Genomic DNA, 221,374 nt, shown 5'->3' on the forward strand with positions numbered 1-221,374 from the left:
GCTCTATTATTCCTGGGTGCTCCGCCGCACCGCGCCGCATGCGGGCATCGACGAAGCCACCGCGCGCGGACGCCTGGCGGAAGCATCGCGCCTGAACTGGTCGCCGGCGCAGATCGATTACGCGCAACTGTTGGCCGGCGAAGCGTCGGCGCAATCGCAAGCCGAAGCAGGACGGCTCTTTCTGGCCGCCGCCGAACGCGGCGATCCACGCGGGCAGTTCTTCTACGCCCGCTGGCTCCGCGACAGCTCCGCAGGCCCCCGCGATCCGACAGCAGCTACGCCGTATCTCGAACGCGCGGCCGAGCGCGGCCAAGTCGATGCGCTGCACATGCTGGCGACGTTGAACCGCGACGGCATCGGCGTCCCCCGCAACGAAGCCCGCGCCAAGACACTCTACGAACGCGCCGCGCAGCAGAATTACCCGGCCTCGATGTTCAACCTGGCCGACATGCTCCGCTCCGGCACGGAAGCCGAGCGGACCCGCGCCATCGCGCTCTATTCGCAACTAGCGTGTATGCGCGACGAACGCCAGATCCAGCCCATGGCCGTCGCGCGCCTGCGCGCATTGCGTCAGAGCGCCACCTGCCGCTAACAAGCGGCGTGACTTGGCGAAAAACCTACACCGGCGCAGAACCGCTGCGCGTCAACAAATGGCTCGCCAGCGAAGGCGTCTGCTCGCGCCGCGAAGCGGAAGCGTTGATCGCGGATGGCGCGGTGCGGATCGATGGCCAGCGCGTGGAAGATGCCGGGCGAAAGATTGAGCCGGGACAAACGATCGAAGTCGCCAAGGCCGACGCGGGCGCGCTGATCACGGCAGTCCTGAACAAGCCGATTGGCTATGTCTCCGCGCAGCCCGAGCCGGGACAGGTCCCCGCCGCGCGCCTTTTGACGAAAGAGAACCTGGTCGGCATTGCCGATACATTGCCGACCAAAACGACAAGCCTCGCACCGCTCGGGCGTCTCGATCAAGATTCACGTGGGCTACTATTGCTGAGCGAAGACGGCGTGTTGGCGAAAGCGTTGATCGGCGAAACGTCGAAGCTCGACAAGGAATACCTGGTTCGTGTCAGCGGCCAGATCACCGACCGCAAACTCGCCCTGCTCCGCCACGGCCTCGCGCTCGACGGCAAGCAGCTGAAGCCGGCGAAGATCGAACACGTTGAGCCGCAACGCTTGCGCTTCATCCTCAACGAAGGCCGCAAGCGCCAAATCCGGCGCATGTGTGAGCTGGTTGAGCTTGAGGTGAACGATCTGCTGCGCCTGCGCATCGGGCCGCTGAAGCTTGGTGATCTGAAGGAAGGCTCGTGGCGTGCGCTGACGAGCGCTGAACGTGATGCGTTGATCCAGGCTTCGAAATAAGAAAATTGCCCTCAACACCCATTCCCGGATTGGCGCGCAGCGCCAACTCCGGGACCCATTGACTCAGGCGCGTCGACGAAAGGCTCGGCTCGGTCCGCGCATCTCTTGAGAAGCTAGGGTCAATGGGTCCCGGGTTCTCGGCTGCGCCGAGCCCCGGGAATGGGTGGCGGTTACTGCTCGAATCGCCGGCGCAACTCGGCAAGCAACTCCGCATCGAACACCTGCGGCGGCGCTTGGTTCAGAGACTGAACGAACGTCGTCACGTCGGAACGCCGATGCGCGTCGTCGAAGCTTTCGCCCGGAATGACGCCCCGGCGGAAGAGATACTCATCAGAGCGGCCGGTGAGAATATAAGCCGGCGCCCAGCTGAACCCGGCAGCCTTCGCCAGCTCATTGGTGCAGTTCGAGACCACCGTGTTGTAGTAGCGCGGCTGCGTTTCCAAGGACTCGGTGCGGTGGAGCAAGTTCGCCAGCAGCATGCGGTTTTGCGCATCGGTGATCGCCACCGGATACACGAACACCTCGTGATCCAGCATCACCGCGCGCCTGATCAACAGATCACGCGCTGACGCCCAGATGTAAGTGAGCTCGAACGCGTTGAACTGCCCGCGCAGCGCATCGTACTCCTCGCCCTCTTCGCGCCGTGCTTCGATGGTGAGCCCAAGCAGCCGATCGCCCTCAAACTCAAACAGCAACAACGTGTGAGCTGCGAGCTGCGAGCCCGGCTGCGGTTCGATCATGAACCAGACATTGCGCAGCTGGTCGAAGCGATAGGAGGCTTCGGTGTATGTAGTCGCGGTTTCGCGGCCCCAGTCGTAGCTCCAATCGCTTACCGGCGTGACCGCGAAGTCGTCAGTGTTGATTGTGACGTCAGTCGTGTGGCTGAGGTACGGATACCAATTCCGGTCCTCGCGCGGCGGCGTGAATATCGGCGCGAACGAGCCGAGCACCAGGATCAGCGCGATGCAGGCGATCGCCGGGCGCAACGGATTGGCGCCGAACCACGAGACGATGCGCTTCAAGGTCAACCTCCGCCGCCAACATCCGTTGCCTCGCGCGATTTGCTCCCCATCTCAAGAGCCCAAGCGCGCGCACGGCTTTTCCTAGCGGCGCCCGCGTCGCCGTGCTATCGGGCCGCTTGGCCCGCAAAGGAGACCTCCATGGCTCTGCGCATCAATGACAAAGCTCCCGACTTCGAAGCCGAGACCACCCAAGGCCGCATCAAATTCCACGATTGGATCGGCGACAGCTACGCCATCCTGTTCTCGCACCCGAAAGATTTCACGCCGGTCTGCACCACCGAGCTCGGCTATCTCGCCAAGCTTGAGCCGGAATTCGCCAAGCGCAACGTGAAGGTGATGGGCTTGTCGGTTGACCCCGTTACCGATCACGAACGCTGGCGCGGCGATATCAAGGAAGTCACGGGCGGCGACGTGCAGTATCCGATGATCGGCGACAGCCATCTCAACGTCGCCAAGCTCTACGATATGCTGCCGGGCGATGCCGGCGATACGAGCGTGGGCCGCACAGCCGCCACCAACGCAACGGTGCGCACCGTCTTCATCATCGGCCCGGACAAGCTGATCAAGGCGACACTGCAATACCCGATGTCGTCCGGCCGCAACTTTGATGAAGTGTTGCGCCTGGTGGATTCGATCCAGCTCACCGCCAAGCACAAGGTGGCGACGCCGGTGAATTGGAAGAACGGCGAGGACGTCATCATTGTGCCGGCAGTGTCGGACGACGAAGCCAAGACGCGGTTCCCCGAAGGCTGGACCACGGTGAAGCCGTACCTCCGCATCGTGCCGCAACCGAAGGGCTAATGCTGCGCTGCAACCGCCCCGCCCTGGGCGGCAGCGGTTGCGCGAGCGCTGCGAAAGTAGGACTCTCCCCTCTAAGGAGACGTCCATGATTTTCGAGCAAGTCGCCAATGGCGGCTGCCAATCGTACCTGATCGGCTGCAGCGAAGCCTGCGTCGGCGCGCTGATCGATCCGGAAGTGCGCAAGATCGACCGCTATCGGGCTCTCGCGGCCCAACACGGCGTGCGCATCCAGTACATCATCGACACCCACACCCACGCCGATCACTTCAGCGCCTCAAAGCAGCTCAGCGAAATCCTCGACGTGCCGGTGATCGCGCATCGTTTGTCGCCGGCGCCTTATGTCGATCTTCGGATCGACGAAGGCGATGTGATCAAGGTCGGCAATATTCGGCTCACCGTGCTGCACACCCCGGGACACACGCGCGACTCCATGAGCCTGGTCGCTAGCGACCGCGTCTTCACCGGCGACGCCTTGCTGATTGGCGCCACCGGCCGCACTGATCTGCCGACGGGCGACCCCGAGCAGCTCTATGACTCGCTCTTCAACAAGCTGCTGAAGCTCAGCCCCGATCTCCGCATCTATCCGGCGCACGTGTACAAGGGCAGCACCTGCTCTACGATCGAAGAAGAGCTCCGCTCCAACCCACGGCTGCAAAAGCGCGACCGCGGCGAGTTCGTCGAGATGATGCGCACCCTCTCGCTCTCTATGCCGGAGCATTTGACGGAAGCGCTGCGCGTGAACATGAGCGGCGGCGTTAGTGTCGCGCAGCTTTTGAGCGAGGCCGCCGCCGAAGTCCCGTTCATGTCGATGGAGGAAGTGAAGAGCCGCGTCGAAGCCGGCGCCAACGATTTCATCGTGCTCGACGTGCGCGAACGCGATGCGTTCGACGCGGCGCACATCCCGAGCGCCAAACATCTACCGCGCGGCCAATTGGAGCTTCGTGTCAACGAAGCCCTACCCGATCCGACATTGCGGATCGTCACCTATTGCGAGGTCGGCAAAATCTCGACCCTCGCGGCCGCCACGTTGCGGCGGATGGGCTTCACCCGCGCCGTCGCGCTCGATGGCGGCATGAAAGCGTGGAAGGAAAAAGGCTACCAGACCGAGGCCACGCCTCAGGCCTGAACGTCAGCCGTGTCTGGGTGCCTACGGAAGTACGCCACGGCGAAGGCGCAGCTGGCGCGCAACTTCCGGCTCGTGCCACGTGCTTCGGACACCACTTCCGCCATCAGCTTGGACGCATAGCCGCGCCCCCGCGCCACCACCGGTGTCTCCACGTGCATGATCACCCGAACGCCGCCAATGTCGCGATAGTCGGCCCACGACATGCCTTCAGGCGCGTCGAGCTCGTAGCGGTGGCGTTCAATATTGTCGCGCAACGCGTTCATGTTTGCTCCGGCGTCGGCTTCGGCTCCCACAACTCGATCTTGCGGCCTTCGAGATCGATGATGTGGGCGAAACGCCCATAGGACTCTTCTTGTTGCTTCACCGGCCAGACGCCGGCCTCCTTAGCGCGGGCGAGCATGCCGTCCATGTCGTCGACGATCAGGTTGAACATGAACTCCTTCTCGGACGGTTTGAAATAATCGGAGTCGGCGCTGAAGGCGCTGAACACAGTTCCAGAGCCGGGCTTGTCCTTGACCATGTCGGGAGTGAAAAACATGCCCCAATCGCTGATCTCAAGGCCAAGCACGCGGGCGTACCATTCGCGCAGCGCGGCGGCGTCCTGAGTCTTGAAGAAGATGCCGCCGACGCCGAGGACCTTGGCCATTCGCTTCACTCCCGCTAAGCGCTGCTCGTGAACTACCGCCACGCCTTCCACGCCGGCAACCATGCCGATGTCCTGAAGCACGCCGTGCTGTTGTACTGTTTGGATGCGCTGAAGCGCAAACCCGCGCCGTTCGCGGTGTTGGATACCCATGCGGGGCGCGGCCTCTATGATCTGCAGGGCGCCGAAGCGGCGCGCAGCCCCGAATGGCAGGACGGCGTGGCGCGGCTGTGGGACTGGCGCGATCCGCCGCCGCTCGTCGCGCGCTATCTGGACGCCGTGCGCGGCTTCAATGCCGACGGCGCGCTGCGCACGTATCCCGGCTCGCCGGCGCTGGTGACCACCAACCTCCGCGACGAGGACGTGCTGATCGCGTGCGAACTCCATCCGGAAGAACACGCAATGCTCCGCCGTGCGCTGCCGCGCGTCGGAAACGTACAGGTCCACGAGCGCGATGGCTGGCAAGCCTTGAACGCGCTGCTGCCGCCGCCGCAACGCCGCGGACTGGTGTTGATCGATCCGCCGTACGAAGCGCCGGACGAACTGGCGCAAGCTGCGCGCGCTCTCGGGCCGTCGCTGAGGCGGTTCGGCCACGGCATGTATCTGTGGTGGCGGCCGCTAAAGAGCGAGAGCGCGCTCAACGCCGCCGACGCTGAAGCCCGCGCGCAAGGCGTCAAGGAAATGCTCCGCGCCGATTTGTGGGTCGCCGCGCCGACGCCGGAGGGACGGCTGGTTGGATCGAGCGTGTTGCTGATCAATCCGCCGTTCGGCCTGCGCGAAGCGCTGCAGGACGCGTTGCCGTTCCTGGCCGACGCGCTGACTAAGGGCCAAGGTGGCTGGCGATTAAGTTCCTAGAGTCATTCCAGACACGCGGAGCGTGATCTGGAATCCAGGGCCAACGACGGAGCGGTTGCCCTGGATTCCAGATCGGCCTCCGGCCGTCTGGAATGACTCTAGCTATTTCAACAACGGCTTCGGCCATTTGGAATTACAAATAAAAGGGCGCGGATTGCTCCGCGCCCTTCCCCCTTGCCACGAGCGTCGCCCTACCAGGCGACGATCATCGCGGCTTGGTTCACCGTCGCAAACGCGGCCGGCACGAACACCGCAACCGCTGCGATCAAACTGTAAAACCTCGACATGGCGTGCTCCCCGGCTCGAATTTCATCGCGTCGTTGCGATGCATGAAAGCTAGGCGCCCGCCCGTCGGCTCGCCGTGACATCTGTCACGCCGCCGTCAACTGCGGAGGAACCGCAGCGCGGCTGGAACCGCCCAGACCCTCTCCAGTTAATCCCGCTGGGAAGGGACGCCCATCAATGTCGCACGCCGCCGAGCACCGTGAGGACTGGCGACAGCCAATCGTGTTGGTTGTCGAAGACGAGCCGCTGATCCGGATGGCCATGGCCGCCGCTTTTCGCCGGGCCGGGCTCACCGTCATCGAGGCCTGCGACGCCGCGGAGGCGCTGGACATCGTCCACACCGGCGTCGAGCCAGATGCGCTGCTGACCGACATCCTCATGCCGGGACCGATCGATGGGCTTCGTCTAGCGGCGTTGCTGGAAGCCACGTTCCCAAGCATGGAGGTGTTTGTCTCTTCGGGCTACCTGTCCGGCTCCGACCTAAAGCTGCGCCTGAACTTCATCCCCAAGCCGACGGAGCCCGACGCGGTGGCGCGCGCAATCAAGTACGTCCTTATGCGCGGCAAACCAGAGGTTGGGCCGCAGCCGGACTGGCGCTTGCCTGACTAGCCTGGCCATGCGCATGAAGCGCGCATGACCTTCGATTCCGCGCTGGCCTTCCTGCAGCAGCCTCACATCGCCATCCCGATCGTGGCGGCGACGGTGCTTGTCATCTTCCTGATGAAGCGGCCTTGGACGGCGCTCTATGTTGGGTTGATGCCGCTGATCAACTGGGCGTTCGCCGGCATCGACACCATCGCGATCCCGGAAAACCTCGGCGGCGGCGCCTGGCATCCCTTCACCATCGTCACCGGCCTCGTACTGGTGGTGCGCGACTTTGCGCAGCGCGAGATCAAGCACTGGATTCTGGGCGCGATGGTCGTGGGGCTGGCGCTCTCGACGCTGACGGCGTGGCCGGTGATCGTGGTGGCGAGCGGCGTCGCCTTCCTGATCAGCGAAACGGCGGATTGGGCGGTCTACACCTTCACCAAGCGGCCACTCTCCCAGCGCATTTTGATCTCAAGCGCAGTCGGCGCGCCGATTGATCAGATCGCCTTCATCGGTTTGGCGTCTCTCGTCGTGCCCGGCATTTTCGCCTGGGGCACGATTCTGACAGGCATCATCTCAAAGCTGATCGGCGCCTACATCGTCTCCCGGATCGTGGCGCGCCAAGAGCGCAGGGCCGCGCAAATCGAGATGAATCCCGTGTAAACCCTTGATTTGCCGCTTGCGTGGGGGAAACCCCTCGCTCATAAGCGCAGGGTGAGAAGCTGGCGTGTTGCCAGCAAGTGGTGCGAAGTTCCGCGGCGTGCGGCAAGTTTTTGAATCCCCAGCAAAGCTGAAATTCGCGGTGACGTGCGTGCGCATAGGCGTGCGCGCGGCTTTTGGCGTTCGCCAAGAGCCATAATCAGGACAAGTGGAAATGAGTTTCGACGACGAAGAAGGCGACGACGACAAGACCGACGATCGCAAGAAGGACAAGCGCGCGGGACGCCGCGACAAGACAGCAGAACCCACGCCCGAGTTCGGCGGCGGTGACACCGGCGGCAGCAGCTTCGGCGGCGGCGGCGGTGGTTACGGCGGCGGCGGTGGCGGTGGCTACCGGGGCGGTGGCGGCGGCGGTGGTGACCGTGGCGGCGGCGGTGGCGGCTATGGCGGCGGCGGATATCGCGGCGGCGGTGGCGGCTTCGGCGGCGGCGGTGGTGATCGCGGCGGTGGCGGCGGCGGATATCGCGGCGGCGGCGGTGGTGGCGGCTACGGCGGCGGCGGTGGTGACCGTGGCGGCGGCGGCGGCGGATATCGCGGCGGCGGTGGCGGCGGCGGTTATGGCGGCGGCGGCGGCGGTGGCGGTGGCTATCGCGGCGGCGGTGGTGGCAGCGGTGGCGGCGGCGGATTCCGCAGCGGCCCGCGTGAAGGCGGCGGCGGCTTCGGCGGCGGCGATCGTCCTCCGCGTCAGCCTCTCGGTGATCCGCAGGACGGCGTTGTGAAGTTCTTCAACGGCGCGCGTGGCTTCGGCTTCATCACGCCGGACGGCGGCGGCGCCGACGTGTTCGTGCACGTCAGTGCCGTTGAGCGCGCCGGCCTGACGCAATTGGTCGAAGGCCAGCGCGTGAACTTCCAGACCCTGCCCGACACCAAGGGCAAGGGTCCGAAGGCTGTGAACCTGAAGGTCAACGACTAAGATCGGCAGTCGGCAGTCGGAAATCGGCAGTCGGATGACTCAAAAACGAACTCCCCGGGCGCAGGTCCGGGGAGTTTTTATTTCACGACTGCCGACTGCCGATTGCCGACTGCCGACTATTGCAGCGGCATGTAGATTTCGAGCCGCGTCGGCGTTGAGCCATCGACGGCGCCCTGGTTGTGTACGACTTCCCACGGCAGACCGTTCTCACGCATCGCAATCCGGTGGGCCTGCATGTAGGCGTTCATCTGCGCGTAGGCCGTGCGCACCTGGGCGCGTGAGCCTTCCACCAGCACATGCATGGCCTCACCCGATGGCGTCTGGCCGAGTTGCACGCCGACCACTGTGAGCGGCGTCGGCCCCGAGAACGGATAGCCGACGCGGAAGCTCATGCGGTTGGTGGCCTGATCGTATTCCGTGACGACGCGCACCAGCGGCCCTGCTTCAGTGAGCTGATACTCGCTCATGAAGCGGCGCACCTGTTCAAGCCCCATCGCCTCGGCGCGGTTCACTTCGGTCAGATCGACGGCGGAGGTTTCAACGACCGAGTAGACGAAGTTCTGCGGTTCGATGGTGTCGAACTGGGGCGAGAGGCCCTCGAAGTTCACGTTGGGCAATTGCTCGGTCAGTGTCTTCAGCCGGGTCAAGCCGCTTTCGAGCTCGGCGCCAACGGCGCCGCGCATGATCAAATTCATGTACCGGCACGGCACGTTCACCGCGCCTTCCGCGCAGTCAGCGGTCACGGTCCACGCCACCGACGTAGCGTTCTCACCCGGGCGCAGCGCGATCACGGAATTCAGCGTCGCGCGATCGCCCATTTCCAGGATTGACTGGACTTCTTCGTTCTCGCTGGAGCTGACGATCGACATCCGCCCACGGCCGACTTCGCGGACGTTGGAGATCCAGCGCATCGACTGGCCCTCGCCAGGATCGCCGTTGAAGGCGTAGTCGGCGTCAGGGTCGCGCGCGTAATACGGCGACCATTCCTTGGCGATCCTGAGATCGTTGATCATGGCGAACACCGAAGCGCGCGGGCGCTCGATCGAGGCAGTGCGGGTGACCTCAAGATTGTTCGGCAGCAGGAAGCGGCCAACGCCGTAGAGCACGCCCGTGATGAGCGCGACCACCAGCAATAGCCAAAGAAACCACCTCATGCGCCGCCCCTCGCGCCCAAGTTACGAATTGGCAGCGCGTCCAAGGCCTTATCATCGCAACGGAATCCGCGCCACGCGCCGCCATGCATGCTTGCAAGCGCGCTCCGGCCCTCGCGCCAAGCGCGAACCGTTAAGCGTTCGATTGTCATGCGTCACCCACCCCGGACGACGCCCCCTCAGATGGGTTTTGTTACCACAGGGAAATGTGGGCCGTCAGCCGGTTGCTGCAGTGCAACTCAGGTTTGACTGGCCTTACCCGGCGCCCGCAGCTCGTCCCAGACCTCGAATTCGTAGGCGATGCAGCGTTCCATCATCTCGCGCCAGACCGGCTCGGCGATGGCTTCAAAGGACAAGCCCTGGCGGGCGCATTCGGCCTTCACCTTGGCCAGCACGTCATTGATGCGCTTTTCGTCCCGGACCACGTTGCGGTCGGTTTTGATGCGGGCGGCGGCGTCCATGTAGCCTTGGCGGCGGGCGATCAGCGCGACCAGCATGCGGTCGATTTCGTCCACGCCCTGGCGGACGTCGGTCATGTCCCGGCAATCGTCCGGGTCCGGCGCTTGGAAGGTTTTGACGGCCTTCAGGGCCGCCGGGCGCGCGTCATCCATGCCCAAAGTTTGGGGGTGAGCGGGTGAACCGTCCAGGGGGCGCGGAGCCGCAGGGACATTCCGCCCTGGGATCGGACCAGGGCGGCCCCCATCTCAATGCGCTATCCTTTGAACGAACCATGACAGGCGCCGACAAACCCATCACGCCATCGCTGGAGCACCTGCCAGCGGAAGACGCGCCGCCGCCCGCGCTGAAAGGCATCGAGGCGCTGCGCGATGCGTGGAAGCGGCTGCCCATGAAGCCGGGCGTCTACCGCATGATCGGCGGCGACGGCGAGGTGCTCTATGTCGGCAAGGCCAAGAGCCTGAAGAACCGCGTCGGCCAGTACGCTCAAGGCCGCGGCCACACCAACGCGATCTACCGCATGATCCACCAGACCGTGTCGCTGGAAGTGATCGTCACCGCCACCGAGACAGAAGCGCTTCTGCTTGAGACCAACATGATCAAGCGGCTGCGGCCGCGCTACAACGTGTTGATGCGGGACGACAAGAGTTTCCCGTTCATCGCCATCCGCACCGACCACGCCATTCCCGCGCTGCAGAAGCATCGCGGAGCCAAGAGCTTCAAGGGCAAGTTCTACGGGCCGTTCGCGAGCGCCGGCGCCGTCAACCGCACGCTCAACACGCTGCAGAAAGCGTTCCTGCTGCGCTCGTGCTCGGACTCCACCTTCAGCGGCCGCACCCGCCCCTGCATGCTTTACCAGATCAAGCGCTGCTCGGCGCCATGCACCGGGCTGGTGAGCGATACGGAATATGCGGCGCTGGTGAAGGATAGCGCCGACTTCCTTGAAGGCCGCTCATCGCAGCTGCAAGAACGCCTCGCGTTGGAGATGCGTGACTCCTCCGACAAGCTGGAGTTCGAACACGCCGCGCGCTTGCGCAACCGCATCCGCGCGCTCGCCAGCGTCCGCGCCTCGCAAGGCATCAACCCGCACACCTTCCAGGAAGCCGACGTCTTTGCGCTCCACTGCGAAGGCGGACAATCCTGCGTGCAAGTCTTCTTCTTCCGCGCCGGCCAAAACTGGGGCAACCGCGCCTACTTCCCGCGCCACGGCGGCGAAGAGCAGCCCGCGGAAATTCTTTCGGCCTTCATCGCTCAATTCTACGACGACCGCGAACCGCCAAAGCTCGTCCTCTGCAACGTCGAGCCCACCGATCGCGAATTGATCGAAGAAGCGCTCTGCCTCCGCGCCGAATGCAAAGTCGAGATCCGCACGCCGGAGCGTGGCGAGAAGAAAGAGATTGTAGACGCCGCGTTGCTCAACGCGCGCGAAGCGTTGGGTCGGCGTATGGCCGAAACCGGTAGCGTCGCGAAATTGCTGGATGGCGTGGCGGAAGTGTTCGGCCTGGCGCAGCGGCCGGAGCGGATCGAGGTTTACGACAACTCCCATATCCAAGGCACGAATGCGTTGGGCGCAATGATCATCGCCGGCCCCGAGGGCTTCGTGAAGAACCAGTACCGCAAGTTCAACATGAAGGCGGAAGAGTTTCAGGGCGACGACTTCGCCATGATGAAAGCGATGATCCGCCGCAGGTTCGCGCGGATGTTGGCGGAGCGAGAAGAGACGCCGAACGAAACCTTCTCCCTTGCGGAGAAGGTGGCGAGCGACAGCGAGCCGGATGAGGGGCGTTCCAACGATCAGGCGCCTGACCAGTTGAACGCCCCTCACCCCCCAACCCCCTCTCCGCAAGGGAGAGGGGGAGCGATCAGCGACGGCGGTGTCGATTTCTCTAAGGAGCGCGACGAGCCGGAGCGCGACTCCAAGTTCGGCGCCTGGCCGGATCTCGTGCTGATCGATGGCGGCGACGGCCAGCTCAATGCTGCGCTGGAAGCGCTCGATGAGCTTGGCCTCAAAAACCGCATCACCATCGCCGGCATCGCCAAGGGCGTCGACCGCGACGCCGGCCGCGAGCGCTTTTTCATCCCCGGCAAGCCGGCGTTCCGGCTCGATGAGAAGAGCCCCGTGCTCTACTACCTGCAGCGCATGCGCGACGAAGCGCACCGCTTCGCCATCGGCGCCCATCGCGGCAAGCGCTCGGCCAACATCACCAAGAACCCGCTCGACGAAATCGGCGGCATCGGTCCTGCCCGCAAACGCGCGCTGCTGGATCGCTTCGGCTCCGCCCGCGGCGTCTCGCGCGCGGCTCTGGCGGAGCTGGAAGTAGTGGACGGCGTCAACAAAGAACTGGCAAAGCGCATCTATGACTTTTTCCACGACAACAAGCGCTGACGCCCCCGCGCGCAAAAGCGCGATTCCGGTGATGCTCACTGTCTTCCGCATCGCGATGTCACCGGCGATCGCGGCGCTGGTGCTGTGGGCCGCAAACGAGACCTATGCGGACCGCCTACTCGCCGGCTTCATTTACACGCTGTGCTTGCTCCTCTTCATCCTTGCGGCGCTGACCGATTGGCTTGACGGCTATCTCGCGCGAAAGCTCGACGCGGTAACGCCGCTCGGCGCAGCACTCGATCACAGCGCCGACAAAGTGCTGATCACCTGCGTGCTGGTCGCGCTCGCCTATGCCGCGCTGCCGTTGCCGCTGGTGGCGGCGTCGGTGATCATCCTCGGCCGTGACGTCGCCGTCGCCGGTTTGCGCGAAGGCATCGCGGCGCAGGGGAAGACGCTGCCGGTGAGTTCGCTTGGCAAATGGAAAGCCGCGGCCGAGATGGCCGGCGTCGGCGCTTTCCTCGCCTTTCAGGCAAGCGCGCTGTTGGCCTCGGCCATGAGCATGCCGGTGAGCGTTGTGCTGGGTTTGGATTGGGCCGCGCGCATCTTGCTGTGGAGCGCCGCGGTGTTGGCGTTGATCAGCAGCGCGCAATACGTGGCGACGCTGCTGAAGCGCGGTTAGTCCGGGCGCCCGAATTCAACGATGTTGAGCAGGAAGATCGCGGCGATGAAGACGCCGATGGCGATGAGAGCGGCCATGGAAAACCCCGAGATTCGATAACAAGTTGCCCCGGCTCTACCCGATCCGGCCGGACCCCGCCAAGGGGCGATGCGTCACACGTGCTGGACCACCGAGAGCAAATTCAGGTCAGGGTCGTGAAACCAGGCCACTTTTGTGCCGTCCGGGGCGGCCCAAATTCCGCGCGCGTCCTGCACGAAGAAGCCGTAACGGGCAAACACGACGCCCTTGGCGGTGAGGCCATCAACCGCCTTCTCGATGTCATCGACCTGGAACGCCAGCACCGCATACTGCGCCGGCATTACAGCCGGCACGCGCGACACGCGCACACGCGCGTTCTTGCCTTCGAACACCATCGCGTAGCTGTCGTCGGTGATGAACTTCAGCCCCAGCGTATCGGCGTAAAATGCCTTCGCCACTTCCGGTTTCATGGTGCCGACTAGAGCCGTAACCGTCGCTGATCCGAGCATGTGCGCCTCCGTGCGAGCGTGGCGTAGCACGGCCGTTAAGGTTGCTAAAGTGTTGGCGCCCGGTTTGCGTCAGCCGTCTCGCAATGAAGCGCGACCAGACCGACCGGCACGCGCTTTACGCTAACGGCGTCCGCCGCGACGCGTGGCGCGCTGAACTGCTGCACGAAGAGCTGGCCGAAAAGGCCGCCGCGCGGCGTGCGTCGGGGCGCATGCGCTGGGCGATCGCCGCCGGATTCGTGTTGGGCCTGGTCGGCAGCTACTTCACGCACCTCGCATAACAAAACCGCCGGCGTTGCCGCCGGCGGTTGATGCTTCCGAGCTTTAGGCGCGCAGTCTAAGCGCCCTGAGGCTGGGCTCCGCCCCATCCGCCTGGATGCGGTGCGGGCTGCTCGTCTTCATCCGTCACCGGCAACGCCGGCGTCGGCGCCGAAGGGACCTGCGGCGAGTCTTCCGGGCGATCGAGCTTTTCGCCCTTGATCACCTTGTTGATCTCCTCGCCGCTCAGCGTTTCGTATTCGAGCAGCGCTTCGGCCAGATACTTATGCTGGTCTGCTTGCTCGGTGAGGATGCGCCGGGCCTCGTCGTAGCCCTCTTCGACCAAGCGCTTCACTTCGGCGTCGATCTTCTTGGCGGTGTCGCTGGAGATCGCTTGCTGGCGGCCCATCTGCATGCCGAGGAACACTTCGTCATTGCCCTCGCCATAAGCGACGAGACCAAGAACGTCGGAGAAACCCCAACGTGTCACCATCATGCGCGCGAGGTTGGTCGCGGCGCTGATGTCGGACGATGCGCCTGATGTCACCTTGTCCTTGCCGAAGACGATCTCCTCGGCGACGCGCCCGCCCATCATCACCGCGAGACGCGACGTCATCTGCGTGAAGTTCATGGAATAGCGATCGCCTTCCGGCAGCTGCATCACCATGCCGAGCGCACGGCCGCGCGGGATGATCGTCGCCTTATGCACCGGATCGCTCTCTGGCGTGTAGAGCGCGACGATGGCGTGGCCAGCTTCGTGCCAAGCGGTGAGCTTCTTTTCGCTTTCGCTCATCACCAGCGAGCGCCGCTCGGCGCCCATCATGACCTTATCCTTCGCGTCCTCGAACTCCTTGTTCGTGACCACGCGCTTGCCGCGGCGCGCCGCGAGCAGCGCCGCTTCGTTGACGAGGTTGGCGAGATCGGCGCCGGAGAAGCCCGGCGTGCCGCGCGCGATCGTCTTCAGATCGACGCCCTGCGCCACCGGCACGTTGCGGGTGTGGACGCGCAAGATCTTTTCGCGGCCGCCGACATCGGGGTTCGGCACCACGATCTGGCGATCGAAACGGCCCGGACGCAGCAGCGCAGGATCGAGAACGTCGGGGCGGTTGGTCGCCGCGATCAGGATGATGCCTTCATTGGCTTCAAAGCCGTCCATCTCGACGAGCAATTGGTTGAGCGTCTGTTCGCGCTCATCGTTGCCGCCGCCGAGGCCGGCGCCACGGTGACGGCCGACCGCGTCGATTTCGTCGATGAAGATAATGCAGGGCGCGTTCTTCTTGGCTTGCTCGAACATGTCGCGGACGCGGCTGGCGCCGACGCCGACGAACATTTCGACGAAGTCCGAACCGGAGATCGAGAAGAACGGCACGTTGGCTTCGCCGGCGATGGCGCGCGCCAACAGCGTCTTACCCGTGCCCGGAGGGCCGACCAGCAGCGCGCCTTTCGGAATCTTGCCGCCGAGGCGTTGGAACTTGCCCGGGTCCTTCAGGAACTCGACGATCTCGCCCAGCTCTTCCTTGGCTTCATCGATACCGGCGACGTCATCGAACGTGATGCGGCCCTTGGCTTCGGTCAGCAGCTTGGCTTTCGACCGGCCAAAGCCCATCGCGCCGCGCCCGCCGCCCTGCATCTGGCGCATGAAAAAGAACCAAGCGCCGATCAGCAGCAGCATCGGCAGGATCGAGAGCAGGATATTGCCCAGGCTCGGATTGTTGTTCGGCCGCTCGGTTTTCACGTCGACGCCAGCCTGGTCGAGGCGATCGACCACGTTCGCCATCGTGCCTTGCGGCAAGTAGGTCACGAAGCGCTGCTTCTGGTCCGAGCCGATCGAGATCAGCGCGTCCGGCCGCGTGGTGACGCTGGAGATTTGCTTCTCCGCGACGCGGTCCATCAGTTGCGAATACGGCAGTTCCGTCGCGCCGCGCGCGGGATCGCTGCCGCCATTCATGGCCGTGAACAACACGACCAGAACGAGGGCGACGACGCCCCAGATAAGCAATGTGCGGATGTTCATGAACCGACCTTCTGGGCGCGCGCGAACGTCATGATCCGCGCGGAAACTCTTTGTTCAGCAAGATAGGGACACTGCCCGCCCCTGAACACCCCTTACTCTGCCACGGTGCAGGTCAAGGCGGGGTGAACGCGAGAGCTGAAAATTCACCAGGATTTCGCGGTGTTAATCACGTCCCAGCACGTGCTGGACGCGCTCTCTAAGCAACCAATGCGGCGACGCGACGGCCAGCACCGCACGTTCCTCACCGCGCGCTAACCAAGGCGCGCGGTTTTCGACGACCACAGACCAACCGGACTGCGGCGCCGTCAGCGCCAACCGGGCGTCCCAAACCGTCTCGACGCCAGCCGCCAAATGCAGCGGCGCGATGCCCGGAGTTCCATCTGCTCGCCCCTCCAACGCGCCGCGATCGCGAGAGAGGACGAGCGCGTCGCCGCGCCTGCGCAGTAGTGCGCCCGCCAACGTCGCGCCTGTGAATGAGCCGGCCTGCACAGCATCGTCGATCGCAGCGACATCGTCGGCATCTGGGCCGCGCGCGTGGCCGCCCGCAGCGGTGATCAGTACCTGAAGCGCGCGCTGACGCACCGGCGCGTCAGCGTCGGAAGGCGCGAGCGTGATCTCATTGTCCTCAAACATCGCGGACGCGGCAATCAGCGAAGACGCGCCTTCATCGATCTGCGCCATCACCGTTTGCAACCGCGCCGCCACCGCCGCCAACCGCATTGTATCGATGCCAGCGCCCTCTTGTTCCGCAAGAAAGACACGTGCACGAACGCGGGCGTAGATCTGGTTCTCGTTGGCGGGATCTTCGATCCAATTGAGCTGGTGCGTGCGCAAATAGTCGCGAACAACTCGCCGGCGCACCGAGAGCAGCGGTCGCGCCAGCCAAAGCCCACGCCCCTCTGGCCAGATCGGCATCGGCGCGAACGCACGCATTCCCGCAAGCCCACGCAAGCCAGAGTCGCGCTGCATCCGCATCAGCACCGTCTCGGCCTGATCGTCCTGCGTATGGCCGGTGACGATCACACGCGCCCCGCAGTTGCGCGCCGCAGCGCACAGCGCGCGATAGCGCGCAACGCGCGCCGCTTCGTGCGCACGGTTGGCGCCTTCGTTCCAATGGAGTTTTTCGATTTGCGCTGGCCGGTCCAAGAACTCGGCGATATCCGCCGCGCGCCGCGCGTCTTGGTCCGATCCCGCGCGCAGACCGTGATCCACGACAATCGCGCGCACGTCGCGATCGTGGAGCGTCTCCGCCAACAAGTCCAGAAGTGCTACGGAATCGCCGCCGCCTGAGAGCGCAACGAGGATCGGGCCGTCGCCCGCCTTCGCCGTCATCTGCTCGATCGTCAGCCGATCGAGCATGACGTCACATCAGGCTGCGCACTGCGCAGCACGCGCTTCGCGCGCCGCCAGATCGCGGATGTTGCGCGCTGCGTTGGGATAGCGCCGCACCAGGCTGCTGAATGCTTGGCAGGCTTGCGCGCGCTGTTCCATGCCGGCGAGCGCCATGCCAAGCCGCACCTGCGCTTCGGGCGCACGCGGGCCTTGTGGCGTGTCTCGCAGATACTGGACGAAATTCGCGGCGGCATCCTGATAGTTATTGCGCGCCAGCTGCGTGAAGGCGAACCAGAACCGCGCATCCGCCGCCGTCGGGGCTTGCGGGTAGCGCTGTAAAAAATCCTCGAACGCGACTTCGGCCTCGGCGTAGTTGCCGTCGACCAGCAATTCACGGGCGCGGCTATAGGCGTCGGCCGGGTCCATCACCGGCGTCGCCGTGTCTGTGGTGCTGGCTGACATTGAGCCCAGCGTGCCAGTGGCGGCGCGCTGCGCGCCGGTCAGTTCCGAGGGCGCGGCCTCGGCCGAACCGCCTGAGCGTTGCGTCGGCGCGGGCGTTGCGCCATCCGCCGGAGCAGGCGCCGTCAGCCCTTCTTGCAGCGAGCGGTTCACGCCCACCGCTTCGTCAACCAGGCCCTGAAGCCGGTTCACATTGCGGTTGGCTTCGTTGAGCTGGCGCTGCAGCTGTTCGTTACGGGCCTCCGCCTCGCGGAGCTGGGTCTCCAGCTCCTCGATCCGGTCCTGCCGGGCGTCAGCCGTGCTGGATACCGCGGGCGGCGGCAGCCGCGTTTGCGCCGCTGCCGGCAGGGCAAAAAGAAGCCCGGCCGCGGCGATGATCGCCGCGAGCCGGGCCGTTCTCGAAAATGGCGCCGAATGATCCGTCATAAGCTCACACCTAGTACGGGCGCTCGGGCCAAATTTGGGCGCTTACGAGGTCGTGCCGCTGACGATGTTGGAGTGTGCGTTTCTGTTCACACTCCAGGCTTCCTCGTTCGAGCGGGGGTCGAGCGGGCGTTCCTTGCCGTAGGACACCGTCTCAAGCCGGGCGGCCGGGACGCCGAGCGACACCAGATAGTCGCGCGCGGCGGCCGCGCGGCGGGCGCCGAGGGCCAAGTTGTACTCGCGGGTGCCGCGTTCGTCGGCGTTGCCGGCGACCAGCAGGCGCACGTTCGGATACTGACGGAGCCAAGCGGCCTGACGCTCAAGCACCTGGCGCGCTTCCGGCGTCAGATCGAAACGGTCGTAGCCAAAGAAAACGCGGTCACCGACGGAGACGCGGAAGTCTTCAACCGAACCCGGCGTCGGGCCGGACGGTTGCGAAGGTTGCGACGGTTGCGAAGGCGCATCCGGCGTCGGGGTAGGCTCAGGACGGCTGGCGCACGCGGACAGCGCACCCACAGCGGCAAGAGCGATCAGGACATTACGCATTGGCTCAAAACTCCCTCAAGCGACGTACGCTTTCGGCAACGGGAAATCCCCACCCGTGCTGAATGCTATAATTACCGACGTGGTTCCTACCGTACAATCGTGTTCCCTTCACGGCAGCAAAGGCGACCAGGCGGGGTCGGAAGCGTCGGTTTGCGTTGGAATCTGACGCAAATTTCGCCCCGTAAGGTCAACAGACCATAACCGCGCGCCGGTGCCGCGACCTTCGCGGAAGAACATAATCACGCGCCCATTAGGCGACCACGTTGGCGCTTCGTCGAGATAGCTCTCGGTTAAGATGCGTTCACCAGAACCATCGGGGCGCATCACGCCGATCGCGAACGCACCGCCGGATTGGCGCGTAAACGCAATCAAATCACCGCGCGGCGACCACACTGGGGTTGAGTAACGCCCTTCGCCGAAGCTGACGCGGCGCTGCCCCGAACCATCGGCGTTCATCACATAAAGCTGCGGAGAACCGCCGCGGTCTGAGTTGAACACGATCTGCGAGCCATCCGGCGAGTATGACGGTGATGTGTCGATCGCGGCGTGGTTGGTCAGCCTTTGGCGTCCGCGCGAACGCAGATCCATCGCGTAGATTTCGCTATTGCCGTTCATATCGAGCGTGAACACCACGCGCGAGCCATCCGGCGCGAACCGCGGCGCAAACGTCATGCCCGGGAAATCGCCCAGCACTTCGCGGCGATTGGTTTCGAGATTGTACAAGAACACGCGCGGCGCGCCGGTCTCGAAGCTCATGTAGGTGATCATTTGCGTCGAGGGCGAGAAGCGCGGCGTCAACACCATGGCGTCGGCGCTGGTGAGGAAGAACGGATTGGCCCCGTCCTGGTCCATGATCATCAGCCGCTTGATGCGGCGCGTGCGCGGGCCGGACTCCGAGACGAACACGATACGCGTATCGAAATAACCGCGCTCGCCGGTGAGCTGTTCGTAGATCTGATCCGAGATGCGGTGCGCGATGCGGCGCCAATTGTCCGGTGTCGTCGCGTACTGAAAGCCGGTCATGGATTCCTGAGCCAGCACGTCCCAGAGCCGGAACTCGATGCGGATCCGCCCGTCCGGCAGCGGCGTCACTTGGCCAACCACCAGAGCTTGCGCGTCGATCACCCGCCAATCGGAGAAGCGCGGCGGCACTTCCATTGCCGTGATGCGCTCGATGAAAGCGGCGGGCTCAATTGGACGGAAGAGCCCCGAGCGATCCAGATTGGCGCGGATCACGCCCGCGACGTCACGGCCGACTTGCTGCGCCGGTCCACTGCCGCCGATAAAATCGGTGACCGCGATCGGCATCGGGTTCAGGTGGCCCTGATTGATGTCGACGTGCACACGGCCGATCGGCTGCGACGTGTCCTGCGCGAACGCTGGCGCTGAGATACAAAGCGCGGCCGCGACCAGCGCGAGGGCGATCATTCTGATGGAGCGCATGGGCATTTCCTCAAGACGGCTGATTTAGCCCGAAAGTGAATTCCAGCTCGTCCCACGCGTCGTAACGCGAGCCAACGACCGGGTCTTCCGGGAAAAAAGTGAAATCGCAAGAGCGCACGGCGCGCAGGGCATTCTCCACGGCGGCGCGCATCGGCGCGTCGAACGTATAATTTGTCGGCCGAATAACGCGCGGCTGGCCGCGCAAGTTGCCGTTGCGGTCGAGATCGAATTCCAAAGTGACGTTGAGCCGCTCCGGGTCCGGCAAATCCGACGGCATGCGCCAGCAGCGCATCATGGCGCGCCGGTTGAGCGCCGTGACGCGATCGCGAATGGCGACGGTGTCGCCTGTGCCGGCGCCCGCGCCGGGCCGGGTGGTGTCGGCGGTTTCGCCGGTCTCCTGACGTCTGCCGCGATCTTTGTCGTAGTTTCTGAGAAGGTCTTCAAAAGAGTCCCGAGCCTGGTCTGGACGCTGGCGCGGCGGCGTCGGCGTGGGAACTGGCCTCGGCGCAGGCACGGCCTCGCTGATTTCATCGGCCTGCTCTTCGCCCTCGACCTCAACTTGTTCGGCAAGCGCACGCACGTTCGACTCGAGCGAGACGTCGACGATCTCGACCGGAACGACGATGCCCTGCCCCGCGGATGGCAACGATGAACTCGCTTCCCAGGCCAGCAGGGTCATCATCACTGCGCCGACGTGGCCGATGATCGAAACGATGACGCCGGGGCGCATGGCGTCACGGGCTCGCGGCTTGAGGCGGCGGACGCGGCGGGCCGTCGTTGGTGTCGGTCACGAGCTGCAGCTTGGTGAAGCCCGACGAACTCACATTCGCCAACACCTGGGCCATGGTGTCCCACTGCGTGCGCGCGTCGCCGCGAATGTAGATGGCGCGGTCGTAGCCTTCGTGGGAAATGGCCCGCAGACGTGGCACCAATTCTTCCAACGTGACCCGCGTTTCCTGCAGGAAGATCGTGCCATCGTCTTGGATCGTGATCGCGAGCGGTTCGGTCTCCGCGGCCGATTGCTTGGCTTCAGTGCGCGGCAGCTCGATCGGGATCGACACCGTCAGCAGCGGCGCCGTTACCATGAACACGATGAGCAGCACCAGCATCACGTCCACGAACGGGGTGACGTTGATCTCTGAAAGACGTGACCGCCGCGCCGACCTGCGTCCGCGCCCGTGCCGCGACGAGGCGGTGATCCCGCCGGCCATCAGGGTCGCTCGCTGAGGCGGCGCGAGAGTCGTGCCGCGACTTCATCGCTGAAGGTATCGAGCCGATCACCAAAGCGATCGAGGTCGCCGGTGAACTTGTTGTAGAAGATGACGGCCGGAATGGCGGCGACGAGGCCGAGCGCTGTCGCGAACAGCGCTTCCGCGATGCCGGGCGCCACAACGGCCAAATTTGTTTGCTGCTGCGAGGCGATGTCGGTGAAGGCGTTCATGATGCCCCACACGGTGCCAAACAGTCCGATGAACGGCGACGAAGCGCCCACCGTCGCCAGCACGCCGAGATTGCGCGATGCGCGCCCCATCTCGCGCGACACTTGCGCGGCCATCAGGCGATCGACGCGATCCAGCATCAGCTGCGCGTTTTCGCCGGCGACGCCAACGCGGCGCGCCTCGCGCCACTCGCGCGCGGCGGCGGCGTAAACGCGGCTCAGCGCATCGCGCGGCCGATCGCTGCGGTCCTCCATTTCGTCCAGAGAACGCCCCGACCAAAACTCGCGCTCAAACTTGCGCGCGTGCTGTTCGAGGTCTCCGAACTGGAGCCATTTGTCGACCGCGACCGCCCATGACCAGATCGAGGCCACGGCCAAGATAAGCATCACGATTTTCACGATCGGGTCGGCGGTCAGGAAGAGTGACCAGACCGTGATCTGTTCTGCGCCGGATTCCATGCTCGCTCCCGCTATCGCGGCCTTCTGATTCTCAGCCGCGCCCCTCAGCGTCCGGATTCGAAGTTCGCCCGGCGCTTGGATCACCCCTCCGAGGCGAACTTCGAATCCATAAGGACGCTGAGCAAACCTAAAGTGCTTTAGTGCGGCTTATGAACCTGAAATTCGCTCCCGAGACCTCCATCACGACCGGGCGAATTTCAGGTTCGCCGCACTAGCGTGTAGAGCCGGATGAGTTTGTCAAAAGCTGGACGTGGAGCCGCCTAAGAATGGTTTAAGCCGCTCCAAAAGCATGGCTGGCGGCTTTCTGGGCCGGCCCGTGAGCGAGATGCAACAAACCGTCACCTTGGCCTTCACCAAGATTTCGCCTCCCCGCTCAAGCTGTTGGCCAATGAAGATGCGCGGACCTTTGGTTGTTTCGAAGGTGGTTTTGACCAAAAGCGCATCGTCGATCCGCGCCGCCTTGAGGAACTCGAGATGCATCTCGTTGACCGCAAACCCCAGCGGTTCGGCGCCCGCCAGCAACTCACTGTGGTGGACGCCGGCGACACGAAGAAAATCGCTCCGCCCGCGCTCGAAGAAGCGCAGATAATTGGCGTGATAGACGACGCCGGTGAAGTCGGTGTCTTCGTAATAGACGCGCGCCGGCAGCACATGCACGCGTCCATCGAACCGCCCCGCGCTTGGCGCATCGCTCATGCTCAAGCCTCCGGCGCCAGCATCATCGCAATCGCCGCGGCGCGCACGCGAATTTCCGGCACCGCTGTAGATTCCCAAAACGCGCCCTGCGTGATCGGTCCAATCGCGAACAGATTGTCCTGAATAGCGCCCTCCGCAGAGAGCACGCGACCATCGGGATCGACGTCGAAGCCCAGCCCGTTCGGATGCGCCCGCGCCACGCCTTCATCGAGCAGCTGGCGCACGAACGGATCGACAGAGAGCCAGGGGTCGAGCGCTGCGCCTGTGCAATTGACGATGCCGACGACATCGAACTTGTGCCGCACAAAGCTGCCGCGTTGGCGGTGCTGCAGGTGGAACACGCGCCCCTCCTGTTCCACTGAACTGATCTCGCCCGCCAGCACTTTAAGTCGTCCCGCCGCCTGCAATTCCGCAACCCGCGACGCGGCTTCCGGCGCCGCGCGATGGCGGTGCACGTCCCACCACACCCGCAAATGCCGCAAAAACCGCAGCTGCGCGTCCAGCGGCAAACGCTGCCAAAGCTCGGGCGAGCGCGCGCGTAGCCGATCGATTGAAAACTGCCACGGCTCACCGCGCTTTACGCGTTCGCGCTGATCGCGGCGAAATTCATGCAATGCTTCGCTGAGCGGGATCGGCAGATCCAAGGCCGCAGGCGTCGCTGGCGCAGGGCTGCTCAAGTGCCCGCGCGGCGCGAGCCCACGCCGCGACAGTGCGAAGATTAGACCCTTGCGCCGGCGCCTGCCCAACGACACCGCGACGTCCACCATGGTGAGACCAGCGCCAAGCAACAGCACATCGCCAGGCGGTAACCGCGCCAACGCCACGCTGTCCCACGGATCGATCAGCGGCACGCCGTTTTGTTCGAAGATGGTCGGCGCCGTCGGCGGTGGATTGCCCGTCGCTATCACGACGGCCTCTGCTTCGATGCTCTTGCCGGACCCCAGCGCCAGCACCCAGCGCTCACCGTTCCGGCGACATGCAATCACGCTGTCGCGTACGCGCGTCAGCCTGGGTCCGAACCATCCGCTCGAAGCACGGCGCAGCACCTGCTCGATGTATTTGCCGAACCGCGTACGCGGCATAAAGCGCGTCGGGTCGCCGCCGATCCAGCGCGCGAAGTGTTCGGGCTTGTCTGCGAAGGCGCCGAGGTTGGAGGCGCGCACATTAAGCAGATGGCCGGGATCGCTGCCGCCGTAGGCAAGCCCCGGACCAAAGCGTTGGCGCCGCTCGATCAGCACCACGTCGGGCGCCGCTTGGCCGCGCTTCAGCAGATTGGCGGCCAGGGCCGCACCACTGAATCCCGCGCCGACAATGGCTATACGCCGGCGCTTCATTCGTTGTCGCTGGTCCCGACCGGGCGCATCGCGCTCCTCCTGCTGCCGCCATTCTGCCCCACGCAACGTCCACTTCCCCATCCAATCCCGCATGGCTTGCGGGCCGTCCCGGGACCACACCTTGACAGGCAACCATTTGGTTGCATATTATCCCCTCAGTGGCTCACGCAGAGGACGAGGCAGACACAAACGTTTTCCGGGCCCTGGCCGATCCCACCCGGCGCGCCCTCTTGGACGCATTGTTCGCCGCCAACGGGCAGACGCTCAGCGATCTCACCGTCGGCATGTCGATGACGCGCCAAGCGGTGACCAAGCACTTGGCCATCCTGGAAGGCGCAAATCTCGTGGCGACCATCCGTAGAGGCCGCGAGAAACTGCACTACCTCAACCCCGTGCCCATCCATGAGATCGGCGATCGCTGGATCTCCAAATTCGACCGCGCGCGCCTCACCGCGCTCAGCGATCTGAAAAAGGCGTTGGAGAACGAGGATGACGAGTGACGACTACGAGATTCCGCCTGACGTCGTGTACGTCACTTACATCAAGACGACGCCACAGCGGGTGTGGGATGCGCTGACGCGCGGCGAGGAAACGCAACGCTACTTCTTCGGCTTCCGCATCGAGAGCGAATGGCGCGTCGGCGCGCGATGGGCGTTCTACGGCGATGAAGGCGTGCATGATGAAGGCGAAGTGCTGGAGTGCGACCCGCCGCGGCGGCTGAAGATCAGCTGGCGCGTTGTCGCGTTCGAAGATGCACGCGACCTGCCGCCCGCCTTCATTACCTACGACATCGAGACCGCTGGCGAAGCGGTGAAGCTTACCATGACACAGCATCAACCCGGGGCAATTCCACGCAAGTACATCGAGGGCGGCAAGCAAGGCTGGGCGATGATCCTCTCTTCGCTAAAGACCCTGCTTGAGACGGGGCAAGCGCTCAATATCAGCATGGAGCCTCCACAATGACTGCACCGATCGTCAAAGCTGAAATGCTGATCCGCAAGCCGCCGGCCGAGGTGTTCAACGCCTTCGCCGATCCGGCCGTCACCACCAAATTCTGGTTCACGAAATCGAGCGGCAAGCTCGAAGCCGGCAAGCGCGTGCGCTGGGAATGGGAAATGTACGGCGTCGGCGACGATGCCGACGTGAAAGAGATCGAGCCCAACAAGCGCATCGTGTTCGAGTGGTCGTTTCCGAAATCGAACATGGTCGAGATGATGTTCGCGCCGCACGCCAAGGGCACGCTCGTGACCATCACAAATTCCGGCCTACGCGGCGCAGATGTCATCGCGGAAGCGCTCGATCTCACCCAGGGCTGGAATCTCGTTCTCGCCGCGGCGAAAGCTTGGCTTGAACTCCGCGCCGATCTCGACATCGTCGCCGATTCCGGCGCCGACCATATTGTCCCAAGCTGGGAAGGACGCAGATGACCAAGCCCGAATTCGTCTACGTCATCTACATCGAGGCGCCGCAACAGCGCGTCTGGGACGCGCTCACCACGGGCGAGGACACCGTCCACTTCTGGTCGCGCTATGTGCAATCGGATTGGCAGCCCGGCGCCCGCGTCGAATTCCTGCGCGCAGACAAATCCAAACTCAGCCACGATGGCGAAGTGCTGGAAATCGACCCGCCCAACCGCCTGGTCATGACGTTCGACGTCAGCGCAGAAGGCATGCGCGAACCGCCCTCTCGCGTGACCTACGAGCTTAGCCACCAGCACGGCGCCACCAAGCTCACTGTCACACACGACCAATTCCCGCCCGACAGCCAAGTGCTGCCAGCGATTTCCGGCGGCTGGCCGCAAATCCTCTCCAGCATGAAGTCCTACCTCGAACGCGGCGCGGCCATGGGCATTACCGACGCGATGCGCAAAGCGCGCGGCGAATGACGAATGCGGGATTGCGGCGGGCGGACCTTGCCAACGCCGTAATCCCGGTGTTCCTTGCGGCGATGAAAATGCGCTTGCTGGCAGCTGCCCTGATCACCGCGCTCGCCGCTCCAGCGGCCGCGCACACCTCTTACCTCAAGCCGAACCAGTTTTGGTCAAACGGCATCGTGCGGTTCGAAGGCGCCTACGCCACCACCTTCTTCACGCCCGAGATCGGCCTCTCCGCGAACTTCGCCGTGGTACAGCCCAACGGCGCGGACGGCTTCTACGACCAGGTCGAAGTCACCGGCCAAGCCGCGATGCTCCGCAGCACGCTGCACGACTACGGCACCTACCGTTTCACGACGGGCGAGCAGGTCGGCGCGGTCTCGAACCTCGTCGGCATCGACGGCGGCTGGCGCCCGGCCGTGCCCGGCGAGCTGCTGCCGCCGGAAACACCAACGACGACGCTGCAATCGGTGACGCTCGCTGAAACCTACGTCACCCGCGGCGGCCCAACGCGCGGCGCTGTCGACCGCAACATCGGCCGCCTTTCCATTCGCCCGGTAACGCACCCGAACCAGATTCTCGTGAACCAGCCGTTCCAAGTGCAGATCCTGTTCGACGGCCAACCGCTCGCGAACACCGCGCTGGTCGTCTACGCCTCTGGTGAACCGGAAACCGATCTCGATCGCTTCTCGCCCACCGACGCCAGCGGCACCGCCACCGTCACCTTGGATCAGTCCGGCCAATACATGCTGGCCGCCCGTCACCGCGCCACCGCGCCCGCCGGCGCCGCCGCCGCGATCCAGAGCTACACCACGACGCTCACGTTCGATGTCATGACGACCATGCCGGCGATCGAAGAACCGCCGGTGCAAGAACGTCCACGTCGCCGCCGGTTCTGAGCGCCGAACTCCAGCACCAACGGCCCCTCAGCGAGAGGGGCCGTTGTCGTTAGGGCTGGTCCTGACGCGCTGAGTGCATACATGCTGCGCGAGGAGGTCGCATCATGAGCACAGCACTTGTCACCGGCGCCAACCGCGGCATCGGCCTTGAACTCACCAAGCACCTGAAGGCGCGCGGCGACGATGTCGTTGCCGTATGCCGCACGAGCGCGCCCGATCTCGACAAACTCGGCGTGCGCATCGAAGCCGGCGTTGACGTTAGCGACGCTGCGTCCGTGGCCGAACTCGCGCAACGCCTCAATGGCGCCGAGATCGATCTGCTCATCAACAACGCCGGCATCCTGCGCGGCGAAAGCCTCGACCGCATGAACTTCGACAGCATCGAACAGCAATTCGAAGTGAACGCACTCGGCCCGCTGCGCGTCACCGCCGCGCTGCTGCCGCTGCTGCGCAAAGGCGCGAAAGTCGCCATCATCACCAGCCGCATGGGCTCGATGGCCGACAACGGCTCCGGCGGTTATTACGGCTACCGCATGTCGAAAGCGGCGGTGAATGCCGCTGGTGTCTCGCTCGCGCACGATCTCGCAAGCCAGAACATCGCGGTCGCGCTGATCCATCCCGGCATGGTCGCAACCGAGATGACCGGCCGCAACGGCATCCCGCCCGCTGACGCCGCACGCGACGTGCTCACGCGCATCGACGCCCTAAGCGCGGCGACAAGCGGCAAGTTCGTGCATGCGGGAACGGGCGAAGAGTTGCCTTGGTAGGGCCAGCGCCTGTAGCCGATCTGCGTTGATCGCTCGCTGTGTGACGTGCGCTGCGCCAAAGTCCGGACCTGAAAACTCAGGAGGCGATGTGATGGATCAAGGTATGCAGCCCTTAAGCGGCGTGAAGTTCGCGGTGGCCCTGCTCGCCCTCCTCGCGCTCGCCGCGTGCGGTCAGAACACGCTGCTCACCGTACACGCCAGCGCCACCACACGCACGGCGCCCGATCTCGCCATTGTCACTTTGGGCGTGTCAGCGCGCGGCGACACCGCACGCGCCGCGCAGCAGGCGCAGAATACGCGCATGGAAACCGTACTCGCGGCAGCGCGGGCGGCGGGCGTCGAGGAACAGGACGTGCAGACCGTCGGCTTCTCGCTCGAGCCGCAATACGCCTACCCCCGCAACGCGGCGCCGCGCATCACCGGCTATGTCAGCCGCAACATCGTCTCGCTCCGGCTGCGCAATCTGAACGCGGTTAGCGGCCTGATCGACGCCACTGTCGCCGAAGGCGCAAACGAGCTGCAAGGCATCCAGTTCACATTCCAGAACGAAGAAGCGTCGCGCAATGCCGCGCGGGCCGAAGCGCTGCAAACCGCGCGCGCTCGCGCCGACACCTACGCCGAAGTCGCCAACATGCGCGTCGTTCGCATGCTCGCCATCACCGAACCGGGCGGCGTGGCGCCGCCCCTCGACGCCTTCAGGCGCGGACTGCTTTCGGCGCCCGTCGCCGTCGAGCAAAGCGCGGACGGCGCGCAAATCCGCCCAGGCGAACTCGAAGCGCAGAGCGCGGTCAGCGTGGTGTTCGAACTGCGCTGAAACGATCTGGCCGGTCGAAAAAGCGCTGGGTGAACACAGCGTCACGCCGGAACCTTTAGCGCGACAAGGCCGTTGCATCTCCAACTTGGGAGTTTGCGATGCTTGAGCTTGCCGCAATGCTGGTCGTGTCAGCCGTGGCGCTGACGTTCCTCATCGATGCCACCAGTGGCACGATGAAAATCGTCCGCTCCGCCCGCCGCCGCGACAAGATCCGCGTCGCCGACCACCACTAACGCCGCCGGCATTGCTGGCTTATGCTGGGCGCATGCCGCAGACGCCGCATCAACGCGCCGAAGCCGAACTCATCGCCTTTGGTCTGACGTTTCCAGACACGTCGTCAGGCCCTGCGTGGCAAACCACGCGCGCGCTCTATGTGCGCAAGAAAATGTTCTGCGTGTTCGGCGAAAAGGCCCAAAAGCTCGACGCGCTCACGATACTGATGAAGCTACCGATCTCCGCCGAGATGGCCGAAGAGCTCCCCTTCGTCCGCCCCGCGCGCGGCTGGTACAAACAGCACCAATGGGTGACCGCGTACTTTGGCCCCGACGATGACGTGCTGTCGGAAATGACAACGCTAAAGGGCTGGCTGAAGCAGAGCTATGTAGCGGTTGCGCCGAAAACGCTGGGGCGGCAAATCATGCTCGCGTGAAACATAGTTCATGTAACATATATTGACTGTTGTCACTTGGTCGCCGATATCGCTCCCTACAGCAAGGAGCCTTCACATGCGCACACGCCGCCTCGGAAAAACTGGACCCACCGTTTCAGCCTTCGGCCTCGGCGCCATGGGCATGTCGGACTTTTACGGCGCCGCCAGCGAGCCGGAATCCATCGCCACGGTCCACGCCGCGCTCGAAGCCGGCATCACCCTGATCGACACCGGCGATTTCTACGGCATGGGCCACAACGAGATGCTGCTGCGTGAAGCGCTCAAAGGCGCCACGCGCGAGAACGTTGTGCTCAGCGTGAAATACGGCGCCCAGCGCGACCCCAAGGGCAATTTCCTCGGCTTCGCCTCCGACGCCAAGTCAACCAAGACCGCGCTCGCCTACACGCTCAAGCGTCTCGGCACGGACTACATCGACATCTACCGCCCCGCCCGCGTTGCCCCGCACATTCCGATCGAAGACACCATCGGCGCCATCGCTGACCTGGTGAAGGAAGGCTACGTCCGCCACATTGGGCTCTCCGAAGCCGGCGTTGAAAGCATCCGCCGCGCCCACGCTGTGCATCCGATCGTCGATCTGCAAATCGAGTACTCGATCATCACGCGCAGCGTGGAACGCAACATCCTGCCAGTTCTCCGCGAACTCGGCATCGGCGTCACCGCGTACGGCATTCTTTCGCGCGGCCTAATCAGCGAAAGCATGCTCAACGATAGCGCGGTCAGCGGATTTCGCGCCCACTCGCCGCGCTTCCAAGGTGAAAACCTCAACCAGAACCTCAACCTAGTGCGCGCGCTCAAAGCTATCGCCAACGAAAAGCGCTGCAGCGTCGCGCAGCTCGCCATCGCCTGGGTCGCCGCGCGGGGTGAGGACATCGTGCCGCTGGTCGGTGCACGCAAGCGCGAGCGGCTGGCCGAAGCGCTGGGCGCATTCGACGTCACGCTCACGCCGGAGGACTTGAAGCGCATCGACGCGGCCGCCCCGCCCGAAGCGGTGGCAGGTCAACGTTACGCACCCGAGCAGATGGCGATGCTCGACAGCGAACGATGAGGCGGGCATCACTCCCCACGTGAGCACCGACTCAATCCGCGACCGCATTCTCGACGCCACCGTCGACGTGCTGCGACGCCACGGCCCCGCCAAAACGGGCGTCGTTGACGTCGCGCGCGCGCTCGATATGAGCCACTCCAACGTCTACAAACACTTCGCGTCGAAGAGCGCGCTGTTCGACGCCGTCGCCGAACGCTGGCTCGCCAACGTGATGGCGCCGCTCTCGAAGATCACCGCCGACAAGAAAACGCCCGCGCCGAAACGGCTCAAAGCCTGGGTGCGCACTTTAGCTGAAATCAAGCGCAAGAAAGTGCTCGACGATCCAGAGCTGTTCGCCGTCTACCGCTCCATCACCGAGAACGCCCACACCGTCGTCGCCGCGCACGTGAAGCACATGCACGACGAACTCGCGGAAATCCTCCGCGACGGCGTCCGCGAAGGCGCCTGGCGCGTCAGCGATCCGAACAAGACCGCCGCGCTCATCCTCAACGCCACGTCCCGCTTCCACCACCCCGCCATGGTCGCGCTGCATGGCGCCGAGACGGACTTGAAGCAGATGGACGCACTAAGCGATCTGCTGATCGCGGGACTGCAGAGCTAAGCGCGCGAAACTCTCAATCTTTCAGCGCGCGCGGATGATTAGACCTAACGCAGCGGCGTGTCGCCAGTATCCAACAGGAACGCCGCGCCGGGCGCTAGCGGGAAGACATGCGTCGCGTGCGGCGAGCCTTCCATAAAATACGCCTGCTGCGGATCGCCTGCTACTGCGCCAAAGAACCAAGCAACGCACCGATACTGCGTCGCAAGCGACGGATCGCGCCCCGCGCTGGCATTGGCAGTCAGCACGACGTCAGCGCGATAGGCACCGCCCGTGATCGCGATCCGCTGGCCTGCGACAGCGGTGATCCGCGACCGGCTCGATTCCATCACCTGACACGTGACCCACACGGTATGCACGTTCGCAGGAAGCCCGCTGACGTTCACAGGCACGGTCAACGTAAAATCCTCGGCGTGCGCGGCCGGTATGGCGAAAACGCTAAACGCAAGAGCAAGCAGCCACTTTCTCATGTCGCTTCTCCAATGCTCATGGCGGCGCTCCGGTCAGAGTCATCGTTTGCGTGCGCACTGTGACGGGCGCGAACTCGCCCGGCGCCAGCGCGCCCGTTCCCGTTAAAGTCATTGTATTGGTCCGCACCATTACCGGACTGAATCCGCCGCCCAGCGCGCCGGTGCCGGTCACAGTCATCGTCGCCGTGCGCACACTGACGCTGGAAGCACTCGGCGCCGGAGAGGGATTGCTCGGCGTGGGGCCAGAAATACTCGGTACGATCACGCGCGGCCGCGGCGCACGGACCACCGACGGATCAAGTGTTATGCGCGGCCGCACCTGGGCGTTGCACTGCGCCAGTTGCGTCGCGTTGAGCACAGCGCCGGGGCGTCCATAGGACGCGATCGCGCCCACACGCGCCGCCAACGCTACGCACGCCGGCACGCCCGGCGCGGGCCACGGCCCCGTCACCGTGCAGGTCCGCCCACTGCACTGCCAAACGATTCCGCCAGCATCGACTTGGCCCGTCGCCAGCGCGTCGCCGTTCAGTTGTGCTGTGTAAATGAAACGGCGGGCAACCGGCGTCTGCGCATCAGCGCTCGATGCCGCCACAAAGATCAGGCCCGCTACAATGAGAAGGCGTCGCAACATGTTGCGTCCCCTGCACCATCACAAGCGGTACAGGACACTTCCCCCAACTTCAAGGCGAGCCGACAGCGTTCCTGTCAGTCACTTCTCCTCGAACAAGCTCCCACTAGCCGGCGGTGGCGCGCTTGGCGCCTTCTTGATCTGAAGCAGATGGACGCGCTCACCGATCTGCTGATCGCGGGGCTGCAGAGCTAGGCGGGGACGCAATCCGCGCCCTTAGGCCCTACCTGAAGCAAAGCTACGTCGCGGTCGCTTCGAAGACGCTGGGGCGGACGGTGGAAGATCACATTCAAAGCTGAATTCTTATTCCCTCTAATAGGTGGCGGTAGCAATCGTGCGCGACATCGCCACTCCAATTTGCAAAATGGAATCCCTGGCGCTCTCCGAAGAACATCGGTGGTTGGCAGTCATCCAAAAAGACCTGAATCAGCTTGTTTCTATCTCTGCCATACCTCGCCTCTGCCTTCACGCTCTCGCTCTTTGTTGCCTCGTGGGACCAACAGACGACTACTACTTTCGAGTTCGAGATGTTCTTCTCAATTGTCTCTTCCCATGGCGCTTGGGCAGGGATGTCAGCATCCCACCAGACGACTAGTCCATCCATCCGCAATCTATCTACCAATTTCCGGACAGCTTCTTTTTGCTCACGCCGATAAGAAACAAACACGTCGTGTTCGTCTCGCCTTGCGCCTGCCGGAATTCCGACCTTGGCAGCAGCAACCGCCTTTTCGAGATCAGTTATGCGAGCAATCGCCATCGACAGCTGCTGTTCCAACTCAGTGTTTCTGGTTTGCCAACCCGCGAGCATCTCTGTTGAATCACGAACTCTAAATTGGGCAGTAGGCGTCCTTCGCGGTAAACCGTGCGCAATGTAGTTCACTGCGTCGTAACGCGTCATGTCTTGCTCTTGTAGGAAGAACGCAGCATGACTCTCGCGTTCGGAGAACAAGGCGACCAACACATTCGCACCTGTAACTTCACGACCTCCGGATGAATCGACATGCAACATCGCGCGTTGCAGCACGCGTTGAAATCCCGCAGTTGGTCGTGGGTCTTCGACCTTTTCTCCCTGAGCAACAACAAGACTGTCTAGTTCGTCTTTCATATATTTTTCGAGGTTGCCGCGAAGCACTTCGAGATCGACCTTGCACGCTAGCATCACCGGCGGCGCGTCTTGGTCGTCAAGAAGACCGAGAAGCAGGTGCTCAAGAGTCACGTACTCGTGGCGGCGTTCACTCGCGAAATCGAGCGACCTTCGCAATGTTTGCTCTAGGGACTTCGAGAAAGTAGCCATCGTCCGACCTGGTCCGAGACAATCTTAGGTGGTGCAATAACCTATCAACTACTTCTCCCCGAACAAGCTCCCGCTCGCCGGCGGCGGCGCGCTCGGCGCCTTCTTTCCCAGCCGCTCGTACGCCTTCGGCGCGGCGACGCGTCCGCGCGGCGTGCGCATGACGAAGCCTTGCTGCATCAGGTACGGTTCGATCACATCCTCGATCGCATCGCGCGCTTCGGCGAGCGCGGCGGCAAGCGTATCGGCGCCCACCGGCCCGCCCCCGTACGTCTCCACCAACGCGTGCAGATAGCGCCGGTCGAGCAAGTCGAGCCCGTCGCCATCCACTTCGAGCCGCTTCAGCGCTACATCCGCCAACTTCGCATCGATGCGCTGATCGCCGGCGTCGGCGAAATCGCGCACCCGCCGCAACAACCGCACCGCCACACGGGGCGTCCCGCGCGCGCGCCGCGCGATCTCCACCGCGCCCTCCGGCGTGATCGGGCAGCCAAGCTTATCCGCCGCGCGCGTCACGATGCCGAGCAAATCTTCCGTGCTGTAAAATTCCAACCGCACCGGAATGCCAAAGCGATCGCGCAGCGGCGTGCCGAGCAGACCAGCGCGCGTCGTCGCGCCCACCAGCGTGAACGGTGAAAGGTCGATGCGCACGCTGCGCGCGCTCGGCCCTTCGCCGATAATGATGTCGAGGTGATAGTCCTCCATCGCCGGATAGAGGATTTCCTCCACCGCCGGCGCGAGGCGATGGATTTCGTCGATGAACAAGACATCGCGCGGTTCGAGATTGGTCAGCAGCGCCGCAAGATCGCCCGCGCGCGCAATCACCGGGCCCGACGTCGCGCGAAACCCAACACCCAACTCACGCGCCAAAATTTGCGCCAGCGTCGTCTTGCCCAAACCCGGCGGGCCGAACAGCAGCACGTGATCCATGGCGTCGCCGCGATTGCGCGCCGCGTCGACGAACACTTTGAGATTGGCCTTCGCCGCCGGCTGGCCGACGAACTCGTCGAACCCCTGCGGGCGCAGCGCGCGGTCTGCGCCCTCTCCGGGCATGCGTTCAGGCGTCGTGAGGCGTTCTGCGGGCTCGGCCATGGCTCTCCTTAGCAGATTCGGGGTTTCTGGATTGTTCCAGCCAAAGCGCCCACCGGGCCTGTGGATAAATCCCAAAACGAAATGTCGGCTTTTGGGACAGGCCTTCGTCCTCCGGTCAGCGCCGCTTATGGCCAGACCCAGGAAGGACCACTCCATGCGCTACATGTTTCTCACCTCCGGCGCCGAAACCGGGCTCGTCCCGCCACAGCGCATGATCGACGAGATCGAAAAGCTGAGCGAACGAGAGATGGCCGCGGGCCGCATGATCGCGCGGGGCGGCCTGGCGCCGACGGCGATGGGCAGCGCGCGCCTTGAATCGCGCCGCGGCAAGCTGAAGCTAACCGACGGCCCCTTCGCTGAGAGCAAGGAAGTCCTCGGCGGCTTCGCCATCTTCGAGTTCGCGACACGCGAGGAAGCGCTCGCCTCGCTCCGGAGCTTCATGGAACTGCACCGCGAGCATTGGCCGGAGTGGGAAGGCGTCTGCGAGATGCGGGCGATGTTCGGCTTCGGCGCCACCAGCGCCGCACTCGCCCAACCGGACTGAGGGCCTTGTTCACGCTGGCGCGCGCTCTACCCTCTAGGGCCATGAGCCGCGCGTTTGTCAAAGAGGATGACGACGCCGTCGAAGATCTGCCCGATCGGCCGATCTCGACGGCGCCTAATCTCGTCACCACCGAAGGCTTCGCCGCCATCGAGGCCGAGGTCGCGCACCTCACCGCCGCACTTGCCGCCGCCGGCGACGATCGCGGCGAACGCGCCCGCATCAACCGCGATCTGCGCTACTGGACAGCGCGGCGCGGCAGCGCCCACCTGCAGCCGCCGCCGGCGGATTGCAGCATCGTGCGCTTCGGCTGCACCGTGACGGCGGACCGCGACGACGGCCGCAGCCAAACCTTCCGCATTGTCGGCGAAGACGAAGCCGATCCCGAACGCGGCACGCTCTCCCACGTTTCGCCGCTAGCGCGCGCCCTGGTGGGCAAGGAAGTTGGCGACAGCGTCCGCGTCGCCGGCCACGAGATGGACATCACCGCGATCAGCTAGGCGCACGCAAAGGGCGGCCCGCTTGCGCCGGCCGCCCTGAACTTCGCGTGCGTTTCAATCAGCGCCGTTGCGACGAACGCGCTCTGACGGGACGTTCGCCGCCTTCGTCGTCTTGGCCATCACCGGTCACATCGCCAACCGCGACGTTCACGCTGCCGTCGCTCCCAACGGTGATGCCTCCGATCGAGAGCGAAAACACACGGCGCCGCGGCCGTTCCTCGGTCGTCGCAGCGACCGGCGCCGCGGCAACGTCCGCACCGCAATGGCCACACACCGGCTGCTCAGGATCGCGCGGCGCACTTTCAGTTGCGCCCGTGCGCCGAGCATCCGAGCTGCAATGAGCGCAGATCGGCAGTTCAGGCATCAGGCCCGCGCCGCCCGTCGTCACATCACGGGACGTCTCGGCAGCGGCGCCATCGGTTGTCTTCCAGATGCCGCCATTGGCGGACCCGATGGCGGTGTCCGCGCCGCAATGGCCACAGATCGGCAATTCCGGCATCACGCCTTGGCTTCGCGCTGCGATTTCAGCGGCGCGAGGAGCCGAGGCGCCGCCGGAGGGCAGAGTGCCGTCGAGAACAACCACGCCATCGCCCTGCGGCGCACTCGCTGCGGCTTCGCGGATTTTCTGCACCGCCGGCACAAGCAGCGCTGCTTCGCGCATATCCGGCGCGATTATGCCCATTTCGGCTGCAGGCGCGTTTTGCGGCGGTGGCGGCGGCGGCGGTGGTGGGGGCGGATCACGGCTTTCGCCCTTCACCCCGTCGATATCCAAAAAGAAATCGAACCCGGCCTCTGCCGGCTGGGTTTGAACCCCTTGGGGACCGTTCTGCTCGTCCGCGAAGGCAAAAGTGGCGGCTGCAACGACGGCGGTTGCGGCGATCAGGCTGATAAAACGGGCTTGCATTCGTCATTCCTCCGGGTGACCATCTAGAGCAACACTCTAGATCAATACTCTAGAGTAGTACTCTAGCGCAAGCGAAATGAATGTGACTCAGGTAACGCTCCCCTCCGCATGACCGCCCAGCCGCCCTCCGCCCGCGACCGTATCCTGGCGGCGGCGATCGAGCTTTTTCTCGCCCAGGGGGTGGAGGGCGTGTCGGTGGCGGAGGTCTGCCGCGCCGCCGGCGTCTCCAACGGCAGCTTCTTCCACCACTTTCCGAGCAAGGATGAACTCGCGCTCGAAATCGTCTTGGCGCTGCGGCGGGAATATTGGGATTACCTGCTCGCGGTGATGGAGCCGTGCAGCGACGCTATGGAAGGCGTCGCAAACGTGGTCCGCGCGGCGTTCGCGTACCAGCGTCTGCACCCCGACCGATATCGCCTTAGCCGCAGCGACGACGCGCTCTGGATGCGCGGCCAGGAACAGCGTTTTCGCGATGACAACGCGCCCTATCGCGGCCGTGCTGGGCAATGGATCGCCAACCACGTCGCCGCCGGCCGTCTGCCGCTGCTGCTGCCTGAGATTTACGGCGCGCTTCTGTTCGGCACGCCGCACTGGGTGGCGCGCAACGCGCATTCGGGCGCCGAACCCACAGACTTCAACGCCGCCGAAGCTCAGCTCGTGCAAACCGTGCAAAAGGCGCTGAAGGTCTAGCGTCCAACGCTCGCAAAAATAAAATGTCGGCTTGCGTGTGGGGGCGCCGTCCTTAGACCGGACGCGCATCCCGTGCGTCGCTGACATGAGGGTCCCATGCGCTACATGTATTTGATTTCAGCTATCGAAGACGGGAAACCGCCGCCGCAACAGCTGATGGACGTGATCGGCAAGCAGGCCGAGCAGGAACTCGCCTCCGGCCGCATGCTGTCCCAGGGCGGCCTGTTGCCCACTCTCATGGGCGCGGCGCGCGTGACGCTGAAGCAAGGCAAGCTCAGCGTGCTCGACGGGCCCTTCACCGAGAGCAAGGAAGTGCTCGGCGGCTTCGCCATCTTCGACTTCGCTACGCGCGAGGAAGCTTTGGCCTCAGCCGTCGACTTCATGGCGCTGCACGCCAAGTACGGGGAGGGCTGGGAAGGCGTCTGCGAGATGCGGCCGATGTTCGACGAAACCGGCGGCTGCGCGGCGATCGAGGGCGTCGCAACCGTCGTCGCCTAGCGGCTGACTTCCTTCAGCGCGGCGCGGATGAGCTCGGGTGCGGGCGCGTCCGCGTCGAATTGTTTCGATGCACTCGCCACCGCGCGCGCGGCGCTGGATTGGTCGATACCGAGATTGACCAGCGCCGACACAGCCTCCGCGCGGGCGCCGCTCACCGGCGCGCCATTGCGTGGGGCGATCCCGCTCGCGCCGCCGCTGATGAAACCTTTCGGACCCTGCTTGGCCGCCAGCTCCGTCGCCAACCGCGCCGCAAGCTTTGGCCCGACGCCATTGGCGCGCGCGAACGCGGCTTTGTCCTGCAGCGCGATGGCATCGATCAGCACCGCAGGCGGCATCGCATCCAGAATGCCCAGCGCCACTTTCGCGCCCACGCCCGGAATGGTTTGCAGATGCGCGAACCATGCGCGCTCTTCTTCCGAGCCGAATCCGAACAGCCGGATCGCGTCTTCGCGCACGTGCGTCTCGATGAAGAGCTTCACCGTCGCGCCAACACTGAGCCGCGCCAACGTGCGCCCGCCCGCCTGCACCACATACCCCACGCCGCCGACTTCAATCAGCACGTGCTCCTCGCCAACAGCCGCAACCACGCCCTGCAATGAGCCGATCATGTGAAACTCCGCCGTCCCTCGTGCGCGGATTCGGGGGCCGAACGAAATGAGTGGGCTGAAACGAAGCCAGTTGCGAAACACTCTCACGCTTACAGCGCTGCAACGTCGTGTTACGATTCCCCTCGAGGGATAAGGGTTTTTGCGACTGCTTCGCAATGTGAAGCAGCCGCCACGTGAGGGGACGTTCGATGTCTGATGAAAAGAAGCGTTTGAATCGGCGTTCGTTCATGAACCGCTTGATCGGTGCAGCAGTGATCGCGGGCGGCGCAACTGCCGCCATCACCGGCGACGCGTCTGCGCAAAACTACACGGGCCGCACAGACTCAGACTCAGGCAGCGGCGCCGATCGCTCCGGCTACGGGCGCACCGGCATCAATGATAGCGACAGCGGCAGCGGCAGCGATCGTGCTGGCTACGGCCGCGGCGGCGGCTCCGGCGTCACCGACAATGACAGTGGCGCGTACGCCGATCCCGCAGGCCGCGGACGCGGCAGCTCCGGCGTCACTGACAATGACAGCGGTACGTATGCAGACCCTGCCGGTCGCGGACGCGGCGGCACGACCGGCGTCAGCGACTCCGACACCGGCCAGTACGCAGATCCCGCAGGGCGCGGACGCCGCGGCGGATCGCGTGGCGCAGCGGCGACCGGCTACACCGACAGCGATTCCGGCGCGATGTCAGATCCAGGCGGCAACGGTCGCGGCGGACGCCGCAACGCGCAGACCGGCATCTCCGACGCTGACACTGGCTCAACCGCTGACGCTGGCGGTTACGGTCGCGGCACTGACCGTTAATACGGAAAAGCTAAGTGTCTAAGCGCGAGCAATGGCTCGACGATCCGCTCGGCTATCTGATCGGCGCCGATCGCGTCGCGGATTTTCATGCGCGCATCTATGAGCGCGAAGCGCTGGTGGTCGCGCACAACGATGCCAAGCGCTTCGAAGGTCTGCTCTCGATCGATGACGTCGACCGCATCGTCACCAATGTCGATTTGCGCGAAGGCCAGCTTGATCTCGCTGACGCGTCGCGGCAGATGGCGCGTTCGGATTACGTTGATAGCGCAGGCTTCGTCGATCGCGGCGCCGTCGCGGATTTTCACCGCGGCGGCGCCACCATCATCCTGCAGCACGCCCACCAGCTCGAACCGGCGCTCGGCCGCCTCTGCCGTGCGCTCGAACGCGCCTTTTCAGCGCATCTGCAAACCAACATTTATCTGACGCCGCCCAACGCGCAGGGCTTCCGCACCCATTACGACAATCACTGCGTATTCGTGCTGCAAGTCGCCGGCGAGAAGGCCTGGCGGCTCTACGAAAAACCGATCGACACGCCGTTCCGCGGCGAAGCGTTCGAGCCCGGAAAATACGAAAGCGGCGACCTGAAGCAAGAGTTCGTGTTGAAAGCCGGAGACTGCGCCTACGTCCCGCGCGGCCTCATGCACGACGCACAGACGTCCGGCGCCGAACCTTCGCTGCACATCACCGTCGGCCTCATCACCCGCACCTGGGCCGACTTGATGCTCGAAGCCGTCTCCGAAGCTGCACTCCGCACGCCGGAGCTGCGCCGGAGTTTGCCGGCCGACTACGCACGTTCAAGCTTCGATCGCGACGCGGCGCGAGCGCACTTGAAAACACTTGCCGCCAAGATCGCCGACACCATCGAACTCGATCCCGCGCTCGATCTGCTGCTCGACACCTTCATCCGCTCACGCGCCAGCGACAATCGCGGCGCGATCCGCGACGCAACCAAGCCAATCACCGCGAAAGAAGGCTTCGCGCTGCAGCCGCTGGCGCCGTTCCGCATCGCTGAAGACGGCGACAAGCTCGTCGTCATCTCTGCTGGCGGTGAACTGGACTTCAAACCTGAAAACCGCAGCGCCCTCGAACGGGCGCTCGGCGGGCCAAAGTTCACACCCGCCGACCTCGGGGGCGAAGGCGCCGAGGCGCTCACAGCCAAGCTCCTCGCCTACGGCCTAATCGCCCGCGCCTGACCGGCAATCGCCGCGTCTGACATGCGCTTCGTCTCATTGCGCTTGAGACCTCATTTTGGCATCGCTTGATCGCAGGCTAGCCATCGTCTCGGGGGACTCACATGACCACCTTCACACGCCGCGCCGTCACGGCGTCGACACTCGCCCTCGCCGCCGGCTGCGCCTCCGGCGCCGGCACAACCACCGCACCCACCGCGCCGATCGGCCGCGCCGCCATCGGCTCGTTCGGCATCGACATGACGTCCATCGATCCAAGCGTGAAGCCCGGCGACGATTTCTTCCAATACGTCAACGGCACGTGGCTCAACAATCCGGCCAACGCGATCCCAGCCGACCGCACCAGCTGGGGCACCAACGTCATCCTCTCGGAAAAAGCCGAACGCGATGTGCGGGTGATCATCGAGGAGGCCGCGGCTGCGGGGGGCGCGTCCGGCTCGAACCAACAAAAGATCGCCGATTACTACAACGCCTACAATGATCAAGACGCGATCGACGCGCGCGGTCTCGAACCGCTGCAGCCAGTGCTTTCCGCCATCGCGGCATTGCGCACGCATGAAGACGTCATGCGCCTGATCGCGAGGCCTGACGTCGGCATTTCCGCGCCGATCGATGTCAACGTCACGCTGGATGAAGGCAACCCTGATCGCTACATCGTTGGCGTGTCGCATGGCGGCCTCGGCTTACCCGAGCGCGAATACTATCGCCGCAGCGACGGCGAATTCCCGACCATCCGCACCCAATACGCGGCTGCCATCGCGCAAATGCTCGGCCTCGCCGGCCAAAGCGACGGCGAAGCAAAAGCCCAGCGCATCCTCGCCTTCGAAACCGCCATCGCCGAACGCCACTGGCCCATCGCTGATCGCCGCGAACGCGAACGCACCTACAATCTCCGCGACCGCGCCGGCCTTAGCGCCATCGCACCGAACTTCCCATGGGACGCGCGCCTCGAAGCCGCGGGCCTCGGCAACGCCGACGCTATCGTCGTCGCGGAACTCAGCGCCATGCGCCCGCTCGCCGACCTCTGCATGGCGACGCCGGTCTCGACGTGGAAAGACTACATCACCTGGCACTACGTCCGCGGCTGGGCCAACGTGCTGCCGCGCGCCATCGACGACGCCAACTTCGCCTTCTACGGCCGCACCTTGAACGGCCAGCCGCAACAGCGTGAACGCTGGAAGCGCGCCATCGCCTCGATTAACAACGTGCTGGGCGAAGCCGTCGGCCAGATTTACGTGCAACGCCACTTCCCGCCGGAAGCCAAGACGCAAGCGCTCGAACTGGTCGAGAACATGCGCCGCGCCTACGGAGAGCGCATCCGCGCCGTCAGCTGGATGAGCGAGGAAACCAAGGTTGCCGCGCTCGAAAAGCTCGCCACCTTCCGCCCCAAGATCGGCTACCCGGATCAGTGGAAAGACTATTCACGCTACGAAGTCCGCGCCGGCGACGCGTTCGGCAATTCTAAGCGCTATGCCGAGTTTGACTGGCAGCACGACGTCGAACGCCTCGGCCGCCCGAGCGACCGCGAAGAATGGTTCATGGCGCCCCACGCCATCAACGCCTACTACAACCCGCCCTTCAACGAGATCGTCTTCCCTGCCGGCTATCTGCAGCCGCCGCTGTTCGATCCCTACGCCGATCCGGCTGTGAACTATGGCGGCGTCGGCGGCGTCATAGGCCACGAAATGGGCCATGGCTTCGACGACCAAGGCGCCAAGTCCGACGCGCGCGGCGTGCTGCGCGATTGGTGGCGCGCGGACGACGTCGAGCGCTTTAACGCGCTGACCGGCCGCCTGGTCGATCAATACAACGAGTTCCAACCGTTGCCTGGACTCAACGTCAACGGCCGCCTCACGCTCGGCGAAAACATCGGTGATTGCGGCGGCTTGCAAGTCGCGCTGCACGCATATCGCATTTCACTGAACGGCGCCGAGCCGCCCGTGCTCGAAGGCACCACCGGCTGGCAGCGTTTCTTCATGGCGCGCGCGCAGCACCGCAAGGAGCACCGCCGCGATCAATCGCTGCGCAACCAAGTGCTGACCGACCCGCATTCACCGTCGCGCTACCGCGTCAACGGCCCGGCGCGCAACGTCGATACCTGGTACGAAGCCTTCAATGTGCAGGCCGGCGATGCGCTTTATCTCCCGCCGGATCAGCGCGTCACGATCTGGTAGCGCGCCGGAAACCGCCGTGCGCTGCGTGGCAAAGCGCAACACCCAGCGCGTCGGCGGCGTCAGCGGTAACATCACCCGCCGTCGGCAACAGCCGGCGCACCATAAACGCGATCTGAGTCTTGTCCGCGCTGCCCGATCCGACCACGGCTTTCTTGATCGTCGTCGGCGCGTATTCCGCCACCAGCACGCCGCGCCGTGCCGCCGCCGCCAGCGTCACGCCACGCGCCTGACCCAATGCAAGCGCCGCGCGCGCGTTCGAGTTCACGAACGTCTCTTCCACCGCGCATTCGTGCGGATTGTGCTGATCGATCACAGCGCCAAGTTCTTCGAACAAGAACAACAAGCGCGACGCCAACTGCTGTTGCTGCGGCGGCTTGATCACGCCGTGCGCAACGTGGCTGAGCCGCGAGCCTTCGCTCGCAACCAGGCCCCAGCCGCACCGATTGAGTCCCGGATCGATGCCGAGAATGAGTGTAACGCTCACGTTTTCCGCTCCCGCGCATCCAACACGAGCCGTGCCGCGACCGCCACGTAGATTGTCCAGAACACATTGTTGGCTTGCATCGCGTGGCTTTCGCTCATGGTGTAGAGCGCGAACGCCGCCAGAAACGCCGGCGCCCACAAGCCAGCGCGCGGATCCATGATCGCGCCCGCGCCACGCCACAACGTCGCGATCAGCTGTAGCGCCAACAGCATCACTCCAACGCGGCCCATGCCGAGCGCCATCTCAAGCCAACTCGAGTGCGCCGACGCCACTTGCCACGCCACCGCCTCGCGTACCCAAAACGCAGGCCCATTGTCCGGCAGCCAGAACGCGTAATAGCCGTAGCCAAACCACGGCTGCGCCGCGACAGCCGGCGCCGCGGCGTCCCAAATCTCGGTGCGCCCCGTCAGCGTCAAATCGCGCCCAAGCACCGCAACGATCACGTCCGGCGCCAGCAACACAATGCTCGTTCCCACGATCACAACGCCAAGCACGCCCGCACCCACAAGCAACGCCGGCAACGGCCCCCGCCGCACCAGCATGCACGCGCCGATCACCGCAACGCCCAGCATCGAGGCGACCAGCGCCGTCTTCGACGTCGATAACAGCACCAACGCAAACGCGCCTGCCGCCCAAGCAAACCAGAACCGCCGCCGCTTCGGCTCAACCAAAGCCGCGCTCACGCACACCGCAACGCCCAGCGCCATGATGCCGCCCAGCGTGTTCTTGTGCGTCCACAACCCAGACCACGCGCCCGGGTGCTCGAACGTCATGCGCCCAACGCTCGGCGCAACCAAGCCCAGCAGCAGTGATCCCGCAATCAACACCACGAACGCGCCGCCGATCACCGTGACCAGCCGCTCCCACTCGTAGCGCCACGCGAGATAAAGCCCGAACGCCATCGTCAGCGTGAGCCACACCACGCGCCGCAACGTCGCGCCGCTATCGATCGACCACAGCGTGGAAGCGCCGGCCAACACAACCAAGCTCATCAGCAACGGCGCCGCCCAGGCCGTGCGCGCGGCCAGCGCGCGATCGCGCCACAGCACGAACGCCAGAAACGCGTACACCGGCAGAAAGAAAATCCGCGCATAGCCCGGTGGCTCGGCCAAGCCTTGGCTCTGCGCGATCGCGGCGAACAGCGGTTCAGAAAATTGCGCCAAGCACAGCGCCGCGGCGACGCCCTCCCAGCGCGCGAAGCCCGCGCGCGCGGGCGCGTCGGCGTCGGCGGAGGCGTGCGCGATGGTCATGGGCGCTTAGCCCTGCGCCCAATCCCTTGCCAAAGCGCTAACCCGCCTCCAGCATGGCCGAAACGACTGGGGAATTTCATGCTTCGACGTCTGCAAACGCACCTTCTCGGCGCGGTCCTCATGTGCGGCCTCGCAACCGCCGCGCAGGCGCAAACGCCGAGCACCGCCGAGCGCACCGAAGCGCTGGAGATTTACCGCCACATCGTCTCGCTCGACACCTCTATCGAAGGCGGCCAGACGCCGGCGATGGCGAACTACCTCGCCGACCGTTTCCGCGCTGCGGGCTTTCCAGCCGAAGACGTGCACGTGCTGCCGCTCGCGCAAACCGCCGGGCTGCTCGTGCGCTATCGCGGCGACAGCTCAGGCGGGCGGCCCGTTCTGCTCATTGCGCACATGGACGTGGTGCCCGCGCGCCGCAGCGAATGGGAGCGCGATCCGTTTACGTTGGTGGAGGAGAACGGCTACTTTTTCGGCCGCGGCGCCTCCGACAACAAAGCCGGCCTCACCCATCTCGTGCAGACCTTCATTTCACTCCGCCGCGAAAACTTCCGCCCGACGCGCGATCTGATCATCTGGTTTTCCGGCGACGAAGAAACCAGCGGCGCAACGACTATGGCGCTCTTGGGCGAACACCGCGCGCTGATCGGCGACGCGGAATTCGCGCTCAACGCAGACGCCGGCGGCGGCGTGATCAACCCAGCCGGTCAAGCGCTCTACGCTTTGCAAACCGCGGAGAAAACCTACGCGAGCTACAGCTTCACCGCGCGCAACCAAGGCGGCCACTCCTCCGCGCCGCGCGAAGACAACGCCATCTACGAACTCGCCGCGGCGCTCACGCGCCTGCGCGCCTTCCAATTTCCGGTGATGCACAACGACACCACGATCGCCAGCTTCCGCGCCGAAGCGCCGCTCGATCAAACCCCGACCGGCCGCGCCGCGCTGCGCTTCGCCGAAAATCCCGGCGACCGCGCCGCCGCCCGCACGATGTCGCGTAATCCCTATTATGCGGCGCAACTGCGCACCACGTGCGTCGCCACCATGCTCTCCGCCGGCCACGCTGAAAACGCGCTGCCGCAAACGGCGACAGGTACCGTGAACTGCCGCGTCTTCCCCGGAGTTGCGCTTGCCGACATAGAGAGCGAACTGCGGGCCATCGCCGGCGCCGGCATCGAAGTCGCGCTGATCGCGCCCGCCAACGCGAGCGATGCGTCTCCGCTCCGCGCTGACGTGATGGGCGCCCTCAGTGCCGCACTCCGCGCCAATCACCCGAACGCAGTGATCACGCCCTACATGTCAGCCGGCGCCACCGACGGCCTCTTCTTCCGCGCCGCCGGCATTCCGGCCTACGGCGTCGGCGGCATCGTCAGCGCAGACGAAGAAGACAACGCCCACGGCCTCAACGAACGCATCCCCGTCGCCGCCTTCTACGAAGGCTTCACGCACTGGCGCGTATTGCTGACGACGCTGGCGGGGCGAAACTAGACGCCTCGCAGTCCCGCCGTTTGGTGCTATATTGCCCGCATGTCCAATTCGCTGACCCTCCCGCCTGACTTGGCCGCCAAGGTCCAGGCGCACATCGATAGCGGCGCGGCGACGGATCCAATCGAGGTGGTTCGGGCCGGCCTGGACGCTCTGGAGGCGGCCGAGGCAGCCAAGCTTGACGCCGTGCGCGCAAAGCTAGCGCGCGCAATGAACGATCCCCGGCCCTCCGCGCCAGCCGACGATGTCTTTTCTAGAGTGGAAGCGCTGATCAACGCTGCTGCAAAGAAATGAGCCGCATCGTCTTCCGCCCAGAGGCGGAGGCGGACTTAACCGCAATCGCATTGCACATCGCAGCGAACAGCGCGGCGCGCGCGCATCGTGTCGTCACGCGTTTGCGATCCCGATGCGAAATTCTCAGGCAACACCCGCTCGCGGGTCGGCCACGCAATGAACTCGGCGAAGGATTGCGATCGCTCTCCGAGCGACCGTTCGTGCTGATATACAGGACCATGGGAGACGACGTCGAAATCGTCGCCATTCTTCACGGCGCTCGCGATCTGCCCGCCGCCATCGCCCGCCGCATAGACCGCGACGATCCCTAAGCGCTCTGCGCTTCCTGCGTGCCGTGGCAATATTTGAACTTCTTCCCAGACCCGCACGGGCACGGTGCGTTCCGGGAGACCTTGCCCCAGGTGTTCGGATTGTGCCGATCGAACCCATCCGGCGCGAGCGGGTGCACGTCGTCGCGCGCGCGCGACATTTCGTTTTCGCCGGTGTCCGGGTTCTGGTGGATCTCGTAGGTCTTCGGCGGCGCCAGCGGCGTCTTCGCCACTTCGTCGGCCTGGCCGATCTGCAGGCGAAGCATCATGCGCGTCACGGTCGTGCGCAGGTCGAGCAACATGCGCTCGAACAATGTAAACGCTTCGGTCTTGAACTCGTTCAGCGGATCGCGCTGCGCGTAGCCGCGCAAGTGGATCACCGAACGCAAGTGATCGAGCAAGCTCAAGTGCTCGCGCCAGCGCATGTCGACGACGGAGAGCAGCACTTGCTTCTCCACCGCACGTAAGCGCTCCGGGCCAAGCTGCGCCGCCTTCTGCGCATAGGCTTGATCAATCTCGCGCGTCAGCCGTTCGATGATCTCGTGCTGCGCGATGCCTTCCTCCGCCGCCCAGCGGTCGACCGGTATCGCCAGGCCAAAGATTTCTTCGCCTTCGATCATCAGTTCAGGCGTGTTCCACTGCTCGGGATAAGCCTTCTCCGGCATGTGCCGCCAGACCAACTTCTCCACCACGTCGTGGCGCATGTCCTTGATGATCGGCGCGACGTCGGCGGTGCGCATGAACTCAATGCGCTGCTCGAAGATCGCCTTGCGCTGATCGTTGATGACGTCGTCGAACTTCAAAAGGTTCTTGCGGATTTCGAAGTTGCGCTGCTCGACGCGGCGCTGCGAAGTTTCGAGCGCCTTGTTCATCCACGGGTGGATGATGGCCTCGCCTTCCTGGATGCCCAGGCTGCGCATGATCGAATCCAGGCGCTCCGCCGCGAAGATGCGCAGCAGATCGTCTTCCAGGCAGATGTAGAATTTCGACTTGCCCGGATCGCCTTGGCGTCCGGTGCGGCCGCGTAGCTGGTTGTCGATCCGGCGGCTTTCGTGGCGTTCGGTGCCAAGCACGTAGAGGCCGCCCGCGGAGAGCGCCACTTGCCGTTTGGCTTCGATGTCGGCCGCAAGTTGCTTCTTCAGCACCGCGATCTGGTCCGGCGTTTCGTCGCCCTTCAGCGCCGCCTTCACCCGCATGTCGAGGTTGCCGCCGAGCTGAATGTCGGTGCCGCGGCCGGCCATGTTGGTGGCGATCGTCACCGAGCCCGGCACGCCGGCTTGCGCGACGATGCTCGCTTCCTGTTCGTGATAGCGCGCATTCAGCACCTGGTGCGGGATGCCGCGCTGCTTCAGCAGCGCCGACAGCGTTTCCGATTTCTCGATCGACACCGTGCCGACCAGAACCGGCTGCTGGTTCTTATGCGTCTCTTCGATGTCGGCGATGATGGCTTTGTATTTCTCTTTCGCGGTCCGATAGACTTCGTCGTCGATATCGGTGCGCTTGACCGGGCGGTTGGTCGGAATTTCCACCACGTCCAGCTTGTAGATGTCGCCGAATTCCGCCGCTTCCGTCGACGCCGTGCCGGTCATGCCGCCAAGCTTATCGTACAGGCGGAAATAGTTCTGGAACGTGATCGACGCTAGCGTCTGGTTTTCAGGCTGGATGTTGACTTGCTCTTTGGCTTCGATCGCCTGGTGCAGACCTTCCGACAAGCGCCGGCCATGCATCATGCGGCCGGTGAATTCATCGACCAGGATCACTTCGTTGTCTTTGACGATGTAGTCCTTGTCCTTGTGGAACAGCTTGTGCGCGCGCAGCGCCTGGTTGGCGTGGTGCACAAGCGAGATGTTCGCCGGCTCGTAGAGCGAGCCTTGCAGCAGCTCGCGCTCGACCAGCATTTCCTCGATCCGCTCCGAGCCCGCTTCGGTGTAGGTCACCGAGCGCTGCTTCTCGTCGTGCTCGAAATGCTCGTCGCGCAACAGCGGCATCAGTGCGTCGATCGATTTGTAGAACTCACTGCGATCTTCGGTCGGACCGGAGATGATCAGCGGCGTGCGCGCTTCGTCGATCAGGATCGAATCGACTTCGTCGACGATCGCGAAGCGGTGGCCGCGCTGGACCATCTCGCCCAGCGAATACTTCATGTTGTCGCGCAGATAGTCGAAGCCGAACTCGTTGTTCGTGCCGTAGGTGACGTCCGACGCGTAAGCCTGGCGGCGCTCGTTGTCGTACAGGCCGTGCACGATCACGCCGACGCTCAAGCCGAGAAAGCGATAGACCTGCCCCATCCACTCGCTGTCGCGCTTGGCCAGATAGTCGTTCACCGTGATGACGTGGACACCGCGGCTCTCGAGCGCGTTCAGATACGTCGGCAGTGTCGCCACCAGCGTCTTGCCCTCGCCGGTGCGCATTTCAGCGATGTTGCCCTGGTGCAGGAACATGCCGCCCATCAGCTGCACGTCGAAGTGGCGCATGCCGAGCGTGCGTTTCGAAGCCTCGCGCACCGTGGCGAACGCTTCCGGCAGGATGTCCTCGATCTTCGCGCCACGTGCGAGCTTGTGACGATATTCGCTTGTCTTGTTCCGGAGCGCTTCGTCGGAGAGCGCTTCGAACGTCGGTTCCAAGGCGTTGATCTTGGCGACGAGCGGCCGGAGTTGGCGGGTCTTGCGCTCGTTGACGGAGCCGAAAATCTGCTTGGCGAGGTTCAGCATGGGCGCATTCTTAACGTTGATGCGCCGTTCAAGACAGGGCGCGGGAGGATCGGTGGAAAGCGTTGAGCTCGTTGGCTTTTCTGTGTCACACCGACGCGCGACCGGGTGCGGAAACACTCTGGACGGGTGCGTGGGCGAGACTTAAGAGCGGCCCTGGGCGGTGTCAATGCGACCCAGGGAACGTAGCCTTGGGCGCAAGCCTTGCACGACGCCCCATCCAGAGAGCAGAACGCATGGCCCCCAGCAAAAAGTTCCTGTCCGTCGCCGGTCTGATTGGCGTCGGTCTCGCCATTGGGCTCACCCTCTCCGGCTGCGGCCTCGGTCGCAACGACGACAGCCCCGGCAATGTGCGCGACCCTGTTGTCGCCGCAACTGTTAACGGGCGCCCGATCTACATCGAAGACGTGCGCGCCCACGCCGTTGCGCGTGGCCTGCTGCAAGAAGGCGAAGACCTCGACGCCAATTCCGACGCCTTCTATTTCGCGCTCGAAGAGCTGATCCAGTTCCGCCTCTTCGCCATGGAAGCCGAAGCGCGCGGGTTCGACCGCCAGCCCGACGTCCGCCGTCAGCTTGAGAACGCCCAAGAGCGCGTTCTCGCTGCCGCGATCTACGAAGAGATCGACCAGCAAGCCACCAACCCCGACGCCATCCGCCGTCTCTACGAAGAGAACGCCGGCCGGTTGGGCCAAGGCACCGAGATCCATTTGCGGCATATCCAGTTCAACTCACGTGAGGCCGCGGACGCGGCCAAAAGAAGGCTCGATGCGGGCGAAAGATTTGAAGCCCTCGCTTTTGAGCTTTCCACCGAACGCGACACCGCCCCCGATGGCGGCGATTTGGGCTGGAGCCTGTTGAGCGACGTTTCCCCGGCGATCCGCGCGGCGGTGCAAGACGCCAACGTCGGCCAGCTGATGGGTCCGATCCAGATCGACAACACCTGGCATGTCGTTCGCGTCGAAGACCGCCGCGAGCGTGGCGTGCCGAGCTTGGAAACGTTGCGTCCCCGCATCGTCGACTGGCTGCGCTTCCAGGAAATCACCCGCCTACAAGAACGCCTCGAACGCGACGCGCGCATCGAGCGCCTGCGCGAACAAGAGCAAGGCGCCGAGCCAAGCGACGACGTCCCGGTTCCGCCGGACGCCACTGCGCCAGAAGAACCGCTCCGTCCCGCGCCCGATGCCGGCGCCCCCGTCGGCCAAGCGCCGCCACCGTTCCCGTTCCCAATGGGCCCGGGCGGCGTAACAGGCGGAGCGCCAGCCGCCCCGGCCGCTGAAGCGCCACGCCCACAACCCGCCGCGCCGGCGCCTGCCGAAGAAACGCCCGCCGGCCCGACGCAATAATCTCTGAAAGGTTGGAGCGCGGGCCTCCTGGCCCGCAAGCGCGCCGGAGGCGCGCGCTCCAACCTGCAAACACTTGCGTTCCGCTCATAGGCGCCGGAAGAGCGCGCCCATGGCCGATAAAATCTCCCCGCTCGCGCCCGCGCGTTTCCCCGATCTGCCTGCAATCGCCGGTCTCGAAGCCGCGATCGGCCGCGCCGGTTTCTACAAGCACGAGCGCCCCGATCTGCTGCTGATGCGTATGCCCGCCGGCACCAAGGCCGCCGGCGTCTTCACCACCAACGCCGTCGGCTCGGCGCCGACCGATTGGTGCAAGCAAGCGCTCGCCGCCGCGCGCGGCAACGCGCGCGGGCTCCTCGTCAACGCCGGCTGCGCCAATTCCTTCACCGGCCCGGCTGGTGATGCTGCGTGCAAACGCGCGCTCACCGAAGCCGGCGCCGCCGTCGGCGTCGAACCGCGCGAAATGCTCGCCGCCTCCACCGGCGTCATCGGCGTCGTGCTCGACGACACGAAAATCCCGCCCGCGCTACTTCAAATGAAGCTCGCACCGGTGAACTGGCCCGACGCCGCCGCCGCGATCATGACGACCGACACCTTCGCCAAGGGCTCAGGCGCCAGCTGCACCATCGACGGCGTCACCGTGAACATCGCCGGCATCGCCAAAGGTTCCGGCATGATCGCGCCGAACATGGCCACCATGCTCGCCTTCGTCTTCACCGACGCAGCACTCTCCGCGCCGATCCTGAAAACGCTGCTCCGGCACGAAACCGAAACCAGCTTCAACAGCATCACCGTCGACGGCGACCGCAGCACCAACGATTGCGTGCTCCTGTTCGCCACCGGCCAAACCAACGTGCCGCCGATCCCCGACGCGCAGGACGAGCGCCTCGCCAACTTCCGCGCCGCACTCAGCCAAGTGCTGCGCGATCTCGCCATCCAGATCGTGCGCGACGGCGAAGGCGCGACCAAGCTCGTCACCGTCAATGTCGAAGGCGCCGCCAACGATCTGAGCGCCAAGATCATCGCCCGCACCATTTGCGAAAGCCCGCTGGTGAAAACCGCCATCGCCGGCGAAGACGCCAACTGGGGGCGCATCGTCATGGCCATCGGCCGCGCCGATCAGCCAATGAAGCGCGAAATGATCAGCGTCCGCTTCGGCGACCTCTACGCCGCGCGCGACGGCATGGTCAGCGCCGAATACGACGAAGCCGCGATGAGCGCCTACATGAAGAACGCCGAACTCGAGATCACCGTAAACGTCGGCCCCGGCGCCGGCCGCGCCACCATGCACACCTGCGACCTGACCAAACGCTACGTAGAAATCAACGGCGACTATCGGAGCTGAGTCTGCTCTTGGCCCGGAGCGGACGTTCCCGCTACTTCAATGATCGGAGCGGATCATGTCGAATATCAGATGCAAATGCGGGTTTGTGATCTCGGACGTTTCCGCGCCCTGTCCGATGAAGTGGCGTCTGACGGCAGATGACAAGTGGGAGGATATTGTCGAGGGCATCGTATCTATCGCGAAGGGAAAGCAGGACTTAGCTCGCGCATACTTCTTGTTCGCATCGGAGAGTCTGGAGGTATTGAAGTGCCCTGAATGTAGCCGCCTCCTCATATTCGAGGACGGCCAGCACGCCACATTCTATGTAAAGGAATGATTCCCGCAGTGTCCGATATCGGCGAACAGCGGACACAACGCCCGCGCCGAAAGCGGCGCGCTCATCCGTTCACCACGAAGCCATAAACAGCCGAGCCGATGAACCACGCGGTCGCGCCCACGACGAAATAGACCCAAAGATGCGTGCGCGCTGGTGCGGACTTCATGTGCAATCCCCGAAGCGGGAGCGCTTTTGCCTCTCCCAGCCGCCGGAGCGCCTCACAACGGAAGCCGACGATGGAACACACATAGGCGCGATCGCGCGCCGGCGCCGACATATTCGCACTTATGTTCCCAAAGGCGCGGCTGACTGTGCGCGTGCAATTGTCTGTCTAGTTCACACCAAGCGTGCTACGCTTGACGCTTCAGCAACAAGACGTCTCGCTTTGCGCCGCCCGCACGGGCGGCCGAACGCGCGTGGAGCGCTAAATGATCGCAATATCAAGGCTGATCGAGGTCACGGCATGAGCGCGCTGCCATCGACACTGAACATCACGCTCAGCCACCGCATCTGGCGCATCACGCTCGACGGCGCCTTCTACGGCGACTATCGCACCCGCCGCCACGCCACCGACAGCGCCGACGCCGCAGCCGCCGCACTGCGCAAGCAAGGGCGCGTGGTGACAATCATCGACCCACCGGTGACACCATGATCCTCCGCGCACTTTTCCTGGCGCTCGCGCTCTCATCTGCGATGACGCTGCCGGCCTCTGCACAACACGCCGCAACACCGCCCGCCAACGCGCATGCCAGCGCCTACGGCACGGGTTGGGAGTGCGATTACGGCTACGCCGACGCCACCAGCGCGTGCGTCGCCATCGCGCTGCCCGCTAACGCCCGCCTCGCCGCGCGCGGCGATCGCTGGGAGTGCGTGCGCGGCTTTCGCACCGATGGCCGCGCCTGCCGCGCCATTGTCGTGCCCGAGAACGGCTACCTCTCAGAATATGCCGGCGGCAACGGCTGGGACTGCAATCGCGGCTTTGTCGCGCGCACCGATCGCTGTGCTGCCGTCGCCATTCCCGCCAACGCGTACCTCAGCGAACGCGGCAACGATTGGGAATGCGCGCGCGGCCATCGGCGCGAAGGCGACGGCTGTGCAGCACTCGTCGTGCCTGAAGGCGCTTATCTCAGCCGCAACGCGACGCGTGGCTGGGAATGCAGCCGAGGCTACGCGGTGTCCGGATCAATGTGCGTGACCGTCGCCCTCCCCGAAAATGCCTATCTGAGCCGACGCGGTGACGATTGGATCTGCGGGCACGGCTTCGTCCGCGCGGGCCTGACATGCGCTGCGCTCATTCTGCCTGAAAACGCGCATGTGAGCTCAACCGGCAACGCATGGGATTGCAACGCACCATATCGAAAGAGCGGGGATGTCTGCGTACCGGCCGAGGCCAGGAGCTAAAGATGTCGGACGAATCCTTCATCACGCTGCGCACACGCGCATACGAACTCGCCGACACCGGACGCTTCAAACAATGGAGTCAGATCGCTTACGCGCTGCAGGCCGAAGGCTTCCTGCCGTCGCTCATCACGCGTCTGAACATGGACGGCCTCGCCGTGATGATGATCACCCGCTGCTGCACACTCGCTCGCGCATGAACACGCACCGCGCCATCGCCCAAGAAAGAAGCTCATGAATCAGCCAGACCCCACGGCCCATCGAAATGCGTCCGGCTTCTTGCTGAACCCCAACCGCGCCGTGCCGGTGGTCGAAACCCCATCGCGCTGGCCCGGACTTCTGATGACATTGTTCTATCTCGCCGCGTGCGCCCTGGCCGCGTTCTTGGTCTTCAGCGCTTAATCTCGAGGACACACACCGGCCAACCCGGAGGATACGCGAACGATCCTTCTCCCTTGCGGAGAAGGTGGCGAGCGAACGCGAGCCGGATGAGGGGCGTTCAAACAAGCAGACGCCTGATCAATTGCACGCCCCCTAACCCCCTCTCCGCAAGGGAGCGGGGGAAATGGGAGGATAGATTCAAATCAATCCGACCCACTTCACACCGCGCTACACTCCACGCATCGTCCTCGCACGGAGGGCAGTTGGATCCACTGTTCAGCCAACCGCGAAGGACGAGGTGATTGAGCGTGAAGCTCTGATGCTTCCGCAAACCATCGCGGAAGGCGTCGCGGACCTGAGGGCGAAAACGAGCCTCATCCTCCCGGCGTATCGCATCAGCAGGCTGAAGCCCGCGGGATCAAAACCGCGAGGAGCGCACCGGGGACTTGTGTGAACAGCACGAACCCGCACGCCGTCGGCGAGCCGACCAGAGGAGTGAAAGACCTCCTTGCGCGGAGCCGATGAAGCCAGTCACGGAGACGCGAGGCAAGCGTCCGGCGTTGGCGCAATCCAACGCACACTGAACCACCTTCGACGCGCCCTCGCGTCTCCGCCCTCCGCTGGGCGCTGCAATTTGAAGCCGAGGCCGAACCTCTTGCGCATTCCATATTTCCATGATACTGGAATCATCGAAATGAAGAGCCCCGACGCCGTCTCCGCCCTGAGCGCACTCGCCAACGAGCATCGCTTGGCGATTTTCCGCCTGCTGGTGCAAGCCGGCCCCGAAGGCCGCGCCGCGGGCGCGATCGCCGAGAAGTTGGATCTGCCAGCCTCATCGCTCTCGTTTCACTTGGCGCACCTGACGCGCGCCGGCCTGATTGAGCAGCGCCGCGAGAGCCGTTCGCTGATCTACTCCGCCGACTTCGCCAACATGAACGCGCTGGTCGGCTTCCTCACTGAAAACTGCTGCGGCGGCGCAAGCTGCGCGCCGGTCGCCGCGCCCAAGCGAAGGAAAGCATAATGAAACGCTTGCACGTCCATGTCGGCGTCACCGACCTCGATCAATCGATCCGCTTCTATTCCGGCCTGTTCGCCAGCGAACCGACGGTGACGAAGAACGACTACGCCAAGTGGATGCTCGATGATCCGCGCGTAAACTTCGCGATCTCGACGCGCCCGGACGGCGGCGGCGTCCGCCATCTCGGTATTCAAGTCGAAACGCCCGACGAACTCGCTGAAGTCTATGCGCGGCTGCAAACCGCTGACGCGCCCGTGTTCGAAGAAGGCAAGACGACGTGCTGCTACGCCAAGTCCGAGAAATCCTGGATCAACGATCCGCAAGGCGTGCCGTGGGAAACCTTCCTGACCACGGCCGAGTCCACCACCTATGGCGGCGGCGCCGAAGGAGCGGCGCCTGAATCGCATGCCGCGTCGAAGCCGGCTGCGTGCTGCGGCCCGCGCGAACTGGAGAGCGCGGTATGACCAACGTCGCCCATCGCCCGTACAACGTGCTCTTCCTCTGCACCGGCAATTCGGCGCGCTCGATCATGGCCGAAGCCATCCTGCAGCGTTTCGGCGGCGGCAAGTTCAACGCCTTCTCCGCCGGCTCGCAGCCAAAGGGCGCCGTGCATCCCGAAGCGATCGCCCTGCTTTCGCGACTGAACTTCAACACCGGCGGCTTCCGCTCCAAGAGCTGGGACGAATTCGCCGCCGACGCGCCTGCGCTCGATTTCGTATTCACCGTTTGCGACAACGCCGCCGGCGAAGTCTGCCCTGTCTGGCCCGGCCAGCCGATGACCGCGCATTGGGGCATTCCCGACCCCGCCGCTGTCGAAGGCTCCAATGTCGATATCGCGCGCGGCTTCGCCAACGCCTATGGCGCACTGCAAAACCGCATCGCGGTCTTCGTCAATCTGCCGTTCGAAGGGCTCGATCGCCTCTCCCTGCAAGCGCGCCTCGATGGCATCGGTCGCGCCAACGACGCCAACGACAATGTTGCTTGAGATCGCGCATGGCGAGGCAGCCTTCGCTGACTTCGTCGCCGCGCTCCGCCAAGCCGGCTTGCCAACTGACGATCTAAATGCGGCGCCGTTTCGCTACTTCTGCCGCGACGGCGTCGCCTGGGGCGGCATAGGCCATGGCGATGACGCGTTGCTTCGATCGGTCGTCGTTCAGCCGAGCGTGCGCGGCGGCGGACATGGCGCCGCGATTGTGGAAGCGCTCGTGACGCAAGCGCGCGCCGACGGAACACGCCGCCTCTGGTTGTTGACAACCGATTCGGCGCCTTTCTTTGCGCGCCTTGGCTGGCGTCCGGTGGATCGCACCGAAGCGCCTGCGCCCATCGCGGGCTCACGCCAATTCAGCGACGTTTGCCCTTCCTCCGCCACGCTCATGATGCGCGCGCTGTGAACACGGCGCCCGACAAACGTCTCGCCGCCGAAGCGCTGGGGTCTCTGATCCTGTCCGGAACCGTCATCGGCTCGGGCATCCTTGCCTCGCGCCTTTCCGGCGGCAATGACGCCATCGCACTCCTCGGCAACACGGCGGCGACTGCCGCGATCCTGTTCGTGCTGATCACCGCGCTCGGGCCAATCTCCGGCGCCCACTTCAATCCTGCCGTCACACTAGTGATGGCGCTGCGGCGCGTCATCAAGCCGATGGACGCTGCGCTCTATGTCATCGCTCAGATCTGCGGTTGCGTCGCTGGCGCCATGCTCGCGCACGCCATGTTCGAACTGCCGCTGCTGCAACATGGCGCGCAAGAACGCAGCGGTTTGAGCCAAGCTTTGTCCGAGGGCGTGGCGACCTTCGCGCTCGTGTTCGCGATCCTGCTCGTCTCACGCGCACGCCCCAAAGCGATCCCCGCCGCCGTCGCGCTGACAATCGCCGCCGGCTATTGGTGGACGGCTTCCACCTCCTTCGCCAACCCGGCAATCACCATCGCGCGTGCGCTCACGGACAGCTTCGCCGGCATCCGCCCAGAAGACGCTCCAGCTTTCATCGCCGCGCAAATCACCGGAGCGCTTTTGGCGCTCGTTGTCGGGGGCTGGCTGGCGAACGGCTTGAATTCGGAGGCTTCTTCAGAGCCGTCGCATCATTAAGTTGGCTTTTCCGGCGAAATGGCCCATATAGCGGCCATCGATCCTCGTCGCGTCACGCTTTGATCCCTCGCTTGCGCGCCGGATATATGCTGTTTCCCTCGAAATCGGTGCTTACCGGGGAAGGTCCCCGTGAGCAATTTGACCAAGGAGATGGCAATGGCTGTCGGTACAGTAAAGTTTTTCAATACCCAAAAAGGCTTCGGCTTCATCGCTCCGGACGGCGGCGGCAAGGATGTGTTCGTTCACATTTCCGCCGTGGAACGTTCGGGCATGTCCTCGCTGAATGACGGCCAGAAGGTTTCGTTCGAACTCGAACGTGATCGTCAGGGCCGCGATTCCGCGACCAACCTGAAGGCTGAATAATCCTCGTGGAGATCGATCAGCGCATACCTGATCTCTCCGACAAGGAACTGGAGAACCTCCACGCGAATGCACTTCGCTTGGAGCAATCCGGCTCGCAAATGCAGCGGCAGCACGCCGAAAGGTTGCTGCCGCTGTTGAGCGCCGCCATGGAAGAGCGCCGCGCCGCGAAGCTCGTGGTGCAGGCAGAAAAGAAGGCGACCGCGACCGCCGCTCGTAAGAGCAAAGCCGCTAAAGCAAAAGAAAGCTAGGACGCGCGCTCCGCTTCGCGCCGCAACGCCGCCAGCGTCCCGCGCACATTATTGATCAGCAGCGATTGCGATACGCCCGCCGGCAGCATGCCGTTCATCGCCGCGTCGATGCGATATTCTACATGCGTGCCGCGCCCGCCATCGATCGGCGTCAGCACCCATTCGCCATCCGAACGTGTCCAGTCCCCTTCCACACGGTGGAACGACAAGCGCCGGTTCGGCTCCAGCGTCACGCGCGAAACATTGCGCATCACCGGCCGCAGCGGCCAACCACGCACACGATGCTCGCGCACGTCCCAGCCATCGCCCTGCTGCAGCACACGGCAGCTCAGCAGCTGGCGCATAAAGCGCCTGGCTTGTCCGCAATCGCTCAGGACCGACCACACGGCAGAAGGCGACGCGTTCACATCCATCGTCGCGCGCGCCTCGCCGCCATCGCCGTTCCGGTGCGCGACCACAACCGGCGCGGCACGATAGTCCTGCGCCATCGCTGGCGCGGCGAACGCGAGCACGAAAAGGAGCGGTGCAATCCGCATGACGCATCAACATAGCACGCGCGCATCGCGTTCCGCGCCCGCCGTCACAGTTCAGACGAATGGCGCCGCCAGCACGCGCTTGGCGGCGCCTCACTGATCAGTTGTTGCTCGCGTTGAACCGGCAATCGGAGCGATATTGCCCGCTGGGCGTGGTGACTTCGTGCCCCGTGCAGGTTTCACCGCCGACGGTTGACGTCACTTCACGTCGCACGGCTGACGTCGGGCGCGGCGCGCCTTCCGGCAGCGTGCCCTGATCCTGGTAGCTCACAAGAACGAGAGCGCCGTTGCGATCATTGCGGGTGACCACGTGGTAGTTGCAGGCGGCGTCAAACGTATAGGCCCCGTTTGCGTCCGCGACTAAGCAGCCTTGTCCGTTCTCGGCGACGGCCGCGTTCTCGGCCTTCGCGAAGGCCGCGCTCGGCGCCATAGAAATGGCGACAAGCAGACAGCTCGCTAGTGCAGGAATGATAGCTTTGCGCATTCGTGCGTCTCCTTGAACGTCCCTCGTTCAAGCCCCTCCAAGCAGACGCAACTTGCGCCGCGCGACCCTTTGGTCAAGGGGAACATCCGCGAGATCACCGAATGAATGATTGGTTACGCGTAGGACTTCACCGCGCCGGACGTCGCGTGTTGTGCGCGCATTCGGCTAGAGCCGCACCAGCACGTCGGTCACATCGCTGACACTTGAGGCGTGCGAGAGGCGCGTTACCTGATCGCCCATCGCTTTCGGAGACCCCTGATGAAACTGTTCTACGCCTCTGGCGCCTGTTCCCTCGCGCCGCACATCGTCATCCGCGAAGCCGGACTGGACGTCGAGCTGGACAAGGTGAGCTTCGGCGCGGAACGGCGCACGGCCGACGGGCGCAACTTCTACGACATCAATCCGCAAGGCGCCGTGCCGGCGCTGGAGTTGGATAACGGCGAAGTGCTCACCGAAGCGCAGGTGCTGATCCAGTATCTCGCCTCACTGGCGCCAGCGAAGAACCTCGCGCCGCAAGACGGCATGGCTCGCTGGCGGCTGCTTGAGACGCTGAACTTCATCGCCACCGAATTGCACAAAGGCACGTCGCCCCTCTTCAAGAAGCCGTTGCCGGAAGTGCGCGAAGCCGCCGTGAAGAATCTCGTTAACCGCTTCGGCCTGCTCGACGGCAAGCTCGGCGACAAGCCCTACCTGCTCGGCGATTTCACCATCGCCGACGCTTACGCCTTCGTGATGTTGCGATGGGCGCGCGCGTTCGAGATCGATTTGAGCAGCCTGCCGCGCTTGCAATCATACTATCAACGCGTCCAACAACGCCCCGCCGTGCAGCAAACGCTGCAGGAAGAAGACTTGCCAACGTCGTGAACGGTCGTGAAGGTTTACGCCGCTAAACCATCCCGGCTCACGGCTTTTTCATGCAAACGAGCGACAGTCCCGGTTCATCGCGGCGCCTCCTTCTGGTGGCGGCGGCTGCGTTGTTCGATTCATCGGGGCGGGTGCTGATCACGCAGCGGCCGCACCATAAGCAGCTCGGCGGCCTCTGGGAGTTTCCCGGCGGCAAGGTCGAATTGGGGGAAGCTCCCGAACACGCACTGGTGCGGGAGCTTAAGGAGGAACTGGATTTGACCGTCGAGCCTGACGCTCTCGATCCGTTCGCGTTCGCTTCGCACGCTTACCCGGATTTTCACCTGCTGATGCCGCTTTACGTCGTCACCAAATTTGGCGGCGTGATGAGACTTGATCCGAACGCGGCTCAGGATGCGGCCTGGGTCAAACCAGCAGACCTGCGTCGCTACGAGATGCCGCCGGCGGACGTCGTCCTCGTCAATCGCCTGATTGAACGGAACGCGACATGATCAAACGTTTCCTCACCGACGAAAACGGCACGACGTCCATCGAGTACGCCGTTATCGCCGGCCTCATCGCCATGGTCGTCATCGTCACGGTCGGCTTGATCGGAGAAGAGGTCGGGGCGGTCTTCACCAACGTTGCGGCCGGCTTCCCCGACGCCTAAAGGCGCGAATATTTCAGTTCTGTTTCAGCGCCGACCGATTGGCGCAACGATCCCCGGCCATAAGGCGCGCAGTCTTACTCGGGGAACGTCATGGACTGCGCCCAAGCTCTCGCCATCGCCGCCGCCGCACTCGTCATGGCTCAAACCGTCCATCCCGCACGGAGCGTAACGCAACGTGCGGAAACCTTCGTTGAGGCCGCGCTCACACGCGCGTCGTTCGAGCACCCGCGGGCGATGATGGCGCCGCAGCAATGCAGTGAAGCGCCCAAGGCCATTCGCCTCTAAGCGTCCAGTTCGACGTCCCAGTACAGATAGTCCATCCAGCTGTCGTGCATGTGGTGCGGCGGGAAGCGCCGGCCGACGTGTTGCAATTCATGCATGGTTGGACGCCGCGGCTTGCGGCGCGGACGCATGGCGGCGTGATGGGCGTACTTGCCGCCCTTGCGCAGATTGCACGGCGCACACGCGGTGACGATGTTTTCCCACGTCGTCCGTCCGCCACGCGAACGCGGCACGACGTGATCGAACGTCAGATCGCTCAGATCGCCGCAATACTGGCAGGTGAAGCTGTCGCGCAGGAACACGTTGAACCGCGTGAACGCCGGCGGGCGATCCTGGTGCACGTAGTCCCGGAGCGAGATGACGCTGGGCAGCTTCATCTCGAACGACGGCGAGTGCACCACCTGGTCGTAGTGCGCGACGACGTCGACGCGCTCCAGGAACACCGCTTTCACGGCTTCCTGCCAGGGCCAGAGGCTCAGCGGATAATAGGATAGCGGGCGGAAATCGGCATTGAGCACCAGCGCCGGACAGCCCGCCAAAGGGACGCTGGAAACGTTCATTGGCGGCCGCTCCAGAGGGGCCGCTGAACGATCTGGGTATGGTCGAGGGTACTCTTGAAGACACCGCTCCTTTCGCTGCCGCCAGTATAGCACATCGGCTGGTGGCAAGCGCGAACCAGCTATACCTGATTTGGGACGACAGGTTCGTGACACGGCGGCAACGCCCGCGAAAATCTCAGCTCGCAGCCAGGATTTGCTTGGTTTTCAAGGCCATGGCCAAGAACGCGCCGCCCAGCTCGAGCCCGTCTGGCCCGATCGAGTGAGGGACGCCGTACGAAACGTGCCATTGTGCGCCGTGCCCGGAAGCGGCCAAGGCCTCGGCTGAGTCGAACAAGGCGGGGATCGGAATGGTCGGGTCGCGGTCGCCGTGGATCAGCAGGATCGGCGGCTTCGAGCGCATTTCCTCCTTCAGCGTCCGCGCGCCCACCAACACGCCGGAATAGCCCAGCACGCCCGCGACCTGCTTCTCGCGCCGCAAGCCGACATGCAGCGCCATCATTGTGCCCTGGCTAAAGCCAACCAGCACAAGCCGCTCTGGTGGCAGCCCATAGCGCTCCAATTCGCGATCAATAAAGCGATCCACCGATTGCGCCGCATGGCGCGCGCCCTGCTCCATCAGGTTCGGATCGAGATTGGAGATCGGAAACCACTGATAGCCGCCCAGCGCGCCCGGCGCCGGCTCGATGGCATTGGGCGACACAAACGCCGCCGTCGGCAGCGCTTCGGCCCAATACGGCGCAAGGCTGATAAGATCGGCGCCGTTGGAGCCGTAACCATGCAGCAGGATCACCAGCGCATCGGGCTTGCCGCCACGCACCGGCGGAACGCGCGGGCCGCCTAAGAACACTGTCATGACCGCCTAGCTAGCGGCTCGCGGGCGCGAACGGTAGCCTGCCCCTGCCGTGAGTTTCGTCACCCGCTTCGCACCCTCGCCGACAGGCTACCTGCACCTCGGCCACGCCCTCTCGGCGCTGACCGCGTTCGACGCCGCGCGCGAGGCTGGCGGGCGGTTCATTCTGCGCATCGAAGACATCGACCAAGGCCGCGCGCGGCCGGAGTTTGAAGCGGCGATCTTTGAGGATCTCGCTTGGCTTGGCCTGGAATGGGAAAAACCCGTTCGCCGCCAATCCGAGCACATGGCCGACTACGAAGCGGCGTTGCGCCAATTGAGTGAGCGCAACCTGGTCTATCGCTGCTTCCGCACCCGCAAAGAGATCGCCGACGCCATCGCCTCCGCGCCGCACGAAGCACAGGAAGCGTTTCGCGGCGAAGCGCTGCCGCCGAGCGAGGAAGACGAGAAGCTCGCGGCTGGCGAGCCGTTTGCGTGGCGCTTGTCGTTGAAGAAGGCGCGCGCCGCGCTTGGCCCCGCTTACTTCGCGCTCGTGTTTGAAGACGAAACCGGCCTCGTCCGCGCCGAACCGGAAAGGCACGGCGACGTGATCCTCGCACGCAAGGACTTCCCAACTAGCTATCACCTCGCCTCGGTTTGGGACGATGCGCTGCAAGGCGTAACGCACGTGATCCGCGGCGAAGATCTACGCGACGCGGCGCATCTGCACGTGTTGTTGCAGAAACTGCTCGGTCTGCCGCAACCCGTGTATCGCCACCACCGGCTTGTACTCGGTGAAGACGGCAAGCGCTTGGCGAAGCGTGATCAAGCCGCGACACTGCGTGTCCTGCGCGAAGCCGGCAAAACGCCTGACGATGTGCGTGCGATGTTGGCTAATGCGCCTTCACCATAACGCGCGCGTTGCTATGCCGAATGGCCGCGACAAAGCGCACATGCGAAAACACGCCAGCACCACAAATCCCAAACGCAATCCTAACCAAAAAAGTTGACACTGACGTCACGCAGAAAGCGCCAGCCGCAAAATGCGGCGATGTGAACGACAATGTTATGGGTGGACACTAACTATTTCGGTCCGGACCGCCGCTGCAAGCGCACGATGCGTATGCTCGAGCGCCGCCGCGAAAACTACGCCGGCCCTGCGCCGTCGCTGTCGATCGCCATGCGTCAGCTCCGTATGCGCGTGCTCGATGCACAAGGCGCGGCCGCGCCAGCGTTCGCCGAGCGCCTCCGCGGCGTCGCGCAGATCGCACGCATGCACAACGAACCTGGCGCGTCGAATGCGCTTAACGCGCTGTCGACGACGTTGACTGGCGCGCGCGGCGCCGACATGCGTCAAAAACTCTATGACGGCCTCGATCGCGCCAACGCAGCGTTGCGCGCCTAATCTGGATAGTGCCGGTCGCCGGGCCAGCCTTCGATCGCTTCGATGGTCTCGTGCGCGGACTCGAGCTTGTGGTCTGGCACGTTGGAAATACGCGCCGCTTCGATCCACGCTTTGATCGCCGTCGGCGCCAGCCGATCGCGGCCGCAGAGCAGGAAGAACGGCTCGTCCTTCGACAGCGCTGAAAGCGAGCCGTGCTCCAGATTGGCGGCCAGATACTTGAAGCCGGCGTCACGCAGCAGCTTCGCCGCTTGCAGTTTCGCGTCGCGTCCTTCGTCCGACATTTCGCGCCTCCTTACCGATCGCCGTAGGCGCCGATCACGCGCGTCGCCCAGTCGCCCAGCGCATCCCACGCTTCGGCGCCGCCGTCAAAGCGCCCGAGCCGCACCAGCACCAAGTCTTTTGATGGCACGACGACAACGATCTGCCCTTCATAGCCCTGCGCCGAAAACGCATCCGCAATACCAGGGTCGGTAATCAGCGACCGCGCCGGACGCCCCGGCCCTTGCGACGGCGTCAGCCACCAACCGGCGCCATACGTGTCGGTATTCTGAGCCGGCCCAGGCGTGCGACCAAAATCGACCCAGCCTTCCGGCAACAGACGTTCGCCGTCCCATACGCCGTCGCGCAGATAGAGATAGCCGAACCGCGCAAAATCGCGCGCCGACGCCCAGATCAGCGAGCTGCCGTAAAACGTCCCCTGCGGATCGAACTCGACGACCGGATGCATGCCGATGCGATCGAACAACTGCTCGTTCATCCATGCCCGCACCCGTGTGCGGCGATCGTTTGCGTCGCGCGGATCGGACACGATCACCCGTGTCAGCGCGTCCGACACCAAGATCGTGTCGGCGGAGGAGTAATTCCAGGTCGTGCCCGGATCGTGGATCAGCGGCCTTTGGGCAGCCCAGCGCGCGATATCGCGGCGGCCATCGCCGAACAGCATGCGCGCATTGCCGGCGAGCGTGACATCCTCATTGCTCTCCTGATAATCGAGCCCATCGACCATCTGCATCCATTGCCGCCAAGTGATCGACGCGCGACGATCGCCCGCACGCCAGAGTGGATTGCCCATCGGCGCATCAATCGAGACTTGCCCATCCATCACCGCGGCGCCGACCAAAGCATGCGTGATCGATTTCGCCATCGACCAAGACGTCAGCCGCGTCTCGCGCGTGTAGCCGTCGCCGTAGCGCTCGAACACGACGCGCCCGCCTTGCACGATCAACACCGCGCGCGTTTCGCCGAGCTCTGGGTGCGGACCAGCAAACGCCTCCGTCATCGCCAGATCGAACGTCGCCGCGTCGAGATCGCGCGGTTGTGGCGCGGCTTCCCAATCCGCGCCCGGCCACGCCACGCCCGCGGGCTGTGACTGCAGCGGCGCCAAGGTCTGAGCGCTCGCGCTTGCCGCGACGACAACCCAAACCAAAGCCACCAAAGCATTCCGCAGCATGACGTGTCCCCTCGCCTTCGCTATGCTCGATTGCGGAAGCATAGGGGGAGGCGGCGGTGTCGCGCAAACGCTGGATGGTCATCGGCGGACTGGTGCTGAGCGCGATCGTGCTTTCGAGCGTGGTCTGGTCGCTCCGCGACGATGTCGCCTACGCCCAGATCGCCGCCGGCTATGCGGCCAAAACCACCTGCTCGTGCCTGCACGTCAGCGCGCGCAGCTTAGACTCCTGCCTCGCCGACCTACCGGAAGACGCGCGCGGCAATTTCACCATCACCGAAGACGCCGACCGCGTGCGCGCCAGTGTGCTGTTCGGCGCCATCAGTGCGGAAGCGATCTACGAAGACGGCTTCGGCTGCCGGATCGAGAACTAGACCAGCCACCCCTTCGGGTTCGGCACGGGCTTGCGCATCGTCGCCAACACCAGCCCGATCAACGCGCGCAAACCCGCCCAAATCAGCACGATCACGTTGCCCCAGAACACGATCCGCACATACCAAGTCATCACGGCGCCGGAATCGCGCGGCAGCACGAGGCTTGGCAAGCTCAGCACCGTCGTGATCGCGAACGCGATGATCAGCGTGCGCAGCGCCTGCTCGTGATGCGTCGCCGCCCACGGCGTCGTGTCGGCGCGGCTCGAAAACGCGATGACCCCCGCGGCAATGCCGAGGCCAAGACCAACGAACTGCATGACCTGTCCGCCGATCAAGAACGGCAGCAGGAAGCACAGGATCGTCAGCGCGTGCACCAGCACCGCCTTGCCGCGATGCGTCTTGAATCCCATGCCGCCGCTTTGCTGCGGACGGACGGGGCGCGGCGGCGGGCGGCGAAACGGTGTGACGTTATCGTGGGACATTATGGTTATGGCAGTACGGCAATAGGGCAGTAGGGCAAAGGCCCCGCTAACATACTGCCCTACTCACCTACTTGCCCTAACTCCCTTACAGATTCAGCAAATGTGGATCGCCGCCTTGGGCTGCGATGTTGACGCTGATGGCGCGCTCTTCGGCAAAACGCGGCAGGTAGAACGGCCCACCAGCTTTCGGCCCGGTGCCGCTTAAGCCCGAACCACCAAACGGCTGCACGCCAACAACAGCGCCCACGATGGTGCGGTTCACATAGACATTGCCCGCCGGCACCGCCTTCTTCACGTCGTCCGCGAAGCTTTCCAGCCGCGAGTGGACGCCGAGCGTTAGGCCGTAGCCTTTCGCCGCCAGCTTGGCGCCGACATTGGCGATATCCGACGGATCGTAGCGCACGACGTGCAGGATCGGGCCGAACACTTCCTTGTCGATCTGATCGAGCGATTTCAGCTCGATCACCGCCGGCCCAAAGAAATTACCACCAAGCTTCGAGACATCGAGCTGCTTCAGCACCTTCGCCTCGGTGCGCATCTTGGCGATGTGTTTGTCGAGATTGGCTTTCGCTTCAGCATCGATGATCGGGCCGATGTCTGTGAACGGATCGGCTGGATCGCCGATCACCAGCGTGTCCATGGCGCCAAGCAGCGTTTCCAATATCCCGTCCGCCGTATCGTTCGGCAGGAACAGCACCCGCAAGCTGGAGCAACGTTGGCCAGCGCTTTGGAACGCCGACGCGATCACATCGTCCACCACCTGCTCTTTGAGCGCCGTGGTGTCGATGAACATGCCATTCAGCCCACCCGTCTCCGCGATCAACGGCACGATCGGGCCATCCTTGGCCGCGAGCGTACGATTGATGATGCGCGCGACTTCGGTGGAGCCGGTAAAGGCCACGCCGGCGATGCGCGGATCGCCGACCAGTTCGCCGCCGACCTTGCCGTCGCCTTGCACCAGCTGCAGCACATCGCGCGGCAGACCGGCTTCGTAGAACAGATTCACCGCCGCTTCCGCGATGCGCGGCGTTTGCTCGGCCGGCTTGGCAATCACCGCATTGCCCGCAGCAAGAGCCGCCGCGAGTTGGCCCGTGAAAATCGCCAGCGGGAAATTCCACGGGCTGATGCAAACGAACACGCCGCGCCCGTGCAACTCGAGATGATCGGTCTCGCCAGCCGGCGACGGCAACGCGATTGGCCCGGCCAGTAAGCGCTCTGCCTCCGCCGCGTAGTAGCGGCAGAAATCAATCGCCTCGCGGACTTCGTCGATCCCGTCCTGAAGCGAGCGCCCAGCTTCGCGCGCAATCAGCGCGCACAAGGGATCGTGGTTGGCTTGCAACGCATCGGCCATCGCACGCAGGATCGCGCCCCGCTCCGCGCCACCACGCGCATCCCATTCCTTATGCGCCTTCAGAGCCGTGGTGACCGCCACATCAACGGCAACGCTTGTCCCGCTCTCGCTCAGCTTTTGCTTCGGCTTACGCAGAGCCTCACGATCCGCCTCGACCGAAAGATCGCGCCCAGTCGAATTCTTCCTGCTCGCGCCGAACAGTTGCGGCGGCGGTGGCAAACGGCGGTGACGATGCGGATTGGCCTCCAACGTCGCCATGGGATCGGCGGCGACCACATCCGGCGACACGTCATCATCCAGGAACGAGTGCACGAACGACGTGTTGGCGCCGTTCTCCAACAACCGCCGCACCAAGTACGGCAACAGATCCTCGTGCCCTCCAACAGGCGCGTACACGCGCACCGGCACGGGATGCTCAAGCGCCGCGTAAAGCGCTTCGCCCATGCCGTGCAGGCGCTGAAACTCGAACTGATCGCGCCCAGCACTCGCGCCCATGCGGCGCACCGCAGCAACCGTGTGCGCGTTGTGCGTAGCGAATTGCGGGAAGATCGCGCCGCCGGCGCGGAAGAGATCGCGCGCGCAAGCCAAGTAGTGCACGTCCGTCGCGGCCTTCGTGGTCCACACCGGGAAATCGACGCGCCCCTGAATTTGCGCGCGCTTCACTTCACCGTCCCAATACGCGCCCTTCACCAACCGCGTCTGGATCGTGGTGCCGCGTTTGCGCGCCAGCTGCGTCAAGAACTCGATCAGCGCGCGGGTGCGCTTCTGATACGCCTGGATCGCCAGCCCCAAGCCTTCCCATCCCTTCAGCGACGGCTCCAGGGCCAGCCGCTCGAACAAGTGCATCGACATCACCAAACGGTCCGCCTCTTCGGCGTCCATGGTGAGTCCGATGTTGTATTTCTTGGCTTGCTCCGCGAGTTGCAGCACCCGCGGATAAAGCTCGTGCATCACCCGCTCTTCCTGCCGCGTCTCGTAGCGCGGATGCAGCGCCGAGAGCTTCACCGAAATGCCGTTCGACGCATGCGGCCCCTTGTTGCGCGCGTCCTCACCCACCGCATCGATAGCATTGGCGTACGCCGCCAGATAGCGCACCGCGTCCTCATTGGTGCGGGCGCCTTCGCCCAGCATGTCGAACGAATAGCGCGTCGCGCCACCCGCGCGCACCATGCTCGCGCCGCGCTTCAAAGCCGCGTTGATGTTGCGGCCGAGCACGAACTGCTCACCGAGGATACGCATCGCCTGCATCGCGCCGGCGCGCACCACCGGCTCGCCCATGCGCTTGGTCAGCTTGCCGACAACTTCGCTCGCTTCGCCTTTCAACTCCTGCGGCAGGTTCACAACGTGCCCTGTCATCATCAGGCCGAACGTGCCGGCGTTGACCAGCCAATGATCCGACTTGCCCAGGTGCTCCGCCCACTGCCCGGTCGAAATCTTCTCGGCGATCAGCTTGTCAGCGGTTTGCTCGTCCGGCACCCGCAACAGCGCTTCGGCCAAGCACATCAGCGCCAGACCCTCGGCGTTCGAGAGCCCGAACTCCTCCAGAAAGCTTTCCATCACGCCCTTGCGGCGCTTCAGCCCGCGCGCCCGCACCACCAGATTGCGCGCCTCGGCAGCGACGCTGGCGCGGCCCGCAGCGTCGAGCGGCGCGTCAGCCAGAAGCGCTGCTACAGCAGCGTCCTCGTCGACGTATTTTAGGGCGTCGAGTTGATCCCAATCGATGGCGGCGGACGGGTGTGGCGTCGGGGCTGATTGCATGGGCGCCATTTGCGCGTCTTGGGCCGTAAGGGCAAGGCGGCGCCGTGTCCCCCTTGCGGCGCCCGGCCCCCTGGGGCAAACCCCGCCCGTGACAACCGAAGCCCCGGCGCCTGCCACGGCGAACCACGACAGCGCGACTGAGACGCCGCCGCTCGCCACCAAAATTCTGCTCGTAACGGACGCCTGGGAGCCGCAGGTGAATGGCGTCGTGCGCACGCTCTCCAGCACCAACAACGAACTCAAGGCCATGGGCTGCGAGGTCGAGGTGGTCTCGCCCGCGGACTACCCCAACACTGTGCCGCTGATCACGTACTCGGAAATCCGCCTGGCGCTGGGCGCGCGTGAGGACGTCGAGGACCGCTTCCTCGCCTTCGCGCCGGACGCGGTGCACATCGCCACCGAGGGCACGCTAGGCTGGGACGCGCGCGCGATCTGCCTCAAGCACAAGTTTCCGTTCACGACGAGCTACCACACCCAGTTTCCGGAATACGTCCACGCGCGCTTCAACTGGATTCCGCTCTGGGCTGGCTATCGCTTCATGCACGCGTTCCACGACAGATCTGGCCGCGTCATGGTGGCGACGCCGACGATGCAGAAGCAGCTCGAGCTGCAAGGCTTCCGCAACACCGCGATCTGGAGCCGCGGCGTCGACATCGAGCAATTTCATCCGAGCAAGCGCGGCATCGATGGCGGCGTCTTCAAGGATCTGCCGAAACCGGTGTTCGTATATGTCGGCCGAGTCTCGGTTGAGAAGAACATCGAAGCGTTCGTCGCGCTCGATCTGCCGGGCTCCAAAATCGTCGTCGGCGGCGGACCCGCGCTTGAGGAGCTGAAGGCGAAATATCCGAACGTACACTTCACCGGACCCAAGTTCGGCGAAGAGCTCGCGCGCCACTACGCCGACGCGGATGTCTTCGTCTTCCCGAGCTTCACCGACACGTTCGGCCTCGTGATCCTTGAAGCCGCCGCCTGCGGCACGCCGGTCGCCGGTTACGTCGCGCCCGGCCCACAAGACATTCTACCGGGCACCGGCGCCGGCATTGTCGACACGGATCTGCGCAAGGCCTGCCTGGAAGCGCTTCAGCTGCGCCGCGAAGACGCGCGCGCGTTGGCGGAGCGATATTCCTGGCGCTCTTGCGCCGAGGAATTCCGCCGCAACCTGGAGCCGCTGCCGAAAGAGCGCGGCCGCCGCTTCTGGCACAAGCTCCGTGACCTCCGCGCCCGCGCCAAGGAGCGCCGCCGGCTCGCGAAGGAAAAGAGGGTGCGCGAACGCGCCGCTAAGGGTCAGCCTACCACTTGATGCTTCGGCGCAGCCTGTAGCGCAGGAAGATCGCGGTGCCGTTCATCAGCAGCGTGATGCCGAGCAACACGAGGCCCGCCGCCGCCGCGATTTCCAGGAACTCGGCCTGCGGCCGCGAAGTCCAGTTGAACATCTGGATCGGCATCACCGTAAATTCCGAGCCAAGCCAATGCGTCGGCGACCAGCTTGCGACCGCGTCACCCCACGTCGCCACCGACTGCACGGTCGAGCCGTGCGGCAGGTCGTACGTCTGCCCGCCAACCACCGGCATTTCGGTGAAGTCCGGCAGCACCACGACGCCGTCGTGCGCGATGCGCACGCTTTCGGTCGCGTCCGGCGTGACCGGCGCGCCGTATTCATCCACTGCGCCGATGACTTCGAATGCCGCATCGCCGGGCCGCGTGATCGGCAGGAACGCCACGAAGGTGAGGCCGCCGATCATGATCAGCGGCGCTGTCTCGCCCAAAGCGCGCGAAATGCCGATGATGACGCCGGTGACGACGCCGGGCAGCGCGTACGGCAGCACGTGATGCTGCGTCGTCTGCCACTTGGTGGCGCCGACCGCGAGCGCCCCTTGGCGCATCTCCTGCGGCACGCTGCGCACAGCTTCCCGCGTGGCGACGATGACGACCGGCAGGATCAACAGAGAGAGCGTGATGCCCGCCGTCAGAATTGATTGGCCGAACATGTCCGCCGCGGCCTCACGGAAACCTTCAGGCAGAAAGGCAAACCAACGGTTCGGATTGCCGAGGAATTGCACGAAGATGCCGACGGCCATCAGGCCGAACAAGATCGATGGCACGCCGGCCAAATTGTTCACTGCGATCTCGATGGCGCTCGTGACGGGATTCTTGTGCGCATACTCTTCGAGATAGATGCCAGCCATGATCCCGATCGGGATAGCGAACAGCGCCGTGGTGGCGATCACCAAAAGCGAGCCGACCCACGCCGAGAGAATGCCAGCATCAGCCGCCTCGGATGACGGGAAGCTCCAGAAGAACGCCGCGGATAGACGATGGCCGCCGTCGTGGATCAGCTCGCTCACGAGCGCGACGAGGGTGCCGAGACCGATGATCGTGGCGATGATGCCCCAGATCACGAAGGCCGCGTCCTTGAACTTGCGCGTGCCGAGGCCCGGCGGATGCTCCGTGATATCGCGAACGCGTTGCACGTCGACGGCAGCCATTAGTAGGCCTCCCGGTAGCGGCGCTGCAGGAAGAACGCCACGAAGTTGAAGAGCAGCGTCAGCACCAAGAGTGCGAGGCCCGCCGCGAAGATCGAGTTGTACTCAAGCGTGCCGAACGGCAGATCACCGAGCGCGACTTGCGCGATGAACGCTGTCACCGTCGCGCCACCTTGCGCGGGAGTCGTCACCATTTGCGGCTGCGTGCCGCCGGCGACAACCACGATCATGGTTTCACCGATCGCGCGCGACATGCCCAGGATGACGGCGCCGACAACGCCCGATACTGCCGCTGGCACCACGACGCGGAACGACGTCTCCAGGCGCGTTGCGCCCATGGCGAACGAGCCCTCGCGCATCGAGCGTGGCACAGCGCGCATCGCGTCTTCCGAAAGCGACGCGATGTAAGGAATGATCATCAGCCCCATCACGAGGCCGGCGCTGAGCAGATTGAACGACGGCAGCTCGATGCCGAGCGGGCGGAGCGCTTGTTGGAGCATCGGCGTCACGAACAGCAGCGCAAAGTAGCCGTAGACGACAGTCGGCACCGCCGCGAGCAGCTCAAGCGTCGGTTTGATGGTTTCGCGGGTGCGGTGGCCGGCGAACTCGGAGAGCCAGATCGCCACCAGCAACCCGAGCGGGACGGCGACGGCGAGCGCCACGAGCGTTGACATGAAAGTGCCCGTCAGCAGCGGCGCGATGCCGTACTGCGGATTGTCGAACAGCGGCGTCCACGTGGTCGAGGTCAGGAACTCGATCGCCGAAACCTGAGCGAAAAATTTCGTCGATTCCGACACCACGACATAGACGATGCCCAGCACGATCGCGATGGCCACCGCGGCGGCGGCGAAGAGCAGGCCTTCCATGATGCGCTCAGACACGCGCACCTTCTTCTTTGTGAAATCCCGTTCCACGCCCTGCCCCTTCGACTCACGCGTTTTGCGCGGTTTCGAACCGTATAGCGGAGTTGGGGCGGGGGGTTAACGCCCCCCGCCCCATCCGTTTTGCAGTGCTGTTAGTCGTTGACTGGCGTCTGAACCAGACGGCGAGCCACAACGTCCTCGATGCTGGCGCCGATCGCCGCGCGGCCACCGAAGGCGGTGCCGATGCGGCGCTGCTGCGCGCGCTGCAGGTAGGCGGTGTAGGCGGCGGCCGGCAGGGCCACATAGCCAACGCGCTCGGAAACCGTGGCGGCGTTGTTGATGTAGTACTGCACGAACTGCTGCACTTGCGGACGGCGCAGAGCGGCGGCGTTCACGTAGATGAAGATCGGCCGCGACAGCGGCGCGTATGAGCCGTTGCGAACCGTGGCTTGGCTCGGCGTGACCGGGCCGTTGCCGTTGTCGATGGCGACAGCGTGCAGACGGCTTTGGTTCTCTTCGTAGTAAGCGAGGCCGAAGTAGGCCATGCCGCCCGGGTTGTTGGCGACGCCTTGGACCAGCACGTTATCGTCTTCCGACGGCGTGTAGTCGGTGCGCGACGAACGCGCCGTGCCATTCACGGCTTCCGTGAAGTACTCGAACGTGCCTGAAGCCGAGCCCGGACCGTAGAGTTGCATGGCCAGATTCGGGCCGCCGACAGCGCTGAAGTTATTCACACGCGAACCGGTCGACCAGATTTCGCGGAGCTGAGCGACCGTGAGCGAGCGAAGCGGGTTGGACGGGTTCACAACGACGGTGACGCCATCGAACGCAACCGGGATTTCCACGTATTGGATGCCGGCGGCTGCGCAGGTCGCCATTTCGCTCGAACGGATCGGGCGTGAAGAGTCGGCGATGTGAATTTCGCCGCGGCAGAACTTGCGCAGACCAGCCGACGAACCCGACTCGCCAACCGCGACTCGGATGCGGCCTTGGGTTTGTTGCTGAAAGCCTTCGGCAACCGCTTCCGAGATCGGAAACACCGTCGATGAGCCGTCGATTTGGATGGTGAAAGGCGCGCCGGCCTGTTGGGCCTGCGCCGGTGCGGCGACGAGCGCGACCATCGCGGCGGATGCCGCGATCTTGCTCAGCGCCTTGAAGAATTGCGTTTGCATGTGAAGTGCTCCGATTGAACCTGGTCCCTCAGGTGGGTGGAGGCGCGGCTCTTGGGGACCGCGCCTCCGTTGCTTCGGGGGTGTGTTAGAAATCGAACTGCGTGCGCAGGCTGATGACGTCAGCTTCGGCGTCGGGGGCCGAAATGCCCGGCGCAACCGGGAACGTGTTCACAACCCGATCCATCTCCGTGCTGGCGTAGTTCAGCATGAAGCGCACGTGATCGATCGGCACCCAGTTCACGCCGAAGGCGTAAGCCGTTTGCTCGCCGCGGGCAGTGCCGGCGTCGATGTCGCTCAGGTCGATGAAATCGTAGCGTGCGATCAGGCCCCAATGACCCCAGCCGCCTTCCGTGACCGGATTATGCGGAACGACCGGGCCGAACGAACCTTGGTTGCCGCGATAAGAACGCGCTTCGCCCGTGAGCGACCAGGTCAGATCGACATAGTAGCCGTCGGACTCGACTTGCACGCCGGCGGGGGTTTCGCCTTCAAGTGTGATGTATTCGCCCGTGAAGCCGAACGCATTCCATTGGCCGGCGACTTCAAAGCCGTAGCTCAAGTCGTCTTGCGTGGCGCTGCCCGAAGAGCTTTCAACCCAGCGCGAGCCGCGGCCATTGAGCGGGCGCGGACGATAGCGAAACAGCGCGTCGTCACCGTTGTAGCGTTGGCGCGCGGAAACCCCGAGGTGGAGCAGAGTGACGCCGTCCGGCGACGTTTCGAAGATCGGCGCCCAGGTGAAGCGGCCGCTTATCGAGGTCTGCTCACTGTTGGCGAAGTTGCTGTCGGAGTTGTTGAGCGAGTCGCCATAGACGCCGATCGCAGCCATCCAGTTTGCGCCCGTGACCAGGCCAGCAACGCCCGCCGCGCGACCGTAGCCGTACGCGTTGATAATGCTGGAGCGCTCAAGGAACGGAATATCGAGGGACGACGTGCGATCTTCCAGCGGCGCGGTGACGTTGTTTTCGCCGATCACGACCGAGAAGAAATCGCCCGCGTATTCGAGATAGGCGTCGTCAACCGCGACAGCGGCGTCGCCGGTGGTGGCGTCGTCACCGCTCGCGCCCGGGTTCAGAACAAAATCGACCTTGTAACGCCAGTTGTCGCTGAAGCGGCCCTGGACGCCGAGAAACGCGCGACGCACATATGAGCGTGAGCCGTCCTCAGCGTCTACGCTTGGCGAAACAAGCGGAGAATCGACGCCGGCGTCCCACTCGTTCGAGTATACGTCGTACTGCAAACGGCCGCGCACCTTGAACCGCTGCTCGCCATCGCGAATTTCCGGCGCGCCGTTCATCGGCTGGATCGTCGGCGGCGGTGGCGTTTGCGCGTGCGCGGCACTGTTTACACCGGTGACGCCGCCCACCGCGAGGGCCGCGAGCGCGACCTTCGAAAGTACATTCTTCATAGAGACCCCCTGGTCAAAACCGAGCCCCAACGTGACGGTTGAGAATCTCTCACCGCTCCTCGGGCGAGGCGGGGGTTAGAACCGCGCGATGACGGCTGCGCGAACGTTCCGCTAAGCAGCGGTGACAGTTCGGTCTCAGTTTTGTGACGTGGCCGGAACACCTCATTTGCGCTTTTGCATGGGCGCGACGGGGGCGCGGTGTGGGTTCAGCGCATCATTCTGACCGCGCAAGGGAAATTAACCATCAATGGCTCTTTACATTGGGGAACGACGCACATACTTCGCACCGTTACCGGCGGACCTGGAAACAGCGTCCACTAACGCCCCCTCGGCCCAGGCCACCTGGTCGATCGCAAGCAACGGGAAGCAGGAAGCTTCTTGGCGATCGTCCGGCGCAAGCTCCCAAGGGCGGACCTGACATTAAAGCATGTCCGACTAACGCCGGCCTGGGAATGAACTGAACCGCCCGAAAGCGGTTACAAGTTTGGGAGCTGCCGGATGGACTCTGTCCTCTCGCCTCTTGATCTGACGGCGCGCGAAGCGCCCGACGGTCCCGTGGCTATTGCCCGCCCGCACCGCGTCCGCGCGGCTGCGACCTGGTTTCGCGAGAACTTTCCGGGCGAGGTGTTTTACGCCGTTAAGGCGAACCCGTCTGAATGGGTGCTCGACGCGCTCTGGGAAGCCGGCATTCGCGGCTTTGACGTTGCTTCCGATGTTGAAGCAGCGCTGATCGCTAACAAGTTCAAGGACGCGCAGATCGCGTTCATGCACCCGGTGAAGAGCCGCCGCGCCATCGGCCGCGCCTTCCACGATTACGGCGTGAAGACCTTCGCGCTCGATAGCGAAGACGAGCTCGACAAAATCCTGGCCGAAACCGGCTTCGCAAAAGATCTGACGCTGGTCGTCCGCTTCGCCGTGCCCGGCGACGGCGCGGCGTACCCGCTTACCCGCAAGTTCGGCGTCAGCCCGGAAGAAGCGCCGGCGCTGCTGCGCAAGACACGCCAAGCGTCGGAAGAGATGCTCGGCGTCTCGTTCCACGTCGGCAGCCAGTGCATGAAGCCGGACGCCTACCGCACCGCGATGGACGGCGTGAACCGCGCCATCGTGAACGCGGGCGTTGTAGTCGACATCGTCGACGTCGGCGGCGGCTTTCCGGCGATCTATCCGGGCATGAGCCCGCGGCCAATGATCGAATATGTAAACGCGATCAAGAACGGCTTCGAAGAAATGTTCGTCGCCCAGAACGCCAAGCTCTGGGCCGAGCCCGGCCGCGCGCTCGTGGCGGAAGCTGGCTCGACGGTCACGCGCGTCGAACTCCGCAAGGGCGACGCGCTTTACCTGAACGACGGCGCCTTCGGCACGCTGTTCGACGCCACGCACCTGAACTGGGCTTTCCCGGCGAAGCTGCTGCGTCAAACGCCAAGCCGCGCCAAGCTCGCGCCGTTCCGTCTCTACGGTCCGACCTGTGACAGCATGGATGCCGCCGCTGGCCCGTTCATGCTGCCGACCGACATCCAGGAAGGCGATTTGATCGAGATCGGCTCGCTCGGCGCCTACGGCACCGCCATGGGCACGCGCTTCAACGGCTTCGGCGAGACGGTGACGATGGAGTCAAACGACTCGCCGTGGCCCAGCATGTACGGCGAAGCGTCCTCGGTGGTCGCTCTGCCCAAGCGCAAGCGCGCGCCGCGCAAGCCGAAGCAGGCTTAAGCAGAGCGTCTCAGAGGCCCGCGCAAGCGGGCCTCTTTCGTTTCAGCCGCCCGTGATCCGCGGCAGCCACATCACGATCACCGCGCCCGCGACGCCCACCGCCGTCGCACCCGCCGCGAACGTCACCACGCCCGCCGTCGCAAGCTTCGCTGCCGCGCCACCGCGCTTGGCCCAGAAGTAAAGCTCCAGCACCGCCAGCGGGATCAGGTAGCTGCCGAAGCCAACGAACAAGTCCGTCGGCCCATTCATCTCATCCGTCGTCCCCGGCGGCCGGCCTTGCGCCGCCAAGATCAAAAAGCCGTACATTACGCGCATGAACCAGACGGCGCTCACCGCAAGAAACAACCGCATCGCCCAGCGCTGGTGAACATCGAATCGCCGCGCCATCGCCGCGCGCCACGCCATCGCTGCGAACACCATGATCAGCACCCCGTCGATTGAAATGCCGACCGCGCTCACTACGCCGCCAAGCTGATCGCGCGCCCATGTCATGTAGATGCCGGCCGCCGCGGCCACGAATGCGATCAGAATGTAGAAGCGACCATTCCAGCGGTGAAACGCGCGCGCATTATTGCGCACGAACGGCATCAGCTGCAGCGTGCCGGCGACCGTGATCCAGAACGCGACGGCAATGTGCGCCACCATCGCGACATTGCCCCAGAGATCGCCGGCGATGAGGCCGTTGACCATAATGTCGTTCCAGCTCGCCCAATTTCCGGCAAACGCGCTCGCGCCGTACTGGACGGCGATGTAGTACGCAAACACCCACTGCCCAATCGCGGCGGGGATAAACCACAGCACGCCAGACGCGCGCAGAATCGCATCCGCCGACACATTTGGCGCCGGGCGCACCGCAACAGCTTCGCTCATTCGGTTCTCCGTCGCGCCGCAGCAGAAAAGCGGCGACTATCGAATGGCGATACGATATCGTTGGCATTCGATATGACGCCATGACGCCACGCATCAAAAGCATGATCGCACGTAGCACCGCCAATGCGTGAAGAGACCGTCTCCTCAGGCTTCGTTCTCGGTCTGCTCGGCTACGCCGTGTCACGCGGCGCCGATCGCGATGCGCTGCTTGCAAGCGCCGGCGTCGACGCATCCGCACTGCAAGATCGCGACACGCGCCTGCCCTACACGCAATACGTTGCACTGATGCACGCGGCCAAAGACGCCACCGGCGATCCCGCGCTCGCGCTGCACTTCGGCGAAGCGGTCGACGTCTCGGACATCTCCATTGTCGGATTGATCGGCAAAGCCTCGGAAACGATGCTCGACGCGTTCGAACAGCTCAACCGCTACGTCCGCCTCATCGTCGATGTCGCGCTGGACGGCGAAAACCGCTTCGCGATGATCCGGGACGCCTCCGGTCTTTGGTTCACCGATATGCGCGCCGCTCCGAACACCTTTCCCGAGCTCACCGAAAGCGCGTTCGCCCACATCATCTCCGGCCCCCGCCGGTCCGGCTTCCCGGAATGGATCAAGGAAGTGCGCGTGACACATCCGCGCCCTGCCTACGGCGACGAGTACGCGCGCGTCTTCGGGACACCAGTCGTGTTCTTCAGCGATCGCAACGCCATGCGGATGGAAGAAAGCATCGTAACCATCAAGGTCGGCATCCTGCCGCGCTACGTGTTCGGCGTGCTAACGGAGCACGCCGACGCGCTGCTGCGCGACCCGGAAAACGCAGGCACCTCACGCGGCCGGGTCGAAAGCCTGCTCATGCCGGTGCTGCACAAGGGCGAAGCGAACATGGACGCCATTGCCGAGAAACTCGGAATCAGCCGGCAGACGCTCTATAGATCGCTCAAAGAAGAGAACGTTACCTTCGAACAGGTTCTGGACGATCTCCGCCACAAGCTCGCGCTCGAATATCTGCGCGCGCAGAAGACCACCGTGAACGAAACCGCCTATCTCGTTGGCTTCTCCGACCCCGCCGCCTTCTCCCGCGCCTTCAAACGCTGGACCGGCAAAAGCCCAAGCGAAATGCGCGGCAGTTAATTTGGCATCGTCTGCGCGCGAGCCTAAGCTCGTCGCATGTCACACTTTGTCGATCTCAGCCACCACATCGAACACGGCATGGAGACGTTCAAAGGTCTGCCGGGGCCGGTGATCTGCGATTACTGGACACGCGAAGCGTCAGAGGCAAACTACGAGGACGGCTCCAGCTTTTCCATCGGTCGCATCGACATGGTCGCCAACACCGGCACCTACGTCGATGCGCCCTTCCACCGCTACGCCGACGGCCGCGACCTCGCGCATCTGCCGCTCGCTTCGATCGCCGAACTCGATGGCCTCATGGTGCGCAACCCGCACGAGAACGGCCTCGCTACAACACCCGAGCATTTCGCCGGCCTCGATGTGCGCGGCAAGGCCGTGCTGATCGCCACCGGCTGGGACGCGCACTGGCGCACGCCTCCCTATTTCAGCGACCACTCATTCCTCACCGAAGAGGCAGCGCGCTATCTCGCCGACAACGGCGCGGCCTTCGTCGGCATCGACTCCCACAATATCGACGACACCCGCACCAAGCGCCGTCCCGTCCACACCATCCTACTGGCCGCCGACATTCCCATCGGCGAACACCTGACGCGCCTCAACGATCTACCGCCGCAAGGCTTCACCTTCCACGCCGCGCCGCCGCCGGTCGTCGGCATGGGCACGTTTCCCGTGCGCGCGTACGCTGTGCTCCGCTGACGCACGCGGCGGCTAGACGCATCCGTTACGGCAGAGGCTGGCGCGCTCGCGCAAACTGGCAGAGCGTTAGCGTATGAACCTGTTGCTCATCGTCTCCGCGATCGCAGGCTTCGGCTGCGCGATTGGCCATTCATATCTGAGCGAGCGCTATATCCTGCGCCCGCTCTACGCCGCGACGAACGGCAGCCGTATTCTGGAAAACCCCGTCAACCGCCGCCTCATGTACGCGATGTGGCATCTGCCATCGATCGCGTGGTCGTTGGTCGCCGCAGCGACTCTCTGGATGTTCTTCGCGCCGCAATGGTTCGACGCCACGGCGAGCACGCTGCTACTCTATTTCGGCATCGGCATCTACATGCCCGCCGCGCTCTGGAACGCGATTGCATTTCGCGGCCCACACGTCGGCAACATTCTGCTGACGATTGCCTCGTTGGCGCTCTGGTTCGGCGTGAACGTGTAGCACTCACATCGCCGTCATGCCGCCATCGACGACCAGCTCGCTGCCCGTCATAAACGCCGCTTTGTCCGACGCCAGAAACGCCACCGCGTTTGCAACATCGATGTCGCGCCCCAATCGCCCCATCGGGTGAAACGCGGCAAAGCGTTCCATCATGTCATTGACGCCGCTCGCGCCCGCCATCTGCTCGGCCGCGTCGGTCATCATCTGCGTGTTGATGATGCCGGGGTGCACCGAGTTCACGCGCACCTTCTGCCCAGCCCGCGCACACTCCAGCGCCGCCGCCTTCGTCATCAGCCGCACCGCGCCCTTTGAGGCATTGTAGGCCAGCGTCATCGGCGCGCCGACAAGCCCCGCCACCGACGACAGGTTCACGATAGACCCGCCGCCATCCCATTTCTCAGCTCGCTCGGCGATGACCGGAATGGCGTGCTTCAGCCCGAGAAACACGCCCTCGACGTTCACCTGCTGCATCTTGCGGAAGCTTTCCAGCGTCTCCATCGCCAGCGGCTTGGCCCAAAAGATGCCGGCGTTGTTGACGAGGATATCGAGCCCGCCGAACGTCTCCTTCGCGAACGTTATGGCCGCGATCCATTCATCTTCGCTAGTGACGTCATGCTTCACGAACGCGCCGTCGATGGCGTTCGCCGTCTCGCGGCCATCGCTTACGTCGCTCACGACAACCTTCGCGCCCTTCTCCGCCAACGCCTTCGCCGCCGCGGCGCCCAGCCCTCGCGCGCCGCCTGTCACCAACGCCACGCGCCCTGCAAGTTCGCTCATGTGTTCCTCCCTGCGCGGGAGATTGCACGCTCGACGCGGCGTAGCGCTAGGCCTTTTGCGGTTCGTCGTCGATTGCGACCGCGTTGGCCGCCATCGCGTCAATCGCCGGCGCGCCCGCGCCGGTGTCGGGCGCTTCTTCGACATGCGCCGGCCCCATCCGCGATTTACGCCATCCGCCCCAGCGATAATACGCAACGGAGAGCAGCATCGACGTCATCATGCTGACCGCGAAGCTCCACCAGATCGCATCTGCGCCCCAGTAGGGCTGCAGCAACACCGCAAAACTTATGCGCACAACGAAAAGCGAGAACGCCATGATCAGTAATGGCGGCGTCACGGCGCCCGTCGCGCGCACGACGCCGAACAGCACGAACATCACGCCGAACCCGACATAGGCCCAGGCCCCGATATTGTTGATGTGCTCAGCCAGCGCGATGGCTTCCGGATTGCCCGGCAGGAACAGCTGCACCAAGTAAGGATCGACAATGTAGAGCACCACGATCAGCGCCCCCGTCAGCGCAACATTGACGCCGACTCCGGAGCGCGCCGTCGCGTCCACTCGGTCCCAGCGCTTGGCGCCCACGTTCTGCGCAGCGAACGACGACACCCCCATCCCGATCGCCATCGCCGGCATCTGCAGATAAGTCCACAACTGCATCGCGACGGCGTAAGCGGCCGCCGTTTGCGCGCCATAGCTATTGATCATCGCCATCATCACGACGGCCGAAATCGAAACGACGAGCATCTGCGCACCCATCGGCAAACCCTTGACCACCAGCGTCTTCATGATCGCCGGATCGGGCTTCAGAAAGTGCCACTCGCCGCGGTAAAGCACGATCTCCGACTTGCGCCAGTAGAGATACGCCACCATCACCACCATCGAGATCGCTTGCGACAGCAAAGTCGCCATCGCGGCGCCGGCAATGCCCATCTCCGGCAGCGGCCCGACGCCAAGGATCAGCAGCGGGTTGAACGCAATGTCGAGCCCGACAGCCAGGATCGAAAACCGGAACGGCGTCTTCGCATCGCCCGCGCCGCGCTGGATCATGATCAGCAGCGCCGAGACGAACATGAACGGCAGCGACAAGAAGATCACCCGCAGATACGTCACCGCCAGCGGCGTCACTTCCGGCGGCGTTTGCATCAGCCGCAGGATCGGCTCGCTCAAAGTGTAGCCGGCGATCGCCGTGACCGCGGAGAGGATGATGAAAAACGTCATCGCCGTGCCGACGATGCGCTTCACCTCGTCCGGTTTCTTCGCGCCCACCGCCTGGCCAACCAGGATCGTCGCCGCCATGCCGACGCCGAACACCGCGCCCAGCATGAAGATCAGAATGAGCGTCGCGTTGGCCGTCGCCGTCAGCGCCTGCTCGCCCAACAGCCGCCCGACCCAGATCGCATTCACCGACCCGTTCAGCGACTGCAACACACTGGTGCCAAGCACCGGCAGCGAGAACATAACGAGCGTGCGGGTAATCGGTCCCTGTGTGAGATCGACGTGGCGAAGTTTCGGAGTGCTGGCCATGGCGCGCTAGCTAGTCCGAACCGCGCGCCGCGCCAATTCTGGTAATTCGGCCAAGGCGCCCTATCTATTCTATGAGGCAGGGACGGCGCGGCCTCACTTCCCCACAGCTCAACCACCTTAAGCTGGCGCGTAGCGCTGCAGCACGGCTCTCAAGCAGACGCAGCGGTCTTCGCCTACTGTCCTCGGCGAAGAGCGGCGTGCCCGCCCCAAGCAAAATGGGATACTGGATCAACCGTATCTCATCGAGTTGATCCATCAGTGCTTGAGCCGCACCAGCGCCGGCATAGAGCGCGATCGGCCGCTTCGCGTCGCGTTTTAGCCGCGGCACGTCTTCGGCGCGAATTGCGTGCGAATTGTTCCAGCCGGTCTCCTCGCCGCCATGAGTCAGCACATACTTCGGCATCCGGTTCATCAGCTCCGCTTGCGCCTTCAACTCGTCCGACGCGCCTTTCTGCTCGCCCGCCGTCGGCCAGAATTCCGCGAGCAGCTTGTGCGCCGTCTTGCCGAAGATCATCCCGTCCACGCCGCGTAACACGTCAGTCATGAACGGATCGATCGAGGGGTCTTCAATCATCCAGCCAATGTCGTGATTGGCGTCTTCGATGTAGCCATCGAGCGAGGTTGCGATTTGCAGGAAGAGCTGCGCCATAGCTTCCGAACCCAGCGCCGGCGCGCCGGTTCCGGAAACTTCTTGCATTCCCGCTGGATTACCCTATTTGCAGCCGCGTCTCGTGTCGGCGGAGCGTCCGCGAGACGGTTTAGCTCGACGCCGCCCATAGGAGCACCTCCCATGGCTGACGCCAAAATCGACTCGAACCGCAAAGCGGAACTTCTCTCCAGCCCCGTTGAGCACATCGACATCGCGTCGTTCGACGCGCGCCCGATCATCGACGCGTGGGGCAAGATGAGCTTCACTTCACGCGATGCTGCACGAGCGGCCGCGATTCTCAACATGGCGCTCGAAGATCAGAAGTGCTCGACCTGGCTGATCATGGCCGGCTCCACCGGCGCGGGTGGGTGTCTCCACGTCTGGCGCGACATGGTCGAGTACAACATGGCCGACGCCATCGTCGCCACCGGCGCCTGCATCATCGACATGGATTTCCTCGAAGCGCTCGGCTTCAAGCACTACCAAGCCAAGGAAATCCCGAACGACAACACGCTGCGCTCGCTCTACATCGACCGCATCTACGACACCTACATCGACGAAGAAGAGCTGCAGAACGTCGACGGCACGATCTACGAGATCTGCGAGATGCTCGAGCCGCGCCCGTACACGTCGCGCGAGTTCATCTATGAGCTCGGCAAGTGGCTCGCCAACGGGAACGCCAAGAAAAAAGATTCGCTGATCCAGCGCGCTTACGAAAAGGGCGTGCCGATCTTCGTGCCGGCGTTCTCCGATTGCTCGGCCGGCTTCGGCATCGTCAAGCACCAGGTCGAGCGCCGAAAAGCCGGCAAACCCTATCTCACCATCGATAGCGGCGGCGACTTCCGCGAGCTGACCGAGATCAAACTCGCCGCCGGCACCACCGCCCTCTTCATGGTCGGCGGCGGCGTGCCGAAGAACTTCGCGCAAGACACCGTCGTCTGCGCCGAAATCCTCGGCCACCACGACGTCGAAGTGCACAAATACGCCGTGCAGATCACGGTGGCGGATGTGCGCGACGGCGCCTGCTCCTCCTCAACGCTGCAAGAAGCCGCCAGCTGGGGCAAAGTCAGCACCGTGCACGAGCAAATGGTGTTCGCGGAAGCGACATCGGTTGCGCCGATTATCGTCAGCGACGCGTATCACCGTGGCGGCTGGAAAAAACGCGAAGCGCGGAATTGGGCGAAGCTGTTCGCGTAACTACGTCGCCCCCTCTCGCTCCCTTGGGAGGGAGAGGGTTGGGATGAGGGTGGAGCGCCGAGTCCGAACGATTAGCGCTCGTACATTTGCCGACGGAGCCGCCCCCTCACCCTGCCCTCTCCCCTCTCGGGGAAGAGGGTTCTAACGAGAAACGAAGGCCGCTCCGAAAGGAGCGGCCTTTTTTTTCGAAACTCTCACTGCGGCAATTGCTGCGAGGCCGCCCCATTGCTGGGCGAAATGAAGATCGGTGCTGTCTCAGGTGCGGCAACTGGTTGCGGAAGCTCTTCTTCCCGCGGGAGCGTCGGTTCGAAGACTTCAATCGCCCTGCTCGCAGCGTTGGCCGCCCGCAAGTCACCAATGTCAAGGCTCCGTGCAGCCTTCCTCGCCTTGTCGGAAAGCGTTCTGAAGTCATCGTGATGCTTGCCGAGAACGTCGTAGAACTTGATTCTTTCCCACCATTCCGGCGATCGACGAGTGTGGTTGCCGATCGAGCGCTGAGCGTTGCCGTCTCGCAAAGAGAGCGCGAGGCGGAGCTTGATGTAAGCCTTGTCCCACCGCGTATCGACAAAATCATTCTTGTCTTCGGGCGTTTCCAGAAGCACAAGCTGATCATCGAGAAGATGACCTGCAGACATCATCTGCAAGCGCACTATTTTCTTCAGCTCGCGCTCTGACTCCATCGCGGCCGCTTGCATGCGCGTTTCAATTCTGACGCATGTATCTTCAGCGCGCTTAGCCGCGTCTTGAACATTTTGAAGCTGCTCACCGAACAATAGCGGCACAAGCACCGCCGCCCACGCAGCGCCAAACAGGAAAACCACCTGCGCGAGCACCGCAGCGTGAGCGTCGCTTAAATTTTCCCAGTAAGGGGTAAGCCAGCCTGTATAGAGGCCATAGGCAATGCCCCCAACGGCCGCTGATGTCAGCAGCGTGAGGACCACAAATAGTGCGATTAGAAATACTGGCTTCTTCGGCGCGACCGATACCTGCTCGCTCACGGTTGCCTCCCAATTTGGCTCGTCCGCAGACGAGAGACCACACCCGCCACGATTGCAGTCCCAATTCGGGTCAGTTGCAACAGAAAGTTGCCGGAACGGTAAGTGGGCTGGGCGAGTAGCGCCCCTAAGCCGGCGCGTACGTCAGCTTCAGCGCCTGCTCCCCAATCGGCTCACTCCGCACCAGCCGCAGCTTCGGCGTCACGCCAGCGAAGAACGGTTCGCCGTGCCCGAGCACGACGGGATGCAGAAAGACGTGATACGCGTCGATCAGGCCAAGCTTCGCCAGGCTCGCCGCGAGTTTCGGCCCGCCCACTTCGATCTCACCGTCGCGCTCGGTCTTCAGCTTGCGGATCGCTGTTTCGAAATCTTCGCTGATGAGCGTCGCGTTCGGGCCAACGTCCTTCAGCGATTTCGACACGACCCATTTCGGCATCGCGCGCCACGCCTCCGCGAACGCGCGCAGATCGTCTTGCGCCCGACCATCCTGGTTCCAACCGTCGCCATCCCAGTAGCGCATGAGCTCGTACAGGCGCGGCCCGTATATGCTGCCGGCTGTCTTGCGCGTTTGCTCTATGAAATAGCGGAACAGCGCCGGATCAGGCGCGAACCTGTCGTAGTCGACGTACCCGTCTAGCGACATGTTCATTCCAAAGACCAGCTTCGCCATGCAAATCTCCACGTTCCGTATAACTCGAAACCGCGACGCGTTGGTCCTCTCCCCTTGTGGGAGAGGACAGCGTTTGCGTCAGCAAGCGCAGGTGAGGGGTACCGGCGCTGAACGCTCAGAATGCAGCACCAGCACCCCGCCTCTGACCTCCGCTTCGCTCCGGTCTGTCTCCGCCCACAAGGGGCGGAGACCAATTACCGCGTGTTTTCCCACGCCGCCAACTGCGCCGCGAATGCGCGCTTGTAAGCTGGCCGCTCCTTGGCGCGGGCGACATAGGCCGCGAGATTCGGATACTCTTGCAGGATATCCGTTCCTTCCAACCGCCGTAGCACGTGCACCATGATAATATCGGCCGCGCTGAAGGCGCCATCGAGCCATTCGCCGTCGCCAAAGCGCGCAGAGAGCTGGTTCAGCCGCCCGCGAATGCGCTCGTCGACCATGGCATAACGTTCACCCTGCCAACTCTTGCCATCCTCCGCATACTCGACGATTTCGCGATCGACGATCGGCGGCTCCACCGTGCTCAGCGCCGCGAACATCCACATCAACGCACGCGCCCGCGCATCAGCGTCTTTCGGCAGCAAACCAGGAAAGCGTTCAGCGATGTGCCACACGATCGCACCTGACTCGAATAGCGTGAGGTCGCGTTCTTCATAGGTCGGAATCTGCCCGAACGGATTGCGCGCGATGTGCGCCTCTTCCTTGAACTTTTCCCACGGAACCAACCGCGCCTCATACGGCTGACCCACCTCCTCCAGCGCCCACCGCACGCGCATGTCTCGCGCCATGCCGGCGCCCTGATCGAGCGCGGCTGCAAAGGCGGTAATGGTGATGGTCATGGGTTCCTCCTTGATCAGCCCAAGGACGGTCCAGAGGTACCATTCCCGACACGGAGCGCTAGTTTTTCGAGGGAGCGAAAGGAGCCTCCCATGAACAAGAACACCATCTGCCTCTGGTACAACGGCGACGCGGAAGACGCCGCGCGTTTCTACGCCGAGATTTTCCCCAACACCCGCGTCGGAGCCGTGCAACGCGCGCCCAGCGACTACCCGGCCGGCAAACAGGGCGATGTGATCGTCGTTGAGTTCACAGTCGTCGGCATTCCTTGCATCGGCCTCAATGGCGGACCGACGTTTCCGCAGACGGAAGCCTTCTCCTTCCAGATCGAAACCGAGGATCAAGCCGAAACCGACCGCTACTGGAACGCAATCGTCGGCCATGGCGGCAAGGAAAGCGAGTGCGGCTGGTGCAAGGACAAATGGGGCGTGAGCTGGCAAATCACGCCGCGCACGTTGAACGAAGCCATGTCAGCCGGCGGCGCCGAAGCCAAGCGCGCGTTCGACGCGATGATGAAGATGAAAAAGATCGACGTCGCCAAGATCGACGCCGCGCGGAGGGGCTGACGCGTCGCGCTCCTGCGGCTATGACGTAGACTGGTTGCAGGAGAAAGCCATGGCGCTCAAGACCTACCACGGCAGCTGTCATTGCGGCGCGATCCGCTACGAGGCCGACATCGATCTCACCCAAGGCGCGGGCAAGTGCAATTGCACTTATTGTCTGAAGGCGCGTGCGTGGACGACATTCATGAAGCCCGAGGCGTTTCGCGTGATTGCGGGGGAAGATCACGCGGTGAGCTACCACAAGCACGATCAGGCGCCGGTCAAATTCCATTGCCCCACCTGCGGCGTGCACGTCTATGGCCGCGGTGACGCCGATTATATGGGTGGGCCTTTCGTTAGCGTGTTCGTTGCCACGCTGGACGACGCAACGCCGGAGGAACTCGCCGCCACGCCGGTGCGCTTCTCCGACGGACTGCACAACAATTGGCAAAACCCGCCCGCCATCACGGGCTATCTCTAAAGTCGAGGCCGCTCCGAATGGAGCGGCCTCAATCATCTCACGACGCTTTCGTTACGCGCTCTTGCCGTCCTGCAGAAACGCCTCGCTGTGCGCGTGACATTCCCAGCCATTGGCGCCGCGCACCCACGTTGAGCTATCCGCCGCGTGGAGTTCCTGCTTTTTGCCGTCCATCGTGACCTTCTGCTTCACCGTGTACGCAATGATCGCGACGTCAGGCGCCGGCGTGACGACTTCGACGTCGTCGAACTCGTACGATTCCAGCGTCCAATGACCGTCCTCGGTCATCTTGCCCATCTTGTCCTTGGAGATCGTGGTAACGCCGCGCATGCCCGTGGTGAGCGATGTCTTGCCTGAAAGCTGCGACGTGCGCTGGCCGTCCTTGCGCTTCATCGCTTCCCAGTACGACGTTTCCAGCGCGATGATTTCTTCCTTGGTCGCATTTGTCATGTGTTGCTCCTGGATGCCTCCATGGAGAACCGCGCTTGATCCGGCCAGTTCCGCCAATCGCCGAGGTTCCGTGCGCCTACAGCGCCGCGAACCTCTGCCGCGCGAAAATCATCGCGCCAACAACGCACGCCGCGAATAGCCCGCCTTCAACCCCGCCGGTGACGCTCTGCGTGATCGACCCAAAACCGCTCTCGCCAAACAGCGCTCCAATCTGATCGACCTGCAAACGCGAGTTCGGAAACTGCCGCGACAACAAATCGAGACTGCCGCCCAGCATCCGTCCGCCCAGCACAGGAATGATCGCGCCAGCCGCGCCGCCCGCCAAAGCCGCCGGCGCAATGCGGCGCACGAACGAACCGGAGACACGGGCGCCGAGCCAAGCGCCAAGCCCAACCGCGCCGCCAACAATCGCGCCTTCAGCCGCGCCCGTGATCTCGCCCGGTGTTTGCCCGAGCAGCAGGTTGAACGCATCGAGCCCGAGCAATTTTCCGAAGGCGCCGACAATCAATCCGCCAAACCCGCCGCCAATCACGCTCCACTGCAACAGCTGTCGCGGTGAGAAGGCGGCCGCCGCAATGCCAAACCCCACACCAGCCGCCGCAATCAAGCCAAGCAGAATGCAGAGCACGACGAGCACCAGCAGCGCGGACAGCCCGCCCGCGCCCGCTTGCGCGCCGGCGAAGCCGTAGAACAGTCCCACGAAAACCCCGGCGACGCCGCCACCGAGCGCGCCCGCGCCGCCACGCACAAAGAACTGCCTCCAAGAAAACGCCGTCGCGGTGCCCACGCCCGCTCTGTCCGCGGACGTCACCGGCGCAATGAACCGGTACCCGTGCTTCGGCACCGTCTCGATAAAGCGTGGGCTAGCCGCATCGTCGCCGAGCTGCCGGCGCAGCGTTTTAATGCACTGCGTCAGCGCCTCGTCCGTCACCGGCACGCCGCGCCAGACTTCCTCCAGGAAGCGCTCCTTGGAAACCAGCTTGCCCTGCTCGCGCACCAACAGCGCCAGCGCGTCGAGATAGCGGCTGTTCAGCTCCACGGGCGCATCGTCCAGCGTCAGCTGACGGTCCTGCAGATCGAGGCGGAAACGATCGAAGCGAAATGCGCCGGATGCCACTGCTCAGTAAATCCTCACGACTTGCTCATGCCGCTCACGCGACGCGGCAGGCAGGTTGAAACCTCAACGTTCAACGGAGGCAAGGCAAATGGCGGCAAGTTCACACAATGGCGGCGGCGGGCGGTTTTTTCTGACGACGGCCTGGGTTGCCGCCACCGCGCTGATCCTGCTCGCGCCGCTCGTGGCGATGCGCATGAACGTCGAGGGGGTGAACTGGACTGTGACCGACTTCGCCTTCATGGGCGGTCTGCTGGTCGGCGCTGGCCTCCTCTATGAACTGGCGACCTGGAAAGTCACCACGCTGCGCACCCGCCTCTTGATCGCCGCGGCGATTGGGGCCGTCGTCATGATGATCTGGGTCGAGGCCGCCGTCGGCATCTTTCACTGAGCCTCGTGACGACGGTCTAGCTGGAACCGGCGCGCATGCTTTAGACTCGCTCGCGAGTGAGGAGGTGCGCGTGCCCGACAAGCCCACACAACGTGACTATTGGAGCGGCAAAGCGGGCGAAGAGTGGGCGGCTTACGCGCAACGCATCGACGTCATGCTCGCGCCGATCGCAGACGCCGCACTCGCCGCCGCCGACCTTCAGCCGGGCCAGCGCGTGCTCGACATCGGCTGCGGGTCCGGTGCGACCAGCCTTGAGATCGCACGCCGCGTCGGCGCGTCCGGCAACGTGGTGGGCGTCGACCTATCGCCGCAGCTATTGCAAGTCGCGCGCGAGCGCGCAAGCGAAGCAGGCATCGCCGCCGATTTCGTCGAAGGCGACGCTGCAACCGCAACATTCGCCGAGCGCTTCGACCGCGCCTTCTCACGTTTCGGCGTCATGTTCTTCGAAGCACCGAGCGCGGCCTTTACGCACATCCGCGGCGTGATGCAGCCCGGCGGCAAGCTGGCTTTCGTTTGCTGGGCGCCGATGCCGGAGAATTTGTTCGCCACCGTGCCGATCGCCGCGATCGAGCCGATGCTGAAAGCGCCGCTACCAGCGCCCGATCCCGATGCGCCCGGACCTTACGCTTTCGCCGACTCCGACAAGGTCAAGCGCATCCTCAACGAAGCGGCGTGGCGCGACATCGAAGTCTCGCGCTGGGACGGTGAGATCAATGTCGGCGGCGGCGGCGCACTCGAAGACATCGCCGCGTTCCTGTTGCGCATCGGCCCCTGCTCACGCGCCATCGCCGACCAGCGCCTCGATGCCGAAGAAGCAAAGCGCCGGCTGACGGATGCGCTCACGCCGCACTATCGCGATAGCGCCGTGCTGTTTCCCGCCGCCTGCTGGATCGTCACCGCAAACGCGTGAAAAGCAAAGGGCGGCGCCTTTCTGCGCCGCCCAGTCCCCGTTCTCGCCTAGTCCTTATTGCGCGCCGGCCGGGCGCGGCGTGTGCAGATCGAAGCGATCCAGCTCCATCACCTTCGCCCACGCTTTGACGAAGTCCTTCACGAACTTCTCCTTCGCGTCGGCGGCGCCGTACACTTCCGCCAGCGCCCGCAATTGCGAGTGCGAGCCGAAGATGAGATCGGCGCGCGTGCCGGTCCACTTCACTTGGCCCGACTTGCGATCGCGCGCTTCGAAGTCTTCTTGGCTGCCGCCAATACCCTTCCACTGCGCGCCCATGTCGAGCAGGTTGACGAAGAAGTCGTTGCTCAACACGCCAGGCTTGCTCGTGAGCACGCCCTTCTTGTCGTCGCCAACTTGCAGCACGCGCAAGCCGCCGATCAGCACCGTCAGTTCCGGCGCGGACAACTCAAGCAATTGCGCCTTGTCGATCAGATGCTCTTCCGTCGCCATGATCGGCTTGCGAACATAGTTGCGGAAACCGTCGGCCTTCGGATTGAGGAATTCGAAGGAATGCACTTCCGTTTCTTCTTGCGTTGCGTCGGCGCGGCCCGGCGTGAACGGCACTTTCACCGTGACGCCGCCGTCCTTCGCCGCCTTCTCAACCGCCGCTGCGCCGCCGAGAACGATGAGGTCCGCTAGCGAGACCTTGCCGCCGGACTCCTTCTGGATCGCCTCGAGCTTCGACAGCACATTCGAGAGTTGGGCCGGCTTGTTGACTTCCCAGTCCTTCTGCGGCGCCAAGCGAATGCGCGCGCCATTGGCGCCCCCGCGACGGTCGGACCCACGATAGGTCGAAGCCGAAGCCCACGCCGTTTCGATCAGCTCACGCGTCGAGAGCCCGCTGGCGAGAATTTTCGCCTTCAGCGCGTCGACATCGCCACCGCTGATCGTCGATTTCGCGCCTGAGATCGGGTCTTGCCAGATTAGCGTTTCCTTCGGCGTCAGCTTGCCCTTGTAGAGCACCTTCGGCCCCATATCGCGGTGCGTAAGCTTGAACCACGCACGCGCGAACGCATCGGCAAACGCCGCCGGGTCCTTGTGGAAGCGGCGCGAGATTTTTTCGTACTCAGGATCCATGCGCAGTCCCATGTCCGCCGTCGTCATCATCGGCTGGTGCTTTTTGCTCGGATCGTGCGCGTCTTCGACGTTGCGACCAGCGTCGCCCTTCGGTTTCCACTGGTGCGCGCCGGCCGGGCTCTTCGTTAGCTCCCACTCGAAGCCGAACAGCGTGTCGAAATAGCCCATGTCCCACTTCGTGGGGTTAGGCTTCCACGCGCCTTCGATGCCCGACGTGATCGTATGGCCCGCCATGCCGCTTTCGAACGAGTTGATCCAGCCCAAGCCTTGCAGCTCGATCTCAGCGCCTTCCGGTTCCTTGCCAACATGGCTTTCCAGACCGGCACCGTGCGCTTTGCCGAACGTGTGGCCACCAGCGACGAGCGCAACAGTCTCTTCGTCGTTCATCGCCATGCGCGCAAACGTCTCGCGAATATCGCGCGCCGACGCGACCGGGTCTGGATTGGCGTCCGGGCCCTGCGGGTTGACGTAGATCAGACCCATCTGCACCGCGCCCAAATCGCCATGCAGTTCGCGGTCACCTGAGTAACGCGTCGCAGCGTGCTTGCTATCAGCAAGCCACGCATCTTCCGCGCCCCAGTTCACGTGGTTCTCCGGCTCCCACACATCGGCGCGGCCGCCGCCGAAACCAAACGTCTTGAAGCCCATCGAGTCCAGCGCGACGTTGCCCGTGAGGATCAGCAGATCTGCCCACGACAGTTTCGCGCCGTACTTCTGCTTGATCGGCCACAACAAGCGCCGCGCTTTGTCGAGGTTGCCGTTGTCCGGCCACGAGTTCAGCGGCGCAAAGCGCTGCTGCCCACGGCCACCACCGCCGCGTCCGTCGCCAACGCGATACGTGCCGGCCGCGTGCCACGCCATGCGGATGAAGAACGGACCGTAGTGTCCGTAGTCAGCCGGCCACCAGTCCTGCGAGTCCGTCATCAAAGCAGTGAGATCTTTCACCACCGCATCGAGATCGAGGCTCTCAAACTCCTTGGCGTAGTTGAACGCCTCGCCGTACGGATCGGACTCCGCCGTGTTCTGGTGCAGCACGCTCACATTGACCTGGTTCGGCCACCAATCCCGATTCAAACGTCCGCGCGCATGCGGGACCGGGCATTTTGAGTCATTTCCGTCAGCAGCTGCCATGGGGAGTCCTCCTAAGCGGTGGAGATAGACCCCGGCGCCCCATCGGACCAATCGATTTTACCCACGCCATCCATAGAGCGAACCACTACTGGTTCCGGCGGCGCCGACGCTCTAGTCTGCGTGCAACTTAGAGCCTGGGGATAACATGCTCAGAACACTCACAATCGCCGTCGCCTTCGCGCTCGCCGCCTGCGCCACGCCTGCTCCGGCACCCGTCGCCGCGCCGACGCCAAGCACCGAACCGACACATCCCGCCACTCCCGAACGCAATCCCGCCGTTCAAATCGACCCCAGTGTCTTCATCCCGCCGCCGCCCGTTGCCGACGGCCCACTCGAACTGGCCGAACGCGCGATCGTGCACGGGCCGTGGACCGCCGAACGGCGCCAGCAAGCCGTCGAAGACAACCAGATCGATCCCTTCGCCGCGTTCGACTCCGTCCTCGGCGCCAACTTCACCGGCGCGAATTTCCCCGCCACCGCCGCCGTGCTCGACCGCGCCGGCCGCGCCGCGGGCTTCGCCGGCGATCCGATCAAGTTCGTCCATCGCCGCGACCGCCCATTCGTGCACGACGACAGCATCGTCACCTGCATCCCGCGCCCAACGAGCTATTCCTATCCCTCCGGCCACGCCGCACTCGGCTTCGGCTGGTCGCTCGTCCTCGCCGAACTCGTCCCCTCGCGCGCCGACGCCATCATCAACCGCGGCCGCGACTTCACCTGGAGCCGCGTCGTCTGCGGCGTACACTACCCCAGCGACGTAGAAGCCGGCCGCACCGTGGCGTCCGCCGCCATCGCGCGCCTGCATGCCGATCCGGATTTTCAGCGCGAGCTTACGGCAGCGCGCGCGGAGTTGGCTGCAGCAGGTTTGGACTGAGCGTGTGCGCACCTCTCCGCGCGTTCCTAGCTGCCCTTCTATCGATCACGCTCGCGAGCTGCGCCAAGGCGCCGAAGCCAATCGAGGTAGGTTTCCCAGTCGGAGATCAGTGTTTCTTCGAGGTACTGGAGCGCCCTGAGGACTGCGTATTGCGGCCACCCTGCATATACGCTGACGCGATCGTGCGCCTCACGCCGAGCGATCAAGATGGATTCTCTGTGACGGCGTCGCGCGGCGGAGGACCAATCGTCCGGTGGCCACACGAATTCCTGCCTCAAAGACAGGCGCCAACGTCGCAGAACGCTGCGGAGCAATTGCCGGCATTATTCGAGGCTCTCAATATTGCGCCGAGGCCGATTGCTGAGACTTGTATCATCATGCGCGTCGATCAGGACGCGACGGTCGGCGACTTCGTGAGCTTCTATCGAGCGCTAGAGCAGATGGGCTTCCGCGCCATCCGAGTGTTCAGCGAACTCGCCGAGGAGCCGAGACGCTTCGGACGAATCGACCTCAGCGATGAGCCCAAGAGAATCGCGTTCGTCGCGCACATGCGCGCCTTCGCCAGTGCGCATGGCCTCGAATTTCACCAAGAGCCGTGGGACGAAGACGATGGGTTCTACATGACAGGCGACGGGATGACGATCACGTGCATGCGTTTGCGCTCCGCGGAAGACTACCAGATAATGCTCGAGCTGCGGCCCAGGTCGAACGGTCAGACGCCAACGGAACCGATGATGGACGAGCTGGTCGCGCAATTCTCAACCGCTCTTTCCGCCATCGACGGCGCGGCCTTTGTGGTGGAGCGAAGTTCGCGCGACACTTAGCACGCTGTCACGCCAAACTTTTCCGCTGCTCCGACAAAAACCTAATCACCGCCGCATCGCGCTCACGCGCGATCGCTTCGTCGTACGCCGCGCGCGCATCGTCCACGCGCCCAAGCTTCGCGCACAGATCCGCGCGCAGCGCCCAATACGGCTGATAGCTCTGCAACGCCGGAAAACGCTCCACCAGCGCGCCGAGCGCGGTCAGCGCCTGCGCCGCGCCATCGCGCCGCGCCGTCGCCGCCGCGACGTTTAGATGCGCAACCGGCGAGCCCGTCAGCTGCGCCAGCGCTTCGTACAAAGTGACAACCGCATCCCAGTCCGTCTCACGTTCAAACGCCCGCGCTGCATGCGCCGACTGAATCGCGCCCTCAAGCTGATAGCGCCCAATCCGCCCCATCCGCGCCGCTGCGTGCAGCAAGCGCTCCGCCTCCACTATCTCGTCATGCCGCCACAACGCCACGTCCTGCTCCGTCAGCGGCACATAGCGCCCATCGGCGCCACGCCGCGCCACGCGTCGCGCTTCGAGATGATGCATCAGCGCCAGCAATCCCAGCACCTCCGGCTCATCCGGCAATTGCGCCGCCAACACGCGTCCCAACCAAATCGCCTCTTCCGCCAAGCCGCGCCGCTCCGGATCAGCGCCCAGCGGATCGCTCCAACCCACGCCATACGCCGCATAAATCGCATCGAGCACCGCATCGAAGCGCTCGGCCCACTCCTCCGCCGGCGGCACATCAAAGCCCACGCCGGCATCGCGGATTTTCTTCTTCGCCCGCACCAGCCGCTGACCCATCGCCGCCGGTTCAACCAGGAACGCCGCCGCGATCCGCTCCGCCGAAAACCCCAGCACCGCCTGCAGCATCAATGGCGTGCGCACGTTCTCGTCGATCGCGGGATGCGCGCACGCGAACATCAGTCCCAAACGATGATCCGGCGCCTTCTCCGCGCTCATCTCCGCTTCCAGCTCCTCGATGCCGCGCACAATCTCCGCTTCACCGAGCGCCGCCGTTTTTGCGCGCCGCGCGCTATCGATCAGCTTGCGCTTCGCCGCCGCGAACAGCCACGCTTCGGGATTGTCCGGCGCGCCGGTGTGCGGCCACGCCTTCAGCGCCGCCGCGAACGCTTCGGCCAGCGCGTCTTCAGCGGCGGCGACATCGCGCGTGCGCGCCGCGAGCAGAGCGAGCAGTCGCCCATAACTTTCGCGCGCGACGCGTTCGGCAATCCGCGCTTCGCTCACCGCACCATGACTGGGCGCAGCTCCACGCCCCCGCCATGCAACATCGTCGGCGCCTGCTTGGCCCAATTCAGCGCATCCGCATCGCTCGCGCACTCGATCAGATAGTAGCCGCCGAGCGCTTCCTTGGTGTCCACGAACGGACCGTCGACGATGCTTGTGCCGCCAACACCGCGCACGCTCTTTGCTGTGGCCACCACATTGAGCTCATCGCCCGAGATATGGACGCCGGCCTTTTTCAGCGCTTCGGTGTAGGCGCCATACGCGCCCATGATTTCACCCGCGCGCTCAGGCGTAACATCTGCCCAGTCGGATTCTTTGCCGTAGACCAAAATCAGATACCGCATCGGACTTCTCCGGAATTTCAGCGGGCCAATCGCCCGCACTCCCGTGACGCGCGGCGCCAGCGCATTTCGACGCTCACGCCGCTTTTTTCTGCGAATCCTTCAAGAGCCCAAGCTCCACCAAGCTCTGCGCCGTCGCCGTGATGCATTCTTCGTTGGAGCGGAACGTCCAGCCCAGCACCCGCCGCGCCTTCTCGTTCGAGCCATTCTTGCGCTTGCCCAACTCCGGCAAAATCTGCTGCACCGCCGGATCGCGCATCGCCGCGAGCCGCACCATGAAATCCGGCAGCTCCATCGTCGGCACGCGTTTCGCCGCCGGCCCCATCGTCCGCTTCAGCATGCGCGCTATCTGCGCGACCGAGAGAAACTCACCCGCCAAAGCCAGGAACCGCTCACCCTTCGCGGCGGGATTGGTCATGCACGCAATGTGCATCCCCGCCACGTCGCGCACATCCACACAGCCGAAATAGAGCCGCGGACAGCCCGGCAGCGCGCCGTCCATCAAACGCTGCACCAGCAGGATCGAGGTCGAATAGTCCGGCCCCAGCACCGGTCCGAACACGCCGACCGGATTCACCACCGAAAGCTCCAGCGCCCCGCCCTCGCGCGCAATGAAATCCCACGCGGCCTTCTCGGCAAGCGTCTTCGACTTCACATACGCGCGCACATCGTCGCCATTCGGATCGGTCCAATCCTCTTCGGTGTTGGGACGGTTCTTTGGCTTCTGTCCGTATCCGATCGCCGCATAGGACGACGTCAACACAACACGCTTCACGCCGGCATCCCGCGCCGCGCGCAGCACACGCAACGCGCCCTCGCGCGCCGGAATGATCAGCTCGTCTTCATGCTGCGGAATCGCCGGCGGAAACGGCGACGCCACGTGCAGCACGTACGCGCAACCCGCGACCGCCTCCGGCCAACCCGCATCGCTCGTCAGATCCGCCGCGACAAACTCCAGCCGCTCACCCGGCTCGACGCCGCCTTGTCGGATCATGGTGCGGACGTCTTCCTCGCGCGCCAGATTGCGCACCGTCGTGCGCACCATGTAGCCGGCATTCAGCAATTGGATGATGCAATGCGCGCCAATGAAGCCGGTGCCGCCGGTGACGAGAACCAATTCTCCGGCCATGTCGGCCTCCGTTTAAGCGTGAGCGGGGACGACGCGTTCAGTCAGTGAATCGAACGCGGCCCAGAATTCAGCGCGCTTGTCGTCGCGCTCCATCAGGATTTCGTGCTTGGCGCCGGCGATGGTGATGTGCGTCGCGTCGGGCAGATTGTGAATCACGTCATCGTGGCTCGCGTTGTCGATGAGCTGCTCGTCCGCCGCCGTCGCCACCAGGATCGGGATGCGCAGATGCGCCAGCGCACCGGGAACCTGGAAGCCCTCGATCGCATCAGCCGCCGCCGCCACCCAGCCAATTGTCGGCCCCGCCAACGCCAGCCGCGGCTCTTCCGCGATCAGACCTTGGCAGCGCGAATGCCGCTCCTTGTCGTTGGTGACAGGGTTGCGCTTGAAGTTCTCACGCTTCCATTTCTTTTCAACGCTGGGCGCGAACGTGCCGCCCAAGCCGAGCGACACCATGAAGCGCGCATACTTCTTCTGAAAATCCTTCAGCCCCGGCAAGCCCCACATCGGCGCCGTGAACGCCGCCGCATCAAGCTCGATCCGCCGCGTCTGCAGTGCGCGCAACAAGATCGCCCCGCCCATCGAATGCGCCAGCCCGATGTGCGGACGCGGCAAGCGATCGGCGAGCAGCTTCAGCGCCGTGGAAAGATCGTTCACCGGGTCGTCGAACGTAACGAAGTGGCCCTTCAGCCCATTGTCGACTTCGCGGCCCGACAAGCCTTGCCCGCGCCAGTCGATGCAGAACACGGCGAAGCCACGAGCTTGCAGCTCGCGGATCACTTCGAAATATTTTTCGATGAACTCGGTCCGCCCCGGCGCGACAATCACCGAGCCGCGTGGCGCCCCACGTGCAGGCGCGGTCAGCACGCGCACCTTCACGCCGCCGCGCCCCTCGAGCCAGTGCTCTTCGGCGCCCTCGGGAATGTCATTGCCTGGGACGCGGACGAACGCCATGCGTCGTGTGTTCCTTAGCCCCGCAGCTTGGCCATCACGCCTTGCAGCTGCATCGCAACGCCCATGTCGCCTTCGACGCGGAGCTTGCCCTGCATGAACGCAGCGGTCGGGTCGAGCTGGCCTTGCGCCATCGCGACGAAATCTTCGAGCTTCACTTTGATAGTCGTGTCGGCAACGGCGTCTTCATTCGAAACGGCGTTCGCGCCGCCATCGAGGAAAATCTTGCCGGCGTCGCCGAAGTCGAACTTCACTTTTTTGCCGGGAACGACAACCGTGCCTTCTTTGAAGCGGTTCAGGATTTCATCGTACGTCATCGCGCATCCTCCGGCGTGCTCTAGCCTCGGCCCCTTACACACCAGCAGCGGCGCCGCCGCAAGGGTGACGGCAGCGTCAAGGTTGCGATTCAGCCGGCGGAATGGGCGCCGTGACGGCAGCGCCGGTCGGTTTTCTGAACTTCAGCGTCATGCGGTCGCTTTCACCGATCGCTTCGTAGGGCGACGTATCAAAGCCCGGATCCTCCGGTTGCCCGAGCGGCGCCGATTGGAACGTCGGCGGCAGCGTCCAGACGCCGAACGGATGATCGCGGGTGTCGCGCGGATTGGCGTTCACATCGCTCGCCGCGACGAACTCGAACCCCGCCTCCTGCGCCAGCGCCTTCACGTAAGCTTCTTGCACGTAACCTGTTCCCGCCAACGGATCCTGCAGACCCGTCGACGCCGCGCGATGCTGCTCCACGCCAAACGCGCCGCCCGGCTTCAGCGCGGCAAGCACATCGCGGAACACGCGCTCGGCGATGCCCTCCGCCATCAGCGTGTGCACGTTGTTAGGAAGGATCGCGAGATCGACGCTGTTCGCCGGCGCAAGCGCCGCGCCGCCAGCAGTGACAGCCGTGCGCGTAATCTCGCCATAGACGTCTTCGTCGCGCGTGAAGCGCTGCTCCCACGTCGCCAGCGTTTCGCGCTGCGCCAGCGTGCCGCCGCGCGGATCGAAACCGGCCGCGATCAGATGCCCGCCGTTCGCATTCAGATACGGCGCGAGGATCGACGTGTACCAGCCAAGCCCCGGCAAAATTTCCAGCACTGTCATGTCGCCCTGCAGACCCCAGAACAACAACGTCTGCAGCGGGTGGCGATACTGATCGCGCTCGGCATCGATGCGCCATGGCCCCGCGATCGCCCAGCCCAGCGAGCCCGCCGGCGGCGCATCGGCGGCGCTACGGTTGTCGCCGCAAGCGGCGACGCCTGCTGCAAGCGCGAACACGGCGTGGCGGCGGGTCAGGAGCGTCATGGCCGATGCGCTACGCCGGAAGCGCTAACATTGTCAAAACGCCGCGCCCGCAGCGCCCCCCTTGAACCCGTTTTTCGGCTTCCCACGTAGTTTGCACGCGGCGCTCTTCTTCGAGGCCGCGTGGCGGGACGGTCAGTCGCCTTCGGGGACAAACCCAGCGCATATCCGGCTCCCTCTCGGGAGCGCCTGTTGTCGCTTTGAAAGGACAAACACATGGCTTCTAACGAACTCAATCCGCTCTATCGCACCCTCGTCGGTTTCGACCGTATTGCGTCGCTGATGGACACGGCCGCGCGTTTGGACGCTGCGCCGGGCTATCCGCCCTTCAACGTCGAACAAGTTGACGAAGACTCTTTTCGCATTGAACTCGCCGTCGCCGGCTTCGGAGAAGACGATCTCAATATCGAGTTCAAACAAAATTCGCTGCTCGTCACCGGCACACGCAAAGCCGCTGAAGCGCAGCGCAGCTATCTCCATCGCGGCATCGCCGAACGCAGTTTCGAACGCCGCTTTGGTCTGGCTGATCACGTCCGCGTCGCCGGCGCCAAGCTGGAGAACGGGCTTCTGACCATCGAGCTCGTGCGCGAGCTGCCTGAGATCATGAAGCCGCGGAAGATCGCGATCGGCAACGTAACCAAGGCCAAGTCCCAACCGAAAGTGGTGGACGCGGCCAACGACGAGACAGAAGCGGCTTAATCCCCGCTTCGCCTGCCGCGCGGCTCTCCCCTCCCCCCATGCCGCGCGGCGGGCCCCTCAATCCCTCAAGCCTACGGCGTGCTCTTCCTCCCCAGGGCGCGCCGTTTTTCTTTGCGCGTCGTTTTTGTCTGCGCTAGCTGGCGATAATTCCTTTTCATTCACGCGCGTTTGAGTGGCGTTTGCTGCAGGCCGATGCGCTTCATCGGCGTCCATGCTAGACCTCCCCACCGCGATGCCTGACGCCCCCCAAACCCGCAGGCTCGCCGCGATCCTCTCCGCCGACATCGCCGGATACTCGGCCCTCTCGGAGCGGGACGCGGCGCTAGCCATTGCGCATGTCGCGCGCTTGCGCGAACGCGCACGCGCCGCGTGCGAGCGGCACGGCGGCCGCATCTTCAACACCGCCGGCGACGGCGTGATGCTCGAATTCGCAAGCGCCACCGATGCACTCGGCGCCGCCTTCCAGCTTTGCGACGCCAGCCAAGACGCCAAGCTCCGCATCGGCGTGCACTTGGGCGAAGTGACGCCGGCGGAGAACAACGATCTACTCGGACACGGCGTCAACGTCGCCGCGCGGTTGCAAGCCGAGGCGATCGCTGGCGGCGTTATCGTTTCGCAGATCGTCTACGAAAGTGTAGCGCCTGAACTCGCCTCCAAGCTCACCGCGCGCGGCCGCGTGCGTCTGCTCAAGATGCGCGAGACCATGCGCGTCTACGGCTTCGACCCCACCGGCGCCACGCGCGCGCCGGTTTCCGCGACACCCGTCATCGCCGTGCTCGCCTTCGACACGCCATCGCGCGAACATTCCACCCGCGCCTTCTCCGATGGCCTCTCCGAGGAAATCCTCTACGCCGTCTCGCGCCTGCAAGGTCTCCGCGTGCTCGGCGCCACATCGAGTTTCGCCTTCCGTGGCCGCGACAAAACCAAAGCGGCCAAAGCCCTGAACGCCACCCACGTGCTCGACGGCTCCGTGCGACGCACCGAAGATCGCGTCCGCGTCTCCGCGCACCTCGCCGAAGCCGAAACCGGCATCGTGCTCTGGTCTGACCGTTACGACCGCCCGCTCGACGACGCGTTCCAGCTGCAAGAGGACATCGCGACTGAAGTCGCCAAAGCGCTCACTGTCGCCCTCGGCGAAGCCCGCCGCGCGCGCGCGCCCAAGCTTACTGCGGCGCTCTCCGACGCCTACTTCGAAGCTCGCGAAAAAATGCGCACCGGCGCAGTCGCACAGATGCAGTCCGCCGCTACCGCGCTAGAACGCATCGTCCGCGAAGCGCCTGACTTCGCCCGCGCCTGGGCTGGCCTCGCCACCGCCAAGCTCGAAATCCTGCGCCTCTCCCGCGCCGACCGCGCGCGTCTGGTCGAAGACGCACGCGAAGCGGCCGAGCGCGCCCTCGGCGCCGATCCCAGCATCGGCGAAGCCTACGCCGTGCTCGCGGCACTCGAAGGCGAGTTCTTCGGCCGCTGGCGCGAACGCGAAGCGCTGATTGAAAAAGCGCTCGCGGTCGATCCCAACAATCCGCTGCTGCTCTTCCGCCACGGTCAATTCCTGGTCTCCACCGGCCGCGTCGGCGCGGGCTACGCCCAGCAAGCCGCCGCGTTCGAACTCGATCCGCTCGATCCGATGTTCGGGGCGTTTCACGGTTACAATGTCTGGTCCAGACGAGACAAAGCCGAAGGCCGCCGCATCCTCGACGAAGCCGCGCAGCGTTACCCGGACTCGCCCTTCGTGTGGTTCATGCGGCTGAACACCGCGGCCCTCGACGGCGATTTCGCCACCGCTGAAACACTCCGGCCCGAAGGCGCGCGGCTCGTGCCCGGTCTGAAAGATTCCGCCGCCTACAAAGCCGGCGAGCGCATGCAGCAGCTGATGATGGCGCCCTCGCCTGACGCCTTCATGCAGCTCGGCGTCGATTTTGCCGCCATGGCTGAAGCCGAACCCGCCGCAGCCCTTGATCTTGGCGTTGCACTCTCCGTGCTCGGCTTCACCGGCCCCGCGCTGCAACTCTTCGGTGACGCGCTCGACAATGTCGACGCCTGGCGCGCCGGCGCACTCGAAACCGCGCGCCCGCACATCGGCTACGAAACCGCGCTGCTGTTCATTGGCGAAACCATTCAGCTCCGCATGAACCCAGACTTCGCCGCGCTGTGCGTGCGTTTGGGACTAGCGCGCTACTGGCGCGAGACGGATCAGTGGCCCGATTGCGCGAGCGAACTGCCCTACGATTTCAAAGCGGCGTGTTCGGGCTAGTCACCCACCCATCCCCGGATTGGCGCGAAGCGACAAGTCCGGGGCCCATAACCACAACTGCAAAAGGAAAAGAGCGCCCCAGTGGAGCGCTCTTCAAACCAACATCCGTGTTTATGGGTCCCGGACTCGCGGCTGCGCCGCGCTCCGGGAATGGGTGTGAGTTCAATCCTCTGAATCTTCACCATCATCGCCGTCGTCGCCTTCCGGCTCTTCGAGCGCTGCATCATCCGTCACGCCCAGCAAGAACGCATCGCACCCAGTTTCACCCAGCAGCGCCGTCAGCGCCGCGTCATTCACTGCGCCACGCTTGCGCTTCAGCTCCGCGAACGCCTTCGCCGCATAACGCTGCGGCTTCTGCGTAAAGGTATGCCCGGCAGCCTCAACACTCACGCCCGACGCATCGTTCGCCACCGCGTTCGCATTCGCCGCCATCCATTGCAGATAAGCGCCCGCGATCTCCTCGCGCAGCAACGCCGCAACCGCATCGCGCACGCTATCCAGCGACACGAAACCGCCGCCCGCTTTCGGATTGTCCATGCGCTCGATCCAGCGCACCAAATTCGGCGCTTGCGCGCGGATCATCGCGCCCGGCGTCGGGTCCGACAGCAGTTGCGCCAGCTGGCCGGCCAAACCGAAATCCGCCAACGTCGGCTTGCCGCCGAACAGATAATCCTTGCCGCCCAGCAGCGCATCCAACAGCCCGATCACGCGCGTGAACGAGCCTTCGATGATCGGCGCCGCTTCCGGTGACGAGCCGACATGATGCAGCCGCCCGATCATGCGCGTGCGCACGCTTTCCTCGATGCCCTCCGGCGCCTCGGCGCCTTCGAAGATCATCGCCACGATCCGCTTCGCGGCACTGTCCTGATCGTCCGGATAGCTCCAGCGATAATGGAACATCGCCTTGTTGAGCCATTCGTCCGCATAGTCCTCCAACAGCGCCGCAACATACGCCAACGCCGGCTCATCCGGCGTGATCGACGGCGCATCAAACTGGCCTTCCAGCGCCTCGATCATCGGCGTGGAATCCTGCATCGCGTCGTCGTCGGCATCGACCAGCACCGGCACCAGCGGCAGCTTGGCGTATTTCTGAAACTCTTCCTGCTTCGCGGCGGTGCGCTGCAGCCACTCGAACGGCACGCCCTTGTAGCGGAGGTACGAGCGCACCTTCACCGAGTACGGCGAAAGCTCAGCGCCATAGAGACGGAACGGTGCGGTCATTGTGCTTCTCAACTCTCTTAACGTGTTTCGATCGTCGTCATTCCGGGGCAATGCGCAGCATTGAGCCCGGAACCCAGGGGCCGCAAGCTCAGCACTCTGTCACCCCCTGGGTTCCGGGCTCTCGCGTGCCGCGAGCCCCGGAATGACGAGAGAGTGGTGTCGCCCTTAAAGCAAAAGATCGCCGCGTTACTACGCACGGCGATCCCCTAAGTTCAGTCACCAACGCCGTTAGACCGGCTTGATGTTCACCGCGGACGGCTTGTTCTTACGCGGATCGTTCTCCACGTCGAAGCTCACCGCTTGGCCTTCACGAAGGCCAGTCAGGCCCGAACGTTCGACAGCACTCACGTGTACGAACACGTCCTGGCCGCCTTCATCCGGCGCGATAAAGCCGAAGCCCTTCGCCATGTTGAACCACTTCACCACACCCGTAGCCATTGGGTAGCACTCCTCGAAAACGCACCGGGGTCACGAGCGACACTCGGCTGGACCTGCTTGGTAGAACGAAAGCCGGCGCAATGAGGCGGGGATGGCTCGACCGTTAGTCCGGGCCGCATAGGGCGGCAGAGGCACCCCCAAGTCAAGAAAAAGCGGCGACGCGAGACTATTTCCGGAAGCTAATACGCCACAGCTTCCCACTTGGCGACGCGCCAAATCACAAGGCCCACCAACGCGCCCACGCCGGCAAAGATTGACGTCATCCGAAGCGTTTCGTCCTGGCCGGCGCCTCCCGGCGACGCGCCGAAGATGAGCAAGCCAATTGCGAGGGGCATTGCAATCATGCTGATCGCGCCAGCGAGGACGGCGCCGAGCGGACCACGCAGTCCGACCCTTTCCATCACCCACCACGCGGGCATGTGAAACACCGGGATCAAGATCAGCAATGTCAGCGTAGTCGCGAACCAAAAGAGACCGAGGATCGCGATATTGCCAAGGCTCATCTCGCCGAACAGGTGGAACGCCAATGGCAGCGCCAAACCGCCAACCACTGCGCCCGCCACGACTCCAAGGATCAGGCGATCCATCGTAGGCGCGTTTTCCGTCACCGCACCCCAGCCGCCAACAGATCGTGCATGTGCACCACGCCCACCGGCCGCCCGTCCTCAACCGCGAACAGCAGCGTGATCCGCTTCGCGTTCATGATAGCAATCGCATCCGCAATCGGCGCATCCGGCGCGATGGTTTTCGGCGCGGCTGTCATGATGTCCTTCGCGGTCTTCGCGAACATTTCCGGCGTCAGCTTCCGGCGCAGATCGCCGTCCGTGATAATCCCGATCAGCTTGCCGTTCTCGACCACGCCGGCGGCGCCAATGCCGCCAACGCTCATCGCCTTCATCGCATCCGGCACGGAGATGTCCGGCGATACCAGCGGATCCTCGCCGCCGACGCGCATGATGTCGCGCACGCGTTTCAGCGCCGCACCTAGTTTGCCGCCCGGATGGATGGCGCCGAAATCGTCCTTGCTGAAGCCACGCGCCTTGATCAGCGCCACCGCCAGCGCGTCACCCAACGCCAAGCACATCGTCGTCGACGTCGTCGGCGCCGGCGCATCCTCGCTGGCTTCGCCGCACTCCGGCAACACCAACGCCGCGGTCGACGCCTTCGCCAGCGACGAGCCCGGCTTGAACGTCATCCCGATCACCGGGATCGACATCCTCCGGCAGTGATACAGCAAATCCGAAAGCTCAGCCGTCTCGCCCGAGCGCGAGATCGCCAGCACGCAATCGTCCTCCAGGATCATGCCGAGATCGCCGTGGCTGGCTTCCGCTGGATGCACGAACTGCGCGGGCGTGCCGGTCGACGCCAACGTCGCCGCGATCTTGCGCGCGATGTGCCCGGACTTGCCCATGCCCGAGACGATGACGCGCCCCTCCGCGCCGATCAGCAGCCGCGCCGCTTCCACGAACGGCTCTTTCAGCTCGCCCGCCAACGCAACCGCCAGCGTCTCCAGCGCCTTCGCCTCGGCCCGAATAGTTTCCTGCCCCGCAGCCACCGCCGCGTCGGGATCAATCCTGTCGCTCATGGCGGCGTGTTCGCATGGGGCGGGGCCGTTGTCATGGGGGCAAATCGCTGGGCGCCCTTCGCTTACCTGGGACAGCCGCTATCGTCCTTTGCACTCTTCACCAGGCTCATCGGTGATTACGTAGTCAAAGGGGAGCGCCGGTGATTGCGGTTCTGCGTGAAGACGAATTGCGTTATCAAACATGCGCTCGACGCGACGGCAGAACGACCCACCCGAAGCAGGCGCAACGCAGAGCAAGTCGCCGTTGAAAGCGTAGGTTCCAGACCTATCGGAGTGGCCAGCGCCGGTCGTGAACCACCTTCCGTCACACATGAACATTTCAGTTGAAGGAAATTCCGGATGCACGGGGCCAGCGGTTACGTGGATGCTTCGGCCGCGAAGAATTTCATTCCACCCTCCCCGTGGGACCGACTCGACGCGCGCTAAATGCGTTTCTTTAGAGATGAAATCGCCGCATGCCGCGCAAGATAGCGCCAACATCAATGACGTTATTTGGAGCACCACCGAACGCTTCAAGTTTCCACCGGCTCCAGTGCCCTCTTGCCAGCGCCCAACAAATTCAGCCGCTGCAACAGCCGGTCGTTCCACACTTTGAGATCAAACTCCGCGCGCACCCGTGCTGAGCCTGCTTCGCCCATCGCCGCCCAACGCTCCGGCGCGCGCGCGAGCACCGCCATGTTGGCCGAGAGCGTGCGCCAATCGCCTTCCTTGCAGAGCAAGCCCGAAACATCGTGCTCCACCAGCTCCGGCGTGCCGCTATGGCGCGTCGCCAACACCGGCATGCCCTGCGCCATCGCTTCCATCAGCGCGACCGGAATGCCTTCCATGTCGCCATTCGCCGCCGTCTTGCTCGGCAGCACGAACATGTGCGCCTCCGAAAGCTCGCGCCGCACCTCCGCATGCGGCAACAGCCCCGCGAACCGCACCAACCCGCCGAGGTTCAAGCTGGTTGCAAAGTTCTCCAAGTAATCCCGCATCTCGCCATCGCCGATCAACGTCAGCGTCGCATTCTCGAAGCCATGCTCGCGCCGCAGCGACGCAAACGCGCGCACCGCATCGTCAAAGCCTTTCTTCTCCACCATGCGGCCAACGCCGATGAACTTCACCGGCTCGCCCTCGCGCAACACGCGCGGCGCCAGCTTAAAGCGCGACGTATCCACGCCCATCCTGTGCACCAAAGTTCGATCCGCCGGCGCGCCCAGCTTCAATAGCTTCTCACGCCACAGCTCACTGATCGGCAAAAACAAATCGCCGCGCTGAAACAGCGACGCATACGCGTCCGGATTCTTCTTCAGATACGAAGACATATCCCGGCCATGAAACACCGTCGCGATCGGCCCACGGATCAGCCCCAGATCTCGCAGCGCGCAAGCGAACCGCCCCCAGCGACCATAATGCGCCAGCCACACGCGCGGCTTCGGCGGCTCCTTCGGCCAGCGCGACGCCGCGATCAGCAGCCGCAGCGAAGACGCGTCATCGCCAAAGCGCCCGCCATCGAAGACGGCGGGAAATGCGCGCTTGTCCATGAACGCTTGCGGCGCAGCCACTAGCCGCGCGCCCAAGGTCTTGGGCAACGGCACATAGTGAACGTTGAATCTGTTTTCCCATTTCAAGCGAAGCGCGCCGAGCCGTTCGGGATCGCCCGCAGCGAACGCCGTGATCTCAACCGAAGCGCCGCGCTCCAGCAGACCCTCGGCCTGTGCCTGGATGAAGGTCTCAGACGGATTGGGAAACCGTGAGACCAAAAACGAGATGGGCGCCGCTGTCGCCATGACGAGAAAGCAATTCGCACGGGGCTGGGGCGCCTGTCAGGCGAAAACTCCCGTGAACAAGAAACGGGACCGCGTTATGGGCGAACGCGGCCCCGTTTAGGCGAGCTATGGTGAGGCGGGAGGGAGCTAAGCTCACGCCACCACAGCAGCGCCGAGGGCCAGAATGGGCAGGGCGATGATGAGGAAAAGCACCGCGGCTACCGCAACCGAGGCCGCTTTGATCGAGGCTTTGGAGCCTTCTTCGAGGAAATGCAGATACATGGCTCAACTCCTGAATTTGCCGGCTGGGGAGGGATTGGCGCGCCGGCTACAGGGTGAATTTGATCGCTCTGCCCCTTGAATACGAACCACACTTGGACGACCTGGATGTGAGCGGAATTCACAAGCCGCGAGGGTCCGCCATGAGCTATTTGCCGTCCCTACAAACGCTCCGCGCCTTCGAGGCGGCGGGCCGTCTGAAGTCCTATTCCAAGGCCGCCGAAGAGCTTGGCCTGACCCACGGCGCAGTCAGCCACCGCATCCGCGAGTTGGAGGAGCGCCTCGGCGTCACCCTCTTCCGCCGCGTCGCCAACACCATGGTGCTCACCGCCGACGGCCAGCTCTTGGAGGTGCAAGTGCGCCAAGGCCTCTCGCTGCTCGAGCAAGCCTTCGCCCCGCGCTCACCGCGCCCCTCCGCCAAGGCCAACCGCCACATCGTCATGACATCGGTGCCGAGCCTCGCATCGACCTGGCTCTTCACCCGCCTCGGCCAATACCGCGCCGCCAATCCCGACATCGATATCGATCTCCGCGTCTCCGAGAAGCTGAGCGACTACAAGAAGGAAGGCATCGATCTCGGCGTCCGCCTTGGCGCCGGCGGTTGGTCCGGCCTGAACGCGATCAAGCTGTTCGACGAAGCGCTCACGCCCGTCTGCACGCCGGAATATCGCGATCGCTTGAATTTGCGCGAACCCGCCGACCTCGCGCGCGCCACGCTACTGCGCAATCCGTTCACGCCGTGGGCGCAGTGGTTCCGCGCCGTTGGCCTCGATTGGCCCGAGCCCAGCACCGGTCCCAAGTTCGACGACGCACCGCTGTTGCTCCGCTCCGCGCTCGACGGCCAAGGCGTCGCCCTCGGCCGCCAATGGCTCGCGGTCGACGAACTCCGCTCCGGCCGCCTCGTCACGCCATTCGACCTCACCATCCAGGACGACTTCGCCTACTGGCTGGTATGGCCCACCGGCCGCAGCGCCAACCCCGAAGCCACCCGCTTCCGCGAATGGCTCGAAGCCCAAGCCGCGCTGGAAGAGCCACCCTGCCCAATCGGCGCGCGGATGAGCTGACGATCGGCAGCGTCAATCGCGAGATAGAGCGGTCCAATTTTCGTCGCAGCGCCAAGAAGGCTACTGAAAGGAGAGGCTCCCCTGCACGGCGCGTGGTTGAGCCGAAACCGCGTCCGGCCTATGTCTGAGCCTCGCAAAGGATTTCCATGAACCCCGCCTCCGTCATCCGCATTCCGCGCGTTGAATCGACGCCGCTCGAGATCGGCAACAATCTGCCGCTGACCTTCATCTGCGGCCCCTGCCAACTCGAGAGCCGCGCCCACGCGCTCGAAACGGCGGAATTCCTGCGCGACGTGTTCAAGCGCGCCGGCGCCGGCTTCATCTACAAAACCAGCTTCGACAAAGCCAACCGCTCCAGCCTCTCCACCAAGCGCGGCGCGGGCTTTGAAACCGCAGCGCCCATCTTCGAAGAGATCCGCAAGAAGATCGGCGTGCCTGTGATCACCGACGTGCATCTGCCCGAGCAGTGCGCCGAAGTCGCTGAAGTCGTCGACGTCCTGCAAATTCCGGCCTTCCTCTGCCGCCAGACCGATCTGCTGATCGCCGCCGCCGAAACCGGCAAGCCGATCAACGTCAAGAAAGGTCAGTTCCTGGCGCCGTGGGACATGAAGAACGTGATCGCCAAGATCACCGGTTCGGGAAATCCAAACGTGATGGCATGCGAACGCGGCGCCTCGTTCGGCTACAACACGCTCGTCTCCGACATGCGCGCAATCCCGATCATGAAAAGCTTCGGCGCGCCCGTCGTGTTCGACGCCACGCACAGCGTCCAACAACCCGGCGGCCGCGGCGACACGTCGGGCGGCGAACGCCAGTTCGTCCCGATCCTCGCCCGCGCTGCCGTCGCGATTGGCGTTGCAGCCGTCTTCCTTGAAGCTCACCCTGATCCAGACAACGCGCCAAGCGACGGCCCCAACATGGTGCCGTTCGATCAGCTCGAAGACCTGGTCCGCGACCTCGTCGCCTTTGATAAGCTCGCCAAGCAAACCGCGGTCGCCGCGGAATGACCGAACGCTTCGAGCGCCATCGTCAGCCCTGGCGGCAAGACGAGATCCAGAAGCTGCATCAGTTCGCCGGCAAAGGCATGTCGCTGAAAGCGATCGCCAAAGCGCTGACGCGCAGCGAGGAATCCGTGAAAGACCGCGCCAAGGCCGATGGCCTAACGATCGCCAAGCTGCGCTAGCCAACGCGCAAGTGACAGCGGTCACGCTGTTTGCGGTGCGCCCTTCCCACCTCCGTTTAGGCAGCGGAGTCGGGCCGCGAGATGTGGCGTTCCGCCTCGCAAGCGACCAGGCATCTTCTCCCGAATCCGCTGCCGCCCTTCACGCAGCCCACTCGTGAATAGGAGGATAGACCAAGCGACTATCCACGCCCCGCGACCTAAAAACCCAACGCCATCAACGCACGCCGCAAAATCAATCCGACCGACTTCACACCGCCTCATACTGCACTCTCTCCTGCAGGGAGGTTGTTTGAAGTCGACCAACACCGAACAGCGCAGGAGAGCGGTTTGAACGTGATGCGATGGAAGCCCGTGAGGATGAAAGTCGCTGCTCCGTGAAGAAAGTAAGCGGAGGTCCGTTGCGAAGAGTTGGTCTTCGCACGCACGTCAGCCGGGAACGTGAAGTCAGGCGCTAAACGTCTGTCGGTTTGCTAGCGTCGTGGGTGCTCGGTCTGTGAAGAGCAGCAGCGGGAGAAGGTCCGCGCCGAGCCTTGTTTCGTGACCTTCACGAAAACCCATCTGTCCGAAAACGCGCGGTAACATCGAGACGGCTCGAACGCCTTAAACTTCCGCCGGCTGCAAAACAAACCGCGCAGGGCGCGCCTCGGCAAACCCCACACTTGAATCTTTTGAGCTCACGCCAAAGCGCGCCCTGCTCTCCCGCCCTTTCTCCGCAGCGCAGACGCGCGTGCGGCGCCAACTCACGCAACTAGCCTTCCCCCTTGTGGGGAAGGCGCCCGCGAAGCGGGCGGATGGGGGTAACGGCGGTGATCCGTCCGGACACGACACCGCCCGCACCCCCACCCCCGCCCCTCCCCACAAGGGAGAGGGGTGATTTGATCGCGAAACCCCACTAAGCATCGCGTCCATGTTTGAACGGCGCGTCCTCGTCACTGGCGGCTCAGGCTTCCTCGGCTCTCACCTTTGCGATCGCCTGGTCGCGCGCGGCGACGACGTCGTCTCCGCCGACAATCTGTTCACCGGCCGAAAGCGCAACGTCGCCCATCTGATCGGCAAACCGAACTTCGAGTTCCTGCGCCACGACGTGACCTTCCCGCTCTATGTCGAGGTCGACCAGATCTACAATCTGGCCTGCCCGGCGAGCCCCGTGCACTACCAGCACGACCCGGTGCAAACGACGAAGACGAGCGTCCACGGCGCCATCAACATGCTCGGCCTTGCCAAGCGCCTGCGCGCGCGCATCTTCCAGGCGTCAACGTCCGAGGTGTACGGCGATCCCGACGTGCATCCGCAGCCCGAAGAATATTGGGGCCGCGTCAATCCGATCGGCATTCGCTCCTGCTACGACGAAGGCAAACGCTGCGCCGAGACGCTGTTCTTCGATTACTACCGCCAGCACAAACTCGACATCCGCGTCGCCCGCATCTTCAACACCTACGGCCCCCGCATGCATCCGAACGACGGCCGCGTCGTCTCCAACTTCATCGTGCAAGCGCTGAAAGGCCAAGACATCACGCTCTACGGCGACGGCCTGCAAACGCGCAGCTTCTGCTACGTCGACGATCTAATCGACGCCTTCATCGCCTTCATGGACAAAGACGGCGACCTCCCCGGCCCGATCAATCTCGGCAATCCGGTCGAATTCACCATGGTGCAGCTGGCGGAAACCGTAATCGAACTCACCGGCGCGAAATCAAAACTCGTCTATCGCCCACTCCCGAGCGACGATCCCAAACAACGCCAACCCAATATCGAAAAGGCCAAAGAGCTGCTCGGCTGGCAACCCAAAGTCCCGCTCCGCGACGGCCTCACCAAGACGATCGCTTACTTCGACGGCCTCCTGAAAGAAGGCGATCCGCTGATCGTTGGGCGGTGAGGCGAAAGTTGCGGGCATGACGCGCCTCGCCTTGCTTCCGATTTTGCTCGTGTTCGCCTGCATCGTGGCGGGCGCATATGGGGCGATACACGATCAGATCTCGTACACCGTTGCGCCAAGCTACTATCACGACTTCAAGTTCACGCAGTTCGCGATTGACCCCACCCTGCACAACAGGCTCGGCGCAAGCATTGTTGGATGGAACGCCACCTGGTGGATGGGCCTGCTGATTGGGCTACCCCTCTACATCGCGGGGCTCTTCATCCGCGAGAACGACGAATTCTGCCGTCAGTACATCCGGGCCGCCATTCTAGTCGTTTCGACGGCTCTGCTGATTGGCCTAGCCGCGCTAGCTTTCGCGTTCGTGTCGATCGACGAGCATCACTTGCCGACTTGGATGGCGGGTCGCCCCGTCAGCGACCCAGTCGCCTTCGCGCGCGCGGGAACGATGCACAACTATTCCTACATCGGCGGCTTTGTCGGTCTTCTGTTGGCGCTCGGCTCAATGATCATGGCCGCTCGTAAATCGCAGGATCCAGCGAAGGCGATCCGCTGATCGTCGGCCACTTGCCCAGCGCGCGTCGTGTTTGCTAGCGTCGCCGCAGGGGAGACAATCATGATACAATGGCTATGGCAGCTCAAATGGGCGCTTGTAATCGCGATCTTCGCGGGACCCGCGTTCGCGTATTACAGTTATAAGAACGAACAACGCATCGACCACGTGATGCGCGAAGGCGCGCCGTTCACCGCCGTTGTTACGGGCGGCAGGGTAGAGCGTCACCGCCGCGGCGCCGACGAATACAAACTTGAATTGGCTTGGCCCGATGCGAACGGCCAACAGCACGCGGAGACGCTGAACATCAGTTCAGACTACGCCAGCGAAATCTTCCAAGGCGATTATGTCATGCTCGACACCGCCGAAATCCGCTACCTTGCCTCGGAAACCGACGGGCCGCTGGTCGTCGCCGCCGACGCGCCGCGGCAGATCGCCAATCAACACACCAACATGTTGCTCGGCATCGCCGCTGGCATCGCCGGCTTGATCCTATCGCCGGTCTGGTTCTGGGTCGAAGCCCGCCGCAAGAAGAAGGACGAAGAGGAAATCGAAGAAGAACTCGCCCGCATCCGCTCAAGCCAGGCGCAACCTTAAGGGCGATCCCAGCGCGAAAAGAACGCGGCGTTGAGCGCGCGAGCTTCGGCATCCATCACGCCGCTCGTCACTGCGATGCCAGCAGCTCGTAGCCGCGCCACGCCAACGCCCGCCGCGAACGGATGCGGATCGCCCGTGGCGATCACCACGCGCGCAACGCCCGCGCCAATCAGCAAATCCGCGCACGACATCCCGCCCGTACTCCGCCGCGCGCACGGCTCCAGCGTCACGTAAACATCGCCGCCGCGAGCGCGCTCGCCCGCTTGCGCCAGCGCAAACTCCTCCGCATGCGGCCGGCCTCCAGCGGCCGTAGCACCCTCGCCGATAACAACATCGCCCGCCACGATCACGCAGCCAACGGAAGGATTATCGCCAGTCTGTCCCACACCTGGCGCCGCAAGCGATAATGCACGCCGCATGAAATCGACATCGGTCATCGCAGGCACATTCCCCCTCTCCCTTGCGGAGAGGGGGTCAGGGGGTGAGGGGCGTTCAATTGATCCGGCGCCTGCATGTCGGAACGCCCCTCACCCCGCCGCTTCGCGGCGACCCTCTCCGCAAGGGAGAGGGTTGAAGAGCGGCGCTTCATCACGCGGGACTCGCAGGCAACGTCTCGGCTCGGCTCGCGTCCAAATACCGCGCGCTCTTGGGCTTCAAGCTCGCATCCAGCTCAATCAGCAACGGATTGCCCGTCGGCATCTCGACGTGAACGATCTGATCGTCTGCCACACCGAACAGATGCTTCATGATCGCGCGCAGCGAATTGCCGTGCGCGGCGATGATCAGATTCTTGCCGGCGCTCAGATCCGGCGCGATGCGCTCATCCCAATACGGCAGCACGCGCTCCAGCGTCAGCTTCAGCGATTCCGTCTTCGGCACATCGACGCCAGCGTAACGGCGATCGTTCGACAAATCGAACTCCCCGCCGTCCAGCGGCGGCGGCGGCACATCGTACGACCGCCGCCACACCGTAACTTGCGCGTCGCCATGCTTCGCCGCTGTCTCGGCCTTGTTGAGCCCGGTCAGCGCGCCATAGTGGCGCTCGTTCAGCCGCCAGCTCCGCTCCACCGGCAGCCACGCCAGCTTCGCGGCGTCCAACGCCAAATTCCCCGTCCGGATCGCCCGGGTCTGGACCGAGGTGTAGAGCTTGTCGAACGGCACGCCGCTGTCGGCCAGCAGCACCCCGCTCCGCCTGGCCTGCGCCTCGCCTTCGGGCGTCAGATCCACGTCCACCCAGCCGGTGAAGCGGTTCTCGAGATTCCACTGGCTCTGGCCGTGGCGCAGAAGGGCGATGAAAGTCATGGGCTTCCAGTTCCAGGCGCCGCCTATGCCGTCAAGACCTATGCCGTCGCGCCCCTAGCCGCTAAACCGGCGCGCATGCGTTCCTGGGTGTTCCATCCGCTCATCTTTTACCCGCTGGCGTTGATCCTGGCCGTGCTGGCCGTGACCGTCAGCCTGAAGCCGCAAGCCTGGCCGCGCGACCCCGCGCCGGTGGCGGCCGCCAGCACGCAAGGCGCGCTGGTGTTCAGCGGTGAAGCCTTCGATTCACCACAGCCGAGCCCCGATCAGAACCTCACCGTGATCCGTGATTACTTGGGCAAGGCGCAGACGCTGCGCATCGCCGTACATGAAGACCAACAATTGCCGCCGACGCCGAACGACCGCGGCGTCCGCTTGCTGCTCACGCCGCAAGACGCTGCCGCGCTAAACGGCCGGCTGCTCACGGTCGAAGTCAGCTTCGACGCGCTGCCGGTGAACGCCGCGCAGGCGCTGGCTGTCAGCGTGCAAGGCGACGGCCCGGTCGCCTGGGCGAGCCAGCCGCTGCCCAACGAGAACGCCACTCTGCGCTTTGAACTGCCGGCGCAAACTAACCCTAACGCCATCGGCCTCCGGGCCATCAATGCTGGCGGCGACGCCGCCTTCGGTGTTGAAATCACGCGTATTCGCATCATTCCGCACGCCTGAGACACGGCGGCCAATTGCATCTTTCCGCCATTTCGATCACTAGAGCCGCCACCCCCGGCCCCGTCCACGGAACAGACCCATGCTGCCTGCGCCCCGCGCAAGCCTGAGCGCTAATTCATTGGAATTTGAGTCGCTTCCGTTGGTGAAGCCGACGGGATTCCGCGAGTACGACGCGCGCTGGTGGTTTGGCATTCCAGGCGCTGAAAAGCCGCCGGAGCTGAACCTGCTCGGCGTGCAAGCGCTGGGCCTTGGTCTTGGCACGCTGATCCACGACTACGGCGTCGCGCCACGCATCGTGGTTGGCCACGATTATCGCTTCTACTCGACCTCGATCAAACAGGCGCTGACGCTCGGCTTGATGCAGGCGGGCATCGAGGTGAACGACATCGGCCTCGCGCTTTCGCCGACCGCGTACTTCGCGCAGTTCGCGCTCGACATTCCGTGCGTCGCGATGGTGACGGCCTCGCACAACGAGAACGGCTGGACCGGCGTGAAGATGGGCGCGAACAAGCCGCTCACCTTCGGCCCTGAAGAAATGGGCGCGCTCCGGGACATCGTGCTCGGCGGAAGGTTCAAGGAACGCGCGGGCGGCGTATACAAGCGCGTCGAAGACATGCGCGAGTGCTACATCGCCGACGTGTCGAGCCGCGTGAAGCTCAGCCGTCCGCTGAAAGTCATCGCCGCCTGCGGCAACGGCACGGCTGGCGCATTCGCACCGGAAGCGCTCCGCCGCATGGGCGCGGAGGTGATCGACCTCCACACCGCGCTCGACTGGACCTTCCCGCACTACAACGCCAACCCCGAAGACAGCGAAATGCTGCACGACATGGCCGCCGCCGTCCGCAAGCACGGCGCCGACGTAGCACTCGGCTTCGACGGCGACGGCGATCGCTGCGGCGTGGTCGATGACGAAGGCGAGGAAATCTTCGCAGATAAGGTCGGCCTGATGCTGGCGCGCGATCTCAGCACCACACACTCCAACGCCACCTTCGTCGTCGATGTGAAATCGACCGGGCTTTACGCCATCGATCCAGTGCTGAAAGGCAACGGCGCCAAAGTCGATTACTGGAAGACCGGTCACTCCTACATCAAGCGCCGCACCAATGAACTCGGCGCGCTCGCCGGCTTCGAAAAGTCCGGCCACTTCTTCTTCCGCCCGCCGCTGGGCCTTGGCTATGACGACGGCATCGTCGCCGCCTCCGCCGTGCTGGCGATGCTGGACCGCAATCAAGGCAAGAAGCTCAGCGACCTGCGCAAGGCGCTGCCGAAGAGCTTCACCTCGCTCACCATGAGCCCGCACTGCGACGACGAAACGAAGTACGGTATCGTCGATCGCGTCGTCGCCGACTACCAAACGCTCGCGGCCGAAGGCGGCAAGATCCTGGGCCGCAGCATCCGCGACGTGAACACCGTGAACGGCGCCCGCGTTACGCTGGAAGACGGCGCCTGGGTGCTGGTGCGCGCTTCATCGAACAAGCCGGAGCTCGTCGTCGTCGTCGAAAGCATGACCAGCGACGACGACATGCGCGCGCTGTTCCGCGACGAAATCAAACCACGCCTCGCCCGCTTCGAAGAAGTCGGCGCTTACAATCAGGAGATCTGATCCATGCGCGTTACCATGATCGGGACAGGCTATGTCGGCCTCGTCTCCGGCGCATGCTTCGCCGACTTCGGCCACACCGTCACTTGCGTCGACAAGGACGAAGGCAAGATCGCGCGCCTCCAAAAGGGTGAAATCCCGATCTTTGAACCGGGTCTCGATGAGCTGGTGAAAGACAATGTCGAGCAAGGCCGGCTCTTCTTCACCACAGACTCGACGCAAGCCATCCGCGAAGCCGACGCCGTGTTCATCGCCGTCGGCACACCGTCGCGCCGCGGTGACGGATACGCCGACCTCTCCTACGTCTACGCCGCCGCTGAAGAGATCGGTGGGCTGATCGAGGGCTATACCGTCATCGTCAACAAATCGACTGTGCCGGTCGGCACCGGCGATGAAGTGGAAGCGATCATCAAGAAGGTCCGCCCCGACGCCGATTTCGCCGTCGTCTCCAATCCGGAATTCCTGCGTGAAGGCGCGGCGATCAACGACTTCAAGCGTCCGGACCGCGTTGTTGTCGGCACCGATGACGAGCGCGCCCGCGAGCGCATGAAAGAGCTCTATCGGCCGCTCTTCCTCAACGAAACGCCGATCCAGTTCACATCGCGCCGCACGTCTGAGCTGATCAAGTATGCCGGCAACGGCTTCCTGGCGATGAAGATCACCTTTATCAACGAAATCGCCGATCTCTGCGAAGCAGTGGGCGCCAACGTGCAGGAGGTGGCGCGCGGCATTGGCCTGGATAACCGCATCGGCCGCAAATTCCTCAACGCAGGCCCTGGCTATGGCGGCTCGTGCTTCCCGAAAGACACGTTGGCGCTGATGAAAACCGCACGCGACAACAAGGCGCCAATCGAGCTGATCGAAACCACGGTGCGCGTGAACACGGCGCGCAAGCAGAAGATGGCGCAGAAGATCGTCGACGCGCTCGGTGGAAACGTGAACGGCAAAACCATCGCTATCCTCGGGCTAACGTTCAAGCCGAACACCGACGACATGCGCGACGCGCCGGCGCTCGACATCGTGCCGACGCTGCAAGCTGAAGGCGCCAAGGTCCGCGCGTTCGATCCCGAAGGCATGACCGAAGCCAAGCACATGCTGAAGGACGTCGCCTTCGCCACCGGCCCCTACGATTGCGTTCAGAACGCCGACGCGGTGGTGATCATCACCGAGTGGGATCAATTCCGCGCCCTCGACCTCGACCGCATGAAGGACGCGCTGAAAACGCCGGTCGTCGTCGACCTGCGCAACATCTACAGCCCGGCGGAGATGCGCGCGAAGGGCTTCAACTATGTGAGCGTCGGGCGAGCGTGATGGGTGAAGCGATGCGCCCGCTGACACGTCGCGCATTGCTTCTGGTTCCTTGTGTCCTGGCGATGGTCGGCTGCCAACCCGAACCGCTTGAGGTCTGGGTTACGAACGATGCAGGCGGCGTTGTCATTACCTCTTCAGGCGACCTGCCCTGGAGACAAGCCGGCGCTTCAATCGCCACTGTCGCCATATGGCCGAAAGATTCTGGCTACGAAGATCGGCTGTGGGAGATTCGCTCCAACCGGTGTCCGACAAACATTCACGAAGTGCATTACGGAGTCAGCCCGCCCGATTTCCATCAAGAGCCCGCAGCGCAGCCACTCGTTGAAGGCGCAGATTATGTGGTGTGGGTAGATCGCTGCGACGGCCGCCAAGGTGGCGGCACCTACTTCAGAATGATCGAAGGCCGCGCATCAATGATCTTGCGCTCAGTTGCGCGAGTTGAGTGATCACATTCGCAAGTTTTTTTTCGGAACCGTGAAAACTCGCCGAAAAGCCTATTGGCGGAGCTGGTTTAAAGAAGCGGCCGACGTAGTACCGACGGGATATCCCCTTGCCCCCTCTCCGCAAGGGAGAGGGCTGACGAATTGCTGCACTGCCGCGTGCGCTCGCTCCCACTCCGCGCTACAACGCCGCCATGACATATGCCGCCATTACGGGCTGGGGCGCGGCCATGCCGCCGTCCGTGCTCACCAACGCCGACCTCTCTACCTTCCTCGACACCAACGACGAATGGATCATTTCGCGCACAGGCATGAAGGAGCGCCGCGTCTCCCATATCAGCGGCATCGAGATGGCGATCATCGCGTCGAAGCGTGCGCTGGCGTGCGCGGGCCTCGAAGGCAAGGACATCGACCTCATCGTCTATGGCTCGTGTAGCAGCGATGAGCAGGTGCCGAATTCGTCCTCCGGCGTGCAGGCCGCGATCGGCGCGAAACACGCGGCGTCGATGGATGTGAACACGGCGTGCACCAGCTTCCTCTATTCGCTCTCCACCGCCACCGCGATGATCCGCACCGGCGTGGTGAAGAAAGCGCTGGTGATCGGCGTTGAGATCATCTCGCCGTTCATGGATTGGGAAAACCGCAACGTCGCCGTGCTGTTCGGCGATGGCTGCGCCGCTGTTGTGGTGGAAGCGAGCGACAAGCAGGAAGGCGTGCTGGGCGAACAGCTCGGCTGCCTCGCCGACGTACGGCACACACTGCGCGTGCGCGGCATGGGCACGGCCTACTGCAATCTCGACGTCACCGCCGGCATCACATCGTGGGATTTCGACGGCCAGGAAATCTTCCGCCACGCGGTGCAAGGCATGGTCGCGGCCAGCGCCGCGGTGATGAAGAAATGCGGCGTGACCGCCGAGGACATCGATCTGGTCGTGCCGCACCAAGCCAATCTGCGCATCATCGACGCCGTCGTCAGCCGCGCCGGGATTCCGGCGGAGAAGGTGATGCTCACTGTCCAGCGCTACGGCAATATGAGCGCCGCGACCGTGCCGGTGGCGCTGACGGAAGCGCTCGACGAAGGCCGCGTGAAGCCCGGCAGCTTGATCCTGATGCCGGCGTTCGGCGCCGGCCTCACCGTCTGCGCGCACCTAGTGCGCTGGGGCGATCGCGTCACGCCGCTGGGCGTCAGCGACGCCGACTTCCCGCCGGCGAAGAAGACGGCGCTGGAGCAAGTGAACGCGATCCGCGGGAAGAAGGCGGAAACGGCGGTGCGCTCAGCTGAAGGCATGAAGCACGCGCGGTTGGTGGAGACGGGGGTAAAGTGAGCTTGCGACATCGCAAGCAGGTTGGAGCGCGGGGCTTCAGCCCCGCATGATTGCGGCGCCGCCTCGTTGCGTGGAAAGATGCGCGCCTGAAGGCGCGCGCTCCAACCTGCAAAGGTCTGCTTATCCAAACACGCCCGGCTCCACTTTCGCGTGCCACTTCCACGCGTCCGCGATAATTGCGTCGATCCCGCGGTGCGGCGTCCAGCTGAGTTCGCGCTCTACCAGCGTCGTATCGGCCACCAAAGCCGGCGCATCGCCGTCGCGGCGCGGGGCGGGTGTGGCGTCCACGCGTTGGCCTGTGACGCGTTCGATGGCGGCGAGCAACTCCAGCACGGTGACGCCGTCGCCGGTGCCGAGGTTCGCGGCCAGCGAAGCGCCGCCGCCGAGCAGGCGCTCGACGGCGCGGACGTGGGCGTCGGCGAGATCGAGGGTGTGGACATAGTCGCGGAGGCAGGAGCCGTCGCGCGTGTCCCAGTTCGTGCCGAAAATCTTGAAGCCGTCGCGGCGGCCGAGCAGCGTGAACAGCGCCAGCGGCAGTGCGTGGCTCTCGGGCGTGTGACGTTCGCCGATGCCTTCATCGGGCGCGGCGCCAGCGGCGTTGAAATAGCGCAGGTGCGCGAAGCGCATGCCGGTGGCGGCGGCGATGTCGCGGCTGGCGCGCTCCGTCATCAACTTGGTCCAGCCATAGGGGCTGACGGGCGCTTGCGGATGATCCTCGTCCATCGGCAGACGTTGCGGCGCGCCGTAGATGGCGCAGGTGGAGGAGAACACGAACACGTTGCACGCCGCTTCGCGCATCACGTCCATTAACGTCAGCGCGCCGGTGACGTTGACGTCGTAGAAGCGATCCGGGTGCTTCACGGATTCGCCGACTTCGATCAAAGCCGCGCAATGGATGACGGCGTCGGGCTTGTGCCTAGCGAATACCTCGGCGAGCCGCGCCTTATCGCGGATATCGCCGCGCTCGAAGGCGCCCCATTTCACCAGCTGTTCGTGGCCGTTGTAGAGATTGTCGTAGACGACGGGGTCATGACCCGCGCGCTTCAGCGCCAGGCAACAATGCGAACCGACATAGCCCGCCCCGCCAGTGACCAGAATTGTCGCCATGCCCGCGTCCTGTTAGAGCCTTGCCCCCATGAACGCCACCCCCTTCGCCGCCGTCGCCGCACACGCCCAGCGCTTGAAGCAGAAGACGCTGCTGGAGCTGTTCGCGGCGGACGCGAACCGCGCCGAAGCGCTCACCTTCGAGGCGCCGCACCTGATTGCGGATTTTTCCAAGCAGCGCATCGATGCGGAGGCGCTGGCGAGCATTGGTGCGCTAGCGGAGGCGATGCAGTTCGACGATTGGCGCGCGAGGATGTTCGCGGGCGAGATCGTCAACACCACCGAAGGCCGCGCGGCCAAGCATTGGGCGTTGCGCATTCAGGATCCGCCGGGCGGCGACAACGAGATCACCGCCGTGCTCGATCGCATGCACAATTTCGGACACGAGATCGCTGAGAGCGGAGACTTCGACGCTATCATTCATCTTGGCATCGGTGGTTCCGACTTGGGGCCGCGCGTAGTGCTCGACGCGCTGAAGGCGCACCGGCGCCCGAACCTACAAGTCCGCTTCGCAGCGAACGTGGATGGCGCCGATGTGGCGGACGCGATCGAAGGGCTCGATCCGAAACGCACGCTGCTGATCGTCGTCTCCAAGACTTTCACCACACAGGAAACGCTGGCCAACGCCGCGTTCGTCCGCGCCTGGGGTCCAGCGCGCATCGCCGCCGCGACCGCCACGCCGGATAAGGCCGTGGAATGGGGCATGGCGGAAGAGGACGTGTTCCCGTTCTGGGATTGGGTCGGCGGCCGTTATTCGCTGTGGTCGAGCGTGTCGCTGGTCTGCGAGATCGCGCTGGCGCACGGGGCGTTCTTCAAGATGCTCGAAGGCGCCGAGGCGATGGATGAGCATTTCCGCGATACGCCGTTCGCGCAGAACCTGCCGGCAATCTCAGCCGCGGTGCAGATGTGGAATCGCGAAGCACTGGGCCACGGCTCCTACGCGGTGATCCCCTATTCCGAACGCCTGCGCTTGCTGCCCGCTTACCTGCAGCAGCTCGAGATGGAGTCGAACGGCAAGCGCGTGACACGTGATGGCCAAGCCATCGAGCGCTCAGCTTGCGCGGTCACCTGGGGTGCCGCCGGCACCAACGCCCAGCACTCGTTCTTCCAATTGCTGCACCAGGGCGTGGAGGAAATTCCGGTCGAGTTCATCATCAACGCCGGGGCGCACGAAGGCCCGCAATCCCACCGCGCCAAGGTGTTCGCAAACGCACTGGCGCAAGCGCGCGCGCTGATGGTGGGCAAGCAAGGCGTCGAACCGCACCGCACGTTCCCCGGCAACCGGGCATCCACGCTGATGGCGATCGATGCGCTCTCACCCGAAGCTTTGGGCGCGCTGTTGGCGTTCTACGAACACCGCACCTTCGCGCAGGCTGTGCTCGCGGGCGTCAATCCGTTCGACCAGTTCGGCGTGGAACTGGGCAAGGAAATGGCCAATCAGCTCTTGCCCGCGCTCGAAGGCGGACAAAAGCTGGATACGGACCCCAGCACCGCTGCGTGGCTGAAACGTCTAGGCTAGGTCTCGGCCGCGGGCGCTTCGCCCCGGCCGCGTCCCGCCAGACGCTGCAGCACCCGCTCGGCGACGACCAGATCCTGGTCTTCCGCTTCCATCTCGGCGCGCATCTTCTCGAGCGCCGACAGTTCATTCTGAACCGCCATGCGCCGAGCGATCACTGCTTCAAGGTCAGGTTTGCTCATGGCGGCAAAGATATCCACAGCGGGCGCGCGGCCAATCGCACGCGCGTGCGAGGTGAACGGCGCGTACGAAAACACGCCCACCAGCGTATGCAACGCGGCGGCGCCGGACTGTGATTAGCTGTTTCGTCTCGCCAGGAGCGTTTTAATGGCGCTGACCGTACGCTGCCCGAGCGGCTCGTTGGCGTACTCCTCCGCGTATTCCGCCGGCTCTTCCGGCATCAGCCGCTCCAGCCGGTGCAGCACGCGCTCGGTGACGGCGAGCTCTTCCAGCTCGGCCCGCAGCGCCGCCACCTTGGCGTCGTAGCCATCGACGAAGCTTACAATCTCGGCCCGGCGGGCCGCCACGGCGCTCAGATCAGACGTGCTCATGCTCTAGTCATAGCAAGCGCGGACGCGCGACCAACGCGCCGCACCGCACTGGCGAGGCATGTTTGCAGTCCGCGCGCGTGGGGCGTGCTAGCGCGGGCCGTTAAACAAGCCGACCAGATCGACCAGCACGCCGAAGCCCCAGGTGCGGTCGAACAGGACAATCAGCCCCGTCATCGCGGCCGCCCAAAGAATGCTCGCGAGCGAGCCGATCAGGAAGTACTCGGCGTTGTTCTGGTCATCGAGCTTGGCGTAGCGCGCGACAGTCTTGAGCGCGATCACGGCGGCGAGGATCTCCCAGCTGCTGGCGATCAGGCCTAAAAACACCAAGAGCCGTTCCAGAATGCCGATGGTCCGGCCCGCTCGCAGCGAAACCTTTTCGCCCGTTTCCGGCGGAGTCTTGGTCGCGCTCATTTTCAGGACGAGCTTGCAGAACTCATTGCCGCCGACGGTCAGAAAAACCAACAGCACGGCGTAGGCCAAAACCAGAAGCGAGGCGATCATTTGAGCCCGTATTGTTGATCCAATGCAGCAATCGTATCCTCAATGACGGCCGACTGACGCGCATGAAAGTCCGCCCGCGCGGCACGGAGCACTTTGTAGAGGCCGCGTTCGGAAATGCCCAGCGAAGCCGCAACTTTGGCGTTGGTGCGCTCACCGCGGCTGGCGACATAATAATTGAGCTGCGTCTCTGTCCAAGCTGCTTCGTTTTGGGTCAGGCTATCCCCCACAGCATCGAGCAGCGCCCCGATCAGATCGTCGCCGGGCAGCGAAAAGCGGTAGGCGTTATCAACATCCTTTTGGTTCAGCCGCGCGCGCGCGTCGGCAAGGCCCGGTCCCATCATGTTCCAGGCGCGCGTGGTGTTCACCGGGGTTTCGACCTTGACCGCGCCAATCACAAAACGGCAGCGCACGCCGCCCTGCAGCAACTTGAGCCGCAGCGCCAAGGCAACTTCCAGGGCTGCCGACAGCGTGCGGACCAAGCCCTGAAATTCGTCGCCCAGCGTGATCGTAAGCGGCGAGACGATCGCCGCCGCGTGCTTGCGATTTGCGCCAGCGACCGCGCTATTGAAGACTTGATGCATCCGCCTGACAGACGGCGCGGCTTCGCTGCCGACGATATCGCCCATAAGGACAACTAAAGAAGCGCTTTTTGCGGACATGACCCAATTCCGGTACAGGTTTGCCTATATGAACCTAAATTGGTTCATATTTCAATACCTGAACCTTTTTTGGTTCATGCCGCCTTTGCGGCCGCCACGACTGCGGTCTTCACCGTGGCGATGGCTTCGCGGACGAGCGCCTCGTTGTCGCCCTCGGCCATGATGCGCACCAGCGGCTCGGTGCCGGACTTGCGGACGAGTAAGCGGCCATTGCCTTTCAGCGAGGCTTCAGCCGCTTTGATGGCGTCCTTTACCGCGACGGCTTCCATCGGGTCGGGCTTGCCCTTCTCGTAGCGCACGTTCTCCAGCACTTGCGGCGCCGGATCAAACAGCTTGCAGACTTCGCTGGCCGGCTTGCCGGATTGGACGATCACCGCAAGAACTTGCAGTGCGGCGAGAAGGCCGTCGCCGGTGGTGGAGAAGTCGCTGAGGATGATATGGCCGGACTGCTCGCCGCCGACATTGTAGCCGGCCGCGCGCATCTGCTCGACGACATAGCGGTCGCCGACCTGGGTGCGTTCGAGTTTGAGCTTTAGGCCATCGAGGAAGCGTTCGAGGCCGAGATTACTCATCACGGTGGCGACGATGCCGGGCTTGGTCAGCGTGCCATTCTGCTTCCAGCTCATCGCGATTAGCGCCATGAGTTGATCGCCGTCGATGGAATTGCCCTTCTCATCGACGATGACCACACGGTCGGCGTCGCCGTCCAACGCAATGCCGAGATCGGCGCGATATTTGAGGACGGCGTCCTTCAGCGCACGAGTGTCGGTGGAGCCCACTTCTTCGTTGATGTTGAAGCCGTCGGGATCGACGCCGATCTTGATCACCTCGGCGCCGAGTTCGTAGAGCGCCACCGGCGCCACTTTGTAGGCGGCGCCATTGGCGGCATCGATGACGATGCGCAGGCCCTTCAGGGTCAGCTTCTTCGGGAACGTCGCTTTGACGATTTCAACGTAGCGCGCCTGGGCGTCGTCGATGCGGCGGGCGCGGCCGAGCTTGTCAGGTGCGCACAAGTGCTCGTCGAGCTTGGAATCCATCAGTCGCTCGATCTCGATCTCGGCGTTGTCGGAGAGCTTGTAGCCGTCCGGGCCGAACAGCTTGATGCCGTTGTCGGCGAACTTGTTGTGCGAAGCCGAGAGCATCACGCCGAGGTCAGCCCGGAGCGAACGTGTGAGCATTGCCACCGCGGGCGTCGGCAGTGGGCCGAAGAGCACGACGTCCATGCCAGCCGCGGTGAAGCCAGCCGTTAACGCCGGTTCGAGCATGTAGCCCGAGAGCCGGGTGTCCTTGCCGATTACGACCAAATGGCGCCGGTCGTCAGCGCTCATGAAGCGCTTACCGGCGGCCAAGCCAACACGCATGGCGACTTCCGGCGTCATGGGGTATTTATTCGCGGTGCCGCGGATGCCGTCTGTGCCGAAATAAGCCCTGGTCATAACTGGGCGAGCTCCAAAGTTCGTCGCATGTTGAAAGACTAATTGAGATGCAAATCAATGGCCGAACAGGCATGAACCGCCGCTCTAACGCAGGGACGCAAGCTTAACCATGTGCGGGATCATTGGAATCCTGGGATCGACGCCAGTCGCGCCCCGGCTCGTTGAGGCGTTGAAGCGCCTCGAATATCGCGGCTACGACTCCGCTGGCGTCGCCGCGCTGGAAAACGGCGCGATTGGGCGCCGCCGCGCGGCCGGCAAACTTGCAAACCTGGAAACCGAATTGGCGGCGTCTCCGCTGCCGGGAGTCTCTGGCATCGGCCACACGCGCTGGGCCACCCACGGCGCGCCGACCACTGGCAACGCCCACCCGCACGCGACCGATAAAGTGGCGATCGTCCACAACGGTATCATCGAGAACTTCCGCCCGCTGCGCGAAGAGTTGATCAAGGCGGGGCACAGCTTCGCGTCGGAGACCGACAGCGAAGTCATCGCGCACCTGATCACGGAGTATCTGAACAAGGGCCAATCGCCCGAGCAGGCCGCGATCGCGGCGGTACGGCGCCTGGAAGGCGCGTTCGGCATCGCCGTGCTATTCGCGGGCCAAGACGACATCCTGATCGGCGCGCGCAAGGGCTCGCCGCTAGCGGTCGGGATTGGCGACGGCGAAATGTATCTGGGCTCGGACGCTATCGCGGTGTCCCCCTTCACCACGCGCGTGATGTTCCTGGAAGAAGGCGACATCGCCGTGCTCTCGCGCGCCAAGGTGAAGGTGCTGGACGCCAACGGCATGGTGGCGGAACGCCAAGTGCACACCTTCGCCGGCGGTGCGGCCGCCGTGGAGAAAGGCAACTTTCGCCATTTCATGCAGAAGGAAATCTACGAACAGTCCGAAACGACCGCCCGCACCATCACGCGGTACGTCAACGCCAATGACGAGAGCGTGCAGATGCCGGACCTCGACGGCGTCGATCTCGGCGCCGATAGCGCCATCGTCATTGGCTGCGGCACGGCGCACTATGCGGGACGCGTCGCTGAGTACTGGATGGAGCAGTACGCCGGTATCGCGGTTGAGACTGACATCGCGTCGGAGTTCCGCTACCGGAAGCCGGCGTTCGCCAAGAAGAGCTTCGCGGTGTTTGTCTCGCAATCCGGCGAAACCGCCGACACGTTGGCCGCGCTGCGCTACTGCAAAGAGCAAGGGCTGAAGACGCTGGCCGTGGTCAACGTTCCGGAGTCCACAATCTGGCGCGAAGCCGACGCGCGGCTGCCGACTTTGGCGGGACCGGAGATTGGCGTTGCGTCGACCAAGGCGTTCACGGCGCAGCTTTCGGCGCTGGCGGCGTTGGCGATCGCGGTGGGCCGTGCGCGCGGGACGTTGTCGAGCCAAGAAGAAGCGCGGCTGGTGCATGCGCTGATGGAAACGCCGCGCTTGATCGCGGATGCGCTGAAGGTCGAGCCGGAGATCGAGGTGATTGCGCAGGAATTGGCGCAGGCGCGGGACGTGCTCTATTTGGGCCGCGGCGTGCACTACCCGATCGCGCTCGAAGGCGCGCTGAAGCTCAAGGAAATCTCGTACATTCACGCTGAGGGCTATGCTGCGGGTGAACTGAAGCACGGACCGATTGCGCTGATTGACGAACACACGCCTGTCGTGGTGGTGGCGCCGCATGATGCGCTGTTTGAGAAGACGCTCTCGAACATGCAGGAAGTGAACGCGCGCGGCGGCAAGCTGATCGTGATCACGGATGCGGCTGGCGCGGTGGCCTGCGCGGAGATCGCGCAGCACATCATCATGGTTCCGGCCTGCGATCCGTTCGTGGCGCCGCTGGTGTATTCGATCCCGATTCAGTTGCTGGCGTATCTGACCGCCGTGCAAAAAGGCACCGACGTCGATCAGCCGCGCAACCTGGCGAAATCGGTGACAGTCGAATGAGCAAGCTGCGCGCAGGCGTTCTTGGCGCAGGCGCCTTCGGGCGCATTCATGCGCGCAAGTATAGCGAAGACGCGCGGGTGCAGTTCGTCGGAGTGTTCGATCCGGATGATGAGCGGGCAACGGAACTTGCCAACACGCATGGCGCGGAAAGCTTTGCTTCGCTCGATGCCCTGCTCGGCGCCGTCGATACTGTCACCATCGCCTCGCCGCCCTCGTTCCACGGCCAGGCCGCGCTCGCGGTGCTTCATGCCGGCAAGCATCTGCTGATCGAAAAGCCGATCGCGACCGATATCGAGACCGGCGCCGACATCGTTCGCTTGGCGAAAACGAAGGAGCTTGTGCTCGGGTGCGGCCACCAGGAGCGTTTGGTGTTCGACGCAATGGGGTTGCTCAACACGCCGGAGACGCCGACGCGGATTGAAAGCGTGCGCGAGGGCCCGTGGACTGGGCGTAGCGCCGATGTCTCGGTGACGCTCGATCTCATGGTGCACGATTTGGATCTGGCGCTGCGGCTGATGAAGGCGAAGCCGAACAGCATTCTGGCGACGGCAAAAGCCGAGAAAGGCCACACCGCGGATCGGATCGAAGCGCGACTTGCCTTCGCGCCGCATGGGGAAGCCGTTTTCATCTCGAGCCGCGTTGCCGCAGAGCGCCGACGATTCATGCGGGCAGTGTACCCGTCGGGCGAAGTGAAAATCGACTTTCTCGCCCGCACGTTCGAGAACACCACGAACTTCAAGCTCAATGCGGCGTTTGCCGAGACACGGATCGGGGCCGATCCGCTTGGCGCCAATGTCGCGCAATTTATCGACGCTGTGCTCGGCGTCGCGGAACGACCTGTTGTGAACGGCGAGGAAGCGCTCGCCGTTTTGGAACTGGCGCTGGATGTCGACAAGGCGTCCGGCCTGCCCTCGCTCAGCTAGAGAGAAGACCATGATCCCGTTTATCGACTTGCAAGCGCAGCGCGCGCGCATTGCCGACAAGATCGACGCCGCCGTGTCCAAGGTGATCCGATCGGGCGCGTACATCTTTGGCCCCGAGGTGAAGCAGCTCGAAGGCCAACTCGCGGCATTCGCCGAGACCAAGCACTGTATCGGCAACGCCAACGGCACCGACGCGCTTGTTTTGCCACTGTGGGCGTGGGGCGTGGGCGAAGGCGACGCTGTGTTCTGTCCGTCGTTCACGTTCGCGGCGACGGCGGAGATCGTGCCGTGGACCAACGCGACGCCGGTGTTCGTGGACGTGTTGCCGGACACCTACAACATCGATCCCGCTTCGCTGGAGGCGGCGATTGCCGGCGTGAAGAAGGACGGCAAGCTGAAACCGAAGGCAGTGATCGCTGTCGATCTGTTCGGCCAGCTAGCGGATTATCCTTCGATCGCCGCCATCTGCAAACGCGAAGGGCTGAAGCTCATTGCGGATAGCGCGCAGGGCTATGGCGCGACGCTGAACCACAAGCATCCGATGACTTGGGCCGACGCGCAGACCACGTCGTTCTTTCCGGCCAAGCCGTTGGGCTGCTACGGCGACGGCGGCGCGACACTGACCAACAACGACGATGACAACGTCCTGATGCGCTCCCTCGCCTTCCACGGCGCCAGCGGCGACGACAAGTACAATTGCGCTCGCATCGGCATGAACTCGCGGCTCGATACGATTCAGGCCGCGATCCTGATCGAGAAGCTCGCGATCTTCGCCGACGAAATCCGCGCGCGGAACGAGATCGCTGATCGCTATGCGCAGATGCTGGAGGGCGTGGTGACGACGCCTAAGGTGATCGAAGGTGGTGTCTCCACCTGGGCGCAGTATGTGATCGAGGCCGACGATCGCGATGGTCTGGCCGCGAATCTCCGCGAAACCGGCATCCCGACGGCGCAATATTATCCGAAGCCGCTGCACAAGCAGACGGCGTATGAGAACTATCCAGTTGGCGCCGGTGGCTTGAACGTCAGCGAAACTATTGCGCACCGTGTGCTGGCGCTACCGATGCATCCGTATCTGGACGGGCAGACGCAGTCGAAGATCACCAACGCTATTCGTGATTTCGTGAAAGCCGGCAGCTGAGACAAAACGCGCCCCGCGTGGAAGCATCGTGCGTACGCGCATGAGCGCGGACACTACCAACCGACTGCGTCGTCATCGGCGGCTGGCCCTTGAGCCGGTGGCGTGGGCAGTCACGAGTAAGCCGGTATCTGCCGAATTTCTCTAATTTCGCGCACTTTTACCGTTTACACGGGGGCGGTAGCGTCTGTGCGCGCGCCTTTCGCCGGGAAAACTGCCAAGTTTCCGTGGGTTGGCCGATAAGGTCGCCTGAAAAATATCAGGCGCAAAACAGGCCGGAAACACGCTCCAAACACGCCATTATGAGGCCCCTAGCAGGACGCGAGTACGCCGCCATTAGGCGCCCTTCACGCGTCATCTGGGCGGCGCACGGCGGCAATCCCCTTCCCTATGACGCCAACTTGCGCGCGGCGGATATTTTGCTACCCTAAAAAGGGCTGATTAACGGGTTTGGGCAGTGGAGCAACGCAGTTTCGGCCGCGGTCAGGTGGAATGGGCGCTGTGGCGCGCCGTCCATGGCGTTAATTGGCGCAACCAGCCCGTACCAAAGGCTTTTCTGACGCGCATCAAGCGATTGCTCGAAATCGACCGCGATCCGGCGCTGATCGACGATGTCGAAGTTCCCCCAACGGCGGAATACGCATTCGCACCGCCGCCAGATGAAAGCGCCGAGTCCAGCTACACCTTGGCCGATGCGGTCTGCCTGGCCGTTGCGCTCGACCTCTTGGACGCTGGCTTCAAGCAGCGCGAGATCGTGGTGCGGATGCGCTATCTCCGCCCGGACCTTGAAAAGCGTCTGCGCAAGCTGATTTCGCTACCCCCGCCGCTCACCCTAAAGCGCCTGAAGGACGACCACAGAAGCTTCATCGTGCTGGGCCAAGTTGAGATGACGGAAATGTACCCCGTCGCCACCAGCCGGCGCATCAAGGGTCCAATCCTGCTTGAGCCGGTCTTTTGCGATGGCCTGTCCGGACTCACACAACATCTTGAGAAATTGATGCCGATGCAGCGCCGCGTCGCTGTGATCGTCGAGATCGCTGGATTGGCCCATGCCGTCTCGGGCGCGCTTGAGCGGGCTCCCGTCATCCGCCGCGGTCGTCCCAAAAACTGAAATAGAGGGCTAGGCGCCATTTTCATGCACACCTATATTCAACCCTTATTGGGGTTATATTATGCAAACGTCCTCTCTCCAAATCTTGGAAAGCGCCGTCGAGCTGCGGCCGATCGAATCGCTCAAGCCGTATGGGCGCAATGCGCGCATTCATCCAAAGCGGCAGACCAAAAAGCTCGCGGCTGCAATCACCGAATTTGGCTTTCTTATCCCAGTACTGATCGACGAGGATGGCTGCGTTCTAGCGGGTCATGCGCGCATTGCGGCGGTGAAGATGCTGGGCTGGACGGAAGTGCCAACACTTCTAGCGTCCCACCTCACACCCGCGCAAAAGCGCGCCTTTATCCTGGCCGACAATCGGCTCGCGGAAGACGCGGTTTGGGACAAAGAAGTCCTGGTGCTTGAGCTCAAGGACCTGCTCGATGAAGCATATGAGCTCGACGCCACAGGCTTTGAAATCGCCGAGATGGACTCGCTGTTCGATGAAGCGAACGAAAAGCGAGCGCCAGATCCAGACCGCGCCGACGAAACTCCGCCCCTGCCCGCACCCGGCGCGTGCGTCAGCCGGCCTGGAGATTTGTGGCTACTCGGTGATCACCGCCTTTATTGCGGCAACGCGCTTGAAGAGGTCTCCTTCAGAGCGCTGATGGCCGACGAACTGGCGGCGCTGATTTTCACAGACCCGCCTTTCAACGTGCCCGTTGCCCATGTCAGCGGCCTGGGCAAGCACCAGCATCGTGAATTTCCGATGGCGATCGGCGAAATGTCGCCGGCTGAGTTCAAAGTCTTTCTCGCGACCGCTTTCGGCCGCATGGCCGTGTATTCCAAAGATGGCGCCATTCATTTCGTCTGCATGGACTGGCGCCATATGGGCGAAATTATCGCCGCCGGTGCGGAAGTTTACACCGAACTGAAGAATCTCATCGTTTGGGCCAAATCGAATGGCGGCATGGGCACTTTTTACCGCTCACGCCACGAATTGATTTTCGCGTTCAAGCACGGCACGGCGCCGCACACCAATAATTTTGAGCTTGGTCAGACCGGGCGTTACCGCACCAACATCTGGGAATATGCCGGCGCCAACGCGTTTGGCGCGGCGCGTGACGCCGAAATCGCCATGCACCCAACGGTCAAGCCCGTTGCGCTGATCGTTGACGCCATCAAGGATTGCTCGAAGCGCGGCGAGATTGTGCTCGATGCGTTTGGCGGCTCTGGCTCAACGCTGATCGCCGCGGAAAAGACCGGCCGCCGTGCGCGGCTCATAGAACTCGACCCAGCCTATTGTGACACCATTGTCCGTCGCTGGCAGAATTTCACCGGCAAGCGCGCCCTGCATGCCGGCGAAAACCGCGCGTTTGAAGACATCGAAGAAGCGCGCGCTTCATCAACCCAGGGCAATGAAAGGAACGCAGAATGCGTTCTCGAAAAGTAAAACGTGACAAGGGCGGCCGCTGGCAGAAAGGCACGCCTTCCCCCAACTCCAAGGGCAGGCCAAAGCGGAAGAAGCCGGCAAGGCCTTTCGATCTAACCGACCCTCGTGATTTCTTGAATCAGCAAGTGGTTATGAAAGATGGCACCACGAAATTCCGCGGGGAGCTGCTCCAGCTGAAGATCTTTGAAGACGCGATGAAAGGCAAAGTGACCAATCAGCGTTATCTGCAAAAACGTTTCGATGAAGCTATGACGGCCAGCGCCTGGCTGAGCTTTGAGTATGGCCAACTTGTGCTGAAGTGGATCATCAATAACGAGAACCTTGCGGATCCGAACTATAAGGTGCCGCCAGATCTTGTTTCACTAATGAGCCGATGGCACGTGCTTCTGCACCGGGAAAACCCAGAGCAATTTCCCGATCATATGACGCCAGAACATATGATCGACGTTTTTCGAGAGCGGCATTGGCGCAAGAAAAAACAGGCCGCGCGCCGATGAGAGAGTGCTTCAGCTAGATGTTCAATATCGTCCATGAGCGCAGCCCACTTGCTAGCCGGCCTCTCGCGAAAGCGAGGGGCCGGCGCTTTTCCGTGCCAATGGACTAATCCAGCGCGGGCTTATCGCTTCGGGCGAGCTCGATTGCCCGCTGTTGATCTATTTCTAGCATCTCCGCGCAACACACCGCTGGACCGGGATGTGACGATGAGAGGGTTTACGTTAATCGCCGCGTGGGCAGCGCTTGTCGGACTTGCCGCATGGAGCGTTACTCTGTGGGACGTTCCAAGCGCACCCACCGCTCAGATTGAGGCCACCGACGTAACAAAGCCGCTGCACGTGAGTTCGCCCACCGTGACTAGCCGTCGAACCACCCGCGACCGCGATTGCCGCGACTTCTCGACCCATTCTCAGGCGCAAGCATTCTTTGAGAGCGAAGGCTTAGGAGATCCGCACTTGCTGGACGGTGACGGCGACGGAATTGCCTGTGAACGGTTGCCGTAAGCTGGTCTCTAAAACCCACGTGCAAGACGGATCACCCGATCAGGCTTGCAACAAAGCGCGCTTTTGCGCCTCAAACTCATCTCGAGACAAAAATCCCCGATCGACCAGGCCAGCGAGCCGTTCAAGCTCGCTCGCCACGCCGCCTGTGGGCGCGGGCGCTGCCGACGCAACAAGTCGTCTCTCCATCTCGGCTCGGAGGGTTTCGAATGTATTCTGCTGGCTGCGTTCAAACAGAACAGCGTTTTCGTCCTTGGTCGCTTCGAGAATTCCACCTGGCCGGTCGAAACCGCCAAGAAGACTGAACTGAATGTAGCCCGCCATGAAACCCGACGCCGGCCTAAACTGGACCGACGTAACATTTGAGACGGGGATGACCTTTTCCCCCTGGAGGCCCTTTGTCATAGCGCTCGCCCAACCCTTGTGGCGAATTCTAAGCTGATCCCCATCCAGGGTGACCGAGCCGTTGGATCCCTCTGCGTGCATGTTCGTTCCTCGGGCCAATGTTGAACGTCTTGTCGTGCAAGGCGCAAACACGTGCACGCAGATCGCGAGCAGCCATCCAGATTTCGTCCGAGAATCCGCGGGCGATTAGCGCTTGGAGTGCGAAGCGATCGATAAGATGTCCATCGCCTAGTCTTTCAGGCTTCTGGCTTCGAGCCTTTCGCATTCCGCCCCGCCGCGTCAGAGAGCCGAGGGAGTAGCAGCGCCAAAGCGCTCAACACGAAATACACGCCAGCACCCCAGGCGGTCCAATTCTGTCTGAAAGCGAGCGCCAAACCTAAGAGCGCCAACGAAGTCCAAAGGTAGCACCACGTCATGCGTTCTTGTGACTGCTCAACAGCGGCGGCTTCGGCCTGTTGCTCCTCGGGGGTCAAGGCCGCGATACGGTCAGCTTCTTGCTTTGTGGCGAGCCATTGATTGTGGCGTTTGACAAGCTCAACGCACTCATGTGCGGAGACCGTTTTAAGATCCTGGCGACCGTCGCTGTACGTGACTCGCACAGTCCGTTTCTCGTTGCGTCCGAGTATTGAACCCGCGACCATTCCCGGCCCACCAAACAGCACAGCGCCGGCGACTGCGGTCGGGACGCCCGATGTTTTCTCAGTGGCGACAACTTCGATGGCTTCAATGCCATCTGGCCATCGACGAATGAGGTCTTGAGGATCGCGAGTCATTTGTCCCGCGTCCTAAAAGGCAAGATCGATTTCGTGCACAGATCGAGAGCCATCGGAGTATTCCTCTGTCACGCGGAGGGCGTCTCTGCGCCTTGCTATCGCTACGCTGATGCGCGAGTCATCCGGTCCGTTTCGCCACCGCCCCAGTCCCGATCCAGGTCCGAACGCATCGATCGTTCGCCATACGACAGAGCCGTTCTCCATTTTACAGCGCGTGCGCCAAAGCATGCCGTCGCTAGGGCGGTTGTAACGAACATCGGCTTCGTTATCGCGAACCCGTTCGACATGCATGATTTCGATTGGATGGCCCATCAGCGCAGCCACAACCGCTTGGCAGACAAAGCCAACTTGTGCGCCGCTCGATACGCCAGTTAGCGTAGTCCACTCGTCGTCCTGAACTTGAGTGGCAGAGGTTTCCGGGTTGAATACGCTCCGTTCCATCGGAGTCGCTTCGACTTCAATTGCCGAAGTGGCAGTTGGCGAGGCGAGATAAGCGATGGCTCCAAGAACGCCGAATAGTAATACGCCAAAGCCAACTATGATCAGCTTGGCTGTTGGATCGACCGGCGAAGGGCTGCTAACGCCGGTGCTGAGATGACCGGTTGCAAGCATTGGCTGAGCCGCCGGCGCGGACCCGCAAGCCGTGCACTTGCCCTTCTCCATCGCCTTGCGCACGGGCTCGATTAGCCATCCACCGAGGACGTAGTAGGCAATGAGCGCGAGCACCCAAAGACCTCCGGTAATTAGAAGCAGGACGATGTGGGTCGCCGCAGACATGTACTGCTGCACATGCAAGGTCTGCCTTGCGCAGTTATTGCAGTGCCGCATGACTTGACGCGTCGCCACTTCCGCCTCCGTGAGAAACTACACAGAGTTGCAGAACGCGCTGCGGCGCGCGAATGCCTTCGCTTATTCGATACGCCTATGCGCCAAGTCTCAATCAGTTCAGGCGAACCATTAACCAAACAAACTCGATATCAGGCGCGCGAGAAAAGAGAGGACTGCTCCCGAAGCTGGATGCGCAATTTCTCAAATTGGCCCGAAACAGATGCCCGGTCGCGATCAGTCCGGGCGCTCACCAAAATCCTGCATACGCACCAGCGAGCGCACTGCGCGGTTGAAATGCCACCGGCGAACTGAGCTGATCGATGGGCTCTGTCCGTGTTCGGCCTCAGACCGGACACTTCCGCTGATCGTGCTCAACGGCCGCAAGGGCCAGCCTCGCCCCGATCGACAAATTTCGTCAATGGCGCAGTCGATCTAATACGGTCAGTGGCTTGAACTCTGCGCGACCGGCGCGCTCTCGCCGGAAGCGGACGTTGAACCCGACACCGGCGGGGTGCCCTCGCATCACTCAAGAGCTAAGCACGCTTCGTCGTGCGCGTCCTCTTGATGGGACCAAGCTCAATCCAAGTCGGCGCGTGATCGCTCGCCTTCTCCCAACCCCGCACATGCTTGTCGACGCCGGCCGCTTTGAGCCGCGGCGCGATCAACGGATTGAGCAGGAAGTGATCGATGCGCAGGCCGGCGTTACGCACGTAGGCATTCCGGAAGTAGTCCCAAAATGTGTAGATGCGCTCGCTTGGGTGAAGGTGGCGGATCGCATCGACCCAACCCTGCTTGACGAGGTTTGCATAAGCCTCCCGCACTTCGATCCGGAACAGTGCATCGTCGGTCCAGCGCTCGGGCTTGTAGACGTCGAGCTTGGTCGGCATGACGTTGTAGTCACCGGCGAGAATGACGGGAACGTCCGCGGCCTGCAGCACGTTCGCGAGTTTGGTCAGACGTTCAAACCATTTGAGTTTGTAGTCGAACTTGGGGCCGGGATAAGGATTGCCATTGGGTAGATAGAGGCAGCCGACCACGATCTCTTTCACGGCCGCTTCGATGTAGCGCGCATGCAGATCGTTCTTATCTCCGAGCAAACCACGCCGCGTTTCTTCCGGTGCGTCACCCATCGCCAAGATAGCGACGCCATTCCAACTCTTCTGCCCGTGCCATATCGCGCCGTAGCCGGCTTTCTCGATCTCTTTGATCGGAAACTTCTCGTCCGGCGCTTTCAGCTCTTGCAGACAGACGATGTCGGGCCGGCGCTCTTCCAACCAGCGCAGCAACACTGGCAAGCGGCCGTTGACGCCATTGACGTTGAAGGTGGCGACAAGCATCGGCGCAGCGTGGCTAGCCTAGGTCACGGCGTCAATTTCACGAGTGGCCAGCGCGCTCCGATCCGGTCAGACGCGCCCTGCCCGCGCGAACGGCTCACCATCGCCGATTGCTGACGGTCGCCAAAGTGATCAGGCCGCGCGCGCCCCTGTGCTGATTCAGAGTGCTTCAGCCGTATAACCGCGCGTGCACCAGGCCCCGCTCAACGCAAATAGGTCAGCGGGTCGACAAGCTGGAACTCATGCGCCTGTCTAAAATACTGGTCGAGCAGCGCCTTGTGGCCGTGGCCGTAGATTACGAGGATACGGTCGCCCGGCTCAGCGATGCGCGCGATACCGGCGAAGATGTGAATGTTGCGACCCCACCACGCCGCCATGTCGTGCGCGCCGATCGGGTCGGCCTGCGCGCCCATCTGCGCCATTGTCATGTAGAAGTCGTTCCATCCGACAACTTCCGGCGAGTTCACGTCGATCAGCCGATCGCGCACGGAAAGATCGCGCGTCGCGGCTTGGTGCGCTTCGATACTCGCCATGCCGGCGCGAAATTGTTCGACCAAATGGGTTTGACCGGCGGCCTCCGCGGCGGCGAGCATCTGGTCGAAATGCATGTCGCTGTCGGCGTCCGCCGCGTAGAGCCGCTCCAGGCCCAGCCGGTTCGCGAGCACCATGCCCAATTGATCGCGTTCGTTGACGCCGAGCGTCTCGGCGCCCGTGCGATAGCGGGTGTAGCGTGAGTTGAACTCCGCTTCCCGATTAGGATCGAGTTCAACGACGATCTTGGTCGGCTGGAAGCGCTCGAGTCGGTCCAGCACCTCTGCGATCTCGGTCTGGCGGCGTGGCGAAAGGTGATCATCGAGCTGGTTGGCGACGTAATCGCTGCCGCCAGCGCGGAAATGATAGACGCCCAACACCATGACTTGCGCGCGGGCTTCCGTGAACGGCGCAGACGTTTGGGCCGAGGCGCATCCCGCGAGCGCAAGGCACAAGGCGGCGAACACAGTCCTGGCTTGCATGGTCATCCCTCCATTCGTGAGATGCGCCGTGCATTGAGGCCGGATGCAGCCTGCGTGGTGAAATCTCCAACGAAGATCCACCTTCGACTATGGTTGAGCGGCGTGCTCGATCCAATGCGGTCGTTGACACCCTGCCCGCGGCGACGGCGCGACCTCGCCGACAACTGACGGTCGCAGCTCCCGGGTTGAAGCAGGTGCGAAATCAGGTTCTTTCTTCGGGATGAAACTCCGCCAAACACTACTTCTACTGGCGATCGCCCTGGCCTCCTGCGAGACGCCCCCGCCGCCGCCATCAGCGCTGCCGCCATCGCTTGAAGGATATTGGCGTGGCCAATTCCAGAGAGGGGATGCAACACTCCCCGTCGAGTTGGATTTCACGCGCACGGACGGGGCGTTGGCGGGACGCTTTTCCTCGCCCGACCTGCGCGCCCTCGGCATCCCGCTCCAGGACGTACGTCAAGATGGCGCTGCCGCGCACTTCGTGCTCGCGGGCGATCGCACCGCGGCGGTGTTCGACGGCGCAGTGTCCGCGGGCGCGCTTTCCGGCGCCTACACGGAAGCGGGCGTCGATGGACGCTTCATCTTTGCGCGCGTCACCGCGCCGCCTGCGTGCACCGAGATTCCGGCGCAGTTCAGCAACGGCGCTGTCGCACTTTCGGGATCGCTGGTTTTGCCAGCCCACACGCCTGCGCCAGCGGCGGTGCTGTTCCTGCACGGCTCGGGCGCTGAAGCGCGAGACGCCTCGCGTTTCGAGGCCAACCTGCTTTGCCGCGCCGGCTATGCGGCGCTGATCTACGATAAGCGCGGCGTTGGGCGCTCGACCGGAGATTGGCGCGAGGCGACCTTTCAGGATCTGGCCGCCGACGCAGGCGCGGGGCTCGAATGGCTCACGGCGCGGCCCGAACTCGACTCAGCGCACATTGGTATCTACGGCCACAGCCAAGGCGCCACTATCGCGCCGCTTGTCGCGACGCGCTCCGGTCATGTCGCTTTCATCATCGCCGGCGCCGGCGCGATCGGCAGCACGGCCGATGTCGAGCGCTACAGCTTGCGCAACACGGTGAACGGCGACGTGCATAGCGAGGCGCAGCGGCGTGAAGCTTACGCGTTCGTGGACCGCGTCGTCACGGCAGGCTCGAGTGGGCGTGGACTCCGGGCGCTGCTCGCGGATGCGCCGCACTATGCCGACCGCGCCTGGTATTTCCCGCTGCCGGCGGCGGAGTCGTATTACTGGGCGTTCCAGCGCCGCATCGCCGACTATGATTCCGCGCGGTACTGGGCGGAGGTGCGAATTCCCGTGCTGCTGATCTATGGCGAGGACGATGCGCGCGTGCCGCCTTCGAGCGCCGCCTCGATTCGCTCCGTGCTGCCTCGCGCAACGCCGGCGGAAACGCTGATCATCTCAGACGCGGATCATTCTTACATGCGCCACCGGGACGGCGAGCCCTGGCCTCACCTCGCGCCGGAATTCCAGCAGACCCTGCTCGCGTTCGTGCGCGCTCACGCCGCATCCTAGTTCCTCGGCCAACCACCGACGTAACGGCGCTTTTCACTCAATCACGACAGTCGGCGCCTACTCAGCGGGTCGGCACGATCTCGCCGATTGCGGACGTTGATGGCGTCCGCAATATCCGGCCAGCTACATTCGAGCTTAATCCGAGCATCGTCCAACCCGCATCGACTTTGCGCGAGCCGTCGTCGCTGAATGTCGGGGCGATAGCGCCGTCGCGGTGTGCGTGGAGGCATTTGTCGCGCCGCGGGCAACCGAGACTGTGATGACCGGGCGGGGCCGGTCAACGCGGCGCAGCTGCAGTCGCTCTCGAACTCCGCTACGGCGGACCAGCAAACGGCGGCGGCGAGACTCAGGCACCCGTGCCCTAAGGTCGCCTGGGCGTCAGGCGCGTGAACGTGAAGGTCATGCCCTCGCCAGGCGCTGTAGCAAGCGTGGTGTCGTCGCATGAATATTGTGCGCCCCCGCCGGTCCCCGCTTGGCTGCCGATCGAGGTCACGAATACGCCGCCACGCCCAACCGACGTCGACATTGCGTCGCCGCCTTCGTCAACGCACGCCAGCAACCGGCCACGCTCGGCAGACCAACGCCCGTTCGATGCTTGAATCTCGCCGTTGGTATCAACCGGCCCAAGCTCGTCGCCCGGATCGACTTGATAGTCCATGGCTACATTCCGCGTGGAGTACGTGCCATCGCCGCGCATCGTGACGACCATACGGCCCATGGCGTCGCGGCTGATCGGGGCGCCGTAGCGGCGCAAGAACTCCATCGGCCCACCGCCGGTCATTTCCCAAGTGCCGATGAGGCACCGGTCGATGACAGCGCGTGTCAAACACGCCGCGCAGCTCTCGCGCCGCTCGACGTTCAAATCGAAGTCGACATCGACACTGCCTGGATCGGTCAAGATCGCTGCCACGCGATAGCGGCGGCCGCTGGTGGCGGACTCCCGCGTGTTGATTTCGCCAGGCCATGGCGACACCCAATCGGTACGGCCGTCCTCGTGGATAGCGAAATTGGCCTCGGTCGCCGTGTTGCCCCAAACGCCGCACGCATAGTTGGCCCATCCAAGCGCGATCACGAATGGCCGGAACTCGCGGCGGAAGCGCACGTCGTCTTCGATTTCCCAGCTTTCGCCATCCAACTGCTGACCGAAGCGTAGGCGTGCTCCGCTTGGATAAACGATGCGGCGATCATCATAGGCTTCTACGAACTCGAGCCACTCTCGATCCGAGAGGACATCGTGCATCGCAAGCTTCTGTGCGTAGCCCGTTCCCTCCTCGGACATGAGATGCAGAAATGGAATAAGCGCATCAATTCCGTTTTGCTCGTTGTACCAATAGAAAAACACCGCCATGCGGTACGACATCTCGTAGAGCGGCAGTTCTTCGGCGACGGCGGCGTCGAACCCGGGCGCTCGGTTCCAGCGTTCCTGCGCACCGGCGGCGAGGGCTGCGAACAATTCTGCCGAGCCTTCAATCCACCACAGACCCGACCCTGACTTGGTTGCGTTCTGCTCGTCGGAGAGGGTCGCCTCCTGAACGCAATGGAACAATTCGTGCGCGACTGCATACGCGATCTCAGACGCTGTGAAGTCCGGCTGGATGAACAATGTGACGTGACATTCGACGTATCCGTCTCGGCTCGCTCCAGGCAGCGTCCAGGCGTCGGAATAGCCAAACTCCGGCTGCACGTCGGTTGGTCCAGAGGGTATGCTTGAAATCAGGATCGTGGTGTCGTCGAGATCAAAGTTGCCCAGCGCGGGAAGGTGACGTGCGGCGCGGCGGACCCCTGATGCAATGGCGTCTATGCCGCCGGTGGGAAGGCCTGCCGCGACATTGGCGTCGCCGATTCCGCGGATCGAAATCTCACCGGAGGGTGTGCTCACGGGAATTCGAAAGTACTCACGGCACTGTATGGCCCCGGCGCTCCAATCCGGGTGGGCGCCGCGAGCCGGCACGTCGAAACTGCGGATATATGCGTCGGTGCAATCGCCGTCCTGCGCGCGAGATTGATGCACGCCTCCGAGGGATAACGAGAGCAGAAGTCCCAGCAGCACCAATGCACGTCGCATGAGCCGATCCCTCCCAATAGTCCACGCCGCCAAGAGCTACCACACAGCGTCAACCTTCGCCAACGCGGCGGCGCGCGTGAACGGGCGCTCAATGGTTGCTCAGGCAGGGCGCGTCATAAGTGATGGAAATGCACGAGCCGCCTTCGTTCATTGAAGCTGCGCGCGGTGGCGGTGAGGGTCGCGTGCGCCACATCGCGACTAGCCGCGATTTTCACCGAATGGCCGACCCGCTCAAGACACGACGTTGATTACATTCGCTGCAATGCGGCACGACATCGCCGAAGGGCGTCATTCGCGACGCCAATCTCGTCTACGTCGTTGAGATCCCTTTCGGACCTCGGGCCACAACCAAGCCCAAGCCATCAATGACGCGATAACACTTAGCGCCGTGCACAGCCCGCGCGTTCTCGAAACCCGTCATCGCTACCGCCGCGGCTTCCGTTCGGTCCCGCGCTGCAACCTTGTCTGAAGACAAGGCCTTGCTGGCTACGTCCTCAGAATAAACGATCTCAAACCAGGACATCCGATTTCTCTCGCACGATTCCAACGTCCGGGTCGCCCCAATCGGGCAGTGGTTCCCACCGAGAATGGGCGGCGCGATTTCGCCGAACTCGGTCATCCGTAAGGTAGCTGTCGCAGCGAGGCGATTACTCCTCCCAAGAAAAACACAGGCCAGATAAGCAGAGCCAAGTTGGGCAAGAACCAGAAGGGATCGAACTCGCCAAGCAGCGTCCAATATCCAACAGCCATCCCGCCGGCGACCATTGTCAGCACCAATGAAATAAGCGTCAGCGGTTTCCAAAGTGGATTTGCGTGTCGGGCGCAGCGAATAGCGGTGAGCCCAGTCAGTGAGAACGCCAAGTCCAAAGGAAGAAACGACCAGTTCCACGCCACAACGCGCGGATCGTCGGCATCCGCGTAAAGCCAATCCGCCGGTATCGGCAACACCCCTGCGAGATGAAGGGCAGACACCAACCAGTACGCCAAGAAGACAATATCGGTGATTGAAAGAGCTAGTCGGAGTCTTTTGCCCATGCTGGCAGGCTGTACCTCAACGGTTGCCCTGCTCCAATCGCGCCGTTGATCACCCGCAGCAGCTACGGCACGCCATCGCCGGAAGCTGACATTGCCTCACTTATGGTATCCGAACGCCAGCCATGCGTTCACGCGACGGAGACGGTTCGATTTTTGGTTGCGCAGCGCGGACATTCACGAGGGCTATCCCTGTCTCGCAAATAGTCCTCGACAACACAGATCGGCGCTTCGTTACTGTTTCACACGTGCACTCACGCGCTCTACGTGCGAAGCCGCAGCGTCTTGCGTTTCGGTGGTCGCCGCGCAGATTTTCTAACGGCGACCGACGAACGCTCCCTCGAATACGTTGCCTGAGGGCGAAGGCGCAGTTGCAAAGGTGCCGGCGACTTCCGCGGCGTTCGGACCGGCAAAAATGCCGCCGATCGTGCCCGTGAGCACGCCGTCAGCGGTCGTGAACGGGCTTGAGAATTGCGTGCCCGAGATCGTGCCCGCGAAGGTGAAATCGGCGTTCACACCTGGAAATGGGTTCTGAGTTTCGATCATGTCGAGCGCACCGCTCAGCGCGCCCGTGGAAAAGTTGGCGGCCATGGTGAACCGGCCATCCAAGGCAGTTGTGTTGCCGCCTGTGCGATACTGTCCAACCGCGACACCGTCGTACGCGGCTGAGCCGGTCGTGGGCATCGCGTTGGTTTGCTGACCGAATGCGAAAAACCCGTCGGGATGTGAGGAATCGAAATAGTGCCCCAGGCTTGCATAGTTGAGACTCACGCCGGCAATGCGCTCGATGATGGCAATGTTGAATGGGCCGGCTCCGGAGGTCTCGATCTGTTCGTATCGAAAGAATACGCCACCGCCGTTGGGATCGAAAACGTGGCTAAAGCGATTGAGGCCCTGCATGGGCGGGTTCGGCACCGTCACGTTCACCACAAACGCGTCGCGCGTGAAGGCGAGCGCCATTGCGTCGTCTGCCGTAGCTCCTCCGCCCCTCGTCCAAGAGAAATTCAGGCCGTCCATCGGCAGGAGCGAAGACAGAAAATTTGAAGCGCCCGGAGCGGTGGAGAAAGTTTGTGGGAGGCCTGTGTTGATGCCCAGCGTCGGATTCCGCCCTGCGACGTATACGCCCGCGAAGTTCGCGAGACCCGGCGAGGAGAGCGAGAACGAACCGCCGATCTCTGCGGCCGCGCGCGAACTGGGGCCGTAGAAACGGCCGACCACGGTGCCATTGAAGGCGCTGGCGGCCGGATTGATACCGTAGTGAAGTACAGCGTTGGTCGCTGTAAACGTCTCCCCAAACGGCGCGCTGAAGCTTAATTCCCGCCCCAGGAATCCGACAGCGTCAAACGTACCTGGGCCGTCCTGATTGTAGGGAACGAAATTGTCGATCGCGCCGGCGAGCGTGCGGGTCGCAAAGTTCGCGTTGATACTGACCTGACCGTTCACGCGAGCGAGCAGGCCATCTGCGAAATTTTGGTACGAGCCAACGGCTTCGCCGAGGAAGGTAGCCTCGCCCATCGTCGGCAAATCTCCGAGCGGCGTTGTTGCACCAATCGTGGTGTAGAGATCGAACGTGGTGATCGCGAAGGGCCCGGAGGGCAGCGATATCCGATATTCGAGCGCCTGTGCAAAAATCGGATACTGAGTTTGGCCGTCGCGGACGATTGGCAGGGGGTAGCGATAGAGTGCGCCACCACCGCTCGCCCAGAATTCTGGCACGATGCGATACATTTCTGGCGCCCCGGAATGCTGGCGCGTGGACGCGTCAAACAACGGGCTGCCGAATATGACGCTACCGCCCCCATTCGGAATCGATGCGAGGAGGTCGAATCCGTCATCGGTCTCGATGGGGGCGTTGGGCGTGAAGGTGACTTGATTGTTGGGACCTGAGGTGATGCCAGTCACGCCCATCGTGTCCGAGCCGGCAGAGCGCGCGATATAGGCGTATTGGACCGATTGCGGAGACGGAATGGCGAGACTGTCGGTAATGCGCCCCGCTACAAAGGCGCCGACAAGCTGGCCTCGGCCCGGCGCGAGAAAGCTGAACGCCGCGCCGGCCTCAAGATCTCCGGCATTGCCGTAAAACTGACCGTTGAGACTCCCACTCGGGGTTCCGGACAAGAACGGAAAGCTTACGCTCGTGCTCGTGAAATTCGTTCCGGACCGATCGGCCACGAACGAGAAGTCAAGCTGCGAAAGATCGTTCGGTTGCACGTTGGGTAGGAGATACTCAACGCCACCCCGAATGGCGCCGGTCGTTTGCGAAAAGTCGATTTCCATGGCCGCGCGGGCGATGAAATCCGTGCGCTGCGCCGGGGCGCCTGTCGGCACAAACATCCCATATGCATCGCCGCGGAAGTGCGCCGATCCCGTCGTGGGAAGGTCGGACAGCGCAGCAGACGTACCAATCAACTGATAGCCGCTTCGTGTTCCGTTCGCCCAGTACTGTGGCGCAGAGGCCCATTGCAGCAGCGTGACGTGATCCGCTGGATCTGGAACCATTCCAGGGTCGGATTGCAAATAGCTGCTGGCCGCATCAATCCGGCCTGATCCGCCCTCCTCCAATCGCAGCAGCTGATACTGGCTAGAATCCCAATAGTAAGAGTCGATGGTGCGATCGCCGACACTGAACCCGCGCAAGGCGTGAGCGCCCGGAACATTCGCAGTCTGGCCAGAAAACTGCGGCGCGGTGACGATGAGCGTCTCGTCGCCGTCCAGGTTGAGTTCCGCATACGTGGTTGCGTTGGGCGCATCCGGATCACGCACCGCAACACGCACGTTGCTGCTCGGAGCGCCGGACTCCCCCACACCCGTCGCAAACACGACGGCCGCGAACGGGCCCAGCAGAGTCGCAGCCGGCGGCGGTGGTGGCGGGGGAGGAGGTGGCGGCGATACGATTGGCCCACCACCGCCGCCGCCGCCCCCACCGGCGCAACCGCCTAGGATTGCGGCGGTGAGCGCCAGCATCGAAACGCGAAGCAGCTGCACTGAACTCATGACTTTCCCCACCCTTTTTAGAACGTACGCGTCAGCCCGAATTCGACGCGCGTGCGCGAATAATCTTCCAACTCGATATTGCTGTCGTTTTGCGCGACCAGCGCGCCGAGATACGGATTGTAGCCAAAGACGCGCCAATCCCGTTTGATGCCGCGAAGCGAGAGCGAAATTTCCAAGTCCTCGCGCGCCACGCCAAACAACGGGGCCGCCTCGTCGAAATCTCGTTGCTCGACGGCGGCCTCGGCCCAGACGCCAAAGCCGGCCGGAAGCGCGTGATAACCGCCCGCAGACACGCGCGTCGCCGCGAAGGTCTCGGCATCACTTTCCGCATCGACCAGTCGGAGCGCCGCACCTGCACGCCAGAAGAAGATCGGCGAGACGTAGCGCGAACGGTCCCAGTCTAGCGAATATACGTCCGCGTCACGATCTACGCTGTCGTCATAATCTAAACGGCTGGCGGACAGGCTGACGTCGTGCACCGTCCTGCCATTGCTGAGACGTTGTCGGAATTCGAGGCCCGCGCTGCTCGATAGCCAATCGCCGCCAAACCAGCGACGATCGCCGATGAGCGCCAGTTCAGATCGCGCGCCCATGCTGACGTATTGCACGCCGAGCCGGCCCGACGCCGCCGCATCGTCGAACGCGGTCTGCTCGTTGTCCGTGCCGCGAAGGCTCACGCCGACGATACCGCTGAAGGGACCGTCGGTCGCGAACGCGCGCTCGGCGCCGGCTGCAGCTGTGATGTTCAATCCCGATGTGCGACGCGCTTCGTCAGAGAGTTCGAACGGCAAACCGAAAAGTTGCGCCTGCTCGGCGTCCGTCGCCGCATTGACGTTGGTGTCGGGCGCGACAGCAAGATTGACCGAGAAGCGCCACCGGTCGCGGCGCTCCAATTGCGTGAGCGCATCGTTCACTACCGCGCGCACCTCCGGTGGAAGGTCCGTGGTCAGCGCCAGACGGTAATTCTGCTCCGCCGCACGGTCGTCGCCGAGTTCGACGAAAGTCTCCGCCAATTCGAGCCGAACGCGACCAAGCGATGCATCCTGATCGAGAAGCCGCTGATACAATTCTATGGCGCGACGTGGCCGACCGCGCTGGCGTGCGATGAAGGCTTCAATGAACAGCACTTCCGGCGCCGCACGCTGATCGGGCGGAAGAGCGTCAATCAGCGCTTGAGCGTCGTCCCACCTGCGATCGCGAATGAAAGTTCCGAGCGCAACGCTGCGGTCTGTGATCTCATCGCCGCTTGCTGGCGACGCCATCGCAGCACAACTCGAAAGCCCGAGCCCACCGAAGGTGACCAAGGCCCCGAGCGCGGCAAGGTATGCGCCCCGCGCGATCGACCGCTTCACTCGTCGTCCCCACCATGCCCGAACGGTGCGATTGCCCGCGGGTCAATGTCTCGCAGCGTTTCCATACGATCGACCGTTGTCAACATTAGGTTGAGCCGTCTCGCGAAACACGATGTTTTGGCGGGGCTAGCGGTGCGCGGGCGCCACGTTGTGTAAGCTCTCGGCGCACCATTGGTGCGGACGCAATTGGGTTCCAGCACCACCACGAGATTGGCTTCGATCTGACCGCCATCGTGCGCCATTCGACAATGTGGTCGAATGGCCGACGCGCGCCGATCCAACGGGTGGCGCCCGTCTCTTCAGAGCGGCGCACGTTCGCCGAGCGGCGGGTTTGGGCCATGGCGCGCCTTTGCGTACGAAATTACGAGCGGCGAAGGCGCTCAATTCGTGACGCTCGGGTCAGCGTCGGATGGTCGGCCTGATGTCGCCGGAAAACGCCGCTCAAGAACTGCGCTATTCTGCTCGGCACACTGAGCTTAGCGCCGGCTCAAGGAGCATCACGCGATTGTCCCTAAGCGCCAGGTCGGGACTGAATTCCTGCATTCCCTCCACCTGCATGCGCTGAAGCCTTATGCGCAGGCCGGCACCATTGCGCTCAATGGTGAAGCTGCCGCCATCGCCCTCGATAACGCAGGAGGCAAGAGCGCCTTGTGGTTCGCAAATAGCGACGCCCGAGTATGTGTCGGCGTCGTCCAACACTTTAAAACGAAATGCCAGATTGTAGTGCGCAGGCGCCTGGGTCTCGACCCAGTCCGGCCCTGGATCGCCTAGATAGAAGTGCGTCACGGTCTGATCCGGATGCGAACCCAAGTGCGCTTGGTCATAGATGCGCGCGAAGCAAGCGCCGTTGTGTGCGAGAGTGTCGTACAGCGATTGCGCCTGCGTCGACCCGCAAGCACCCGTCACGAAGGCGGCGGCGGTCGAAATCAGCGTGCAGCGCTTACTCATCTCGGCCTCCGTTCTCAGACCCTATCACGGCTTCTGGTCGTTGCGAGTGCGCTCACCGGCAGCGTCGCCCCAATGCGGTCAGGGTGTTGGCAGCCACAGCAACGGCGCGGCATCGCCGACAACGGTCATTGCCCCGAATCCTGAGACACGCGCATGAAATAGGCGTATCGCGACGCATGGCCGAGAAACTGCAAACAATCGCTGAACTCATCGCAGGTGCGCGCAGCGCCGTGATGAGCCCACGAGGCAGCCGTCGCCATCTCACTTGCGCTGCCTGCGGCCAGATGTACGACAGGACCGATCCAGCGCAAGTGAGCCACCATCTTAGCGTGGAGCATCCGAAGTGGACCCCTTGACGTCAGCGACGTAGTCGCTCGAATGCGGTCAGCGCCTTAAGCTCTGCGACCCGCGTGATCTCGCCGGTTGCAGTCATTCGCCGGCACGTAACGATTGATAAAGCGAGATAGTGCCGACCAACGCGGCGTTGATGTCGTCGACCAGCTATCGTTCTGTCCGAGGCATGTCTTGCGCGAACGCGCAGTCGTTTGCCTGTGCCAATTCACCGAGGCGCTGACCGCGCATCATCGCCGGCATCATGTTGGACATGTTGCCGATCATTCCGGCCATTTCGCTCTGGCTCTCCGCCGCGTCCGCCTGTTGCTGGGCTGCCTGCGCCTGCATCGCGGCGGCTTGCGCATAGCCAGCGCCCGGAACGAATGAGCTGATCACCCCAGTGACGATGCCAGTTGTCATCTGGCCACGCGCTCGTTCGCTCGCCTCCTGCTGAAGTTCTTGCTGGCGTTGCGCCGATGCCTCGATCTCCGACCGTTGAGTCCGCATGGCGTCTGTGTTCATTGTCGTGCCCATTTCGGTTTGGATCTGCTCGCACGTTAGCAATTCATCGCCGGGGCGCGCGGCATTGGCTTGCGCGAGCGCTTGCTCTGCTTGCATGCGCTCGCTAGCGGCTTGCATGGCGTTCACGCCGTCTTGCGCCAGAGCCGACCCCGGAGGGAGAACCAAAGGCGTCGTCAAAATCATTGCGGCAGCAATCACCGCCAGGCGTTCAACGTTCTTCAACTCGCACCTCCCGAACTCGCCTCAAGACAGAGATTGGCGGGCCAGGACGCGCTCAATATCGCCAAAACGCCAGCGAAATCCGAGGCAATGTCACCGGCGACGTCGGAGAATGGCCGGCACGTGCTCGCATCGATCAGCGAATGTTTGGGCCGCTCAAAGCAAGAGGCAGATCACAATCGGTGAGCTACGGCGCGCTTTCGCCGTTAGCGAACGCTAGGCCTCCGTAGGAGCCACGTCGGCCGCCCGTAAAATCTGTTGCGCATCAAGTCTCGCGCCGAAGCCTATCCGCCGTGAAGCAAAGCGAGCGTCTCTCTAGTGGTCAGCGCGAGTCGTTGCCGTTCCCACAGTTGTCCCATTCGCACGCGTTTGCGGCGCCGTCGTTGCCGTCGCTGTGCCGCTGGGCATTCTTGACACGCGGTTCCGCGCCGGCCGGATTGCCGTGGGAGAACAAATGCCAAAATGGCATTCATAGGTCTGGCCGAAGACTTTCGTGCAGACGTAGTAGTACGACGCCTCCGAAGACTGCATGCAGTACCAACCGTTCCGCTCCAATTCGTCCTGCGACACGGCCGTGCCGCTCTGCGAGTTGTTTGTGGCGAACGCGGGGGACGCAATGGCGGCTGCAACAGCGAAAGCAGCGGCTGCGCAGAGTGTTGAAATGGATTTGGCGCTGCGCATTTGGGTCCTCCATGGTGTGTGCATGACGTAGATGGGATCGACGCGGATGGGCGCTGTGCCGACAGTCACGCTGCGCTCTCTGAGGACGGCCGAACCGCATGCGCTGAGCGTTGGCGCGGCGGATTGAATTGCCCGTTTCTCGCCGGCAACAGACATACGAAGAGTTCGCGGATGAGCCACCTCTCCCGTGTTGGCGGAGGCCACCGAGGGGACTATCGTTCGAGTAGCGGTGTTCGGGAACGCGACATGAGTGAAGCCGACCAGCTGGCGGACGACATCATCGTGAATGGCTTTGCCATTGCTGAAAGTCGCCTCGGCGTTTCAGTGCTGGATCGTCTTCGTTGTATCCCTACTGAACAGCTTGCGTCCTCTGCCGTCGGCGCCACACGCACTTCCTCGGACGGCGGCAACGCACGTGTCCGCCTGATGCCGGACTGCCCCGACCTCTGGCCATTGCACCAGGATCAGCTTCTGTTGACCGTAACGGCGCGCGTTCTGCGCAATCCGTTCGCCCTAAAGTATCTTCAATCCCGCACCGTCCATTCCGGATCCGCCTGTCAGACGCTGCACATGGACTGTGACGTGGGCACAGGCGCCGGCAAGTTGCTCGCCTTCATCTGGATGCTCGACAGTTTCGACACGAATAACGGCGCGACACAGTTCATCCCGGGCTCGCATCGCAGCTCTCCCGCCGGTCCGCCGATGCTGGCTATCGGCCCAGCCGGCAGCCTTATCATCTATGACCGCGCCGTCCTGCATGGTTACACGCCCAACCAAAGCAATGCCGACCGCAGATCGATCCAGGGCGGCTTCGATCCCACAGCTCCCTGATACGAGTGTGAGAGTCTGCTTTGGGCCAGGCCCAGACCGTAACTCCAAATTCCTCGACCGGCGCGCTCGCCCCAAAGCGGTCAGAACACCACAGTTTGCTGGAAACTGAAGGCGTAGCGTAAGCCGCTTTCAGTATCTCGCCGCTTGGGCTAGCTTCACCGCGGGAGGCAAGCGCAATGAAGCGGTTCCTGCTGGCCACGGCGCTGATCGCGTTCGCGACGGCCGCTGACGCGCAGCAACCGCAACTTCCCGCACCGCAACCGATCCCGCGCCAAACGCCGACACTGCCGCCGCCCACACTCGGTAGCGCGACCTTCGTCTACACCGCGACCACGGGTGCGCCTGTGCGTCACTCCGGCAGTGTGACGGCGGGAACGCTCACCTGGACGTGCCGCGACACGACCTGCACGATCCGCGGGCCCTGGCCCCAGCCCGGTGTTGCGGCTTGCGCGGCGCTCGCGCGTGAAATCGGCCGTATCGTTTCGTACGGACGCCCGGGCGCAATGCTGAACACCGCCCAGATCACGCAATGCAATGGAAACCTGCCGCCATCGCTGCCACCGCCACCGCCACCGCCGCCACCGCCGCCGCCTCCCGCGCCGGGCATCGAGATAGCAACGTCACTCGTGCGCGCCGAAGGCTCGCCTCTCGCGCACGCGCCGCCGCCAACGGGAGCATTCACCCCCGTCGACATCACGACCTCGACGGTGCGTGCGGAAGGATCACCTGAAGCCGTGGCGCCGCCACCCGGACCATTCTCGCCCATCGACATTACCACCAGCACCGTGCGAGCCGAAGGAGCGCCGCCATGAAGTCCCTGTCCGCCCTCGCCGCCGCCGCAGCGCTCACGTTTGCGGCGTGGGCAACGCCGACGCTCGCCAGCGCCGGCGACTTCAACCTCACTGTTCCTGTAGAGCTGGTGAACATGCCGGCTGCGGTCAATCGCGGCCGAGTAACGTGTACGGTCTATGTCGGCTCAGCGATCGGCCCCGCGGCGGGAGAGGCCAATTCGGCCGAATTCGCGGTCAGCGACGGAGCGTATCGCGGCTCGGCGCGGGTCGAAGTCGCGGTGCGCTCGGGGTTCAGCGCCAACTCGATCACCAACTATGCTTGTCATCTCTGGTTCTATGTGACGCTACCGGGAACGCGCAGCGGCTGGTACAACGCTGAACACCTCACGCAGGAAGGCTACCCCATCGAAGCACGGCTGATCACGCAGCCGCGCCGCGGCAGCGTCGCCTTCGGCACGATCTCGCGTTGACTATTCCGGCGGCTACGTAATCGGGCCAGCGTGTGCCCTATCGCGATTTTTCACGACAGGCGTGGTCGGTCAATCGCTTAGCGCTCGCGCGTCAGGCGCGTTGTCGCCGAACGCGGACATTGGCCGCTTTAGCGCCGTCTGGAACGAACGCATCAGTTATTCCTTGTCTGGTTTGGTGAAGGAAATGCCGGTCCAGTCGATCCGGATTGCCTCGGGAATGGCCTCGCCACGTGCGGCAAAGAAATCCTTCACTGCGTTCGCGCACGCGGGCACCGCGTAATAGTCGTCGATGATCACGGCGCCGCCCGGCGCCACCCGATCGTAGAGCGCCGTTAGGGCATCCATGGTGGATTCGTAAAAGTCCCCGTCGAGCCGGAGGAGCGCTAGTTGATCACAAGGCGCGCTCGCCAGTGTGTCTCGAAACCAACCCTCGATGAAGACAACGTTGCCGCTGAGCAGCCCATAGGCGTTGAAATTGCGTTCGACGATCGCGCGGGAGATCGCCAGTTCGGGCGCCTTACCGCGGCTGAGGTCCAGGTTGGAGTCCTCGGGGCGGCTCGACACTGGCAGGCCGCGAAAACTATCGGCGACAAGCACCTTGCGGCTCGTCATCCCGTGCGCCTGTAGATAGGCCGCCATGAAGATACAGCCGCCGCCGCGCCAGACCCCGCATTCAATTACGTCGCCCGGAATATCGTTCTTGCGGATCTGTTCAAGGCAATCGTGCAGATTTTCCATCCGCTTGCGCCCCATCATTGACTGCGCGAAGCCGAGATTGGAGAGGCTTCGCTCGAAAAGGAGCCCTTCATTCCGCGCCGCCTCGAAGGCGGCGTAGCGTTGCGGATAGGCAGCGCGGAGATCGAGATAAGTTGCGGGATCGTACTTTGCTTTTCCTTCGAGACATTCCCGCAGATAGAGCAATCGGAATTCGTCCTCCAGGTAGATCTCATTCAGAATTGAGCACTTTATCAATTCCAGATAACGAAGAAGCGGTCCGGTGCGCCTCGGCGAGGGATGTGCCGCCACATGAGCAGCCACGTATGGCGCGAGCGCCTCTGCGGGCGCCACCTTCAACAATTCGCGAATGCCATCGGTAGTCTCCGCCGTCCATTGCCCAGTTTTGATCCGCTCCTCGATTTCGGCATACGCGTCACGCAACACGATATTGCCAGGATCGAGATTGCCAATCACCGCGATGCCCTTATCAAAGTCGAGAATCGTCGCATCGAAGACCGCTATCTCCAAATCGGGCCGGTATTCCCGCAAAATCGGAATCATCCGATAAACATCGCCTGTCCAGGCTTGGCTCTGTCGCTCTCGCTCGGCCCACAAGATGTCGCCAGGCGCCACGTCATCGATCACGATCAGCGAATGCGGCGCGGCGTGCGTTTCGAGGTTGATAAAGTCGCGCAGTGCAAACTCGGCCAAATGCATGCCGTCGATGAACGCCAAATCGGGTTTTTGGCCAAAGATGGCGTCGACATCGGAACGGGCGAAAAAGGCATCGCTCGTTTGGCGGTAAAGCCGCGTCGGCTGGGTCAGCGCCCCGGTGATCTTCGGTTCGGGGTCGATACCGAGACGGGGACAATCAGCCAGCTCCAGGCTTGCGCCTGCCAAACAACCGATCTCGACATAAAAGTCGGGGCGGACCGCGGCATGGATTTGCTTCAGCGCGTCGAGATAGTTCATGGCGGGCTGCTTTCGGCGTTCCAACGGGGCTCGGCCGCCTTTATGCACGCTGCGACCTCAGGTCGGAACTGGCCCAAAAGCAGCGGTATCTGTTGGGAGAACTGAAACGCTTTGCCGTGGATCCCGTGATATTGCGCCATGTAGCGCTGAACCTCGTCGGCAATCGTCTCCGCTGGACGGCTCGACATCACACCGCCATGGATCTGATGAAACGTCGCCTCCCCGAAAAGCGAAATCAGCGTGGCGCCCGGTAGCCCGCCAACGCAGTTGTAGAAATCGAGATTCGCAATGCCGCCGCCGGGAATATCGAAGCGCGGATCAAATCCGCCCGCCTCCTCGTACATGGCGCGGGAGAGAAAAATCAGGTTGCTTTCCGCCATTGGCCCGAACCAGGCCGCCGTGTTCACCCCGGTGAGCACACTGACCTCGAAAAGCTTGTATCCGTTCTCGCGCCATGGGACCGATGCGAGAAGCGCATCCTCGACCTGCTGGTTATAGCCGGTCTCTGCCGCCCTGGTTTGCATTGCTGGTCCGAGATGCAGCCCGATCGTCGCTACTACAGCCCTGTTGAACCCCTTCAATGCCTGGATAGCCAGCATCAACACGCCAGGGCTCGCGATCCGCGCGCCGTCGATCATGATCCCGACGAAGGGCGCCCGAGCCATGGCAACGCCGGCATTAATCGCGGTGCAAGGCGAAGGCAGCGCAACATCCCGCGAGATGTCGAGATAGCGGAAGTTTGGGCCAAAACTTTCGGCCCGTTCGCGGCTAACCGGTTGCCGCGAGCCGTTCTCCACCACGATCACCTCGTAGTCCTCGGCCCCGACTTGGCTTTGATAGGCAGTTGAAAGCGAAAACAGCGACCGTTCCGACTCTCGCACCATATCGTACAGGACGACGATCACCGACAGAAACGGCGTGCGTTGCACACTGGGCACGCCGCGAGGCAAGTTGCTATCTCGATGGCGGGGCATCTCGGACTACCTAATTTGAATCGCCGACCGAACGACTGCAAGTTGGTGGCAAGGGGTGACCCACGCGTTGCGTTTCTGGGACTCACACTGGCGTGAGGGCATTAATTGAGCGCCGCAAGGATGGGTAGGTTTCTCGATTTAAGGCGCCATAGAAAAGCGGCCCTCGCTTGGATTTTGCAAACGCCTTTCCTCTCAGTCGCATATACTCCTCATGAAATTGCTCCCACGGCGAAACGGGATTGTTGGTGGCGATACCGCCATGGACTTGATGAAAGGTCGCCTCGCCCAACAACATGATGAGCGCACCCGAGTGATCCTCACAGACGCGCAACCAGATGTCGAGGTTCGCCAACCCTCCTCCGGGCGTTTGAAACCGTTGATCGTAACCGCCGAGTTCCCGCCAATGTCGCGCCGTAAGAAAAAGTGCGTTGGTCTCCGCCGGCGTTACAAACCAACCATCGTTCGAGGAACCGGCGAACGCAGACACGCCAAAGAGTCGGTATCCGTCCGTCTCCCAGCTCGAACTATCCAAAAGCTGGTCTTCGACAGTCTGGTTGTATCCCTTGAGGACGCTTTGCATTTGAACCTCGGGTCCAAGATGGAAGGCAAGCGTGCCAATCATAGGCTTGGCGTGAAGCTTGGACGCCGCTAGTGCGGTGGAAAATAAACCAGGGGACGCCATTCGAGCGCCATCAATGCAAACGCCAACAAGATCGCCGCGCGCCAGCTCGAGACCGAGGCGAATAGCCCCAACGGGCGACGCGGATGGGTTTTGTACCCGATGGATTGAGAGGTTGGGGGCCAAGCCGAGCAATAGATTGGCGTCGAATGGCTGGGTTGATCCATTGTCCAGCAGGATAAGCTCATAGTCAGAGTCGTGAAGGCCGCGCTGCATGGCGGGGGACATAGATCTGATCGTCCGCGGAAGCTCGCGCGCCATGTTATAGCCGATTATGATCACAGAGAGTTTGGGGCGTTCGGACGCGACCGTCATATAGCTAACCTTGTCGAACGGATTTTCGATGTATCCTGCGGGTCCAATCAACACCGCACAATATTTCCTTCAGGCGAACACCACCCTAACGGCGCAGGCACAGTTTTTACACAAGCCGGTGAGACCCCAACTTGCCCAATGACCAACACCGAGCACGCCCACAGTCCCCGGATCAGGTTCGCGGCCGGTCCTTCAGGACTGCGCTTTCTGCAGAGACATTATCGTCTATCCAAACTGGAGCCCTTCAGACTCTCTATCGCGACAGAGGCTTCCTCAAAAGCCCATTCGATGTTGCACTTTATCTGCAGCTTATCGGTCGATTGCGCCCAGCGTCGATTATCGAAATAGGAACGAAGCACGGCGGCAGCGCGCTCTGGTTCGCCGATCAAATGACTGCCCACGGACTCCGTGCCCGCGTTGTTTCCGTGGACCTCTCGCCCCCGGCCGACTTATCGGACGCGCGCATACAGTTTGTTGCGGGTGACGCTCACGACCTGTCCGCTGCCCTGACGCATGACTTGCTCGCGAGCCTCCCGCACCCTTGGCTGGTTTCGGAAGACAGCGCCCATACGTTCGAGGCCTGCACAGCCGTATTGCGCTTCTTCGACAATCATTTGGTCGTGGGCGACTACATCGTCATTGAGGATGGCGTCTTATCCGACATGGCCGAGCGGCACTATGAAACTTACGAACATGGCCCCAATCGCGCGGTAGAGAGGTTTCTCAGCGAGCACGTCGACACCTATGAGATAGACGGCGCGCTCTGCGATTTCTTCGGCCAAAACGTCACTTGGAATCCCAATGCGTGGCTGAGGAGAGCACGCTGATCAACGCGGCGCGGCGGTCGTTGAAAGCGTGCTTAGCTGGTCCTGCTAGCCGGTGGCGTGGGCCCCCGAATGTCCGCTTCCGCGCGGTCCAACGCCACTCCCAATGGAGGCGCACACACTCTTGGCTCATCGCATTGAGTTCAAGCTGTCGGCTGCTCCGCGCGCATTGCGATGAAAGAAAGTGCTTTGGCTAGATGTGCAATATTGTCCGCGAGAGCGGCCAACTCTTGGCCCCTCTTACGAAAACGCATTGAGGACGAGCTTCCTCGCGCTTTCGGAATCGAACGGCTGATCCTCAAAAGCTGTCATTCTTCGCGTTCTGTATGACGACAGAAGGGGCAAGTGCAGCGTCGTGTAACAACGGCGTTTAGATGTCGTCTCACACCTTTGTCGAAGCCTTGCCGGCAAGAAAACGCCTTATTGCCCGGCGCGCGGGCGCGCCCAGTTTCGTGGTAGCGTCGTTGTCGTTTAGCTTTCGCCATCCTCTGAAGGTCAGAAACGGTTTTGACGCGATGACACCGCACAAACGTAGTTGGACGGAAATCACGGCGACCTATCCGCGAAGCGGCCCAACAGCGCTGCGGCTTCAGCCAACGTCGCGAGGTCAGCGGCAAGCGCACGGAATATTTCGCCGCGCGCGATGCAAGGATCGTCTCCGCGCGGCGCGCTCGCCCCACGGTCAAGCCCCTCCTCTAAGAGACCCATGATGACGCTGTAGAGCGCATCTGAGGCGGCGCGCGCTTCAGCTTGATCGATCATCGCTGGACCCGGTGCACTTTGGCGCCGCGTCGCCTCCGTCATCGGCGCCATCCGGAGACGATTGAGAAAAGTCATTCTCGCCAGAACAGACCGCGCACGGGCAGCGGCGCGTCACAAATCCGTTCAAGTGCCGGCGCAGCGTTTTTGAGAACCCCTGCTTGGCGGCTGAGTTGAAGGGCGACCAAGTCTTCGCTGCACGTGAGCGACCGGTTTCGTGGTAGCGGCGTTGACGTTTGGCTTTCGCGATGCGGCGGAGATCTTCGACAGTTTTAGTGCGATGGCAACTAACACAAAGAGCTGCCCAATTGTCTGGCGCATTCGATCCGCCCAGACCGAGCGGAACGACGTGATCGAACTCGGACGCGACTAAACGCTGGTCACAGGCGAGGCACCGACCGCCTTGTGCATCCCAGATACATTGCTTCAGCCGTCGCGAGGGTCTCTGGCGGCAATGAATCTCATTTGGCTTGCCTGCGCGGGTTTTCATGAGCCAACGCTTGCGGTTGGCGGGGCCTGCTTGGGGGATTGCGGATCTCCTTGGTGCGAGCCCGCAGGCGGCGCCTCGGCGCTAACCTCTGTGTTCGCTTTTCCAAAGAGCCGGCGCGCTTCGCTGATTTGTTTTAGCGCAAACGCATCGCTGGGCGCCCATTCCCACAGCGTATGCAAGCTCGTGCTGTTAACTTGGTCAAAGCGCTCAATCTCTTCGACAGACGCCTCCGCATAAAAACCGCGCAGCCGATCGAAGGCCTCATGAGCCAAAACTGGATTGAACCCGCCGTCGCTTCCGAACACAAACCAAAGCGTCCGTGTTTTGAGCAGGCGCCGCTTTGCAGCTTCATCGCCTTCGCGCAGGACTTCGGATGCGGTTTGCTCGGCTAAGCGAAGGCCATGCAGTTCTTCCTCGCCGTACAGACCGGACAGAATGTCGGGCCAGCCGCGGCGAAGCGCCTGGGCCTCAGCGCACTTGGCGATCATGACGCGCCCCATGCGCAACCACACGGGATCGAGCTGTCTCTTGCCCGTCGGATGATGCTGCCCGGTTGCGTCCGCCGCCCACTCTTCTCGTGTGGGCGCGTACTCGTCCCACCATGCCTCCCCCGCGACCGGATGCCAGACGCCGTCGCTTGATTTCCAAGCGCAAACTTCCGCGCGCGTTATGCCAAGCGGATTGAGATCGGCATCGAGACGGCTCTCGTCCCGCTCTATCAAGGGCGCCGTTTCCATCGGCCGATAATCGCCTTGCCGAGCCGCAATGACGCGAAGCCCGTCGATCGTTGCCCATGGCACCATTCGTCTGCGTTCGGGATCGCTGGCGTTCAAGATTAAGGGCGCCATTTGCCGCCGGAGCGGATCAAGGCCGGCCTGAACGGAGACTGCTATGAATTGATCAAACTCGATCTCGGTGCACTGGCGCGCAATGGTGCGCCGGATGAGTTTGAGCTGGGCGGAGGTGAACTCCCGTTTCGTGGCGTCCTTGTGTGCAGACCAACCGGACATCTCAGCGTCTCCGAACGGTAAGGCTGATAGAGCCGTTGGACAGCCTGGCGCCCGGGACTTCCTCGCCGCTGGTTAAGGCCTCCTTGGTCAGGCGCCGATTGAGCGTTGGCTTGAGATCGAAGAAGCGCGATGGAATTTGCGCTTCTTCCTCGACAATGAGGTTTGGGGGCCGCTCGGACAGAGAAAGTGTGGCGACAGGACGTTCGAGGGACTTGCGTTCCATCAACAGCAGCGCCTGCTCCAATATTGCGCGACGCGATTGACGACGTTCTTCGATGCGATGGAGGCGCACCGCGAGTGTGTCTTTTTGCGTTTTCAAGCCGTGCAGCAAGCCTTCATCGAAAAGATCGGCTTCCAGCATGAAGTCGAGGGTTTCGAGCAGCGAGGTTTCGCCCTCGGCGAGCATCAACATGAGATCTGGATCTTCGAGGGTTTCGTGGTGAACCTCGAGATTGGCGCGAATGGCCGTCAAGATTCGCATTTGCTCTTCGGCGCTTTGGCTGAGCTTTCCGTGGTCCGCCCGCGAACGCGGCCGTTGCCGGCTTGGTGACGAGAGATGGATTTCTGCTTTCGCCGCTCTATTTTCGACACCGTGTGCGGCGTCGGAATTGCTGGACATATTTTACCTTGATGAGACGGAGCCAGATCGGCGTTGCGCGCCAATCAGGACGGCGATTGTCCGCCCCACTGCCCTAAGCCCCCTGAAAAATCGTTTGGGGGCGAGGATGCTCAGCCCGCTTCGTTCGCGGATGCCTCCCCATCACTACCGCTCCAAAGTCGGCGGCAGTCCAGCGCAATTTTAGGCTCGGGCACGCGAAAGTCCTTAGTCGCCGCTGATGTTTGGAAGGCGAGCCGAACGCCAGTGCATAAGTGCGCGCCTCCAGTGAACATCGCGCCTTGTCCGGTGCATTTCCGAGCCGAGAACCGCTAGATTTTGCCCAACTCGATGCACAAGAAAGAGTCTTCTCTCAACCACAACATCAACAGTGTTCAATTTTCGTTTTGGCGCTTCAGCAATGGCGGCGAGTCCGCGAACTAGAGCCAGTTCGGGCTCAGCGCTTTCGTTTCTTCGGCCTCAACGGGTTGTTTGAAACGTCAGGCTCCTGCCAACCGCGCCTTCGACAATGCGAGCGAAGCAAGTTTGATCGTCCCCGCCCAGCTTGACGCGGTTGGAGCAGCGGAAATCGCAGTGAAGAGAAGAGTCGAGCCCACAAGTGAGGTCGAGGCGACGACGGCGTGGAAGGCCTCAAGACAAGGCAAGAGCGCCGACGACAGCATCTGACATCGACAAAGAGCTGGCTTTCACCACGGCCTAGGGCGCGATAAATGCCCTGGCTTCCTCGCGGCTCAGATAGGTCTGCGCGAAGATGGCGTTCGCGACGGCGTGGTCGCGCGCAATCTGCTTGAGCGTAGCGGCCGAAAAGATGTCGCTACCGACCACATCTTCGGACGCGTTGACAAGTGCGGCAACGATATGCGGCCGCATCGGGGAACTTGGCGCTGCACGATCAAAGGCCTCGAGGCAGGGCACGAAGGCGGAAGACAAGGTCGGATTTTCCTGCACCTCGCCCATATCCGCCGGCATTTCTCCTGCGCCAATGACATCGAGGAAGTCAGAAACGGAATCGCCCTTAAGGAAGCGGCGATCGTACAGGCGCACGCTCAGCGCCTGGCGGCCAAACTCGATCGCCCACGAGTCGAGCCGATCGCTCATGAAGAACGACCGCTCCGCGAGACACACCTTGTAGAATTGTTCGATAGTAGCGTTGGTCAACTGACCGGCTTTGAGCTTTTCCAGATACGAACTCGCAATCAATTCAACAGGCCGGCGCGCATAGAAGATCACGCGTACGTGGTAGGACGAAAGCAATTCACCAATGCGACGGACAACGCGCGGGCGGCAGAAGCAGAAGCCTTCGGATGAAAGAATCGCGTTCGGCGCGGATTGCGCATCTAACTCTTCAAGCAAAGCCTTGAAGTACGCTTCGATCCCCACACCGAGGTCGTCAACATCGAACGCGGCAAGTGAATGATGAGCGGCTGTCCCGTTACGTCCTTGCTGAGGATAGTAAAATCCGCAGTCCGCTAGCGCTTGCGCCGAATTCGCAAGCATATGCTGGATGGAGGATGTACCGGTCTTCCCGATGCCAATGTGAATATAGAGGCGCAATGCCGTTTCGTTCCCGCCGGTTGAGTGAATTCTGCGGTGGGGCCAAATTTGACCTCAATCGCACCTGAGGTATCAGTTACATCTTTCTGACCGCGTCCAACGCGCGGCCGGCAACTGCTCGACCTATCGGATTCATCCTGCGACGCGCGCTGGCCGCTGCAGCCGCTGGTCCAAGCACGCAAACACGCGCTGGCGAACCACCGCATTCTCCATCGTGCGCGCGAGCGCTTCGAAGTGCGCCACATCGGCAGCAGTGACGTAAGCGTCTTCGGCTATCGGAGTGACACGGAAAACCCCGGGGAGCGTCGTAGGCGTGATCGCCTCACACTCATCGGCGAGCTGCTCCTTTAGCTTCTCTCCGGGCCGAAGGCCGGTGATCTCGACGGCAATCTCCTTCCCCGAGGCGCGGATCATGTCGCGGCCAAGCTCGATGATCGAGATCGGCGCTCCCATCTCCATGAAATACGTCCCGGCGCCCTCATCGCCGTACGCCGTGACGCTGAGGATAAGACCAACGGCCTCCTGCACCGACATGAAGAAGCGCTCCATGTCCTCGTGCGTCACTTCGAGCGGGCCGCCCGCCGCGATCTGCGCTTCAAAGCGCGGCAGCACCGAACCTTGCGAACCCAATACGTTGCCGAAGCGCACGGCCTTCAGGCGCGTCGCGGTCGGGCGCTCCATCTGGAAGCCGGTCAGGTGCAGCTCTGCCAGGCGCTTGGTGGCGCCCATGACGCAGCTTGGCGCCGCGGCCTTATCCGAGGAAATCAGCATGAAATGCCCAGCGCCAGCGTTCACGGCCGCACTTAGCGCGTTGCGCACCCCGAGCAGATTGGTCAGCACGCACTCGACTGGATGACGTTCGCCCAAATGAACATGCTTCAACGCCGCGGAATGGATGACGACGTCCGGCTCAATGCGGCGCACCCAAGCGTCCAAACGGCCGCTGTCGCGCACGTCGCAGAGGGCTTCCGTGATCTGCAGTTTCGGCGCGATCCGGCGCACGCTTTCGACGATGTTGATGAGGCCGTGATCGAACTGATCCAGCATCGCCAAATGCGCACAGCCAAGGCGCGCCAATTCGAGCGAAAGCGCAGATCCGACGCTGCCTGCGGCGCCCGTGATAAGAACGCGTTTATCGGCATAGAACGCCTTCAAGGCGGCGAGATCGAACCGGACTTCAGGTCGCCCAAGGCAATACCCAGTCATCGGCGCCCAAGCCCCCAACGCGTGCCTCTAGACAGGCCTAGTCGATAGCAGCCCGCCCCGCGCTGAACCAGCCGGCTGCGGAATAACCGGCGCGTGTGTGACTAGCTGGGCACGCCGGCGAACTGGGCGTCGTGACGTACCGCAAGCGATCGCGCAGTTCGATCATGAAAATTCATGACAAGATGATTTGAAGTATAGGTAATCCAATGCCGCCAGACGGTGGTGCGAACCGCAGTTCTTCTCTACTTTCGCACAGGCGAATACGCATTCACCATAGCTGTTGGGTTAACTTCCCGACTGGATTGTTTAACCAAGAACAGTTCCCCGTACTCCGTACTTCCCCGCGAGCTGGTTACACTTTGTCCGAACTCAATCGGGGGGACCAGCGTCACCTGCCCACGGAGGTAACGGGAAATGCAATTGAGACTTTTTAGCTCAGTCTGCGCCGTCGCTCTGGGCTTGGCGTTCGCGCTGATGGCCTGGGCCGATGACGGGTCGAGCACCGACGAAGGCAGCGCAAGCGCCGTCGAAAACAGCGTCGCGGCTCGATAACAGCGAAACCAGCACCGAAAACGAGTTCGAAGCCGAAGACAGCTTCAACACGGAAAACAGACCGAGATCGACACCACGAGATCGAAACGGAAGGATCTTTCAACACCGAAGAATCCTTCAACGACGATCACTCGACCAGCAATCAAGTCGATAGCGAAGTGAAGACGGACGTTGACGTCGAAGACTCTTTCAACACCGACAACTCGATCAACACGGAGAACGAGTCCGAGATCGAAGAATCCTACAACACGGACGTCGAACTCGAAGAATCTTTCAACACCGAAGTTGAGAACGAAGAGTCCTTCAACACGGACAACTCGATCGACACCGACAACTCCGTTGAGAACGAAGAGTCGTTCAACACCGAAACCAAAAACGAAGAAGAATGGCGGCCTTGGGTGGTTGCGCCGCTTGATGCGGCCTTGGTCCAGTCTCGCCATCGGACCTGATGCGCAACATGCCGGAGCTTTATCAGCTCTCGCCGATGACGCCGGGATGAAGCGCGCGCGGAGGCGCGGGCCGCGCTTGGCGTCGATGGACTCGATGATGCGAGCGGCATTGTCATCATCGACGAAGCGGGCGTTACAGCGTTCGTCCACAACGTCACCAACGGCGCGCTGCAGAACATCATCAGCATCAACAGCGCCACCGGCCGCGATCTGGCCCAGGATATCGACGTCACGCTGACCTTGCCTGGGTTCGACGCCATCCAGGATTCGCTCCTGGTCGAGCGCTTTGGGCATCCGCATCGACGACGACATGCGAGTACGCTTCTAACCCGTCAAATTTCGCTGAGTTGGGGCGATTGGTACGGCGCGGTCCCCGGACGGATACTCCGGAATGATGAGGCCGAGTTGCCTCCGACGAGCGTCCTGCGTAGATGAAGGCGCTCATCGAGGATGTTAATGCAGGTCGTGGTAGTGACAGGTGCGGCCGGGCTGGTCGGTCAGAACCTGATCCCTCGCCTGAAATCTCAGTTTCGGATCGTCGCCGTCGATAAGCACGCCCACAATGTGGGGGTGCTCCGCAAATTGCATCCCGACATCGAAGTCATCGAAGCGGATATGGCGGAGGCTGGGAACTGGGAAGACCGCGTCACGCAGGCTGATGCAGTGATAGCTTTGCAGGCGCAGATTGGCGGCCTCGACCCCGAGCCTTTCCATCGCAACAACGTGCTCTCGACTGAGAGACTGATCGCCGCGGCCAAACGCGGCGAGCGCCCGTACCTAGTGCAGGTGAGTTCATCGGTGGTGCGGTCCGCGGCATGTGACCTCTATACCGAGAGCAAGAAGGCACAGGAGACCCTGGCTCTAAAATCCGGATTAGAGCACGTGATCCTACGACCGACGCTGATGTTCGGCTGGTTCGATCGCAAGCACCTGGGCTGGCTGCGGCGATTTATGGAAAGAACGCCAGTGTTCCCCATCCCGGGAAGCGGCGACTATCTGAGACAACCGCTTTATGCAGGCGACTTCGCCGCGATCATCGCTTCAAGCCTCGAACGGCGAACGCAAGGCATCTACAATATTTCTGGCCTTGAGCGCGTGACCTACGTGCAGATGATCCGCATGATCAAGCAAACAGTCGGTGCGAAAACGGCCATCGTGCACATACCCTACGCGGCATTCTGGACGTTGCTCAAGGTTTATTCGTGGTTTGACAAGAATCCCCCATTCACGACCCTTCAGCTTCAGGCCTTGGTCACGCCTGACGTGTTCGAGGAAATTGACTGGCCAGCCCTCTTTGACGTGCAACGGACTCCGTTGGAGCGCGCGCTGGAGGAGACCTTTCTTGATCCCACCTACAGCCACGTCGCGTTAGAATTCTGAGCCATGGCCAAAGTTATTGTCATCGGCGCCGGCCCAATGGGACTTGCCGCCGCCTATGAAGCGCTTAAGCGCGGCCATGAAGTCGATCTTCTCGAGGCAAGCGACCGGCCGGGCGGCATGGCCGCGCATTTCGATTTCGACGGGCTCTCGATTGAGCGCTTCTATCACTTTTGCTGCCTATCGGACCGCGACACGATCGCTCTGCTCGACGAACTGGGCCTCAACGGCGCGCTGCAATGGGTATCGACAAAGATGGGCTACTTTGTCGATGGCAAGCTCTATCGTTGGGGCGATCCGTTTGCGCTGTTGACGTTTCCCAAGCTCGGTCTTGTCGATAAGATCCGCTATGGCGTGCAGGTTTTTCTCAGCACGAAGCGCTCGGATTGGCAGCGGTTGGACAAAATCAGCGCGAAGAAGTGGTTCACCGAGTGGCTAGGCGAAGACCTCTATAACAAGCTCTGGCGCCCATTGCTTGAACTCAAATTCTACGAGCTCACCGACAAGATCTCCGCCGCATGGGTTTGGCAGCGTATCAAGCGGCTCGGCAACTCGCGCAAATCACTGCTGGAAGAGCGCCTGGGCTACATCGAAGGCGGATCGGAAACGCTGGTGAAAGCGCTTGTCGGCGCCATCGAAAACAAGGGCGGACGCATCCGCCTGAAAACGCCGGCAAAGACATTCCTGATCGAGAATGGCGCGGTGCGCGGCGTGGAGACCGCATCTGGTGAAACCATCGCCGCGGATTTCGTCGTATCGACTGCGCCGATGCCGCTGGTGCCCGGCATGCTCTCGCAGGCGCCTGAGTTGAGACCAGCCTATGAGCGCATGGACAATGTTGGCGTCGTCTGCGTGCTGCACAAATTGAAGCGCTCAGTGAGTGACAATTTCTGGATCAATATCTCTGATCCGGACTTTGAGATTCCTGGGCTGGTAGAATTTTCCAATTTGCGGCCGCTCGCCAACACCGTTGTCTACGTGCCGTACTATATGCCTGCCACGCAGCCCAAATGGGGCTGGTCTGACGAACAATTCGTCGCCGAGAGTTGGGGCTATTTGAAACGGATCAACCCGGCCCTCGCTGACGATGACCGCCTCGCATCGCATGTCGGGCGATTGCGGTACGCGCAGCCGGTGTGCGAAGTGGGCTTCGCCGAGCTGATACCGCCAGCCCAAACGCCGATCAAAGGGCTTCAGATCGCCGACACCTGCTTTTACTATCCAGAGGATCGCGGGGTTTCCGAGAGCATCCGCTACGCTCGGAACATGATCGCGGAGATGGGTGCGGCTTGAAGCTGTCCGGAGAGATCTTGCGGTTTGTTGGCGTCGGCGCTTTCGCCGCGTTGGTGAATTGGGTGTCGCGGATTGCCCTGAGCGTGGTGCTGCCGCTGAGCGCCGCGATCATTGTCGCCTACCTCATCGGCATGATCACCGCGTATGCGCTGAGCCGGAAATACGTGTTCCAACCCACGGAACGCGGCGTCGGCAGCGAATTGACTCGCTTCGCTTTGGTCAATGTGGTGGCCCTTGTTCAGGTGTGGGCGGTGACGATTGTGATGGCCGAGTACGTCCTTCCCGCGTTGCATGTCGATTGGCGCCCGCTGGAAGTAGCGCACGCGGTGGGCGTCGCCTCGCCTATCGTGACTTCCTACCTCGGCCATCGCTATTTCAGCTTCGCGCAGGCGCGGAAATCCGGTCGTGGCTAGCGCAATGAACACAGAAGCCGCGTTCGATTGCCCACTAGTGGTGGATATGGACGGCGCACTGCTGCGGACCGATACAACATTCGAAGGCTTGGCGCGCGCGCTCTTCGCAAAGCCCGTCACGACCATGCTGGCCTGCGCTTCAATCTTGCGCGGGCGCGCCGCCTTTAAGCGTGCGATCGCGGAGATCGTGCAGATCGACGTAGAGTCGCTGCCGCTCCGCGAGGATTTTGTCGCTCACCTGAAGCAAGAGCGTGCGCGCGGGCGACACCTGCATCTTGTGTCCGGTTCCGATCATCAAGTGGTTGAGCGCGTGGCGGCACGCCTGGGCCTATTCGAAAGCGCCCAAGGCAGCAGTTCAGGACACAATCTCAAGGGTGCGAACAAGGCGCGCTTCCTGGTCGAGCGTTTTGGCCGGTTCGCCTACGCCGGAGATTCGCCAGCAGACCTGAAAGTGTGGCCCCACGCGCAGAGTGCTGTGCTGGCCGGCGCTTCGCCCGAGACCGCGCGCCGCGCTCGCAAACTTGCCGTCCCTATTGAACGCGAGTTTCTCGATCCACCCCGAACGGTCAAGCATTGGATGCGAACGCTTAGGCTGCATCAATGGGCGAAGAACATCCTGCTATTTGTGCCGCTGCTGTTGAGCGGGCATTTCACGGACGCAGATCTCGTGCTCCGTTGCGGGTTGGGATTTCTTATTCTCGGGCTAACTGCCTCAGGCACTTATATCGTCAACGACCTCGCGGACTTGGCTGCTGACCGGCGCCATCGGAGCAAGAAGGAGCGCCCGTTCGCGGCGGGCGTCCTCAAGGTCTATCAGGGATTGATGGTCGCGCCGGCGTTGATCGGCGGAGGTCTTGTCGCCGCCTTTTTGCTGTCTCCTGCCTTTGCAGCGGCGTTGCTCAGTTACCTCGTTTGCACGCTTGCCTATTCGCTGCGCCTGAAGGCGATCCCGTTCTTGGACGTCATGTTGTTGGCGTGGCTCTATACGCTGCGCCTGTTGATGGGTGTTGCGCTGGCTCAATCTACATCATCCGTGTGGCTTCTGACGTTCTCGATGATGTTCTTCTTCTCGATGTCGCTCGCGAAGCGGCACGTTGAAGTCGCGGCCGCTTCACCAGATCAGGATGAAATCGCGGGACGAGGCTATCTGCCCATGGACGCGCCGGTGACGTTGGCGTTCGGCATATCCAGTTCGGTCGCATCGCTGCTGATCATGACGCTTTACCTGATGGAAGAAGCGTTCCCGTCCAATGTGTACGGCCAACCGGCGTTGCTTTGGCTGGTGCTGCCGATCGTCGGCCTGTGGACGATGCGGATCTGGTTGCTCGCACATCGCGGCGAGCTCGATGACGATCCGGTGGCGTTCGCGGTGAAGGATAAAGTTAGCATCGTGCTCGGCAGCGCCATGGCCCTGGCGTTCGCGATCGCGGTGTTCGGATGAGCACTGCCTACGTGAATGACGACACGCGTCTGTCCTGGGGGCGTGTCGTCCGTTCGCACCACTTGATCGCCAAGCCTCGATTCGTGGATGAAATAGCACCAGCGCTGGCGGATGCCTCGGTCATGGGCCTTAGAGCGCTTCCGGTGGGCCTTGGCCGCTCATACGGCGATTCCAACCTCAATCCCGGCGGCGCGCTGATCGATCTCTCAAAGCTTGATCGTATTGTCGCATTCGATACTCAAAATGGCGTGCTCCGCGCCGATTCCGGCATCAGCCTCTCCGACATTCTTCGGTTTTCGGTGCCGCGCGGTTGGTTCTTGCCGACAACGCCGGGAACGCGCTTCGTCACGCTGGGCGGCTCTATCGCCAACGACGTGCACGGCAAGAACCATCACGCCGCGGGTTCGGTCGGGTGTTCGATCAGGCGCGTTGGCCTCGTACGGTCAGACCGAGGCGCTTTGGAACTCGCGTCGGATATCGAACCTGAATTGTTCGCAGCAACGATTGGCGGCCTGGGACTGACGGGTGTGATCGCTTGGGCCGAAATTCAGATGGTCCCGATTGTGTCGGCCTATATCGAGCAAGAAGTTTTGCCGTTCGACGATCTCGACAGTTTCTTTGACATCGCTGAAGCGAGTCAGAACACATTTGAACACACCGTGGCTTGGATCGATTGCACGGCAAGCGGCCGGCATCTCGGGCGCGGCCTGTTCACGCGAGGCAACTGGGCGCCCGAAGGCGGGCTCGACGCCCATTCCGACAAACTAAAACTCACAATGCCGGTGGACGGCACGCCCCTCGCCTTCAATGCGCTTTCCTTGCGTGTGCTGAACACCATGATCCGCACGGCGCAGAGTTTCAAAGCCGCGGAAAGCCGGGTGCACTATGAGCCGCACCTTTATCCGCTTGACGCAATCGGCGCGTGGAATCGACTCTACGGCCGCGCCGGCTTCTATCAATATCAGTGCATCGTGCCGCCTGATGGACGCGCGGCCATCGCTGAATTGCTGTGTGCAATAGCCGACGAAGGCGCAGGGTCAGTGCTAGGCGTTCTGAAGAGCTTTGGCCCAAAGCGCTCTCCGGGCTTGCTATCGTTTCCGATGGAGGGCTTTACGCTGGCGATGGATTTCTGCAACGCAGGTGCGCGCACGCATGCGCTGTTTGCAAGGCTGGACGCGATCGTCCGGGCGGCGAACGGGCGGCTCTACGCCGCCAAGGATGGCCGCATGCCAGCAAGCATGTTTCAAACGAGCTATCCTGAATGGGCGCGCTTTGCGAAACAGATTGATCCGCTTCTCACGTCCGCCTTCTGGGACCGGGTTTCACAGTGAGCAACATGTCTGGGTCAAACCGTCGCGTGATCGTGCTTGGCGCACTCTCGGCCATGGCGGAAGCGACCTGCCGCATGCTCGCGGAAGAAGGCGCTCAGCTGGCGTTGCTCGGCCGCGATGCGGAGCGCCTGGACACGGTGGCGCGCGATCTCAAAACGCGTGGCGCTGCCGGCGTGCATGTGTTCGCACGCGATTTGCTCGACACGTCCGACACGCCCAGCGCACTCCAAGCCGCGGCTGACTCGATGGGCGGCGCCAATGCCGTCCTCATTTTCTACGGTGTTCTTGGCGATCAGAACCGCGCCGAGACGGATCTCGAGGAGGCCCGGCGCATCATAGCCGTGAACTTCACCAGCGCGGCGGCCTGGTCTCTCGCCAGCGCTGATTTGCTTGAGCGTTCTGGCGGTGACGGCGCGGTTTTGGTTGGCGTCAGCAGCGTGGCCGGCGACCGGGGACGGCGATCGAATTACGTTTACGGGGCGGCCAAAGGCGGCCTTTCCATTCTGCTGCAAGGCATCGCGCATCGCTTCGCGGCCAAGCCGGGCGGCGCTCGCGCGGTAACGGTGAAAGCCGGCTTCGTCGATACACCGATGACGGCGCATCTAAAAAAAGGACCGCTTTGGGCCACGCCACAACAGATCGCGCAGGTCGTCCGCCGCGCCATGGATCGGGGCGGGCCGATCCTCTATGCGCCGTGGATATGGCGTTGGATCATGCTCGCGATCCGGCTGATTCCCGATGCGGTGTTCAAGCGCGTGAATATTTAGCGGACTTCCAAAACCGGCGGCTAGGCCATGATTTGGGGCTTTCCTAGAACGAGCACGTCCTGGTGCCCGGCCCAGCCGCGTTCGGTGAAGCTGAAAACACGGACATCGGGAACGGCAAGCGCCATCTCCATCAGCGCCACCGGCGTGCTAAGCGATATGCCGTAGTCGCCTTCGATGTATTGCTGATGTTGATGACCGCGGAGGTAGCTGGCGTAGCCGTAACCAGTGGATTCGTATTCAGCGAGAATCGCACGCCACTTATCAGGTTCGATGTATTGGATCTCGGCGCCATTCGCGGCCGACCAGCGGCCATGCCACGTCGTGATCAAAATTCCAGTGGGCGAAAGCTGGCGCGCAAGATGCGCGAGCCAGCGTTCGGACATGGTTTTCGACAGGTGTGTGAACAGCGAGCCCACCCAGATGCAATCATATTGCACGGGAAACGCCACCTCTTCCGGAATTTCCTTCGAGAGGATCGGGTGCGCGCCGAACTGCGACGCGCAGAACTGCAAGCCGGCTTCGTCGATGTCGCACGCATGGATCGCCGCGTCTGGAAACAGCTTTGTCAGGTGACGCAATATCCGGCCATGGCCGCACGGCATGTCCAGCACGGTGCGGACTTCGCTCAGCCAGCTGCCCACGCATGCGCTGTAGATGACCTGGGCTGCGCTATGGCCGACGGGGACATACCATTGGTTCTCCATCGACTCGACCGACGAGCGCGTCATATCGACATCGGCAACAAGGTACGCCCGATAAAGCTCCAAGAAATGCGCCGTGCGGGCGAGCTGTTGGGGCCTGCCGTCAGTGCTCATGTCACGTACTCCGAAACTCCGGTAACTCTCGGGCAATCCATCATGTAGCTCCGGCGCGCGCGGTCAGGAAAGCGCGAGATCTCACGGCATTCGCAATTGCCATGGCCGATCATAGGCTTGTGAGGCCGCCCTGACATCAGTAACACTGCGGAAGACAAGGGAGCCGAGCGCGCTGAGCGATCTGTGTGGGGGAGGATAGCGTGTCAAAGGCGCTCACGACCAAGACTGTGGTTTGGGACGAACTTCGCGCACTCCCCGGTCATCGACTTCTGATTGGCTTCATCATTGTCGCCGTTTGCTTGCGTTTGATTTTCTGGCTCTACACCGGCCGAACGTGGGAAGACGCGATCATCTCTCTCACTCCTGCTCGAAATCTGTGGGATGGTTTTGGGTTAACTCACCACGCGAGCGAACCGCGGGTACACAGTTTCACGTCGGGCCTGGGCGAAATTGTCCTCATCATCGGTGAGGCAGTGAGGGCCGGTCTAACTACGATGCGCGTAGTGAGCATTTTCGCCGCCGCGTTTGCTCTCTACTATGCTTTCCGCGTTGGCGTGATTCTATCCTTTCACTGGTCGGCGCAACTCTTGGTGCTCGCCTACTTGGCGGCAGATCACCTGCAAATATTTTTCGGCATGGGCGGCATGGAAACGCAGCTTGCGACCGCGCTCGTGCTTGCAAACGTCTATTACTATCTAAACTCCAACTGGACGAAATTAGGGATCGTCGGCGGACTTGCTGTGATCTGCAGGCCGGAACTCGGATTGTGGGGACTCATCCTTGGCGCAGCCATTGTTCTTTGGCATCGCCAAGCGTTCGTTAAGGTCGCGGTCCCAGCGATATTGATAGCCGGTGTGTGGTTTGGCTTTGCGGCGCTGTATTACGGCTCACCGATTCCGCACACGATTACGGTCAAATCTGGCGCCACTATGATCAATAACGACATTGGCCAGATCGCTACGTACCTATCTTCATTTTGGTCTCATATCGCACCCTTCCTGCAATTTTGGCAGGTGGGTGAAGCGCCAGTTCCAGAGATCCTATTGCAAGCTGTCGTGGCGTTGCTCTTGCTTCTTGGCAGTGCAGGCGCGGTACATGCCGCTCGGTTTCAACCGCGAATGTTGGCGGTTTTAGCGCTGCTGTTGGCCTTTTTGTTGTACCGCGCCTGGGGCAACGTGAACCCATATTTCATGTGGTACATGCCGCCTTTTGTTGCGCTGCTCTTCTTGTTTGCAGCCGCGGGAATTTCTTGGTTGGCGCAGAAATACACTTCCGCGGCCATCGGCATCGCGTGCGTGCTCGCGCTTGCCTATTCGGCGCCGGTTTTCCTGGCCATGCCGCTCGATCGCGCTCAACAACAAGTCATCGAAGACAATGTGAGAACACGAGTTGGCGCGCGGCTGAACGAACTCATGAGTGCCGATGACGCGGTTGTGCTTGAACCGGCGGGGTACGTTGGGTGGGAAATCCGACCGAAGACGATGTACGACTTTCCTGGACTGACATCCCCGAGAGCGTTCGAGGCGTGGAAGAAACATCACCACATGACTGGTCTAATCATTGAGTTGAATCCCCGCTTTGTTGTGCAACGTCCTCCGGAACGTCTTGAGTTTGAGGAGCGCGAGCCTGAGTTGGCTGCGAGATACGAGGCCGTAGAGACGTTTCGTGCTGAACCCGGGTTCCACCTGAGCAACGCGGGCCTATTGTATTGGCCCATTGATACAGAGTTCACGATCTATCGACGACGTGACGAGTGAGTTAGCGGAAACGGAGCGGCACCCCGTGCGTTATATTCGGTACGGCTCGGCCGTTCTCGTCCTGCTCTTCCTTTTGTGTGGCTTGGCCATCGCGCTCTGGCCGGAGCCAGCGCCGCGCGCCCTGGTTTCCTCCGAAGGGTGGCTCACGACCGATCAGATCGGACGCGTTGACGTCGGCTCGCTTCCCGAGACGATCCGGCAAACCCATCGCTCGCTTCAAAGCACAGCGTTCCGAACCTGGACACCTGAAAGCGGTGCACGGCGCGGCGAGGTCGTTTCACCGGGTTTTCAAATTTCGCCAGTCATGGCCGTGACCATCGCCGGATCCACCGCGACGGCCGACGGTGGGGCGTCGGTGAGCATAGTGTGCGACTCGCATACACAAAGCCTCCCCGTCTTTCGTGGCAACGTGAACACCCACTTCACAGAGGCCATCTTCGAAGTCGACGAAGGCTGGTGTCCGGGGGAAGCGAGACTCCAACTTCGCTCTCGAGAGCCTGGCGTAAACGTCGGTGTCGGCACCGTGGCGGAGGTGTCGCGCATTACGCTTTGGAAGCGTTCCGCGATCGGGCTGTTTCCTTTTCTTGTGCTCGCGTTCGTCGTGCTTGGCGCATTATCGATTGTTGGCGTTCTTGTCGCTCGCGCGGCCCGACTGACGATCCCCGCCGCGTTTGCTGGATTAACCACAATCGGCGTGGCGGGCCTTGCGACATTCCTAGCTTACACGCTGGGTCCGTCGTGGGATTATGGATCCGCACTTGCCATCTTACTTGTTTTGCTGCTGGGCGGGATTGCCGTCGCCCTGCCAAGGGCTCTGCGTCAAGCTGTGATCGATTTGAGTCCTGCCGGCGCAGTCTGGCTGTTGAGCGCAACGGCTTTCTTCTTTTTGAGCACGCTTGCCTACAACGGACTGGGACATTGGGAGCCTAACTACAGGTTCTCACCCGCCCATTGGTCATCGGATAACGAACTTCCCTGGATGTTCGCTGAGACCCTTCGACACAATTGGAACACTGAAGGCGTTCTCGGACCGTGGTCCTTCTCTGATCGCCCACCGCTCATGACTGGCGCTTTGCTATTGACTGCCGATCTTTTCGATCTGCTTCAAACTGGAAATGACGGAAACTGGTTGCGGGGGCCTGCACACAACACGTCCAGCATACTAATCAATACTTTGTGGGCCCCGGTCTTCTTCACCGCGGCCAAGCACTTGTTCAAGCTCGACACCAGGGTGGCCGCGCTCGCCACTCTGATCACGGCGATTATTCCGTTCTTCGTGTTCAACTCCATATACGGCTGGCCCAAACTCTTTGGCGCCGCCTTTGCTGGTGTAGCAATTTGGTCCGCGATTGATCGCAGAAGCAGTATTCCGATTTCGGATCGCGCTGTCGCATTCGGCCTCGCGTCGGCGCTTTCCATTTTGAGTCACGCTTCGAATGCGATCTTCCTGTTGCCCTTGGCTCTTTATTTTTTGCCATCGTTGCTTCGCGCGCCAAAGGCTTTGATCGGCGGCGTTCTTGCGGGCTTGGTGATGTTGGCGCCGTGGATCGCCTATCAGCACTTCATCCTTCCGAGCAACGACCCGCTGCTTAAATACGCGCTCACCGGCGACTTCGGATTCGCCGAGCCTGCTCGCACAACGCTTGAAAGCGCCCGCGCATTTTACGCACAGCTTTCCCTTGAATCGTGGCTTCAGACGAAAGCGGCGATGGCTGCGCAGCTGTTTTGGCCCGCTTCAACGCCGCTTTCACAACCGCCCATTCATACCCTCTTCGGGATGCACGGCGTCGATGCGCTGCGGCAGTGGGATTTCTATTTTCTCTCCGCCGGCAATGCGCTCTTGTTGGCGGCAGCTATTGTCAGCGCGTTCAAAGGTAGGCGCGACGACAATCCCATCGGCGCGCTGCTCTGCGTCACTGGATCGTCATACTTGCTTATCCTCCTCGTTTTCTTTCATCCGCTTATTCTGCATCACGCGCCCTATGGCGCGTTGATCGCACTCGCGCTCGCAGGATTCGGCGGACTGGCCGCATACGCACCGGGCTGGTTACGAGGAATCGGACTCCTTGCAGGTATCTATGGCGGTGTAGTGTGGGGGCTTTCTCCACTCCGGAGCGCGCTAAGTATCGATCTTATCGCAGCGCTCGGCCTAGCGTTTTGCCTTGGCGCGGCACTTTGCTCGACCCTGTCCGATTCACGCAGCACAAGCTCCGTCGAGGGATAGGACCGGGCGCCGGTTCGTTAGGCATCGCCGGATGCGGTGCGCCAGGAACCAGGTGATTGGGAGACGAATTCTCGGTCGCCTCGCGCATGCCTGATCTGCACCTTGCAAACCCCTGCGAACATCAAACAGGGTTGTTTTTGGGCGAATACAGGGGCTGGCGCAGGCGCTGTTGTTAGGCTAACCGAACGGTCGGTGCAGTTGCGGCGGGAAGACAGGAGCTTTCGAAATGACACGTCAGTTTGCGGCATTCGTTATGCTTGCGGCCCTCTCGGCCTGTGGCCAACCGGCCGAGCAAGCTGCGCCAGGCGAAACCAGCGCTCCGGTTTTTCGTACGGATGCCGACCTAGTCGCTGTGCCCCTCGACTCCATCATCGGAACCGCTGACGGCTTGGGCACGCAATACATCGAACAGATTTCACCAGGTGGTGGCGGTCTGCGCAGTGAACCGGGTCCCTCCGGACCAACGCCGACGATTGTTGCACCAACGCCGACGACCTTCACCGTTACGATACCGGCCAACAGTCAGGAATTCGTTGTTATGTATGGCATGTCGCCGGAGTCATACACCAATGGGGGCACGACCAAGGGTGCCTGCTTTGCCGTCGCGGCGGTTGAGATTGGTGGGCCAAGAGAGCTCGCGCAGCGCTGTTTGACGCCGGTCGAAACTTCGGCCGACCAAGGGTTTCAGGAGTTCGCGGTGCAGGTGCCGCCCGGCGTGACACAGTTCCAGCTTCAAACCACGCCAGCCGCACCGAGTGGCGAGCTCACGTGGGGATGGTCGTTCTGGGCCAATCCGCGCGCCAAATAAAGCCAAGCTGTCTGCGCGCACTAACAGATGCGCGCGCAGACATAGGTCTCCGTGAATTCGCCGATGATCGCGTGGTGACGATCGCTGAAGCGCACCACGCGCACCTCGAAGGCGGCCCAACCCGCGATCAATTCCGGAAAGTCATAGCCATATCGGAAGGTTACAATCGAGCCCTGCGGATTGATTGGATTACCGTGGTACTCCGGCTCTCGATAGAGCTCTAGTTCGCCATTCTCCAATAACCTTGCCGCCCGTTCAGTCCGCACGCCTTCTTTGTAGGTGGGCGCTGTGAAAATGTAGGCGCCGCCCGGTTTGAGGGTGCGCCAAATCTCCCGGAAGCATGCTTCGGGATCGTTGATGTGCTCCATCACGTCGAGCGACACGACGAGGTCGAATGCGCCATCCTCAAAGGTCTGCTTCTCGAGATTTTCGTTACGATAACCTTCAATCACGGCGCCAAGCGGAGCATCAGGCCGATATTGCGTGGGCACGTAATTGGCGCACTCCTGGGCCAATTTGCGCGAAACTCCGCGAAATTCCGGTGATGACTCATGGATACGCAAGGTGCGCCACCCCGGATGGAGCTCATTGAGCAGCAGCGCCACGGCGCGCTCGCGTGGGATTGACTGACACTTCTCGCAAAAAAGGTGATCACGGAACCACGCATGTTCGGAGTGAAACGTCGCTGGCGCCTCACAAACCGGGCAGTACCCTTGCAAGGAAAGCATCGCGCCCCGCTTCCCGCCGCTTCAATCGGCGGTTGCCGTAACATCGCCAAGTACGGCGAATAATCAAGTCTGAGCTACGCCACCTCTGAGCGACATCAACTTCGCGTCGTTCGCCACGGCGGCGTGATTGTGCATTTCCGCGAAAAATTTCGGCACGATTTCCGCTGGCGTTCCGTAGCCGGCGACGGCGCCGCGATCGAGCCACAGCACCTTCGTGCAAACGGAATTCACGAGATCGAGCGAGTGCGTGGCGAGCACGACAATGCGCGTGTTCTGCATCATTGATGCAAGGCGCGTCTCAGCCCGCTCCTGGAACTCGATGTCGCCTGCGCCCAGCCATTCGTCCAGCACAAGAACGTCGGCGCGAATGGCCGTGCAGATGGCGAAGCTCAAGCGTGTCTTCATTCCCTCCGAGTACGTCCGCACCGGCAAGTCGATGAATGCGCCCAGTCCGGTGAATTCGGGAATGTCACGCTTGGCTGCGTTCACTTCTTCGGTAGTGGCGCCCAAAAGCCGGAGCGGCAACTCGATGTTGGCCGCTCCGGAAAGCTCGGGATTGACGCCCAAACCCTTTTCGATCAGCGGCACAACGCGACCCTCGATCGAAAGCAATCCCTCTTGCGCAAAGGCAAGGCCAGCCGCCAACCTGAGCAACGTCGATTTTCCCGAACCGTTGCGACCGATGAGTCCGAGGCGGTCATTGGGTTTCAAATCAAACGAGACATCGCGCAGCGCTTGCACATTCACGACGCCGGAATCCGCGCTAATCGTGCCGCCGCTCAGTTGGCGGAACAACGACGCCTTCAACGACCGGCCCGTCATAGCGAACACCGGATAGCGGAAAGAAATGTTGTGCGCGGTTACATGCACCATGACTGTCTCACAGCCACAAAAAGATGCGTCGCCGGCTGACCGCCTGTGACGCTATCGCCAACACGCCGGCGATGCCGGCAGTCCAGAGACTAAAGGTCCAGTTCATCGACGTCGGAGCGCTGCCGAGCAGCGGCGCCCGCACGATCTCGAGCAAATGGAAGAACGGATTGAACTCAAGCAGAGCGGTTTGCACCATCTCCGGCCGCGGCACCCAAAAGATCGGCGTCAAGAAGAACATCACCTGTAGGAGGCTCACAACAATCTGCGGCACATCGCGGAACCGCGCACATATCGGCGCCACGGCAATCGAAACCAGCAGGCCCAGCACGATGTAAAGCGCATAGCCAGGTAACGCCCACAACGCGAAGGGTGTCCATGGCTTTCCCAGAAGCAACAGAATGATCCCAACCACCAGCACGTTGTGCAACAGCACAACGATGTTGCGATAGACGATGCGAGCCGAAAGCAGCGGCGTGGGCAGCGATACGTTGCGCAAATGCGCCTCGTTTTCAATGACGGCCTGACAGCCCTCGCTAATCATGGTGGACAGAAATGTCCAAGCCACCATGCCGCAACCCAAATAGGTCAGGAATTCTCTGTACGGTTGCTGTTGGACTTGGGCGTAGAGAAAGCCAATCGACAGAACCATCACTGCCATGACTGCCGATATCCAGAACGGCCCAAGAAAGGACCGCCGATAGCGCATGGAAATGTCCTGGTTGCCCATCAGCAGCCAGGTGTGCCAGCGCGCAAAGATCGTCATAAAGTCGCGAGCCACGCCGTACAAAACACCCGCCTCCGTCCCCTGGCCTCGGCGGCGAGGTGTTGCATAAGCACCCAGTGAATTCAACCGAAACGCTGATAGTGATCAGGCGGCCTTCAACAGTGACCGCAAGTGCAGATGTCGACATCAAAAGAACTGGCAAGACTCGCTAGCTGGAACCAGAGCGACATAAAGAAAGCAGGACCCAGCTCACTTGGCCTTCAAACCGGCGCCGTTACTTTCGCGAGTTCGCCGAGACGCCAGGCCAACGCGCGCGCGAGGCCGTCGCTGAGCTCCGTGCGCGGCGTCCAGCCCAACTCAGCCTGCGCGCGTGAAATGTCCAGGACGCTTCTTGGCGCGTCGATGATGCGCGCGGCTTTCTCTGTGCGCTGGATCGGCCGTCCGACCGCCTCAGAAATCGCGCCAATCAGTTCGTTGAGGCTGTGGCCCCGCCCGCCGCCGATGTTGAAAACGCGCGATGGCCCGTCGTGCGACATAGCCGCTATGATCGCTTCGACGACATCGGCGACATAGACGTAGTCACGCACTACACTGCCGTCGCCCCAGACTTCGATAGGTTGGCCGGCGAGCGCCTTATCCATGAAAGCCGCCACGACGCCCTGCCCCTTCGCTGCTGATTGAAACGGGCCGTAGGGATTGGCGACGCGAAGCGCGCGATACTCAAGTCCATGCAAGTGACGATAAAGCGAGAGATAGCGCTCGATGGCCAGCTTCGACACGCCGTAGGCGGTGATGGGTTCGGGGGTATAAGTTTCAGGCGTCGGGATCACGTCTGGCACGCCGTAGATGGTTCCGCCAGAAGACACAAAGATAACCCGCTGCACACCGTGACGTCGGCATGCGTCGAGAAAATGCAAGGTTGCGACGACGTTGTTCATGACGTCCGCGATCATGTCGGTATTTGCGCTCGCGGGCGTAGATGCGCCCACGAGATGGATCACCGCGTTGGCGCCCGCCAGCGCGGCGTCGTAAGCGTCGGGGTCGGCAAAATCGCCTTGCACCCATTCGACGTTCTGCAAAGCGTCAGGCGGTGCGCGCCGACCAAAGCCGACCAAGCGACCGACGCGCTCCTGCAGCGCCAGGCAAAGGTTCGCGCCGATGAAGCCGCCTGCGCCAAAGACGGCACAGCGCGTCTGCAACAATGCGCTTGATTTCACAGTCAACGCCTGGCCTCGGCCATGACGGCCTCGATGTCTCGCGCTGGGAATTTTTGCGAGAGGTCGAATTGTTTGACCAAACGGTCGAGATAGGCAGCCGCCATGACTTTCGTCGCGGGCGGAACGTCGAACTCGGCCGCAATGAACGCCTGCATGCGTGCGATTTCAGCCAATTCATTGAGGCCAAACCGGGCGATGGTGACGCTGTCGCTGTGGCGTCGGTGGTTGTTCAGCGCAAGCGGGCTGTAATAGGCCTTGCCGTCGCGCAGGACGTTCACATAGACGCACCAATCGCCGGCAACGCGGTACTTCGCGATCTCAGCGCGCCAACGATTGAGCACCGCGCCAAGCGTCGAACGCGCGAACACCACCGCGCTCACGTTCGGAATTGTGTTCTTCACGGCCAGAGCATCGACGATCTCGCGCGCGCCCTCGCTGACATAGCCGGTGGCCCAGCGGGCCATGCCAAGTTCGGAGACGTACTGAAGGTAGTCCGACGCCATGACGTCGCCGCGTTGGTCGATCTGCTTGGATTGCGTGTAGCTGAGCACGACTTCAGGATCGGAGAACCCTGCGGTCGCATTGGCGAGGAATTCAGGCGCCGCCCAATCGTCGGCCTCCGCAATCCAAACATAGTCGCCGGACGCCTGCTCAACGCCCTTGCGCCACTGCGCAAACACATCGCCGGAGTTCTGCTTGTTCGGCACGATCTTGTAACCGATGTCGGTGGTTGCAAGCAGGCGAGCGGCGGCGTCCAAGCTGTCGTCGTTCGACGCATCGTCGAGAAAAATGATCTCGTGAGGCGGCAACGTTTGCGCCAGGATCGAACAGAGCCGCTGCTCCAAATAGCGCGCGTAATTGTAGTTCGGCACGATCACTGACACGCGCGGAATCGCATCGCCCGCCGCGCGCAAGACTTCGCCAACGTAACTGGCAAAGCCAAACTCGGAGCGAATGAGATCGCGCCCAATGAGGCCCATTCGGCCGCGCAGCGCGTCGTCGCCCAGCAATCGGCCCGCCGCTTCCGCAAATGCCAAGGCAGAGTCCGACGGCAAGGCGACGACACAGCCTTTCTCGACCAAATCTTCGACGCCACCGGCGCCGGACACCATGATCACGGGCGCCGCGGAGGCCAGCGCATCGAGCGCCGTGGACGGAAACGGATCTTCACGAGACGACAGCGCGTAGAGGTCCGCGCCCGCATAGAGATCGGTAAGATCGGGCGTAAAGCCGAGAAACTTGATCCGTCGCGCCGCTGGCCCAGCCTCGGCCAAGAGTGGTGCGCAGGCCTGATGCATCTCTTCTCTGAGCTCGCCGACCCAAATCGCATGCGCGTCATCGCGGGTTGCGATGAGAGCGAGCACCCAGCGCACAAAGATGTCTACGCCCTTGCGCCGATCGCCATATCCGACGCCCAGGACGATGCGGGCATTCGCTGGAAGATCAAGGCGTTCCTGCAAACGGCGTCGGGCCGCATCTTTCTCGTCTGGATCGCCCTTGCAATCGCGCTTGAACAAACCTTGCGGCAAGATGCGCGCATCCTGCCAAGTCAGATCAAGCGCCGCGCCGACGCGATCGCGTACGACGGTTGAAGGGAAGATCACCGCACGCGCGTGCTTATTCATCGCGCGCACGCCGTTCTCGAGCTTCATGTCGGCGATGATCTTCGGCAATTCGTGGATCAAGGCCACGCATTCCAAACCCGCCCGATCGAGATGCTCGGTCATCCACCCAGCCGCAGCGGAATTAACCAGCGCGGTGCTGTAGCCTTCCCTGGCCAGAGCCCGCGCCACCCGCTCGCCAGTTTCCGGCGTCACGTAAAGGAGCTTGCCGATGGATTCGAATTGCGGCGCGAGACCTCCCTCTCCGCACGTAATGGTCGCGATTTCGTAGCCGAACCGCTCCCGCAGGGTCCGCGCCATATTAAGTGCTAGGAATTGCGCGCCGTGCATCAACAGGTCGTGGACGACGACGACGACGCGCTTGGTTGGTGGCGCGAGCGCTTGGCGCGTCGCCTCAAGATACGCGTAGCCGTACGTTTGGTCAGGCTCCAGGTACGCACCTTCGGCCCACTCATTCCATGCGTTGATAAAGACCAGGCGCTCTTCGGGATTCGATACGCGCTGCCGCGTCTCCTCCACCGCGTTCGTCAGCCAGCGCCCATAAGCTTCAGGCGACGAGCTGAGTAGCACCGTGCCCTTGTTCTTGCGCCGGGCGGTGTTGTCCCAAGAGGGATTGACGCCGCGAAACAGTTTATAGGCCGGCGCCTGGTACGCCTCGCTTCGGCGCGCCAGCACCGTCCAATCGTAGACTTTGCCGTCGTAGTCCGCGCTAAGCGGCTCGGCGTCGATCAGCGTGAGGCCCATGTTGTTGGGCGGAAACTCGATCGCGGCATCGAAACCATACTCGGCAGGATCGGTGATCTCGAAGCTCTGAGTGTAAGCAAGGTAGATTTCGCCGACGCCATTCTTGCGGCACCATTCACGCCAACGCGCCGCCGTCTCACGCGCTGAGGGCAGCAGCGCCGGACGATAGACGAGTAGAACCGGCCGCGCGTCGATCCTGAAATAGCGCGGATTGCGCATATAGCCGGCGATCCATTTGATGAACGCTAGATCGTCAGTAGGCGAATGATCCTGTGCGATCAGGATTTCCTGGTCCAATCCGTCCCAACGCCGGCTCCAATTTTCGTTGGCCCAGCAGAGCAAGAACGGAAAATCGAGGTTTGGATCGTCAGCGAAAGCGCTGATTGGCTGTTCGAGCAGCCGTTTGCCGGCAAACCAATAGGCGTAGAAGCAAAACGCCTCGACCCCGTGCAGCTTCGCGAGCTCAGCCTGGCGGCGGCGCACATCTTGGTCTTGCACGAGATCGTAGTAGCCAAGCTCGCCCGGAACGCGTGGCTGATCGTGGCCTTTGAAGTGAGGAACCGCGGAGCGGACATTGGTCCACTCGGTGAAACCCTCTCCCCACCAAGCATTGTTTTCGGCAATTGCGTGAAACTGGGGAAGGTAGAATGCGATCGCGCGTGCACGCGCATCTGTCACCGGCGCGGAGGCCGTGAGATCGACGTACGTTGACGTGCGGGGCTCACCAGCCGTAGCCGTGGTCGCGGGCAAACTGGGCACATCCTTGGTTTGAGCCCAGGCGCGATACGTTGCGGTGCGCTCAAAGACCTGCGGCGCGCCACGAAACAAGCGATCGCGAAGCGCCTGCTTTTGCGGTCCATTCATCGGCAGAAGTCGCCAAACGGCCCGCGCCGCCAAAGACGCGCTGGCGCGTGCTGTCGTAACTGGACGCCGCACGGCGTTTGTAAGCACGCGCAGCGGCGCCGTTATTCGCCACGACGAACTGCGGCGCATGGCTGCAACGTCAGAGCGCTCGTGATCCAGGGCGGCTTCCAACTGCCTGGCATGAGTGGACCATTCATCGATCGCGCGATCGCGCGCCTCGTCGCGTCGTTTCTGCGCGCCCAGCGCGGCTTCCAACTGCCGGGCATGGGTGGACCATTCATCGATATCACGATCGCGCGCCTCATCACGCCGTTTTTGAGCCTCAAGCGCCGCTTCCAGCTGCCGGGCATGGGTGGACCATTCGTCGATGGCGCGAGCGCGCTCTTCGACTACATGCTGGACGGATGCCAGCGTGTTGGTCATTTCGCCAAGAGCGCGTTCGCGCTCAGCAAGTACCGCGCGCGCCTCACCCAACCGCTCAGAGACGCCCATCGCGTCCTTAGTGAGACGCTCGAACGCCGCGTCGCGTTTTTCCGACTGTGAGCGCACCTCCGCCAGTAAGCCTTCGAGCGCCGAGGCCTTCGCGGCAGACTCAGCGAGCGCTGCTTCCAGCTGACGGGCATGCATAGACCATTCGGCGATGTCCCTGTCCCGCGCTTGGTCGCGTCTCTCGGTCGTGTCCATGTATCGCAGGACCGGCCACAGCGCTTCGTAGTCTCTCCACATCCGATCCAGCGCGTCTTCTTGCGATGTGCTGAGCGTGGCGCCCGCTGCGAGCATTGACGCAATCCTATAGAGTTCAGGCAGGCAGGCGGGCGCGTCGGTGGAGCGCTCGACCTCGGTATCGGGCAACGAGAACCGCCTGAGACTGGATTCCAGGAAATTGCCTTCATAGTCGGCGAGCTTCTTTTTGTCCGGCTTCGGCAAGCCGAGCGCATCCGCTAGGCGAGTGAGCTGCTCTTTTGGATGCTCCAGCATCGCCGCATACGAGATGATCACCCGTGGACGACCGCGCGTATCGATGAGCGCGCGCAGCATGTGCTTGGTCCAAAGCAGCAGCGAACGCGGTGGCTGGAAGCCGTCGCGACGCTGCAGGGACGCCGCCACTTCAAGCGGGTTGCGCAGGGCGATGACGTATCTGTCATCTAACGAGAGGTTGGAAAATACTGGCCGCCAAAACGCCAGCAGGATCGATGTGCGCGGATCCTTGAACCCGAAGGTGGCTCCAGAATTCAGTTTGCTGGAAAGCAGACCCCGCGCCGCGTCGCGTTCGGCCCGCAACGCCGCGTTGAGATCCTCGCCATCCAGAGGCGCCAGGCTGTCGTAGCTGCTGCCCAGCCTTGCAAGAATGCCGTCGTTGAAGGCCGTGAGGTCGGCGTCTTCCCAAAAGCCCTTGTCGTTGTCGCCGACAGATGGGCCGAGGAGATTGTCGCCAAGATCGACGCCAAGCGTCGTGAGGCCGCGCGAAATGGCGCTAGTGCCTGATCGGTGCATACCGAGAACGGCGATTATTGATGTTCCCGACGACATTCCGCACTCTTGCCCGCCCGGGCCGCCTTATCCAACGCCGAGGATGTGATCGCAAGTCCGCACAACCGCGGCGGTTAGCGCCGTGTTCAGCAGATAAGCGCGCGCGCCGTAGCCGACAGGTACGCCCGCCCGAATGCCCGATCCGGCTCGAGATAGGCCCCCTCCGCCCACTCATTCCAAGCATTGATGAAGACCAGCCGGCGATCATGTGGGAGAGTTCGCTCAGCGCGTGAAATCGCGGCGCGCAGCCACGCGGAATAGGCCTCAGGCGTGGAGCGGTGATAGATGGTGCCGGCTCCAGGCCGTCTCGCCTCATTGTCCCAACCTGGCATCACACCAGGAAAAAAAGGATGCCGCCTTTGGCCCGCCGCGTTCATGCGGCGCACCTCCGCTGCCGCAACCGCCCCATAATCGTACACTGCACCGTCATGGCTTTGGTTGAGCCAGCGCAGCGTCGGATCAATACGATCAGCGACAAAGCCATGCGGTGGAAACTCGACAAGCGCGTCGAAGCCGAGACGCGCCGGTTCATCGAAGCGAAATGCATTGGTGGCGACGAGGTAGACGCCATTCCAGCCGCGCTTCGCGGCCTCTTCGCGCCAGAGCGACGTCATCTCGTGCGCATTCGGTATAATGTCTGGCCGGTAGACGACCAGAAGTGGTTTGCCGTCGATGCGGAGGTAGCGGGGATCATCCATGTGGCGCGCCAGATCGGCGAAGACGCGACGATGATCATCCAAGCTATGGTTCTGAGCGATCAGGATTTCATTGTCGGCGCCATCCCAACGCCGGGTCCAGTTCTCGTTGGCCCAGCATAGGCAGAACTCTAGATTGATCGATCGATCGACGACAAACGCGTCGAGCGGCGCTTCCAACAGGCGCTTTCCGGCGAACCAATAGTAGTGAAAGCAAAACGCCGCGATACCATGCGCGCGCGCCAAATCTGCTTGCTGCTTAAGCAAGCCCGGGGTTCGAAGGTCATAGAAACCGAGTTCGCCAGGCAGACGCGGTTGCTGGTGGCCAAGGTACTGCGGCGCTGCCTTTGCGACGTTAGTCCATTCGGTGAAACCCGCGCCCCACCATGCGTCGTTCTCCGAGATGGGGTGAAACTGCGGCAAATGAAATGCAACCAGTCTCGCGCCCGATCGTGACGGCGCAGGCGTGGCCGCTCCATCTACATATGCCGCGTCCCTCGCCCCGCGGGCGACTGCGAGCCGGTTCTCGAAATCGGCGCGCAATGCGGCGTCATCGTCGCCGCCCTCGCCGCCAACGATGATGCGTCCGCCATTGCGTGCTTCGGTCGGCGGCGCCGCTGCGTCGCGCACACGCGCCAGCCATTTCGCGCGCTTGGCGGAGCCAACTACGAAGCGGCGCACGCTCTGCGGCAGCTTTCTAAATGTCGCCCTGGCGACGATCGCCGCGACCCCGGTCAGACTGGGCACCGGCTGCTCATGGTAGTTGTCGGTGCGGACGTTGGCGCCGACGAAGATGAACGTGTCAGCACCCTGAAACAGGATGTCGAGCGCTTCGATGGTCACCGGCGTCGTGAATGCGCTGCGCCAGATTCCGGGCGCGGTGCTGACGAGATCTGCGTTACGCCGACCTCCGCCCGCCAACACTGCGCTGAGTTCGAGCCGCAGAGCGCCTTCGAGAGCGCGCGCCTGCACTTCCACGAAGTACTCTCCCGGCGCCAATGCCGTTGAGCGGCCCTGTTCGGCGCTGAGCCGCCCACGGGGGCCGCTCCCTGTGACTCGCAGAACCGGAAATGCCAGCGCACCATCTGTTTCCAAATCGCTCAGCGCGTCGAGATGAAGCTTCACGTCATGCATAGAAGGTCGTTCGCAGCGAAGGCGACACGAACCACTTCACCGTTCGTCTGCGATCTTGAGCAGATATTCGCCATAGGTCGACTTGGCAAGGCGCTGACCACACTGGCGCAATTGCTCGCGGTCGATGAAGCCCATTCGGAATGCCACCTCTTCGAGGCAGGCAACTTTGAGTCCCTGGCGCTTTTCCAACGAGCGCACGAACTCCGCCGCCTCAAGCAAGGAATCCGGCGTCCCCGTGTCGAGCCACGCAAAGCCGCGGCCCATGCGCTCGACGGTCAATCGGCCCTGCTCCAGATAGACGCGGTTCAGGTCGGTGATTTCGAGTTCGTTGCGCGCCGATGGCTTCAAGCTTCGCGCCAAATCCACGACCTGTGCGTCGTAGAAGTAAAGCCCCGTTACCGCCCAGTTTGATTTAGGATTTGCAGGCTTCTCTTCGATTGTCTGAACACGTCCCGTTTCGTCGAAGGACACGACGCCAAACCGCTTAGGGTCGGCCACCTGGTAGGCAAACACGGTAGCGACGTCGGTGCGGGACGACGCTCTGGTCAATTGTTCGACCAAGCCGTGGCCGTAGAATATGTTATCTCCGAGCACGAGTGCTGCGCCATCGCCGGCGAGAAATTCTTCGCCGATCAAAAACGCTTGCGCGATGCCGGCGGGGGCGGGCTGCGCGGCGTAGCTAAAGCGCACGCCCCAATCGGCGCCATCACCCAGGAGACGCTCGAATTGGGGGAGATCTGCCGGCGTGGAGATGATGAGGATGTCACGGATGCCGGCGAGCATCAGCGTGGAGATCGGATAGTAGATCAGCGGCTTGTCATAGACGGGCGCCAGCTGCTTCGAGATCGCGCGCGTGATCGGATGCAGGCGCGTGCCCAGGCCTCCAGCCAGAACAATTCCCTTCATTCGACTCTCCAACCGCGGGCCGCGATATCGTCGACGCAGGCCGCCAAGGCCTCCCGCCACGGCCGCAAGCGCACGCCATAGTCAGCAGCCAGCTTCGAGCAATCCAATCGCGAATTGGCCGGACGCGCCGCGCGTGTGGGATAGTCGCGCGCAAGGATGGGCGCAACCGCGGCTGAAGGTCCACCGCGCGCTGCCGACAGGGCAAAGGTCTCGGCGGCCAAGTCCGCCCAAGTCGTCTCACCGCAGCCGGCGCAGTGATAGATGCCAAAGGCGCCGCCATCGCTGACTCTGTCGGTCACGGCGAGGATGGCCTTGGCCAGGTCTTCAGCGAATGTGGGGCAGCCGAACTGATCGCTCACGACGTTGATCTGACCGCGCATCTTGGCCAAGCGAAGCATTGTGCGAACGAAGTTCGAGCCCTCCGTGGCGAACACCCATGACGTTCGCAGCACGATGGCGCGCGGATTGGCGCCAAGGACGCGCTGCTCACCTTCGAGCTTGGAGCGCCCGTACACGGAGGTCGGCATGGTTGCGTCGGTTTCGACGTACGGCGCGCGCTTCGCGCCATCGAACACATAGTCAGTCGAAATCTGGATCATAACCGCGCCGCAGCGGGCCGCCGCCAGCGCCACCGCCTCGGGGCCGGTTGCATTGACGGCAAAGGCGCGGTCCGGCTCGATCTCGGCTTGATCGACAGCGGTGTAGGCCGCTGCGTTGACGACCACGTCGGGGCGGATGTGCTCGATCGTCTCCACCAGCGCCGCGGGCGCCTCCAAGTCACTCTCGGGACGACCTAAGGCTTGGACCGCGCGATCGCGTGCGCCGCTTCTCAGCGCGCGGGCAACCTGACCGCTTCGACCAATCACCAGTACGTTCACGCGCGCTTCGCCTTATCGGCCAAACCGAGACGCTCGACGCCAACGCCACGCGCACGCAGCGGCTCCCACCACGCGCCGTTGTCGAGATACCACCGCACCGTGCGCTCAAGCCCGCTTTCAAAGTTGTCGAGCGCACGCCAGCCGAGCTCATTCTCCAACCGGCTCGCATCGATAGCATAGCGCTGATCGTGGCCGGGCCGGTCGGTCACGAACTCGATCAGGTCGCGGTGCGAGCGCGCTTTTGGCGCGAAGCGATCCAGCAAGTCGCAGATGCCGTGCACCACTTGTAGGTTTGTTCGCTCGTTGCGGCCGCCGACATTGTAGGTGCGCCCGGGTTTGCCCTTCTGCGCGATGAGGCACAGCGCAGCGACGTGATCGTCGACATAGAGCCAATCACGCACGTTGGAGCCGTCGCCGTAGACTGGCAACACGCGCCCATCGAGCCCGTTCAAGATGACGAGCGGAATGAGCTTTTCCGGCAGATGATACGGCCCGTAATTGTTGGAGCAATTCGAGATCATCACCGGCATGCCGTAGGTATGACTCCACGCGCTCGCGAGGTGATCGGCGCCGGCCTTGCTCGCCGAATACGGCGAGCGCGGATCGTACGGGGTGTCTTCCGAGAACAAGCCGGTGGCGCCGAGTGAGCCATAGACTTCATCCGTCGACACGTGAACGACGCGGAAGACCTCGGCGCGCTCTCGGCTCAGCTGCTGCCAGTAGGCGCGGCTTGTTTCGAGCACGGTGAAGGTGCCGACGAGATTGGTCTCGATAAACGCGGCCGCATGCGTAATCGATCGATCGACATGGCTCTCCGCCGCGAGGTGAAACACCAAGTCCGGTTGGTGCTCGCGCATCGCCGCATCCATCGCAGCGCGATCGCAAATATCGGCTTGGACGAAACGAAAGCCGGGCGAATCGGCGATTTCCGAGAGCGATGAGAGATTGCCGGCGTACGTGAGCTTATCGATCACGACGGCGTTCCAGCCGAGATCGCGCACGACGTGGCGCGCGAGTGCGGAGCCGATGAACCCCGCGCCGCCGGTGATCAATGCTTTCATGGCAAACGTCCTGGGCTAGAAGTGCGCGCCAAGCGCGCCAAAGGATGGAAAAGCACGATCTCGCTCCGACATCGAAATTTCACGCGGTTCAAGCGTCCAGTCGATGGCGATGCTGGGATCGTCCCAGACGATGCCCTCTTCGTGCTCGCGGCTGTAATAGTCGCTGACTTTGTAGAGCACCTCGGTATCCGGCTCGAGCGTCACGAACCCGTGCGCAAAGCCTTTCGGCACGAACAGCTGCGCGCCATTTTGGGCGGACAAAACCGCCGACACCCATTGGCCAAAAGTCGGCGAAGTGCGCCGGATATCGACTGCGACATCCAAGATAGAGCCGCGGAGCACGCGCACGAGCTTATCCTGCGCGCGCGGCGGATGTTGAAAGTGCAGCCCACGCAGCGTGCCGCGGACATGCGAGAGTGACTGATTGTCCTGCACGAACACGGCGCCGCCGAGCGCGCTCCGCAGCGTCTCAGCGTTGAAGGTCTCACTGAACCAGCCACGTTCATCCTCAAAGCGGCGCGGCGTGAAAATCCAGACGTCGGCAATCGCCAAAAGCTGGATTGGCGACGCCAGATTCGGATAATCCTTTGCCTGATCCGAGCGACGTTTCTCGTCCGACACCCTTTACTCCCATCGACTTAAGGCGCTCGCCTCTTCCAACTTTTGCGTTCTTTTCCAGGCTTCCATTGGCGGCAATTCGAGACGCGTCGCGAGGTACCGCGGCCGTTGCTCCGAAACCACGAATGCTTTACTCGCCTGTCGATGTTCGCGAAATCGTAGTCGTTGCTGCGAGCGAAGTCGAGCTAACGGGCCAGCGTGACGCCTCTCGCCACTATCATCGTCGTGACGCACAACAGCGCGCGCTGGATGGCGCGCCAGCGTGCGGCGCTGGAGGCCCAGACGGATCGGCGCTGGCGGCTTGTGGTGATCGACAACAGCTCAAGGCCGGATCAACGACCGACAGCAGTGGACCTGCCAGGCGGCGGGCAGTTGATCCAAAGCGAAATCAATCTGGGTTTCGCCGAAGCCAATAATGTCGGCGCGAGCGGCGCCGAGACACCCTACCTCGTCTTCCTCAACCCCGATGCGTTTCCCGCGCCGGATTGGCTCGCCACCTTGATCGAAACGGCCGAACGCCACCCCGACGCGGCGGCGATCGGCTCGACACAAGTGCGCGCGGACGCCGAAGATGTGTTCGACGGCACCGGCGATGTGCTGCACGCGAGCGGACTCGCCTATCGCTCCAATTTCGGCAAACGGCGCCAAATGACGCCGCCGCTCGGCGAAACGTTCTCCGCGTGCGCGGCGGCCATGCTTGTGCGCCGTGAGGCGTTCGAGGCGATTGGCGGCTTTGACGCGCGGTATTTCTGCTTTTTCGAGGACGTCGATCTCGGCTTTCGCCTGCGGCTCGACGGAGGCCGTATCTTGCAATCGCCGTACGCGGTCGTGGCGCACGTCGGCGGCGGCGCGACGACCGGCACGGCGTTCGCAAGTTTCCATGGCGCGCGCAACCGGACCTGGACGTTCTTCAAATGCATGCCGGCGCCTTGGTTCTGGCTGCTGTTGCCGGCGCATCTCATCGCATGCGCGCTGGCCGCGACAATTTCACTTTTCGCCGGACGTGGTTTTGCAGCGTGGCGCGGATTTTTGACCGCGCTCGTGACGCTCGACCCGATCCTGCAAGCACGCGCCATCGTTCAGCGCGCGCGTGTTGCGCCGACCCGCGACATTGCAGCGGCGTTGGCTTGGAGCCCGCATCTTTTCTTTGGGCGCAGGCCCTTTATCCGCCCACTGGACTAGCGGCGCGCGATCATCGGTAACACGACCATCAACGCCGCGCCTGCACCTTCGCCGAGCCACCGTTCCAGTGGCGAGCGCGCGAACTTACGGAAGTATCGCGCAAAGCCCCGCGCCTTGTGCCGCGCGATCTCGGACGCGGGCGCTGCACTGGTGGCGCCTGCATGCGCGCCGTGTGGACCGGGAACGAACAGCACCGGCCAGCCGGCCTCTTCCGCGCGGCGGCAAAGATCGACGTCTTCCACGTGAAGGAAATAGCCTTCGTCGAAGCCACCCAGCGTGGCGAGATCAGTGCGGCGGACGCAGAGCAGAGCGCCGCTTACCGCGCCGGTGCGGATCGGCGCGGCAGGCAGCGGATCACGGTGACGGTTGAAGTCGCGCAGCGCTGGCGAGAACCGCTCCAGGTGCGAAAGACCGGTGAATGAGACGAAAGCCCGCCACAACGTCAGCCGCTCACGGCGTGCGCCGCGCCCAGTGCGCCCAGAGGCGTCCCGGAGATCACCGCCAACGATTGCGGGCGGCGGCGCGGCTGTAAGCGCTTGCGTGAGCTGTGTGATGGCGTCCGGCGCAAGCGACACGTCAGGGTTGATGAATGCGAGCACGTCCCCGCGAGCCTGCGCCGCGCCCAGATTGCACGCCGTCGCAAAGCCGACATTGCCGTGGCCGCGGATGATGCGCACGCGCGGATCGCTCGCTGTAGCGTCTATGGCGCGAACTTCGGCGTCTTCGTTGCCGTTATCGACGAGGATGATTTCGTCGATGCCCGACGCGGCGCTCACCGACGCGAGGCAGCGCGCGAGCGCTGGGCCCGTGCGATAGGTGACGATGATCGCACACGCGCTCAAGACAAAGCGTTCCTACGCCATGATGACTGGCGCGTGTCTTATAGCGGTTTGTGAAAGCGAGCCTAGTTGCTCTGGTGCGCGAGCAGAAGCTCGGCCAGCTCAAGGTCGCGATCCGGCGTTGCCATCGGGCTCGCGGCGTAGCTCGCCGTAGTGATGTAAGCCTCGACAGGCGCCGTCTCGACTGGCTCAGCGGTGCTGAGACGCAGCACTGGCGCTTCGACCACCTGCGGCGCCGGCGCAAACGTGGCGCCGCGATCCGTCAGCGCGATGGAGCGGATGTGCTCGATGCGCTCTTCCGTCGCCGCGCGCGTGATTTCGAGCGAAGCGGTGGTGCGCGCGAGTTGGCTGCGGATGGTTTCGAGTTCAGTCGGCGACAACGGCGACGGGAACGCGGGCAGCGAGGCGTAGGGATCGTCGGCAGCGTTAGCATTCGGATCGAGACCGAAACCAGAGGCGAGGCTGGTGCCAATCAGCCCGCCGAAACCGGCAGGCGAAAAGATGGTCACGGCAAGCACCGTCGCGGCCACGCCGGTAAGGCTGGACTTGACGATGGTGTCGCGAACTTCCCGTCCGTAGTCCGCTGGCTTGTCCGACATAAAACGCTCCCACGCGCCGGCGCGGCTCCCCCGCTAGGGTCCCCTATACGCGCCAGAAGCGTACCAAACCTTAAATCCTGGTCGGCGCCAAGCCTCATGAGCGATAACCCAGTGACGATGCTGAAATGTTGCTTACGGAATGGAGGCTGCATGCCGACGCCGCGGGCGCGCCGATGAAGCGCGGATTCACCGCTGCGAGCTTCGCAAGCGCGGCGCTGTTCGCCCTCGCACCCGGCTTCGCCGTTGGCGGCGCGCTTGGTTTTGCGATGCTGCTGCTCGTGGCGGGGCTCTTGAGCATCCGGCCTTCGCTTGTCCTCACCGCTTGGAAAAAGCGGCCTGTTGTCATTGGCTTGCTTCTCACCTTCACGGCCTGGGCGGTCCTCAGTGTGGCGTGGTCTCCCTATGAGGCCGCAGAACAGGGCCTGAAAGTCGCCCTCCTCGTGCCGGTCGGACTCATGTTCGCGGCCGCGGCGACGGCGGACGCCGACATGCGCCGGCTCACCGCCGCGGGCGGGTTGGCGACGGTCATTGTGCTCATCGTGCTGCTGGCGATCGAGGCTGGCCTGGATATGCCGTTCAACCGCGCCGCCCAGCCGGACATCGACCCCGGCCAGCTCGTCCGCAACGTCGGCCGGGGCGCGGCCTTCCTCGTTGTGGTCGCTTGGGGGGCGGTCGCCGGCCTGCTCGCCATCGGCGGTGGCGCCCGATTCGCTACTGCAGCGCTGGTGTTGGCGTCGACTGCCGCGATCTCACTCCAGTTTGATCAGTTCGCCAACGCTGTCGCCCTTGCGGCAGGTCTTTCGGCGTTCGCGTTCGCTTTCGCGCTACCACGTTTCGGCGTGCTCGTTGTGACTGGCGGCTTGGCGCTTTGGGCGCTGATCGCGCCATTCGCGACGCCGCTCGTTCTTTCGAACCAACGCTTGGTCGATGCGCTGCCGCTGAGCTGGGCCGCGCGCGCAGGGATTTGGGACTATGTGTGCGCGCGTATTCTTGAGCAGCCGCTGATCGGACACGGACTCGAAGCATCGCGCACGGTGGAAGATCGCATTCAGGTGCGCGAACTCGATATGCGCGGCATCCCCATGCATCCGCACAGCGCGAGCTTGCAGATCTGGTACGAGACCGGCGCAATCGGCGCCGTGCTTGCCGCGGCGGCGTTGCTGCTCGGCGGACGCTGGCTGGCGCGCGCTTATGGAGACGATCGCGCCAGCGCTGCGGGCGCGGCCGGAACGATTGCGGCAGTCGGCGTGATCGCAAACGTCAGTTTCGGCGCTTGGGCGGAATGGTGGATCGCGACGATGTTTATCGCCGCCGCAATCGTAGGATCAGTCAGAGCGCGCTGAGCTTTGGCTCCAAACGCAGCACTTCGGTGAACGCTAGCAACAGATGATACACGATCGACGCCGGCACGGCTTCGGCCATTGGCGCGCCGTCGCGATCAAAGCGATCGACCCAGAGACCGGGCTTGGAGCCCGCAAAATAGCGGTCAAACAGTAGATTTACGCTTTCGGCAACTTGAGCGCGCGGATCGCGACCTGTGAGTTCGTAGAGCGCAAGCCAACCCTTTATGCGTTCAGTGTTGGTCCAGGCGCGCGACGCGCCTTGCAGCACCGCGCCGTCATCCCACACAGTGTCGAACACGGCGCGGGAGCGTTCGTCCAAGCCAAACCGTTCGCCGAACGCGATCAAGGCTTCCGGATATCCTGCGACGCTTTCACCCGTTAGCCGCTGATGCTGCGCGAGAATCCAAGGCCATTCGAAATGGTGACCCGGTTCAAGCACACGCCCTGCTTCACTGTCGAGGCGCGTCCAGTCCGGCCCGAAGCGTTCGCCCAAGGTCACGCCATCAAAGAGTTTGGATTTGAACAGGCCGATCAACTCACGCGCTTGATCGAGGAAGCGCTGATCGCCGCTAGCCTCGAAAGCAGCGAGGCAAGCCTCGGTCAGGTGCATGTGCGGGTTTTGCAGCAGCACGCCGTCATCCGGAAGCTTGCTGACAAAGCCGCCATTCGGCGCGCGCATGCTGCGTTGGATGTAGTCGAGCGTCGCGTACGCGTGAGCGAGCGCTTCAGCGTCGCCGGAAGCGCGATAGCGCCAAGCCATGGCGAAGATCACAAACGCTAAATCGTAGAGATCGGGTGTCGGATCGATCGCGCTGCCGTCGCGCGACAGCGACTTGGCCCAGCTCCCGTCAGGCTGGCGTGCATGCGCGACGAGATAGTCGTAGCCCAGCTTCGCCATCGCCGCGCCCGGCGCCCAACCAAGCATTGCGGCATGCGAGAATCCGTAAATCTGGCGCGCCTGGACGCGGACGCGCTTGAAGTCGCACGCGGTCGGCGCGCCTGAATGTGAAAGCTCTTCCAGAAAGCCGCCGTGCTCCCGGTCAACGCCATGCTCCGCCCAGAACGGCAGCGCATCGCGGAAGATCCAGTCGCGGATGGCGGCAAAGGGAATCTGCGTCACGCGCGATCTTTGCCGAGGCGGCTTCCCGCGCGCAAGAACATGCGCGAGAACGGGCGCATGACTCACCGCATCATCCCCGCGATCATGTCTGGCGGCGCCGGCACGCGGCTCTGGCCGCTCTCCACCGACGCGCAGCCGAAACAGTTTCACGCTCTGGCAGGGGACGAGAGCCTGTTCGCCACGACGGCGCAGCGCGTGCGCGGCGTTGTGGGCGACGTGTCGTTCGCGCCGCCGATCGTGCTTTGCAACGAGACGCATCTCGCTATGGCGCGCCGAGAACTCGGCGGCGAAGCGGCGGTGTTCGTGCTGGAACCTGTGCCGCGCAACACCGCCGCTGTCGGTGCGATTGCCGCCGCGGTGGCCGCGGAGATCGATCCGGACGCGCTGGTGCTCCTTCTGCCGGCGGATCACATCGTCGCAGACGCTGCCGCGTTTCACGCCGCCATCTCTCGCGCCGCACCGTTCGCGCACGAACGGATCGTCACGTTCGGCATCGCGCCGGACCGGCCGGCGACCGGGTACGGCTATATTCAGCGCGGAGAAGCACTCGGCGACGGCGTGTTTGCGATCGACTCGTTCCGCGAGAAGCCGAATGCAGAGACCGCGCACCAATATCTGACGACCGACGCCTATTCCTGGAACGCCGGCATCTTCCTGTTTCACCCGGAGCGGCTGTTGGCGGAGTTCGATGCGAGCGCCGAGATTCGAGACCGCGCGCTTGCCGCGCTTTCAAATGCCTCGCGTCACAACGATGAGATTCATCTCGATGCAGGCGCCTTTGCAAGTGTGCCCTCACAGCCGCTCGACATCGCAGTGATGGAGAAGACGGCGCGCGCCGCTGTTGTGCCATGCGACATCGGTTGGGTCGACATCGGCTCCTGGGATGAGATCTGGCGCGTCTCACCACAAGACGACGCGGGCAATGCAACACACGGGCCGGTGACGACTCTCGACGCTTCGCGCAACTTGATCCGATCCGAAGGCCTCACGGTGTGCGTAGCCGGCGTCAGCGATCTGATCGTGGTCGCGACGGACGAAGCGGTCATCATCGTTCCGCGCGATCGCGCTCAGGATGTGAAGGCGATGCGGGAAGCGGTGCTGAGAAAGCTCTAGTGCGCAGCGCGGAGACCGAAGCGCAACACCGTGTCGGGCGCTGCGCCATCTATGTGGCCGGGATCAAGAACGAAGAGCGCCTCGCCGAACGCGGACAGCGTTTCGCCGGCGAAGTAGCGATAAGCCAAGGCAAAACGCAGCTCGCGGCCTGATGGCGTAGGGCTGAACGTCCGCTCTTCGTAGGTCAGACTCTGGCGGCCGTATTTTGTCGCGGTGGGGGCCATGAAGCTCAACGTTCCGCCCTCGATGCGCAGCGGCTGCGCCACGGACAGCGACAACGCGCCATCACCGTTCGCGAGCCAAGCTGGCGTCATGGCGAACGTCGTTTCCAGTGAGAACGCCGTTGTCCGAAGCGGAGACGACACGTCGAGCCAGCCGCTTCCGCCCAATTCGGCAACACCGAACTCCGCATTCACGGCCACTTCGACGCCTGGCGCGACGTCGGCCTGCGCGGCGATGCCGGTTAAGCGCGTTTCGCCGGCCGGTGTCACGCCGAAATCCTGGGACCACGCCAAGCCGAGCAGACCGCTCTCCTCTTCCACGCGCCCGACGGTGAGATCGAGGCCGAACGCGCCCCGGTGGAACGAAGCCCGCGCGGCGGTCGCGCGACGGTCCGAGGGCGCAAGAAACGGAGTCCTTGCGGCGTCGCCGCTTTCCGAAAGCAGTGACAAGCTGAGCCCTTCTCCGAGTTGGCGGGTCAGGCGGAGCGACAGGTCGGCGTTGACCAAATCGAGGAGCCCGACGACGTCGCCGCCGCCCTCATACATTGTGCGCGCGCCGTGCGCGGCGATGGAAGCGGTCAGCCCAGGCGCGATGTCGGCGTCGATGCGCGCTGGCGCCTGCTCGAAATCGTCGCGATCAATCGGGCCGCGATACGAGTCGGGCAGCGTTTCGCCGCCGAAGGCGATCTGCATGCGCGCGCCTTGCTCGCCGCGCGCCGTTCGCCAGAGCAGAGGCGCCTGCGCCGAGCCGGAAGGGCCTGCTGCGGCGCTCAACCAGTTGTCGGCGAGATTCACCGGGAAAGTGCGGTTGTAGTGATCGAAACCGGCGACGGTCCACGCCGCGGTGTTGACCGCCATGCCATCGCCAAACGCGGCGCCCACGCCACCGAGCGTTGTGCCAGAGTCTAAGTCAGGTGCGCCCGGCATCATCATCATCGTGGGCACTGAGAGCGGACCGACTGGCTGGAACGCACGCCCCACGTTTAAGCGTCCGCGCCCGTTCACGGCGTCCGTGCCCGGCGCGCCGGTGTCGTCAGCAGTGGTGAACAAAAGATCGACAACTTGTGTTGGCGTCAGACCGGGGAACGCGTCCATCACCAACGCGACGGCGCCGGCCACGTGGGGCGACGCGTAGGACGTGCCCTGGATACGGCAGAGATTAGCGGCAAGGCCAGCCGACGCGCCACAGCTCTGAAATCCCGGCACGGGTCCCACGGGGCCATAATCGGGCACAATGATCTGCCAGCCGGGCGCAGTGAGGTACCAATCGTCTGCGCTGCCCGGCGGATTGGACGCTGGGTTCACTGTGCCGTTCGCGTTGAGACCACCGGCGATCATGATGAGGCCGTTCGACACCAGCGGATCGATGGCAAGGAAACCGGGATAGTTCGGGCGCGTTGCGCCGATGTCTCCATCATTGCCGGCGGAGACCACGATGATGACGCCTGCCGCAGTGGCGTTGCGAATAGCCTGCTGGACGTTGGCGGCCGTCGGCGAACTGGAGCCGAGCGAAAGGTTGATGACATCGACGCCCTGCTGACGCGCATAATCGATCGCGCTGGCTAGGTCGTTGCTTTCGAACAATCCAGAGCTGTTGTCGGCGCGGATCGCCAGGATAGTGGCGTCGAAGGCGACGCCCACGGTTTGCGCGCCGTTATAGTTGCCGGCGATCAGTGAAGAGAGTTCGCTGCCGTGGGTCTCGTTGGTGACGAGCGCATTGCGGCCGGGACGAATGTCGATCGAGTTCGGCGAAATCCGGCCGGTTAGTTCGGGATGCTCCGGGTGGATGCCGGTGTCGATCACGCCGACGAGCACGCCTTCGCCCGTCGCGCCGTTTTGCCAAGCGACTTGTGCGTTGACGCCGCCAACGCCCCAGTTGGCCGTGAACTCGCTGCTGCCCGTGGCAGGAAAATCGCCGTCCGCGTGAGGAGGCGCGGGGGGCGGAAACACGGGTGGGCTTGGCGGAGGCGGGGGCGAGACGATCATACCGCCGCCGCCACCTCCACCGCCGCCGGCGCAAGCGCCGAGCAGCGCGAGCACGATCGCGTTCAGCATCAGCCGGCTCGATTTTAGATCGTTCATCGGCGAGGCTCCCCCTCGACGCTGTTTTATCTCATCGCCGAGCGCGCGCTAGCGCGCCGGTGCATCAGAGCAGCTCTTTTGCCGTTTCGACTAGCGCTTCCGCCGTGATGCCGAAGTGCTTGTAGGCGTCCTTGGCCGGCGCTGACGTGCCGAAGCTCGACATGCCGACGAACGCGTCAAGACCGAACGCTTCGAACCAGCCCTGCCCGATCGCGGCTTCGCAGCCGATCTTCAGCTCTTCGTCGTCGCCGCAGACGGCGTTCTGGTAAGCTTCGTCCTGCAACTCGAACATCTCGAAACAAGGCGCGGAGATAACGCGCGTCGGAATGCCTTCGGCTTGCAGCATTTCGCGCGCCTTAGCCGCGAGCGCGACTTCAGTGCCGGTGGCGAAGATCGCGACTTTCGACACGCCGCCCTCGGCCGGCAGCAGTTCGTAAGCGCCGCGCACAGAGAGGTTTTCGCTCGCGTCGTCGCGCAGCGCCGGCGTGGCTTGGCGCGAAAGCGCGAGGATGCTGGGTCCATCTTCATTGAGCAGCGCGGCTTGCCAGCATTCAGCGGCTTCCACCGCGTCTGCGGGACGGAAGACGTGCAGGTTCGGGATAGCGCGCAGCGCTGCGAGCTGTTCGACCGGTTGGTGCGTGGGGCCGTCTTCGCCCAGGCCGATGCTGTCGTGCGTCATGACGTGGATGACGCGGATGCCCATCAGCGCGCCCAGACGGATCGCGGGGCGCGAGTAATCGGCGAACGAGAGGAACGTGCCGGAGTACGGAATCACGCCGCCGTGCAGCGCCATGCCGTTCATCGCCGCGGCCATGCCGTGCTCGCGGATGCCGTAGCGCACGTAGCGGCCTTCGCGATTCTCCGGCGTGAAATCCGCTGAGCCCTTGGCGTGCGTGTTGTTGGAGCCGGTGAGATCGGCCGAGCCGCCGAGCAATTCGGGGCACGCGTCGAACATGGAGTCGATTGCCGCGCCGGAAGATGCACGCGTGGCGAGCGACGGCTTCTCCGCCGCCATTTTCGCGGCCTGCATGCCGAGTGCGGCGATCGCGGCTTCGACATTGCCGCCGCTCATCGCCGCAACGAACGCGTCGCGCAGCGGATCGCGCTTCATTTTGGTTTGCCAGAGTTCGCGTGCGCCGGCGCTGCGTGCGCCGACTGCGCGCCAAGCTTTGACGATGTCGTCCGGAATTTCGAACGGGCCGTGCGCCCAGCCGAGCGCGGCTTTCGCGGCGGCAAGTTCTTCAGCGCCCAAGGGCTCGCCGTGCGCCTTCGCGGTGCCTGCTTTCTTCGGCGCTCCGAAACCGATCGTGGTCTTGCACGCGATCAGCACGGGCTTGTCGGATTTCGTCGCGGCTTCAAACGCGCGCGCAACGTCGGCCATGTCATGGCCGTTGCACGAGAGCACGTTCCACTGGCTCGCAGCGAAGCGGGCTTTCTGGTCGGTGTTGTCCGACAGCGAGACCGCGCCGTCGATCGAGATCGAATTGTCGTCCCAGATCACGATCAGCTTGTTGAGTTTCTGGCGGCCGGCAAGCGCGATGGCTTCCTGGCTGATGCCTTCCATCAAGCAGCCGTCGCCGGCGATCACCCAGGTGCGGTGATCGACGAGATCGTCGCCGAAGCGCGCGTTGAGATGCGCTTCCGCCATCGCCATGCCGACAGCGTTAGCAAGACCTTGGCCGAGCGGGCCGGTTGTGGTCTCGATGCCGGAAGCGAGAAAGTTTTCCGGGTGGCCGGCCGTCTTCGAACCGAGCTGGCGGAAGCGCTTGATCTCATCGAGCGTCATGTCCGCGTAGCCGGTCAGATAGAGCAGCGCGTAGAGCAGCATCGAGCCGTGGCCCGCGCTCAGCACGAAGCGGTCGCGGTCGGGCCAATTCGGTTCGGACGGATCGTATTTGAGGAACTTCGAGAACAGCACGGTGGCCGCATCCGCCATGCCCATCGGCATGCCGGGGTGGCCGGACTTCGCCTGCTCCACCGCGTCCATCGCCAGCGCGCGGATGGTGTTGGCGAGCTTCTGCGCGTCGACGCCTTCGATCAGTTCGCTCTTGCTCATGCGTGATCCTTGCCCAGGCTGTGTTTAGCGCCGATTCGGGCGCTTTGCCTGGAAAGCTCAGTCGCGTATCAGCGGCGGAGAGCTGCGGGAATGCGGCAGCGGAGCTTCATATGCAGATTTTCATCGACAGCGCTGACGCGAAGGAACTCAGCGTCCTAGCGCAGACGGGCCTAGTGGATGGCGTCACCACCAATCCGTCGCTCGTTGCGAAAGCGGGCCGCGATTTCTTTGAAACGCTGAAAGATATCTGCGCGTCTGTGTCCGGCCCGGTCAGCGCAGAGGTTGTGGCGCAGGACGCCGAAACGATGCTGGCCGAGGGCCGCAAGCTGCGCACGGTGGCAGACAACATCGTCGTGAAGCTGCCGCTGACGCCCGAAGGGCTGAAGGCGTGCAAAGTGTTTGAGGAAGAAGGCGTCCCAACCAATGTCACGCTCTGCTTCTCGGCGGTGCAGGCGCTGCTCGCCGCTAAGGCTGGCGCGACCTTCGTCTCGCCGTTCCTGGGTCGGCTCGACGACAACGGCGCGGACGGCATGGAGCTGATCCGCGAAATCCGCGCGATCTACGACAATTACGGCTTCACTACGCAGATCCTGGCCGCCTCGATCCGCACAGCCAATCACGTGAAGGACGCGGCCCTGGCCGGCGCCGATTGCGCGACCATCCCGCCGGCCGTGTTCAAGAGCCTCTACAAGCACATCCTAACGGACGTGGGGCTTGAGGCCTTCCTGAAGGACTGGCGCGCGACTGGGCAATCGATCCTGTAGGATCGCCCAACACGCGAATTTTAGCTGTTGGCTTAGCGGCCCGAGAGACGTTGCAGCTGGGCCATTTCGTCGGCCGTGCTGTCGCGCATCGTGGTCATCGCGCGATCAGCTTCCGCCAGTTGCGCTTCGATCGCGGCGACATCCAGCGGCTCGATCGCCGGGGCGCGCTGCTCCACGGTCGCGGCGAACGCGTCGCGCACGCTCAGGCCCCCTTGCATGGCGACCGGCGCGACAAGCCCGAGAAGCACCATGGCGCCCGCGCCAGCAGCGAAGCTGGCCACGACCATACGCGTGGTGGCTTTGACTTGAGACGGCGACATTTGTGGAAAACTCCCGGACCGGCGGCGGTCTGTTAACAAAAGGTTTGCACGATAGCAATTGCTACTTTGCGGCGCCGAAGAGAGATCGTCCGTGACGGCCGTCACTTCTCGGTACACCCCATCCACCGTCTTTCGCGGTTTCGAGCAGATCGTAATCGATAAAGCTGAATTCAAGCCGAATCCGGCGTTGAATTGCTGTTGAAAGTGTCACCCCTGCGCGGTCTATAGGCGCACCCAAACGTCCCGTGCTGCGGCGCGGCAAAAGGACTACAATGGCTAGCGCTCCAACGACCCGCCGACCGCTACGGAAAGCAGTGCTCCCGGTCGCCGGATTCGGCACCCGGGTACTCCCCGCGACCAAATCCATCCCAAAAGAGCTGCTGCCGGTGTTCGACCGGCCTGCAATTCAGTACGTGGTGGACGAAGCTTTGGATGCCGGCATCGAGCACATTGTCTTCGTCACGGGGCGCAACAAGGGCGCAATCGAGGACTATTTCGACCGCGCTTATGAACTCGAAGTAACCCTGCGCGAGAAGGGAAAGACAACACAGCTGAAGGAAATCGAAACGCCGGTGCGACAACCGGGCGCAATGAGCTTCACCCGCCAACAGGCCGCGTTGGGACTTGGACACGCGGTCTGGTGCGCGCGCGACATCATCGGCGACGAGCCCTTCGCGGTCATGCTGCCCGACATGCTGATGATGGCGAAGCCCTCGTGCCTGGCGCAAATGGTCGAGACCTACAATCAAGTCGGCGGCAACGTGATCGCGGTGGAGCCGTGCGACGATCCCTCCATGTACGGCGTGATCGATCCCGAAAGCCGGGCCGGCCGCGTGATCAAGATGAGGGGCATGGTCGAGAAGCCCCCGCGCGATACGGCGCCCTCGAACCTCTTCATCAGCGGCCGTTATATCCTGCAGCCTGAGATCTTCGATCTGCTTGCCGATCAGGGCCCTGGCGCTGGCAACGAAATCCAGCTGACGGACTCGATGGTGCGCCTGATGCAGACGCAGCCGTTCCATGCACTCGAGTATGATGGCCGCACGTACGATTGCGGCGATAAGTTAGGCTATCTGCGGGCGACCGCGGCGTTTGCGTTGGCGCACGAGGAGTTCGGCGCGAAGGCCGCGGCGACGTTAAAACAGGCGCTGGCTGACAAGGGCCAATGATCCCAAACTTCGAGACGTTCGCTTCGCGCCCGGCACTGATGAAGGCGGGGGCGGCGCGATTGGCTGCAGCGCTGGAGGATGCGATCCGGCGTCACGGTTCAGCCTGCGCCGCGCTGTCAGGCGGATCGACGCCGGAGCCGGCCTACCGCGATCTCGCGACGATGCCGCTCGATTGGCCCAAGATCACGTTCGCCCTGGTGGACGAGCGCTTCGTGTCGCCGACGGACACCGCGTCAAACCAGGCTTTGATCCAGCGCACGCTCGGCCCGGCGTTCGACGCTGGTGCGCGACTCTTGCCGATGGTCTTTACGGCAGCAACGGTCGCGGCCTCCGCCGACCAAGCCGATGCCACCTACGCACCGCTCCGCATCGACATCGCGCTGATGGGCATGGGCGAGGACGGCCATACGGCGTCCTGGTTTCCCGGGTCGAGGGAATTGGGCAGTGCGCTCGATCTGGACAATTCCCGAACCGTGATCGCCGCGCACGCGCCGCAAGCCGCGGGCGCGGCGGATCGGCTAACGCTCACGCGCGCGGCGCTTTCGCGTGCGGGCGCACTGATGTTGGTCATCACCGGCGACGACAAGCGCGCAAAGCTCGAGAGCGCGCTCACGCAGCATGATGCGCCAGTGAGCGCGCTGTTCAACGATCGCCTTCCCGCGCCCGTCGTGATGTGGGCGCCGTAACGCCAGCTTGCTCGGTTCCCTCAACGTCGGCATCGTACTGACGCGCGCGGCCTCACGTTGCGGCACGCGCGACGGGCGGGGACGACATGAAGCGCATCTTATTGTGGACCGTTCTCGCGGCCGTCGTGGCTGGCGCTGCGCTCTACGTCGCGCGAGACACCGTCGCGCTCTCGCTTTTTCGGAGCGCGTCGCAGAGCGCCGTCGCCAACGACATCGTCGCCACGCTGCCAGACGGCCTCACCGCCGGCTTCTGCGGCACCGGATCGCCATTGCCGGATCGCGAACGCGCTGGCCCCTGCACCGCCGTTGTCGCTGGCGGACGGCTCTTCATTTTTGATGTCGGCGAAGGCGCTACGGAAACGCTTGCGTTGATGGGTTTGCCGGTCGCGCACGTCGAAGCGGTGTTTCTCACCCACTTCCATTCCGATCACATCGACGGCCTAGGCGGCCTGGCCGTGCAGCGTTGGGCGACAGCGGCATCGACGGCGCCAATCCCGATCTATGGCGGCGAAGGCGTTGAGCGCCTCGCCAACGGTTTGCGCGAAACCTATGCGCTCGACAGCACATATCGCATCGCCCACCACGGCGCTTCAGTCGTGCCGCCCGGTGGCGAAGGCTACGTGGCGCATCCGTTTGCGATTCCGGAAGGCCAAGAGAGCGCGGTGGTGTTCGATGACGGTGGCGTGCGCGTCACGGCGTTCGTCGTTGATCACGGGCCGGTTCGGCCGGCGTTCGGTTATCGCGTCGATTACGAGGATCGCAGCCTCGTCATCAGCGGCGACGCTTCCGCTTCTCCCAGCTTGGTGCGCGCGTCACAGGGCGTCGATCTGCTCATACACGAAGCGCTCTCGCCTGAGCTGGTGGGCCTCATGGAAGAGAATTTGACCGATCGCGGCCTCACTGGCGTTGCCCAGATTTTCCGCGATATTCCGGACTATCACACCGCGCCCGCTGGAGCTGCTGACATGGCCAATGAAGCCAATGTCGGCGCGCTTGCGCTAACACATCTCATTCCACCGTTGCCCGTATCCATCATGGAGGGTCCGTTCCTCGGCGATGCGCGCAAGCGCTATGATGGCCCGCTCTGGATCATGCGCGACGGCGATCTCATCATTCTCCCTGCAAGCGGCGGCCTCGAACGGCGGCACACACTATGACCCTGACGTTCGACTATTACTTCTCGTTCCGCAGCCCCTACTCGTACCTGTCGACGCCGCAAGTCGAAAACCTGGTCGCGCGCTACGACATCGCGCCACGCATGCGCTTCGTGCTGCCGATCGCCGTGCGCATTCCGGGCTTCTTCAAGCAAGTGAACCCGCTCTGGCCGCCCTATTTGCTCCGCGACACGTTCCGCATTTCTCAGATGCACAACATTCCGTACCGCTGGCCGAGGCCCGACCCGATCGTGATGGATTACGCCGCCGGCGATGTCGCCGCCGAGCAACCGTACATCTATCGCGTGACGCGCCTCGGCGTTGCGGCGGAACGCGCCGGCAAAGGTTTTGCCTTCGCGCAGCGCGCATCGCGCGCGATATGGTCTGGCGAGGTCGATGACTGGCACGAAGGCGATCATCTGACACGCGCGCTTGTTGACGCCGAGCTGGACGCCAACGCCGTCGAAGATCTCGCCGCCACGCACACCGCCGAACTCGACGCTGAGGTCGCCACCAACGAGCGCGAGCAGAAAAAGGCGGGCCATTGGGGCGTGCCGCTCTTCGTCTTCCGGGACGAACCCTTCTTTGGCCAGGACCGCCTGGATCATCTGATCTGGCGCATGCGCCACGCCGGCCTCCAGGAGCGGTAACGCCCGCCGCACACCCCCTGCACGACGCAGATTGACCAATGACACCGGTGTCGGTAAGGATCAGCGGACAGACCGGCGGGCAGCCGGCGGGGAGGTTTCCGACGTGGCCAGCTCAGCGCGCGAGATCGCCGGCGCCTTTGTCGCCGCACGCCGCGAAGCGCGGGCGCTGCCCAACTTTCCGGGCGCGCCGCCAGCCGACCTCGCCGCCGGTTACCGCGTCCAGGATGAGGCGATCGCGCTTTGGCAGGACGATATTGTCGGCTGGAAAATCGGGCGCGTACCGCCGCACCAAATCGCCGAACTCGGCGCAGAGCGCCTCGCCGGCCCTATTTTCAAACAGAATCTCTGGCGCGCCGAGCCCAACACAAGCGTCGCGTTCCCCGTCTATGAGAACGGCTTCGCCGCCGTTGAGGCCGAGTACGTTTTCCGCATCGGCAAGGACGCGCCAGCGAAGAAAATGGAGTGGACCGCCGCTGAAGCCGCCGACCTGATCGGCGCGATGCTCGTCGGCGTCGAGACGGCAGGTAGCCCGCTAGCGACCATCAATGATCTCGGCGCCACGGTCGTCGTCTCTGACTTCGGCAACAATCACGGGCTGATTCTCGGCGCTGAAGTGCCGGATTGGCGGGCCAAGCTCGATAAAGGGCTAACCTGCGAGACGTTCATTGAGGGACAATCGGTCGGCAGCGGGGGCGCGAGCGCCGCAGCAGATGGTCCGCTGGATGCGCTGGCGTTTCTAGCCGGCCATCTCGCCCGGCGCGGCAAGCCGCTGCGCGCTGGCCAATATGTGACGACCGGCGCGGTGACCGGGGTGCACGATATTCGCATCGGCCAAGGTTCGCGCGTGAGCTTCAACGGTTCCGGCGATATCCTCTGTTCGGCGGTGAAAGCCGTAGCGAACGGAAGAGGCTTTGCATGATTTCGCGGCGGACGCTGCTGGGCTCGGGTGCGGTTGTAGCCGCCGGCGCGGGCGTTGCGACAGCGCAGTCGGCGGGCCGAACAACAATCACCGCTGTGGATGTGCATCCGACCGATTATCCGACTGTCGAAGCCGTGCGCTGGATGGGTCAAGAGATCGAGCGCGAGACCAGCGGGCGGATCAGCTTTCGCATCTACCCCTCCGGTCAGCTCGGCACTGAAACCGACACTGTGAACCTGGCGCGCTTTCAGGTGCTCGATATCGCGCGCGTCTATCTCGGCGCCGTCAATAACATGTTTCCCGCGACTCAGCCGCTAGCGCTGCCGTACGTGTTTCGCGACGAAGCGCACATGCGCCGCATCTGTGATGGCGCCGTCGGCCAAGCCATCCTGCACACCTTTGAGCGCCGCGGGCTTGTTGGCCTCGCCTTTTACGATTCCGGCTTCCGCTCGATTTACAACGCCCGTCATCCGATCCATACGCCGGCCGACATGCGCGATCTCAAGATCCGCGTACCGCGCTCAGACATCTTCATCGAGATGCTCGACGCCATGGGCGCGAACGCGACGCCAATTCCATTCGGCGAAGTGTTCACGGGCTTGCAGACGCACCTGATCGATGCGGCGGAGAATAACTGGGCGACATTCCAATCGACGCGCCAATACGAAGTCGCGCGCTATTGGTCGCAAACCGATCATTGTTGTGCACCGGAAGCATTGCTGATGTCGAAGGCGCGCTACGATGCACTTTCGAGCGCAGACCGCGATCTCATCCGCGCCAAAGCGCGCGAGTCCGTGCCGGTCATGCGCGCGCTGTGGGACGAGAAGCAGGCGACGGCGCGCCGCACCGTGCTTGAGGCCGGCGTTCACTTCAACCAAGCCGACACCGAAGCGTTTCATCGGGCCGTCGGACCGATGAAGCAACGCTGGATGCGCGATGAAACCATCGCAACGACGGTAAGGCGCATCGACGCGCACGATTAAGACGACGCCGAACGGCGCGTGGGGAGGAAGTATGGCCGCGCTCGAAAGCGCTTTCGCCGCGCTGGCGCGGTTGACGGTCTTCATCGCCGCCGCATCATTGTGCGCGCTGGTGGGACTGCTCGCGTGGCAAGTGTTCGGCCGCTACGTGCTCAACGCCTCGCCAAGCTGGACCGAGCCGTTGGCGCTGACGCTGATGAGCGTCGCCGCGTTGTTTGGCGCGGCCGTCGCCGTTCGCTCAGAATCGCACTTCGCCTTCCCGACGCTGGTCGAGAGTTCACCCAAAGCCGTCCGCGGGGTGCTGAAAGTATTCGCGCGGTTGATTGCGTTGGTATTCGGGGCGGCGCTCGGGGGTTTCGGCGCGTTCATGATGGCGGATTCCTGGGCCGTGCCGATGGCGGGTGCGCCGATCCCGGAGGGCATGAGCTATGTTGGCCTAGCCGGAGGCGGCGCGTTGATCGCGCTGTTTGCGCTGGAGCGCCTCATCTTCGGCGATGCGCCCGATCCGCACCACGAAGCGCCGGCGGAGGCCTGATCCATGGAGATCGCTCTTCTCTTCGGCGTCTTCGCCATCCTGCTCATCGCCGGCGTCCCAATCGCGTTCGCACTCAGCGCCGCAACACTCGCTACGGTCGTCTATCTCGGCCTGCCGCCGATCGTTGTGGTTCAGCAGGTATCGTCAGGTTTTAACAAAGTCTCGCTTCTCGCGATTCCGCTCTTCATCTTCACCGGCGAGTTGATGATGCGCGGCGGTATATCCGACCGGCTCATATCGCTCGCGTCGTCGCTCGTCGGCCATTTGCGCGGCGGCCTCGGGCAAGTGAGCGTGTTGGCGTCGACAATGTTCGGCGGCGTGTCCGGCTCGGCGCTGGCGGACGTGTCCGCGATCGGCCCGACCATGATCCCGCAAATGGCCAAGCGCGGCTTCAGCAAGGATTACGCTGTCGATGTCACGATCTCAGCGGCGCTCGTAGCACTACTGCTGCCGCCGTCGCACAATTTGATCCTGTTCTCCGCCGTCGCCGGCGGCGGCGTTTCGATCGCCGACCTCTTCGCGGCGGGCATCGTTCCCGCGCTTTTGCTGGCGCTCAGCGTGATGGGCGCCGCGTGGTGGTTGGCGAAAGTACGGGGCTATCCGGTGGAAACCTTCCCCGGGTGGGGCGCTGTGTTGTCACGCCTCGTCGCCGCCATTCCCGGCTTGCTGATGATCTTCGTGATCTTCGGGGGCATCCGCGCCGGCATCTTCACTGCTGTCGAAAGCTCGGCCATCGCCGTGCTCTACGCGCTCGCGGTGATGCTGCTCATTTACCGCACGCTGGGGTGGAAGGATTTCTCGGGCGCCGCCGCGCACGCAGCGCGTGCGTCAGCCACGGTGCTGTTCGTGATTGGCGCAGCGGGCGCGTTCGGCTGGCTGATCGCCTATCTCGAAATTCCGTCGTTCGTCGTCGAAACTCTGAACAACCTGACAGACGAGCGAAATGTCGCGCTGCTGCTGATGGTGATCGCGCTTCTGATCATGGGGACATTCCTCGATCTCGCACCCAAGATCATCATCGTGACGCCAATCTTCCTACCGGTCGCGCGCTCCTATGGCGTCGAGCCGCTGCACTTTGGCGTCATCATGGTGCTCGCGGGTGGCATCGGGCTCATCATGCCGCCGATCGGCTCGGTGCTGTTCGTCGGCTCGGCGATCGGCAAGATTTCGATCGCGGAGGCGATGAAATCGATCTGGCCGTTCTTCATCTCGGCCATCATCGTGTTGCTGCTGGTGACGTTTATCCCCGCGCTATCGCTCACACTGCCGGCGCTCTGGAGGTAGCGCCGCTATTCTGAGTAATCGCGCCCACGCCAGAGATTGGCGGGACATGAAGCGTTCCAGACGCCGAGCCCCGCCACGCGCGCCGCTGCTTCCTCTTCGGCATACGCGCCACCGCTATCGCGCGGCACTTCGCGGGCCCAGCCGTTGGTGACCATGTATTCGCCGAGGTCCGCGCCCTCCACCGAGCATTGCGCGATATCGCGCCCGCTGGAGTCCGGCGCATCGCTGATGCGACAGCTCACCTGGTTCGATCGTGTAATCTGCCGCAGTGCGTCCGCGGCGCCCCGATAGACATTGACGTCACCGCACATGCTGCCCTGCCCCGGCGTCGCAACCCCATCGAAGCGAATACGCCGCTGACCGATCCGGATCGTGCTGCCGTCACTCACCGTGGCGACGCCAACAATCTCAGAGACAACACCGGAGTCCGCCATCATCGGCTCAGCCTGCTTCGCCGGCTCCGGCGTGCAGGCCGCCAGCACCGCAACCAGTGCGGCAGACGCGTATCTCATACGAGCGCCCACTATGTCCTCACGGCTCACAAAACCCGCTTACACCAACTGGGCCAACCAGACAGCATGAAGCGGCACGCATGGAATTCATGCACGCCGCTTTCAGCGGCGCAAAGCCAGACAGGTGGGCGCTCGCGCGCCACTTCGTTGAACCGTAGGGCGAAACCGGAAAATGGCCTTACGTCCGTCCGAACGACGCCGCTGTAGGTCAGAAGCGCTGGATCCTAGCGCGAACTCCGCAGCAAATCGCGGTTGCGTTCCGCGACTTCGTAATACCGGGGCGAAGCCGTAACCGCGGCCGCGAGCAGACGGTCGGCGACGGCGATGTCGCCGCGGCGGGCCGCAGCAATGGCGACATTGTTCAGAGCCGCGGGAAGATCTTCCTCGCTCACGCCCGCGAGCGCCGCGTCGTAAGCACCCGTCATTGCGAGCGCAATGCGACGATTGCTTGCGGCGGCGACGAGATTTGGTTTGAGCCGAAGCGCTTCGTTGAAAGCTGGAATTGCGGACGCCGGGGAGCCGCGCTGCAGCAGCGACATGCCCTTGTTGTTGTGAATGCCGGCTTCATTCGGCGCGGCGGCAATTGCGGCCGCCCACGCCGCGTCGGCGGCGTCCCACTCGCTGCGGGTATCGGCAACGACGCCAAGACCGTTCCAGGCGCGCCAGAGCGCCGGGTTTGCGTCCACCGCAAGCCGGAGCTGGGCGCCGGCCGCTTCCATGTCGCCGGACATGAGATGCGCAAGGCCCAAGCCTTGGAGCGCGGCGGCGTTGTTGGCGTCACGTTCGAGAATGGTCTGGAAGTAGACACGAGCAGAGGCGAAGTCGGCTTCGCCGAGAGCGCCCTCACCCATCCCGAGGCGCGCTTGAGTGTTGTCGCGCTCGACGCTGAGGATCAGCCGATACTTAACACAAGCTTCGTCGAATTGTTGGCTCGCGAGCGCCTGATCGGCTTCGCTTAGAATGCGCGAGACTACGGCGCCATCGACGCGGCTTCGTCGCGTGGGCTCCTGGATCGTTTCGTTGTATGAACACGCGGCATGCGCTGCCGGAGCAATCGCGAGCATCGCGATGCCGGCGGCAGCCGCCATTCCAAACTGATGCAATTTCATGGTCACGATCCTGTCCCAACTTGAAAGAGGATGCGGACGAAGCGGATGACGATGGGCGTGAAGATGATGCCCATGAGGCACGGGAAGATGAAGAACACCAACGGGATAGCGATCTTAATCGGTAACTCGGCCGCCTTGTGTTCGGCCTCGATCAAACGCGTCTTACGCAACTCCTCCGCATAAACACGCAACGTCAGCGCAAGTCCGGCGCCAAGCTGATCCGATTGAATAACAAGCGTCAGGAACGTCTTCAGGCGATCGTCGGGCACGCGTTCACCAAGATGGCGGAGCGCCTCCGCACGGCTCGAACCCGCCTGCATTTCCAGGAGTGTGATCTGAAGCTGCTCGCTCAAGATTGGATGGACGTGCTTCAGTTCGTTGCCGACGCGCTGCAGACCCTGGCTCAGCGATGAACCGGCCTCCATGCAGACGACGAGCAAGTCGATCGCATCGGGCAGCGCAAGCCGGACGTCCCGCATGCGTTCCGAGACGCGCGCCTTGACGATCATAACCGGCGCAAACAGGCCGACCGCTGCGCCAAAAACGACGAGAACAGAGCCGATCAGGGCATTGTCCACCTGGAGCAGCAGCAGTCCGAAGCCGGCGGCAAATCCAAGTGCAAGCGCGAGCAGAACGCGCACGGCGGTGAATATTTCAACAGCCTTGTCTGCGTAGATGCCGGCACGCAGCAGCTGCATGCGCAACGCGCCAACTTCTGCTTCCGTGCTCGACTTGTTCGAGCGCAGCCGTTCGCCGACGCTGACCAGCCACGACAAGCCGTGATCGGAGACGCCGGTGCTGGAGTCACGGCGGCCGCCCGCGGCCAGCGATAGGCGTCGGCGGACGCTTTCGTCGGCGAGATAGATCATCGCCAGCGCCACGGCAAACAGCGCCAGTGAGAGACCGATAACAAAAGAAAGGGTCGAACCGCTCAGCATATCGCCCTCTAAATCTTGAAGTTGACCATGCGCCAGATCATGATCGTACCGATGACAAGCAGGATCGGCGGGGCGGTCATCATCGGCGCGAACAACGGATCGTTGGCGACCAGGCCGTAGAATTCAGGACGGAGCAGGCTCAGGATCGCGAACAGGAAGATCGGCAACGCGACAAGGACCATACACGAAAGCCGGCCCTCGGCGGTGAGCGCTGATACCTTCTTGCGCAAGGTGGCCTTGTCACGGATCACGTCCGACAACTTCAAAAACACTTCGGCGAGGTTGCCGCCGGTTTCGCGCGTAATCTGAATTGCCGCCACAAACAGGTGAAGCTCGGCTGTCGGGAAGCGCTGCACCATGTTGGTGAGCGCCTCATCGCGGTCGAGACCGAACGCCATTTCGTCGATCGCGATGCCGAATTCGCTTCCAATCGGATCGGGCGCTTGTTCGGCGACAATGCCGAGCGCCACGGGGATGGGGTGACCCGCCTGCAAGCTACGCGCGACGAGATCGACGGCGTTGGGGAACTGGTCGAGGAAGGCTTTCCTGCGGCCGTTGGCGCTCATGGCGATGACGCCGAATGGAATGCCGAAGCCGGCCATGGCGCCGAACACCAGCGCCAGAATAAACGGCGCGCCGGTGATGGTGACCAGCAGAATGAACAGCAACGACAGGCCGCCACTCAGACCCAGCAACGCAATGGGCGAGATCTTGGCTCGCGCCATCCACAGCATTTGCGCAAGCCATGGCGCGCGGCCGGTGATGGCGCGCGAAAGCGGCCCGCCTTCCCGCTCCTTCATGAGCGAAAGCGCGGCCTTGGGATCGTTGCGCTGGGCGATCACGGCCAGGCGGCGATTGATTTCGCGCGATTCCGGAGAGACGGAGCGCACAAACAGCCACACACCCTCAACGGCGAGTACGACCGCCACGAAGATGAAAGCGTAAACGATGTAGGCGAAGGCTCCCGACATTCTTTACCCCTACGCCATCTGCAATTCGGCCGGGATTGGAATGCCCAGCGCCTCGAAGCTGCGCAGGAAGTTCGGCCGGACGCCTGTCAGCAGGAAGCGGCCTTGCACGCGCCCGCTGGCGTCGACGCCAGTTTGTTCGAAGCGATAGATCTCCTGCATGGTGATCACCTCGCCCTCCATGCCATCGATCTCTTGAACGCTGACAATGCGGCGCGTGCCGTCCGGGAAGCGCTTAATCTGAATGACGACGTTGATGGCGCTCGCGATCTGCGCGCGCATCGACTTCGTCGGCAGGTCAATGCCAGCCATGCCGATCATCTGTTCGATACGTGCGAGCGCATCGCGCGGCGTGTTGGCGTGAACAGTGGTGATCGAACCGTCATGACCAGTGTTCATCGCCTGCAGCATATCGAACGCCTCGCCGCCGCGCACTTCGCCCAGGATGATGCGGTCCGGCCGCATCCGCAGCGCATTCTTCACGAGGTGGCGTTGTGTAACTTCGCCCTTGCCTTCGATATTCGGTGGGCGGGTTTCGAGACGCGCCACGTGACGCTGCTGGAGCTGCAATTCGGCGGCGTCTTCGATGGTGACGATACGCTCGCTGTGGCTGATGAAATGCGAGAGCGCGTTGGTCAGCGTCGTCTTGCCGGTGCCGGTGCCACCAGAGACGACAATGTTCAGCCGTGCGCGCACCATGCCCGCCAGGAGCGCAGCGCCGCTGCTCGTGACCGAGCCGATTTCGACGAGACGATCAAGGTTGAACGGAATTTTCGAGAATTTGCGGATCGACAGCAGTGGACCGTCCAACGCCACCGGCTGAACCACGGCGTTGACGCGCGAGCCGTCGGGCAGGCGGGCGTCCACCATCGGTTGGGATTCATCGACGCGGCGGCCAACGCGATCCACGATGCGCTCGATGACGCGCAGCAAGTGATCGTTGTCGGCAAAGCGCACGTTGGTGAGCTCGATAACGCCGGCGCGTTCGACGTACACTTCGCGATAGGTGTTTGCGAGAATGTCCGACACCGTCGGATCGCGCAGCAGCGGTTCGAGCGGACCGAACCCTTTGAGCTCATCGATGAGGTCGTCGGTCAAGCGAACTTTTTCGCCTGAGTTTAAGGGCAGTCCTTCCTGCATCAGCAGATCGGTGATGGCGCGATCGACTTCCGGGCGAAGCTGCTCAGGCGGAATTCGGTCCAGCGACGACAGATTCATTTTCTGAATCAGGGCGCGGTGAATGCGCGCTTTGAGATTAAGATAGGCCTCGGCTTCGGCGTCTTCGGCTTGCGCGGCTGGAGTCGGCGCGGCGAACTGCGCCATCACTGAAGGTGCATTAGCGGCGGGTGGGACGTTTTGGCCGCCACCGCCAGCCAACTTGGCACGATCCGTAAAGGAAAGACGCATGACCTATCTCGCGAGCTGGCGCTGGGCGCGTGGATACTGTTTGCTCTCGATCATCTGGGTGATCTCGTTGCACAACGGGCGAAGCTCTTTGGCGAAGCGCGTGTTCGGCGCGGTTTCCCAGATCATCCGGCCGCGATCGCAAGCGAGGCGTACGGCGGGATCTTCGCAGATCGAGCCAATGACGGTGGAACCCAGGGCACGGCGGGCTTGGTCGACGATGTCGTTTCCGTCGAGCACGCTGTTAAGTCGATTGAACGCGAGCGACCAACGGCCGGGCTCGACATTCATTTCAGCGGCTGCGTCGAGTACACGCCGCGCACCGGCTACGCCACGCACGGCCGCGGTCGACACCATCATGAGATGATCGGCGCGCCGGAGCAGCGTGCCGGTCCAGTCGGTCCAGGCGCCAGGCAATTCCACGATAACGAGGTCGTAGTTGCCGACGGCGACATCGACGATCGAGAGCGCGACATTGGCATCGATCGCATCCAGCGGCACGACCTTGGACGGTGCACAAAGCACATGAACGCCGCTGCGATGGCGCTCCATCAGACCGTCAAGGAAGTGGCTGTCGAGGCGCTTCGGCGTCCGCAGGATTTCGGTGATGTCCTTGCGCGGCTGGATATCCATCGCCAGCGCGGCGTCGCCGAGTTGAAGATCGAGATCGAGAATCGCGACCTTCAGCGGTTCCAACCGATCGCCGCGTTTGCTGCGCGGCGGGTTGGCGAAATGGCCGGCGATGTTCACAGCCAGCGTCGTGGCGCCCACGCCGCCGGCGGCCTTTACGACGCCGAGTACGAACCCATTGGAGTCGCCATTCTGACCAGGGCCGATCGATTCACCAAGTGATGTGAGAATCTGTTCGTGATTCACCGGAAGCGAAAGCACGTCCCGCGCGCCGGCGCGGAACAGACGCCGCACGTCTTCCGGTGACGCGTCTGCACCGGCGATGACGATGATCTCAGCGGATGGACAGCCTTCGCGCGCCGCTTGCAGATCCTGCAGCGCGGTGTCAGTCCGCAACGCCTCCAGCACAACGACGTTGGCGTCATGCAGAATGGAATCATTGGCGACGACGCCCGACCAGTGGACGAGACGCGCACGATACGTAGCCGCCGCCGCCTTCACCGCGGACAGCAGGTCTTCGTCATACAATCGTGCTGCGATGCGAATTTCCGCCATCGCTAAACTCCCGCGCCGTTTTGGTCTTCGCCAATAAGCGTCGCGTCGAACCCCGGCATGGGCGCTACGCCGAAGCCGAGCAGATCGTCGATGGCGATGAAGTCGTAGGTCATCCCAGTCAGCCGCACGGTTATCAGCGGAACAGGAGCGCCTCGACCGACATAGCCGAGCCCAGAACCACGAAGCACCACCTGCACGTTCTGTGCCTCTATCTCTGGCGCGAACTGCTGCATGCGGGCGACGAGCGCGTTAAGCACAGCTGACTGACAAGCACCGGAGGGCGAGCCAGCATTGCACGTGATCGTCCACGTGCTCGATCCAGACACCGAGGCGCAGTTTGTGCCAGCGGTGGCTGACGTGGCTACGCCGCAGTCGGAAATGCCGGTCACGACCGGCCCACGGGTCGCGATGTAGCGCGCGCCAACACTCGTTGCGGTCTCGGCGGCGTTGTATTGGTGAAAGGCGATGCCGAATTCAATCAAGCCGAACGTCAGCACCATCAGCAACATGAAGACGAGCGTGTACTCGATCATCACGACACCGGACTCGTTGTCGGCAAATCTCTTTACGGGGCGCTTCATCGCTATTCCCCGATCCAAATCTGCTGGTGTGTGGCTTGGAGATTGATCGCGCCAACACCGATGATCGTCAGCAGGCCGAGATCAACATAAGGCGCGCTGGCCTGAACTTGGATGATCGGCATCTGCGTGCGGCCGCGATACGTGCCCGCCGAGTTGTCGACGCACTCTGCGATCGAGACCGCCACAGTGTTGGCGTCGGCCCAATTCGGCAACAACGCCGTGCCGCCGGAGGTCCGGCCCGTGACCGCCAGATTGCGCGCCGCTGTGGCGGCCGATGCGTTAACCGCGCAGCCTGTCATCGGCACGCGCGCCAGGTAGCGGCCGGCGTCGCGCACGCCCTTCTCCATCACGTGGTACTGCCGCATCGCGTTGGCGAACTCGGCCATGCCGCACATGAGAAAGACCAGCAGCGGCGCGACGAGTGCGAACTCGACTATCGCCGCGCCGTCGCGGTCCTTGAAGAAACGGAGAGCGGCGCGCTGCTTCATCGATAGAGCTGCACGATATCGTGTAGGACGCCGTCATCGTCGCCGAGCTGCACGATGTCGACGATCTCGCCCATGATCTCGACGCCGGAGGGGTCGTTGACGGGCTCGGTCAGAAACACCTTCAAATACGTCAGCGGCCGGACCGACATGCTGCCGTGAACATTTTCATCGAGGCAGTTCACAACCGCCACGTAGATGATGCGCCGGTCGGCCAGTTCGTTTGCGGCGTTTGCGGGAGACTGCAGATCGAGCCCGTGGGCAATCTCGTATTCGTACTGCTCAAAGCGCGTGTAGCCCGACGTAGACGCGGTGCAGCCCGCCGGCTTCGGAACGCTGGAACTCGCGAAGTTTGCGCTCCAATAGGCGTTGCAGTTCCAATGGCCGTTGCCAAACCGGTTGGCGGGGCCAGTGAAAACGAGGTCCCGCGGCATGGCGCGGACGTTCACATCCGGCGCGAAAGTGGGATTGTTGCTGGCGTTCCCGAAGCCGGGGTTCTGATAGATGCCGAAGCGCACATTGAGAGCGTTGCTGGCGCCATTCTTAGCGCCGGGCTCCGTCGTGACGGACCGTCCGTAGCAAATGTTGCCGCCGTTGATGGAGGCGAGCGCGTCGCGGAGCGCATTCGCGCCGCTGCCGTTGACTTCCAGATACCCAAAGTTTCCTGGCGCCCAGGATGCACCGGCGCCGCCTTGATGCAGGAATTTGATCTGGCGGCCGCGCCACACGTCGATATCAAAAGAAGCGCCGGGATTGCCTTGCTCGGCGGGATTGCAGATCATCATGGGTGGCGCGCGGCAGATCGCTTGATTGCACCCCGCGACCGCGTCGGTCGAAATGTTGATGCTCGGCGTCGCGCCAACAGCAAGCAGAAACGTGTTTGAGTGCGATAGCGGCGCCGTCGTCACTTCTACGAAGCGCGCCAACAGTGGGTCCGTGGTGACGAAGGCGCCAGTGATCGGGGAATTGTCGCTGGACGGCAGACCACTGAGAAAGCGGACGCTGGAGAAGGAGACTGGCCCCGGCCCAGTGGAAGCAAACCGCTGCGAGTTCTCCACGAGATTCGCAATCGCAGTGTTGGCGCGGGCAATGGCGCTTGGCGTGCCGTCAAGCTGCGAAGCTGCCGCGAGCGCCAGGGCGTCGGCGCCGGCTTGCGCTTCCGATCGAACGATCATTGCACGCGAAACATCGACGGCGAGGCCGACGATGCCGAACGTCACGGTCGCTGTGAGGGCGACATAGATCGCAACCGCACCGCGCTCTGCCTGGGCAAACCGCGCCGCAATCGAACGGAGGGCCGTGCGGGCGGTCATCTACGCTGGATCAGTTTGTCGTCGATGGGTTGGCGATCGACGAGCTGCTTGGCAGCAGTGGCTTCGTAGTCCCGGCGCGATAGCGACTTTGCGCTAGCACGCCCTGCGAGCCGCTGCCTTCTGGCGGCGCGGCTTCGACCACGACCGGCGTCATTTGCCGATCACGGTTCGCCTCGGTCGCTTCCCCGAAGGACGGTGCGCCGCTGTTATCGATCGGGTGCGTGCAGGCTGCGCCGAGAGCGGCAGCGGCGAGAGCGGCGAACAAGCTATACTTCATTGGACCACGTACCCCACATCTTGATCGAAGCGACCGACGATTTGGTTTTGCGTTTGCGCGTTCGCGTTGATCGCTTGCGTCCGCGACGGCGCTTCCACTTGGCCGCCCCAGAAGAGCTGGAACTGGCTCGGTGCGTTGAAGAGGTCGGTCGGTGTCACCAGGCGATCGAGCGTCGTCGGATGAGCTCGATGCGCAGTGACGATGATGACGACTTCAGTTTCTTGGCGCTCGAAGCGCGTAGAGCGGAACAGCGCGCCGAGGATCGGCATGCGTGACACACCCGGCAGGCCGCTTACGCTGTCGGTGAAGTCGCGGCGGATCAGGCCGGCAATGGCGAAGCTTTGGCCGTCGCGGAGTTCAACCGTGGTTTGGGCGCGGCGTGTCGTGATCGCCGGAATGTCGGTGCCGTTCAAGCGTATGCCGTTGTTGCGGTCGAGCGCGCTGACTTCCGGGGCGACGTGCAAGTTGATGGTGTCGCCGACGACCGTCGGCGTGAACGCGACGGAGACGCCGAATTGTTTGAACTCGATGGTGATGCGGCGGCTGTCCTCATCGTCGTCCGCGGCCACCGGGATTGGGAATTCACCGCCAGCAAAGAAGTTCGCGGTCTCACCGGAGAGAGCGACCAAGGTCGGACGCGCCAGCGTTGTCACCACGCCGCGGCGCTCAAGCGCGTCGAGGACGGCGTCGATCGTGTAGTCGCCGCTCACCACGCTGCCTGCGAGCAGGCCGAACGCGTCTGGATTGATAACGCCCGAAAGCAATTGCGCTGCATCGGCGCCATTCTGCCACAACACGTTGGTGGAAAGGCCCATTGCGGTGAGTTCATTGCGCTGCACCTCAGAGACCCGCACCTCAAGCATGACTTGTTCCGCGGCGCTGATCGTCATCGAATTCACCACGCGGTCGGCCGCGAAACGCTGCGCGATCAAGGTCGCGCGGTCGGCGGCGGCGGACGAAGACACAGCGCCCGAAAGCACCAGGCCGTCGCCGGCGAGACGAACTTCGACCTCTTCATCCGGCATCACATCGTGCAACGTCCGGCGCAGACCGAGCGCGTCAACGCCGACTTGGACCGTGTAGGTCGCCAGCGGAACGGCGCGCTCGCCGCGTTCCATGATCGTGAGCGACGAGGTGCCGGCCTCCTTGCCGAGCAAGTAGATGGAGCGATCCGTCAGCGCGATGACGTCAGCCACCTCGGAGTTGCCGAGATAGACACGGCCGACCGGACGGTCGAAGCGCAGGATCTGAGCGCCCCCAACAGGAAGGCCGATGCCGCCCGTGTGCGAGGCGTCTTCGTGGCCAGTGCGCGATTGCGCCATGGCGGGAGTCTGAACACCAAGCCCGAGGATCAGGGCGGTGGCGACGATGAAAGCGGCGCGCATTGCTGGTTCGCTCCGAGGGCTATTCGCTGGTGACAGAGGCGCGGTTCGACGTTGAACCGCGGATGATTTCGATGGACGGACCGGCCGGCGCGGACGCGGCCCGGGTACGGACTGGGCGAGGCGCCGTGGTGAGTGTGGCGCGTTCGGCTTCCGCACGCAGATCTTGGATACGGATGGTGGTGACGGGCGCGCGGTTGGCCTGGCCGATTTCGTCGGGGCGGCGCAGCGCGAGCGTGAGCGTGCCGATCTGTCCTGCAAGCGCGACCTTCTGGCCACCTTCAGGCGTCACTTCGATGGTGACGGCGCGGGCGACCTGCGGGTCGTTGCTGCTTTCGCTGGCGCTTTGATCGATCGCGAGCACCCGCACATTTGCAATCAGCAGATCGGTGCGCATGGTCGCGCTGTTGTTGCCCTGCCCTTCTTCGCGGGTGAGCAGCACGTCCACGGAATCGCCCGGCAGAACAAAGCCTGCGACGCCGACAACGTCGTTGACGCGAATGGCGACGGCGCGGTGGCCTTCGGCAATCGTGGCGGAAAGGGTGGCGCGGCCGCCGGCGCCGGAAATGCGCGAGGCCAGCACCGGCTCATTCGGCTCGATCGTGCGCAAGGCCACGTGGGTTTCGCCGGTGAGTTGCTGAATTTCGGTGAAAGCGCCCGGGGGCGTCGCGCCGGCGGGCCACGCTTGCAGGCGAAGCATGTCGGGCGTGAGCGTCTGGCCCAGCGCAATGGCGCGATCGGCAACGACCACTCGGGTCGCGTTGTTAGCCGCGGTGCGAGCGTTCTGCAGGTTGAGAATGCCGAACGTTGCAACGCCGCCGAGGAGGATCGCGATCGCAAGAACGATGAGGCCGAGTCTGCGCATGAGCGTTAATTCCGTGTCCCGGTTTGAGACTGTGGGGCGGCCGCGTCAGCGCCCGCCCCACGAGTTGCAAGACGAAAGCCTTAGCAGGTGGCGCCGACGGCGGTGCACAAGCTGGTCCACTGGGTTTGGGCCCAACCGCCAATCCCAAAGACGGCCGCGACGACCAGAACGGTGATGAGGCCGATGAGCAGCGAGTACTCGACCAGCGTCGCGCCCGATTCGTTGCGCTTGAAGCTGTTGAGGGCGACTTGCGCCTTCACGATAAGTTTGTTCATGGTTTCCTCTGACAGTCAGATGTGAACGGCGAAATTGCCGGGGGCGTAATTCCGCCCACACACAATGGTCTAACTGAGCGCGTCAGGCGTGCTGTCACAGAGCGCCGCTCTGCTTTCTTCTTTCTCGATATCGCGCCGCAGCCTCACGCGCCTTGCGTTTCAAGGCGTGTGGTCCGTCGTTTGCATGCAGGGAACTGCCACGCAGCGGTGGAAAGCGGTGATGGTTGCGGTGGGTTTGGTCGCAACGAGCGTTGGTCAAACACGCTTGATCGGCGAGAAGCCGCGGCCATGGCTCTTTTACAACCCTAAGCAGCTCAGCTAATCGCGCGTTCGCTCTCGGAGAGATTATTTTGGCCCTCGTCGATGCAAATCTCGCCCAATGGGAGGGTAAAGGGTGGCGCTGCCCCGTCTGCCGTCGCGCCACGCGCGCACGCGACGGACTTTTGTCGCTTCCCAACAATCCTTTGATCGTTGCGGCGGTGCAGGCGCTTTGTGCAGGCGGACCCCACGCGCGCGCGTCCGAGAGCGGTTGGCGCAAGGATAAATCCGGCGCGCCCTACTACGATTTCTGGAGCGGATCCGGCGGGCGGATCAAAGTCTGGACGGCTTCGGATGACAACGGCGCCGCCTGGAGCGATGTGGCCTCGTACTCTGCGTTGAGTATCGACGTAGCGATCACGTTGCTGTCGGCGCTCGCGTGCGATTCCCTCCGCGCTTCGACCTGCGCGCCGCGGCGCGACGCCGTTTGGCTCGGCGGCTCGGCGGTCATGTACGCAAAACACTATAAGCGCTACGGCGCCGAACGTCTCGAATTCGCACAGTCTGTGGACGTGGAAATCGAGCGCTTGCTGCGCCTTCGGTTCGACGTTCTGAGCTACCCTGGATTCGATCCCGTCAGCCGAACCTGGAAACGGGATGGCATCACGCGTTTTGGCGTCAGTCTGTTCGATCTCGACGAGGATCAGCCGCCGGTCGCCAACGACACCTGTGCTGGCGCAATGCCGCTGCGCCTCGGGGCCTGGGCTGATCATTGGCTGAACGCATCCGGGCCCATGTGGGTCGGTTCCCTGCCCGACGCGCTGCTCAAGCTCGATCACCGCAGCAGCCGCGGCGCCGACGTGCTGGCCAAGAAGCTTGGCCTCTTACTGACGCTAAGCTGGGGCGCGTCGCGCAACAAAAAGCATCAGGATTTCGAGATCAGATCGCTGCTGCGCCGATTGGGCGAGTTGCGATCGCCGGGTGGAATCGACGCGCATTATGGCGGCCGGTTGGCGGATCGGTTTGAGGAAGCGATGCTTCGTCTCAGCGAAGCCGGCCTCTTTCAGCACCACCTCCACGCGGTCGACGCCCAGGCGCGTCGGGCGGAAGGACGTCAGTGGTTCGAGGAATGGCTTGGCGCGAAGTTGACAGTCCAGAGACCCTCCTTCTTGACGCGCGTCGAGCAAATCTAATGGCGGCAGCGCAGTGTCACGATGAGCGTCTGCTTCTGTCATCCGCTTAACTATCAGAGCACGTCCGCTGATGCGCCCGAAGCGGTCGTCCGATTGTGCGAGTATCCGCTGGACTTCGCTGCGGAAGGGATCGGGCATGGCCCCGATGAACGAGGCCATGTCGCACCGCAACAACGCATCGCGCTGACTTAGCGCGCCGCCCCACGCCTGGGCCGCGCACCCCCGCTTTGCCGGGGCTTGCGGTCGTACCGGCGATCAGCCGGCGAAGCAGCGGCGAGAGAGACCCTCGCTGAAAGACGCTAGATGGCGGGCTTTCACTCGGCGTCTCTGACCACCCGTTGCGTGGAATAGCGCCGCGAAGTCCGCCGCTTACGGGGCGCCCACGCCAACGCCGTGGCGCGGTGAAATATGGTTGGTGGTGTGGACAGTCACGAGTGAACCCGTATCTGGTCGAATTCCCTGATAAACAGGGAATTTAGCGAGCAAATGCAGGATATTCGGCAGTTGTGGCGCCAGCAGCGAGTCAAAGGCCCTGAAATGTCCGGCTAAAACGGCAGCGAAGCACGCAATTCAAAACAGGGAATTTCTGCGCGCAAACAGGGAAGCTGCGCCGCAAAACAGGGATCGCTTTTTTCCCCGCGTGACCCCCTCTCGCGAGGGTCGAGGGCGTTGACAGATTCCAGGACTTGAGCATGCTTGGTCCGTCATAGGCGGAACCCGACTTGGCGGCATGGCCGCTCATGTCGCCGTCGTGAAGCAGCTCCGGCGCATGGCCGTCGGCCTGCTTGAAAAGACCCATTCCAACCCATGGCGGAAGGCGTGGCTTTCGGATTGATCCGGAGCTCGCGCGCCTTTGTTTGTGCCCAGCTCCGCCTAAAGGAGCTTTGGGTTTTGACGATACTTGCAATCCTCAACCAGCCGGTTGAGGCGATGCGCCCGCGTTCGACCAACACGCGCACGCACACCGCTAAACAGATCGCGCAGATCGCAGAGTCGATCCGGCGATTCAAATTCACGGTCCCCATCCTAGTGGACGATGAGAATGGCGTGATCGCCGGGCATGGGCGCTTGGCCGCCGCCAAATCGCTTGGCATCGCAGAGGTCCCAACCATCCGCCTGTCAGGAATGAGCGAGGCCGAGATCCGCGCATACGCCATTGCTGATAATCGGATCGCGGAACGGGCCGGTTGGGATCGCGCCCTGCTGGCGCAGGAATTTCGCTATCTCGCCGAACTGGAAATCGATTTTGATTTGACCATCACGGGCTTCGAAACGGCCGAGATCGATATTCTGATCGAAGAACTCAACGCTGCGCCGCCTGGCGAAGATGACATTCCTGGGCCGGCCGCAACCGCCGTGACGCGGCTTGGCGATGTTTGGCAAATTGGCTCTCACCGGCTCATTTGTGGTGACTCAACTCAAGCCGAGACCTATGCGCGCCTACTCGGCGAAGACCGCGCCGACGCAGTCTTCACCGATGTGCCGTACAACGTGAAGGTCGATGGCCACGTTTGCGGCGGCGGCGCCATCAAGCATCGTGAATTTGCAATGGCTTCGGGCGAAATGTCCGAAACGCAATTCACCACATTCTTGACTGATGTGTTCAAGCATTTGGCCGCGTACTCAAAGGCCGGCTCGTTGCACTACCAATGCATCGATTGGCGCCACGTCGGTGAAATGCTGACCGCCGGCAAGGCCGCCTACGGCGAACTCAAGAACATCTGCACTTGGGTCAAGACCAATGCCGGCATGGGATCGCTCTATCGAAGCCAGCACGAGTTTGTATTGGTCTTCAAATCTGGTGATGAAGCGCACACTAACAATATTCAGCTGGGCCGCTTCGGCCGCAACCGCAGCAATGTCTGGAATTACGCGGGTGTAAATTCATTCGGCGCTGCGCGCCAAGATTTGAGTTTGCACCCTACCTGCAAGCCGGTGGCGCTGGTCGCTGACGCCATCCGTGATTGCACGCAGCGCCAAGGCTTGGTCCTAGATGCTTTCGCGGGCTCGGGCACAACACTTGTCGCGGCCGAAAAGACCGGCCGGCGCTGCGCCGCCATAGAACTCGATCCGCTCTATTGCGATGTCATCCTGGCGCGGATGCAGAAACTCTTTGGGCTCCAGGCGCACCTGCAGGCGACCGGCGAGGAATTCTTCGCTGTCCAGGCAAAGCGGGCCGCCGCGTCTGAGGAGGTCCACCCGTGAGCACCGATCGCGACTATGAGGTTGGCTATGGCCGCCCGCCAAAGACCAGCCAATTCAAAAAGGGCCGCTCGGGCAATCCAAGCGGCCGGCCCAAGACCAAAGGCGCAGTCGCTGTTGATCTCGAAGCGATGCTCAATGCGCCGGTCACAACAATTGATCCGACCGGCCGCACGCGGCGCATCTCGCGCAGCGAGGCGCTCCTCCGCAAGCAAGTTGACCGGGCGCTTGGCGGCGATCTGCGCGCGCTCTCCGCCGTCTTCAAGCAGCTCATTAAACATGACGCCCTGAAACTCGGCGAAGAGATTCATGACTACGGCGCCGTCGTTGTGCCCAAGGATATTCCGATGGATCTCGCTCGCATCCTGGTGCCCACGTTCGGCAAGCCGCCTTGGAGCACCAAGGAAATCGTCGAGGCGTCGATCATCTGGGAGAAACAATCGCCTGCCGACGCCGCGCCCTTCATTGCCAAACGCAGAGGCAAACCATGAGCAAAGCATCGCCCCATCGCCGACTATTGCCACGCCGCGGACGCGCCCCCGGCGCTGCCGGGCATAAAGCCCTCGTGCAAAGAATCGCGCGTGAAAAGCGAATGGCAAAGATTGACGGCAAGAGCCAGCGCGTGACCACCGCCGATGCGCTTGTGCTTGTGCTCATCGCGCGCGCGGCCAAGGACGTCAAAGCCTATGAGATGCTGCAGGACCTGCGAGCCAAGCTTGGCGACACTCTCCTAGGCGGCGGCGGTTGTGTGCTCACTCCCGAACCACTGCCAGATGAAGAGTGGATCGC

At 63.1% G+C, this 221,374-nt stretch carries 236 protein-coding genes and 1 pseudogene (2 of these 237 cut by a window edge); 117 read left to right on the forward strand and 120 right to left on the reverse strand.

Annotation, left to right across the window (positions count from 1 at the left end):
• Positions 1-592: the 3' end of a toll/interleukin-1 receptor domain-containing protein gene (locus DSM104635_RS15925; protein ID WP_158767157.1), read on the forward strand. Its footprint begins 860 nt before the window's first position; the window shows 592 of its 1,452 coding nt (coding positions 861-1,452); its start codon lies off the left edge, out of view; it ends in the stop codon at positions 590-592.
• A gap of 8 nt (positions 593-600) precedes the next feature.
• Entirely contained in the window at positions 601-1,359 is a 759-nt protein-coding gene (locus DSM104635_RS15930; protein ID WP_158767158.1) for a pseudouridine synthase, read from the forward strand.
• Positions 1,360-1,529: 170 nt separating this feature from the next.
• Here the strand turns inward: DSM104635_RS15930 and DSM104635_RS15935 are convergent, their stop codons facing one another.
• Positions 1,530-2,381, reverse strand: coding sequence for a lipoprotein N-acyltransferase Lnb domain-containing protein (locus DSM104635_RS15935; RefSeq protein ID WP_158767159.1), 852 nt, complete (start codon positions 2,379-2,381; stop codon positions 1,530-1,532).
• Positions 2,382-2,519: 138 nt separating this feature from the next.
• On the opposite strand from DSM104635_RS15935, the gene DSM104635_RS15940 reads away from it, so the two are divergent.
• Positions 2,520-3,182, forward strand: a complete 663-nt coding sequence (locus tag DSM104635_RS15940) for a peroxiredoxin (RefSeq protein ID WP_158767160.1) — start codon at positions 2,520-2,522, stop codon at positions 3,180-3,182.
• 85 nt (positions 3,183-3,267) lie between these two features.
• The gene (locus tag DSM104635_RS15945; protein ID WP_158767161.1) at positions 3,268-4,308 is read left to right on the forward strand and encodes an MBL fold metallo-hydrolase; all 1,041 of its coding nucleotides are present in this window, start codon (positions 3,268-3,270) and stop codon (positions 4,306-4,308) included.
• On the opposite strand, the gene DSM104635_RS15950 is transcribed toward DSM104635_RS15945, so the two are convergent.
• Positions 4,299-4,571, reverse strand: coding sequence for a GNAT family N-acetyltransferase (locus DSM104635_RS15950; protein WP_158767162.1), 273 nt, complete (start codon positions 4,569-4,571; stop codon positions 4,299-4,301). The two genes, DSM104635_RS15945 and DSM104635_RS15950, sit on opposite strands and share 10 nt — an antisense overlap.
• The gene (locus DSM104635_RS15955; protein ID WP_158767163.1) at positions 4,568-4,954 is read right to left on the reverse strand and encodes a VOC family protein; all 387 of its coding nucleotides are present in this window, start codon (positions 4,952-4,954) and stop codon (positions 4,568-4,570) included. The genes DSM104635_RS15950 and DSM104635_RS15955 overlap by 4 nt, the downstream gene beginning before the upstream one ends.
• A gap of 27 nt (positions 4,955-4,981) precedes the next feature.
• On the opposite strand from DSM104635_RS15955, the gene DSM104635_RS15960 reads away from it, so the two are divergent.
• The 4 genes from DSM104635_RS15960 (at position 4,982) to DSM104635_RS20100 (ending at position 8,312) form a co-directional block, all read left to right on the forward strand.
• Positions 4,982-5,806, forward strand: coding sequence for a 23S rRNA (adenine(2030)-N(6))-methyltransferase RlmJ (locus DSM104635_RS15960; RefSeq protein WP_158767164.1), 825 nt, complete (start codon positions 4,982-4,984; stop codon positions 5,804-5,806).
• 462 nt (positions 5,807-6,268) lie between these two features.
• Complete coding sequence (locus DSM104635_RS15965) at positions 6,269-6,700, forward strand: response regulator (protein ID WP_158767165.1); 432 nt, start codon at positions 6,269-6,271, stop codon at positions 6,698-6,700.
• Positions 6,701-6,724: 24 nt separating this feature from the next.
• A complete protein-coding gene (locus DSM104635_RS15970; RefSeq protein ID WP_228445724.1) occupies positions 6,725-7,342 on the forward strand; it encodes a VUT family protein in 618 nt (205 codons plus the stop codon).
• Positions 7,343-7,553: 211 nt separating this feature from the next.
• Entirely contained in the window at positions 7,554-8,312 is a 759-nt protein-coding gene (locus DSM104635_RS20100) for a cold-shock protein (protein ID WP_158767166.1), read from the forward strand.
• A gap of 116 nt (positions 8,313-8,428) precedes the next feature.
• Here the strand turns inward: DSM104635_RS20100 and DSM104635_RS15980 are convergent, their stop codons facing one another.
• Positions 8,429-9,466, reverse strand: coding sequence for an SRPBCC family protein (locus tag DSM104635_RS15980; protein ID WP_158767167.1), 1,038 nt, complete (start codon positions 9,464-9,466; stop codon positions 8,429-8,431).
• A gap of 236 nt (positions 9,467-9,702) precedes the next feature.
• Positions 9,703-10,074, reverse strand: coding sequence for a chorismate mutase (locus tag DSM104635_RS15985; RefSeq protein ID WP_158767168.1), 372 nt, complete (start codon positions 10,072-10,074; stop codon positions 9,703-9,705).
• A 119-nt stretch (positions 10,075-10,193) separates the two neighbouring features.
• On the opposite strand from DSM104635_RS15985, the gene uvrC reads away from it, so the two are divergent.
• Both uvrC and pgsA read left to right on the forward strand, forming a co-directional pair.
• Entirely contained in the window at positions 10,194-12,305 is a 2,112-nt protein-coding gene (gene uvrC, locus DSM104635_RS15990; protein WP_158767169.1) for an excinuclease ABC subunit UvrC, read from the forward strand.
• Positions 12,306-12,336: 31 nt separating this feature from the next.
• Entirely contained in the window at positions 12,337-12,924 is a 588-nt protein-coding gene (gene pgsA / locus DSM104635_RS15995; RefSeq protein ID WP_158767170.1) for a CDP-diacylglycerol--glycerol-3-phosphate 3-phosphatidyltransferase, read from the forward strand.
• A gap of 152 nt (positions 12,925-13,076) precedes the next feature.
• On the opposite strand, the gene DSM104635_RS16000 is transcribed toward pgsA, so the two are convergent.
• On the reverse strand, positions 13,077-13,451 hold the full coding sequence (locus DSM104635_RS16000; RefSeq protein WP_158767171.1) for a VOC family protein: 375 nt from the start codon (positions 13,449-13,451) through the stop codon (positions 13,077-13,079).
• Between the two features lie 83 nt (positions 13,452-13,534).
• Between DSM104635_RS16000 and DSM104635_RS16005 the strand changes: the two genes are divergently transcribed.
• On the forward strand, positions 13,535-13,729 hold the full coding sequence (locus DSM104635_RS16005) for a hypothetical protein (protein WP_158767172.1): 195 nt from the start codon (positions 13,535-13,537) through the stop codon (positions 13,727-13,729).
• Between the two features lie 56 nt (positions 13,730-13,785).
• Here DSM104635_RS16005 and ftsH read toward each other — a convergent pair whose 3' ends face one another.
• The 10 genes from ftsH to DSM104635_RS16055 form a co-directional block, all read right to left on the reverse strand.
• Positions 13,786-15,720 carry an ATP-dependent zinc metalloprotease FtsH gene (gene ftsH / locus DSM104635_RS16010; RefSeq protein ID WP_158767173.1) on the reverse strand — a complete coding sequence of 645 codons (1,935 nt, stop codon included), beginning with the start codon at positions 15,718-15,720 and terminating at the stop codon, positions 13,786-13,788.
• Positions 15,721-15,882: 162 nt separating this feature from the next.
• Positions 15,883-17,079 (reverse strand): tRNA lysidine(34) synthetase TilS, encoded by a 1,197-nt coding sequence (gene tilS, locus DSM104635_RS16015; RefSeq protein WP_158767174.1) that lies wholly within the window; start codon positions 17,077-17,079, stop codon positions 15,883-15,885.
• Between the two features lie 9 nt (positions 17,080-17,088).
• Complete coding sequence (gene ybgF / locus DSM104635_RS16020; protein WP_158767175.1) at positions 17,089-17,937, reverse strand: tol-pal system protein YbgF; 849 nt, start codon at positions 17,935-17,937, stop codon at positions 17,089-17,091.
• A 42-nt stretch (positions 17,938-17,979) separates the two neighbouring features.
• Complete coding sequence (gene pal / locus DSM104635_RS16025; RefSeq protein ID WP_158767176.1) at positions 17,980-18,480, reverse strand: peptidoglycan-associated lipoprotein Pal; 501 nt, start codon at positions 18,478-18,480, stop codon at positions 17,980-17,982.
• A 108-nt stretch (positions 18,481-18,588) separates the two neighbouring features.
• On the reverse strand, positions 18,589-19,914 hold the full coding sequence (gene tolB / locus DSM104635_RS16030; RefSeq protein ID WP_228446071.1) for a Tol-Pal system beta propeller repeat protein TolB: 1,326 nt from the start codon (positions 19,912-19,914) through the stop codon (positions 18,589-18,591).
• 19 nt (positions 19,915-19,933) lie between these two features.
• Positions 19,934-20,653: a cell envelope integrity protein TolA gene (gene tolA, locus DSM104635_RS16035; protein ID WP_158767177.1), complete on the reverse strand. Its 720-nt coding sequence runs from the start codon at positions 20,651-20,653 to the stop codon at positions 19,934-19,936.
• A 4-nt stretch (positions 20,654-20,657) separates the two neighbouring features.
• Entirely contained in the window at positions 20,658-21,134 is a 477-nt protein-coding gene (locus DSM104635_RS16040) for an ExbD/TolR family protein (RefSeq protein ID WP_158767178.1), read from the reverse strand.
• Entirely contained in the window at positions 21,134-21,820 is a 687-nt protein-coding gene (gene tolQ / locus DSM104635_RS16045; protein WP_158767179.1) for a protein TolQ, read from the reverse strand. The genes DSM104635_RS16040 and tolQ overlap by 1 nt, the downstream gene beginning before the upstream one ends.
• Before the next feature lie 237 nt (positions 21,821-22,057).
• Positions 22,058-22,516, reverse strand: coding sequence for a tol-pal system-associated acyl-CoA thioesterase (gene ybgC / locus DSM104635_RS16050; protein WP_323368330.1), 459 nt, complete (start codon positions 22,514-22,516; stop codon positions 22,058-22,060).
• A gap of 2 nt (positions 22,517-22,518) precedes the next feature.
• Complete coding sequence (locus DSM104635_RS16055; protein WP_158767180.1) at positions 22,519-23,850, reverse strand: FAD/NAD(P)-binding protein; 1,332 nt, start codon at positions 23,848-23,850, stop codon at positions 22,519-22,521.
• A gap of 158 nt (positions 23,851-24,008) precedes the next feature.
• On the opposite strand from DSM104635_RS16055, the gene DSM104635_RS16060 reads away from it, so the two are divergent.
• The 11 genes from DSM104635_RS16060 to DSM104635_RS16105 all read left to right on the forward strand — a co-directional run bounded on the left by DSM104635_RS16060 (position 24,009) and on the right by DSM104635_RS16105 (position 30,519).
• Complete coding sequence (locus DSM104635_RS16060; RefSeq protein ID WP_158767181.1) at positions 24,009-24,350, forward strand: ArsR/SmtB family transcription factor; 342 nt, start codon at positions 24,009-24,011, stop codon at positions 24,348-24,350.
• Positions 24,340-24,813 carry an SRPBCC family protein gene (locus DSM104635_RS16065; protein WP_158767182.1) on the forward strand — a complete coding sequence of 158 codons (474 nt, stop codon included), beginning with the start codon at positions 24,340-24,342 and terminating at the stop codon, positions 24,811-24,813. The genes DSM104635_RS16060 and DSM104635_RS16065 overlap by 11 nt, the downstream gene beginning before the upstream one ends.
• The gene (locus DSM104635_RS16070; protein ID WP_158767183.1) at positions 24,810-25,277 is read left to right on the forward strand and encodes an SRPBCC family protein; all 468 of its coding nucleotides are present in this window, start codon (positions 24,810-24,812) and stop codon (positions 25,275-25,277) included. Before DSM104635_RS16065 ends, DSM104635_RS16070 begins: the two co-directional genes overlap by 4 nt.
• Positions 25,274-25,735: an SRPBCC family protein gene (locus DSM104635_RS16075; RefSeq protein WP_158767184.1), complete on the forward strand. Its 462-nt coding sequence runs from the start codon at positions 25,274-25,276 to the stop codon at positions 25,733-25,735. Before DSM104635_RS16070 ends, DSM104635_RS16075 begins: the two co-directional genes overlap by 4 nt.
• Positions 25,732-26,622 (forward strand): DUF4198 domain-containing protein, encoded by an 891-nt coding sequence (locus DSM104635_RS16080; protein WP_158767185.1) that lies wholly within the window; start codon positions 25,732-25,734, stop codon positions 26,620-26,622. Before DSM104635_RS16075 ends, DSM104635_RS16080 begins: the two co-directional genes overlap by 4 nt.
• Before the next feature lie 104 nt (positions 26,623-26,726).
• On the forward strand, positions 26,727-27,389 hold the full coding sequence (locus DSM104635_RS16085) for an SDR family oxidoreductase (protein ID WP_158767186.1): 663 nt from the start codon (positions 26,727-26,729) through the stop codon (positions 27,387-27,389).
• Between the two features lie 91 nt (positions 27,390-27,480).
• Entirely contained in the window at positions 27,481-28,203 is a 723-nt protein-coding gene (locus DSM104635_RS16090) for an SIMPL domain-containing protein (protein ID WP_158767187.1), read from the forward strand.
• 98 nt (positions 28,204-28,301) lie between these two features.
• Positions 28,302-28,436, forward strand: coding sequence for a hypothetical protein (locus tag DSM104635_RS20055; protein ID WP_267129042.1), 135 nt, complete (start codon positions 28,302-28,304; stop codon positions 28,434-28,436).
• A gap of 32 nt (positions 28,437-28,468) precedes the next feature.
• Positions 28,469-28,852: an MmcQ/YjbR family DNA-binding protein gene (locus DSM104635_RS16095; protein ID WP_158767188.1), complete on the forward strand. Its 384-nt coding sequence runs from the start codon at positions 28,469-28,471 to the stop codon at positions 28,850-28,852.
• Between the two features lie 76 nt (positions 28,853-28,928).
• Positions 28,929-29,918 (forward strand): aldo/keto reductase, encoded by a 990-nt coding sequence (locus DSM104635_RS16100; RefSeq protein ID WP_158767189.1) that lies wholly within the window; start codon positions 28,929-28,931, stop codon positions 29,916-29,918.
• A gap of 19 nt (positions 29,919-29,937) precedes the next feature.
• Positions 29,938-30,519 carry a TetR/AcrR family transcriptional regulator gene (locus DSM104635_RS16105; RefSeq protein ID WP_228445725.1) on the forward strand — a complete coding sequence of 194 codons (582 nt, stop codon included), beginning with the start codon at positions 29,938-29,940 and terminating at the stop codon, positions 30,517-30,519.
• A gap of 44 nt (positions 30,520-30,563) precedes the next feature.
• Here the strand turns inward: DSM104635_RS16105 and DSM104635_RS16110 are convergent, their stop codons facing one another.
• The 5 genes and pseudogenes from DSM104635_RS16110 to ruvB all read right to left on the reverse strand — a co-directional run bounded on the left by DSM104635_RS16110 (position 30,564) and on the right by ruvB (position 33,997).
• Positions 30,564-30,986, reverse strand: a complete 423-nt coding sequence (locus DSM104635_RS16110) for a hypothetical protein (protein ID WP_158767190.1) — start codon at positions 30,984-30,986, stop codon at positions 30,564-30,566.
• A gap of 16 nt (positions 30,987-31,002) precedes the next feature.
• Positions 31,003-31,617: a DUF8200 family protein gene (locus DSM104635_RS16115; protein WP_158767191.1), complete on the reverse strand. Its 615-nt coding sequence runs from the start codon at positions 31,615-31,617 to the stop codon at positions 31,003-31,005.
• A gap of 286 nt (positions 31,618-31,903) precedes the next feature.
• The gene (locus tag DSM104635_RS20190) at positions 31,904-32,422 is read right to left on the reverse strand and encodes a TIR domain-containing protein (RefSeq protein ID WP_407703517.1); all 519 of its coding nucleotides are present in this window, start codon (positions 32,420-32,422) and stop codon (positions 31,904-31,906) included.
• Between the two features lie 24 nt (positions 32,423-32,446).
• Positions 32,447-32,908: pseudogene (locus DSM104635_RS20195) on the reverse strand (Clp protease N-terminal domain-containing protein); the annotation flags it as partial.
• A 48-nt stretch (positions 32,909-32,956) separates the two neighbouring features.
• Entirely contained in the window at positions 32,957-33,997 is a 1,041-nt protein-coding gene (gene ruvB, locus DSM104635_RS16125; protein ID WP_158767193.1) for a Holliday junction branch migration DNA helicase RuvB, read from the reverse strand.
• A 154-nt stretch (positions 33,998-34,151) separates the two neighbouring features.
• Between ruvB and DSM104635_RS16130 the strand changes: the two genes are divergently transcribed.
• Both DSM104635_RS16130 and greA read left to right on the forward strand, forming a co-directional pair.
• Complete coding sequence (locus tag DSM104635_RS16130) at positions 34,152-34,541, forward strand: YciI family protein (protein ID WP_158767194.1); 390 nt, start codon at positions 34,152-34,154, stop codon at positions 34,539-34,541.
• 41 nt (positions 34,542-34,582) lie between these two features.
• A complete protein-coding gene (gene greA, locus DSM104635_RS16135) occupies positions 34,583-35,038 on the forward strand; it encodes a transcription elongation factor GreA (RefSeq protein WP_158767195.1) in 456 nt (151 codons plus the stop codon).
• A gap of 58 nt (positions 35,039-35,096) precedes the next feature.
• Here greA and DSM104635_RS16140 read toward each other — a convergent pair whose 3' ends face one another.
• Entirely contained in the window at positions 35,097-35,942 is an 846-nt protein-coding gene (locus tag DSM104635_RS16140; RefSeq protein WP_158767196.1) for a hypothetical protein, read from the reverse strand.
• 108 nt (positions 35,943-36,050) lie between these two features.
• Here DSM104635_RS16140 and DSM104635_RS16145 point away from each other — a divergent pair, with 108 nt between their 5' ends.
• Together DSM104635_RS16145 and DSM104635_RS16150 are read left to right on the forward strand one after the other, a co-directional pair.
• Positions 36,051-36,632, forward strand: a complete 582-nt coding sequence (locus DSM104635_RS16145; RefSeq protein WP_158767197.1) for a TetR/AcrR family transcriptional regulator — start codon at positions 36,051-36,053, stop codon at positions 36,630-36,632.
• A 96-nt stretch (positions 36,633-36,728) separates the two neighbouring features.
• Positions 36,729-37,130: a YciI family protein gene (locus tag DSM104635_RS16150; RefSeq protein WP_158767198.1), complete on the forward strand. Its 402-nt coding sequence runs from the start codon at positions 36,729-36,731 to the stop codon at positions 37,128-37,130.
• Here the strand turns inward: DSM104635_RS16150 and ruvA are convergent.
• A complete protein-coding gene (gene ruvA / locus DSM104635_RS16155) occupies positions 37,127-37,738 on the reverse strand; it encodes a Holliday junction branch migration protein RuvA (protein ID WP_158767199.1) in 612 nt (203 codons plus the stop codon). The genes DSM104635_RS16150 and ruvA overlap by 4 nt on opposite strands.
• Positions 37,739-37,926: 188 nt before the next feature.
• Between ruvA and DSM104635_RS16160 the strand changes: the two genes are divergently transcribed.
• From DSM104635_RS16160 to DSM104635_RS16170, 3 genes are all read left to right on the forward strand, one after another.
• Positions 37,927-38,532 carry a hypothetical protein gene (locus DSM104635_RS16160; RefSeq protein WP_158767200.1) on the forward strand — a complete coding sequence of 202 codons (606 nt, stop codon included), beginning with the start codon at positions 37,927-37,929 and terminating at the stop codon, positions 38,530-38,532.
• Positions 38,533-38,546: 14 nt separating this feature from the next.
• Complete coding sequence (locus DSM104635_RS16165; protein WP_158767201.1) at positions 38,547-39,725, forward strand: cupin domain-containing protein; 1,179 nt, start codon at positions 38,547-38,549, stop codon at positions 39,723-39,725.
• Between the two features lie 101 nt (positions 39,726-39,826).
• Entirely contained in the window at positions 39,827-41,896 is a 2,070-nt protein-coding gene (locus DSM104635_RS16170; RefSeq protein WP_158767202.1) for a M13 family metallopeptidase, read from the forward strand.
• Here DSM104635_RS16170 and ruvC read toward each other — a convergent pair.
• Positions 41,883-42,380 (reverse strand): crossover junction endodeoxyribonuclease RuvC, encoded by a 498-nt coding sequence (gene ruvC / locus DSM104635_RS16175; RefSeq protein ID WP_158767203.1) that lies wholly within the window; start codon positions 42,378-42,380, stop codon positions 41,883-41,885. The two genes, DSM104635_RS16170 and ruvC, sit on opposite strands and share 14 nt — an antisense overlap.
• Positions 42,377-43,630 carry an O-antigen ligase family protein gene (locus DSM104635_RS16180; RefSeq protein WP_158767204.1) on the reverse strand — a complete coding sequence of 418 codons (1,254 nt, stop codon included), beginning with the start codon at positions 43,628-43,630 and terminating at the stop codon, positions 42,377-42,379. The genes ruvC and DSM104635_RS16180 overlap by 4 nt, the downstream gene beginning before the upstream one ends.
• Before the next feature lie 78 nt (positions 43,631-43,708).
• On the opposite strand from DSM104635_RS16180, the gene DSM104635_RS16185 reads away from it, so the two are divergent.
• Genes DSM104635_RS16185 through DSM104635_RS16195 form a run of 3 tightly spaced genes read left to right on the forward strand, consistent with a single transcriptional unit; the run spans position 43,709 to position 45,714 of the window.
• Positions 43,709-45,112, forward strand: a complete 1,404-nt coding sequence (locus tag DSM104635_RS16185; RefSeq protein WP_158767205.1) for a M20/M25/M40 family metallo-hydrolase — start codon at positions 43,709-43,711, stop codon at positions 45,110-45,112.
• A 39-nt stretch (positions 45,113-45,151) separates the two neighbouring features.
• The gene (locus DSM104635_RS16190) at positions 45,152-45,403 is read left to right on the forward strand and encodes a ribbon-helix-helix domain-containing protein (RefSeq protein ID WP_158767206.1); all 252 of its coding nucleotides are present in this window, start codon (positions 45,152-45,154) and stop codon (positions 45,401-45,403) included.
• Entirely contained in the window at positions 45,400-45,714 is a 315-nt protein-coding gene (locus tag DSM104635_RS16195; RefSeq protein ID WP_158767207.1) for a type II toxin-antitoxin system RelE/ParE family toxin, read from the forward strand. The genes DSM104635_RS16190 and DSM104635_RS16195 overlap by 4 nt, the downstream gene beginning before the upstream one ends.
• Here the strand turns inward: DSM104635_RS16195 and secA are convergent.
• The gene (secA, locus tag DSM104635_RS16200) at positions 45,711-48,422 is read right to left on the reverse strand and encodes a preprotein translocase subunit SecA (RefSeq protein WP_158767208.1); all 2,712 of its coding nucleotides are present in this window, start codon (positions 48,420-48,422) and stop codon (positions 45,711-45,713) included. The two genes, DSM104635_RS16195 and secA, sit on opposite strands and share 4 nt — an antisense overlap.
• Before the next feature lie 233 nt (positions 48,423-48,655).
• Here secA and DSM104635_RS16205 point away from each other — a divergent pair, with 233 nt between their 5' ends.
• The 14 genes from DSM104635_RS16205 (at position 48,656) to DSM104635_RS16265 (ending at position 56,911) form a co-directional block, all read left to right on the forward strand.
• Entirely contained in the window at positions 48,656-49,762 is a 1,107-nt protein-coding gene (locus DSM104635_RS16205) for a peptidylprolyl isomerase (protein ID WP_158767209.1), read from the forward strand.
• Positions 49,763-49,871: 109 nt separating this feature from the next.
• Positions 49,872-51,104, forward strand: a complete 1,233-nt coding sequence (argJ, locus tag DSM104635_RS16210) for a bifunctional glutamate N-acetyltransferase/amino-acid acetyltransferase ArgJ (protein ID WP_158767210.1) — start codon at positions 49,872-49,874, stop codon at positions 51,102-51,104.
• Between the two features lie 55 nt (positions 51,105-51,159).
• Complete coding sequence (locus DSM104635_RS20215; protein WP_521916539.1) at positions 51,160-51,420, forward strand: DUF8617 domain-containing protein; 261 nt, start codon at positions 51,160-51,162, stop codon at positions 51,418-51,420.
• Positions 51,421-51,883: 463 nt separating this feature from the next.
• Entirely contained in the window at positions 51,884-52,072 is a 189-nt protein-coding gene (locus DSM104635_RS16215; protein WP_158767211.1) for a hypothetical protein, read from the forward strand.
• Positions 52,069-52,821: a hypothetical protein gene (locus DSM104635_RS16220; RefSeq protein ID WP_158767212.1), complete on the forward strand. Its 753-nt coding sequence runs from the start codon at positions 52,069-52,071 to the stop codon at positions 52,819-52,821. The genes DSM104635_RS16215 and DSM104635_RS16220 overlap by 4 nt, the downstream gene beginning before the upstream one ends.
• A gap of 2 nt (positions 52,822-52,823) precedes the next feature.
• Positions 52,824-53,018, forward strand: coding sequence for a hypothetical protein (locus DSM104635_RS16225; protein ID WP_158767213.1), 195 nt, complete (start codon positions 52,824-52,826; stop codon positions 53,016-53,018).
• A gap of 34 nt (positions 53,019-53,052) precedes the next feature.
• Entirely contained in the window at positions 53,053-53,220 is a 168-nt protein-coding gene (locus DSM104635_RS16230) for a hypothetical protein (RefSeq protein WP_158767214.1), read from the forward strand.
• A gap of 673 nt (positions 53,221-53,893) precedes the next feature.
• Complete coding sequence (locus DSM104635_RS16235; protein ID WP_158767215.1) at positions 53,894-54,220, forward strand: ArsR/SmtB family transcription factor; 327 nt, start codon at positions 53,894-53,896, stop codon at positions 54,218-54,220.
• On the forward strand, positions 54,220-54,681 hold the full coding sequence (locus DSM104635_RS16240; protein ID WP_158767216.1) for an ArsI/CadI family heavy metal resistance metalloenzyme: 462 nt from the start codon (positions 54,220-54,222) through the stop codon (positions 54,679-54,681). Before DSM104635_RS16235 ends, DSM104635_RS16240 begins: the two co-directional genes overlap by 1 nt.
• Positions 54,678-55,202, forward strand: coding sequence for an arsenate reductase ArsC (locus DSM104635_RS16245; RefSeq protein ID WP_158767217.1), 525 nt, complete (start codon positions 54,678-54,680; stop codon positions 55,200-55,202). Before DSM104635_RS16240 ends, DSM104635_RS16245 begins: the two co-directional genes overlap by 4 nt.
• On the forward strand, positions 55,192-55,608 hold the full coding sequence (gene arsN2, locus DSM104635_RS16250; RefSeq protein WP_158767218.1) for an arsenic resistance N-acetyltransferase ArsN2: 417 nt from the start codon (positions 55,192-55,194) through the stop codon (positions 55,606-55,608). Before DSM104635_RS16245 ends, arsN2 begins: the two co-directional genes overlap by 11 nt.
• The gene (locus DSM104635_RS16255; protein WP_158767219.1) at positions 55,605-56,300 is read left to right on the forward strand and encodes an aquaporin; all 696 of its coding nucleotides are present in this window, start codon (positions 55,605-55,607) and stop codon (positions 56,298-56,300) included. Before arsN2 ends, DSM104635_RS16255 begins: the two co-directional genes overlap by 4 nt.
• A 156-nt stretch (positions 56,301-56,456) precedes the next feature.
• Entirely contained in the window at positions 56,457-56,663 is a 207-nt protein-coding gene (locus tag DSM104635_RS16260) for a cold-shock protein (RefSeq protein WP_158768129.1), read from the forward strand.
• Between the two features lie 5 nt (positions 56,664-56,668).
• Positions 56,669-56,911 carry a hypothetical protein gene (locus DSM104635_RS16265; protein ID WP_158767220.1) on the forward strand — a complete coding sequence of 81 codons (243 nt, stop codon included), beginning with the start codon at positions 56,669-56,671 and terminating at the stop codon, positions 56,909-56,911.
• On the opposite strand, the gene DSM104635_RS16270 is transcribed toward DSM104635_RS16265, so the two are convergent.
• Together DSM104635_RS16270 and DSM104635_RS16275 are read right to left on the reverse strand one after the other, a co-directional pair.
• Complete coding sequence (locus DSM104635_RS16270; protein WP_158767221.1) at positions 56,908-57,447, reverse strand: type II toxin-antitoxin system RatA family toxin; 540 nt, start codon at positions 57,445-57,447, stop codon at positions 56,908-56,910. The genes DSM104635_RS16265 and DSM104635_RS16270 overlap by 4 nt on opposite strands.
• Positions 57,448-57,544: 97 nt before the next feature.
• On the reverse strand, positions 57,545-57,928 hold the full coding sequence (locus DSM104635_RS16275) for a hypothetical protein (protein ID WP_158767222.1): 384 nt from the start codon (positions 57,926-57,928) through the stop codon (positions 57,545-57,547).
• A gap of 258 nt (positions 57,929-58,186) precedes the next feature.
• On the opposite strand from DSM104635_RS16275, the gene gstA reads away from it, so the two are divergent.
• The 4 genes from gstA (at position 58,187) to DSM104635_RS16295 (ending at position 59,726) form a co-directional block, all read left to right on the forward strand.
• The gene (gene gstA, locus DSM104635_RS16280) at positions 58,187-58,792 is read left to right on the forward strand and encodes a glutathione transferase GstA (protein WP_158767223.1); all 606 of its coding nucleotides are present in this window, start codon (positions 58,187-58,189) and stop codon (positions 58,790-58,792) included.
• A gap of 50 nt (positions 58,793-58,842) precedes the next feature.
• Positions 58,843-59,283 (forward strand): (deoxy)nucleoside triphosphate pyrophosphohydrolase, encoded by a 441-nt coding sequence (locus DSM104635_RS16285; protein WP_158767224.1) that lies wholly within the window; start codon positions 58,843-58,845, stop codon positions 59,281-59,283.
• Positions 59,280-59,441: a Flp family type IVb pilin gene (locus tag DSM104635_RS16290; RefSeq protein ID WP_158767225.1), complete on the forward strand. Its 162-nt coding sequence runs from the start codon at positions 59,280-59,282 to the stop codon at positions 59,439-59,441. Before DSM104635_RS16285 ends, DSM104635_RS16290 begins: the two co-directional genes overlap by 4 nt.
• A 90-nt stretch (positions 59,442-59,531) precedes the next feature.
• Entirely contained in the window at positions 59,532-59,726 is a 195-nt protein-coding gene (locus DSM104635_RS16295; protein ID WP_158767226.1) for a hypothetical protein, read from the forward strand.
• On the opposite strand, the gene DSM104635_RS16300 is transcribed toward DSM104635_RS16295, so the two are convergent.
• Positions 59,723-60,283 carry an HNH endonuclease gene (locus DSM104635_RS16300; protein ID WP_158767227.1) on the reverse strand — a complete coding sequence of 187 codons (561 nt, stop codon included), beginning with the start codon at positions 60,281-60,283 and terminating at the stop codon, positions 59,723-59,725. The two genes, DSM104635_RS16295 and DSM104635_RS16300, sit on opposite strands and share 4 nt — an antisense overlap.
• A 175-nt stretch (positions 60,284-60,458) precedes the next feature.
• Complete coding sequence (locus tag DSM104635_RS16305) at positions 60,459-61,136, reverse strand: alpha/beta hydrolase (protein ID WP_158767228.1); 678 nt, start codon at positions 61,134-61,136, stop codon at positions 60,459-60,461.
• 49 nt (positions 61,137-61,185) lie between these two features.
• On the opposite strand from DSM104635_RS16305, the gene gluQRS reads away from it, so the two are divergent.
• Positions 61,186-62,025, forward strand: coding sequence for a tRNA glutamyl-Q(34) synthetase GluQRS (gluQRS, locus tag DSM104635_RS16310; protein ID WP_158767229.1), 840 nt, complete (start codon positions 61,186-61,188; stop codon positions 62,023-62,025).
• Positions 62,026-62,229: 204 nt separating this feature from the next.
• A complete protein-coding gene (locus DSM104635_RS16315) occupies positions 62,230-62,517 on the forward strand; it encodes a hypothetical protein (protein ID WP_158767230.1) in 288 nt (95 codons plus the stop codon).
• Here DSM104635_RS16315 and DSM104635_RS16320 read toward each other — a convergent pair.
• Together DSM104635_RS16320 and DSM104635_RS16325 are read right to left on the reverse strand one after the other, a co-directional pair.
• Positions 62,514-62,798: a hypothetical protein gene (locus tag DSM104635_RS16320; RefSeq protein WP_158767231.1), complete on the reverse strand. Its 285-nt coding sequence runs from the start codon at positions 62,796-62,798 to the stop codon at positions 62,514-62,516. The two genes, DSM104635_RS16315 and DSM104635_RS16320, sit on opposite strands and share 4 nt — an antisense overlap.
• An 11-nt stretch (positions 62,799-62,809) precedes the next feature.
• Entirely contained in the window at positions 62,810-63,967 is a 1,158-nt protein-coding gene (locus tag DSM104635_RS16325) for a serine hydrolase domain-containing protein (RefSeq protein ID WP_158767232.1), read from the reverse strand.
• 56 nt (positions 63,968-64,023) lie between these two features.
• Between DSM104635_RS16325 and DSM104635_RS16330 the strand changes: the two genes are divergently transcribed.
• Positions 64,024-64,338: a hypothetical protein gene (locus DSM104635_RS16330; protein WP_158767233.1), complete on the forward strand. Its 315-nt coding sequence runs from the start codon at positions 64,024-64,026 to the stop codon at positions 64,336-64,338.
• On the opposite strand, the gene DSM104635_RS16335 is transcribed toward DSM104635_RS16330, so the two are convergent.
• Positions 64,335-64,820, reverse strand: coding sequence for a hypothetical protein (locus DSM104635_RS16335; protein ID WP_158767234.1), 486 nt, complete (start codon positions 64,818-64,820; stop codon positions 64,335-64,337). The genes DSM104635_RS16330 and DSM104635_RS16335 overlap by 4 nt on opposite strands.
• An 85-nt stretch (positions 64,821-64,905) precedes the next feature.
• Positions 64,906-67,929 carry an L-glutamate gamma-semialdehyde dehydrogenase gene (locus DSM104635_RS16340; RefSeq protein WP_158767235.1) on the reverse strand — a complete coding sequence of 1,008 codons (3,024 nt, stop codon included), beginning with the start codon at positions 67,927-67,929 and terminating at the stop codon, positions 64,906-64,908.
• 163 nt (positions 67,930-68,092) lie between these two features.
• Between DSM104635_RS16340 and DSM104635_RS16345 the strand changes: the two genes are divergently transcribed.
• A complete protein-coding gene (locus DSM104635_RS16345; RefSeq protein WP_267129081.1) occupies positions 68,093-69,229 on the forward strand; it encodes a glycosyltransferase family 4 protein in 1,137 nt (378 codons plus the stop codon).
• Here DSM104635_RS16345 and pstA read toward each other — a convergent pair.
• From pstA to DSM104635_RS16370, 4 genes are all read right to left on the reverse strand, one after another.
• The gene (gene pstA / locus DSM104635_RS16355; protein WP_228445727.1) at positions 69,219-70,415 is read right to left on the reverse strand and encodes a phosphate ABC transporter permease PstA; all 1,197 of its coding nucleotides are present in this window, start codon (positions 70,413-70,415) and stop codon (positions 69,219-69,221) included. The genes DSM104635_RS16345 and pstA overlap by 11 nt on opposite strands.
• Positions 70,415-71,326 (reverse strand): phosphate ABC transporter permease subunit PstC, encoded by a 912-nt coding sequence (gene pstC / locus DSM104635_RS16360; protein WP_228445728.1) that lies wholly within the window; start codon positions 71,324-71,326, stop codon positions 70,415-70,417. Before pstC ends, pstA begins: the two co-directional genes overlap by 1 nt.
• 101 nt (positions 71,327-71,427) lie before the next feature.
• Positions 71,428-72,447, reverse strand: coding sequence for a PstS family phosphate ABC transporter substrate-binding protein (locus DSM104635_RS16365; protein WP_158767237.1), 1,020 nt, complete (start codon positions 72,445-72,447; stop codon positions 71,428-71,430).
• Positions 72,448-72,532: 85 nt separating this feature from the next.
• Positions 72,533-73,852 carry an OprO/OprP family phosphate-selective porin gene (locus DSM104635_RS16370; RefSeq protein WP_158767238.1) on the reverse strand — a complete coding sequence of 440 codons (1,320 nt, stop codon included), beginning with the start codon at positions 73,850-73,852 and terminating at the stop codon, positions 72,533-72,535.
• A gap of 498 nt (positions 73,853-74,350) precedes the next feature.
• On the opposite strand from DSM104635_RS16370, the gene DSM104635_RS16375 reads away from it, so the two are divergent.
• Positions 74,351-75,562: a type III PLP-dependent enzyme gene (locus DSM104635_RS16375; RefSeq protein WP_158767239.1), complete on the forward strand. Its 1,212-nt coding sequence runs from the start codon at positions 74,351-74,353 to the stop codon at positions 75,560-75,562.
• 42 nt (positions 75,563-75,604) lie between these two features.
• Here the strand turns inward: DSM104635_RS16375 and DSM104635_RS16380 are convergent, their stop codons facing one another.
• Positions 75,605-76,432 (reverse strand): DUF2306 domain-containing protein, encoded by an 828-nt coding sequence (locus DSM104635_RS16380; protein WP_158767240.1) that lies wholly within the window; start codon positions 76,430-76,432, stop codon positions 75,605-75,607.
• A 123-nt stretch (positions 76,433-76,555) separates the two neighbouring features.
• On the opposite strand from DSM104635_RS16380, the gene DSM104635_RS16385 reads away from it, so the two are divergent.
• The 3 genes from DSM104635_RS16385 to DSM104635_RS16395 all read left to right on the forward strand — a co-directional run bounded on the left by DSM104635_RS16385 (position 76,556) and on the right by DSM104635_RS16395 (position 78,719).
• Positions 76,556-77,563: an AraC family transcriptional regulator gene (locus tag DSM104635_RS16385; RefSeq protein WP_158767241.1), complete on the forward strand. Its 1,008-nt coding sequence runs from the start codon at positions 76,556-76,558 to the stop codon at positions 77,561-77,563.
• Between the two features lie 36 nt (positions 77,564-77,599).
• Positions 77,600-78,259 carry a cyclase family protein gene (locus tag DSM104635_RS16390; protein ID WP_158767242.1) on the forward strand — a complete coding sequence of 220 codons (660 nt, stop codon included), beginning with the start codon at positions 77,600-77,602 and terminating at the stop codon, positions 78,257-78,259.
• 73 nt (positions 78,260-78,332) lie between these two features.
• Positions 78,333-78,719 carry a hypothetical protein gene (locus DSM104635_RS16395; RefSeq protein WP_158767243.1) on the forward strand — a complete coding sequence of 129 codons (387 nt, stop codon included), beginning with the start codon at positions 78,333-78,335 and terminating at the stop codon, positions 78,717-78,719.
• 3 nt (positions 78,720-78,722) lie between these two features.
• Here DSM104635_RS16395 and DSM104635_RS16400 read toward each other — a convergent pair whose 3' ends face one another.
• From DSM104635_RS16400 to DSM104635_RS16410, 3 genes are all read right to left on the reverse strand, one after another.
• Positions 78,723-79,496 (reverse strand): glucose 1-dehydrogenase, encoded by a 774-nt coding sequence (locus DSM104635_RS16400; protein WP_158767244.1) that lies wholly within the window; start codon positions 79,494-79,496, stop codon positions 78,723-78,725.
• Between the two features lie 46 nt (positions 79,497-79,542).
• Complete coding sequence (locus DSM104635_RS16405; RefSeq protein ID WP_158767245.1) at positions 79,543-81,021, reverse strand: MATE family efflux transporter; 1,479 nt, start codon at positions 81,019-81,021, stop codon at positions 79,543-79,545.
• Positions 81,022-81,085: 64 nt separating this feature from the next.
• The gene (locus DSM104635_RS16410; RefSeq protein ID WP_158767246.1) at positions 81,086-81,718 is read right to left on the reverse strand and encodes a dihydrofolate reductase family protein; all 633 of its coding nucleotides are present in this window, start codon (positions 81,716-81,718) and stop codon (positions 81,086-81,088) included.
• A 93-nt stretch (positions 81,719-81,811) separates the two neighbouring features.
• Here DSM104635_RS16410 and DSM104635_RS16415 point away from each other — a divergent pair, with 93 nt between their 5' ends.
• Positions 81,812-82,867: a 1,9-bis(guanidino)-5-aza-nonane synthase gene (locus DSM104635_RS16415; RefSeq protein ID WP_158767247.1), complete on the forward strand. Its 1,056-nt coding sequence runs from the start codon at positions 81,812-81,814 to the stop codon at positions 82,865-82,867.
• Between the two features lie 194 nt (positions 82,868-83,061).
• On the opposite strand, the gene DSM104635_RS16420 is transcribed toward DSM104635_RS16415, so the two are convergent.
• From DSM104635_RS16420 to DSM104635_RS16430, 3 genes are all read right to left on the reverse strand, one after another.
• Positions 83,062-83,865 (reverse strand): hypothetical protein, encoded by an 804-nt coding sequence (locus tag DSM104635_RS16420; RefSeq protein ID WP_158767248.1) that lies wholly within the window; start codon positions 83,863-83,865, stop codon positions 83,062-83,064.
• A gap of 124 nt (positions 83,866-83,989) precedes the next feature.
• Complete coding sequence (locus DSM104635_RS16425) at positions 83,990-84,532, reverse strand: dihydrofolate reductase family protein (protein WP_158767249.1); 543 nt, start codon at positions 84,530-84,532, stop codon at positions 83,990-83,992.
• Positions 84,533-84,726: 194 nt separating this feature from the next.
• Positions 84,727-85,371 carry a glutathione S-transferase family protein gene (locus DSM104635_RS16430; protein ID WP_158767250.1) on the reverse strand — a complete coding sequence of 215 codons (645 nt, stop codon included), beginning with the start codon at positions 85,369-85,371 and terminating at the stop codon, positions 84,727-84,729.
• A 90-nt stretch (positions 85,372-85,461) separates the two neighbouring features.
• Between DSM104635_RS16430 and DSM104635_RS16435 the strand changes: the two genes are divergently transcribed.
• Entirely contained in the window at positions 85,462-85,935 is a 474-nt protein-coding gene (locus DSM104635_RS16435; RefSeq protein ID WP_158767251.1) for a VOC family protein, read from the forward strand.
• Positions 85,936-85,984: 49 nt separating this feature from the next.
• Positions 85,985-86,392 (forward strand): GFA family protein, encoded by a 408-nt coding sequence (locus DSM104635_RS16440; protein ID WP_158767252.1) that lies wholly within the window; start codon positions 85,985-85,987, stop codon positions 86,390-86,392.
• 51 nt (positions 86,393-86,443) lie between these two features.
• On the opposite strand, the gene DSM104635_RS16445 is transcribed toward DSM104635_RS16440, so the two are convergent.
• Positions 86,444-86,839, reverse strand: a complete 396-nt coding sequence (locus tag DSM104635_RS16445; RefSeq protein WP_158767253.1) for a nuclear transport factor 2 family protein — start codon at positions 86,837-86,839, stop codon at positions 86,444-86,446.
• Between the two features lie 76 nt (positions 86,840-86,915).
• Positions 86,916-87,956, reverse strand: a complete 1,041-nt coding sequence (locus DSM104635_RS16450; protein WP_158767254.1) for a winged helix-turn-helix domain-containing protein — start codon at positions 87,954-87,956, stop codon at positions 86,916-86,918.
• A gap of 88 nt (positions 87,957-88,044) precedes the next feature.
• Here DSM104635_RS16450 and DSM104635_RS16455 point away from each other — a divergent pair, with 88 nt between their 5' ends.
• Complete coding sequence (locus DSM104635_RS16455) at positions 88,045-88,344, forward strand: hypothetical protein (RefSeq protein WP_158767255.1); 300 nt, start codon at positions 88,045-88,047, stop codon at positions 88,342-88,344.
• Positions 88,345-88,414: 70 nt separating this feature from the next.
• A complete protein-coding gene (locus DSM104635_RS16460) occupies positions 88,415-89,254 on the forward strand; it encodes a class I SAM-dependent methyltransferase (RefSeq protein ID WP_158767256.1) in 840 nt (279 codons plus the stop codon).
• A gap of 54 nt (positions 89,255-89,308) precedes the next feature.
• Here the strand turns inward: DSM104635_RS16460 and katG are convergent, their stop codons facing one another.
• Complete coding sequence (gene katG / locus DSM104635_RS16465) at positions 89,309-91,501, reverse strand: catalase/peroxidase HPI (RefSeq protein ID WP_158767257.1); 2,193 nt, start codon at positions 91,499-91,501, stop codon at positions 89,309-89,311.
• A 145-nt stretch (positions 91,502-91,646) separates the two neighbouring features.
• On the opposite strand from katG, the gene DSM104635_RS16470 reads away from it, so the two are divergent.
• Entirely contained in the window at positions 91,647-92,375 is a 729-nt protein-coding gene (locus DSM104635_RS16470) for an acid phosphatase (RefSeq protein WP_158767258.1), read from the forward strand.
• A 377-nt stretch (positions 92,376-92,752) separates the two neighbouring features.
• Positions 92,753-93,199 (forward strand): hypothetical protein, encoded by a 447-nt coding sequence (locus DSM104635_RS16475; protein WP_158767259.1) that lies wholly within the window; start codon positions 92,753-92,755, stop codon positions 93,197-93,199.
• 7 nt (positions 93,200-93,206) lie between these two features.
• Here DSM104635_RS16475 and DSM104635_RS16480 read toward each other — a convergent pair whose 3' ends face one another.
• The 6 genes from DSM104635_RS16480 to DSM104635_RS16505 all read right to left on the reverse strand — a co-directional run bounded on the left by DSM104635_RS16480 (position 93,207) and on the right by DSM104635_RS16505 (position 98,144).
• A complete protein-coding gene (locus tag DSM104635_RS16480) occupies positions 93,207-94,436 on the reverse strand; it encodes an RNA polymerase sigma factor (RefSeq protein WP_158767260.1) in 1,230 nt (409 codons plus the stop codon).
• Entirely contained in the window at positions 94,433-94,780 is a 348-nt protein-coding gene (locus tag DSM104635_RS16485; RefSeq protein ID WP_158767261.1) for a YciI family protein, read from the reverse strand. Before DSM104635_RS16485 ends, DSM104635_RS16480 begins: the two co-directional genes overlap by 4 nt.
• A gap of 73 nt (positions 94,781-94,853) precedes the next feature.
• Entirely contained in the window at positions 94,854-95,906 is a 1,053-nt protein-coding gene (locus DSM104635_RS16490; protein WP_158767262.1) for an SDR family oxidoreductase, read from the reverse strand.
• A 12-nt stretch (positions 95,907-95,918) separates the two neighbouring features.
• Positions 95,919-96,857 carry an alpha/beta fold hydrolase gene (locus DSM104635_RS16495; RefSeq protein ID WP_158767263.1) on the reverse strand — a complete coding sequence of 313 codons (939 nt, stop codon included), beginning with the start codon at positions 96,855-96,857 and terminating at the stop codon, positions 95,919-95,921.
• Between the two features lie 14 nt (positions 96,858-96,871).
• Complete coding sequence (locus DSM104635_RS16500) at positions 96,872-97,171, reverse strand: SCP2 sterol-binding domain-containing protein (protein ID WP_158767264.1); 300 nt, start codon at positions 97,169-97,171, stop codon at positions 96,872-96,874.
• Positions 97,172-97,247: 76 nt separating this feature from the next.
• On the reverse strand, positions 97,248-98,144 hold the full coding sequence (locus DSM104635_RS16505; protein ID WP_158767265.1) for a class I SAM-dependent methyltransferase: 897 nt from the start codon (positions 98,142-98,144) through the stop codon (positions 97,248-97,250).
• Between the two features lie 213 nt (positions 98,145-98,357).
• Between DSM104635_RS16505 and DSM104635_RS16510 the strand changes: the two genes are divergently transcribed.
• A complete protein-coding gene (locus tag DSM104635_RS16510) occupies positions 98,358-98,840 on the forward strand; it encodes an Hsp20 family protein (protein WP_158767266.1) in 483 nt (160 codons plus the stop codon).
• A 232-nt stretch (positions 98,841-99,072) separates the two neighbouring features.
• On the forward strand, positions 99,073-101,091 hold the full coding sequence (locus DSM104635_RS16515) for an adenylate/guanylate cyclase domain-containing protein (RefSeq protein ID WP_158767267.1): 2,019 nt from the start codon (positions 99,073-99,075) through the stop codon (positions 101,089-101,091).
• A 162-nt stretch (positions 101,092-101,253) separates the two neighbouring features.
• Here DSM104635_RS16515 and DSM104635_RS16520 read toward each other — a convergent pair whose 3' ends face one another.
• The 6 genes from DSM104635_RS16520 to DSM104635_RS20060 form a co-directional block, all read right to left on the reverse strand.
• A complete protein-coding gene (locus DSM104635_RS16520; protein WP_158767268.1) occupies positions 101,254-102,312 on the reverse strand; it encodes a glutathione S-transferase family protein in 1,059 nt (352 codons plus the stop codon).
• Positions 102,313-102,540: 228 nt separating this feature from the next.
• Positions 102,541-102,750, reverse strand: coding sequence for a cold-shock protein (locus DSM104635_RS16525; protein ID WP_158767269.1), 210 nt, complete (start codon positions 102,748-102,750; stop codon positions 102,541-102,543).
• A gap of 179 nt (positions 102,751-102,929) precedes the next feature.
• Positions 102,930-103,337, reverse strand: a complete 408-nt coding sequence (locus DSM104635_RS16530; RefSeq protein WP_158767270.1) for a hypothetical protein — start codon at positions 103,335-103,337, stop codon at positions 102,930-102,932.
• A 17-nt stretch (positions 103,338-103,354) separates the two neighbouring features.
• Positions 103,355-104,335, reverse strand: coding sequence for a KpsF/GutQ family sugar-phosphate isomerase (locus DSM104635_RS16535; protein WP_158767271.1), 981 nt, complete (start codon positions 104,333-104,335; stop codon positions 103,355-103,357).
• Positions 104,336-104,847: 512 nt separating this feature from the next.
• Positions 104,848-106,107: a glycosyltransferase gene (locus DSM104635_RS16540; RefSeq protein WP_158767272.1), complete on the reverse strand. Its 1,260-nt coding sequence runs from the start codon at positions 106,105-106,107 to the stop codon at positions 104,848-104,850.
• Between the two features lie 132 nt (positions 106,108-106,239).
• Positions 106,240-106,368 carry a hypothetical protein gene (locus tag DSM104635_RS20060; protein ID WP_267129044.1) on the reverse strand — a complete coding sequence of 43 codons (129 nt, stop codon included), beginning with the start codon at positions 106,366-106,368 and terminating at the stop codon, positions 106,240-106,242.
• Between the two features lie 140 nt (positions 106,369-106,508).
• On the opposite strand from DSM104635_RS20060, the gene DSM104635_RS16545 reads away from it, so the two are divergent.
• From DSM104635_RS16545 to DSM104635_RS16570, 6 genes are all read left to right on the forward strand, one after another.
• Positions 106,509-107,429: a LysR substrate-binding domain-containing protein gene (locus DSM104635_RS16545; RefSeq protein WP_158767273.1), complete on the forward strand. Its 921-nt coding sequence runs from the start codon at positions 106,509-106,511 to the stop codon at positions 107,427-107,429.
• Between the two features lie 146 nt (positions 107,430-107,575).
• On the forward strand, positions 107,576-108,436 hold the full coding sequence (kdsA, locus tag DSM104635_RS16550; protein WP_158767274.1) for a 3-deoxy-8-phosphooctulonate synthase: 861 nt from the start codon (positions 107,576-107,578) through the stop codon (positions 108,434-108,436).
• Positions 108,433-108,612 carry a hypothetical protein gene (locus DSM104635_RS16555; RefSeq protein ID WP_158767275.1) on the forward strand — a complete coding sequence of 60 codons (180 nt, stop codon included), beginning with the start codon at positions 108,433-108,435 and terminating at the stop codon, positions 108,610-108,612. Before kdsA ends, DSM104635_RS16555 begins: the two co-directional genes overlap by 4 nt.
• Positions 108,613-109,519: 907 nt before the next feature.
• A complete protein-coding gene (locus DSM104635_RS16560; protein WP_158767276.1) occupies positions 109,520-110,488 on the forward strand; it encodes a UDP-glucuronic acid decarboxylase family protein in 969 nt (322 codons plus the stop codon).
• A 16-nt stretch (positions 110,489-110,504) separates the two neighbouring features.
• Positions 110,505-111,044 (forward strand): hypothetical protein, encoded by a 540-nt coding sequence (locus DSM104635_RS16565; RefSeq protein WP_158767277.1) that lies wholly within the window; start codon positions 110,505-110,507, stop codon positions 111,042-111,044.
• A gap of 60 nt (positions 111,045-111,104) precedes the next feature.
• Positions 111,105-111,638, forward strand: coding sequence for a hypothetical protein (locus tag DSM104635_RS16570; protein WP_158767278.1), 534 nt, complete (start codon positions 111,105-111,107; stop codon positions 111,636-111,638).
• On the opposite strand, the gene DSM104635_RS16575 is transcribed toward DSM104635_RS16570, so the two are convergent.
• Together DSM104635_RS16575 and gpmA are read right to left on the reverse strand one after the other, a co-directional pair.
• Complete coding sequence (locus DSM104635_RS16575) at positions 111,635-112,075, reverse strand: bifunctional diaminohydroxyphosphoribosylaminopyrimidine deaminase/5-amino-6-(5-phosphoribosylamino)uracil reductase RibD (protein WP_158767279.1); 441 nt, start codon at positions 112,073-112,075, stop codon at positions 111,635-111,637. The two genes, DSM104635_RS16570 and DSM104635_RS16575, sit on opposite strands and share 4 nt — an antisense overlap.
• 151 nt (positions 112,076-112,226) lie before the next feature.
• On the reverse strand, positions 112,227-112,940 hold the full coding sequence (gpmA, locus tag DSM104635_RS16580) for a 2,3-diphosphoglycerate-dependent phosphoglycerate mutase (protein WP_158767280.1): 714 nt from the start codon (positions 112,938-112,940) through the stop codon (positions 112,227-112,229).
• Between the two features lie 75 nt (positions 112,941-113,015).
• On the opposite strand from gpmA, the gene DSM104635_RS16585 reads away from it, so the two are divergent.
• The 5 genes from DSM104635_RS16585 (at position 113,016) to DSM104635_RS16605 (ending at position 118,279) form a co-directional block, all read left to right on the forward strand.
• Positions 113,016-113,603: a hypothetical protein gene (locus DSM104635_RS16585; protein WP_158767281.1), complete on the forward strand. Its 588-nt coding sequence runs from the start codon at positions 113,016-113,018 to the stop codon at positions 113,601-113,603.
• Between the two features lie 79 nt (positions 113,604-113,682).
• Complete coding sequence (locus tag DSM104635_RS16590; protein WP_158767282.1) at positions 113,683-115,206, forward strand: phosphomannomutase/phosphoglucomutase; 1,524 nt, start codon at positions 113,683-113,685, stop codon at positions 115,204-115,206.
• A 3-nt stretch (positions 115,207-115,209) separates the two neighbouring features.
• Positions 115,210-116,514, forward strand: coding sequence for a UDP-glucose dehydrogenase family protein (locus DSM104635_RS16595; RefSeq protein ID WP_158767283.1), 1,305 nt, complete (start codon positions 115,210-115,212; stop codon positions 116,512-116,514).
• Positions 116,514-116,960 carry a hypothetical protein gene (locus DSM104635_RS16600; protein ID WP_158767284.1) on the forward strand — a complete coding sequence of 149 codons (447 nt, stop codon included), beginning with the start codon at positions 116,514-116,516 and terminating at the stop codon, positions 116,958-116,960. Before DSM104635_RS16595 ends, DSM104635_RS16600 begins: the two co-directional genes overlap by 1 nt.
• Positions 116,961-117,148: 188 nt before the next feature.
• Positions 117,149-118,279 carry a ketoacyl-ACP synthase III gene (locus tag DSM104635_RS16605; RefSeq protein ID WP_158767285.1) on the forward strand — a complete coding sequence of 377 codons (1,131 nt, stop codon included), beginning with the start codon at positions 117,149-117,151 and terminating at the stop codon, positions 118,277-118,279.
• A 120-nt stretch (positions 118,280-118,399) separates the two neighbouring features.
• Here the strand turns inward: DSM104635_RS16605 and galE are convergent, their stop codons facing one another.
• Positions 118,400-119,386: a UDP-glucose 4-epimerase GalE gene (galE, locus tag DSM104635_RS16610; RefSeq protein WP_158767286.1), complete on the reverse strand. Its 987-nt coding sequence runs from the start codon at positions 119,384-119,386 to the stop codon at positions 118,400-118,402.
• Between the two features lie 28 nt (positions 119,387-119,414).
• Between galE and pgi the strand changes: the two genes are divergently transcribed.
• Complete coding sequence (gene pgi, locus DSM104635_RS16615; RefSeq protein WP_158767287.1) at positions 119,415-120,902, forward strand: glucose-6-phosphate isomerase; 1,488 nt, start codon at positions 119,415-119,417, stop codon at positions 120,900-120,902.
• On the opposite strand, the gene DSM104635_RS16620 is transcribed toward pgi, so the two are convergent.
• The 5 genes from DSM104635_RS16620 to glmM form a co-directional block, all read right to left on the reverse strand.
• Positions 120,899-121,081, reverse strand: coding sequence for a hypothetical protein (locus DSM104635_RS16620; RefSeq protein ID WP_228445729.1), 183 nt, complete (start codon positions 121,079-121,081; stop codon positions 120,899-120,901). The two genes, pgi and DSM104635_RS16620, sit on opposite strands and share 4 nt — an antisense overlap.
• A 114-nt stretch (positions 121,082-121,195) precedes the next feature.
• Positions 121,196-121,450, reverse strand: coding sequence for a hypothetical protein (locus DSM104635_RS16625; RefSeq protein WP_158767289.1), 255 nt, complete (start codon positions 121,448-121,450; stop codon positions 121,196-121,198).
• A gap of 87 nt (positions 121,451-121,537) precedes the next feature.
• A complete protein-coding gene (locus DSM104635_RS16630; RefSeq protein WP_228445730.1) occupies positions 121,538-121,930 on the reverse strand; it encodes a hypothetical protein in 393 nt (130 codons plus the stop codon).
• Between the two features lie 17 nt (positions 121,931-121,947).
• Positions 121,948-122,610, reverse strand: coding sequence for a SatD family protein (locus DSM104635_RS16635; protein WP_158767291.1), 663 nt, complete (start codon positions 122,608-122,610; stop codon positions 121,948-121,950).
• A 74-nt stretch (positions 122,611-122,684) separates the two neighbouring features.
• Positions 122,685-124,046, reverse strand: coding sequence for a phosphoglucosamine mutase (gene glmM, locus DSM104635_RS16640; protein WP_158767292.1), 1,362 nt, complete (start codon positions 124,044-124,046; stop codon positions 122,685-122,687).
• A gap of 109 nt (positions 124,047-124,155) precedes the next feature.
• On the opposite strand from glmM, the gene glmS reads away from it, so the two are divergent.
• The 7 genes from glmS to DSM104635_RS20200 all read left to right on the forward strand — a co-directional run bounded on the left by glmS (position 124,156) and on the right by DSM104635_RS20200 (position 131,581).
• Positions 124,156-125,979 carry a glutamine--fructose-6-phosphate transaminase (isomerizing) gene (gene glmS, locus DSM104635_RS16645; RefSeq protein WP_158767293.1) on the forward strand — a complete coding sequence of 608 codons (1,824 nt, stop codon included), beginning with the start codon at positions 124,156-124,158 and terminating at the stop codon, positions 125,977-125,979.
• A complete protein-coding gene (locus DSM104635_RS16650) occupies positions 125,976-126,902 on the forward strand; it encodes a Gfo/Idh/MocA family protein (RefSeq protein ID WP_158767294.1) in 927 nt (308 codons plus the stop codon). The genes glmS and DSM104635_RS16650 overlap by 4 nt, the downstream gene beginning before the upstream one ends.
• Before the next feature lie 10 nt (positions 126,903-126,912).
• Positions 126,913-128,043, forward strand: coding sequence for a DegT/DnrJ/EryC1/StrS family aminotransferase (locus DSM104635_RS16655; protein ID WP_158767295.1), 1,131 nt, complete (start codon positions 126,913-126,915; stop codon positions 128,041-128,043).
• A gap of 454 nt (positions 128,044-128,497) precedes the next feature.
• Positions 128,498-129,151, forward strand: coding sequence for a hypothetical protein (locus tag DSM104635_RS16660; RefSeq protein ID WP_158767296.1), 654 nt, complete (start codon positions 128,498-128,500; stop codon positions 129,149-129,151).
• Between the two features lie 61 nt (positions 129,152-129,212).
• Complete coding sequence (locus DSM104635_RS16665) at positions 129,213-130,583, forward strand: site-specific DNA-methyltransferase (RefSeq protein WP_158767297.1); 1,371 nt, start codon at positions 129,213-129,215, stop codon at positions 130,581-130,583.
• Complete coding sequence (locus DSM104635_RS16670) at positions 130,565-131,080, forward strand: DUF5681 domain-containing protein (protein WP_158767298.1); 516 nt, start codon at positions 130,565-130,567, stop codon at positions 131,078-131,080. Before DSM104635_RS16665 ends, DSM104635_RS16670 begins: the two co-directional genes overlap by 19 nt.
• A 204-nt stretch (positions 131,081-131,284) precedes the next feature.
• Complete coding sequence (locus tag DSM104635_RS20200) at positions 131,285-131,581, forward strand: excalibur calcium-binding domain-containing protein (RefSeq protein ID WP_407703496.1); 297 nt, start codon at positions 131,285-131,287, stop codon at positions 131,579-131,581.
• A 39-nt stretch (positions 131,582-131,620) separates the two neighbouring features.
• Here the strand turns inward: DSM104635_RS20200 and DSM104635_RS16680 are convergent, their stop codons facing one another.
• The 5 genes from DSM104635_RS16680 to DSM104635_RS16700 all read right to left on the reverse strand — a co-directional run bounded on the left by DSM104635_RS16680 (position 131,621) and on the right by DSM104635_RS16700 (position 135,937).
• The gene (locus DSM104635_RS16680; RefSeq protein ID WP_158768131.1) at positions 131,621-132,064 is read right to left on the reverse strand and encodes a DUF4429 domain-containing protein; all 444 of its coding nucleotides are present in this window, start codon (positions 132,062-132,064) and stop codon (positions 131,621-131,623) included.
• Positions 132,065-132,219: 155 nt separating this feature from the next.
• Positions 132,220-132,756 (reverse strand): hypothetical protein, encoded by a 537-nt coding sequence (locus DSM104635_RS16685; protein WP_158767300.1) that lies wholly within the window; start codon positions 132,754-132,756, stop codon positions 132,220-132,222.
• A 12-nt stretch (positions 132,757-132,768) separates the two neighbouring features.
• Entirely contained in the window at positions 132,769-133,602 is an 834-nt protein-coding gene (locus DSM104635_RS16690) for a hypothetical protein (protein WP_158767301.1), read from the reverse strand.
• A gap of 515 nt (positions 133,603-134,117) precedes the next feature.
• Positions 134,118-134,921 carry an exodeoxyribonuclease III gene (xth, locus tag DSM104635_RS16695; protein ID WP_158767302.1) on the reverse strand — a complete coding sequence of 268 codons (804 nt, stop codon included), beginning with the start codon at positions 134,919-134,921 and terminating at the stop codon, positions 134,118-134,120.
• Positions 134,922-135,121: 200 nt separating this feature from the next.
• Positions 135,122-135,937, reverse strand: a complete 816-nt coding sequence (locus tag DSM104635_RS16700) for a DUF5694 domain-containing protein (RefSeq protein ID WP_158767303.1) — start codon at positions 135,935-135,937, stop codon at positions 135,122-135,124.
• A 214-nt stretch (positions 135,938-136,151) separates the two neighbouring features.
• Here DSM104635_RS16700 and DSM104635_RS16705 point away from each other — a divergent pair, with 214 nt between their 5' ends.
• On the forward strand, positions 136,152-137,447 hold the full coding sequence (locus DSM104635_RS16705; protein WP_158767304.1) for an alpha/beta hydrolase family protein: 1,296 nt from the start codon (positions 136,152-136,154) through the stop codon (positions 137,445-137,447).
• A 361-nt stretch (positions 137,448-137,808) separates the two neighbouring features.
• Here DSM104635_RS16705 and DSM104635_RS16710 read toward each other — a convergent pair whose 3' ends face one another.
• The 6 genes from DSM104635_RS16710 to DSM104635_RS16735 form a co-directional block, all read right to left on the reverse strand.
• The gene (locus tag DSM104635_RS16710; protein WP_158767305.1) at positions 137,809-139,326 is read right to left on the reverse strand and encodes a DUF2268 domain-containing putative Zn-dependent protease; all 1,518 of its coding nucleotides are present in this window, start codon (positions 139,324-139,326) and stop codon (positions 137,809-137,811) included.
• 801 nt (positions 139,327-140,127) lie between these two features.
• A complete protein-coding gene (locus DSM104635_RS16715; protein ID WP_158767306.1) occupies positions 140,128-140,547 on the reverse strand; it encodes a DUF5360 family protein in 420 nt (139 codons plus the stop codon).
• A 312-nt stretch (positions 140,548-140,859) separates the two neighbouring features.
• Complete coding sequence (locus DSM104635_RS16720) at positions 140,860-143,538, reverse strand: transferrin-binding protein-like solute binding protein (protein WP_158767307.1); 2,679 nt, start codon at positions 143,536-143,538, stop codon at positions 140,860-140,862.
• Between the two features lie 17 nt (positions 143,539-143,555).
• On the reverse strand, positions 143,556-144,890 hold the full coding sequence (locus tag DSM104635_RS16725) for a surface lipoprotein assembly modifier (protein ID WP_228445731.1): 1,335 nt from the start codon (positions 144,888-144,890) through the stop codon (positions 143,556-143,558).
• 453 nt (positions 144,891-145,343) lie between these two features.
• Positions 145,344-145,838 (reverse strand): hypothetical protein, encoded by a 495-nt coding sequence (locus tag DSM104635_RS16730; protein ID WP_158767309.1) that lies wholly within the window; start codon positions 145,836-145,838, stop codon positions 145,344-145,346.
• 501 nt (positions 145,839-146,339) lie between these two features.
• On the reverse strand, positions 146,340-146,915 hold the full coding sequence (locus DSM104635_RS16735) for a hypothetical protein (protein ID WP_158767310.1): 576 nt from the start codon (positions 146,913-146,915) through the stop codon (positions 146,340-146,342).
• Between the two features lie 924 nt (positions 146,916-147,839).
• Between DSM104635_RS16735 and DSM104635_RS16740 the strand changes: the two genes are divergently transcribed.
• The 3 genes from DSM104635_RS16740 to DSM104635_RS16750 all read left to right on the forward strand — a co-directional run bounded on the left by DSM104635_RS16740 (position 147,840) and on the right by DSM104635_RS16750 (position 149,685).
• The gene (locus tag DSM104635_RS16740) at positions 147,840-148,424 is read left to right on the forward strand and encodes a phytanoyl-CoA dioxygenase family protein (protein WP_158767311.1); all 585 of its coding nucleotides are present in this window, start codon (positions 147,840-147,842) and stop codon (positions 148,422-148,424) included.
• A gap of 176 nt (positions 148,425-148,600) precedes the next feature.
• Positions 148,601-149,236 carry a DUF8200 family protein gene (locus tag DSM104635_RS16745; RefSeq protein ID WP_158767312.1) on the forward strand — a complete coding sequence of 212 codons (636 nt, stop codon included), beginning with the start codon at positions 148,601-148,603 and terminating at the stop codon, positions 149,234-149,236.
• Positions 149,233-149,685, forward strand: coding sequence for a hypothetical protein (locus tag DSM104635_RS16750; RefSeq protein WP_158767313.1), 453 nt, complete (start codon positions 149,233-149,235; stop codon positions 149,683-149,685). The genes DSM104635_RS16745 and DSM104635_RS16750 overlap by 4 nt, the downstream gene beginning before the upstream one ends.
• A 156-nt stretch (positions 149,686-149,841) precedes the next feature.
• On the opposite strand, the gene DSM104635_RS16755 is transcribed toward DSM104635_RS16750, so the two are convergent.
• From DSM104635_RS16755 to DSM104635_RS16765, 3 genes are all read right to left on the reverse strand, one after another.
• The gene (locus tag DSM104635_RS16755; RefSeq protein ID WP_158767314.1) at positions 149,842-151,374 is read right to left on the reverse strand and encodes a class I SAM-dependent methyltransferase; all 1,533 of its coding nucleotides are present in this window, start codon (positions 151,372-151,374) and stop codon (positions 149,842-149,844) included.
• Positions 151,371-152,303, reverse strand: coding sequence for a glycosyltransferase family 2 protein (locus DSM104635_RS16760; RefSeq protein ID WP_158767315.1), 933 nt, complete (start codon positions 152,301-152,303; stop codon positions 151,371-151,373). The genes DSM104635_RS16755 and DSM104635_RS16760 overlap by 4 nt, the downstream gene beginning before the upstream one ends.
• 127 nt (positions 152,304-152,430) lie before the next feature.
• Positions 152,431-153,396: a glycosyltransferase gene (locus tag DSM104635_RS16765; protein ID WP_228445732.1), complete on the reverse strand. Its 966-nt coding sequence runs from the start codon at positions 153,394-153,396 to the stop codon at positions 152,431-152,433.
• A gap of 77 nt (positions 153,397-153,473) precedes the next feature.
• On the opposite strand from DSM104635_RS16765, the gene DSM104635_RS16770 reads away from it, so the two are divergent.
• On the forward strand, positions 153,474-154,169 hold the full coding sequence (locus DSM104635_RS16770) for a CmcI family methyltransferase (RefSeq protein WP_158767317.1): 696 nt from the start codon (positions 153,474-153,476) through the stop codon (positions 154,167-154,169).
• A gap of 543 nt (positions 154,170-154,712) precedes the next feature.
• Here DSM104635_RS16770 and DSM104635_RS16775 read toward each other — a convergent pair.
• The 6 genes from DSM104635_RS16775 to DSM104635_RS16800 all read right to left on the reverse strand — a co-directional run bounded on the left by DSM104635_RS16775 (position 154,713) and on the right by DSM104635_RS16800 (position 159,801).
• Positions 154,713-155,003, reverse strand: a complete 291-nt coding sequence (locus tag DSM104635_RS16775; RefSeq protein ID WP_187448187.1) for a hypothetical protein — start codon at positions 155,001-155,003, stop codon at positions 154,713-154,715.
• Positions 154,912-155,415, reverse strand: a complete 504-nt coding sequence (locus DSM104635_RS20205; protein WP_158767319.1) for an HNH endonuclease — start codon at positions 155,413-155,415, stop codon at positions 154,912-154,914. The genes DSM104635_RS16775 and DSM104635_RS20205 overlap by 92 nt, the downstream gene beginning before the upstream one ends.
• Positions 155,412-156,425, reverse strand: a complete 1,014-nt coding sequence (bet, locus tag DSM104635_RS16785) for a phage recombination protein Bet (RefSeq protein ID WP_158767320.1) — start codon at positions 156,423-156,425, stop codon at positions 155,412-155,414. The genes DSM104635_RS20205 and bet overlap by 4 nt, the downstream gene beginning before the upstream one ends.
• 1 nt (position 156,426) lies before the next feature.
• On the reverse strand, positions 156,427-156,906 hold the full coding sequence (locus DSM104635_RS16790) for a siphovirus Gp157 family protein (RefSeq protein WP_158767321.1): 480 nt from the start codon (positions 156,904-156,906) through the stop codon (positions 156,427-156,429).
• A gap of 831 nt (positions 156,907-157,737) precedes the next feature.
• Complete coding sequence (locus DSM104635_RS16795) at positions 157,738-158,595, reverse strand: hypothetical protein (protein ID WP_158767322.1); 858 nt, start codon at positions 158,593-158,595, stop codon at positions 157,738-157,740.
• Between the two features lie 132 nt (positions 158,596-158,727).
• Complete coding sequence (locus DSM104635_RS16800) at positions 158,728-159,801, reverse strand: SDR family NAD(P)-dependent oxidoreductase (protein ID WP_158767323.1); 1,074 nt, start codon at positions 159,799-159,801, stop codon at positions 158,728-158,730.
• Positions 159,802-160,215: 414 nt separating this feature from the next.
• Between DSM104635_RS16800 and DSM104635_RS16805 the strand changes: the two genes are divergently transcribed.
• Entirely contained in the window at positions 160,216-160,353 is a 138-nt protein-coding gene (locus DSM104635_RS16805) for a hypothetical protein (RefSeq protein WP_158767324.1), read from the forward strand.
• A 44-nt stretch (positions 160,354-160,397) separates the two neighbouring features.
• Here the strand turns inward: DSM104635_RS16805 and DSM104635_RS16810 are convergent, their stop codons facing one another.
• Positions 160,398-161,114: a hypothetical protein gene (locus DSM104635_RS16810; protein WP_158767325.1), complete on the reverse strand. Its 717-nt coding sequence runs from the start codon at positions 161,112-161,114 to the stop codon at positions 160,398-160,400.
• A 144-nt stretch (positions 161,115-161,258) separates the two neighbouring features.
• Here DSM104635_RS16810 and DSM104635_RS16815 point away from each other — a divergent pair, with 144 nt between their 5' ends.
• From DSM104635_RS16815 to DSM104635_RS16840, 6 genes are read left to right on the forward strand one after another with little or no spacing between them, the layout of a single operon-like run.
• On the forward strand, positions 161,259-162,182 hold the full coding sequence (locus DSM104635_RS16815; protein WP_158767326.1) for an NAD-dependent epimerase/dehydratase family protein: 924 nt from the start codon (positions 161,259-161,261) through the stop codon (positions 162,180-162,182).
• A 3-nt stretch (positions 162,183-162,185) separates the two neighbouring features.
• Positions 162,186-163,472 carry an NAD(P)/FAD-dependent oxidoreductase gene (locus tag DSM104635_RS16820; RefSeq protein ID WP_158767327.1) on the forward strand — a complete coding sequence of 429 codons (1,287 nt, stop codon included), beginning with the start codon at positions 162,186-162,188 and terminating at the stop codon, positions 163,470-163,472.
• The gene (locus DSM104635_RS16825) at positions 163,469-163,885 is read left to right on the forward strand and encodes a GtrA family protein (protein ID WP_158767328.1); all 417 of its coding nucleotides are present in this window, start codon (positions 163,469-163,471) and stop codon (positions 163,883-163,885) included. The genes DSM104635_RS16820 and DSM104635_RS16825 overlap by 4 nt, the downstream gene beginning before the upstream one ends.
• Before the next feature lie 4 nt (positions 163,886-163,889).
• Complete coding sequence (locus tag DSM104635_RS16830) at positions 163,890-165,326, forward strand: UbiA family prenyltransferase (RefSeq protein WP_158767329.1); 1,437 nt, start codon at positions 163,890-163,892, stop codon at positions 165,324-165,326.
• Complete coding sequence (locus DSM104635_RS16835; protein WP_158767330.1) at positions 165,323-166,657, forward strand: FAD-binding oxidoreductase; 1,335 nt, start codon at positions 165,323-165,325, stop codon at positions 166,655-166,657. The genes DSM104635_RS16830 and DSM104635_RS16835 overlap by 4 nt, the downstream gene beginning before the upstream one ends.
• Positions 166,658-166,662: 5 nt before the next feature.
• Positions 166,663-167,424, forward strand: coding sequence for an SDR family NAD(P)-dependent oxidoreductase (locus DSM104635_RS16840; RefSeq protein WP_158767331.1), 762 nt, complete (start codon positions 166,663-166,665; stop codon positions 167,422-167,424).
• Positions 167,425-167,444: 20 nt separating this feature from the next.
• Here DSM104635_RS16840 and DSM104635_RS16845 read toward each other — a convergent pair whose 3' ends face one another.
• On the reverse strand, positions 167,445-168,239 hold the full coding sequence (locus DSM104635_RS16845) for a class I SAM-dependent methyltransferase (RefSeq protein ID WP_158767332.1): 795 nt from the start codon (positions 168,237-168,239) through the stop codon (positions 167,445-167,447).
• 200 nt (positions 168,240-168,439) lie between these two features.
• On the opposite strand from DSM104635_RS16845, the gene DSM104635_RS16850 reads away from it, so the two are divergent.
• The 3 genes from DSM104635_RS16850 to DSM104635_RS16860 all read left to right on the forward strand — a co-directional run bounded on the left by DSM104635_RS16850 (position 168,440) and on the right by DSM104635_RS16860 (position 173,028).
• Positions 168,440-169,996, forward strand: coding sequence for a DUF8728 domain-containing protein (locus DSM104635_RS16850; RefSeq protein WP_158767333.1), 1,557 nt, complete (start codon positions 168,440-168,442; stop codon positions 169,994-169,996).
• Positions 169,997-170,021: 25 nt separating this feature from the next.
• Positions 170,022-172,220 carry a glycosyltransferase family protein gene (locus DSM104635_RS16855; protein WP_158767334.1) on the forward strand — a complete coding sequence of 733 codons (2,199 nt, stop codon included), beginning with the start codon at positions 170,022-170,024 and terminating at the stop codon, positions 172,218-172,220.
• A 226-nt stretch (positions 172,221-172,446) separates the two neighbouring features.
• Complete coding sequence (locus DSM104635_RS16860; RefSeq protein ID WP_158767335.1) at positions 172,447-173,028, forward strand: hypothetical protein; 582 nt, start codon at positions 172,447-172,449, stop codon at positions 173,026-173,028.
• 20 nt (positions 173,029-173,048) lie between these two features.
• Here the strand turns inward: DSM104635_RS16860 and DSM104635_RS16865 are convergent, their stop codons facing one another.
• The 10 genes from DSM104635_RS16865 to rfbC form a co-directional block, all read right to left on the reverse strand.
• Positions 173,049-173,633: a class I SAM-dependent methyltransferase gene (locus tag DSM104635_RS16865; protein ID WP_228445733.1), complete on the reverse strand. Its 585-nt coding sequence runs from the start codon at positions 173,631-173,633 to the stop codon at positions 173,049-173,051.
• Positions 173,634-173,819: 186 nt separating this feature from the next.
• The gene (locus DSM104635_RS16870) at positions 173,820-174,629 is read right to left on the reverse strand and encodes an ABC transporter ATP-binding protein (RefSeq protein WP_158767337.1); all 810 of its coding nucleotides are present in this window, start codon (positions 174,627-174,629) and stop codon (positions 173,820-173,822) included.
• Between the two features lie 7 nt (positions 174,630-174,636).
• The gene (locus DSM104635_RS16875) at positions 174,637-175,407 is read right to left on the reverse strand and encodes an ABC transporter permease (RefSeq protein ID WP_228445734.1); all 771 of its coding nucleotides are present in this window, start codon (positions 175,405-175,407) and stop codon (positions 174,637-174,639) included.
• Between the two features lie 206 nt (positions 175,408-175,613).
• A complete protein-coding gene (locus DSM104635_RS16880) occupies positions 175,614-176,570 on the reverse strand; it encodes an NAD-dependent epimerase/dehydratase family protein (protein ID WP_158767339.1) in 957 nt (318 codons plus the stop codon).
• A gap of 2 nt (positions 176,571-176,572) precedes the next feature.
• Positions 176,573-181,330 (reverse strand): glycoside hydrolase family 99-like domain-containing protein, encoded by a 4,758-nt coding sequence (locus DSM104635_RS16885; RefSeq protein WP_158767340.1) that lies wholly within the window; start codon positions 181,328-181,330, stop codon positions 176,573-176,575.
• A gap of 86 nt (positions 181,331-181,416) precedes the next feature.
• Entirely contained in the window at positions 181,417-183,159 is a 1,743-nt protein-coding gene (locus tag DSM104635_RS16890) for a glycosyltransferase WbsX family protein (RefSeq protein WP_158767341.1), read from the reverse strand.
• Positions 183,160-183,195: 36 nt separating this feature from the next.
• Positions 183,196-184,065: a glucose-1-phosphate thymidylyltransferase RfbA gene (gene rfbA / locus DSM104635_RS16895; protein WP_158767342.1), complete on the reverse strand. Its 870-nt coding sequence runs from the start codon at positions 184,063-184,065 to the stop codon at positions 183,196-183,198.
• Entirely contained in the window at positions 184,062-184,943 is an 882-nt protein-coding gene (gene rfbD / locus DSM104635_RS16900) for a dTDP-4-dehydrorhamnose reductase (RefSeq protein ID WP_158767343.1), read from the reverse strand. Before rfbD ends, rfbA begins: the two co-directional genes overlap by 4 nt.
• Positions 184,940-186,004, reverse strand: a complete 1,065-nt coding sequence (gene rfbB / locus DSM104635_RS16905; RefSeq protein ID WP_158767344.1) for a dTDP-glucose 4,6-dehydratase — start codon at positions 186,002-186,004, stop codon at positions 184,940-184,942. The genes rfbD and rfbB overlap by 4 nt, the downstream gene beginning before the upstream one ends.
• A 15-nt stretch (positions 186,005-186,019) precedes the next feature.
• Entirely contained in the window at positions 186,020-186,625 is a 606-nt protein-coding gene (gene rfbC, locus DSM104635_RS16910; protein ID WP_228445735.1) for a dTDP-4-dehydrorhamnose 3,5-epimerase, read from the reverse strand.
• Between the two features lie 195 nt (positions 186,626-186,820).
• On the opposite strand from rfbC, the gene DSM104635_RS16915 reads away from it, so the two are divergent.
• A complete protein-coding gene (locus DSM104635_RS16915) occupies positions 186,821-187,804 on the forward strand; it encodes a glycosyltransferase family 2 protein (RefSeq protein WP_158767345.1) in 984 nt (327 codons plus the stop codon).
• Here the strand turns inward: DSM104635_RS16915 and DSM104635_RS16920 are convergent.
• On the reverse strand, positions 187,801-188,646 hold the full coding sequence (locus DSM104635_RS16920) for a glycosyltransferase family 2 protein (protein ID WP_158767346.1): 846 nt from the start codon (positions 188,644-188,646) through the stop codon (positions 187,801-187,803). The two genes, DSM104635_RS16915 and DSM104635_RS16920, sit on opposite strands and share 4 nt — an antisense overlap.
• A gap of 62 nt (positions 188,647-188,708) precedes the next feature.
• Entirely contained in the window at positions 188,709-189,242 is a 534-nt protein-coding gene (locus DSM104635_RS16925; protein WP_158767347.1) for a hypothetical protein, read from the reverse strand.
• 125 nt (positions 189,243-189,367) lie between these two features.
• Between DSM104635_RS16925 and DSM104635_RS16930 the strand changes: the two genes are divergently transcribed.
• On the forward strand, positions 189,368-190,585 hold the full coding sequence (locus tag DSM104635_RS16930) for an O-antigen ligase family protein (protein WP_158767348.1): 1,218 nt from the start codon (positions 189,368-189,370) through the stop codon (positions 190,583-190,585).
• On the opposite strand, the gene DSM104635_RS16935 is transcribed toward DSM104635_RS16930, so the two are convergent.
• A complete protein-coding gene (locus tag DSM104635_RS16935) occupies positions 190,572-191,705 on the reverse strand; it encodes an AGE family epimerase/isomerase (protein WP_158767349.1) in 1,134 nt (377 codons plus the stop codon). The two genes, DSM104635_RS16930 and DSM104635_RS16935, sit on opposite strands and share 14 nt — an antisense overlap.
• 57 nt (positions 191,706-191,762) lie before the next feature.
• Here DSM104635_RS16935 and DSM104635_RS16940 point away from each other — a divergent pair, with 57 nt between their 5' ends.
• Positions 191,763-192,818, forward strand: coding sequence for a mannose-1-phosphate guanylyltransferase (locus tag DSM104635_RS16940; RefSeq protein WP_158767350.1), 1,056 nt, complete (start codon positions 191,763-191,765; stop codon positions 192,816-192,818).
• On the opposite strand, the gene DSM104635_RS16945 is transcribed toward DSM104635_RS16940, so the two are convergent.
• Positions 192,815-195,121 carry a S8 family peptidase gene (locus tag DSM104635_RS16945; protein WP_158767351.1) on the reverse strand — a complete coding sequence of 769 codons (2,307 nt, stop codon included), beginning with the start codon at positions 195,119-195,121 and terminating at the stop codon, positions 192,815-192,817. The genes DSM104635_RS16940 and DSM104635_RS16945 overlap by 4 nt on opposite strands.
• A 64-nt stretch (positions 195,122-195,185) precedes the next feature.
• On the reverse strand, positions 195,186-197,177 hold the full coding sequence (gene tkt / locus DSM104635_RS16950; protein ID WP_158767352.1) for a transketolase: 1,992 nt from the start codon (positions 197,175-197,177) through the stop codon (positions 195,186-195,188).
• A 110-nt stretch (positions 197,178-197,287) separates the two neighbouring features.
• Here tkt and fsa point away from each other — a divergent pair, with 110 nt between their 5' ends.
• Positions 197,288-197,941: a fructose-6-phosphate aldolase gene (fsa, locus tag DSM104635_RS16955; protein ID WP_158767353.1), complete on the forward strand. Its 654-nt coding sequence runs from the start codon at positions 197,288-197,290 to the stop codon at positions 197,939-197,941.
• A gap of 32 nt (positions 197,942-197,973) precedes the next feature.
• Here fsa and DSM104635_RS16960 read toward each other — a convergent pair whose 3' ends face one another.
• Positions 197,974-198,261: a hypothetical protein gene (locus DSM104635_RS16960; RefSeq protein WP_158767354.1), complete on the reverse strand. Its 288-nt coding sequence runs from the start codon at positions 198,259-198,261 to the stop codon at positions 197,974-197,976.
• 272 nt (positions 198,262-198,533) lie between these two features.
• Between DSM104635_RS16960 and galU the strand changes: the two genes are divergently transcribed.
• From galU to DSM104635_RS17000, 8 genes are all read left to right on the forward strand, one after another.
• The gene (galU, locus tag DSM104635_RS16965) at positions 198,534-199,430 is read left to right on the forward strand and encodes a UTP--glucose-1-phosphate uridylyltransferase GalU (protein ID WP_158767355.1); all 897 of its coding nucleotides are present in this window, start codon (positions 198,534-198,536) and stop codon (positions 199,428-199,430) included.
• Complete coding sequence (pgl, locus tag DSM104635_RS16970; protein WP_158767356.1) at positions 199,427-200,116, forward strand: 6-phosphogluconolactonase; 690 nt, start codon at positions 199,427-199,429, stop codon at positions 200,114-200,116. The genes galU and pgl overlap by 4 nt, the downstream gene beginning before the upstream one ends.
• Positions 200,117-200,202: 86 nt before the next feature.
• Positions 200,203-201,273, forward strand: coding sequence for an MBL fold metallo-hydrolase (locus DSM104635_RS16975; protein WP_158767357.1), 1,071 nt, complete (start codon positions 200,203-200,205; stop codon positions 201,271-201,273).
• Positions 201,270-201,920, forward strand: coding sequence for a 2-hydroxychromene-2-carboxylate isomerase (locus tag DSM104635_RS16980; protein ID WP_158767358.1), 651 nt, complete (start codon positions 201,270-201,272; stop codon positions 201,918-201,920). The genes DSM104635_RS16975 and DSM104635_RS16980 overlap by 4 nt, the downstream gene beginning before the upstream one ends.
• Positions 201,921-202,023: 103 nt before the next feature.
• The gene (locus tag DSM104635_RS16985) at positions 202,024-202,839 is read left to right on the forward strand and encodes a 2-keto-4-pentenoate hydratase (RefSeq protein WP_158767359.1); all 816 of its coding nucleotides are present in this window, start codon (positions 202,024-202,026) and stop codon (positions 202,837-202,839) included.
• Entirely contained in the window at positions 202,836-203,822 is a 987-nt protein-coding gene (locus DSM104635_RS16990) for a TRAP transporter substrate-binding protein (RefSeq protein WP_158767360.1), read from the forward strand. Before DSM104635_RS16985 ends, DSM104635_RS16990 begins: the two co-directional genes overlap by 4 nt.
• 31 nt (positions 203,823-203,853) lie before the next feature.
• Positions 203,854-204,354, forward strand: coding sequence for a TRAP transporter small permease (locus DSM104635_RS16995; RefSeq protein WP_158767361.1), 501 nt, complete (start codon positions 203,854-203,856; stop codon positions 204,352-204,354).
• Positions 204,355-204,357: 3 nt separating this feature from the next.
• Positions 204,358-205,638, forward strand: coding sequence for a TRAP transporter large permease (locus DSM104635_RS17000; protein ID WP_158767362.1), 1,281 nt, complete (start codon positions 204,358-204,360; stop codon positions 205,636-205,638).
• Positions 205,639-205,643: 5 nt separating this feature from the next.
• On the opposite strand, the gene DSM104635_RS17005 is transcribed toward DSM104635_RS17000, so the two are convergent.
• The 13 genes from DSM104635_RS17005 to DSM104635_RS17065 form a co-directional block, all read right to left on the reverse strand.
• Positions 205,644-206,150, reverse strand: coding sequence for a thermonuclease family protein (locus DSM104635_RS17005; RefSeq protein WP_158767363.1), 507 nt, complete (start codon positions 206,148-206,150; stop codon positions 205,644-205,646).
• Positions 206,151-206,374: 224 nt separating this feature from the next.
• Positions 206,375-207,259 (reverse strand): tetratricopeptide repeat protein, encoded by an 885-nt coding sequence (locus DSM104635_RS17010; protein WP_158767364.1) that lies wholly within the window; start codon positions 207,257-207,259, stop codon positions 206,375-206,377.
• Between the two features lie 2 nt (positions 207,260-207,261).
• Positions 207,262-208,197, reverse strand: coding sequence for a type II secretion system F family protein (locus tag DSM104635_RS17015; RefSeq protein WP_158767365.1), 936 nt, complete (start codon positions 208,195-208,197; stop codon positions 207,262-207,264).
• A gap of 8 nt (positions 208,198-208,205) precedes the next feature.
• A complete protein-coding gene (locus DSM104635_RS17020; RefSeq protein WP_158767366.1) occupies positions 208,206-209,168 on the reverse strand; it encodes a type II secretion system F family protein in 963 nt (320 codons plus the stop codon).
• Between the two features lie 9 nt (positions 209,169-209,177).
• Positions 209,178-210,572, reverse strand: coding sequence for a TadA family conjugal transfer-associated ATPase (locus DSM104635_RS17025; protein ID WP_228445736.1), 1,395 nt, complete (start codon positions 210,570-210,572; stop codon positions 209,178-209,180).
• A gap of 3 nt (positions 210,573-210,575) precedes the next feature.
• On the reverse strand, positions 210,576-211,754 hold the full coding sequence (locus DSM104635_RS17030; protein WP_158767367.1) for a CpaE/TadZ family protein: 1,179 nt from the start codon (positions 211,752-211,754) through the stop codon (positions 210,576-210,578).
• Positions 211,755-211,756: 2 nt separating this feature from the next.
• Positions 211,757-212,335 (reverse strand): TadE/TadG family type IV pilus assembly protein, encoded by a 579-nt coding sequence (locus DSM104635_RS17035; protein ID WP_158767368.1) that lies wholly within the window; start codon positions 212,333-212,335, stop codon positions 211,757-211,759.
• Between the two features lie 2 nt (positions 212,336-212,337).
• Positions 212,338-212,823, reverse strand: coding sequence for a TadE/TadG family type IV pilus assembly protein (locus DSM104635_RS17040; protein WP_158767369.1), 486 nt, complete (start codon positions 212,821-212,823; stop codon positions 212,338-212,340).
• A complete protein-coding gene (locus DSM104635_RS17045) occupies positions 212,820-214,133 on the reverse strand; it encodes a pilus assembly protein TadG-related protein (protein WP_158767370.1) in 1,314 nt (437 codons plus the stop codon). Before DSM104635_RS17045 ends, DSM104635_RS17040 begins: the two co-directional genes overlap by 4 nt.
• 10 nt (positions 214,134-214,143) lie before the next feature.
• Positions 214,144-214,410: a hypothetical protein gene (locus tag DSM104635_RS17050; RefSeq protein WP_158767371.1), complete on the reverse strand. Its 267-nt coding sequence runs from the start codon at positions 214,408-214,410 to the stop codon at positions 214,144-214,146.
• Complete coding sequence (locus tag DSM104635_RS17055; RefSeq protein WP_158767372.1) at positions 214,407-215,795, reverse strand: type II and III secretion system protein family protein; 1,389 nt, start codon at positions 215,793-215,795, stop codon at positions 214,407-214,409. The genes DSM104635_RS17050 and DSM104635_RS17055 overlap by 4 nt, the downstream gene beginning before the upstream one ends.
• A 19-nt stretch (positions 215,796-215,814) precedes the next feature.
• Positions 215,815-216,657 carry a Flp pilus assembly protein CpaB gene (cpaB, locus tag DSM104635_RS17060; protein WP_158767373.1) on the reverse strand — a complete coding sequence of 281 codons (843 nt, stop codon included), beginning with the start codon at positions 216,655-216,657 and terminating at the stop codon, positions 215,815-215,817.
• An 80-nt stretch (positions 216,658-216,737) separates the two neighbouring features.
• On the reverse strand, positions 216,738-216,932 hold the full coding sequence (locus tag DSM104635_RS17065) for a Flp family type IVb pilin (RefSeq protein WP_158767374.1): 195 nt from the start codon (positions 216,930-216,932) through the stop codon (positions 216,738-216,740).
• A 350-nt stretch (positions 216,933-217,282) separates the two neighbouring features.
• On the opposite strand from DSM104635_RS17065, the gene DSM104635_RS17070 reads away from it, so the two are divergent.
• Positions 217,283-218,383, forward strand: coding sequence for a hypothetical protein (locus DSM104635_RS17070; RefSeq protein ID WP_158767375.1), 1,101 nt, complete (start codon positions 217,283-217,285; stop codon positions 218,381-218,383).
• A 523-nt stretch (positions 218,384-218,906) separates the two neighbouring features.
• Here DSM104635_RS17070 and DSM104635_RS17075 read toward each other — a convergent pair.
• Positions 218,907-219,182 (reverse strand): hypothetical protein, encoded by a 276-nt coding sequence (locus tag DSM104635_RS17075; RefSeq protein WP_158767376.1) that lies wholly within the window; start codon positions 219,180-219,182, stop codon positions 218,907-218,909.
• Positions 219,183-219,274: 92 nt separating this feature from the next.
• On the opposite strand from DSM104635_RS17075, the gene DSM104635_RS17080 reads away from it, so the two are divergent.
• The 3 genes from DSM104635_RS17080 to DSM104635_RS17090 all read left to right on the forward strand — a co-directional run.
• Positions 219,275-220,588, forward strand: coding sequence for a site-specific DNA-methyltransferase (locus tag DSM104635_RS17080; protein ID WP_228445737.1), 1,314 nt, complete (start codon positions 219,275-219,277; stop codon positions 220,586-220,588).
• Positions 220,585-221,076 carry a DUF5681 domain-containing protein gene (locus DSM104635_RS17085; protein ID WP_158767377.1) on the forward strand — a complete coding sequence of 164 codons (492 nt, stop codon included), beginning with the start codon at positions 220,585-220,587 and terminating at the stop codon, positions 221,074-221,076. The genes DSM104635_RS17080 and DSM104635_RS17085 overlap by 4 nt, the downstream gene beginning before the upstream one ends.
• Positions 221,077-221,177: 101 nt before the next feature.
• Positions 221,178-221,374 carry the 5' portion of a hypothetical protein gene (locus tag DSM104635_RS17090; protein WP_158767378.1) on the forward strand. It continues 145 nt past the right edge of the window, so only the first 197 of its 342 coding nucleotides appear in the window; its start codon is at positions 221,178-221,180; its stop codon lies beyond the right edge, outside the window.

Origin of the sequence: Terricaulis silvestris (genome assembly GCF_009792355.1) — a bacterium.
In the GTDB taxonomy this organism is placed as follows: domain Bacteria; phylum Pseudomonadota; class Alphaproteobacteria; order Caulobacterales; family Aquidulcibacteraceae; genus Vitreimonas; species Vitreimonas silvestris.

Excerpts from the sequence above, each read along its gene's own strand:
- DSM104635_RS15940 (WP_158767160.1), top strand. The coding sequence starts at position 2,520 with ATGGCTCTGCGCATCAATGACAAAGCTCCCGACTTCGAAGCCGAGACC.
- DSM104635_RS15945 (WP_158767161.1), top strand. The coding sequence starts at position 3,268 with ATGATTTTCGAGCAAGTCGCCAATGGCGGCTGCCAATCGTACCTGATC.
- DSM104635_RS15950 (WP_158767162.1), bottom strand. The coding sequence starts at position 4,571 with ATGAACGCGTTGCGCGACAATATTGAACGCCACCGCTACGAGCTCGAC.
- DSM104635_RS15955 (WP_158767163.1), bottom strand. The coding sequence starts at position 4,954 with ATGGCCAAGGTCCTCGGCGTCGGCGGCATCTTCTTCAAGACTCAGGAC.
- DSM104635_RS15965 (WP_158767165.1), top strand. The coding sequence starts at position 6,269 with ATGTCGCACGCCGCCGAGCACCGTGAGGACTGGCGACAGCCAATCGTG.
- DSM104635_RS15970 (WP_228445724.1), top strand. The coding sequence starts at position 6,725 with ATGACCTTCGATTCCGCGCTGGCCTTCCTGCAGCAGCCTCACATCGCC.
- DSM104635_RS20100 (WP_158767166.1), top strand. The coding sequence starts at position 7,554 with ATGAGTTTCGACGACGAAGAAGGCGACGACGACAAGACCGACGATCGC.
- DSM104635_RS15980 (WP_158767167.1), bottom strand. The coding sequence starts at position 9,466 with ATGAGGTGGTTTCTTTGGCTATTGCTGGTGGTCGCGCTCATCACGGGC.
- DSM104635_RS15985 (WP_158767168.1), bottom strand. The coding sequence starts at position 10,074 with ATGGATGACGCGCGCCCGGCGGCCCTGAAGGCCGTCAAAACCTTCCAA.
- uvrC (WP_158767169.1), top strand. The coding sequence starts at position 10,194 with ATGACAGGCGCCGACAAACCCATCACGCCATCGCTGGAGCACCTGCCA.
- pgsA (WP_158767170.1), top strand. The coding sequence starts at position 12,337 with ATGCTCACTGTCTTCCGCATCGCGATGTCACCGGCGATCGCGGCGCTG.
- DSM104635_RS16000 (WP_158767171.1), bottom strand. The coding sequence starts at position 13,451 with ATGCTCGGATCAGCGACGGTTACGGCTCTAGTCGGCACCATGAAACCG.
- DSM104635_RS16005 (WP_158767172.1), top strand. The coding sequence starts at position 13,535 with ATGAAGCGCGACCAGACCGACCGGCACGCGCTTTACGCTAACGGCGTC.
- ftsH (WP_158767173.1), bottom strand. The coding sequence starts at position 15,720 with ATGAACATCCGCACATTGCTTATCTGGGGCGTCGTCGCCCTCGTTCTG.
- tilS (WP_158767174.1), bottom strand. The coding sequence starts at position 17,079 with ATGCTCGATCGGCTGACGATCGAGCAGATGACGGCGAAGGCGGGCGAC.
- ybgF (WP_158767175.1), bottom strand. The coding sequence starts at position 17,937 with ATGACGGATCATTCGGCGCCATTTTCGAGAACGGCCCGGCTCGCGGCG.
- pal (WP_158767176.1), bottom strand. The coding sequence starts at position 18,480 with ATGCGTAATGTCCTGATCGCTCTTGCCGCTGTGGGTGCGCTGTCCGCG.
- tolA (WP_158767177.1), bottom strand. The coding sequence starts at position 20,653 with ATGCGCCCCGGCGTCATCGTTTCGATCATCGGCCACGTCGGCGCAGTG.
- DSM104635_RS16040 (WP_158767178.1), bottom strand. The coding sequence starts at position 21,134 with ATGGCCGGCGGGATCACCGCCTCGTCGCGGCACGGGCGCGGACGCAGG.
- tolQ (WP_158767179.1), bottom strand. The coding sequence starts at position 21,820 with ATGGAATCCGGCGCAGAACAGATCACGGTCTGGTCACTCTTCCTGACC.
- ybgC (WP_323368330.1), bottom strand. The coding sequence starts at position 22,516 with ATGAGCGATGCGCCAAGCGCGGGGCGGTTCGATGGACGCGTGCATGTG.
- DSM104635_RS16055 (WP_158767180.1), bottom strand. The coding sequence starts at position 23,850 with ATGAAGCGCCGGCGTATAGCCATTGTCGGCGCGGGATTCAGTGGTGCG.
- DSM104635_RS16065 (WP_158767182.1), top strand. The coding sequence starts at position 24,340 with ATGACGAGTGACGACTACGAGATTCCGCCTGACGTCGTGTACGTCACT.
- DSM104635_RS16070 (WP_158767183.1), top strand. The coding sequence starts at position 24,810 with ATGACTGCACCGATCGTCAAAGCTGAAATGCTGATCCGCAAGCCGCCG.
- DSM104635_RS16075 (WP_158767184.1), top strand. The coding sequence starts at position 25,274 with ATGACCAAGCCCGAATTCGTCTACGTCATCTACATCGAGGCGCCGCAA.
- DSM104635_RS16080 (WP_158767185.1), top strand. The coding sequence starts at position 25,732 with ATGACGAATGCGGGATTGCGGCGGGCGGACCTTGCCAACGCCGTAATC.
- DSM104635_RS16085 (WP_158767186.1), top strand. The coding sequence starts at position 26,727 with ATGAGCACAGCACTTGTCACCGGCGCCAACCGCGGCATCGGCCTTGAA.
- DSM104635_RS16090 (WP_158767187.1), top strand. The coding sequence starts at position 27,481 with ATGGATCAAGGTATGCAGCCCTTAAGCGGCGTGAAGTTCGCGGTGGCC.
- DSM104635_RS20055 (WP_267129042.1), top strand. The coding sequence starts at position 28,302 with ATGCTTGAGCTTGCCGCAATGCTGGTCGTGTCAGCCGTGGCGCTGACG.
- DSM104635_RS16095 (WP_158767188.1), top strand. The coding sequence starts at position 28,469 with ATGCCGCAGACGCCGCATCAACGCGCCGAAGCCGAACTCATCGCCTTT.
- DSM104635_RS16100 (WP_158767189.1), top strand. The coding sequence starts at position 28,929 with ATGCGCACACGCCGCCTCGGAAAAACTGGACCCACCGTTTCAGCCTTC.
- DSM104635_RS16110 (WP_158767190.1), bottom strand. The coding sequence starts at position 30,986 with ATGAGAAAGTGGCTGCTTGCTCTTGCGTTTAGCGTTTTCGCCATACCG.
- DSM104635_RS16115 (WP_158767191.1), bottom strand. The coding sequence starts at position 31,617 with ATGTTGCGACGCCTTCTCATTGTAGCGGGCCTGATCTTTGTGGCGGCA.
- DSM104635_RS20190 (WP_407703517.1), bottom strand. The coding sequence starts at position 32,422 with ATGCTCGCGGGTTGGCAAACCAGAAACACTGAGTTGGAACAGCAGCTG.
- ruvB (WP_158767193.1), bottom strand. The coding sequence starts at position 33,997 with ATGGCCGAGCCCGCAGAACGCCTCACGACGCCTGAACGCATGCCCGGA.
- DSM104635_RS16130 (WP_158767194.1), top strand. The coding sequence starts at position 34,152 with ATGCGCTACATGTTTCTCACCTCCGGCGCCGAAACCGGGCTCGTCCCG.
- greA (WP_158767195.1), top strand. The coding sequence starts at position 34,583 with ATGAGCCGCGCGTTTGTCAAAGAGGATGACGACGCCGTCGAAGATCTG.
- DSM104635_RS16140 (WP_158767196.1), bottom strand. The coding sequence starts at position 35,942 with ATGCAAGCCCGTTTTATCAGCCTGATCGCCGCAACCGCCGTCGTTGCA.
- DSM104635_RS16145 (WP_158767197.1), top strand. The coding sequence starts at position 36,051 with ATGACCGCCCAGCCGCCCTCCGCCCGCGACCGTATCCTGGCGGCGGCG.
- DSM104635_RS16150 (WP_158767198.1), top strand. The coding sequence starts at position 36,729 with ATGCGCTACATGTATTTGATTTCAGCTATCGAAGACGGGAAACCGCCG.
- ruvA (WP_158767199.1), bottom strand. The coding sequence starts at position 37,738 with ATGATCGGCTCATTGCAGGGCGTGGTTGCGGCTGTTGGCGAGGAGCAC.
- DSM104635_RS16160 (WP_158767200.1), top strand. The coding sequence starts at position 37,927 with ATGTCTGATGAAAAGAAGCGTTTGAATCGGCGTTCGTTCATGAACCGC.
- DSM104635_RS16170 (WP_158767202.1), top strand. The coding sequence starts at position 39,827 with ATGACCACCTTCACACGCCGCGCCGTCACGGCGTCGACACTCGCCCTC.
- DSM104635_RS16180 (WP_158767204.1), bottom strand. The coding sequence starts at position 43,630 with ATGACCATCGCGCACGCCTCCGCCGACGCCGACGCGCCCGCGCGCGCG.
- DSM104635_RS16185 (WP_158767205.1), top strand. The coding sequence starts at position 43,709 with ATGCTTCGACGTCTGCAAACGCACCTTCTCGGCGCGGTCCTCATGTGC.
- DSM104635_RS16190 (WP_158767206.1), top strand. The coding sequence starts at position 45,152 with ATGTCCAATTCGCTGACCCTCCCGCCTGACTTGGCCGCCAAGGTCCAG.
- DSM104635_RS16195 (WP_158767207.1), top strand. The coding sequence starts at position 45,400 with ATGAGCCGCATCGTCTTCCGCCCAGAGGCGGAGGCGGACTTAACCGCA.
- secA (WP_158767208.1), bottom strand. The coding sequence starts at position 48,422 with ATGCTGAACCTCGCCAAGCAGATTTTCGGCTCCGTCAACGAGCGCAAG.
- DSM104635_RS16205 (WP_158767209.1), top strand. The coding sequence starts at position 48,656 with ATGGCCCCCAGCAAAAAGTTCCTGTCCGTCGCCGGTCTGATTGGCGTC.
- argJ (WP_158767210.1), top strand. The coding sequence starts at position 49,872 with ATGGCCGATAAAATCTCCCCGCTCGCGCCCGCGCGTTTCCCCGATCTG.
- DSM104635_RS20215 (WP_521916539.1), top strand. The coding sequence starts at position 51,160 with ATGTCGAATATCAGATGCAAATGCGGGTTTGTGATCTCGGACGTTTCC.
- DSM104635_RS16215 (WP_158767211.1), top strand. The coding sequence starts at position 51,884 with ATGAGCGCGCTGCCATCGACACTGAACATCACGCTCAGCCACCGCATC.
- DSM104635_RS16220 (WP_158767212.1), top strand. The coding sequence starts at position 52,069 with ATGATCCTCCGCGCACTTTTCCTGGCGCTCGCGCTCTCATCTGCGATG.
- DSM104635_RS16225 (WP_158767213.1), top strand. The coding sequence starts at position 52,824 with ATGTCGGACGAATCCTTCATCACGCTGCGCACACGCGCATACGAACTC.
- DSM104635_RS16230 (WP_158767214.1), top strand. The coding sequence starts at position 53,053 with ATGAATCAGCCAGACCCCACGGCCCATCGAAATGCGTCCGGCTTCTTG.
- DSM104635_RS16235 (WP_158767215.1), top strand. The coding sequence starts at position 53,894 with ATGAAGAGCCCCGACGCCGTCTCCGCCCTGAGCGCACTCGCCAACGAG.
- DSM104635_RS16240 (WP_158767216.1), top strand. The coding sequence starts at position 54,220 with ATGAAACGCTTGCACGTCCATGTCGGCGTCACCGACCTCGATCAATCG.
- DSM104635_RS16245 (WP_158767217.1), top strand. The coding sequence starts at position 54,678 with ATGACCAACGTCGCCCATCGCCCGTACAACGTGCTCTTCCTCTGCACC.
- arsN2 (WP_158767218.1), top strand. The coding sequence starts at position 55,192 with ATGTTGCTTGAGATCGCGCATGGCGAGGCAGCCTTCGCTGACTTCGTC.
- DSM104635_RS16260 (WP_158768129.1), top strand. The coding sequence starts at position 56,457 with ATGGCTGTCGGTACAGTAAAGTTTTTCAATACCCAAAAAGGCTTCGGC.
- DSM104635_RS16270 (WP_158767221.1), bottom strand. The coding sequence starts at position 57,447 with ATGCGGATTGCACCGCTCCTTTTCGTGCTCGCGTTCGCCGCGCCAGCG.
- DSM104635_RS16275 (WP_158767222.1), bottom strand. The coding sequence starts at position 57,928 with ATGCGCAAAGCTATCATTCCTGCACTAGCGAGCTGTCTGCTTGTCGCC.
- gstA (WP_158767223.1), top strand. The coding sequence starts at position 58,187 with ATGAAACTGTTCTACGCCTCTGGCGCCTGTTCCCTCGCGCCGCACATC.
- DSM104635_RS16285 (WP_158767224.1), top strand. The coding sequence starts at position 58,843 with ATGCAAACGAGCGACAGTCCCGGTTCATCGCGGCGCCTCCTTCTGGTG.
- DSM104635_RS16290 (WP_158767225.1), top strand. The coding sequence starts at position 59,280 with ATGATCAAACGTTTCCTCACCGACGAAAACGGCACGACGTCCATCGAG.
- DSM104635_RS16295 (WP_158767226.1), top strand. The coding sequence starts at position 59,532 with ATGGACTGCGCCCAAGCTCTCGCCATCGCCGCCGCCGCACTCGTCATG.
- DSM104635_RS16300 (WP_158767227.1), bottom strand. The coding sequence starts at position 60,283 with ATGAACGTTTCCAGCGTCCCTTTGGCGGGCTGTCCGGCGCTGGTGCTC.
- DSM104635_RS16305 (WP_158767228.1), bottom strand. The coding sequence starts at position 61,136 with ATGACAGTGTTCTTAGGCGGCCCGCGCGTTCCGCCGGTGCGTGGCGGC.
- DSM104635_RS16315 (WP_158767230.1), top strand. The coding sequence starts at position 62,230 with ATGCGTATGCTCGAGCGCCGCCGCGAAAACTACGCCGGCCCTGCGCCG.
- DSM104635_RS16320 (WP_158767231.1), bottom strand. The coding sequence starts at position 62,798 with ATGTCGGACGAAGGACGCGACGCGAAACTGCAAGCGGCGAAGCTGCTG.
- DSM104635_RS16325 (WP_158767232.1), bottom strand. The coding sequence starts at position 63,967 with ATGCTGCGGAATGCTTTGGTGGCTTTGGTTTGGGTTGTCGTCGCGGCA.
- DSM104635_RS16335 (WP_158767234.1), bottom strand. The coding sequence starts at position 64,820 with ATGTCCCACGATAACGTCACACCGTTTCGCCGCCCGCCGCCGCGCCCC.
- DSM104635_RS16340 (WP_158767235.1), bottom strand. The coding sequence starts at position 67,929 with ATGCAATCAGCCCCGACGCCACACCCGTCCGCCGCCATCGATTGGGAT.
- pstA (WP_228445727.1), bottom strand. The coding sequence starts at position 70,415 with ATGGCTGCCGTCGACGTGCAACGCGTTCGCGATATCACGGAGCATCCG.
- DSM104635_RS16365 (WP_158767237.1), bottom strand. The coding sequence starts at position 72,447 with ATGCAAACGCAATTCTTCAAGGCGCTGAGCAAGATCGCGGCATCCGCC.
- DSM104635_RS16370 (WP_158767238.1), bottom strand. The coding sequence starts at position 73,852 with ATGAAGAATGTACTTTCGAAGGTCGCGCTCGCGGCCCTCGCGGTGGGC.
- DSM104635_RS16375 (WP_158767239.1), top strand. The coding sequence starts at position 74,351 with ATGGACTCTGTCCTCTCGCCTCTTGATCTGACGGCGCGCGAAGCGCCC.
- DSM104635_RS16380 (WP_158767240.1), bottom strand. The coding sequence starts at position 76,432 with ATGAGCGAAGCTGTTGCGGTGCGCCCGGCGCCAAATGTGTCGGCGGAT.
- DSM104635_RS16385 (WP_158767241.1), top strand. The coding sequence starts at position 76,556 with ATGCGTGAAGAGACCGTCTCCTCAGGCTTCGTTCTCGGTCTGCTCGGC.
- DSM104635_RS16390 (WP_158767242.1), top strand. The coding sequence starts at position 77,600 with ATGTCACACTTTGTCGATCTCAGCCACCACATCGAACACGGCATGGAG.
- DSM104635_RS16395 (WP_158767243.1), top strand. The coding sequence starts at position 78,333 with ATGAACCTGTTGCTCATCGTCTCCGCGATCGCAGGCTTCGGCTGCGCG.
- DSM104635_RS16400 (WP_158767244.1), bottom strand. The coding sequence starts at position 79,496 with ATGAGCGAACTTGCAGGGCGCGTGGCGTTGGTGACAGGCGGCGCGCGA.
- DSM104635_RS16405 (WP_158767245.1), bottom strand. The coding sequence starts at position 81,021 with ATGGCCAGCACTCCGAAACTTCGCCACGTCGATCTCACACAGGGACCG.
- DSM104635_RS16410 (WP_158767246.1), bottom strand. The coding sequence starts at position 81,718 with ATGCAAGAAGTTTCCGGAACCGGCGCGCCGGCGCTGGGTTCGGAAGCT.
- DSM104635_RS16415 (WP_158767247.1), top strand. The coding sequence starts at position 81,812 with ATGGCTGACGCCAAAATCGACTCGAACCGCAAAGCGGAACTTCTCTCC.
- DSM104635_RS16425 (WP_158767249.1), bottom strand. The coding sequence starts at position 84,532 with ATGGCGAAGCTGGTCTTTGGAATGAACATGTCGCTAGACGGGTACGTC.
- DSM104635_RS16430 (WP_158767250.1), bottom strand. The coding sequence starts at position 85,371 with ATGACCATCACCATTACCGCCTTTGCAGCCGCGCTCGATCAGGGCGCC.
- DSM104635_RS16435 (WP_158767251.1), top strand. The coding sequence starts at position 85,462 with ATGAACAAGAACACCATCTGCCTCTGGTACAACGGCGACGCGGAAGAC.
- DSM104635_RS16440 (WP_158767252.1), top strand. The coding sequence starts at position 85,985 with ATGGCGCTCAAGACCTACCACGGCAGCTGTCATTGCGGCGCGATCCGC.
- DSM104635_RS16445 (WP_158767253.1), bottom strand. The coding sequence starts at position 86,839 with ATGACAAATGCGACCAAGGAAGAAATCATCGCGCTGGAAACGTCGTAC.
- DSM104635_RS16455 (WP_158767255.1), top strand. The coding sequence starts at position 88,045 with ATGGCGGCAAGTTCACACAATGGCGGCGGCGGGCGGTTTTTTCTGACG.
- katG (WP_158767257.1), bottom strand. The coding sequence starts at position 91,501 with ATGGCAGCTGCTGACGGAAATGACTCAAAATGCCCGGTCCCGCATGCG.
- DSM104635_RS16470 (WP_158767258.1), top strand. The coding sequence starts at position 91,647 with ATGCTCAGAACACTCACAATCGCCGTCGCCTTCGCGCTCGCCGCCTGC.
- DSM104635_RS16475 (WP_158767259.1), top strand. The coding sequence starts at position 92,753 with ATGCGCGTCGATCAGGACGCGACGGTCGGCGACTTCGTGAGCTTCTAT.
- DSM104635_RS16485 (WP_158767261.1), bottom strand. The coding sequence starts at position 94,780 with ATGCGGTATCTGATTTTGGTCTACGGCAAAGAATCCGACTGGGCAGAT.
- DSM104635_RS16490 (WP_158767262.1), bottom strand. The coding sequence starts at position 95,906 with ATGGCCGGAGAATTGGTTCTCGTCACCGGCGGCACCGGCTTCATTGGC.
- DSM104635_RS16495 (WP_158767263.1), bottom strand. The coding sequence starts at position 96,857 with ATGGCGTTCGTCCGCGTCCCAGGCAATGACATTCCCGAGGGCGCCGAA.
- DSM104635_RS16500 (WP_158767264.1), bottom strand. The coding sequence starts at position 97,171 with ATGACGTACGATGAAATCCTGAACCGCTTCAAAGAAGGCACGGTTGTC.
- DSM104635_RS16505 (WP_158767265.1), bottom strand. The coding sequence starts at position 98,144 with ATGACGCTCCTGACCCGCCGCCACGCCGTGTTCGCGCTTGCAGCAGGC.
- DSM104635_RS16510 (WP_158767266.1), top strand. The coding sequence starts at position 98,358 with ATGGCTTCTAACGAACTCAATCCGCTCTATCGCACCCTCGTCGGTTTC.
- DSM104635_RS16515 (WP_158767267.1), top strand. The coding sequence starts at position 99,073 with ATGCCTGACGCCCCCCAAACCCGCAGGCTCGCCGCGATCCTCTCCGCC.
- DSM104635_RS16520 (WP_158767268.1), bottom strand. The coding sequence starts at position 102,312 with ATGACCGCACCGTTCCGTCTCTATGGCGCTGAGCTTTCGCCGTACTCG.
- DSM104635_RS16525 (WP_158767269.1), bottom strand. The coding sequence starts at position 102,750 with ATGGCTACGGGTGTGGTGAAGTGGTTCAACATGGCGAAGGGCTTCGGC.
- DSM104635_RS16530 (WP_158767270.1), bottom strand. The coding sequence starts at position 103,337 with ATGGATCGCCTGATCCTTGGAGTCGTGGCGGGCGCAGTGGTTGGCGGT.
- DSM104635_RS16535 (WP_158767271.1), bottom strand. The coding sequence starts at position 104,335 with ATGAGCGACAGGATTGATCCCGACGCGGCGGTGGCTGCGGGGCAGGAA.
- DSM104635_RS16540 (WP_158767272.1), bottom strand. The coding sequence starts at position 106,107 with ATGGCGACAGCGGCGCCCATCTCGTTTTTGGTCTCACGGTTTCCCAAT.
- DSM104635_RS20060 (WP_267129044.1), bottom strand. The coding sequence starts at position 106,368 with ATGTATCTGCATTTCCTCGAAGAAGGCTCCAAAGCCTCGATCAAAGCG.
- DSM104635_RS16545 (WP_158767273.1), top strand. The coding sequence starts at position 106,509 with ATGAGCTATTTGCCGTCCCTACAAACGCTCCGCGCCTTCGAGGCGGCG.
- kdsA (WP_158767274.1), top strand. The coding sequence starts at position 107,576 with ATGAACCCCGCCTCCGTCATCCGCATTCCGCGCGTTGAATCGACGCCG.
- DSM104635_RS16555 (WP_158767275.1), top strand. The coding sequence starts at position 108,433 with ATGACCGAACGCTTCGAGCGCCATCGTCAGCCCTGGCGGCAAGACGAG.
- DSM104635_RS16560 (WP_158767276.1), top strand. The coding sequence starts at position 109,520 with ATGTTTGAACGGCGCGTCCTCGTCACTGGCGGCTCAGGCTTCCTCGGC.
- DSM104635_RS16565 (WP_158767277.1), top strand. The coding sequence starts at position 110,505 with ATGACGCGCCTCGCCTTGCTTCCGATTTTGCTCGTGTTCGCCTGCATC.
- DSM104635_RS16570 (WP_158767278.1), top strand. The coding sequence starts at position 111,105 with ATGATACAATGGCTATGGCAGCTCAAATGGGCGCTTGTAATCGCGATC.
- DSM104635_RS16575 (WP_158767279.1), bottom strand. The coding sequence starts at position 112,075 with ATGACCGATGTCGATTTCATGCGGCGTGCATTATCGCTTGCGGCGCCA.
- gpmA (WP_158767280.1), bottom strand. The coding sequence starts at position 112,940 with ATGACTTTCATCGCCCTTCTGCGCCACGGCCAGAGCCAGTGGAATCTC.
- DSM104635_RS16585 (WP_158767281.1), top strand. The coding sequence starts at position 113,016 with ATGCGTTCCTGGGTGTTCCATCCGCTCATCTTTTACCCGCTGGCGTTG.
- DSM104635_RS16590 (WP_158767282.1), top strand. The coding sequence starts at position 113,683 with ATGCTGCCTGCGCCCCGCGCAAGCCTGAGCGCTAATTCATTGGAATTT.
- DSM104635_RS16595 (WP_158767283.1), top strand. The coding sequence starts at position 115,210 with ATGCGCGTTACCATGATCGGGACAGGCTATGTCGGCCTCGTCTCCGGC.
- DSM104635_RS16600 (WP_158767284.1), top strand. The coding sequence starts at position 116,514 with ATGGGTGAAGCGATGCGCCCGCTGACACGTCGCGCATTGCTTCTGGTT.
- DSM104635_RS16605 (WP_158767285.1), top strand. The coding sequence starts at position 117,149 with ATGACATATGCCGCCATTACGGGCTGGGGCGCGGCCATGCCGCCGTCC.
- galE (WP_158767286.1), bottom strand. The coding sequence starts at position 119,386 with ATGGCGACAATTCTGGTCACTGGCGGGGCGGGCTATGTCGGTTCGCAT.
- pgi (WP_158767287.1), top strand. The coding sequence starts at position 119,415 with ATGAACGCCACCCCCTTCGCCGCCGTCGCCGCACACGCCCAGCGCTTG.
- DSM104635_RS16620 (WP_228445729.1), bottom strand. The coding sequence starts at position 121,081 with ATGAGCAAACCTGACCTTGAAGCAGTGATCGCTCGGCGCATGGCGGTT.
- DSM104635_RS16625 (WP_158767289.1), bottom strand. The coding sequence starts at position 121,450 with ATGAGCACGTCTGATCTGAGCGCCGTGGCGGCCCGCCGGGCCGAGATT.
- DSM104635_RS16635 (WP_158767291.1), bottom strand. The coding sequence starts at position 122,610 with ATGTCCGCAAAAAGCGCTTCTTTAGTTGTCCTTATGGGCGATATCGTC.
- glmM (WP_158767292.1), bottom strand. The coding sequence starts at position 124,046 with ATGACCAGGGCTTATTTCGGCACAGACGGCATCCGCGGCACCGCGAAT.
- glmS (WP_158767293.1), top strand. The coding sequence starts at position 124,156 with ATGTGCGGGATCATTGGAATCCTGGGATCGACGCCAGTCGCGCCCCGG.
- DSM104635_RS16650 (WP_158767294.1), top strand. The coding sequence starts at position 125,976 with ATGAGCAAGCTGCGCGCAGGCGTTCTTGGCGCAGGCGCCTTCGGGCGC.
- DSM104635_RS16655 (WP_158767295.1), top strand. The coding sequence starts at position 126,913 with ATGATCCCGTTTATCGACTTGCAAGCGCAGCGCGCGCGCATTGCCGAC.
- DSM104635_RS16665 (WP_158767297.1), top strand. The coding sequence starts at position 129,213 with ATGCAAACGTCCTCTCTCCAAATCTTGGAAAGCGCCGTCGAGCTGCGG.
- DSM104635_RS16670 (WP_158767298.1), top strand. The coding sequence starts at position 130,565 with ATGCGTTCTCGAAAAGTAAAACGTGACAAGGGCGGCCGCTGGCAGAAA.
- DSM104635_RS20200 (WP_407703496.1), top strand. The coding sequence starts at position 131,285 with ATGAGAGGGTTTACGTTAATCGCCGCGTGGGCAGCGCTTGTCGGACTT.
- DSM104635_RS16680 (WP_158768131.1), bottom strand. The coding sequence starts at position 132,064 with ATGCACGCAGAGGGATCCAACGGCTCGGTCACCCTGGATGGGGATCAG.
- DSM104635_RS16685 (WP_158767300.1), bottom strand. The coding sequence starts at position 132,756 with ATGACTCGCGATCCTCAAGACCTCATTCGTCGATGGCCAGATGGCATT.
- xth (WP_158767302.1), bottom strand. The coding sequence starts at position 134,921 with ATGCTTGTCGCCACCTTCAACGTCAATGGCGTCAACGGCCGCTTGCCA.
- DSM104635_RS16700 (WP_158767303.1), bottom strand. The coding sequence starts at position 135,937 with ATGACCATGCAAGCCAGGACTGTGTTCGCCGCCTTGTGCCTTGCGCTC.
- DSM104635_RS16705 (WP_158767304.1), top strand. The coding sequence starts at position 136,152 with ATGAAACTCCGCCAAACACTACTTCTACTGGCGATCGCCCTGGCCTCC.
- DSM104635_RS16715 (WP_158767306.1), bottom strand. The coding sequence starts at position 140,547 with ATGGGCAAAAGACTCCGACTAGCTCTTTCAATCACCGATATTGTCTTC.
- DSM104635_RS16720 (WP_158767307.1), bottom strand. The coding sequence starts at position 143,538 with ATGAGTTCAGTGCAGCTGCTTCGCGTTTCGATGCTGGCGCTCACCGCC.
- DSM104635_RS16730 (WP_158767309.1), bottom strand. The coding sequence starts at position 145,838 with ATGAGTAAGCGCTGCACGCTGATTTCGACCGCCGCCGCCTTCGTGACG.
- DSM104635_RS16740 (WP_158767311.1), top strand. The coding sequence starts at position 147,840 with ATGAGTGAAGCCGACCAGCTGGCGGACGACATCATCGTGAATGGCTTT.
- DSM104635_RS16745 (WP_158767312.1), top strand. The coding sequence starts at position 148,601 with ATGAAGCGGTTCCTGCTGGCCACGGCGCTGATCGCGTTCGCGACGGCC.
- DSM104635_RS16750 (WP_158767313.1), top strand. The coding sequence starts at position 149,233 with ATGAAGTCCCTGTCCGCCCTCGCCGCCGCCGCAGCGCTCACGTTTGCG.
- DSM104635_RS16755 (WP_158767314.1), bottom strand. The coding sequence starts at position 151,374 with ATGAACTATCTCGACGCGCTGAAGCAAATCCATGCCGCGGTCCGCCCC.
- DSM104635_RS16775 (WP_187448187.1), bottom strand. The coding sequence starts at position 155,003 with ATGACTTTTCTCAATCGTCTCCGGATGGCGCCGATGACGGAGGCGACG.
- DSM104635_RS20205 (WP_158767319.1), bottom strand. The coding sequence starts at position 155,415 with ATGAAAACCCGCGCAGGCAAGCCAAATGAGATTCATTGCCGCCAGAGA.
- bet (WP_158767320.1), bottom strand. The coding sequence starts at position 156,425 with ATGTCCGGTTGGTCTGCACACAAGGACGCCACGAAACGGGAGTTCACC.
- DSM104635_RS16790 (WP_158767321.1), bottom strand. The coding sequence starts at position 156,906 with ATGCGAATCTTGACGGCCATTCGCGCCAATCTCGAGGTTCACCACGAA.
- DSM104635_RS16800 (WP_158767323.1), bottom strand. The coding sequence starts at position 159,801 with ATGACTGGGTATTGCCTTGGGCGACCTGAAGTCCGGTTCGATCTCGCC.
- DSM104635_RS16805 (WP_158767324.1), top strand. The coding sequence starts at position 160,216 with ATGCAATTGAGACTTTTTAGCTCAGTCTGCGCCGTCGCTCTGGGCTTG.
- DSM104635_RS16810 (WP_158767325.1), bottom strand. The coding sequence starts at position 161,114 with ATGTCGTCGTCGATGCGGATGCCCAAAGCGCTCGACCAGGAGCGAATC.
- DSM104635_RS16815 (WP_158767326.1), top strand. The coding sequence starts at position 161,259 with ATGCAGGTCGTGGTAGTGACAGGTGCGGCCGGGCTGGTCGGTCAGAAC.
- DSM104635_RS16820 (WP_158767327.1), top strand. The coding sequence starts at position 162,186 with ATGGCCAAAGTTATTGTCATCGGCGCCGGCCCAATGGGACTTGCCGCC.
- DSM104635_RS16830 (WP_158767329.1), top strand. The coding sequence starts at position 163,890 with ATGAACACAGAAGCCGCGTTCGATTGCCCACTAGTGGTGGATATGGAC.
- DSM104635_RS16835 (WP_158767330.1), top strand. The coding sequence starts at position 165,323 with ATGAGCACTGCCTACGTGAATGACGACACGCGTCTGTCCTGGGGGCGT.
- DSM104635_RS16840 (WP_158767331.1), top strand. The coding sequence starts at position 166,663 with ATGTCTGGGTCAAACCGTCGCGTGATCGTGCTTGGCGCACTCTCGGCC.
- DSM104635_RS16845 (WP_158767332.1), bottom strand. The coding sequence starts at position 168,239 with ATGAGCACTGACGGCAGGCCCCAACAGCTCGCCCGCACGGCGCATTTC.
- DSM104635_RS16860 (WP_158767335.1), top strand. The coding sequence starts at position 172,447 with ATGACACGTCAGTTTGCGGCATTCGTTATGCTTGCGGCCCTCTCGGCC.
- DSM104635_RS16870 (WP_158767337.1), bottom strand. The coding sequence starts at position 174,629 with ATGGTGCATGTAACCGCGCACAACATTTCTTTCCGCTATCCGGTGTTC.
- DSM104635_RS16885 (WP_158767340.1), bottom strand. The coding sequence starts at position 181,330 with ATGTCGTCGGGAACATCAATAATCGCCGTTCTCGGTATGCACCGATCA.
- DSM104635_RS16890 (WP_158767341.1), bottom strand. The coding sequence starts at position 183,159 with ATGCATGACGTGAAGCTTCATCTCGACGCGCTGAGCGATTTGGAAACA.
- rfbA (WP_158767342.1), bottom strand. The coding sequence starts at position 184,065 with ATGAAGGGAATTGTTCTGGCTGGAGGCCTGGGCACGCGCCTGCATCCG.
- rfbB (WP_158767344.1), bottom strand. The coding sequence starts at position 186,004 with ATGAAAGCATTGATCACCGGCGGCGCGGGGTTCATCGGCTCCGCACTC.
- DSM104635_RS16925 (WP_158767347.1), bottom strand. The coding sequence starts at position 189,242 with ATGTCGGACAAGCCAGCGGACTACGGACGGGAAGTTCGCGACACCATC.
- DSM104635_RS16930 (WP_158767348.1), top strand. The coding sequence starts at position 189,368 with ATGTTGCTTACGGAATGGAGGCTGCATGCCGACGCCGCGGGCGCGCCG.
- DSM104635_RS16940 (WP_158767350.1), top strand. The coding sequence starts at position 191,763 with ATGACTCACCGCATCATCCCCGCGATCATGTCTGGCGGCGCCGGCACG.
- DSM104635_RS16945 (WP_158767351.1), bottom strand. The coding sequence starts at position 195,121 with ATGAACGATCTAAAATCGAGCCGGCTGATGCTGAACGCGATCGTGCTC.
- tkt (WP_158767352.1), bottom strand. The coding sequence starts at position 197,177 with ATGAGCAAGAGCGAACTGATCGAAGGCGTCGACGCGCAGAAGCTCGCC.
- fsa (WP_158767353.1), top strand. The coding sequence starts at position 197,288 with ATGCAGATTTTCATCGACAGCGCTGACGCGAAGGAACTCAGCGTCCTA.
- DSM104635_RS16960 (WP_158767354.1), bottom strand. The coding sequence starts at position 198,261 with ATGTCGCCGTCTCAAGTCAAAGCCACCACGCGTATGGTCGTGGCCAGC.
- galU (WP_158767355.1), top strand. The coding sequence starts at position 198,534 with ATGGCTAGCGCTCCAACGACCCGCCGACCGCTACGGAAAGCAGTGCTC.
- pgl (WP_158767356.1), top strand. The coding sequence starts at position 199,427 with ATGATCCCAAACTTCGAGACGTTCGCTTCGCGCCCGGCACTGATGAAG.
- DSM104635_RS16975 (WP_158767357.1), top strand. The coding sequence starts at position 200,203 with ATGAAGCGCATCTTATTGTGGACCGTTCTCGCGGCCGTCGTGGCTGGC.
- DSM104635_RS16980 (WP_158767358.1), top strand. The coding sequence starts at position 201,270 with ATGACCCTGACGTTCGACTATTACTTCTCGTTCCGCAGCCCCTACTCG.
- DSM104635_RS16990 (WP_158767360.1), top strand. The coding sequence starts at position 202,836 with ATGATTTCGCGGCGGACGCTGCTGGGCTCGGGTGCGGTTGTAGCCGCC.
- DSM104635_RS16995 (WP_158767361.1), top strand. The coding sequence starts at position 203,854 with ATGGCCGCGCTCGAAAGCGCTTTCGCCGCGCTGGCGCGGTTGACGGTC.
- DSM104635_RS17000 (WP_158767362.1), top strand. The coding sequence starts at position 204,358 with ATGGAGATCGCTCTTCTCTTCGGCGTCTTCGCCATCCTGCTCATCGCC.
- DSM104635_RS17005 (WP_158767363.1), bottom strand. The coding sequence starts at position 206,150 with ATGAGATACGCGTCTGCCGCACTGGTTGCGGTGCTGGCGGCCTGCACG.
- DSM104635_RS17010 (WP_158767364.1), bottom strand. The coding sequence starts at position 207,259 with ATGAAATTGCATCAGTTTGGAATGGCGGCTGCCGCCGGCATCGCGATG.
- DSM104635_RS17015 (WP_158767365.1), bottom strand. The coding sequence starts at position 208,197 with ATGCTGAGCGGTTCGACCCTTTCTTTTGTTATCGGTCTCTCACTGGCG.
- DSM104635_RS17020 (WP_158767366.1), bottom strand. The coding sequence starts at position 209,168 with ATGTCGGGAGCCTTCGCCTACATCGTTTACGCTTTCATCTTCGTGGCG.
- DSM104635_RS17025 (WP_228445736.1), bottom strand. The coding sequence starts at position 210,572 with ATGCGTCTTTCCTTTACGGATCGTGCCAAGTTGGCTGGCGGTGGCGGC.
- DSM104635_RS17030 (WP_158767367.1), bottom strand. The coding sequence starts at position 211,754 with ATGGCGGAAATTCGCATCGCAGCACGATTGTATGACGAAGACCTGCTG.
- DSM104635_RS17035 (WP_158767368.1), bottom strand. The coding sequence starts at position 212,335 with ATGAAGCGCCCCGTAAAGAGATTTGCCGACAACGAGTCCGGTGTCGTG.
- DSM104635_RS17040 (WP_158767369.1), bottom strand. The coding sequence starts at position 212,823 with ATGAAGCAGCGCGCCGCTCTCCGTTTCTTCAAGGACCGCGACGGCGCG.
- DSM104635_RS17045 (WP_158767370.1), bottom strand. The coding sequence starts at position 214,133 with ATGACCGCCCGCACGGCCCTCCGTTCGATTGCGGCGCGGTTTGCCCAG.
- DSM104635_RS17050 (WP_158767371.1), bottom strand. The coding sequence starts at position 214,410 with ATGAAGTATAGCTTGTTCGCCGCTCTCGCCGCTGCCGCTCTCGGCGCA.
- DSM104635_RS17055 (WP_158767372.1), bottom strand. The coding sequence starts at position 215,795 with ATGCGCGCCGCTTTCATCGTCGCCACCGCCCTGATCCTCGGGCTTGGT.
- cpaB (WP_158767373.1), bottom strand. The coding sequence starts at position 216,657 with ATGCGCAGACTCGGCCTCATCGTTCTTGCGATCGCGATCCTCCTCGGC.
- DSM104635_RS17065 (WP_158767374.1), bottom strand. The coding sequence starts at position 216,932 with ATGAACAAACTTATCGTGAAGGCGCAAGTCGCCCTCAACAGCTTCAAG.
- DSM104635_RS17075 (WP_158767376.1), bottom strand. The coding sequence starts at position 219,182 with ATGGGTCTTTTCAAGCAGGCCGACGGCCATGCGCCGGAGCTGCTTCAC.